This window comes from Pseudomonas sp. LBUM1676, assembly GCF_059695605.1.
The window spans coordinates 6084675-6314714 of sequence record NZ_CP166777.1 but is presented as its reverse complement, the minus strand read 5'-3'; the positions used below and the strand labels follow the sequence as shown (position 1 = coordinate 6314714).

216 protein-coding genes, 6 tRNA genes and 3 rRNA genes (2 of these 225 running past the window's edge) are annotated in these 230040 nt (G+C 59.3%); 144 read left to right on the top strand and 81 right to left on the bottom strand.

Annotation, left to right across the window (positions count from 1 at the left end):
- A protein-coding gene (locus ACA041_RS29255) for an alpha/beta hydrolase family protein (protein ID WP_497438932.1) crosses the window boundary here: on the bottom strand, positions 1–756 show its 5' portion. 240 nt of this gene lie to the left of the window's left edge; 756 of the gene's 996 nt are visible here — the first part of the coding sequence; the start codon lies at positions 754–756; its stop codon lies beyond the left edge, outside the window.
- A 73-nt stretch (positions 757–829) separates the two neighbouring features.
- Between ACA041_RS29255 and ACA041_RS29250 the strand changes: the two genes are divergently transcribed.
- The 10 genes from ACA041_RS29250 (at position 830) to trpE (ending at position 13344) form a co-directional block, all read left to right on the top strand.
- Positions 830–3226 (top strand): PAS domain-containing sensor histidine kinase, encoded by a 2397-nt coding sequence (locus ACA041_RS29250; RefSeq protein WP_497438931.1) that lies wholly within the window; start codon positions 830–832, stop codon positions 3224–3226.
- Positions 3227–3386: 160 nt separating this feature from the next.
- Entirely contained in the window at positions 3387–4016 is a 630-nt protein-coding gene (locus tag ACA041_RS29245) for a response regulator (RefSeq protein WP_003210977.1), read from the top strand.
- Positions 4017–4358: 342 nt separating this feature from the next.
- The gene (locus tag ACA041_RS29240) at positions 4359–5483 is read left to right on the top strand and encodes an ABC transporter ATP-binding protein (RefSeq protein WP_497438930.1); all 1125 of its coding nucleotides are present in this window, start codon (positions 4359–4361) and stop codon (positions 5481–5483) included.
- A gap of 49 nt (positions 5484–5532) precedes the next feature.
- The gene (locus ACA041_RS29235; RefSeq protein WP_497438929.1) at positions 5533–6576 is read left to right on the top strand and encodes an ABC transporter substrate-binding protein; all 1044 of its coding nucleotides are present in this window, start codon (positions 5533–5535) and stop codon (positions 6574–6576) included.
- A gap of 192 nt (positions 6577–6768) precedes the next feature.
- Positions 6769–8016 carry an ABC transporter permease gene (locus tag ACA041_RS29230; RefSeq protein ID WP_497438928.1) on the top strand — a complete coding sequence of 416 codons (1248 nt, stop codon included), beginning with the start codon at positions 6769–6771 and terminating at the stop codon, positions 8014–8016.
- Between the two features lie 12 nt (positions 8017–8028).
- Entirely contained in the window at positions 8029–8853 is an 825-nt protein-coding gene (locus tag ACA041_RS29225) for an ABC transporter permease (RefSeq protein ID WP_497438927.1), read from the top strand.
- Positions 8854–9072: 219 nt separating this feature from the next.
- A complete protein-coding gene (locus tag ACA041_RS29220; protein ID WP_497438926.1) occupies positions 9073–10221 on the top strand; it encodes an iron-containing alcohol dehydrogenase in 1149 nt (382 codons plus the stop codon).
- An 80-nt stretch (positions 10222–10301) separates the two neighbouring features.
- On the top strand, positions 10302–10976 hold the full coding sequence (gene rpe, locus ACA041_RS29215; protein ID WP_497438925.1) for a ribulose-phosphate 3-epimerase: 675 nt from the start codon (positions 10302–10304) through the stop codon (positions 10974–10976).
- The gene (locus ACA041_RS29210; RefSeq protein ID WP_497438924.1) at positions 10973–11791 is read left to right on the top strand and encodes a phosphoglycolate phosphatase; all 819 of its coding nucleotides are present in this window, start codon (positions 10973–10975) and stop codon (positions 11789–11791) included. Before rpe ends, ACA041_RS29210 begins: the two co-directional genes overlap by 4 nt.
- Before the next feature lie 71 nt (positions 11792–11862).
- Positions 11863–13344: an anthranilate synthase component I gene (gene trpE, locus ACA041_RS29205; RefSeq protein ID WP_497438923.1), complete on the top strand. Its 1482-nt coding sequence runs from the start codon at positions 11863–11865 to the stop codon at positions 13342–13344.
- 86 nt (positions 13345–13430) lie between these two features.
- On the opposite strand, the gene estP is transcribed toward trpE, so the two are convergent.
- Complete coding sequence (gene estP / locus ACA041_RS29200) at positions 13431–15338, bottom strand: esterase EstP (protein ID WP_497438922.1); 1908 nt, start codon at positions 15336–15338, stop codon at positions 13431–13433.
- A gap of 404 nt (positions 15339–15742) precedes the next feature.
- Between estP and ACA041_RS29195 the strand changes: the two genes are divergently transcribed.
- The 4 genes from ACA041_RS29195 (at position 15743) to ACA041_RS29180 (ending at position 19027) form a co-directional block, all read left to right on the top strand.
- Positions 15743–16336: an aminodeoxychorismate/anthranilate synthase component II gene (locus ACA041_RS29195; RefSeq protein ID WP_497438921.1), complete on the top strand. Its 594-nt coding sequence runs from the start codon at positions 15743–15745 to the stop codon at positions 16334–16336.
- A gap of 9 nt (positions 16337–16345) precedes the next feature.
- Positions 16346–17395: an anthranilate phosphoribosyltransferase gene (gene trpD / locus ACA041_RS29190; protein ID WP_497438920.1), complete on the top strand. Its 1050-nt coding sequence runs from the start codon at positions 16346–16348 to the stop codon at positions 17393–17395.
- Complete coding sequence (gene trpC / locus ACA041_RS29185; protein WP_497438919.1) at positions 17392–18228, top strand: indole-3-glycerol phosphate synthase TrpC; 837 nt, start codon at positions 17392–17394, stop codon at positions 18226–18228. The genes trpD and trpC overlap by 4 nt, the downstream gene beginning before the upstream one ends.
- A 97-nt stretch (positions 18229–18325) precedes the next feature.
- The gene (locus ACA041_RS29180) at positions 18326–19027 is read left to right on the top strand and encodes a lipoate--protein ligase family protein (RefSeq protein ID WP_497438918.1); all 702 of its coding nucleotides are present in this window, start codon (positions 18326–18328) and stop codon (positions 19025–19027) included.
- A gap of 10 nt (positions 19028–19037) precedes the next feature.
- On the opposite strand, the gene crp is transcribed toward ACA041_RS29180, so the two are convergent.
- A complete protein-coding gene (gene crp / locus ACA041_RS29175; RefSeq protein ID WP_497438917.1) occupies positions 19038–19682 on the bottom strand; it encodes a cAMP-activated global transcriptional regulator CRP in 645 nt (214 codons plus the stop codon).
- Between the two features lie 249 nt (positions 19683–19931).
- Between crp and ACA041_RS29170 the strand changes: the two genes are divergently transcribed.
- Positions 19932–20354 (top strand): OsmC family protein, encoded by a 423-nt coding sequence (locus ACA041_RS29170; protein WP_497438916.1) that lies wholly within the window; start codon positions 19932–19934, stop codon positions 20352–20354.
- Positions 20355–20478: 124 nt separating this feature from the next.
- On the opposite strand, the gene coq7 is transcribed toward ACA041_RS29170, so the two are convergent.
- The 6 genes from coq7 to hemJ all read right to left on the bottom strand — a co-directional run bounded on the left by coq7 (position 20479) and on the right by hemJ (position 25081).
- The gene (coq7, locus tag ACA041_RS29165; RefSeq protein ID WP_497438915.1) at positions 20479–21126 is read right to left on the bottom strand and encodes a 2-polyprenyl-3-methyl-6-methoxy-1,4-benzoquinone monooxygenase; all 648 of its coding nucleotides are present in this window, start codon (positions 21124–21126) and stop codon (positions 20479–20481) included.
- 187 nt (positions 21127–21313) lie between these two features.
- Positions 21314–21652, bottom strand: coding sequence for a histidine triad nucleotide-binding protein (locus ACA041_RS29160; RefSeq protein WP_150800425.1), 339 nt, complete (start codon positions 21650–21652; stop codon positions 21314–21316).
- A gap of 81 nt (positions 21653–21733) precedes the next feature.
- Entirely contained in the window at positions 21734–22522 is a 789-nt protein-coding gene (locus ACA041_RS29155; protein WP_497438914.1) for an SDR family NAD(P)-dependent oxidoreductase, read from the bottom strand.
- Positions 22523–22583: 61 nt separating this feature from the next.
- Positions 22584–23558 carry a DUF805 domain-containing protein gene (locus tag ACA041_RS29150; RefSeq protein ID WP_497438913.1) on the bottom strand — a complete coding sequence of 325 codons (975 nt, stop codon included), beginning with the start codon at positions 23556–23558 and terminating at the stop codon, positions 22584–22586.
- 93 nt (positions 23559–23651) lie between these two features.
- Positions 23652–24620 (bottom strand): NAD(P)H-dependent flavin oxidoreductase, encoded by a 969-nt coding sequence (locus ACA041_RS29145; protein WP_497438912.1) that lies wholly within the window; start codon positions 24618–24620, stop codon positions 23652–23654.
- A 32-nt stretch (positions 24621–24652) separates the two neighbouring features.
- Positions 24653–25081 (bottom strand): protoporphyrinogen oxidase HemJ, encoded by a 429-nt coding sequence (gene hemJ, locus ACA041_RS29140; protein ID WP_497438911.1) that lies wholly within the window; start codon positions 25079–25081, stop codon positions 24653–24655.
- A gap of 136 nt (positions 25082–25217) precedes the next feature.
- Between hemJ and argC the strand changes: the two genes are divergently transcribed.
- Positions 25218–26252, top strand: coding sequence for an N-acetyl-gamma-glutamyl-phosphate reductase (gene argC, locus ACA041_RS29135; protein ID WP_497438910.1), 1035 nt, complete (start codon positions 25218–25220; stop codon positions 26250–26252).
- Positions 26253–26420: 168 nt separating this feature from the next.
- Positions 26421–26771 (top strand): iron-sulfur cluster insertion protein ErpA, encoded by a 351-nt coding sequence (gene erpA / locus ACA041_RS29130; protein ID WP_007947969.1) that lies wholly within the window; start codon positions 26421–26423, stop codon positions 26769–26771.
- Between the two features lie 70 nt (positions 26772–26841).
- On the opposite strand, the gene ACA041_RS29125 is transcribed toward erpA, so the two are convergent.
- Together ACA041_RS29125 and ACA041_RS29120 are read right to left on the bottom strand one after the other, a co-directional pair.
- Entirely contained in the window at positions 26842–27933 is a 1092-nt protein-coding gene (locus tag ACA041_RS29125) for an anhydro-N-acetylmuramic acid kinase (RefSeq protein WP_497438909.1), read from the bottom strand.
- Positions 27934–27936: 3 nt separating this feature from the next.
- Positions 27937–29382 carry a peptidoglycan DD-metalloendopeptidase family protein gene (locus ACA041_RS29120; protein ID WP_497438908.1) on the bottom strand — a complete coding sequence of 482 codons (1446 nt, stop codon included), beginning with the start codon at positions 29380–29382 and terminating at the stop codon, positions 27937–27939.
- A gap of 213 nt (positions 29383–29595) precedes the next feature.
- Between ACA041_RS29120 and tyrS the strand changes: the two genes are divergently transcribed.
- The 55 genes from tyrS (at position 29596) to bfr (ending at position 72172) form a co-directional block, all read left to right on the top strand.
- A complete protein-coding gene (gene tyrS / locus ACA041_RS29115) occupies positions 29596–30795 on the top strand; it encodes a tyrosine--tRNA ligase (RefSeq protein ID WP_497438907.1) in 1200 nt (399 codons plus the stop codon).
- A 550-nt stretch (positions 30796–31345) separates the two neighbouring features.
- Positions 31346–32884: ribosomal RNA gene (locus tag ACA041_RS29110) — 16S ribosomal RNA — on the top strand.
- A gap of 165 nt (positions 32885–33049) precedes the next feature.
- Positions 33050–33126 (top strand) — tRNA-Ile (locus ACA041_RS29105).
- Between the two features lie 34 nt (positions 33127–33160).
- A tRNA-Ala gene (locus tag ACA041_RS29100) sits at positions 33161–33236 on the top strand.
- 249 nt (positions 33237–33485) lie between these two features.
- Positions 33486–36377: ribosomal RNA gene (locus ACA041_RS29095) — 23S ribosomal RNA — on the top strand.
- A 157-nt stretch (positions 36378–36534) separates the two neighbouring features.
- Positions 36535–36650 (top strand): 5S ribosomal RNA (gene rrf / locus ACA041_RS29090).
- Together the 16S, 23S and 5S rRNA genes with 2 tRNA genes alongside form the textbook arrangement of a ribosomal RNA operon.
- Before the next feature lie 137 nt (positions 36651–36787).
- The gene (birA, locus tag ACA041_RS29085; RefSeq protein WP_497438906.1) at positions 36788–37747 is read left to right on the top strand and encodes a bifunctional biotin--[acetyl-CoA-carboxylase] ligase/biotin operon repressor BirA; all 960 of its coding nucleotides are present in this window, start codon (positions 36788–36790) and stop codon (positions 37745–37747) included.
- Positions 37737–38486, top strand: a complete 750-nt coding sequence (locus ACA041_RS29080) for a pantothenate kinase (RefSeq protein ID WP_497438905.1) — start codon at positions 37737–37739, stop codon at positions 38484–38486. Before birA ends, ACA041_RS29080 begins: the two co-directional genes overlap by 11 nt.
- Before the next feature lie 7 nt (positions 38487–38493).
- The gene (locus tag ACA041_RS29075) at positions 38494–38934 is read left to right on the top strand and encodes a hypothetical protein (RefSeq protein ID WP_497438904.1); all 441 of its coding nucleotides are present in this window, start codon (positions 38494–38496) and stop codon (positions 38932–38934) included.
- Between the two features lie 142 nt (positions 38935–39076).
- Positions 39077–39161 (top strand) — tRNA-Tyr (locus tag ACA041_RS29070).
- Between the two features lie 24 nt (positions 39162–39185).
- A tRNA-Gly gene (locus tag ACA041_RS29065) sits at positions 39186–39259 on the top strand.
- A gap of 26 nt (positions 39260–39285) precedes the next feature.
- Positions 39286–39361: transfer RNA gene (locus ACA041_RS29060), tRNA-Thr, on the top strand.
- A gap of 169 nt (positions 39362–39530) precedes the next feature.
- A tRNA-Trp gene (locus ACA041_RS29055) sits at positions 39531–39606 on the top strand.
- A gap of 45 nt (positions 39607–39651) precedes the next feature.
- Positions 39652–40020 (top strand): preprotein translocase subunit SecE, encoded by a 369-nt coding sequence (gene secE / locus ACA041_RS29050; RefSeq protein WP_064680062.1) that lies wholly within the window; start codon positions 39652–39654, stop codon positions 40018–40020.
- A 9-nt stretch (positions 40021–40029) separates the two neighbouring features.
- Complete coding sequence (gene nusG, locus ACA041_RS29045; RefSeq protein WP_007896622.1) at positions 40030–40563, top strand: transcription termination/antitermination protein NusG; 534 nt, start codon at positions 40030–40032, stop codon at positions 40561–40563.
- A 117-nt stretch (positions 40564–40680) separates the two neighbouring features.
- Positions 40681–41112, top strand: a complete 432-nt coding sequence (gene rplK / locus ACA041_RS29040) for a 50S ribosomal protein L11 (RefSeq protein ID WP_003210097.1) — start codon at positions 40681–40683, stop codon at positions 41110–41112.
- Positions 41112–41807: a 50S ribosomal protein L1 gene (gene rplA, locus ACA041_RS29035; RefSeq protein ID WP_111451231.1), complete on the top strand. Its 696-nt coding sequence runs from the start codon at positions 41112–41114 to the stop codon at positions 41805–41807. The genes rplK and rplA overlap by 1 nt, the downstream gene beginning before the upstream one ends.
- Before the next feature lie 198 nt (positions 41808–42005).
- On the top strand, positions 42006–42506 hold the full coding sequence (gene rplJ / locus ACA041_RS29030; protein ID WP_008145489.1) for a 50S ribosomal protein L10: 501 nt from the start codon (positions 42006–42008) through the stop codon (positions 42504–42506).
- An 80-nt stretch (positions 42507–42586) separates the two neighbouring features.
- Positions 42587–42952, top strand: coding sequence for a 50S ribosomal protein L7/L12 (gene rplL / locus ACA041_RS29025; protein ID WP_010467258.1), 366 nt, complete (start codon positions 42587–42589; stop codon positions 42950–42952).
- A gap of 220 nt (positions 42953–43172) precedes the next feature.
- Complete coding sequence (gene rpoB / locus ACA041_RS29020) at positions 43173–47246, top strand: DNA-directed RNA polymerase subunit beta (RefSeq protein WP_064680059.1); 4074 nt, start codon at positions 43173–43175, stop codon at positions 47244–47246.
- A 64-nt stretch (positions 47247–47310) separates the two neighbouring features.
- Entirely contained in the window at positions 47311–51510 is a 4200-nt protein-coding gene (gene rpoC, locus ACA041_RS29015) for a DNA-directed RNA polymerase subunit beta' (protein ID WP_017341073.1), read from the top strand.
- A gap of 215 nt (positions 51511–51725) precedes the next feature.
- A complete protein-coding gene (rpsL, locus tag ACA041_RS29010) occupies positions 51726–52097 on the top strand; it encodes a 30S ribosomal protein S12 (protein WP_002555494.1) in 372 nt (123 codons plus the stop codon).
- Between the two features lie 116 nt (positions 52098–52213).
- On the top strand, positions 52214–52684 hold the full coding sequence (gene rpsG, locus ACA041_RS29005; RefSeq protein WP_002555493.1) for a 30S ribosomal protein S7: 471 nt from the start codon (positions 52214–52216) through the stop codon (positions 52682–52684).
- Between the two features lie 30 nt (positions 52685–52714).
- Positions 52715–54820, top strand: coding sequence for an elongation factor G (fusA, locus tag ACA041_RS29000; protein ID WP_150582440.1), 2106 nt, complete (start codon positions 52715–52717; stop codon positions 54818–54820).
- A gap of 32 nt (positions 54821–54852) precedes the next feature.
- The gene (gene tuf, locus ACA041_RS28995; protein WP_007896660.1) at positions 54853–56046 is read left to right on the top strand and encodes an elongation factor Tu; all 1194 of its coding nucleotides are present in this window, start codon (positions 54853–54855) and stop codon (positions 56044–56046) included.
- A gap of 156 nt (positions 56047–56202) precedes the next feature.
- On the top strand, positions 56203–56514 hold the full coding sequence (rpsJ, locus tag ACA041_RS28990; protein ID WP_003186070.1) for a 30S ribosomal protein S10: 312 nt from the start codon (positions 56203–56205) through the stop codon (positions 56512–56514).
- Positions 56515–56594: 80 nt separating this feature from the next.
- Positions 56595–57230: a 50S ribosomal protein L3 gene (rplC, locus tag ACA041_RS28985; protein WP_003186059.1), complete on the top strand. Its 636-nt coding sequence runs from the start codon at positions 56595–56597 to the stop codon at positions 57228–57230.
- Between the two features lie 12 nt (positions 57231–57242).
- Positions 57243–57845 (top strand): 50S ribosomal protein L4, encoded by a 603-nt coding sequence (rplD, locus tag ACA041_RS28980; RefSeq protein WP_007896707.1) that lies wholly within the window; start codon positions 57243–57245, stop codon positions 57843–57845.
- Positions 57842–58141, top strand: coding sequence for a 50S ribosomal protein L23 (rplW, locus tag ACA041_RS28975; RefSeq protein ID WP_002555488.1), 300 nt, complete (start codon positions 57842–57844; stop codon positions 58139–58141). Before rplD ends, rplW begins: the two co-directional genes overlap by 4 nt.
- A 14-nt stretch (positions 58142–58155) precedes the next feature.
- Positions 58156–58980, top strand: a complete 825-nt coding sequence (gene rplB, locus ACA041_RS28970; RefSeq protein ID WP_003176423.1) for a 50S ribosomal protein L2 — start codon at positions 58156–58158, stop codon at positions 58978–58980.
- Between the two features lie 16 nt (positions 58981–58996).
- Positions 58997–59272 (top strand): 30S ribosomal protein S19, encoded by a 276-nt coding sequence (rpsS, locus tag ACA041_RS28965; protein WP_002555486.1) that lies wholly within the window; start codon positions 58997–58999, stop codon positions 59270–59272.
- Positions 59273–59285: 13 nt separating this feature from the next.
- Complete coding sequence (rplV, locus tag ACA041_RS28960) at positions 59286–59618, top strand: 50S ribosomal protein L22 (protein WP_003103908.1); 333 nt, start codon at positions 59286–59288, stop codon at positions 59616–59618.
- A gap of 13 nt (positions 59619–59631) precedes the next feature.
- Positions 59632–60318 (top strand): 30S ribosomal protein S3, encoded by a 687-nt coding sequence (rpsC, locus tag ACA041_RS28955; RefSeq protein WP_003176422.1) that lies wholly within the window; start codon positions 59632–59634, stop codon positions 60316–60318.
- A gap of 12 nt (positions 60319–60330) precedes the next feature.
- The gene (gene rplP, locus ACA041_RS28950; protein ID WP_007896757.1) at positions 60331–60744 is read left to right on the top strand and encodes a 50S ribosomal protein L16; all 414 of its coding nucleotides are present in this window, start codon (positions 60331–60333) and stop codon (positions 60742–60744) included.
- Entirely contained in the window at positions 60744–60935 is a 192-nt protein-coding gene (gene rpmC / locus ACA041_RS28945; protein ID WP_008030901.1) for a 50S ribosomal protein L29, read from the top strand. Before rplP ends, rpmC begins: the two co-directional genes overlap by 1 nt.
- 2 nt (positions 60936–60937) lie before the next feature.
- Positions 60938–61204 carry a 30S ribosomal protein S17 gene (rpsQ, locus tag ACA041_RS28940; protein ID WP_003176419.1) on the top strand — a complete coding sequence of 89 codons (267 nt, stop codon included), beginning with the start codon at positions 60938–60940 and terminating at the stop codon, positions 61202–61204.
- Positions 61205–61227: 23 nt separating this feature from the next.
- Positions 61228–61596: a 50S ribosomal protein L14 gene (rplN, locus tag ACA041_RS28935; protein WP_002555479.1), complete on the top strand. Its 369-nt coding sequence runs from the start codon at positions 61228–61230 to the stop codon at positions 61594–61596.
- Positions 61597–61607: 11 nt separating this feature from the next.
- Positions 61608–61922 carry a 50S ribosomal protein L24 gene (rplX, locus tag ACA041_RS28930; protein WP_003176416.1) on the top strand — a complete coding sequence of 105 codons (315 nt, stop codon included), beginning with the start codon at positions 61608–61610 and terminating at the stop codon, positions 61920–61922.
- Positions 61923–61944: 22 nt separating this feature from the next.
- Positions 61945–62484 carry a 50S ribosomal protein L5 gene (rplE, locus tag ACA041_RS28925; protein ID WP_003176415.1) on the top strand — a complete coding sequence of 180 codons (540 nt, stop codon included), beginning with the start codon at positions 61945–61947 and terminating at the stop codon, positions 62482–62484.
- 13 nt (positions 62485–62497) lie between these two features.
- Positions 62498–62803, top strand: a complete 306-nt coding sequence (gene rpsN / locus ACA041_RS28920) for a 30S ribosomal protein S14 (protein ID WP_003176414.1) — start codon at positions 62498–62500, stop codon at positions 62801–62803.
- A 210-nt stretch (positions 62804–63013) separates the two neighbouring features.
- Entirely contained in the window at positions 63014–63406 is a 393-nt protein-coding gene (gene rpsH / locus ACA041_RS28915) for a 30S ribosomal protein S8 (protein ID WP_003186040.1), read from the top strand.
- Positions 63407–63418: 12 nt separating this feature from the next.
- Complete coding sequence (rplF, locus tag ACA041_RS28910; protein ID WP_003176412.1) at positions 63419–63952, top strand: 50S ribosomal protein L6; 534 nt, start codon at positions 63419–63421, stop codon at positions 63950–63952.
- Between the two features lie 10 nt (positions 63953–63962).
- Complete coding sequence (gene rplR / locus ACA041_RS28905) at positions 63963–64313, top strand: 50S ribosomal protein L18 (protein WP_003186037.1); 351 nt, start codon at positions 63963–63965, stop codon at positions 64311–64313.
- A 3-nt stretch (positions 64314–64316) separates the two neighbouring features.
- Positions 64317–64817 carry a 30S ribosomal protein S5 gene (gene rpsE, locus ACA041_RS28900; protein WP_007943782.1) on the top strand — a complete coding sequence of 167 codons (501 nt, stop codon included), beginning with the start codon at positions 64317–64319 and terminating at the stop codon, positions 64815–64817.
- A 2-nt stretch (positions 64818–64819) separates the two neighbouring features.
- Positions 64820–64996: a 50S ribosomal protein L30 gene (gene rpmD, locus ACA041_RS28895; protein WP_003186033.1), complete on the top strand. Its 177-nt coding sequence runs from the start codon at positions 64820–64822 to the stop codon at positions 64994–64996.
- 3 nt (positions 64997–64999) lie between these two features.
- Positions 65000–65437, top strand: coding sequence for a 50S ribosomal protein L15 (rplO, locus tag ACA041_RS28890; RefSeq protein WP_064680056.1), 438 nt, complete (start codon positions 65000–65002; stop codon positions 65435–65437).
- A complete protein-coding gene (secY, locus tag ACA041_RS28885) occupies positions 65438–66766 on the top strand; it encodes a preprotein translocase subunit SecY (protein ID WP_064680055.1) in 1329 nt (442 codons plus the stop codon). It abuts the gene before it with no gap.
- A 27-nt stretch (positions 66767–66793) separates the two neighbouring features.
- Positions 66794–66910: a 50S ribosomal protein L36 gene (rpmJ, locus tag ACA041_RS28880; RefSeq protein WP_002555468.1), complete on the top strand. Its 117-nt coding sequence runs from the start codon at positions 66794–66796 to the stop codon at positions 66908–66910.
- Between the two features lie 130 nt (positions 66911–67040).
- The gene (gene rpsM / locus ACA041_RS28875; protein WP_003186020.1) at positions 67041–67397 is read left to right on the top strand and encodes a 30S ribosomal protein S13; all 357 of its coding nucleotides are present in this window, start codon (positions 67041–67043) and stop codon (positions 67395–67397) included.
- Between the two features lie 30 nt (positions 67398–67427).
- Entirely contained in the window at positions 67428–67817 is a 390-nt protein-coding gene (rpsK, locus tag ACA041_RS28870) for a 30S ribosomal protein S11 (protein ID WP_002555466.1), read from the top strand.
- A gap of 18 nt (positions 67818–67835) precedes the next feature.
- Complete coding sequence (gene rpsD / locus ACA041_RS28865; protein WP_003210056.1) at positions 67836–68456, top strand: 30S ribosomal protein S4; 621 nt, start codon at positions 67836–67838, stop codon at positions 68454–68456.
- Between the two features lie 22 nt (positions 68457–68478).
- Positions 68479–69480 carry a DNA-directed RNA polymerase subunit alpha gene (locus ACA041_RS28860; RefSeq protein WP_003186012.1) on the top strand — a complete coding sequence of 334 codons (1002 nt, stop codon included), beginning with the start codon at positions 68479–68481 and terminating at the stop codon, positions 69478–69480.
- Between the two features lie 42 nt (positions 69481–69522).
- A complete protein-coding gene (gene rplQ, locus ACA041_RS28855) occupies positions 69523–69909 on the top strand; it encodes a 50S ribosomal protein L17 (RefSeq protein WP_008145500.1) in 387 nt (128 codons plus the stop codon).
- Positions 69910–70103: 194 nt separating this feature from the next.
- Positions 70104–71558: a catalase gene (locus tag ACA041_RS28850; RefSeq protein WP_497438903.1), complete on the top strand. Its 1455-nt coding sequence runs from the start codon at positions 70104–70106 to the stop codon at positions 71556–71558.
- Positions 71559–71707: 149 nt separating this feature from the next.
- Complete coding sequence (gene bfr, locus ACA041_RS28845; protein ID WP_314526648.1) at positions 71708–72172, top strand: bacterioferritin; 465 nt, start codon at positions 71708–71710, stop codon at positions 72170–72172.
- A 161-nt stretch (positions 72173–72333) separates the two neighbouring features.
- On the opposite strand, the gene uvrA is transcribed toward bfr, so the two are convergent.
- Positions 72334–75168, bottom strand: coding sequence for an excinuclease ABC subunit UvrA (uvrA, locus tag ACA041_RS28840; RefSeq protein ID WP_497438902.1), 2835 nt, complete (start codon positions 75166–75168; stop codon positions 72334–72336).
- Positions 75169–75359: 191 nt separating this feature from the next.
- On the opposite strand from uvrA, the gene ACA041_RS28835 reads away from it, so the two are divergent.
- Positions 75360–76757 (top strand): MFS transporter, encoded by a 1398-nt coding sequence (locus ACA041_RS28835; protein WP_497438901.1) that lies wholly within the window; start codon positions 75360–75362, stop codon positions 76755–76757.
- Between the two features lie 9 nt (positions 76758–76766).
- Complete coding sequence (locus tag ACA041_RS28830; protein WP_016969466.1) at positions 76767–77294, top strand: single-stranded DNA-binding protein; 528 nt, start codon at positions 76767–76769, stop codon at positions 77292–77294.
- Between the two features lie 85 nt (positions 77295–77379).
- Here ACA041_RS28830 and ACA041_RS28825 read toward each other — a convergent pair whose 3' ends face one another.
- From ACA041_RS28825 to ACA041_RS28785, 9 genes are all read right to left on the bottom strand, one after another.
- Positions 77380–79578: an OsmC domain/YcaO domain-containing protein gene (locus ACA041_RS28825; RefSeq protein WP_497438900.1), complete on the bottom strand. Its 2199-nt coding sequence runs from the start codon at positions 79576–79578 to the stop codon at positions 77380–77382.
- A gap of 156 nt (positions 79579–79734) precedes the next feature.
- Positions 79735–80892, bottom strand: a complete 1158-nt coding sequence (locus tag ACA041_RS28820) for a glutathionylspermidine synthase family protein (RefSeq protein ID WP_497438899.1) — start codon at positions 80890–80892, stop codon at positions 79735–79737.
- Positions 80893–80904: 12 nt separating this feature from the next.
- Entirely contained in the window at positions 80905–81633 is a 729-nt protein-coding gene (locus ACA041_RS28815; RefSeq protein ID WP_497438898.1) for a DUF1190 domain-containing protein, read from the bottom strand.
- Between the two features lie 18 nt (positions 81634–81651).
- Complete coding sequence (locus tag ACA041_RS28810) at positions 81652–82080, bottom strand: DUF350 domain-containing protein (protein WP_497438897.1); 429 nt, start codon at positions 82078–82080, stop codon at positions 81652–81654.
- Between the two features lie 14 nt (positions 82081–82094).
- Positions 82095–82769 (bottom strand): DUF2491 family protein, encoded by a 675-nt coding sequence (locus tag ACA041_RS28805; protein WP_497438896.1) that lies wholly within the window; start codon positions 82767–82769, stop codon positions 82095–82097.
- 51 nt (positions 82770–82820) lie between these two features.
- Positions 82821–83384 carry a rhomboid family intramembrane serine protease gene (locus ACA041_RS28800; protein WP_497438895.1) on the bottom strand — a complete coding sequence of 188 codons (564 nt, stop codon included), beginning with the start codon at positions 83382–83384 and terminating at the stop codon, positions 82821–82823.
- Between the two features lie 47 nt (positions 83385–83431).
- Entirely contained in the window at positions 83432–84130 is a 699-nt protein-coding gene (locus ACA041_RS28795) for a PspA/IM30 family protein (RefSeq protein WP_497438894.1), read from the bottom strand.
- Positions 84131–84146: 16 nt separating this feature from the next.
- Entirely contained in the window at positions 84147–84728 is a 582-nt protein-coding gene (locus tag ACA041_RS28790) for a YjfI family protein (RefSeq protein WP_497438893.1), read from the bottom strand.
- Positions 84729–84997: 269 nt separating this feature from the next.
- On the bottom strand, positions 84998–85552 hold the full coding sequence (locus tag ACA041_RS28785) for a cysteine hydrolase family protein (protein WP_497438892.1): 555 nt from the start codon (positions 85550–85552) through the stop codon (positions 84998–85000).
- Between the two features lie 101 nt (positions 85553–85653).
- Between ACA041_RS28785 and ACA041_RS28780 the strand changes: the two genes are divergently transcribed.
- The 3 genes from ACA041_RS28780 to ACA041_RS28770 all read left to right on the top strand — a co-directional run bounded on the left by ACA041_RS28780 (position 85654) and on the right by ACA041_RS28770 (position 88798).
- Positions 85654–86646 carry a GlxA family transcriptional regulator gene (locus ACA041_RS28780; protein WP_497438891.1) on the top strand — a complete coding sequence of 331 codons (993 nt, stop codon included), beginning with the start codon at positions 85654–85656 and terminating at the stop codon, positions 86644–86646.
- 294 nt (positions 86647–86940) lie between these two features.
- Positions 86941–88050, top strand: a complete 1110-nt coding sequence (locus ACA041_RS28775) for a DUF3182 family protein (protein WP_497438890.1) — start codon at positions 86941–86943, stop codon at positions 88048–88050.
- A complete protein-coding gene (locus tag ACA041_RS28770) occupies positions 88040–88798 on the top strand; it encodes an alpha/beta hydrolase family protein (RefSeq protein WP_497438889.1) in 759 nt (252 codons plus the stop codon). Before ACA041_RS28775 ends, ACA041_RS28770 begins: the two co-directional genes overlap by 11 nt.
- A gap of 139 nt (positions 88799–88937) precedes the next feature.
- Here the strand turns inward: ACA041_RS28770 and ACA041_RS28765 are convergent, their stop codons facing one another.
- The 5 genes from ACA041_RS28765 to ACA041_RS28745 all read right to left on the bottom strand — a co-directional run bounded on the left by ACA041_RS28765 (position 88938) and on the right by ACA041_RS28745 (position 94345).
- Entirely contained in the window at positions 88938–89924 is a 987-nt protein-coding gene (locus tag ACA041_RS28765) for a lysylphosphatidylglycerol synthase domain-containing protein (RefSeq protein WP_497438888.1), read from the bottom strand.
- Positions 89924–91207 carry a cardiolipin synthase ClsB gene (gene clsB / locus ACA041_RS28760; RefSeq protein WP_497438887.1) on the bottom strand — a complete coding sequence of 428 codons (1284 nt, stop codon included), beginning with the start codon at positions 91205–91207 and terminating at the stop codon, positions 89924–89926. Before clsB ends, ACA041_RS28765 begins: the two co-directional genes overlap by 1 nt.
- Entirely contained in the window at positions 91204–92001 is a 798-nt protein-coding gene (locus ACA041_RS28755) for an endonuclease/exonuclease/phosphatase family protein (protein WP_497438886.1), read from the bottom strand. Before ACA041_RS28755 ends, clsB begins: the two co-directional genes overlap by 4 nt.
- Positions 91998–92921 (bottom strand): DUF72 domain-containing protein, encoded by a 924-nt coding sequence (locus tag ACA041_RS28750; RefSeq protein WP_497438885.1) that lies wholly within the window; start codon positions 92919–92921, stop codon positions 91998–92000. The genes ACA041_RS28755 and ACA041_RS28750 overlap by 4 nt, the downstream gene beginning before the upstream one ends.
- 212 nt (positions 92922–93133) lie before the next feature.
- A complete protein-coding gene (locus ACA041_RS28745) occupies positions 93134–94345 on the bottom strand; it encodes an MFS transporter (RefSeq protein ID WP_497438884.1) in 1212 nt (403 codons plus the stop codon).
- A gap of 233 nt (positions 94346–94578) precedes the next feature.
- On the opposite strand from ACA041_RS28745, the gene ACA041_RS28740 reads away from it, so the two are divergent.
- On the top strand, positions 94579–96696 hold the full coding sequence (locus tag ACA041_RS28740) for a mechanosensitive ion channel family protein (protein WP_497438883.1): 2118 nt from the start codon (positions 94579–94581) through the stop codon (positions 96694–96696).
- A 135-nt stretch (positions 96697–96831) separates the two neighbouring features.
- On the opposite strand, the gene ACA041_RS28735 is transcribed toward ACA041_RS28740, so the two are convergent.
- Positions 96832–101148: a DEAD/DEAH box helicase gene (locus tag ACA041_RS28735; RefSeq protein ID WP_497438882.1), complete on the bottom strand. Its 4317-nt coding sequence runs from the start codon at positions 101146–101148 to the stop codon at positions 96832–96834.
- A 322-nt stretch (positions 101149–101470) separates the two neighbouring features.
- On the opposite strand from ACA041_RS28735, the gene ACA041_RS28730 reads away from it, so the two are divergent.
- Positions 101471–102355, top strand: a complete 885-nt coding sequence (locus ACA041_RS28730) for a sugar nucleotide-binding protein (RefSeq protein ID WP_497438881.1) — start codon at positions 101471–101473, stop codon at positions 102353–102355.
- A complete protein-coding gene (gene pgnE, locus ACA041_RS28725) occupies positions 102348–103277 on the top strand; it encodes a UDP-N-acetylglucosamine epimerase PgnE (protein WP_497438880.1) in 930 nt (309 codons plus the stop codon). The genes ACA041_RS28730 and pgnE overlap by 8 nt, the downstream gene beginning before the upstream one ends.
- 89 nt (positions 103278–103366) lie before the next feature.
- On the opposite strand, the gene ACA041_RS28720 is transcribed toward pgnE, so the two are convergent.
- From ACA041_RS28720 to ACA041_RS28700, 5 genes are all read right to left on the bottom strand, one after another.
- Entirely contained in the window at positions 103367–104065 is a 699-nt protein-coding gene (locus ACA041_RS28720; RefSeq protein WP_497438879.1) for an OmpW/AlkL family protein, read from the bottom strand.
- Between the two features lie 246 nt (positions 104066–104311).
- Entirely contained in the window at positions 104312–104830 is a 519-nt protein-coding gene (locus ACA041_RS28715; protein WP_497438878.1) for a DUF3299 domain-containing protein, read from the bottom strand.
- Between the two features lie 11 nt (positions 104831–104841).
- Positions 104842–106107, bottom strand: a complete 1266-nt coding sequence (locus ACA041_RS28710) for an ABC transporter permease (RefSeq protein WP_497438877.1) — start codon at positions 106105–106107, stop codon at positions 104842–104844.
- Between the two features lies 1 nt (position 106108).
- A complete protein-coding gene (locus ACA041_RS28705; protein WP_497438876.1) occupies positions 106109–106819 on the bottom strand; it encodes an ABC transporter ATP-binding protein in 711 nt (236 codons plus the stop codon).
- A gap of 147 nt (positions 106820–106966) precedes the next feature.
- Positions 106967–107557, bottom strand: a complete 591-nt coding sequence (locus ACA041_RS28700; RefSeq protein ID WP_497438875.1) for a DUF2796 domain-containing protein — start codon at positions 107555–107557, stop codon at positions 106967–106969.
- 132 nt (positions 107558–107689) lie between these two features.
- Between ACA041_RS28700 and ACA041_RS28695 the strand changes: the two genes are divergently transcribed.
- Positions 107690–108028, top strand: coding sequence for a hypothetical protein (locus ACA041_RS28695; RefSeq protein WP_497438874.1), 339 nt, complete (start codon positions 107690–107692; stop codon positions 108026–108028).
- Positions 108029–108075: 47 nt separating this feature from the next.
- Here ACA041_RS28695 and trxA read toward each other — a convergent pair whose 3' ends face one another.
- The 3 genes from trxA to ACA041_RS28680 all read right to left on the bottom strand — a co-directional run bounded on the left by trxA (position 108076) and on the right by ACA041_RS28680 (position 110241).
- Positions 108076–108948, bottom strand: coding sequence for a thioredoxin (trxA, locus tag ACA041_RS28690; protein WP_497438873.1), 873 nt, complete (start codon positions 108946–108948; stop codon positions 108076–108078).
- A gap of 184 nt (positions 108949–109132) precedes the next feature.
- Positions 109133–109786, bottom strand: a complete 654-nt coding sequence (locus ACA041_RS28685) for a class I SAM-dependent methyltransferase (protein WP_497438872.1) — start codon at positions 109784–109786, stop codon at positions 109133–109135.
- The gene (locus ACA041_RS28680) at positions 109783–110241 is read right to left on the bottom strand and encodes a YbaY family lipoprotein (RefSeq protein ID WP_497438871.1); all 459 of its coding nucleotides are present in this window, start codon (positions 110239–110241) and stop codon (positions 109783–109785) included. Before ACA041_RS28680 ends, ACA041_RS28685 begins: the two co-directional genes overlap by 4 nt.
- Positions 110242–110358: 117 nt before the next feature.
- Here ACA041_RS28680 and nrdR point away from each other — a divergent pair, with 117 nt between their 5' ends.
- From nrdR to ACA041_RS28620, 12 genes are all read left to right on the top strand, one after another.
- On the top strand, positions 110359–110823 hold the full coding sequence (nrdR, locus tag ACA041_RS28675) for a transcriptional regulator NrdR (protein ID WP_461966542.1): 465 nt from the start codon (positions 110359–110361) through the stop codon (positions 110821–110823).
- Positions 110820–111953: a bifunctional diaminohydroxyphosphoribosylaminopyrimidine deaminase/5-amino-6-(5-phosphoribosylamino)uracil reductase RibD gene (gene ribD, locus ACA041_RS28670; RefSeq protein WP_497438870.1), complete on the top strand. Its 1134-nt coding sequence runs from the start codon at positions 110820–110822 to the stop codon at positions 111951–111953. Before nrdR ends, ribD begins: the two co-directional genes overlap by 4 nt.
- A 46-nt stretch (positions 111954–111999) precedes the next feature.
- Complete coding sequence (locus tag ACA041_RS28665) at positions 112000–112665, top strand: riboflavin synthase (protein WP_497438869.1); 666 nt, start codon at positions 112000–112002, stop codon at positions 112663–112665.
- A 30-nt stretch (positions 112666–112695) separates the two neighbouring features.
- Positions 112696–113787, top strand: a complete 1092-nt coding sequence (gene ribBA / locus ACA041_RS28660) for a bifunctional 3,4-dihydroxy-2-butanone-4-phosphate synthase/GTP cyclohydrolase II (RefSeq protein ID WP_497438868.1) — start codon at positions 112696–112698, stop codon at positions 113785–113787.
- A 91-nt stretch (positions 113788–113878) separates the two neighbouring features.
- Complete coding sequence (ribH, locus tag ACA041_RS28655) at positions 113879–114355, top strand: 6,7-dimethyl-8-ribityllumazine synthase (RefSeq protein WP_003228649.1); 477 nt, start codon at positions 113879–113881, stop codon at positions 114353–114355.
- Positions 114352–114852, top strand: a complete 501-nt coding sequence (gene nusB / locus ACA041_RS28650) for a transcription antitermination factor NusB (protein WP_307341202.1) — start codon at positions 114352–114354, stop codon at positions 114850–114852. The genes ribH and nusB overlap by 4 nt, the downstream gene beginning before the upstream one ends.
- Positions 114853–115030: 178 nt before the next feature.
- Complete coding sequence (thiL, locus tag ACA041_RS28645) at positions 115031–115996, top strand: thiamine-phosphate kinase (protein ID WP_497438867.1); 966 nt, start codon at positions 115031–115033, stop codon at positions 115994–115996.
- Entirely contained in the window at positions 115993–116496 is a 504-nt protein-coding gene (locus ACA041_RS28640; protein WP_497438866.1) for a phosphatidylglycerophosphatase A family protein, read from the top strand. Before thiL ends, ACA041_RS28640 begins: the two co-directional genes overlap by 4 nt.
- A gap of 22 nt (positions 116497–116518) precedes the next feature.
- Positions 116519–117256, top strand: a complete 738-nt coding sequence (locus ACA041_RS28635) for a substrate-binding periplasmic protein (RefSeq protein ID WP_497438865.1) — start codon at positions 116519–116521, stop codon at positions 117254–117256.
- Positions 117257–117403: 147 nt separating this feature from the next.
- On the top strand, positions 117404–118021 hold the full coding sequence (gene ribA, locus ACA041_RS28630; RefSeq protein ID WP_497438864.1) for a GTP cyclohydrolase II: 618 nt from the start codon (positions 117404–117406) through the stop codon (positions 118019–118021).
- On the top strand, positions 118018–118437 hold the full coding sequence (locus tag ACA041_RS28625) for an MFS transporter (protein WP_497438863.1): 420 nt from the start codon (positions 118018–118020) through the stop codon (positions 118435–118437). The genes ribA and ACA041_RS28625 overlap by 4 nt, the downstream gene beginning before the upstream one ends.
- Positions 118437–119237: a cobalamin-binding protein gene (locus ACA041_RS28620; protein WP_497438862.1), complete on the top strand. Its 801-nt coding sequence runs from the start codon at positions 118437–118439 to the stop codon at positions 119235–119237. Before ACA041_RS28625 ends, ACA041_RS28620 begins: the two co-directional genes overlap by 1 nt.
- Before the next feature lie 119 nt (positions 119238–119356).
- On the opposite strand, the gene ACA041_RS28615 is transcribed toward ACA041_RS28620, so the two are convergent.
- From ACA041_RS28615 to ACA041_RS28600, 4 genes are all read right to left on the bottom strand, one after another.
- A complete protein-coding gene (locus tag ACA041_RS28615) occupies positions 119357–121240 on the bottom strand; it encodes a TonB-dependent receptor domain-containing protein (RefSeq protein WP_497438861.1) in 1884 nt (627 codons plus the stop codon).
- Positions 121241–121400: 160 nt separating this feature from the next.
- Positions 121401–123299, bottom strand: coding sequence for a 1-deoxy-D-xylulose-5-phosphate synthase (dxs, locus tag ACA041_RS28610; protein WP_497438860.1), 1899 nt, complete (start codon positions 123297–123299; stop codon positions 121401–121403).
- A gap of 91 nt (positions 123300–123390) precedes the next feature.
- On the bottom strand, positions 123391–124278 hold the full coding sequence (gene ispA / locus ACA041_RS28605; RefSeq protein WP_497438859.1) for a (2E,6E)-farnesyl diphosphate synthase: 888 nt from the start codon (positions 124276–124278) through the stop codon (positions 123391–123393).
- Positions 124275–124517, bottom strand: coding sequence for an exodeoxyribonuclease VII small subunit (locus ACA041_RS28600; RefSeq protein WP_064680011.1), 243 nt, complete (start codon positions 124515–124517; stop codon positions 124275–124277). The genes ispA and ACA041_RS28600 overlap by 4 nt, the downstream gene beginning before the upstream one ends.
- 493 nt (positions 124518–125010) lie before the next feature.
- Here ACA041_RS28600 and ACA041_RS28595 point away from each other — a divergent pair, with 493 nt between their 5' ends.
- The 8 genes from ACA041_RS28595 (at position 125011) to ACA041_RS28560 (ending at position 136981) form a co-directional block, all read left to right on the top strand.
- Complete coding sequence (locus ACA041_RS28595) at positions 125011–125802, top strand: YfaP family protein (protein WP_497438858.1); 792 nt, start codon at positions 125011–125013, stop codon at positions 125800–125802.
- A 35-nt stretch (positions 125803–125837) separates the two neighbouring features.
- Positions 125838–127550 (top strand): DUF2138 domain-containing protein, encoded by a 1713-nt coding sequence (locus ACA041_RS28590; RefSeq protein WP_497438857.1) that lies wholly within the window; start codon positions 125838–125840, stop codon positions 127548–127550.
- On the top strand, positions 127535–128185 hold the full coding sequence (locus ACA041_RS28585; protein ID WP_497438856.1) for a DUF1175 domain-containing protein: 651 nt from the start codon (positions 127535–127537) through the stop codon (positions 128183–128185). Before ACA041_RS28590 ends, ACA041_RS28585 begins: the two co-directional genes overlap by 16 nt.
- On the top strand, positions 128182–132747 hold the full coding sequence (locus ACA041_RS28580; protein ID WP_497442193.1) for an alpha-2-macroglobulin family protein: 4566 nt from the start codon (positions 128182–128184) through the stop codon (positions 132745–132747). Before ACA041_RS28585 ends, ACA041_RS28580 begins: the two co-directional genes overlap by 4 nt.
- Before the next feature lies 1 nt (position 132748).
- A complete protein-coding gene (locus ACA041_RS28575) occupies positions 132749–134368 on the top strand; it encodes a DUF2300 domain-containing protein (protein WP_497438855.1) in 1620 nt (539 codons plus the stop codon).
- A gap of 3 nt (positions 134369–134371) precedes the next feature.
- Positions 134372–135187, top strand: coding sequence for a YfaP family protein (locus ACA041_RS28570; protein WP_497438854.1), 816 nt, complete (start codon positions 134372–134374; stop codon positions 135185–135187).
- 190 nt (positions 135188–135377) lie between these two features.
- Entirely contained in the window at positions 135378–135641 is a 264-nt protein-coding gene (locus ACA041_RS28565) for a helix-turn-helix domain-containing protein (protein ID WP_150801135.1), read from the top strand.
- Entirely contained in the window at positions 135641–136981 is a 1341-nt protein-coding gene (locus ACA041_RS28560) for a type II toxin-antitoxin system HipA family toxin (RefSeq protein ID WP_497438853.1), read from the top strand. Before ACA041_RS28565 ends, ACA041_RS28560 begins: the two co-directional genes overlap by 1 nt.
- A 58-nt stretch (positions 136982–137039) precedes the next feature.
- Here the strand turns inward: ACA041_RS28560 and ACA041_RS28555 are convergent, their stop codons facing one another.
- The 10 genes from ACA041_RS28555 to exaC form a co-directional block, all read right to left on the bottom strand.
- A complete protein-coding gene (locus tag ACA041_RS28555) occupies positions 137040–137291 on the bottom strand; it encodes a type II toxin-antitoxin system RelB/DinJ family antitoxin (RefSeq protein ID WP_497438852.1) in 252 nt (83 codons plus the stop codon).
- A 425-nt stretch (positions 137292–137716) separates the two neighbouring features.
- Entirely contained in the window at positions 137717–138463 is a 747-nt protein-coding gene (locus ACA041_RS28550; protein WP_497438851.1) for a S24 family peptidase, read from the bottom strand.
- Positions 138464–138691: 228 nt separating this feature from the next.
- Positions 138692–139219 (bottom strand): inorganic diphosphatase, encoded by a 528-nt coding sequence (gene ppa / locus ACA041_RS28545; protein ID WP_028620880.1) that lies wholly within the window; start codon positions 139217–139219, stop codon positions 138692–138694.
- Positions 139220–139332: 113 nt separating this feature from the next.
- On the bottom strand, positions 139333–140154 hold the full coding sequence (locus ACA041_RS28540) for a M90 family metallopeptidase (RefSeq protein ID WP_497438850.1): 822 nt from the start codon (positions 140152–140154) through the stop codon (positions 139333–139335).
- Positions 140155–140160: 6 nt separating this feature from the next.
- Entirely contained in the window at positions 140161–140817 is a 657-nt protein-coding gene (locus ACA041_RS28535; RefSeq protein WP_497438849.1) for a DedA family protein, read from the bottom strand.
- Between the two features lie 302 nt (positions 140818–141119).
- Complete coding sequence (locus tag ACA041_RS28530; protein WP_497438848.1) at positions 141120–141581, bottom strand: GNAT family N-acetyltransferase; 462 nt, start codon at positions 141579–141581, stop codon at positions 141120–141122.
- Between the two features lie 114 nt (positions 141582–141695).
- Entirely contained in the window at positions 141696–142520 is an 825-nt protein-coding gene (gene eutC, locus ACA041_RS28525) for an ethanolamine ammonia-lyase subunit EutC (protein WP_497438847.1), read from the bottom strand.
- 8 nt (positions 142521–142528) lie between these two features.
- Complete coding sequence (locus ACA041_RS28520; RefSeq protein ID WP_497438846.1) at positions 142529–143923, bottom strand: ethanolamine ammonia-lyase subunit EutB; 1395 nt, start codon at positions 143921–143923, stop codon at positions 142529–142531.
- 49 nt (positions 143924–143972) lie between these two features.
- Entirely contained in the window at positions 143973–145421 is a 1449-nt protein-coding gene (eat, locus tag ACA041_RS28515) for an ethanolamine permease (RefSeq protein WP_497438845.1), read from the bottom strand.
- Between the two features lie 161 nt (positions 145422–145582).
- Positions 145583–147103, bottom strand: a complete 1521-nt coding sequence (exaC, locus tag ACA041_RS28510; RefSeq protein WP_497438844.1) for an acetaldehyde dehydrogenase ExaC — start codon at positions 147101–147103, stop codon at positions 145583–145585.
- A 299-nt stretch (positions 147104–147402) separates the two neighbouring features.
- Here exaC and ACA041_RS28505 point away from each other — a divergent pair, with 299 nt between their 5' ends.
- From ACA041_RS28505 to ACA041_RS28490, 4 genes are all read left to right on the top strand, one after another.
- Complete coding sequence (locus ACA041_RS28505; protein WP_497438843.1) at positions 147403–149316, top strand: sigma-54-dependent Fis family transcriptional regulator; 1914 nt, start codon at positions 147403–147405, stop codon at positions 149314–149316.
- A 188-nt stretch (positions 149317–149504) separates the two neighbouring features.
- Positions 149505–150854: a UDP-N-acetylmuramate:L-alanyl-gamma-D-glutamyl-meso-diaminopimelate ligase gene (mpl, locus tag ACA041_RS28500; RefSeq protein WP_497438842.1), complete on the top strand. Its 1350-nt coding sequence runs from the start codon at positions 149505–149507 to the stop codon at positions 150852–150854.
- The gene (gene ubiX, locus ACA041_RS28495; RefSeq protein WP_128871424.1) at positions 150851–151483 is read left to right on the top strand and encodes a flavin prenyltransferase UbiX; all 633 of its coding nucleotides are present in this window, start codon (positions 150851–150853) and stop codon (positions 151481–151483) included. The genes mpl and ubiX overlap by 4 nt, the downstream gene beginning before the upstream one ends.
- On the top strand, positions 151476–151760 hold the full coding sequence (locus ACA041_RS28490; protein WP_497438841.1) for a YceK/YidQ family lipoprotein: 285 nt from the start codon (positions 151476–151478) through the stop codon (positions 151758–151760). The genes ubiX and ACA041_RS28490 overlap by 8 nt, the downstream gene beginning before the upstream one ends.
- A 145-nt stretch (positions 151761–151905) precedes the next feature.
- On the opposite strand, the gene ACA041_RS28485 is transcribed toward ACA041_RS28490, so the two are convergent.
- From ACA041_RS28485 to ACA041_RS28475, 3 genes are all read right to left on the bottom strand, one after another.
- A complete protein-coding gene (locus ACA041_RS28485; RefSeq protein WP_497438840.1) occupies positions 151906–152547 on the bottom strand; it encodes an oxidoreductase in 642 nt (213 codons plus the stop codon).
- 27 nt (positions 152548–152574) lie between these two features.
- A complete protein-coding gene (locus ACA041_RS28480) occupies positions 152575–154293 on the bottom strand; it encodes a C13 family peptidase (RefSeq protein WP_497438839.1) in 1719 nt (572 codons plus the stop codon).
- 112 nt (positions 154294–154405) lie between these two features.
- Positions 154406–154861, bottom strand: a complete 456-nt coding sequence (locus ACA041_RS28475; protein ID WP_497438838.1) for a MaoC family dehydratase — start codon at positions 154859–154861, stop codon at positions 154406–154408.
- Positions 154862–155042: 181 nt separating this feature from the next.
- Between ACA041_RS28475 and ACA041_RS28470 the strand changes: the two genes are divergently transcribed.
- The 3 genes from ACA041_RS28470 to ACA041_RS28460 are packed head-to-tail and all read left to right on the top strand — an operon-like array spanning position 155043 to position 156719.
- Entirely contained in the window at positions 155043–155405 is a 363-nt protein-coding gene (locus tag ACA041_RS28470; RefSeq protein WP_497438837.1) for a CidA/LrgA family protein, read from the top strand.
- A complete protein-coding gene (locus ACA041_RS28465; protein ID WP_497438836.1) occupies positions 155402–156118 on the top strand; it encodes an LrgB family protein in 717 nt (238 codons plus the stop codon). The genes ACA041_RS28470 and ACA041_RS28465 overlap by 4 nt, the downstream gene beginning before the upstream one ends.
- A 10-nt stretch (positions 156119–156128) precedes the next feature.
- Positions 156129–156719, top strand: a complete 591-nt coding sequence (locus ACA041_RS28460; RefSeq protein WP_497438835.1) for an LON peptidase substrate-binding domain-containing protein — start codon at positions 156129–156131, stop codon at positions 156717–156719.
- Positions 156720–156804: 85 nt separating this feature from the next.
- On the opposite strand, the gene ACA041_RS28455 is transcribed toward ACA041_RS28460, so the two are convergent.
- From ACA041_RS28455 to ACA041_RS28435, 5 genes are all read right to left on the bottom strand, one after another.
- Positions 156805–159567, bottom strand: coding sequence for a calcium-binding protein (locus tag ACA041_RS28455; protein WP_497438834.1), 2763 nt, complete (start codon positions 159565–159567; stop codon positions 156805–156807).
- Between the two features lie 59 nt (positions 159568–159626).
- Positions 159627–160349, bottom strand: coding sequence for a hypothetical protein (locus tag ACA041_RS28450; RefSeq protein WP_497438833.1), 723 nt, complete (start codon positions 160347–160349; stop codon positions 159627–159629).
- A gap of 228 nt (positions 160350–160577) precedes the next feature.
- Positions 160578–162653 (bottom strand): hypothetical protein, encoded by a 2076-nt coding sequence (locus tag ACA041_RS28445; protein WP_497438832.1) that lies wholly within the window; start codon positions 162651–162653, stop codon positions 160578–160580.
- 345 nt (positions 162654–162998) lie between these two features.
- Positions 162999–164315: a bifunctional DedA family/phosphatase PAP2 family protein gene (locus ACA041_RS28440; protein WP_497438831.1), complete on the bottom strand. Its 1317-nt coding sequence runs from the start codon at positions 164313–164315 to the stop codon at positions 162999–163001.
- A 193-nt stretch (positions 164316–164508) separates the two neighbouring features.
- On the bottom strand, positions 164509–165207 hold the full coding sequence (locus ACA041_RS28435; RefSeq protein ID WP_497438830.1) for a DNA-3-methyladenine glycosylase: 699 nt from the start codon (positions 165205–165207) through the stop codon (positions 164509–164511).
- Positions 165208–165395: 188 nt separating this feature from the next.
- Here ACA041_RS28435 and ACA041_RS28430 point away from each other — a divergent pair, with 188 nt between their 5' ends.
- From ACA041_RS28430 to ACA041_RS28370, 13 genes are all read left to right on the top strand, one after another.
- Complete coding sequence (locus tag ACA041_RS28430) at positions 165396–166667, top strand: glutamate-5-semialdehyde dehydrogenase (RefSeq protein WP_497438829.1); 1272 nt, start codon at positions 165396–165398, stop codon at positions 166665–166667.
- 1 nt (position 166668) lies between these two features.
- A complete protein-coding gene (gene nadD, locus ACA041_RS28425; protein WP_128871436.1) occupies positions 166669–167358 on the top strand; it encodes a nicotinate-nucleotide adenylyltransferase in 690 nt (229 codons plus the stop codon).
- A gap of 73 nt (positions 167359–167431) precedes the next feature.
- Positions 167432–167926: a ribosome silencing factor gene (gene rsfS / locus ACA041_RS28420; RefSeq protein ID WP_128871437.1), complete on the top strand. Its 495-nt coding sequence runs from the start codon at positions 167432–167434 to the stop codon at positions 167924–167926.
- 9 nt (positions 167927–167935) lie between these two features.
- The gene (gene rlmH / locus ACA041_RS28415; protein ID WP_007937439.1) at positions 167936–168403 is read left to right on the top strand and encodes a 23S rRNA (pseudouridine(1915)-N(3))-methyltransferase RlmH; all 468 of its coding nucleotides are present in this window, start codon (positions 167936–167938) and stop codon (positions 168401–168403) included.
- Between the two features lie 10 nt (positions 168404–168413).
- Complete coding sequence (mrdA, locus tag ACA041_RS28410) at positions 168414–170309, top strand: penicillin-binding protein 2 (protein ID WP_497438828.1); 1896 nt, start codon at positions 168414–168416, stop codon at positions 170307–170309.
- Between the two features lie 31 nt (positions 170310–170340).
- Positions 170341–171444 carry a rod shape-determining protein RodA gene (gene rodA, locus ACA041_RS28405; protein ID WP_497442192.1) on the top strand — a complete coding sequence of 368 codons (1104 nt, stop codon included), beginning with the start codon at positions 170341–170343 and terminating at the stop codon, positions 171442–171444.
- A 17-nt stretch (positions 171445–171461) separates the two neighbouring features.
- The gene (mltB, locus tag ACA041_RS28400; protein ID WP_497438827.1) at positions 171462–172472 is read left to right on the top strand and encodes a lytic murein transglycosylase B; all 1011 of its coding nucleotides are present in this window, start codon (positions 171462–171464) and stop codon (positions 172470–172472) included.
- On the top strand, positions 172472–173494 hold the full coding sequence (locus tag ACA041_RS28395; RefSeq protein ID WP_497438826.1) for a septal ring lytic transglycosylase RlpA family protein: 1023 nt from the start codon (positions 172472–172474) through the stop codon (positions 173492–173494). Before mltB ends, ACA041_RS28395 begins: the two co-directional genes overlap by 1 nt.
- Positions 173495–173676: 182 nt before the next feature.
- Entirely contained in the window at positions 173677–174834 is a 1158-nt protein-coding gene (locus ACA041_RS28390; RefSeq protein ID WP_497438825.1) for a D-alanyl-D-alanine carboxypeptidase family protein, read from the top strand.
- Positions 174835–174914: 80 nt separating this feature from the next.
- Positions 174915–175190, top strand: coding sequence for a DUF493 domain-containing protein (locus tag ACA041_RS28385; protein WP_162096173.1), 276 nt, complete (start codon positions 174915–174917; stop codon positions 175188–175190).
- Entirely contained in the window at positions 175190–175837 is a 648-nt protein-coding gene (lipB, locus tag ACA041_RS28380; RefSeq protein WP_497438824.1) for a lipoyl(octanoyl) transferase LipB, read from the top strand. The genes ACA041_RS28385 and lipB overlap by 1 nt, the downstream gene beginning before the upstream one ends.
- A gap of 1 nt (position 175838) precedes the next feature.
- Positions 175839–176861 (top strand): lipoyl synthase, encoded by a 1023-nt coding sequence (gene lipA / locus ACA041_RS28375; protein ID WP_007894397.1) that lies wholly within the window; start codon positions 175839–175841, stop codon positions 176859–176861.
- 175 nt (positions 176862–177036) lie between these two features.
- Entirely contained in the window at positions 177037–177987 is a 951-nt protein-coding gene (locus ACA041_RS28370; protein ID WP_497438823.1) for a S66 peptidase family protein, read from the top strand.
- Positions 177988–178107: 120 nt separating this feature from the next.
- Here ACA041_RS28370 and ACA041_RS28365 read toward each other — a convergent pair whose 3' ends face one another.
- The 5 genes from ACA041_RS28365 to leuS all read right to left on the bottom strand — a co-directional run bounded on the left by ACA041_RS28365 (position 178108) and on the right by leuS (position 184268).
- Positions 178108–179430 (bottom strand): lytic murein transglycosylase, encoded by a 1323-nt coding sequence (locus tag ACA041_RS28365; RefSeq protein ID WP_497438822.1) that lies wholly within the window; start codon positions 179428–179430, stop codon positions 178108–178110.
- 62 nt (positions 179431–179492) lie between these two features.
- A complete protein-coding gene (gene arfA, locus ACA041_RS28360) occupies positions 179493–179657 on the bottom strand; it encodes an alternative ribosome rescue factor ArfA (protein ID WP_497438821.1) in 165 nt (54 codons plus the stop codon).
- A gap of 234 nt (positions 179658–179891) precedes the next feature.
- Positions 179892–180929 carry a DNA polymerase III subunit delta gene (gene holA / locus ACA041_RS28355; protein WP_497438820.1) on the bottom strand — a complete coding sequence of 346 codons (1038 nt, stop codon included), beginning with the start codon at positions 180927–180929 and terminating at the stop codon, positions 179892–179894.
- 39 nt (positions 180930–180968) lie between these two features.
- Positions 180969–181574, bottom strand: a complete 606-nt coding sequence (locus ACA041_RS28350; RefSeq protein WP_497438819.1) for an LPS-assembly lipoprotein LptE — start codon at positions 181572–181574, stop codon at positions 180969–180971.
- Positions 181575–181661: 87 nt separating this feature from the next.
- The gene (gene leuS, locus ACA041_RS28345) at positions 181662–184268 is read right to left on the bottom strand and encodes a leucine--tRNA ligase (protein ID WP_497438818.1); all 2607 of its coding nucleotides are present in this window, start codon (positions 184266–184268) and stop codon (positions 181662–181664) included.
- A gap of 279 nt (positions 184269–184547) precedes the next feature.
- On the opposite strand from leuS, the gene ACA041_RS28340 reads away from it, so the two are divergent.
- Positions 184548–184868: a hypothetical protein gene (locus ACA041_RS28340; protein ID WP_497438817.1), complete on the top strand. Its 321-nt coding sequence runs from the start codon at positions 184548–184550 to the stop codon at positions 184866–184868.
- A gap of 106 nt (positions 184869–184974) precedes the next feature.
- Complete coding sequence (locus ACA041_RS28335; protein WP_497438816.1) at positions 184975–185736, top strand: YdcF family protein; 762 nt, start codon at positions 184975–184977, stop codon at positions 185734–185736.
- 109 nt (positions 185737–185845) lie between these two features.
- On the opposite strand, the gene lnt is transcribed toward ACA041_RS28335, so the two are convergent.
- The 5 genes from lnt to miaB form a co-directional block, all read right to left on the bottom strand.
- On the bottom strand, positions 185846–187369 hold the full coding sequence (gene lnt, locus ACA041_RS28330; protein WP_497438815.1) for an apolipoprotein N-acyltransferase: 1524 nt from the start codon (positions 187367–187369) through the stop codon (positions 185846–185848).
- A gap of 15 nt (positions 187370–187384) precedes the next feature.
- A complete protein-coding gene (locus tag ACA041_RS28325; RefSeq protein WP_497438814.1) occupies positions 187385–188224 on the bottom strand; it encodes a CorC family transporter in 840 nt (279 codons plus the stop codon).
- 5 nt (positions 188225–188229) lie between these two features.
- Entirely contained in the window at positions 188230–188724 is a 495-nt protein-coding gene (gene ybeY / locus ACA041_RS28320; RefSeq protein WP_497438813.1) for an rRNA maturation RNase YbeY, read from the bottom strand.
- Positions 188717–189721: a PhoH family protein gene (locus ACA041_RS28315; RefSeq protein ID WP_497438812.1), complete on the bottom strand. Its 1005-nt coding sequence runs from the start codon at positions 189719–189721 to the stop codon at positions 188717–188719. Before ACA041_RS28315 ends, ybeY begins: the two co-directional genes overlap by 8 nt.
- Positions 189722–189926: 205 nt before the next feature.
- Positions 189927–191255: a tRNA (N6-isopentenyl adenosine(37)-C2)-methylthiotransferase MiaB gene (gene miaB / locus ACA041_RS28310; RefSeq protein ID WP_497442191.1), complete on the bottom strand. Its 1329-nt coding sequence runs from the start codon at positions 191253–191255 to the stop codon at positions 189927–189929.
- Positions 191256–191390: 135 nt separating this feature from the next.
- Between miaB and ACA041_RS28305 the strand changes: the two genes are divergently transcribed.
- A complete protein-coding gene (locus ACA041_RS28305; RefSeq protein ID WP_007894425.1) occupies positions 191391–191720 on the top strand; it encodes a DUF1820 family protein in 330 nt (109 codons plus the stop codon).
- Positions 191721–191849: 129 nt separating this feature from the next.
- Here the strand turns inward: ACA041_RS28305 and ACA041_RS28300 are convergent, their stop codons facing one another.
- The 4 genes from ACA041_RS28300 to ACA041_RS28285 all read right to left on the bottom strand — a co-directional run bounded on the left by ACA041_RS28300 (position 191850) and on the right by ACA041_RS28285 (position 195400).
- Positions 191850–192404, bottom strand: a complete 555-nt coding sequence (locus ACA041_RS28300) for a tetratricopeptide repeat protein (RefSeq protein ID WP_497438811.1) — start codon at positions 192402–192404, stop codon at positions 191850–191852.
- A 226-nt stretch (positions 192405–192630) separates the two neighbouring features.
- Positions 192631–193914 (bottom strand): glutamate-1-semialdehyde 2,1-aminomutase, encoded by a 1284-nt coding sequence (gene hemL, locus ACA041_RS28295; protein WP_497438810.1) that lies wholly within the window; start codon positions 193912–193914, stop codon positions 192631–192633.
- Between the two features lie 31 nt (positions 193915–193945).
- Positions 193946–194569 (bottom strand): thiamine phosphate synthase, encoded by a 624-nt coding sequence (gene thiE, locus ACA041_RS28290; protein ID WP_497438809.1) that lies wholly within the window; start codon positions 194567–194569, stop codon positions 193946–193948.
- A gap of 33 nt (positions 194570–194602) precedes the next feature.
- The gene (locus tag ACA041_RS28285) at positions 194603–195400 is read right to left on the bottom strand and encodes a hydroxymethylpyrimidine/phosphomethylpyrimidine kinase (RefSeq protein ID WP_497438808.1); all 798 of its coding nucleotides are present in this window, start codon (positions 195398–195400) and stop codon (positions 194603–194605) included.
- Between the two features lie 323 nt (positions 195401–195723).
- Here ACA041_RS28285 and ACA041_RS28280 point away from each other — a divergent pair, with 323 nt between their 5' ends.
- The 4 genes from ACA041_RS28280 (at position 195724) to ACA041_RS28265 (ending at position 202239) form a co-directional block, all read left to right on the top strand.
- Positions 195724–198087: a 7TM diverse intracellular signaling domain-containing protein gene (locus ACA041_RS28280; RefSeq protein ID WP_497438807.1), complete on the top strand. Its 2364-nt coding sequence runs from the start codon at positions 195724–195726 to the stop codon at positions 198085–198087.
- Between the two features lie 95 nt (positions 198088–198182).
- Positions 198183–199832, top strand: coding sequence for an acyl-CoA dehydrogenase family protein (locus ACA041_RS28275; RefSeq protein WP_497438806.1), 1650 nt, complete (start codon positions 198183–198185; stop codon positions 199830–199832).
- A gap of 191 nt (positions 199833–200023) precedes the next feature.
- The gene (amn, locus tag ACA041_RS28270; protein WP_497438805.1) at positions 200024–201523 is read left to right on the top strand and encodes an AMP nucleosidase; all 1500 of its coding nucleotides are present in this window, start codon (positions 200024–200026) and stop codon (positions 201521–201523) included.
- A 146-nt stretch (positions 201524–201669) separates the two neighbouring features.
- A complete protein-coding gene (locus ACA041_RS28265) occupies positions 201670–202239 on the top strand; it encodes a pseudouridine synthase (RefSeq protein ID WP_497442190.1) in 570 nt (189 codons plus the stop codon).
- On the opposite strand, the gene ACA041_RS28260 is transcribed toward ACA041_RS28265, so the two are convergent.
- Together ACA041_RS28260 and ACA041_RS28255 are read right to left on the bottom strand one after the other, a co-directional pair.
- Positions 202231–202440 carry a DUF2788 domain-containing protein gene (locus ACA041_RS28260; protein ID WP_338921670.1) on the bottom strand — a complete coding sequence of 70 codons (210 nt, stop codon included), beginning with the start codon at positions 202438–202440 and terminating at the stop codon, positions 202231–202233. The two genes, ACA041_RS28265 and ACA041_RS28260, sit on opposite strands and share 9 nt — an antisense overlap.
- A 141-nt stretch (positions 202441–202581) precedes the next feature.
- Complete coding sequence (locus tag ACA041_RS28255) at positions 202582–203061, bottom strand: Lrp/AsnC family transcriptional regulator (protein WP_054052470.1); 480 nt, start codon at positions 203059–203061, stop codon at positions 202582–202584.
- A gap of 437 nt (positions 203062–203498) precedes the next feature.
- On the opposite strand from ACA041_RS28255, the gene ACA041_RS28250 reads away from it, so the two are divergent.
- Positions 203499–204539, top strand: coding sequence for a DUF6515 family protein (locus ACA041_RS28250; protein ID WP_497438804.1), 1041 nt, complete (start codon positions 203499–203501; stop codon positions 204537–204539).
- Here the strand turns inward: ACA041_RS28250 and ACA041_RS28245 are convergent.
- Together ACA041_RS28245 and pmcY are read right to left on the bottom strand one after the other, a co-directional pair.
- Positions 204533–205429, bottom strand: a complete 897-nt coding sequence (locus ACA041_RS28245) for a cation diffusion facilitator family transporter (RefSeq protein WP_497438803.1) — start codon at positions 205427–205429, stop codon at positions 204533–204535. The genes ACA041_RS28250 and ACA041_RS28245 overlap by 7 nt on opposite strands.
- A gap of 41 nt (positions 205430–205470) precedes the next feature.
- The gene (gene pmcY, locus ACA041_RS28240) at positions 205471–205890 is read right to left on the bottom strand and encodes a periplasmic Zn2+ metallochaperone PmcY (protein ID WP_497438802.1); all 420 of its coding nucleotides are present in this window, start codon (positions 205888–205890) and stop codon (positions 205471–205473) included.
- Positions 205891–206251: 361 nt separating this feature from the next.
- Here pmcY and hrpB point away from each other — a divergent pair, with 361 nt between their 5' ends.
- The 4 genes from hrpB to argE all read left to right on the top strand — a co-directional run bounded on the left by hrpB (position 206252) and on the right by argE (position 211556).
- The gene (gene hrpB, locus ACA041_RS28235; protein WP_497438801.1) at positions 206252–208768 is read left to right on the top strand and encodes an ATP-dependent helicase HrpB; all 2517 of its coding nucleotides are present in this window, start codon (positions 206252–206254) and stop codon (positions 208766–208768) included.
- A 477-nt stretch (positions 208769–209245) separates the two neighbouring features.
- The gene (locus ACA041_RS28230; protein ID WP_497438800.1) at positions 209246–209605 is read left to right on the top strand and encodes a DUF6124 family protein; all 360 of its coding nucleotides are present in this window, start codon (positions 209246–209248) and stop codon (positions 209603–209605) included.
- A gap of 117 nt (positions 209606–209722) precedes the next feature.
- Positions 209723–210400, top strand: a complete 678-nt coding sequence (locus ACA041_RS28225) for a DUF1028 domain-containing protein (protein WP_497438799.1) — start codon at positions 209723–209725, stop codon at positions 210398–210400.
- Positions 210393–211556: an acetylornithine deacetylase gene (gene argE / locus ACA041_RS28220; RefSeq protein ID WP_497438798.1), complete on the top strand. Its 1164-nt coding sequence runs from the start codon at positions 210393–210395 to the stop codon at positions 211554–211556. Before ACA041_RS28225 ends, argE begins: the two co-directional genes overlap by 8 nt.
- A gap of 501 nt (positions 211557–212057) precedes the next feature.
- On the opposite strand, the gene ACA041_RS28215 is transcribed toward argE, so the two are convergent.
- Positions 212058–212978: a LysR family transcriptional regulator gene (locus ACA041_RS28215; protein WP_497438797.1), complete on the bottom strand. Its 921-nt coding sequence runs from the start codon at positions 212976–212978 to the stop codon at positions 212058–212060.
- A 229-nt stretch (positions 212979–213207) separates the two neighbouring features.
- Here ACA041_RS28215 and ACA041_RS28210 point away from each other — a divergent pair, with 229 nt between their 5' ends.
- The 6 genes from ACA041_RS28210 (at position 213208) to ACA041_RS28185 (ending at position 220965) form a co-directional block, all read left to right on the top strand.
- Complete coding sequence (locus tag ACA041_RS28210) at positions 213208–214698, top strand: aldehyde dehydrogenase (RefSeq protein WP_497438796.1); 1491 nt, start codon at positions 213208–213210, stop codon at positions 214696–214698.
- Positions 214699–214847: 149 nt separating this feature from the next.
- Positions 214848–215903, top strand: a complete 1056-nt coding sequence (locus tag ACA041_RS28205; RefSeq protein ID WP_497438795.1) for a gamma-aminobutyric acid-binding protein — start codon at positions 214848–214850, stop codon at positions 215901–215903.
- Positions 215904–216004: 101 nt separating this feature from the next.
- Positions 216005–217450 carry an amino acid permease gene (locus ACA041_RS28200; protein ID WP_497438794.1) on the top strand — a complete coding sequence of 482 codons (1446 nt, stop codon included), beginning with the start codon at positions 216005–216007 and terminating at the stop codon, positions 217448–217450.
- Between the two features lie 28 nt (positions 217451–217478).
- Positions 217479–218861 carry an aspartate aminotransferase family protein gene (locus ACA041_RS28195; protein WP_497438793.1) on the top strand — a complete coding sequence of 461 codons (1383 nt, stop codon included), beginning with the start codon at positions 217479–217481 and terminating at the stop codon, positions 218859–218861.
- 337 nt (positions 218862–219198) lie between these two features.
- Complete coding sequence (locus ACA041_RS28190) at positions 219199–220464, top strand: flavin-containing monooxygenase (protein ID WP_497438792.1); 1266 nt, start codon at positions 219199–219201, stop codon at positions 220462–220464.
- A gap of 75 nt (positions 220465–220539) precedes the next feature.
- Positions 220540–220965: a RidA family protein gene (locus tag ACA041_RS28185; RefSeq protein ID WP_128874422.1), complete on the top strand. Its 426-nt coding sequence runs from the start codon at positions 220540–220542 to the stop codon at positions 220963–220965.
- Between the two features lie 127 nt (positions 220966–221092).
- Here the strand turns inward: ACA041_RS28185 and ACA041_RS28180 are convergent, their stop codons facing one another.
- The gene (locus ACA041_RS28180; RefSeq protein WP_497438791.1) at positions 221093–222169 is read right to left on the bottom strand and encodes an endonuclease/exonuclease/phosphatase family protein; all 1077 of its coding nucleotides are present in this window, start codon (positions 222167–222169) and stop codon (positions 221093–221095) included.
- A 65-nt stretch (positions 222170–222234) separates the two neighbouring features.
- Entirely contained in the window at positions 222235–222909 is a 675-nt protein-coding gene (locus ACA041_RS28175) for a YciC family protein (protein WP_497438790.1), read from the bottom strand.
- A gap of 178 nt (positions 222910–223087) precedes the next feature.
- Here ACA041_RS28175 and ACA041_RS28170 point away from each other — a divergent pair, with 178 nt between their 5' ends.
- From ACA041_RS28170 to ACA041_RS28160, 3 genes are all read left to right on the top strand, one after another.
- Positions 223088–223846, top strand: coding sequence for a DUF2076 domain-containing protein (locus tag ACA041_RS28170; protein WP_497438789.1), 759 nt, complete (start codon positions 223088–223090; stop codon positions 223844–223846).
- A 212-nt stretch (positions 223847–224058) separates the two neighbouring features.
- A complete protein-coding gene (locus tag ACA041_RS28165; protein ID WP_064675757.1) occupies positions 224059–224538 on the top strand; it encodes a LabA-like NYN domain-containing protein in 480 nt (159 codons plus the stop codon).
- 22 nt (positions 224539–224560) lie between these two features.
- Entirely contained in the window at positions 224561–225172 is a 612-nt protein-coding gene (locus ACA041_RS28160) for a 3'-5' exonuclease (RefSeq protein WP_064675758.1), read from the top strand.
- A gap of 121 nt (positions 225173–225293) precedes the next feature.
- Here the strand turns inward: ACA041_RS28160 and ACA041_RS28155 are convergent, their stop codons facing one another.
- Complete coding sequence (locus ACA041_RS28155; protein ID WP_497438788.1) at positions 225294–225749, bottom strand: Lrp/AsnC family transcriptional regulator; 456 nt, start codon at positions 225747–225749, stop codon at positions 225294–225296.
- A 163-nt stretch (positions 225750–225912) separates the two neighbouring features.
- Between ACA041_RS28155 and yedA the strand changes: the two genes are divergently transcribed.
- Both yedA and rhlE1 read left to right on the top strand, forming a co-directional pair.
- Positions 225913–226839, top strand: a complete 927-nt coding sequence (yedA, locus tag ACA041_RS28150) for a drug/metabolite exporter YedA (RefSeq protein WP_497438787.1) — start codon at positions 225913–225915, stop codon at positions 226837–226839.
- Positions 226840–226917: 78 nt separating this feature from the next.
- A complete protein-coding gene (rhlE1, locus tag ACA041_RS28145) occupies positions 226918–228252 on the top strand; it encodes an RNA helicase RhlE1 (protein WP_497438786.1) in 1335 nt (444 codons plus the stop codon).
- 125 nt (positions 228253–228377) lie between these two features.
- On the opposite strand, the gene ACA041_RS28140 is transcribed toward rhlE1, so the two are convergent.
- Together ACA041_RS28140 and ACA041_RS28135 are read right to left on the bottom strand one after the other, a co-directional pair.
- Positions 228378–229619, bottom strand: coding sequence for a TIGR03862 family flavoprotein (locus ACA041_RS28140; RefSeq protein ID WP_497438785.1), 1242 nt, complete (start codon positions 229617–229619; stop codon positions 228378–228380).
- Positions 229620–229913: 294 nt separating this feature from the next.
- Positions 229914–230040: the end of a histone deacetylase family protein gene (locus ACA041_RS28135; protein WP_497438784.1), read on the bottom strand. It continues 794 nt past the right edge of the window; only the last 127 of its 921 coding nucleotides appear in the window; its start codon lies beyond the right edge, outside the window; its stop codon occupies positions 229914–229916.

Here is a 230040-nt window from a genome sequence, read left to right as displayed (position 1 = left end):
TTTCGCATTAACCGGCGTCTGGGCGGCGACCATCACCAGTTTCTCGACCTGCGATGGCTGTTTTTCGCTCAGATAGCGCGCGGCCCAGTAAGCCCCCGTGCCATGACCCAATACCACGATGCTGCGCACGCTTTGCTGTTCGGCGTAGGCAATGGCCGCGTCAATGCGAGCAAAGATTCGTTCGGCGTCAGCCTCGGCCTGTTCCTCGGCGGTCTCGACGATCGCCTTGTCCGCGACCTCCGCTTCGCCGCCGACCGCCTGTTCGATGGGCTTGGCGGTGGTGGCATCCTTGCTGCCGGTCTCGGGTGCTTTGAGCGTTGGCGGCATTTCAGCGATACGTGGCGCAATGGCTTCGCTTTGCGGGTCCGGCAAGGTGATACTCAGGCTGCTCCACTCGGCATCCGGCAATTTTCGCCGCAATGGAGCGATTGCTTGCGGCCAGTCAACGGTTTCGCCAGCGCCCGGGATGATAATCACCGCGCCTTTGGGGCTGGCGGTGTTGGCCGGTTTCCACAGGGCCAGAAAGGTATCGGCACCGGCTTGCAACTGTTGCTGTTCCCGGGCCGGGATCTGTCGCTCCAGTGCTGTGGCTTCTTCCTGACTACGCTCTAGCAGCGGTTGGCGCTCGAGGGGTTTTTCTTCTGCGGGTTTCCCCGCGGCACTGGCAGCCGGGTCGGCCGCCTCGACGGAAAAGGCGCAGGGCAGGATCAGCGACAGGCACAATGCTGGCAATGTCAGGCGGTAGACAGGGAGCATCGGATATTCCAGGCCAGAAGTTATTCCGGCAGCCTAATGGGTTGGTCAGTATTTGTCAGTGTGTGAGACTTCAATGATGCGTTTTCGCTGCCTCTGGGTTATCGGCTGTTTGTGGTTTCCGTTGCTGGGCTGGGCGGCGTCCGCGCCTCCAGCCCACGTCCCGCAATTGTCCGCAGCCCAGCAGCAATGGCTGGCGGAGCATGGCGAGTTGCGGGTCGGACTGGTGCTACAAGTGCCCTATGCCCAATACGATCGTCGCTTGCAGCGCCTGTCGGGGGTTAACGTCGAGCTGATGAAATGGCTGGCCAAGTCACTCAAGGTCGAGCTGAGCTGGCGTAACTTCCCCGATCTTGCGCAGCTGGAAGCCGCTGCGCGCGAGGGCGATATCGACATCGCCCCGGGATTGAGTCAAACCCCCGGCGGTTTGCGCCTCTGGCAATTCTCCGACCCGTACATGCGGGTGCCGCAACTGGTGGTCAGTGACCAGAAAAGCACCGGTGCGGTCGAGCTGGAAAAGCTCGACAGCCAGACCCGTGTCGCCGTACGCATGCCCAGTGCCACCGCGGATTACCTGCGCAGCAATTATCCGCATCTGAACCTTCAAGGCGTACCGATCGAGCGCCAGGCATTGCAACTGTTGTCGAGTCAGCAGGCCAGTTACGCCGTGGTCGACGAAGCGCAGTTGGGGCGCCTGTCCGCCGAACCGGAGTTCGCCGGGCTGGTGGTGGTCGGCGACATCGGCCTGCCGCAACTGCTGCGGGTGGCCACGCGCCGGGACTGGCCGGAGCTGGCCGGTATCGTCGAAAGTGCGTTGCGCGCAATCCCGGCCAAAGACCTGGAGCAGTTGCACACTCAATGGGTACAACCCAAGTACCCGCGGCTGACCGAATCCCCGGGTTTCTGGCAAAACCTTTGCCTGTTGTTGGCCGTGTTGATGCTGAGCAGCATGGCCATCGTGTTCTGGCAGCGTCGGCAGCAGCACAGTCTGGAGCAACGGTTATTCGCCGCGCGGGAAGACATTGCCCTGCGTGCCGCCAGCGAGGAAGCCTTGCGCCTCACTCAGTTTTCCATCGATCAGAGCACCGTTGGCATCCTCTGGGTCAACTGGGACAGCCATGTGCGCTACGCCAACCGCGCGGCCGAAAGCATGTTGGGCTACCCGGCAGGCGGGATCATCCACAGACCGTTGATCGACTTTGAGCCGGGCCTGCACATGGACCGCTGGCTGAACCTGTGGAAGCGCGCCCGGGCCAGCGAGGAAGGCCCGCAAAGTTTCGAAACCAACTGTGTGCGCGCCGATGGCAGTATTCTGCCGGCGGATGTTTCGTTGAGCTTCCTGCGTTTTCGTGACGGCGAATACCTGGTGGTTTACCTCAATGATGTCACCGAACGCCGCCGTGCCCTGGCGGCTCTGCAGGAAAGCGAAGCGCGGCTGCAAGGGATCGCCGCCAATGTTCCGGGACTGGTGTTTCGCCTGGAGCGTGCGCCGGTGACCGGACAGATCGACTTTGCTTACATCAGTGAAGGCAGCGAAAGCCTGGTAGGTTACTCGCCAGCCACTCTCGCTCACCGCGACAAAGGCCTGCGCAGCCTGGTGCATCCGGACGACAAGGCCAGCTATCACCAAACCCAGGACCATGCGCTGGATACCGACAGCGACTGGTCGTGGCAAGGGCGTATTCTCACCCGTTCGGGCGAACAGCGCTGGGCCGAGATTAAGGCCATGACCCGCCGACTCGAAGACGGTGCCTATGTCTGGGACGGCATCGTCTGGGACATCAGCGAGAGCAAGCGCATTGAGCTGGAACTGGCCAGCTCCCGGGAGCAACTGCGTGAGTTGTCCGCTCACCTGGAAAGTGTGCGGGAGGAGGAAAAGGCCCGCATCGCCCGGGAAGTTCATGATGAACTGGGTCAGATGTTGACCGTGTTGAAGCTGGAAACATCCATGTGCGAACTGGCCTACGCCCAGCTCGACCCCGGCCTGAACGAACGCTTGAACAGCATGAAGCGCTTGATCGCTCAGCTGTTCCAGCTGGTGCGCGATGTGGCGACAGCGCTGCGCCCACCGATTCTCGACGCCGGGATAGCATCAGCCATCGAATGGCAGGCCCGCCGTTTCGAGGCGCGTACACAAATTCCGTGTCTGGTGCAGGTGCCGGACAATCTGCCAGTGCTCAGTGATGCCAAGGCGATTGGCTTGTTCCGGATCCTTCAGGAAGCGCTAACCAATGTCATGCGCCATGCCCAGGCGCATACTGTTGAATTGACATTGACGCTGGAAGGCGACGAGTTGTGTCTGACGGTCAGTGATGATGGCGTAGGATTTGTTCCCTGCACCGGCAGGTCGACATCCTTTGGTGTGGTCGGCATGCGCGAGCGGGTGTTGATCATGGGTGGGCAGTTGTTGCTTGAGAGTGAGCCGGGTGAGGGTACGACCCTGAGTGTGCGAGTGCCGCTGGATGAGGCCTGATGGTTTTGTGGTGTTTGTGCTGACGTCTTCGCGAGCAAGCCCGCTCCCACATTAGTCCGCGTTCATCCAGCCAATGCCGATCAACTGTGTGAGCGGGCTTGCTCCGGGCGGCGTTCCGACGAATGATCTTGGCTCTGACATAAGAAGAATGGAGAAGTCTGTGATCCGTGTACTGGTAGCCGAAGACCACACCATTGTCCGTGAAGGGATCAAGCAGTTGATTGGCCTGGCCAAGGATCTGCTGGTGGTAGGGGAGGCGAGCAATGGCGAGCAGTTGCTCGAAACCTTGCGTCATGTTCCCTGCGAGGTGGTATTGCTGGATATCTCCATGCCGGGGGTCAATGGCCTGGAAGCGATTCCGCGGATTCGTGCGCTGAACAATCCGCCGGCGATTCTGGTGTTGTCGATGCACGACGAGGCGCAAATGGCCGCCCGTGCGTTGAAGGTCGGCGCCGCTGGTTACGCAACCAAGGACAGCGATCCGGCGCTGCTCCTGACCGCGATCCGCAAGGTCGCGGCGGGTGGGCGCTACATCGACCCGGACCTGGCGGATCGCATGGTGTTCGAGGTCGGCCTGACCGATTCGCGTCCGCTGCACTCGTTGCTGTCCGAGCGCGAATTTTCGGTGTTCGAACGCCTGGCCCAGGGCGCCAACGTCAACGACATCGCCCAGCAACTGGCCTTGAGCAGTAAAACCATCAGCACCCACAAGGCGCGGCTGATGCAGAAGCTCAACATCACCTCGTTGGCGGAACTGGTGAAGTACGCCATGGAGCACAAACTGCTCTAAGGCTCACCGCAGTCCCCTGTGGGAGCGGGCTTGCTCGCGATGGCGGCTTAACATTCAACATCTGCGTCAACTGGTATTGCGCTATCGCGAGCAAGCTCGCTCCCACAGGGATAGCAGTGGCATATCCATTTACGACATCCCGCCAAATCGCTATTGCCCGGTCTTGCGGCTTGCAGCCAGAAACTTGCCGCTGCCCCTATCCATTCCCGCCATCCTTGTAGGGCAATCCCTACCCCCAACCTTCCATACGGCTGAGGCCATTCTCTCCTGCGCCCCGATTTGCGTGGTCACCAGCGTCCACTAGGCTTAGTCCACAGCAGTCATCACAACAAAGGTGTGGGTATGAGCCAGGTCGATTCAAGCGCAGGGGCCAGCGATGTTCTGGTCAGCTTTCGTGGGGTGCAAAAGAGCTACGACGGCGAGAACCTGATCGTCAAAGACCTCAACCTGGACATTCGCAAAGGCGAATTTCTCACCTTGCTCGGGCCGTCCGGCTCCGGCAAGACCACCAGTCTGATGATGCTCGCCGGTTTCGAAACACCGACCGCAGGCGAAATCCTCCTGGCCGGGCGTTCCATCAACAACGTGCCGCCGCACAAGCGCGATATCGGCATGGTGTTCCAGAACTACGCATTGTTCCCGCACATGACGGTCGCCGAGAACCTGGCGTTCCCGCTGACCGTGCGCGGCTTGAACAAGAGCGACGTCAGTGACCGGGTCAAGCGTGTCCTTAGCATGGTTCAGCTCGACACCTTCGCTCAACGGTACCCGGCGCAACTGTCCGGCGGTCAACAGCAGCGGGTGGCCCTGGCCCGGGCGTTGGTGTTCGAGCCGCAACTGGTGCTGATGGACGAACCCCTCGGCGCGCTGGACAAGCAACTGCGCGAACACATGCAGATGGAGATCAAGCATCTGCACCAGCGGCTCGGCGTGACCGTGGTCTACGTGACCCACGACCAGGGCGAAGCCCTGACCATGTCCGATCGGGTGGCGGTGTTCCACCAGGGCGAAATCCAGCAGATCGCCCCGCCGCGCTCCCTCTATGAAGAACCGAAAAACACCTTCGTCGCCAACTTCATCGGTGAGAACAACCGTCTCAATGGCCGCTTGCACAGCCACACCGGCGACCGCTGTGTCGTCGAGCTCGGTCGCGGTGAAAAGGTTGAAGCTTTGGCAGTCAATGTCGGCAAGACCGGCGAGCCCGTCACGCTGTCGATTCGCCCGGAACGCGTGAGCCTCAACGGTTCGAGCGAGTCCTGCGTCAACCGCTTCTCAGGAAGGGTGGCGGAATTCATCTATCTGGGCGACCACGTGCGGGTTCGCCTGGAAGTCTGCGGCAAGACCGACTTCTTTGTGAAACAACCGATTGCCGAGCTCGATCCCGGGCTGGCTGTCGGCGACGTGGTACCGCTTGGCTGGCAGGTCGAACACGTTCGCGCGCTCGACCCGCTTCTAGAGGCGCATTGATCGCCCCCTGCTTCAACAACACCAACCCTGCACGTGGAGAGAACAATAAATGTTGAGATCCCTGAAATTCACCGCCCTGGTCGTCGGCATGATGGGTGCGGCACACGCGATGGCGGCGGGCCCGGACCTGACCGTGGTGTCCTTTGGCGGGGCGAACAAGGCGGCGCAGGTCAAGGCCTTCTATGCACCGTGGGAAGCGGCAGGCAACGGCAAGATCGTGGCAGGCGAGTACAACGGCGAAATGGCCAAGGTCAAAGCCATGGTCGACACCAAGAGCGTGTCGTGGGACCTGGTGGAGGTTGAATCGCCAGAATTGTCCCGTGGTTGCGACGAAGACATGTTCGAACAACTCGACCCCGCACTGTTCGGCAAGTCCGAAGACTACGTCAAGGGCGCTATCCAGCCTTGTGGCGTGGGCTTCTTCGTGTGGTCGACCGTGTTGGCCTACAACGCCGACAAGCTGAAAACCGCACCGACCAGCTGGGTGGATTTCTGGGACACCAAGAAATTCCCGGGCAAGCGCGGCCTGCGTAAAGGCGCGAAATACACGCTGGAATTCGCCCTGATGGCCGACGGCGTTGCGCCGAAAGACGTCTACAAAGTGCTGGCCGGCAAGGATGGTCAGGATCGCGCGTTCAAGAAGCTCGATGAGCTCAAACCAAGCATCCAGTGGTGGGAAGCCGGCGCACAGCCGCCGCAGTACCTCGCTTCCGGTGACGTGGTCATGAGCTCGGCCTACAACGGTCGGATCGCTGCCGTACAGAAAGAAAGCAACCTGAAAGTGGTGTGGAACGGCGGTATCTACGACTTCGACGCATGGGCGATTCCAAAAGGCCTGGACAAGGCGCGTGCTGAAGCAGCCAAGAAATTCATCGCGTTTTCGGTGCAGCCGCAGCAGCAGAAGACTTACTCGGAAAACATCGCCTACGGCCCGGCCAACGTTCAAGCCGTTCCGTTGCTGGCCAAGGATGTGCTGAAAGATATGCCGACCACCCCGGAAAACATCGCCAACCAGGTGCAGATCGACGTCAGCTTCTGGGCTGACAACGGCGAGCAACTGGAACAGCGTTTCAATTCCTGGGCAGCAAAATAAGACCACACCGCGGGCTTGCCCACTCCTGTAGGAGCGAGGCTTGCCCGCGAAAGCGTTGGTACATTCAACATCTATGTTGACTGACACACCGCCTTCGCGGGTAAGCCTCGCTCCTACAGGGGGATTCGCAGCTAACAAGAACAGAGGTGGCGTGACTTCCTCTGTAACGATCAAAGATTTCCGGAGTACGCCATGGCCACCGCCATTCCCCTGAACGCGGGCACCGATCCCACCTTGAAGCAGCGGCTCAAGCACGCCGAGCGGATCAACCGCTGGAAGGCCCAGGCCTTGATAGCGCCGTTGGTGCTGTTTCTGCTGCTGGTGTTCCTGGTGCCCATCGTGGCGCTGCTCTACAAAAGCGTAGGTAACCCGGAAGTGGTCGGCGGCATGCCGCGCACCGTGGCGGCCATCGCCAGCTGGGACGGCCGCGGCCTGCCCGGGGAGCCGGTGTACAAGGCGGCCAGCGAAGACCTCGCCGAAGCCCGCAAGAATCAGACTTTGGGCGATCTGTCCAAGCGCTTGAACATGGAGCTGGCCGGCTATCGCAGCCTGCTGACCAAAACCGCACGCGCCCTGCCGTTCGCCACCGAACCAAGCTCTTATAAAGAAGCACTGGAAGGACTGGACGAACGCTGGGGGGATCCGGCCTATTGGCAAGCCGTGCGTCGCAACACCAGCAGCATCACCCCGTACTACCTGCTGGCGGCGGTCGATCACCGAATCGACGACCTCGGTGAAATCGCCCCGGCTACCCCCGATCAGGCGATCTACCTCGATATTTTTGCCCGGACCTTCTGGATGGGGCTGATCATCACCGTGATTTGCCTGGTGCTGGCTTACCCATTGGCCTATCTGCTGGCGAACCTGCCATCACGTCAAAGCAACCTGCTGATGATTCTGGTGCTGCTGCCGTTCTGGACCTCGATCCTGGTGCGGGTCGCCGCATGGATCGTGCTGCTGCAATCGGGCGGGCTGATCAACAGCGGCCTGATGGCCATGGGCATCATCGATAAGCCGCTGGAGCTAGTGTTCAACCGTACCGGGGTCTACATCTCGATGGTGCACATCCTGTTGCCGTTCATGATCCTGCCGATCTACAGCGTGATGAAAGGCATTTCGCCCACTTACATGCGTGCGGCGATTTCCCTTGGCTGCCACCCGTTCGCCAGTTTCTGGCGGGTGTATTTCCCGCAGACCTATGCCGGTGTCGGCGCCGGTTGCCTGCTGGTGTTCATCCTCGCGATTGGCTACTACATCACCCCGGCCCTGCTGGGCAGCCCGAATGATCAGATGGTCAGCTACTTCGTCGCGTTCTACACCAACACCAGCATCAACTGGGGCATGGCGACCGCACTCGGTGGGCTGCTGCTGTTGGCGACCGTGGTGCTTTATCTGATTTACAGCTGGCTGGTGGGCGCCAGTCGCCTGCGCCTGAGCTAAGGGGAGAACGAAATGCTGAGTCCTTATATGTCGCCCGTCGAGCGGGTGTGGTTCTACAGCTTGCGCATTCTCTGCGGGCTGATTCTGTTGTTCCTGATTCTGCCGGTGCTGGTGATCATTCCGCTGTCGTTCAACTCCGGGAGTTTCCTGGTGTACCCGCTGCAAGGTTTCTCGTTGCAGTGGTATCACGATTTCTTCGCTTCGGCGGAATGGATGCGGGCGCTCAAGAACAGCATCATCGTCGCCCCGGCTGCGACCGTGCTGGCAATGATCTTCGGTACGCTGGCGGCGATTGGCCTGACCCGTGGCGACTTCCCCGGCAAACCGCTGGTGATGGCGCTGGTGATTTCGCCGATGGTGGTGCCGGTGGTGATCATTGGCGTGGCGAGCTATCTGTTCTTTGCCCCGCTCGGGTTGGGTAACAGCTTCTTCTCGCTGATTGTGGTGCATGCGGTATTGGGTGTGCCGTTTGTGATCATTACGGTGTCGGCAACATTGCAGGGGTTTAACCACAACCTGGTGCGCGCTGCTGCGAGCCTGGGTGCTTCGCCACTGACCGCGTTCCGTCGGGTGACCTTGCCGTTGATTGCGCCGGGCGTGATTTCCGGTGCGCTATTCGCCTTTGCGACTTCGTTCGATGAAGTGGTGGTGACGCTGTTCCTCGCCGGCCCCGAGCAAGCAACCTTGCCACGACAGATGTTCAGCGGCATCCGCGAAAACCTCAGCCCGACCATTGCTGCTGCCGCGACGTTGCTGATCGCCTTCTCGGTGATCCTGTTGCTGACCCTCGAGTGGCTACGTGGCCGCAGCGAAAAACTGCGTACAGCGCAGGTTTAAAGCTACACACCGATCCATTGTGGGAGCGAGCCTGCTCGCGAATGCGGAGTATCAGTCGACATAGATGTTGAATGTCGATGCGCTTTCGCGAGCAGGCTCGCTCCCACAGGTATCTCAGTGCTTTCGGACTCTTTAATCATTCACCGCCTGAATACCAGACAACCCACAGTCCCCAGCTACTCTTGTGCCCAGCTCCCCTATCTATAAGAGGCTGCGCACATGGGTCTTTGCTCTTTCAAAATCGCTCACAAACTGATCACCGGCGCCGGTGCCATCGAGCAACTGGCCGCTGAACTGACACGTCTGGACATCGACAATCCGCTGATCGTCACCGACGCCGCACTGGTCAAATCCGGAACGGTGGAGCTGGCGCTGGCGCAGCTGGGGGAGCGCAGTTACGAGATTTTCGACCGCGTGCAACCGGATCCGGAAATCGCCATCGTCGAAGACTGCATGCGGGTTTATCGCGAGGGCGGGCACGACGGGTTGATCGGTCTGGGCGGCGGCAGTGCGATCGACATCGCCAAGAGCGTTGCGGCGTATGCCGGTTACCACGGCGCGCTGGAGGATTTATTCGGCATCGACCAGGTGCCGCGCAAAGGTCCGCCCCTGATCGCCATCCCGACCACCGCCGGCACCGGCTCGGAAGTGACCAATGTGGCGATCCTGTCCGACAAGGTTGCACAGTTGAAAAAAGGCATCGTCAGCGACTACCTGTTGCCGGACGTGGCGCTGGTCAGCCCGCAAATGACCCTGACCTGCCCGCGCAGTGTCACTGCGGCCAGCGGCGTCGATGCGCTGGTGCATGCCATCGAGTCCTACCTGTCGGTCAACGCTTCGCCGATCACCGATTCCCTGGCCATCGGCGCCATCAAGCTGATCGCCAAGGCGCTGCCCAAGGCCTATGCCAATCCGTCCAACCTGCAAGCTCGCGAAGACATGGCCACCGCCAGCCTGATGGCCGGCATGGCATTCGGCAATGCCGGGGTCGGCGCGGTGCATGCACTGGCGTATCCGCTGGGCGGGCGTTTCAACATCGCCCATGGCGTCAGCAATGCATTGTTGCTGCCGTACGTGATGACCTGGAACAAATTGGCCTGCGTCGAGCGAATGCAAGACATTGCCGAGGCCATGGGGATGAAGACCGCTCATCTGAGTGCCAATGAAGCGGCGGACAAAGCCGTGGAGGCAATGACCGATCTGTGCGCGGCAGTGGAAATTCCGCCGGGCCTGCGCAGTTTCGGCGTTCCCGAGGACGCGATCCCGGCCATGGCCCTGGAAGCCGCGGGAATCGAGCGCCTGATGCGCAACAATCCGCGCAAGTTGAGCGCTATTGATATCGAGAAGATCTACCGAGCGGCTTACTGATCATCGCGCTCACGGTGCGCGCGCCAAAGCATGAGGTATACAATGCGCGCCATCGTGATTCTGCTCAAAAAAGGTGCGTCATGCAGCCCTTCGTCATTGCTCCGTCGATTCTCTCCGCCGACTTCGCCCGCCTGGGTGAGGAAGTGGACAACGTCCTGGCCGCCGGCGCCGACTTCGTACACTTCGATGTCATGGACAACCATTATGTGCCGAACCTGACCATCGGCCCGATGGTCTGTGCCGCGCTGCGCAAGTATGGCGTGACCGCACCGATTGACGCGCACCTGATGGTCAGCCCGGTGGACCGCATTGTCGGGGACTTCATCGAGGCCGGTGCGACCTACATCACTTTCCATCCGGAGGCCACGCAGCACGTCGACCGCTCCCTGCAGTTGATCCGCGAAGGCGGTTGCAAGTCGGGCCTGGTGTTCAATCCGGCGACTCCGCTGGACGTGCTCAAATACGTGATGGACAAGGTCGACATGATCCTGCTGATGAGCGTCAACCCGGGCTTCGGCGGGCAGAAATTCATTCCAGGTACCCTCGACAAGCTGCGTGAAGCGCGGGCACTGATCGATGCCTCCGGACGTGACATCCGCCTGGAAATCGATGGCGGCGTGAACGTGAACAACATTCGCGAAATCGCCGCTGCTGGCGCCGACACCTTCGTTGCCGGCTCGGCGATCTTCAATGCACCGAACTACCAGGAGGTCATTGAAAAGATGCGCTCCGAACTGTCGCTGGCCCGTCCATGAGTGGCTTTGAGCAGCTGTTCCCGGGAGCCCTGCCGAGGCTGGTGATGTTCGATCTGGATGGCACACTGGTCGATTCGGTCCCCGACCTTGCGGCAGCTGTGGATAACATGCTGCTCAAACTCGGCCGGGCACCTGCCGGGATCGAGTCCGTGCGCGATTGGGTCGGCAACGGTGTGCACATGCTGGTGCGCCGGGCACTGGCCAACCATATCGACGCCGAAAACGTCGATGAGGTCGAGGCCGAGCAGGCACTGGAGCTGTTCAACGGCTTTTACGAGGATGGACACGACTTGACCGTGGTCTATCCCGGCGTGCGCGACACCCTGAAATGGCTGCACAAGCAGGGGGTCGAGATGGCGCTGATCACCAACAAGCCGGAGCGTTTCGTCGCGCCTCTGCTGGATCAGATGAAGATTGGCCGTTACTTCAAATGGATCATCGGCGGCGATACGCTGCCGAAGAAGAAGCCTGACCCTGCGGCGCTCTTCTTCGTGATGAAAATGGCCAATATCCCGGCTTCGCAATCCTTGTTCGTCGGCGATTCGCGCAGTGATGTGCTGGCGGCGAAAGCGGCGGGGGTCAAGTGTGTTGCGCTCAGTTATGGCTACAACCATGGCCGGCCGATTGCCGAAGAATCCCCGGCGCTGGTGATCGACGATCTGCGCAAATTAATTCCCGGTTGCCTGGACCTGGCCACTGGGATAACGTTGCCCGACGCTGTTCAATCTCCTGCCGGAAATCCCATCGTGGTGGTCACTCGCAAACTCTGGATGAAAGTCATCAAGGCCCTGGCCCGCTGGCGTTGGCGCGCCTGACTTGTTCCTGGCCGGCATTCCGGCGCGTTTGCATACCTGACTGTTAGACCCCCCAGCCACGAGGCTACCCCATGATCCGCGAAGAATTCCTGCGTTTGGCCGCTGCCGGCTACAACCGCATCCCGCTGGCCTGCGAAACCCTGGCCGACTTTGACACCCCGCTGTCGATCTACTTGAAACTGGCCGATGAGCCTAATTCCTACCTGCTCGAATCGGTACAGGGCGGAGAGAAGTGGGGTCGTTATTCGATCATCGGTTTGCCATGCCGCACCGTGCTGCGGGTTCGTGACCATCACATCAGCGTGACCCACGATGGCGTCGAGATTGAAAGTCATGAGGCTGAAGACCCGCTGGCCTTCGTCGAAGAATTCAAGGCCCGTTACAACGTGCCGACCATCCCCGGCCTGCCGCGTTTCAATGGCGGTCTGGTGGGCTACTTCGGCTACGACTGCGTACGTTATGTGGAGAAGCGTCTGGGCAAGTGCCCGAACCCGGATCCGTTGGGCGTGCCAGACATCCTGTTGATGGTCTCTGACGCGGTGGTGGTGTTCGACAACCTCGCTGGCAAGATGCACGCGATTGTCTTGGCCGATCCGTCGCACAAGGATGCTTTCGAACAAGGTCAGGCACGTCTGGAAGCGCTGCTGGAACAACTCCGTCAGCCGATCACGCCGCGCCGTGGCCTGGATTTCAGCAAGCAGCAGTCTGCTGATCCGGTATTCCGTTCCAGTTTCACCCAGGATGATTACGAAAAAGCCGTGGACACCATCAAGGAATACATCCTGGCTGGTGACTGCATGCAGGTCGTGCCATCCCAACGAATGTCCATCGACTTCAAGGCTGCTCCGATCGACCTGTACCGGGCGTTGCGCTGCTTCAACCCGACGCCCTACATGTACTTCTTCAACTTCGGCGACTTCCACGTGGTTGGCAGTTCGCCGGAAGTGCTGGTGCGGGTCGAAGACAACCTGATCACCGTGCGCCCGATCGCCGGCACCCGTCCGCGGGGCGCCAACGAAGAGGCCGATGTTGCGTTGGAAAAAGACCTTCTGTCCGACGACAAGGAAATCGCCGAGCATTTGATGCTGATCGACCTGGGCCGTAACGATACCGGTCGGGTTTCGGAAATCGGCTCGGTGAAACTCACCGAAAAGATGGTGATCGAGCGTTATTCCAATGTGATGCACATCGTGTCCAACGTCACCGGGCAACTGACGGCGGGGCTGACGGCGATGGACGCTCTGCGGGCGATTCTGCCAGCGGGCACCTTGTCCGGCGCACCGAAGATTCGCGCGATGGAAATCATTGACGAACTGGAACCGGTCAAGCGTGGAGTCTACGGCGGCGCGGTCGGCTATTACGCCTGGAACGGCAACATGGACACCGCCATTGCGATCCGCACCGCGGTGATCAAGGACGGCGAGCTGCACGTGCAGGCCGGTGGCGGTATCGTCGCCGATTCGGTGCCGGCACTGGAATGGGAAGAAACCCTGAACAAGCGCCGCGCGATGTTCCGTGCGGTGGCGCTGGCCGAGCAAACTTCGGACGCCTGAGTTCACGCTCCCACAAGAACCTCACCATCATAAAAAACGCGGTGCCTGTGAGGGCTCCGCGTTTTTTGTGCTTGCTGTCTACTGCATCAGAAATCCAGCGCTACCCCAACGTTGAGCCCTTGCTGGGTAAAGTCATCTGACTTGCGGAACGTGTAACCGCCACGCAACGCCAGATCGGCCGTCAACTTGTGGCTGACCCCCAGGCTCACGCGATTCAAATGGCTTTGCGCAGCGTATCCGTCCAGCTTGAAATCAAGGGAAGGCACGTTATTGAGGGCGATGTTGACTTTTTGAGTGTCATCCTCGTACTCACGCTCGTAGGCATATTCGCCGAACACTTGGGTCTGCGCGGTGATTTGGTATTTGCCCTGGAGACCGGCGCCCAGGCGTTTCGAGTCGCGTTTCTGGTCATCAAAGGTCAGCGCTGTAGAACGATTGCCGTTTTCCGAATAGCCGTCGACTTCCACCTTTGCGTAATCGGCGCTGATAAACGGTGACAAGTGCCATGCGCTGCCCGGTTGCGCAATGTCGTAGCCGAGGCGAGTGCTGAAGGCCCACAGATGGCCATCGGTATCACCCTTTTCCGCCCCTTCGCTGGCACCCAGGTCGAATTTGCGTTTGAGGTTGTCGTAATCCAGCTTGCCGCCGGTCAACGCGGCATCGGCCCACCAGCGATTCTGCTGGAACTGGGCGAAAACGGTGGCCAGGTAGCTGTTGAGTTTGTAGTCCGAGTCATTGTTGCCGGCTTCAAGGTTCTGCCGATAGAAGCCTGCCGCCATACCGACCCGCCAGGCTTCATCAAGGCGGTAGCTACCGCCGATGTTCAGGTTGTACCCGCTACCGTCGGCGCTGGCACTGCTGTTTTGACTGTCGACATCCAGATGCTGGCCGCCACCGGCGACAATCGCGCGCCATTGGCCGATCGCCTGCCAGTTTTCCCAGTCCGACTGCCATTGGCTGCGCAGTTCATCCTGGTGCGCACGTAACGTAGCGTGGGCCATTTCCGGCAACAGCGTCAGCTCCCAAGGCGCTGCCAGTAAGGAGTAGGCGTAGTCGGAAATCAGTTTTTGCCCGGTCTCGGTCGGGTGAACGCCATCGTTGTAGATCAGCTTGCTCGGGTCCGGCGTGGCGCTGTTGATGCCGTACGTTGAGTTTTCGACGCAGCCGTTGCCGCTAAAGCAGGTTGCGGTCAGGTTCTGGCCGGTAGCGAGACCGAATCGTGCGGGATCGGCGACGGTTTCCTGCAATAGCAGCGGAATGTTCAGCGGAATGATTTCGGCATCGATACCCGCAAGGCGAGTGACCAGCCGCCGATTGAAAGCGGCACTCAGTTGTGACGTTGCTGCCTGCAGGGGAGTGCCATTGATGGCAGGAGTCAAACCCAGGTCAGGCAGCAGCCAGACTACTATGTAGCGTGCACCGGCGGTTTGCAGAACCTGGACACTGTTGGCCAGTCGATCCGCAGCCGCATTTGCCTGAATGCCGCTTTGTACTTGTCCCTGAAGAAAGTCGTTACCGCCCCCGGAGATGTAATACAGCGCGTTCGGATCGGCGCTGAGGTTGTTGGTCGGCAAATAGCCTGGACGCGTGCGTTCACCCGTGGCGGATGCGGTGGTGATCGAGCCGAGGATCTGGTCGGTGCGATAGCCGCCGACGGCCCAGTTGTTTCCGTCCGGCAGGCCCTGACTCGCACGTGCCGCCGAGGTTGAAGCGGCCGTCTGGTCCGCTGAAAACCCGAGCCGTCCCCCCAGCAGTTGCGTCGAGTTGGCGGAATAGACTTCGCCGCTGCCGTTCTGGTAAACGGGTCCGATCCGGTTAGTGAAGCGCAGGGTCGAGCCGGGAGGGCCACCGGTGTCGGTAAACTGTCCGGCATCGTTGAGGCTATCGCCAAAGACAATGAAATTCGAATAAGGGTTGGGCGCCGCGATCGCCTGGGTGCAGGCCATCGCGAGCAAGCAGCCGGCAAGCGGTACAGCCAACGTCTGTCTGATCATGAGCAATTCCGTTTGTTATTGTTTTAGTGGGCGAAACGACCGTGCCAAAAACTATAGAGTCTGTCGCCATTCGGCGCGAACTTCGATTGTTTCACGGCGCTTCGATCGCCCCATATTGCACGCTCTGCCCAGCTAAGTTACTGTGCCAATACGTATAAATGAGACCTTCCCCGTGTTGATCGTCAGCAAGCTCCTGGATCAAGTCATCAAGGCACACGCCCGTTGGCGTTGGCGCGCCTGAATCCTTCTGCCGGCCCGGCCGGATCTTTACCGCTTCGCCTTCTTTACCCGCAAGACAAACCGCTTTGCTGCGCTATTCCAGCGACTGACAAAGCGCAGGACGCTGCGGGTAAATCCTTCGAAGGCTGTCTTAAAGTCAGTGAATTCAAGAGGTTCTTAACGCCATGTTGCTGATGATCGATAACTACGACTCCTTTACCTACAACGTTGTGCAGTACCTTGGTGAGCTTGGTTCCCAGGTCAAGGTCGTGCGCAACGATGAGCTCACCATCGCCGAGATCGAAGCCCTCAACCCGGAGCGGATCGTCGTCTCTCCCGGTCCATGCACCCCGACCGAAGCCGGTATCTCGATCGAGGCGATCAAGCATTTCGCCGGCAGACTGCCGATTCTGGGCGTCTGCCTGGGCCATCAATCCATCGGCCAGGCGTTCGGCGGTGATGTAATCCGCGCCCGTCAGGTCATGCACGGCAAGACCAGTCCGGTGTTCCACGAGGACAAGGGCGTTTTCGAAGGCTTGAATCGTCCATTGACGGTCACCCGCTATCACTCGCTGATCGTCAAACGTGAAACCCTGCCAGACTGCCTGGAGCTGACGGCCTGGACCCAGCTTGAAGACGGCTCGGTCGACGAGATCATGGGCCTGCGCCATAAGACATTGAACATCGAAGGCGTGCAATTCCACCCTGAGTCCATCCTGACTGAACAGGGCCACGAGCTGCTCGCCAACTTCCTCAAACAAACCGGCGGCACGCGCTAAGGACTTTTCATGAATATCAAGACAGCCCTGAGCCGTATCGTCGACCAGCTCGACCTCAGCACCGACGAGATGCGCGATGTGATGCGCGAAATCATGACCGGGCAGTGCACCGACGCGCAGATCGGCGCGTTCATGATGGCCATGCGCATGAAGAGCGAAAGCATCGACGAGATCGTGGGTGCCGTGTCGGTCATGCGCGAGTTGGCGGACAAGGTCGAACTCAAGACCCTCGACAGCGTCGTCGATGTCGTTGGCACCGGCGGTGACGGTGCGAACATCTTCAACGTATCCACCGCCTCTTCGTTTGTCGTCGCAGCCGCCGGTTGCACCGTTGCCAAGCACGGTAACCGTGCGGTCTCGGGCAAAAGCGGCAGTGCCGATCTGTTGGAGGCAGCGGGGATCTACCTGAACCTGACGCCGGTGCAAGTGGCACGCTGCATCGATAATGTCGGCATCGGTTTCATGTTTGCCCAGACCCATCACAGTGCCATGAAGTACGCCGCTGGCCCGCGTCGGGAGCTGGGCCTGCGTACCTTGTTCAACATGCTCGGTCCGCTTACGAATCCGGCCGGTGTGAAACATCAGGTGGTAGGTGTGTTCAATCAGGCGTTGTGCCGGCCACTGGCCGAAGTTTTGCAGCGTCTGGGCAGCAAACATGTGCTGGTGGTGCATTCCCAGGACGGCCTGGACGAATTCAGCCTGGCGGCACCCACCTATGTGGCCGATCTGAAAAACGACGAAATAACAGAGTACTGGGTGCAGCCGGAAGACCTCGGTATAAAGAGCCAGAGCTTGTTTGGCCTGGTGGTGGAGAGTCCGGCCCAGTCACTTGAACTGATTCGCGATGCTCTGGGCAAGCGCAAGACCGAAAGCGGCCAGAAAGCCGCCGAGATGATCGTGCTCAATGCCGGTGCCGCGCTGTATGCCGCCGACCTGGCCAGCACTTTAAAAGAGGGCGTTGCCCTGGCGCACGATGCGCTGCACACCGGTCTCGCTCGGGAAAAACTTGAGGAGTTGGGTGCGTTTACCGCGGTATTCAAGGTGGAGAATGAGGGATGAGTGTGCCGACGGTTCTGGAAAACATTCTGGCCCGCAAAGTCGAAGAAGTCGCCGAGCGCAGTGCTCGTATGAGCCTCGCCGAGCTGGAAAGTCTGGCCAAGGTGGCCGATGCACCCCGTGGTTTCGCCAAGGCATTGATCGACCAGGCCAAGCTGAAGCAGCCTGCGGTCATTGCTGAAATCAAGAAAGCCTCGCCGAGCAAAGGCGTGATCCGCGAGAATTTCGTTCCCGCCGACATCGCCACGAGCTATGAGAGGGGCGGGGCGACCTGCCTGTCGGTGCTCACCGATATCGATTACTTCCAGGGCGCCGACGCGTATCTTCAGCAGGCACGTGCGGCGTGCAAACTGCCGGTGATCCGCAAGGACTTCATGATCGATCCTTACCAGATCGTTGAAGCCCGTGCCCTGGGTGCTGATTGCGTATTGTTGATTGTCTCGGCGCTGGATGATGTGAAAATGGCCGAGCTGGCGGCCGTGGCAAAAAGCGTCGGCCTCGATGTGCTGGTGGAAGTCCACGATGGCGATGAGCTGGAAAGGGCCTTGAAAACCCTCGACACTCCCCTGGTCGGCGTCAACAACCGCAACCTGCACACCTTCGACGTCAATCTGGAAACGACGCTTGATCTGTTGCCGCGTATCCCGCGTGATCGATTGGTGATTACCGAGAGCGGCATCCTCAATCGGGCCGATGTCGAACTGATGGAAATCAGCGATGTGTATGCGTTCCTGGTTGGTGAGGCGTTCATGCGTGCCGAGAATCCGGGGACCGAGTTGCAGCGTCTGTTTTTCCCTGAACGCGGCATTCCTGTCAGCGGCTCGACCCTCGACTGACCACATCTTGCGGGCAACCCGATCCCCTGTGGGAGCGGGCTTGCCCGCGAAGAGGCCATCAAGTACCCCAGAGACTTCACGTCTTACGGAATCATCCATGCCCCAGCCAATTTCTCTGACCGTTGAAGCCGGCCTCCTGGCCGAACAAGACCTGTTGGCCCATGTGTGCACCGGTGATTCGGACTTTGGCTTGCTGTTCTGGCAACCCAGCGACCGCGCATTGGTCATGCCGCGCCGATTGAGTCGTCTGCCCGGCTTCGAGGCTGCGTGCGAAGCATCTGCCGCCGCCGGCTGGCCAGTACTCTTACGTGAAACCGGCGGTGAACCGGTGCCGCAATCGGCATCGACGATCAACATTGCGCTGGTCTACGCACCACCGCGCAGCGAGGGTGATCAGAACCGGATCGAATCCGCTTACCGGCGACTCTGCGACCCGATTTGCCAACTGCTGGATGAGCTGGGCGGCGTTTCATCCTTGGGCGAAGTCGAAGGCGCTTTCTGTGACGGCCGTTTCAACGTCAATCTCGACGGTCGAAAAATGGTTGGCACCGCTCAGCGCTGGCGCCAGAGCAAGGGTGGTTCGCGTCCGGTGGGATTGGTGCACGGGGCTTTGTTGCTCGATAACGAGCGTGAGTCGATGGTCGCGGCGGTCAACCGTTTCAATGAGGCCTGTGGTCTTGAACAACGGGTGCGCGCCGAGAGCCACATCGCCCTGCATGAGAAATTCGCCGCACCCGGTGCATTGGAGCGGCTCGATTCGCTCTATCGCCAGCTGCTGGCAGAGATGTTCAGGGCTTGAGTGTTCGAGCTTAGCGCGTACCGAAAACCACCATGGTCTTGCCTTTGACGTTCACCAGGTTGCGCTCTTCCAGGTCCTTGAGCACGCGACCGACCATCTCCCGGGAACAACCGACAATGCGCCCGATCTCCTGGCGGGTCACCTTGATCTGCATGCCGTCAGGGTGGGTCATGGCGTCAGGTTGTTTGCACAGTTCGAGCAGACAGCGAGCAACTCGTCCGGTCACGTCAAAAAACGCCAGGTCACCCACCTTGCGGGTGGTGTTGCGCAGACGTTGTGCAATTTGTCCGCTGAGTACGTAAAGAATGTCCGGATCCTGCCGGGACAATTCGCGGAATTTCGCATAGCTGATCTGCGCGACTTCACATTCGATCTTGGCGCGCACCCAGGCGCTACGTGCCTGTTCCAGGCCGGCCTGTTCAAACAGACCCAGCTCACCGAAAAAGTCCCCGGCGTTCAGGTAGGCAATAATCATTTCGCGACCATCGTCGTCCTCGATCAGGATAGTGACCGAGCCTTTGATGATGAAAAACAACGTGTCCGAGCGGTCCCCAGCGCAAATGATAGGGGTTTTGGCCTGATAGTGACGGCGCTGGCAATGCATCAACAGTTTGTCGAGGTTCTTGATCTTGGGCGTGGGCGCAATAGCAACCATGGTTGTATCCCGAAAAGACTGCACGGTGTGTTTGGTTTGTTTGTAAGGGCTGGCGAAGCCTGCAATCTTTGTTGTTCGCAACGAGGCTGGCTATGCGCCAGCTAAATTGGCGCCAGCTTACCAGACACTTCCTGCAATATTCGAGCATTTACCCGGGTTTGGATGGTTATGTCCAGGGAAGGTGAGCACAGCCGATACAGGGCCCTGTGCTAAGCTGGCGACCCTTTTTTAGACAGTGGAGTCTTGGCGATGAAGGCACGCATCCAATGGGCTGGCGAAGCCATGTTCCTCGGCGAATCCGGTAGCGGTCATGTCGTGGTCATGGACGGTCCGCCCGATGCCGGCGGTCGCAACCTGGGTGTCCGGCCAATGGAAATGCTTCTGCTGGGAGTCGGCGGTTGCAGCAATTTCGACGTGGTCAGCATCCTCAAGAAGTCTCGCCAAGCCGTTGAGAGCTGCGAAGCTTTCCTCGAAGCTGAACGCGCGACCGAGGATCCGAAAGTGTTTACCAAGATCCATATGCACTTTGTGGTCAAAGGCCGGGGGCTGAAGGAAGCCCAAGTCAAACGCGCCATCGAGCTGTCGGCAGAGAAATATTGCTCGGCGTCGATCATGCTCGGCGCGGCCGGTGTTGAAATCACCCACGACTACGAGATTATCGAGCTGGTTTGAATCGAGTCGGGTTTTTCGGACACAAAAAAGGCGACTACTTCAAGGCAGTCGCCTTTTTCATGCTGTCGCGAAGCCATTGTGGAAACGAGTGTTCGCGATGAGGCCCTTCTTATTGACCCCGCTATCAGATCCGGTAAGTGCTTTTGGTCATCACCTTGGCCATCAGGCTCATGCCGAACTTCACCGGCGCCGGAAAGCGGAAGCCACCAGCCTCCAGCGCACTTTCGGCATGCTGTTCTTCGTCGAGGCGCATCTGCTCCAGAATTGCCCGGGACTTCTCGTCCTCGGCCGGTAACTGCTGCAGGTGCTCATTCAAGTGCTTGCAGACTTGATGCTCGGTAGCCGCCACAAAACCCAGGCTGACTTTGTCGCTGATCAACCCGGCCACCGCGCCGATCCCGAACGACATGCCGTAGAACAGTGGATTGAGGATGCTGGTGTGGCTGCCCAACTGATGGATACGTTGCTCGCACCAGACCAGGTGGTCGATTTCTTCTTCGGCAGCGTGTTCCATGGCGGCGCGCACTTGCGGCAGTTTGGCGGTGAGGGCTTGACCCTGATACAACGCCTGGGCACAGACTTCGCCGGTATGGTTGATGCGCATCAGGCCGGCAACGTGCCGGGTGTCTTCGTCGCTCATTTTCGCATCCGGCTGCACGATGGCGGGCGACGGACGGTACGGTTGGCCGCTGGAGGGCAACAGGGTACGCATCGCGGCATCGGCTTGCAGCAGAAGACGGTCAATTGGCGAGTAGTGACGTTGGGTAGTCATGCTGACCTCCGGGAAGAATCTCGGCGGCCAGTTTAACCCAATCGGCCGGGGAAGGTTTGCGCTGGGTCATTGCGTCGCAGGCTTGATCTGTAGGAAACGGCTTGCTGGCGATGGCGTACGAAAGATCACCTCAACATCGCAGACCGCCATCGTCAGCAAGCCGGCTCCTACAGAGGACGGTGGTAAATCAGCCCGGCGGCCAATGCATCTGCCGCTGACCCAGCACATGCATATGAATGTGATAGACCGTCTGCCCACCCAGTGGATTGCAGTTCATGACCACACGGAAACCTTCTTCACAGCCCAATTCCAGGGCCAGGCGCTGGGCAGTGAACAGAATATGCCCGGCCAATGCCTTGTCGTCCTCGGTGAGGTCGTTAAGTGTGCGCACCGGCTTTTTCGGGATCACCAGAAAATGCACGGGTGCCTGTGGGGCGATGTCGTGGAAGGCCAGTACCTGGTCGTCCTCGTAAATGATCTTCGCCGGGATTTCCCGATTGATGATCTTGGTGAACAGAGTATCCACAGCTGTTTTCTCCGTTGTTTGGGCTGGCCTGAGTGTAACCACGGGTTATGCCCGAGCCCAGCCTTTTACTTTCAGGTTCGATCAACGCGGGCAATAGGCCTTGTTGACCATGCCGGCGATTGTCCGGGTCAGCCAGCGTGACCCCAGGCGCGGCAGGAAGGCGCGCCAGCGGTTGCGTCGGCCGGGAATGATGATGGCGCGATTTTTCTCCAGGGCGCGCACGGTGTAGAGCGCGACTTCCTCGGGGCTCATCAGCAGTTTGCTGTCGATCAGTTTGTCGGTGTTCAGTTGCGCGGTGCGGAAAAACGCCGTGTGGGTCGGGCCAGGGCAGAGTACCGATACCTTGACCGCACATTTCTTCAGCTCGACGCGCAAACCTTCGGAAAAGTGCAGCACATAGGCTTTGCTGGCGTAATAAGTGCTCATCCACGGACCGGGATGGAATGCAGCCACCGAGGCCACGTTCAGAATCTGCCCGCCACCCTGCAACGCCATGCTGTTGCCGACGGCATGACACAGGCGGGTGAGGGCGAGGATGTTGACCTCGATCAGATCCTGCTCGGTCATCCAGTCCTGGGCCAGGAAAGGACCACAAGTCCCTATGCCGGCGCAGTTGACCAGCAGATCGATCTGGCGGTCACCTTCCTCCAGTTCCAGCAGAAACCCGGACAGCCGCAAGGGTTCGCCCAGGTCGCAGGCCCGGAACAACACTTCCACACCAAAACGTTGAGTCAGTTCAATCGCAATACTTTCCAGCTGATCACGCTGTCGGGCCACCAGAATCAGGCTGCGGCCGCGCCGGGCCAGCGCTTCGGCCATCGCAAGGCCGATGCCGCTGGAAGCGCCGGTGATCAGAGCGTAACGGGTCATGCCATTCTCCATCGCAGCAGCTTCGCGCCGGCGACGCAGTGTCACGGGCGGGAAGCGCTGTTCATTCTTGCGCAGAGTCTACAGGGGGCCGGGCTGCTTCGGCTGCATCCTCGGCTGAATTTGGCGCTGGCTGTGCTTGCACAGCGGTCTGATCTTCGATCTCTTCAACGGTGACCGAGTCACTTTCGTAGCTGCGTTCGGTGACGCTTTCGTATTCACTCTGGATCGCAGTGAGCCCACCGGTCAGCCCGCCGACAAACAGAATCGCAACAGCTACCAGCCATAGTGCGGACAGGACCTTGACCGCGGTGCTGTTCGGCGGTGGTGGGGCGCCGTAGCGATTGGCGGTGTTGTTGCCCGGCATGATCATCATTACGAACGGAAAGAAGCTGCCCACGAACGGCACAAGGGTCAGCAGCCAGAGCCAGCCGGACCAGCCGATGTCGTGCAGGCGCTGGACGCTGAACTGAATGCTGACGAACCCGAGCGCCACGATCAGAATAAAGGCCAGCAGGCCCCCGAGAATCAGCCCGGCGCTGGAATCCGTACTGATAAGGGCGAGGCCGAAAACACCCAGCACGGCGCCGATGCCAAGCGTCACCAGCATCAGGACCATCGTCCAGGCCAGGTAGCGCAAGCGGCCTATACGGCCCTCGAAACTGAACGCCTTGAGCGGGGCGAACTCCGGCAACACATCGCCGACGGCCGCGCGCGGCGGTGCGTAGGGTGATTCCGGATCTCTCGATGGAGGCGGATCGACAGGCGTGTGGTCGTGCACATCGGACAAGTTCAGTTCGACCGGGGGCTCGCTTTCGATCCGGGCATCGATGCCGGTTTTCGTCAGCGCCTGAAGGTAGGTCTGAGCTTCGGCCTGTGACAAGCCGCGTTTGAGTGCTACCGGCCGGCCACTGAACAGCCGCTCGACGGCAGCGACATCGGATTTGAATAACTCGGCGAGATTGAGTTTGGCGGTGGTGACCTCGACACCGGGCAGCAAAGCGCCGTCGAATACGATCTTGTAACGGTTTTCGCTCATTGCGAGGCATCCTTGTCGCGAATTATTTGAATGGAGCGTGTTGCGCGCCAGGAGCGTAAGGGCCAGTCGAGAGCAGCTGAGCCAGACGTTCCGTCAGCGCGGCCACCGTTCACGCAGCTGTACCGACAGTTCCAGAGCCTTGCGGTATTCATCGTCCAGGCGGGCGACCAATTGATCGACGCTCGGCAGGTCATCGATTTCGCCGACGCCCTGACCCGCGGACCACACGGTTTTCCAGGCTTTGGCTTCATCGCTCAACGGCTTGAGCTTGGAGCCGAAGTTGACCTCGCCCTTGCCTTGCAATGCCGCCATGTCGAACCCGGCGGCCTCCAGGCTTTGTCGCATGAAACTCGCCGGTACGCCCGACACCGCTGGAGTATGAACGATGTCGGCGGCTCTGGAAGCCAGCAACATCTGCTTGTAGGCGTCAGGTGCATGGCTTTCGGTAGTGCCGATGAATCGCGTACCGAAGTAGGCCAGATCCGCACCGAGCAATTGCGCGGCAAGAATCTCGTGCCCGTGGTTCAGGCAACCGGCCAGCAGCAGGGTCTTGTCGAAGAACTGGCGGATCTCGGCAATCAGCGAGAACGGGCTCCAGGTTCCGGCGTGTCCGCCGGCACCCGCGGCCACGGCGATCAGGCCATCTACCCCGGCCTCGGCGGCTTTCTCGGCATGGCGACGGGTCGTCACATCGTGGAACACCAGGCCGCCATAGCCGTGGACTGCATCGACCAGTTCCTTTACGGCGCCGAGGCTGGTGATCACGATCGGCACTTTGTGCTCGATGCAGATCTCCAGGTCCGCTTGCAGGCGCGGGTTACTGTTGTGAACGATCAGGTTCACCGCATAAGGCGCCGGGTTTTCCAGTATCGCCAACCCTGCTTCGATTTCCTCCAGCCAGGCCTTGAAGCCGCTGCTCTCGCGCTGATTCAGGGCGGGAAAGCTGCCCACCACGCCATTACGGCAGCAGGCGAGCACCAGTTGCGGATTGGAAATCAGGAACATCGGCGCTGCCACCACGGGCAGGCGCAAACGTTGTTCGAGCAAAGCGGGCAGCGACATTGGAAGTACCCCGGTGAGTGATGCTGATTGAATTAGAACGGCCGAACGATGACCAGAATTACGATAGCCAGCAATATCAGAACCGGTACTTCATTGAACCAGCGATAAAAGACATGGCTGCGGGTGTTTTCGCCACGGGCAAAACGTTTCACCTGGGCTCCGCACATGTGGTGGTAGCCGATCAGGATCACCACCAGGGTCAACTTCGCGTGAATCCAGGCGCCCTGACTGAATATACCGGGGTTCAAGGCGATCAGCGCGATGCCGAAAACCAGGGTGGCGATCATCGCCGGCCCCATGATGCCACGGTACAGCTTGCGCTCCATGATGCTGAAGCGTTCCTTGCTGATGCTGTCTTCGCTTTGCGCATGGTAGACGAACAGGCGCGGCAGGTAGAACAAGCCGGCAAACCAGCAGACCATGCTGACGATGTGCAACGCTTTGAGCCATAGATAGAGCATTTTTTTGGTATTCCCAGGTTCACGGTAGGCGCGATAGTAGAGGCTTGAGGCTCCGCACGTCACCTTGGCGGTTGTCGCAGGACGATACGGGCCCTATTATCGACGGCTTTCCAGTGGGTTCGTTGAGGGCAGGTATATGGTCAAGGTCGGTATCGTCGGCGGCACGGGTTACACCGGGGTCGAACTGCTGCGTCTGTTGGCACAGCATCCGCAAGCTGAAGTGGCAGTGATCACTTCCCGATCCGAGGCCGGTCTGGCCGTGGCTGATATGTACCCGAACCTGCGTGGTCATTACGACGGCCTGGCGTTCAGCGTTCCGGATATCAAGACCCTGGGCGCCTGCGACGTGGTGTTCTTCGCGACGCCTCACGGGGTTGCCCATGCGCTGGCCGGTGACTTGCTGGCGGCGGGGACCAAGGTCATCGACCTGTCGGCGGACTTTCGTCTGCAAGACGCCGATGAGTGGGCCAAGTGGTACGGTCAGCCGCACGGCGCGCCGCAATTGCTGGAGGAGGCCGTCTATGGCTTGCCGGAAGTCAATCGCGAGCAGATCAGGCAAGCTCGCCTGATCGCCGTACCGGGTTGCTATCCGACGGCTACACAATTGGGTTTCCTGCCTTTGCTCGAAGCCGGTCTGGCCGATACCACCCGCTTGATCGCTGACTGCAAATCCGGTGTCAGCGGAGCTGGCCGTGGCGCCTCTGTAGGTTCGCTGTATTCCGAAACCTCGGAAAGCATGAAGGCCTACGCCGTCAAAGGACACCGTCATTTGCCGGAAATCCGCCAGGGTCTGCGTCGAGCCGCGGGCAAGGACGTCGGTCTGACCTTCGTTCCGCACCTGACACCCATGATCCGTGGCATTCACTCGACACTCTATGCCACCGTCGTGGACCGCTCGGTGGATTTGCAGGCGTTGTTTGAAAAGCGTTACGCCAACGAACCGTTCGTCGACGTCATGCCTGCCGGCAGTCATCCGGAAACCCGCAGCGTGCGCGGTGCCAACGTGTGTCGTATCGCCGTGCATCGGCCGCAGGATGGTGACTTGGTGGTGGTGCTGTCGGTGATCGATAATCTGGTCAAAGGCGCGTCGGGTCAGGCGGTGCAGAACCTGAACATCCTGTTCGGGCTGGATGAGCGCCTGGGCTTGTCTCATGCCGGCATGCTGCCATAAGGCGGTATCGCACTCGACAAAAAGGCCCGTCTGACGGGCCTTTTTGCATTCGGGACTGGCGCTTGGTTCGATTGATATACCGTAACAATAGTTGACCGATTTTCTGGGAGAAGCGGATAATGCACATCATCACGCATTATGGCGGCGTAACGCCGGGAGATAGTCAGCATGAGCGTCGAATCCTTCACCCCCACGGCTTTGCAATTCACCCACGGTGCCGCGCACAAGGTGAAGAGCCTGGTCGATGAAGAGGGGAATGATCGCTTGAAGCTGCGCGTATTCGTTACGGGCGGCGGTTGTTCAGGTTTTCAGTACGGCTTCACCTTCGATGAAGAAGTGGCCGATGACGACACCATCGTCGAGCGCGAGGGTGTGAGTCTGGTCGTCGATCCAATGAGCTTCCAGTACCTGGCAGGTGCCGAGGTGGATTATCAGGAAGGTCTGGAAGGTTCGCGTTTCGTCATCAAGAATCCGAACGCCTCCACCACGTGTGGCTGCGGCTCTTCGTTCTCGATCTGATCGCGCGGAGCAGCACCGGACGCCGCATGGTCTCAAGGCCTTGCGGCGTTTTGCTGTCCGGGGTTCGGGTTCAGGCGGGGTAGATGGCGCCCAGTACGCGCAGGCCTCGGGCGCCGGTGACGCTGGGGCGATTGGCCGCAATGCCTTCCAGGCAGCAATGGGCCAGCCAGGCAAAGGCCATGGCTTCAACCCAGTCCGGGTCGACACCGCAAGTCGCGGTGCTGCTGACTTGTGTGTGGGGCAGCAGGCTGGCCAAGCGGTCCATCAACGTGGCGTTGTGTGCACCGCCGCCGCAAACCAGCAATTGCCGGGTATCCGATTGAGCACTCTGCAATGACTCGACGATAGTCAGTGCGGTCAGCTCAAGAAGCGTTGCCTGCACGTCTTCGGCGGCGAAGGTGGGTAGTTGTGACAGGTGCTGTGTCAGCCACGGCAGGTTGAATACTTCGCGACCGGTACTTTTCGGGCCTTTGGTCACAAAAAACGGATCGCTGAGCAACGTCTTCAGCAGAACAGGCTCGACCTTGCCGCTGGCAGCCCATTGGCCGTCACGATCGAAGTTGTGGCCGCGTTGCTGGTGAATCCACGCATCCAGCAGCACATTCCCGGGGCCGCAGTCGAAACCGGCTACAGGTTTGCCAGGTTCGATCAGGCTGAGATTGCTGAAGCCGCCGACGTTCAACACCGCGCGGTTACCTTCCTGCTCTTCGAATAAAGCTTCGTGAAACGCCGGAACCAAGGGTGCGCCTTGCCCGCCAGCCGCGACGTCGCGGCTGCGGAAGTCGCTGACGACGGTGATGCCGGTCAATTCGGTCAGCAGGGCAGGGTTGCCGATCTGCACCGTGAACCCGCGCGACGGTTCGTGGCGAATGGTCTGGCCGTGGCTGCCAATCGCGCGAATGTCTGCGGGCTTCAGGTCTTGTTGATCAAGGAGGGTGTGAATGCCTTGCGCGGCCAGCTTCACCCAGTTCTGCTGGGCGATGGCGGAGCGGGCAATCTCGTCCGGCCCACTGGCGCACAAGCCAAGCAGCTCGGCGCGCAGGGAGTCAGGCATTGGGATGTAGTGCGTAGCGATCAGTCTGATCGCCGAGGTTTGCTCGATCAACGCAATGTCCAGTCCATCGAGGCTGGTCCCGGACATCACGCCTATATAGAGCGTCATGACTTAGCGCTTCGAAGCCAGCATGGTGGCTTTCTCTTGGTCCATGCGCGCCATCAGTGGCTGACTCTGCGCCAGGAAGCGTGCGCGTTCGGCCTTGGAGATCGGATCGGCCATCGCTACCTTCTGGCCCAGCGGGTCGACGTGCACGCCATTGACCTGGAACTCATAGTGCAAGTGCGGCCCGGTCGAAAGCCCGGTTGTACCGATGTAACCAATCACCTGGCCCTGCTTGACGCTGCCGCCAGTCTTGACGCCCTTGGCGAAACCTTGCATGTGGCCGTAAAGCGTGCGGTAAGCATTGCCGTGCTGGATGATCACGGTATTGCCGTAGCCGCCGCGGCGACCGGCCAACAATACTTTGCCGTCGCCGGCAGCCTTGATCGGCGTGCCCCGCGGAGCTGCATAGTCGACACCTTTATGGGCGCGGATCTTGTTCAGGATCGGGTGCTTGCGGCCCATGGAGAATTTCGAGCTGATGCGGGCGAAATCCACTGGCGTGCGGATGAACGCCTTGCGCATGCTGTTGCCATCTGCGGTGTAGTAGCTGGTGTTGCCTTGTTTGTTGGTGTAGCGCACGGCGGTGTAAGTCTTGCCGCGGTTGATGAAGCGCGCGGAAAGGATCGGGCCATTGCCGACTGCTTTGCCATTGACGACTTTCTGCTCGTAGATCACGTCGAACTGGTCACCCGGGCGAATGTCCTGGGCGAAGTCGACGTCATAACCAAACACACTGGCCATGTCCATGGTCAGGCTGTGGGACAGACCGGCGCGAGCGGCAGACTGTGACAGCGAGCTATTGATCACCCCGTGAACGTAGGCAGAGCGCACGGTCGGTTTGGCGGTAATGCGGTTGAAGGCATAACCCTTGTCGTTCCTGGTCAGGCTGATGGTTTCAAGATCGCTGACCTTGCTGTGCAGATTGATCAGTTGGCCTTCCGGGTTGAGTTCGAACTCGAGCTTCTGGCCGCGCTTGAGTTGGCTGAACAGCTTGGCTTGTTTGCCACTGGCCAGCACTTCATGCACCGAAGCGGAGGGGAGGCCGACTTTCTCGAACAGAGTGGAGAGCGTGTCGCCTTTGGCAACGATCACTTCCCTGTGACTGGGAGCCTTCTTTTCTTCAATGACTGGCGCAGGCGCAGGCGCAGGCGCGGGCTCAGCTGCCGGCTCGACCTGAGCAGTTTCGGTAGCCTCTTCGCTGCTGTTTTCGATCTGCGCGAAAGGGGGCGCTTGCGGCTCATTTGTGGCCTGGACCGCCTCAGCGGCGTCTTGATCTTGTGTCAGTTGTTCTGCAGGTGTTTCCAGTTCAAGACTCAGGGTCGTTCTTTTGGCTTCAACATCACTGGAAGGGAATACCAGAAGCGCCAGGCTCAGAAGCGCGGCGATACCACTTGCTGCGAGCAGGTGGGTCTTCGGGTAAAGCGGCGGCGCTTTAGACGATTCTTTGGTCATAGGTAATGTTTGACTTTGAAAAAAGATGAATTGGAAAAGATGAATGACATGATGAAGATGAAATAACTGTATAAAATATAACCAAATCGTCTCTGAAGCAAGTCCGCGGACCTTCTGTCCGTGGATTGGCGTCCGTGCGCCGGGCAAAACTTGTATTTGACGCGCGATCTTGTATGGTTGTTTCCCTTTGAATTCGAGCCTTGCGGGTCTGTTATGAAGTCGGTTGAAGAGCAGCTAGCGCTGATCAAACGTGGTGCGGAAGAACTGTTGGTCGAGTCCGAGCTGATCGAGAAGCTCAAGCGTGGTCAGCCGCTGCGTATCAAGGCGGGCTTCGACCCGACCGCGCCGGATTTGCACCTGGGCCACACCGTGCTTATTAATAAGCTGCGTCAGTTCCAGGACCTGGGTCACCAGGTGATCTTCCTTATAGGTGATTTCACCGGGATGATCGGTGATCCGAGCGGCAAGAGCGCAACGCGTCCTCCGCTTACTCGCGAGCAGGTGCTCGAGAATGCCGAGACCTACAAGACGCAAGTGTTCAAGATCCTTGATCCGGCCAGGACTGAGGTGGCGTTCAACTCCACCTGGATGGATCAGATGGGTCCGGCTGACTTCATTCGCCTGACTTCGCAATACACCGTTGCGCGCATGCTCGAGCGCGACGACTTCGACAAGCGCTATACCACCAATCAGCCGATCGCCATTCATGAGTTCCTCTATCCGCTGGTGCAGGGGTACGACTCTGTTGCGTTGCGCGCGGACGTCGAGCTGGGTGGAACCGACCAGAAATTCAACCTGCTGATGGGGCGTGAGCTGCAGCGTGGTTATGGCCAGGAGCCTCAGTGCATTCTGACCATGCCGTTGCTAGAAGGTTTGGATGGCGTGAAGAAGATGTCCAAGTCATTGGGCAACTACGTCGGTATTCAGGAAGCTCCAGGCGTCATGTACAGCAAACTGGTCTCCATCCCTGATGTGCTGATGTGGCGTTACTTCGAATTGCTCAGCTTCCGCTCCATGGATGAGATCAACGCATTTCGTGCGGATGTCGAGGCGGGTGCCAATCCGCGAGACATCAAGATCAAGCTGGCTGAAGAAATCGTAGCGCGCTTCCATGGCGAGGAGGCTGCCGCCAATGCTCACCGTGCGGCGGGCAACCGTATGAAGGAAGGCGAGCTGCCGGATGATCTGCCAGAGATCGAGCTGACGGCTGCCGAAGATATGCCAATCGCCGCTGTCCTTAATAAGGCGGGCCTGGTGAAGAACTCTGCCGTGGCGCGTGACCTGCTCGGCTCTGGTGGTGTGCGTATAGATGGTGAGGTGGTCGATCGCACCTTTATATACGTACTCGGCGCGACCCATGTCTGTCAGGCTGGAAAGAAGGCATTTGCGCGTATTACGCTCAAATCCGAATAAGGCTGAAATAAAGGTTGACGGCGGATTCAGGAAGTCTATAATTCGCCCCACTTCCGGCGCAGTCGAAACGGAAAACTCCTTGGTAAACAAAGAGTTAGGCAGTTTTCGGCAGCGGGGTGCTTCAGATCATCGAAGCCTGGAAGGAGTTGGTAGGGCAGTGTGTTGTCGCCTTGTTAACGATTCGATCTTCTCGATCGAAGCGGTGTAAAAGAGGTGTTGACAGCAGCGACTAACGCTGTAGAATTCGCCTCCCGCTGACGAGAGATCGGAAGCGCAAGTGGTTGAAGTTGCAAAGGAAACTTTGAAAACTTCTGAAAATAACCGCTTGACAGCAGCAGAGGAAAGCGTAGAATGCGCGCCTCGGTTGAGACGAAAGATCTTAACCAACCGCTCTTTAACAACTGAATCAAGCAATTCGTGTGGGTGCTTGTGGAGTCAGACTGATAGTCAACAAGATTATCAGCATCACAAGTTACTCCGCGAGAAATCAAAGATGTAACCAACGATTGCTGAGCCAAGTTTAGGGTTTCTTAAAAACCCAAAGATGTTTGAACTGAAGAGTTTGATCATGGCTCAGATTGAACGCTGGCGGCAGGCCTAACACATGCAAGTCGAGCGGCAGCACGGGTACTTGTACCTGGTGGCGAGCGGCGGACGGGTGAGTAATGCCTAGGAATCTGCCTGGTAGTGGGGGATAACGCTCGGAAACGGACGCTAATACCGCATACGTCCTACGGGAGAAAGCAGGGGACCTTCGGGCCTTGCGCTATCAGATGAGCCTAGGTCGGATTAGCTAGTTGGTGAGGTAATGGCTCACCAAGGCGACGATCCGTAACTGGTCTGAGAGGATGATCAGTCACACTGGAACTGAGACACGGTCCAGACTCCTACGGGAGGCAGCAGTGGGGAATATTGGACAATGGGCGAAAGCCTGATCCAGCCATGCCGCGTGTGTGAAGAAGGTCTTCGGATTGTAAAGCACTTTAAGTTGGGAGGAAGGGCAGTTACCTAATACGTATCTGTTTTGACGTTACCGACAGAATAAGCACCGGCTAACTCTGTGCCAGCAGCCGCGGTAATACAGAGGGTGCAAGCGTTAATCGGAATTACTGGGCGTAAAGCGCGCGTAGGTGGTTCGTTAAGTTGGATGTGAAATCCCCGGGCTCAACCTGGGAACTGCATTCAAAACTGACGAGCTAGAGTATGGTAGAGGGTGGTGGAATTTCCTGTGTAGCGGTGAAATGCGTAGATATAGGAAGGAACACCAGTGGCGAAGGCGACCACCTGGACTGATACTGACACTGAGGTGCGAAAGCGTGGGGAGCAAACAGGATTAGATACCCTGGTAGTCCACGCCGTAAACGATGTCAACTAGCCGTTGGGAGCCTTGAGCTCTTAGTGGCGCAGCTAACGCATTAAGTTGACCGCCTGGGGAGTACGGCCGCAAGGTTAAAACTCAAATGAATTGACGGGGGCCCGCACAAGCGGTGGAGCATGTGGTTTAATTCGAAGCAACGCGAAGAACCTTACCAGGCCTTGACATCCAATGAACTTTCCAGAGATGGATTGGTGCCTTCGGGAACATTGAGACAGGTGCTGCATGGCTGTCGTCAGCTCGTGTCGTGAGATGTTGGGTTAAGTCCCGTAACGAGCGCAACCCTTGTCCTTAGTTACCAGCACGTAATGGTGGGCACTCTAAGGAGACTGCCGGTGACAAACCGGAGGAAGGTGGGGATGACGTCAAGTCATCATGGCCCTTACGGCCTGGGCTACACACGTGCTACAATGGTCGGTACAGAGGGTTGCCAAGCCGCGAGGTGGAGCTAATCCCAGAAAACCGATCGTAGTCCGGATCGCAGTCTGCAACTCGACTGCGTGAAGTCGGAATCGCTAGTAATCGCGAATCAGAATGTCGCGGTGAATACGTTCCCGGGCCTTGTACACACCGCCCGTCACACCATGGGAGTGGGTTGCACCAGAAGTAGCTAGTCTAACCTTCGGGAGGACGGTTACCACGGTGTGATTCATGACTGGGGTGAAGTCGTAACAAGGTAGCCGTAGGGGAACCTGCGGCTGGATCACCTCCTTAATCGACGACATCAGCTGCTCCATAAGTTCCCACACGAATTGCTTGATTCATTGAAGAAGACGATTTAGAAGCAGCCCGAAATTGGGTTGTAGCTTGGTTGGTTAGAGCACACCCCATGCTTTGTGGTAAAGAGCAGGGTGAGGTCGGCCTGAGTAGCTCGAAATTGGGTCTGTAGCTCAGTTGGTTAGAGCGCACCCCTGATAAGGGTGAGGTCGGCAGTTCGAATCTGCCCAGACCCACCAATTTTGCTTGTGTGGGAAACGCCTGTAGAAATACGGGGCCATAGCTCAGCTGGGAGAGCGCCTGCCTTGCACGCAGGAGGTCAACGGTTCGATCCCGTTTGGCTCCACCACTACTGCTTCTGTTTGTTGAAAGCTTAGAAATGAGCATTCCACCAAGACGGTGATGAATGTTGATTTCTAGTCTTTGATTAGATCGTTCTTTAAAAATTTGGGTATGTGATAGAAAGATAGACTGAACGTTACTTTCACTGGTAACGGATCAGGCTAAGGTAAAATTTGTGAGTTGCTCTTAATTGAGTATTATCGAATTTTCGGCGAATGTCGTCTTCACAGTATAACCAGATTGCTTGGGGTTATATGGTCAAGTGAAGAAGCGCATACGGTGGATGCCTTGGCAGTCAGAGGCGATGAAAGACGTGGTAGCCTGCGAAAAGCTTCGGGGAGTCGGCAAACAGACTTTGATCCGGAGATGTCTGAATGGGGGAACCCACCTAACATAAGTTAGGTATCTTAAGCTGAATACATAGGCTTAAGAAGCGAACCAGGGGAACTGAAACATCTAAGTACCCTGAGGAAAAGAAATCAACCGAGATTCCCTTAGTAGTGGCGAGCGAACGGGGACTAGCCCTTAAGTGGCTTTGAGATTAGCGGAACGTTCTGGAAAGTACGGCCATAGTGGGTGATAGCCCTGTACGCGAAAATCTCTTAGTCATGAAATCGAGTAGGACGGAGCACGAGAAACTTTGTCTGAATATGGGGGGACCATCCTCCAAGGCTAAATACTACTGACTGACCGATAGTGAACTAGTACCGTGAGGGAAAGGCGAAAAGAACCCCGGAGAGGGGAGTGAAATAGATCCTGAAACCGTATGCGTACAAGCAGTGGGAGCCCACTTTGTTGGGTGACTGCGTACCTTTTGTATAATGGGTCAGCGACTTATTTTCAGTGGCGAGCTTAACCGAATAGGGGAGGCGTAGCGAAAGCGAGTCTTAATAGGGCGTCTAGTCGCTGGGAATAGACCCGAAACCGGGCGATCTATCCATGGGCAGGTTGAAGGTTGGGTAACACTAACTGGAGGACCGAACCGACTACCGTTGAAAAGTTAGCGGATGACCTGTGGATCGGAGTGAAAGGCTAATCAAGCTCGGAGATAGCTGGTTCTCCTCGAAAGCTATTTAGGTAGCGCCTCATGTATCACTGTAGGGGGTAGAGCACTGTTTCGGCTAGGGGGTCATCCCGACTTACCAAACCGATGCAAACTCCGAATACCTACAAGTGCCGAGCATGGGAGACACACGGCGGGTGCTAACGTCCGTCGTGAAAAGGGAAACAACCCAGACCGTCAGCTAAGGTCCCAAAGTTATGGTTAAGTGGGAAACGATGTGGGAAGGCTTAGACAGCTAGGAGGTTGGCTTAGAAGCAGCCACCCTTTAAAGAAAGCGTAATAGCTCACTAGTCGAGTCGGCCTGCGCGGAAGATGTAACGGGGCTCAAACCATACACCGAAGCTACGGGTATCACTTAGGTGATGCGGTAGAGGAGCGTTCTGTAAGCCTGTGAAGGTGAGTTGAGAAGCTTGCTGGAGGTATCAGAAGTGCGAATGCTGACATGAGTAACGACAATGGGTGTGAAAAACACCCACGCCGAAAGACCAAGGTTTCCTGCGCAACGTTAATCGACGCAGGGTTAGTCGGTCCCTAAGGCGAGGCTGAAAAGCGTAGTCGATGGAAAACAGGTTAATATTCCTGTACTTCTGGTTATTGCGATGGAGGGACGGAGAAGGCTAGGCCAGCTTGGCGTTGGTTGTCCAAGTTTAAGGTGGTAGGCTGAGATCTTAGGTAAATCCGGGATCTTAAGGCCGAGAGCTGATGACGAGTGTTCTTTTAGAACACGAAGTGGTTGATGCCATGCTTCCAAGAAAAGCTTCTAAGCTTCAGGTAACCAGGAACCGTACCCCAAACCGACACAGGTGGTTGGGTAGAGAATACCAAGGCGCTTGAGAGAACTCGGGTGAAGGAACTAGGCAAAATGGCACCGTAACTTCGGGAGAAGGTGCGCCGGTGAGGGTGAAGGACTTGCTCCGTAAGCTCATGCCGGTCGAAGATACCAGGCCGCTGCGACTGTTTATTAAAAACACAGCACTCTGCAAACACGAAAGTGGACGTATAGGGTGTGACGCCTGCCCGGTGCCGGAAGGTTAATTGATGGGGTTAGCTAACGCGAAGCTCTTGATCGAAGCCCCGGTAAACGGCGGCCGTAACTATAACGGTCCTAAGGTAGCGAAATTCCTTGTCGGGTAAGTTCCGACCTGCACGAATGGCGTAACGATGGCGGCGCTGTCTCCACCCGAGACTCAGTGAAATTGAAATCGCTGTGAAGATGCAGTGTATCCGCGGCTAGACGGAAAGACCCCGTGAACCTTTACTATAGCTTTGCACTGGACTTTGAATTTGCTTGTGTAGGATAGGTGGGAGGCTTTGAAGCGTGGACGCCAGTTCGCGTGGAGCCAACCTTGAAATACCACCCTGGCAACTTTGAGGTTCTAACTCAGGTCCGTTATCCGGATCGAGGACAGTGTATGGTGGGTAGTTTGACTGGGGCGGTCTCCTCCTAAAGAGTAACGGAGGAGTACGAAGGTGCGCTCAGACCGGTCGGAAATCGGTCGTAGAGTATAAAGGCAAAAGCGCGCTTGACTGCGAGACAGACACGTCGAGCAGGTACGAAAGTAGGTCTTAGTGATCCGGTGGTTCTGTATGGAAGGGCCATCGCTCAACGGATAAAAGGTACTCCGGGGATAACAGGCTGATACCGCCCAAGAGTTCATATCGACGGCGGTGTTTGGCACCTCGATGTCGGCTCATCACATCCTGGGGCTGAAGCCGGTCCCAAGGGTATGGCTGTTCGCCATTTAAAGTGGTACGCGAGCTGGGTTTAGAACGTCGTGAGACAGTTCGGTCCCTATCTGCCGTGGACGTTTGAGATTTGAGAGGGGCTGCTCCTAGTACGAGAGGACCGGAGTGGACGAACCTCTGGTGTTCCGGTTGTCACGCCAGTGGCATTGCCGGGTAGCTATGTTCGGAATAGATAACCGCTGAAAGCATCTAAGCGGGAAACTAGCCTCAAGATGAGATCTCACTGGGACCTTGAGTCCCCTGAAGGGCCGTCGAAGACTACGACGTTGATAGGTTGGGTGTGTAAGCGCTGTGAGGCGTTGAGCTAACCAATACTAATTGCCCGTGAGGCTTGACCATATAACACCCAAGCAATTTGACTACTCGAAAGAGCATCAGATTGCGGTGTGTGAAGACGAAATGAACCGAAAGTTCGAATCTCACAAAACACCGAAAGCTATCACATACCCAATTTGCTGAAGCGAGGCCAGCTGGTCGCGACTCAGTACCCGAATTTCTTGACGACCATAGAGCATTGGAACCACCTGATCCCATCCCGAACTCAGCAGTGAAACGATGCATCGCCGATGGTAGTGTGGGGTTTCCCCATGTGAGAGTAGGTCATCGTCAAGATTAAATTCCGAAACCCCTATCTGCGTACGCAGGTAGGGGTTTTGTTTTTGTCTCCAGGAAAATCTGACCTCCAGGGTTTCTATGCAACGGCTCGGGGCATGGCTATCATGCGGGCCTCATTGTGAGGCGAGACTTGCATGCTGACGTTGTTAAAGCTTCTTAAGGATGGTCGGTTCCATTCCGGCCAGGCCCTGGGCGTTGCCTTGGGTATCAGTCGTAGCGCGGTATGGAAGCAGCTTCAGCATCTGGAGGCTGAACTTGGCTTGTCCATTCATAAGGTGCGCGGGCGCGGCTATCAGCTGGCTGCGCCATTGACGCTGCTTGATCCTCTCAGTATCAGAGAGCGGAGCCCCTCCTGCGACTGGCCCGTTCTGGTCTTCGACTCAATTGATTCCACTAACGCTGAAGCCTTGCGCGCCATAGAGCGCGGCCAGGCTGCGCCATTCCTGGTGCTTGCCGAGCGGCAGACTGCCGGACGGGGTCGCCGTGGTCGAAAATGGGTCAGCCCTTTCGCCGAAAACATCTATTACAGTCTGGTGCTGCGCATTGAAGGTGGAATGCGGCAGTTGGAGGGCTTGAGCCTGGTCGTCGGGCTTGCGGTGATGCAGGCCTTGCGAGAGGTTGGTGTTTCGGCGGCCGGGCTGAAGTGGCCCAATGACGTCCTGGTAGGGCAGAAAAAGATTGCAGGGATATTGCTCGAGCTGGTGGGGGATCCGGCTGACGTATGTCACGTGGTCCTGGGTGTCGGGATCAATGTGAACATGCAGATGACCGATGAGGTTGATCAGCAGTGGACGTCCATGCGGCTTGAGTCAGGCAAGGTATTTGATCGCAATCACCTCGTTGCCGCCTTGGAGGAGAGGCTCCAGGCCTATTTGAGTCGTCATCAGGTCGGCGGGTTCTCGGCATTGCAGGCGGAGTGGGAGCAAAATCATCTGTGGCAGGGGCGCGCTGTGTCGCTGATTGCGGGCGTTAACCATATAGATGGCGAAGTACTGGGCATTGATGGCCAGGGTGCTTTGCGCTTGAAGGTGGATGGCTTGGAAAAAGTCTTTAGTGGTGGTGAGCTCAGTCTGAGGTTGCGTGATGATTCTTGAGCTCGACTGTGGAAACAGTTTTATCAAATGGCGTGTGCTCGATGCGAATGCCCGTCGGGTAGTGGGTGAAGGGGTCGTTGATTCGGATCTCGCATTGCTGGAGGGTTTGAAGGCATTTAAAGGTCTTGCCCTCAGGTTTTGCCGGCTGGTCAGCGTCAGGACCACCGAAGAGACCGGCGCACTGATTTCTTTGCTGACAGATGCTTTTGCGGTGTCGGTGACATGTGCGACGCCGGCTCGCGAGATGGCTGGTGTTCGTAATGGCTATGAAGATTTCGAGCGACTGGGTCTCGATCGCTGGCTGGCGATGCTCGGCGGTTTTCACCTGGCCTCCGGTGCGTGCCTTGTGCTCGATTTCGGTACCGCTGTGACTGCCGACTTCATCGCGAGCGACGGAGAGCATCTCGGAGGATTCATCTGTCCGGGGATGCCGTTGATGCGTAACCAGCTGCGTACCCATACCCGTAGAATCCGCTATGGCGATCTTGCCGCCGAGCGCGCGCTGGAAAGCCTGGTCCCTGGTCGCACCACGGTCGAGGCTGTGGAGCGCGGATGCTCGTTGATGCTCAGGGGTTTTGTCCTGACTCAGCTGGAGCTGGCGCGCAGTTATTGGGGGGAAGATTTCACGGTATTTCTCACCGGCGGGGATGCGGATCTGGTCTCCGGGGTCGCGCCTGAGGCACGGGTGGTTCCTGACCTGGTATTTGTAGGCCTGGCTATGGCATGTCCCTTGTCCTGAGGTTTTTATGCGTTGGATGTTCCTGCTGCTGCTTGTACTCAATGTGTTCTATTACATCTGGCACCAACAAGAGGCCCCGCTTCGTGCGAAGGACGTAACGCCATTGAGTCTGTATCGGGGCTCGCAACAAGATATCCGTTTGCTGAGCGAATCGACTGCGGCGGCTCGCGAGAAGGCAAAGCCTGCACAGCCAGACAATAGCTGTCTGTATTTAGGGGGATTTGCTCGTCAAGAGGCTGCTCAGGCGGTTGAGCGGCGGTTGAGTGGCATGGAAATCAAGTTCCAGTCCCTGCCCAGAGGGGGTGCCGATGCTCCTGGTTACTGGGTGCGTGTGGCACCGGAAAGCCGACGCTGGCTGGATGATCTGCAGCTGCAAAACCTTTCCAGAGAATTCAATGAGTTAAAACATAAAATAATGCCTTGCGAGGGGGTTGCACCCGCTGAATAGTTTGCATAGAATGGCGCCCGCTTCGCAGTGAAGACCTTTAACGGTTAACGGTGCGAAGCGAGGTCAACGCAGCTAACCTCAGGTTTTTAATGAGAAAATGCTTGACAGAAGGCTGGCATGATATAGAATGCCGGCTCGCTTAGGAGGGGTTCCCGAGCGGCCAAAGGGATCAGACTGTAAATCTGACGTCTACGACTTCGAAGGTTCGAATCCTTCCCCCTCCACCATTTTTAGCGAGAGCTGCAAGCCTCGCGGGTATAGTTTAGTGGTAGAACCTCAGCCTTCCAAGCTGATGATGCGGGTTCGATTCCCGCTACCCGCTCCAAGTTTGCAGGTTTTGCACGGTGTTACGCTCTTGTAGCTCAGTTGGTAGAGCACACCCTTGGTAAGGGTGAGGTCAGCGGTTCAAATCCGCTCAAGAGCTCCATATAACAAGGCAGATATGAAAATATCTGCCTTTGTTTTAATGGCCTGGTTGTGTTTCGTTGTCCCTGAGGGTGATTTGAGTCTCGGTGCTGATGGGGTGCAAAGGCCATTGAGTAAATTGTTGTAAAGTCTTTTTCGGGCCGGCATAATGGTCGGCCTGATTTTGTTTTAGGTCAGTAGCTCAATTGGCAGAGCGACGGTCTCCAAAACCGTAGGTTGGGGGTTCGATTCCCTCCTGACCTGCCAGATTCACTTGGTGTGTCTGGCTTTCTTTTCACAGGATCTTCATAGATGACTCCTAAAGCTGAAGCTCAAGGCTCTCGCTTCGATCTGCTCAAGTGGCTTGCAGTAGCTGCTTTGGTGGTTGTTGGCGTTGTTGGCAATCAGTATTACTCTGCGTCGCCGATCCTGTACCGTGTGCTTGCTTTGCTCGTCATTGCTGCTGTAGCTGCCTTTGTAGGCCTGCAGACAGCCAAGGGCAAGTCTTTCTTTGTACTGGTAAAGGAAGCTCGCACCGAGATTCGTAAAGTCGTATGGCCAACTCGCCAAGAAACCACGCAGACCACGTTGATTGTTGTGGCTGTTGTCCTGGTTATGGCGTTGCTGTTGTGGGGGCTTGATTCCCTGCTCGGCTGGCTTGTTTCCTTGATTGTCGGCTAAGGGTGTCCCGTGGCTAAGCGTTGGTACGTTGTGCATGCTTACTCCGGTTACGAGAAGCATGTCATGCGCTCGTTGGTAGAGCGCGTAAAGCTGGCTGGCATGGAAGATGGCTTTGGCGAAATTCTGGTTCCCACTGAAGAAGTGGTTGAAATGCGTAATGGCCAGAAACGCAAAAGCGAGCGCAAGTTCTTCCCAGGTTATGTGCTGGTCCAGATGGACATGAACGAGGGTACTTGGCACTTGGTCAAGGACACGCCTCGGGTGATGGGTTTCATCGGCGGTACTGCTGATAAGCCTGCACCGATCACAGATAAAGAGGCAGAAGCGATTCTGCGTCGTGTTGCTGATGGTAGCGACAAGCCGAAGCCGAAGACGTTGTTCGAGCCAGGTGAGTCGGTACGTGTCAACGACGGACCGTTTGCCGATTTTACTGGCACGGTTGAAGAAGTTAACTACGAAAAGAGCCGGATCCAAGTGGCAGTGCTCATTTTCGGACGCTCTACTCCGGTAGAGCTGGAGTTCAGCCAGGTCGAAAAGGTCTAGCTGAGCAAGCATCCCAACCCCGCAGCCTCAGGCTGTGGGGTTTTGTCGTCACTGGGATAAACGCGCAAGTAACCGGGGAGCCTTTCGAGGCGTTCGAACCCGTAATTGGAGTGCCTCATGGCCAAGAAGATTACCGCTTACATCAAGCTGCAAGTGAAGGCCGCTCAGGCTAACCCAAGTCCACCTGTTGGTCCTGCACTGGGTCAGCACGGCGTGAACATCATGGAATTCTGCAAGGCTTTCAACGCCCGTACCCAGGGTATTGAACCAGGTCTGCCGACTCCAGTGATCATCACTGTCTACAGCGACCGTAGCTTCACTTTCGAAACCAAGTCCACCCCTGCTTCGGTTCTGCTGAAGAAGGCTGCTGGTCTGACTAGCGGTTCCGCTCGTCCGAACACCGTTAAGGTTGGCACCGTGACCCGTGCTCAGCTGGAAGAAATCGCGAAAACCAAAAACGCGGATCTGACTGCAGCTGATATGGATGCAGCCGTGCGTACTATCGCCGGTTCTGCTCGTAGCATGGGCCTTAACGTGGAGGGTGTGTAATGGCTAAGTTGACCAAGCGTCAAAAGGCTATCGCCAGCAAAATCGAAGCCGGCAAATCCTACAACTTTGTAGATGCTGCTGCGCTGCTGGCTGAGCTGTCGACTGTCAAGTTCAGCGAGTCGTTCGACGTTGCTGTAAACCTTGGCGTTGACCCGCGTAAATCCGACCAGGTCGTTCGTAGCGCTACTGTGCTGCCACACGGCACTGGCAAGACCGTTCGCGTAGCCGTGTTCACCCAGGGTCCAGCTGCTGAGGCCGCTCTGGCTGCCGGCGCTGACCGTGTAGGTATGGACGACCTGGCTGCCGAAATGAAAGGCGGCGACCTGAACTATGACGTAGTGATCGCATCCCCGGATGCCATGCGCGTTGTAGGCCAGTTGGGTCAGATCCTCGGTCCACGTGGCCTGATGCCTAACCCTAAAGTCGGCACCGTAACCCCAGACGTAGCTACCGCGGTTAAAAACGCCAAGGCTGGTCAGGTTCGTTATCGCACCGACAAAAACGGCATCATCCACACCTCCGTTGGCAAAGTCGGCTTCGATGCCGTCAAGCTGAAGGAAAACGTTGAAGCCCTGATCGCTGATCTGAAGCGTATCAAGCCAGCTTCCTCGAAAGGTATTTACGTCAAGCGCGTGACCCTGAGCACCACCATGGGTCCAGGTCTGGTCATCGACCAAGGCTCGCTCGACGCGTAAGACACAGGTTGGCGCAAGTGATTGCGCCAATTGAAAGATTGGGGTCCCTGCCTGGCGGGGGCTATCCAAGACCGTAGGCGGCGCAAGTCTTAAACCTCAAGCCTACGCAGATGGTGCTCCCGGTTCCTTACCGAATCAGACACCAAAACGACATCTGGCCTCGGTTGGATGAAACGGTAACAAGCAGGAGTTTTTCCCGTGGCAATTAAACTTGAAGACAAGAAGGCCATCGTCGCTGAAGTCAACAAGGCTGCCCAAGTTGCTCTGTCCGCTGTCGTGGCTGATGCCCGTGGCGTAACAGTAGGCGCTATGACCGGACTCCGTAAAGAGGCTCGTGAAGCTGGCGTATACGTACGTGTTGTACGTAACACCCTGCTCAAGCGCGCCGTTGCTGGCACTCAATATGACGTGCTCAACGACGTGTTCACCGGCCCGACCTTGATTGCATTCTCCAAAGACCATCCGGGCGCTGCTGCCCGTATTTTCAAAGAGTTCGCAAAAGGTCAGGACAAGTTCGAGATCAAGGCAGCTGCGTTCGAGGGCAAGTTCCTCGCAGCTAATCAGATCGACGTACTGGCAAGCCTGCCGACCCGTGACGAAGCAATTTCCCAGCTGATGAGCGTGATTCAAGGCGCAACCAGCAAATTGGCTCGTACTCTGGCGGCTCTTCGCGACCAGAAAGAAGCTGCTGCAGCCTAAGGCTGAGCGACTCCTTTCAGCGTTTATTGTTTATTTCGATGGCCGCGTAGGCTGTCACCCCAATACAGGAATTTATAGTCATGTCTCTGACTAACGACCAAATCATCGAAGCAATCGGCGAAAAATCCGTTCTGGAAATCGTTGAGCTGATCAAGGCCATGGAAGAGAAGTTCGGCGTTTCCGCTGCCGCTGCTTCTGCTGGTCCAGCTGCTGTCGCTGCCGTTGTTGAAGAACAAACTGAATTCAACGTCATGCTGCTGGAAGCTGGCGAGAAGAAAGTTAACGTGATCAAGGCAGTACGTGAACTGACCGGTCTGGGCTTGAAAGAAGCCAAGGCTGTAGTTGACGGCGCTCCTGGCATGGTTCTGGAAGCTGTTTCGAAAGACGCAGCTGACAAAGCCAAAGCCACTCTGGAAGAAGCAGGCGCTAAAGTCGAGCTGAAGTAAGCATCGACTTTGCGTCTCCAGCCCGAGCGTTAAGCGAAAGGCTGATGGCTGGTGGCTCTTGCCACCGGCCTTTTTCCGTTATTGGCAGCCGACTGGGTCGGTGCTGGTAACGAGCTGTAACCACCCGATGCGGTGGCGCAAACCATGGGGTTTGCACGATTTTCTGGCTGCTCCCGTCGGGAGGGGCCAAACAAGCAGGTGACCAAGCTGGGGAACGCTGATGGCTTACTCATATACTGAGAAAAAACGTATCCGCAAGGACTTTAGCAAGTTGCCGGACGTCATGGATGTGCCGTATCTCCTGGCAATCCAGCTGGATTCGTATCGTGAATTCTTGCAGGCGGGAGCGACTAAAGATCAGTTCCGCGACGTGGGCCTGCATGCGGCCTTCAAATCCGTTTTCCCGATCATCAGCTACTCCGGCAATGCTGCGCTGGAGTACGTCGGTTATCGCCTGGGCGAACCGGCATTTGATGTCAAAGAATGCGTATTGCGCGGTGTAACTTACGCCGTACCTTTGCGGGTAAAAGTGCGCCTGATCATTTTCGACAAAGAATCGTCGAACAAAGCGATCAAGGACATCAAAGAGCAAGAAGTCTACATGGGTGAAATCCCCCTGATGACTGAAAACGGTACCTTCGTAATCAACGGTACCGAGCGAGTAATCGTTTCCCAGCTGCACCGTTCCCCGGGCGTGTTCTTCGACCACGACCGTGGCAAGACGCACAGCTCCGGCAAGCTGCTGTACTCCGCGCGCATCATTCCTTACCGCGGTTCGTGGCTGGACTTCGAGTTCGACCCGAAAGACTGCGTATTCGTGCGTATCGACCGTCGTCGCAAGCTGCCTGCATCGGTACTGCTGCGCGCGCTCGGCTATACCACTGAAGAAGTGCTCGACGCGTTCTACACCACCAACGTTTTCCACCTGAGCGGCGAAACCCTCAGTCTGGAACTGATTGCTTCGCGTCTGCGTGGTGAAATCGCTGTTCTTGATATTCAGGACGAGAAGGGCAAGGTCATCGTTGAGGCTGGTCGCCGTATTACTGCGCGCCACATCAACCAGATCGAAAAAGCCGGTCTCAAGACCCTGGAAGTGCCTCTGGACTACGTCCTGGGTCGCACTACCGCCAAGGCCATCGTGCATCCGGCAACCGGCGAAATCCTGGCAGAGTGCAACACCGAGCTGAACACCGAGATCCTGGCAAAAATTGCCAAGGCCCAGGTTGTTCGCATCGAAACTCTGTACACCAACGATATCGACTGCGGCCCGTTCGTCTCCGACACCCTGAAGATCGACTCCACCAGCAACCAATTGGAAGCGCTGGTCGAGATCTATCGCATGATGCGTCCAGGCGAGCCGCCAACCAAGGATGCTGCCGAGACCCTGTTCAACAACCTGTTCTTCAGCCCTGAGCGCTATGACCTGTCTGCGGTCGGCCGGATGAAGTTCAACCGTCGTATCGGTCGCACCGAGATCGAAGGTTCGGGCGTGTTGTGCAAGGAAGACATCGTCGCGGTTCTGAAGACTCTGGTCGACATCCGTAACGGTAAAGGCATCGTCGATGACATCGACCACCTGGGTAACCGTCGTGTTCGCTGCGTAGGCGAAATGGCCGAGAACCAGTTCCGCGTTGGCCTGGTACGTGTTGAGCGTGCGGTCAAAGAGCGTCTGTCGATGGCTGAAAGCGAAGGCCTGATGCCGCAAGACCTGATCAACGCCAAGCCAGTGGCTGCGGCGGTGAAAGAGTTCTTCGGTTCCAGCCAGCTGTCCCAGTTCATGGACCAGAACAACCCGCTGTCCGAGATCACCCACAAGCGTCGTGTGTCTGCACTCGGCCCTGGCGGTTTGACTCGTGAGCGCGCCGGCTTCGAAGTTCGTGACGTACACCCGACTCACTACGGTCGTGTATGCCCGATTGAAACGCCGGAAGGTCCGAACATCGGTCTGATCAACTCCTTGGCCGCTTATGCGCGCACCAACCAGTACGGCTTCCTCGAGAGCCCGTACCGTGTGGTGAAAGACGCTCTGGTCACCGACGAGATCGTATTCCTGTCCGCCATCGAAGAAGCTGATCACGTGATCGCTCAGGCTTCGGCCACGATGAACGACAAGAAAGTCCTGATCGACGAACTGGTAGCTGTTCGTCACTTGAACGAGTTCACCGTCAAGGCGCCGGAAGACGTCACCTTGATGGATGTATCGCCCAAGCAGGTAGTTTCGGTTGCAGCGTCGCTGATCCCGTTCCTCGAGCACGATGACGCCAACCGTGCGTTGATGGGTTCGAACATGCAGCGTCAAGCTGTACCCACCCTGCGCGCTGACAAGCCGCTGGTCGGTACCGGCATGGAGCGTAACGTAGCCCGTGACTCCGGCGTTTGCGTCGTGGCTCGTCGTGGCGGCGTTATCGATTCCGTCGACGCCAGCCGTATCGTGGTTCGTGTTGCTGATGACGAAGTTGAAACCGGCGAAGCTGGTGTCGACATCTACAACCTGACCAAATACACCCGCTCCAACCAGAACACCTGCATCAACCAGCGTCCGCTGGTGCGTAAAGGTGATCGGGTTCAGCGTAGCGACATCATGGCCGACGGTCCGTCCACCGACATGGGTGAGCTGGCACTGGGTCAGAACATGCGCATCGCGTTCATGGCATGGAACGGCTTCAACTTCGAAGACTCCATCTGCCTGTCCGAGCGTGTGGTTCAGGAAGATCGCTTCACCACGATCCACATTCAGGAACTGACCTGTGTGGCGCGTGATACCAAGCTTGGGCCAGAGGAAATCACTGCCGACATCCCGAACGTGGGTGAAGCGGCACTGAACAAGCTGGACGAAGCCGGTATCGTTTACGTAGGTGCTGAAGTAGGCGCAGGCGACATCCTGGTGGGTAAGGTCACTCCGAAAGGCGAGACCCAGCTGACTCCGGAAGAAAAACTGCTGCGTGCCATCTTCGGTGAAAAAGCCAGCGACGTTAAAGACACCTCCCTGCGTGTGCCTACCGGCACCAAGGGTACCGTCATCGACGTACAGGTCTTCACCCGCGACGGCGTTGAGCGTGATGCTCGTGCACTGTCGATCGAGAAGACCCAGCTCGACGAGATCCGCAAGGACCTGAACGAAGAGTTCCGTATCGTTGAAGGCGCGACTTTCGAACGTCTGCGTTCCGCTCTGGTCGGCCACAAAGCCGAAGGCGGCGCCGGCCTGAAGAAAGGTCAGGACATCACCGACGAAGTACTCGACGGTCTTGAGCATGGTCAGTGGTTCAAACTGCGCATGGCTGAAGATGCTCTGAACGAGCAGCTCGAGAAGGCCCAGGCCTACATCGTTGATCGCCGCCGTCTGCTGGACGACAAGTTCGAAGACAAGAAGCGCAAACTGCAGCAGGGCGATGACCTGGCTCCAGGCGTGCTGAAAATCGTCAAGGTTTACCTGGCAATCCGTCGCCGCATCCAGCCGGGCGACAAGATGGCCGGTCGTCACGGTAACAAAGGTGTGGTCTCCGTGATCATGCCGGTTGAAGACATGCCGCACGATGCCAATGGCACCCCGGTCGACGTCGTCCTCAACCCGTTGGGCGTACCTTCGCGTATGAACGTTGGTCAGATCCTTGAAACCCACCTGGGCCTCGCGGCCAAAGGCTTGGGCGAGAAGATCAACCGCATGATCGAAGAGCAGCGTAAAGTTGCCGATCTGCGCAAGTTCCTGCACGAGATCTACAACGAGATCGGCGGTCGCAACGAAGATCTGGACAGCTTCTCCGACCAGGAAATCCTGGATCTGGCGAAGAACCTGCGTGGCGGCGTTCCAATGGCCACTCCAGTGTTCGACGGTGCCAAGGAAAGCGAAATCAAGGCCATGCTGAAACTGGCGGACCTGCCAGAAAGTGGCCAGATGCAGCTGACCGACGGCCGTACCGGCAACAAGTTCGAGCGCCCGGTTACTGTTGGCTACATGTACATGCTGAAGCTGAACCACTTGGTAGACGACAAGATGCACGCTCGTTCTACCGGTTCGTACAGCCTGGTTACCCAGCAGCCGCTGGGTGGTAAGGCACAGTTCGGTGGTCAGCGTTTCGGGGAGATGGAGGTCTGGGCACTGGAAGCATACGGTGCTGCTTACACTCTGCAAGAAATGCTCACAGTGAAGTCGGACGATGTGAACGGCCGGACCAAGATGTACAAAAACATCGTGGACGGCGATCACCGTATGGAGCCGGGCATGCCCGAGTCCTTCAACGTGTTGATCAAGGAAATTCGTTCCCTCGGCATCGATATCGATCTGGAAACCGAATAACACGTGACGCGAATCGAGAGCGGGGCAGGATTGCCCGCTCTCTGCTCCGCCAGGAGGAAAGGCCTTGAAAGACCTACTGAATTTGCTGAAAAACCAGGGTCAAGTCGAAGAGTTCGACGCCATCCGTATTGGATTGGCATCGCCTGAGATGATCCGTTCGTGGTCGTTCGGTGAAGTTAAAAAGCCGGAAACCATCAACTACCGTACGTTCAAACCTGAGCGTGACGGCCTGTTCTGCGCCAAGATCTTTGGCCCGGTAAAGGATTACGAGTGCCTGTGCGGTAAGTACAAGCGCTTGAAGCACCGTGGTGTGATCTGCGAGAAGTGCGGTGTTGAAGTCGCGCTGGCCAAGGTTCGTCGTGAGCGCATGGCGCACATCGAACTGGCTTCGCCAGTTGCCCACATCTGGTTCCTGAAATCGCTGCCGTCGCGTATCGGCTTGCTGATGGACATGACCCTGCGTGATATCGAACGCGTTCTCTACTTCGAGAGCTATGTCGTTATCGATCCAGGCATGACCACCCTTGAAAAAGGTCAGCTGCTCAACGACGAGCAGTACTTCGAAGCGCTGGAAGAGTTCGGCGACGATTTCGATGCCCGCATGGGTGCCGAAGCTGTCCGCGAACTGCTGCACGCTATCGACCTGGAACACGAGATTGGCCGTCTGCGTGAAGAAATTCCGCAAACCAACTCCGAAACCAAGATCAAGAAGCTGTCCAAGCGTCTGAAGTTGATGGAAGCCTTCCAGGGTTCCGGCAACCTTCCAGAATGGATGGTGCTGACCGTTCTGCCGGTTCTGCCGCCAGATCTGCGTCCACTGGTCCCGCTGGATGGCGGTCGCTTCGCGACTTCCGACCTCAACGATCTGTATCGTCGAGTGATCAACCGTAACAACCGCTTGAAGCGTCTGCTCGATCTGTCCGCTCCGGACATCATCGTGCGCAACGAAAAGCGTATGTTGCAGGAAGCCGTCGACGCACTGCTCGACAACGGTCGTCGTGGCCGCGCTATCACCGGTTCCAACAAGCGTCCTCTGAAATCCCTGGCTGACATGATCAAGGGTAAGCAAGGTCGTTTCCGTCAGAACTTGCTCGGTAAGCGTGTTGACTACTCCGGTCGTTCGGTAATTACCGTAGGTCCGACCCTGCGTCTGCACCAGTGCGGTCTGCCTAAGAAAATGGCACTTGAGCTGTTCAAACCGTTCATTTTCGGCAAGCTGGAAATGCGTGGTCTCGCGACCACCATCAAAGCGGCCAAGAAAATGGTCGAGCGCGAACTGCCAGAGGTTTGGGACGTTCTCGCTGAAGTGATTCGCGAACACCCGGTTCTCCTCAACCGTGCACCGACCCTTCACCGTCTGGGTATCCAGGCGTTTGAACCGGTACTGATCGAAGGTAAAGCTATCCAGCTGCACCCTCTGGTCTGTGCTGCGTACAACGCCGACTTCGACGGCGACCAAATGGCCGTGCACGTACCGCTGACACTGGAAGCCCAGTTGGAAGCGCGTGCGTTGATGATGTCGACCAACAACATTCTGTCGCCAGCCAACGGTGAGCCAATCATCGTTCCGTCGCAGGACGTTGTATTGGGTCTGTACTACATGACTCGTGAAGCGATCAACGCCAAGGGCGAAGGTCGTGTGTTCGCGGATCTGCAGGAAGTTGACCGTGTGTTCCGTGCCGGCGAAGCCGCACTGCACGCCAAGGTCAAAGTGCGGATCAACGAAACCGTCAACGATCGTGATGGCGGCAGCGTCAAGAACACCCGTATCGTCGACACCACTGTCGGCCGTGCGCTGTTGTTCCAGGTTGTTCCACCAGGCCTGTCGTACGACGTCGTCAACCAGCCGATGAAGAAAAAGGCGATCTCCAAGCTGATCAACCAGTGCTACCGCGTGGTTGGTTTGAAAGAGACCGTGATCTTCGCTGACCAGTTGATGTACACCGGTTTTGCCTATTCGACCATTTCCGGCGTTTCCATCGGCGTTAACGACTTCGTTATCCCGGATGAAAAAGCCCGCATCATCGGTGCTGCTACCGACGAAGTGAAAGAGATCGAAAGTCAGTACGCCTCCGGCCTGGTAACCCAGGGCGAGAAGTACAACAAAGTGATCGACCTTTGGTCCAAGGCGAACGACGAAGTTTCCAAGGCGATGATGGCCAACCTCTCGAAAGAGAAAGTCATCGACCGTCATGGCGTCGAAGTCGACCAGGAATCCTTCAACTCGATGTACATGATGGCCGACTCGGGCGCACGGGGTTCTGCTGCGCAGATCCGTCAGCTCGCCGGTATGCGTGGCCTGATGGCCAAGCCGGACGGTTCCATCATCGAAACGCCGATTACTGCGAACTTCCGTGAAGGTTTGAGCGTACTCCAGTACTTCATCTCGACTCACGGTGCTCGTAAAGGTTTGGCGGATACCGCGTTGAAAACGGCGAACTCCGGTTACCTGACTCGTCGTCTGGTAGACGTGGCGCAGGATCTGGTTGTAACCGAGATCGATTGCGGCACCGAACATGGCCTGGTAATGACTCCGCACATTGAAGGCGGTGACGTTGTTGAGCCATTGGGTGAACGCGTATTGGGTCGAGTCATCGCCCGTGACGTATTCAAGCCAGGTACCGAAGAAGTAATCGTTCCTGCCGGCACGCTGGTAGACGAGAAGTGGGTCGAGTTCATCGAGCTGAACAGCATCGACGAAGTGATCGTGCGTTCGCCGATCAGCTGCGAAACCCGCTACGGCATTTGCGCCAAGTGCTACGGCCGTGACCTGGCTCGTGGTCACCAGGTGAACATCGGTGAAGCGGTCGGCGTTATCGCTGCCCAGTCCATCGGTGAGCCGGGTACCCAGCTGACCATGCGTACGTTCCACATCGGTGGTGCGGCAAGCCGGACCTCCGCAGCCGACAGCGTTCAGGTGAAAAATGGCGGTACTGTCCGTCTGCACAACCTGAAACACGTTGAGCGAGTGGATGGTTGCCTGGTTGCGGTGTCCCGTTCCGGTGAGCTGGCAATCGCTGATGACTTCGGTCGTGAGCGCGAGCGTTACAAGCTGCCGTACGGTGCTGTGATTTCGGTTAAAGAAGGTGACAAGGTCGACGCTGGCGCAATCGTGGCCAAGTGGGATCCGCACACTCACCCAATCGTTACCGAAATGAAAGGTACCGTGACCTACGTGGGCATGGAAGAAGGCATCACGATCAAGCGTCAGACTGACGAATTGACCGGTATGACCAACATTGAAGTACTCGACGCCAAAGACCGTCCAGCTGCCGGTAAAGATATCCGTCCTGCTGTGAAGATGGTTGATGACAACGGCAAGGATCTCTTGCTGCCGGGTACCGACGTAATTGCTCAGTACTTCCTGCCTGCCAACGCCCTGGTCGGTGTAGCGGACGGTGCGAAAATCGCGATCGGTGATGTTATCGCTCGTATTCCGCAAGAGACTTCGAAGACCCGTGACATCACCGGTGGTCTGCCGCGTGTTGCCGACTTGTTCGAAGCTCGTCGTCCGAAGGAAGCGTCGATTCTGGCTGAAGTCAGCGGCACCATCGCGTTCGGTAAAGAGACCAAAGGCAAGCGTCGTCTGGTCATTACCCCGAACGACGGTAGCGATCCGTACGAAGAGCTGATTCCGAAGTGGCGTCACCTGAACGTCTTCGAAGGCGAACAGGTAAACCGCGGCGAAGTTATCTCCGACGGCCCGAGCGATCCACACGACATCCTGCGTCTGCTGGGTGTGAGTGCGCTGGCCAAGTACATCGTGAACGAGATCCAGGACGTTTATCGTCTGCAAGGCGTGAAGATCAACGACAAGCACATCGAGACCATCCTGCGTCAGATGCTGCGTAAAGTTGAAATCGCTGAATCCGGCGATTCCAGTTTCATCAAGGGCGACCAGATGGAATTGACTCACGTTCTGGTAGAGAACGAGCGTCTGGCTGGCGACGAGAAATTCGTTTCCAAGTTCACTCGCGTGCTGTTGGGTATCACCAAGGCGTCGTTGTCCACCGAATCGTTCATCTCGGCGGCTTCCTTCCAGGAAACCACTCGCGTACTGACCGAAGCGGCGGTAACCGGCAAGCGCGATTACCTGCGCGGCCTGAAAGAAAACGTGGTCGTGGGTCGTCTGATCCCGGCCGGTACCGGTCTGGCTTATCACAGCGAGCGCAAGCGCCGCCGTGATGCTGACAAACCGTTGCGCGTAAGCGCCAGTGAAGTGGAAGCTGCACTGACCGAAGCGCTGAACTCGAGCGGTAACTGAGTTCTGCGATAAATGAGCGTAGGCCCTGGCCGTTCCGTTCATCGAATCGAGACAATTTGTCGAGGTTGGATGAGCGGGGAGGTCGGGGCCTTGCCTTGACTGGGGGCAAGATCCTCTTTAGACTCTTGTACCCCTAAATTTGGCGGGAATTCGTTCCTGCCATTTTGCTTTTCTTGCAAGACAATAGCGTCGCAAGACAACAGTGGAGCTAGTAGATGGCAACTATCAACCAGCTGGTACGTCAGCCGCGTAAGCGTATCGTCGAGAAATCCGACGTGCCTGCGCTGCAGAACTGCCCGCAACGTCGTGGCGTATGCACCCGTGTGTATACCACCACGCCGAAAAAACCTAACTCGGCACTGCGTAAAGTATGCCGTGTGCGTCTGACCAACGGTTTCGAGGTTTCCTCGTACATCGGCGGTGAAGGCCACAACCTGCAAGAGCACAGCGTGGTACTGATCCGCGGCGGTCGTGTAAAAGACTTGCCAGGTGTTCGTTACCACACCGTACGCGGTTCTCTGGATACTTCCGGCGTTAAAGGTCGTAACCAGGGTCGTTCGAAGTACGGTACCAAGAAGCCTAAGTAGTAGCGGCTTTTTGTAAACTGATTTTCTATTTTTCTGAGTCGATAAGAGTAAGGTCGGAGGCGTCCCGAAAGGGCACCGATTCCGAGCGAACCTGAAGACCGTTTGAGGGCTTATCCATGCCAAGAAGACGCGTAGCAGCCAAGCGCGAAGTGCTTGACGATCCAAAATACGGCAGCCAGATCCTGGCCAAGTTCATGAACCACGTGATGGAAAGCGGCAAGAAAGCCGTTGCCGAGCGTATCGTTTATGGCGCGCTGGAAAAGGTTAAAGAACGCAAGAACAGCGACCCCCTGGAAATCTTCGAGAAAGCTCTCGACGCCATCGCTCCGCTGGTCGAAGTGAAGTCGCGCCGTGTAGGCGGTGCTACTTACCAGGTTCCGGTTGAAGTTCGTCCGTCCCGTCGTAACGCCCTGGCAATGCGCTGGTTGGTAGACTTCGCCCGCAAGCGCGGCGAGAAGTCTATGGCTCTGCGTTTGGCTGGCGAACTGTTGGACGCCGCTGAAGGTAAAGGTGCTGCAGTTAAGAAGCGTGAAGACGTGCACCGTATGGCTGAAGCCAACAAGGCTTTCTCGCACTACCGCTTCTAATTTTAGCGTCACTAATTTTGCGAGGGCTTTATGGCTCGTACTACACCGATTAACCGCTACCGTAACATTGGTATCGTTGCTCACGTGGATGCTGGTAAAACCACCACCACCGAGCGCGTCCTTTTTTACACTGGCAAAAGTCACAAAATGGGCGAGGTGCATGACGGCGCCGCGACCACAGACTGGATGGTGCAGGAGCAGGAGCGTGGTATTACCATTACTTCTGCTGCCATTACCGCCTTCTGGCAGGGTTCCGAGAAGCAGCACAAGGACCAATACCGCTTCAACGTCATCGACACCCCGGGTCACGTGGACTTCACTATTGAAGTTGAGCGTTCCCTGCGTGTTCTCGACGGTGCGGTCGTTGTGTTCTGCGGCACCTCGGGTGTTGAGCCTCAGTCGGAAACCGTATGGCGTCAAGCCAACAAGTACGGCGTTCCACGTCTTGTTTACGTAAACAAGATGGACCGTGCTGGTGCGAACTTCCTGCGCGTGATCGGCCAGATCAAGCAGCGTCTGGGTCACACTCCGGTGCCAATCCAATTGGCTATCGGTTCCGAAGACAACTTCCAGGGTCAGATCGATCTGATGGCTATGGAAGCTGTTTACTGGAATGACTCTGACAAAGGTATGGTTCCAGTTCGTAAGCCTATCCCTGCTGAACTGCAGGAACTGGCTGACGAGTGGCGCGGCAACATGGTTGAGGCTGCGGCCGAAGCCAGCGAAGAGCTGATGAACAAGTACCTCGAAGGTGAAGAACTCACCAACGCGGAAATCAAGGCCGCTCTGCGTCAGCGTACTATCGCTGGTGAGATCGTTCTGGCTGTTTGCGGTTCTTCCTTCAAGAACAAGGGTGTTCCCCTGGTTCTCGACGCCGTTATCGATTACCTGCCTGCTCCAACTGACATTCCTGCCATCAAGGGTACTGACCCTGATGACGAGGAAAAGCAGATGGAACGTCACGCAGATGACAGCGAGCCGTTCTCGGCTCTGGCTTTCAAGATCGCTACCGACCCATTCGTGGGTACCTTGACCTTCGTTCGAGTTTACTCGGGCGTGTTGGCCTCCGGCGACGGCGTGATCAACTCGGTTAAGGGCAAGAAAGAGCGCGTGGGTCGTATGGTGCAAATGCACGCAAACGCCCGTGAAGAAATCAAGGAAGTACGCGCTGGTGACATCGCGGCCTTGATCGGCATGAAGGACGTCACCACTGGCGAAACCTTGTGCAGCGCTGACAAGCCAATCATCCTGGTTCGCATGGACTTCCCGGAGCCGGTTATTTCGGTTGCCGTAGAGCCTAAGACCAAGGATGACCAGGAAAAAATGGGTATCGCTCTGGGCAAACTTGCTCAGGAAGACCCGTCTTTCCGCGTCAAGACTGATGAAGAGACTGGTCAAACGATCATCTCCGGCATGGGCGAGTTGCACCTGGACATCCTGGTTGACCGGATGCGCCGTGAGTTCAACGTCGAAGCCAACATCGGTAAGCCTCAGGTTTCGTACCGTGAGCGCATCACGAAGAACTGCGAAATTGAAGGCAAGTTCGTTCGTCAATCCGGCGGTCGTGGTCAGTTCGGCCACTGCTGGATCCGTTTTGCTCCTGCTGACGAAGGTCAGGAAGGTCTGCAATTCGTGAACGAAGTAGTGGGTGGTGTTGTTCCTAAGGAATACATCCCGGCTATCCAGAAGGGCATCGAAGAGCAGATGAAGAACGGCGTTGTTGCCGGCTATCCGCTGATCGGCCTGAAGGCTACTGTGTTTGATGGTTCCTACCACGACGTCGACTCCAACGAGATGGCGTTTAAGGTGGCTGCTTCCATGGCGACCAAGCAACTGGCCCAGAAGGGCGGTGGTGAGCTGCTTGAGCCGATCATGGCGGTAGAGGTTGTTACACCTGAAGACTATATGGGTGACGTGATGGGCGACCTTAACCGTCGTCGCGGCATGATCCTGGGTATGGAAGACACGGTCTCCGGCAAAGTAATTCGTGCCGAAGTTCCGCTGGGTGAGATGTTCGGTTACGCAACCGACGTTCGCTCCATGTCCCAAGGTCGCGCAAGCTACTCTATGGAATTCAAAAAATACAATACGGCTCCGTCGCACATCGTCGAAACCGTTACCAAAAAACAAGGCTGATTCAGCCCCCTTTAGGCTAGGAGTTAATTGTCGTGGCTAAAGAAAAATTTGACCGTACCCTCCCGCACGTCAACGTTGGCACCATCGGTCACGTCGACCACGGTAAAACCACGCTGACCGCTGCTCTGACTCGCGTCTGCTCCGAAGTTTTCGGTTCGGCCGTTGTTGCTTTCGACAAGATCGACAGCGCTCCGGAAGAAAAGGCTCGTGGTATCACCATCAACACCGCGCACGTTGAATACAACTCGCTGATCCGTCACTACGCTCACGTTGACTGCCCAGGTCACGCTGACTATGTGAAGAACATGATCACCGGTGCTGCTCAGATGGACGGCGCTATCCTGGTTTGCTCGGCCGCTGATGGTCCGATGCCACAAACCCGTGAGCACATCCTGCTGTCCCGTCAGGTTGGCGTTCCGTACATCGTTGTCTTCCTGAACAAGGCTGACATGGTTGACGACGCTGAGCTGCTGGAGCTGGTTGAGATGGAAGTGCGCGATCTGCTGAGCACTTACGACTTCCCAGGCGACGACACCCCGATCATCATCGGTTCGGCTCTGATGGCTCTGAACGGCCAAGACGACAACGAAATGGGCACCACTGCCGTTCGTAAACTGGTTGAGACTCTGGACAGCTACATCCCAGATCCAGTTCGTGTTATCGACAAGCCGTTCCTGATGCCAATCGAAGACGTATTCTCGATCTCCGGTCGCGGTACTGTTGTAACTGGTCGTATCGAGCGCGGTATCGTCAAGGTTCAGGATCCACTGGAAATCGTTGGTCTGCGTGACACTACCGTCACCACCTGCACCGGTGTTGAAATGTTCCGTAAGCTGCTCGACGAAGGTCGTGCTGGCGAGAACTGCGGCGTTCTGCTGCGTGGTACCAAGCGTGACGACGTTGAGCGTGGCCAGGTTCTGGTCAAGCCAGGTTCGGTTAAGCCGCACACCAAGTTCGAAGCTGAAGTCTACGTTCTGAGCAAAGAAGAAGGCGGTCGTCACACTCCGTTCTTCAAAGGCTACCGTCCACAGTTCTACTTCCGTACTACTGACGTGACTGGTAACTGCGAACTGCCGGAAGGCGTTGAAATGGTAATGCCAGGCGACAACATCAAAATGGTTGTCACCCTGATCAAAACCATCGCAATGGAAGACGGTCTGCGTTTCGCTATCCGTGAAGGCGGTCGTACCGTCGGCGCTGGCGTCGTAGCCAAAATCATCGAGTAAGCTCTTTTTGAGTCAGCTTCGATGAGTTGAAGAGGCCCCCGCTCAGCGGGGGCTTTTTTATTGGGTTGACACCCATATGGGGCGTCTATAGAATTGCGCCTCCTTTTAACGGGCGTATTGCGCTCGGTGGGAATAGCAGCCGGAGTCTGAAATCCAATGCAAAATCAGCAAATCCGTATCAGGTTGAAGGCTTTTGACCATCGCCTGATCGACCAATCCACCCAGGAAATCGTGGAAACCGCGAAACGTACTGGTGCTCAAGTGCGTGGTCCAATTCCACTGCCTACCCGTAAAGAGCGGTTCACCGTTCTGGTCTCCCCGCACGTCAACAAAGACGCGCGTGACCAGTACGAGATCCGTACTCATAAGCGCGTACTGGACATCGTCCAGCCAACGGATAAAACCGTTGATGCTCTTATGAAGCTTGATCTTGCGGCCGGTGTGGAAGTGCAGATCAGCCTCGGCTAAGACTCGGTCTTAGTCGTGTAACGCTCTGAAATGGGCGGCCATAGCGGGTGAAAGCCCCGTACACTCATGAGGTTTACAACATGACTATTGGTGTAGTCGGTCGTAAATGCGGTATGACCCGTATTTTCACCGAAGAAGGTGTCTCCATTCCGGTCACGGTCATTGAGATCGAGCCGAATCGCGTCACCCAGTTCAAAACTGAAGAGACCGATGGCTATCGTGCAGTGCAAGTCACTGTAGGCGAGCGTCGTGCTTCGCGTGTTACAGCTGCTCAGGCTGGCCACTTCGCTAAAGCGAACGTTGCCGCTGGTCGTACCGTAATGGAATTCCGCCTTGAAGAAGGCGAGTACCAGGCCGGCGATCTGATCAACGCTGAAATCTTCGCCGCTGGTCAACTGGTTGATGTAACCGGTCAGTCCAAGGGTAAAGGCTTCCAGGGTACGATCAAGCGTTGGAATTTCCGCGGGCAAGATAATACCCACGGTAACTCCGTGTCCCACCGCGTTCCAGGCTCTATCGGCCAGTGCCAGACTCCTGGTCGTGTATTCAAGGGCAAAAAAATGTCCGGTCATATGGGCGCTGAGCGCGTGACCGTGCAGTCCCTGGAAGTAGTGCGCGTGGACGCTGAACGCAATCTGTTGTTGGTCAAGGGTGCTGTTCCTGGCGCTACTGGCGGCAACTTGGTTGTACGTCCAGCAGCCAAGGCTCGCGGTTAAGGGGAAGCTGACATGCAATTAAATGTAAATGACGCTCAAGCGATCGAAGTTTCCGAACTGACATTTGGCGGCGAATTCAACGAGACGCTGGTTCACCAAGCAGTCGTGGCCTACATGGCCGGCGGCCGTCAAGGTAGCAAGCAGCAAAAGACCCGTTCCGACGTTCGTGGTGGCGGTAAGCGCCCTTGGCGTCAGAAAGGTACTGGCCGTGCTCGTGCCGGTACTATCCGTAGCCCAATCTGGCGTGGCGGCGGTACCACTTTCGCAGCTCGTCCTCAGGATCACACCCAGAAGCTGAACAAGAAGATGTATCGCGCAGCAATGCGTTCCATCCTTGCTGAGCTGGTGCGTACTGATCGTCTGGTAGTGGTTCAGGACTTCGCTGTTGATGCACCGAAGACCAAAGATCTGCTGAACAAACTGACCGGCATGGGCCTGACTGACGTCTTGATCGTGTCTGAAGTCGTTGATCAGAACCTGTACCTGGCTGCTCGCAACCTGCCACACGTTGATGTACGTGACGTGCAAGGTTCCGATCCAGTTAGTCTGATCGCATACGACAAGGTGTTGATCACCGTGTCGGCCGTGAAGAAATTCGAGGAGCTGCTGGGATGAACCAGGAACGCGTATTTAAAGTTCTGCTTGGCCCGCACGTTTCCGAGAAGGCTACGGTTCTGGCTGACAAGAAAGGCCAGTTCGTTTTCAAGGTTGCAACTGACGCAACCAAGCTGGAAATCAAGAAGGCCGTCGAAAGCCTGTTCAGCGTGAAAGTAGAGCGTGTTACTACCCTGAATGTTCTGGGTAAGAGCAAGCGCACTGCTCGCGGTCTGGGCAAGCGTAATGACTGGAAGAAGGCAGTTATCTCCCTTCAGCCAGGCCAAGATCTCGATTTCAGCAGCAGTGCTGAGTAAGGAAGGGGTGCATCATGGCAATCGTTAAATGCAAACCGACTTCCCCTGGCCGCCGTTTTGTGGTCAAGGTGGTCAACCAGGAGCTGCATAAAGGCGCTCCTCACGCACCGCTGCTCGAGAAAAAATCGAAGACTGGTGGTCGTAACAACAATGGTCGCATTACCACTCGTCACATCGGTGGTGGCCATAAGCAGCATTATCGTCTGGTCGATTTCCGTCGCAACGACAAAGATGGCATCTCTGCCACTGTCGAGCGTATCGAATACGATCCAAACCGTACTGCTCACATCGCTCTGCTGCTGTACGCAGATGGCGAGCGTCGCTACATCATCGCGCCTAAAGGCGTGAGTGCTGGCGACCAGCTGATCGCAGGTGCCTTGGCGCCGATCAAGCCGGGCAACGCTCTGCAACTGCGTAACATTCCAGTTGGTAGCACCGTACACGGCATCGAATTGAAGCCAGGTAAAGGCGCACAGATCGCTCGTTCCGCTGGTGCTTCGGCTCAGCTGATCGCTCGTGAAGGTGTCTACGTGACCCTGCGTCTGCGTTCTGGTGAGATGCGTAAAGTGCTGGCTGAATGCCGCGCGACCCTGGGTGAAGTCTCGAACTCCGAGCACAGCCTGCGTTCGCTGGGTAAAGCTGGTGCCAAACGCTGGCGTGGCGTTCGCCCAACCGTTCGTGGTGTTGCCATGAACCCGGTTGACCACCCACATGGTGGTGGTGAAGGTCGTACCTCTGGTGGTCGTCATCCGGTATCGCCATGGGGCTTCCCGACTAAGGGCGCGAAGACTCGTGGTAATAAGCGTACCGACAAAATGATCGTCCGTCGTCGCAAGTAAATAGAGGGATACGACAGTGCCACGTTCTCTGAAAAAAGGTCCTTTTATTGATCTTCACCTACTGAAGAAGATCGAAGTGGCGGCGGAAAAGAACGATCGCAAACCAGTTAAGACCTGGTCGCGTCGTTCGATGATCCTGCCACAAATGGTCGGTCTGACCATTGCAGTGCATAACGGTCGTCAACATGTTCCAGTTCTCGTGAACGAAGACATGGTCGGCCACAAACTGGGCGAGTTTGCCGGTACCCGCACATATCGTGGGCACGTGGCAGACAAGAAAGCCAAGCGTTAAGGGGTAAGGAACGATGGAAGTAGCCGCTAAGTTGTCGGGCGCTCGAATCTCCGCCCAGAAAGCCCGCTTGGTCGCCGACCAGATCCGCGGGAAGAAGGTGGGCGAAGCGCTCAACCTGTTGGCTTTCAGCAGTAAGAAAGCCGCCGAGATCATGAAGAAAGTGCTGGAGTCGGCCGTAGCCAACGCCGAGCATAACGAAGGCGCAGACGTTGATGACCTTAAAGTCAGCACCGTTTTCGTCAACGAAGGGCGTTCGCTGAAGCGAATCATGCCACGAGCCAAAGGCCGTGCTGATCGCATCGTCAAGCGGTCTTGCCATATCACTGTCAAGGTTGCTGACAAGTAACGGAGTCGAAGAGATGGGTCAGAAAGTACATCCCATTGGCATTCGCCTGGGAATCGTCAAGGAGCACACCTCCGTCTGGTACGCAGACGGTCGGACTTATGCGGACTATTTGTTCGCTGATCTGAAAGTGCGTGAGTATCTCCAAGACAAACTAAAAAGCGCGTCCGTAAGCCGTATCGATATCCATCGTCCGGCTCAAACTGCACGTATCACCATCCACACCGCTCGTCCAGGTATCGTTATCGGGAAGAAAGGTGAAGATGTTGAGAAACTGCGTCAGGACCTGACCAAACAAATGGGTGTGCCTGTGCACATCAATATCGAAGAAATCCGTAAGCCGGAGCTCGACGGTATGTTGGTTGCGCAGAGCGTAGCTCAGCAGCTGGAGCGTCGCGTAATGTTCCGTCGCGCTATGAAGCGCGCTGTACAGAACGCCATGCGCATTGGTGCCAAAGGCATCAAAATCCAAGTGAGCGGTCGTCTCGGCGGTGCTGAAATCGCACGTACTGAATGGTATCGCGAAGGTCGTGTGCCACTGCACACCCTGCGTGCCGACATCGACTATGCCAACTACGAAGCTCACACCACTTACGGTGTGATCGGTGTAAAGGTTTGGATCTTCAAGGGCGAAGTAATTGGTGGTCGCCAAGAAGAACTGAAACCACAAGCACCAGCGCCTCGTAAAAAAGCTGCTAAGTAAGGGGTACGCCAAATGTTGCAACCAAAGCGTACGAAGTTCCGCAAGCAGATGACAGGCCACAACCGTGGTCTGGCTCAGCGCGGTAGCAAAGTCAGCTTCGGCGAGTTCGCGCTGAAGTCTGTAGCTCGTGGTCGTCTCACCGCTCGTCAGATCGAGTCAGCGCGTCGTGCACTGACCCGTCACGTTAAACGTGGCGGCAAGATCTGGATCCGTGTATTCCCGGACAAGCCTATTTCCAAAAAGCCACTCGAAGTTCGGATGGGTAAAGGTAAGGGTAGTGTGGAGTACTGGGTTGCCCAGATTCAGCCAGGCAAAGTCCTGTATGAAATCGAGGGCGTTTCTGAAGAGCTGGCGCGTGAGGCTTTTGCCCTGGCTGCTGCAAAGCTGCCGCTCGCCACCGCTTTTGTTAAACGGACGGTGATGTGATGAAAGCGAACGAACTTCGTGAAAAAGACGCGCCGCAGCTTAACGAGCAACTGCTCGGCCTGCTGCGCGACCAGTTCAATCTGCGCATGCAGAAAGCAACTGGCCAGTTGGGGCAGTCTCACCTGCTCCGGCAAGTTAAGCGTGACATCGCTCGCGTGAAGACTGTGCTCAAACAGCAGGCAGGTAAGTAATCATGGCTGAAGCCGAAAAAACCGTCCGTACGCTGACTGGCCGTGTTGTCAGCGACAAAATGGACAAGACCATCACCGTTCTGATCGAGCGTCGCGTAAAGCACCCGATCTACGGTAAATACGTTAAGCGTTCGACTAAGCTGCACGCGCACGACGAAACCAATCAGTGCCACATCGGCGACAAAGTCACTATTCGTGAAACTCGTCCTTTGGCCAAGACCAAGTCTTGGGCGCTGGTTGATGTTCTCGAACGCGCTGTGGAAGTCTAAGGACTAGGGGTCGGAGAAATTATATGATTCAGACTCAATCCATGCTCGATGTGGCCGATAACAGCGGCGCACGCCGCGTTATGTGCATCAAGGTGCTGGGTGGCTCCCATCGTCGTTACGCTGGTATCGGTGACATCATCAAGGTTACCGTGAAGGAAGCAATTCCTCGCGGTAAGGTGAAAAAAGGCCAAGTGATGACTGCTGTTGTAGTCCGCACTCGTCACGGCGTTCGCCGTGCAGATGGCTCCATTATCCGCTTTGATGGCAACGCTGCTGTTCTTCTGAACAACAAGCAAGAGCCGATCGGCACCCGTATCTTTGGGCCAGTGACCCGTGAACTTCGTACTGAGAAGTTCATGAAGATCGTCTCGCTCGCCCCAGAAGTGCTGTAAGGAGATCCGACATGCAAAAGATTCGTCGTGACGACGAGATCATCGTGATCGCCGGCAAAGACAAAGGTAAGCGCGGTAAGGTGCTTAAGGTTCTCGCTAATAACCGTCTGGTTATTGGTGGTCTGAACCTGGTCAAGCGTCATACCAAGCCTAACCCGATGTCGGGCGTGCAGGGCGGTATCGTCGAAAAAGAAGCTCCACTGGACGCTTCTAACGTCGCCATTTTCAACGGCGAAACCAACAAGGCTGATCGCGTTGGTTTCAAAGTAGAAGACGGCAAGAAAATTCGTGTCTTCAAGTCGACCCAAAAAGCGGTTGATGCTTGAACACTGCTAGGTAGATGAGACCATGGCACGACTAAAAGAGATTTACTGGAAGGAAATCGCACCGAAGCTTAAGGAAGAACTTAAGCTTTCGAACGTGATGGAAGTTCCACGCGTTACCAAAATCACCCTGAACATGGGTCTGGGCGAAGCGGTCGGTGACAAAAAAGTCATCGAGCACGCTGTTGCCGATCTGGAAAAGATCACCGGTCAGAAAGTCGTTGTGACTTACGCTCGGAAATCCATCGCTGGCTTTAAAGTCCGTGAAGGTTGGCCGATCGGCGTCAAAGTGACTCTGCGCCGTGAGCGTATGTACGAATTCCTGGATCGTCTGCTGTCGATCTCCCTGCCTCGGGTTCGCGACTTCCGCGGCCTGAATGCCAAGTCCTTCGATGGTCGTGGTAACTACAGCATGGGCGTTAAAGAGCAGATCATCTTCCCGGAAATCGACTACGACAAGATCGATGCTCTCCGCGGTCTGGACATTACCCTGACCACCACTGCCAAGAACGATGATGAAGGTCGCGCCCTGTTGCGTGCTTTCAAATTCCCGTTCCGCAACTGATTGGAGTAGGAAAATGGCCAAGATGAGCATGAAAAACCGCGAGCTGAAGCGTCAGCTCACGGTTGCCAAGTACGCCAAGAAGCGTGCAGCACTGAAAGCTATCATCGTTGATCTGAACGCAAGTCCAGAAGCACGTTGGGAAGCTACAGTCGCTCTGCAGAAGCAGCCACGTGACGCAAGCGCTTCGCGCATGCGTAACCGCTGCCGCCTGACCGGTCGTCCACACGGCGTTTACCGCAAGTTCGGCCTTGGCCGTAACAAACTGCGTGAAGCGGCAATGCGTGGTGACGTACCTGGTCTGGTTAAAGCCAGCTGGTAAGCACTGTCAAAGTCTCGGTGTCCGGGATCGCAAGATCCTGACCACCGGTGACCTTGAACTTGAATCAAGCCCCTTTTGGGGCTTGATTCATTTGTGGGGTGTGTCTAGAATACCCGGCTCGCCTGAGCCCGTGCTTTTTTCGCATGGATGTCCTCGGCGACACGTAGTAGCCGCAAGGCTAATTTTTTGTGTATTAGGAGCGTCTAGCCCATGAGTATGCAGGACCCGTTAGCGGACATGCTAACTCGAATCCGTAATGCCCAGATGGCTGAAAAGTCCGTCGTAAGCATGCCATCTTCTACTTTGAAGGTAGCTGTTGCCAAAGTCCTGAAGGACGAAGGTTACATTGCGGGTTATCAGATCAGCAGCGAAATCAAGCCACTGCTGTCTATCGAGCTGAAATATTTCGAAGGCCGTCCGGTCATCGAAGAAGTGAAGCGCGTTAGCCGTCCAGGCCTGCGTCAGTACAAGTCCGTCGATGATCTGCCGAAAGTTCGTGGCGGTCTCGGTGTGTCTATCGTCTCCACCAACAAAGGTGTGATGACGGATCGTGCTGCGCGCGCTGCCGGTGTCGGCGGCGAAGTTCTTTGCACTGTGTTCTAAGGGGGGATAAGCATGTCACGCGTCGCTAAGAACCCCGTTAAGCTGCCAGCCGGTGTCGAAGTCAAATTCGCAGGCCAACAGCTTTCGGTGAAGGGTGCCAAGGGCACTCTCGAACTGAACATCCATTCGTCCGTTGAGATTGTTGAAGAAGCCGGTGAGCTGCGTTTTGCTGCTCGCAATGGCGATCAACAGACTCGCGCAATGGCTGGTACCACTCGTGCGTTGGTAAACAACATGGTCCAAGGCGTAAGCCAAGGCTTCGAGCGCAAGCTCCAGCTGGTCGGTGTTGGTTACAAAGCGCAAGCAAAAGGCACAGTGCTGAACCTGGCTCTTGGCTTCTCGCACCCAGTGGATTATGAACTGCCGGAAGGCATCACCGCTGAGACTCCTAGCCAGACCGATATCCTGATCAAGGGCATCGATAAGCAGCTGGTAGGTCAAGTGGCCGCCGAGATCCGCGACTTCCGTCCACCAGAGCCGTACAAAGGCAAAGGTGTGCGCTACGCGGACGAAGTCGTCCGTCGTAAAGAAGCCAAGAAGAAGTAGGGCATAGCAAATGACCGACAAAAAAGTTACTCGACTGCGTCGCGCTCGCAAAGCACGCCTGAAAATGCACGAACTCGAAGTCGTGCGTCTCTGCGTGTTCCGCTCGTCGCAGCACATCTACGCCCAGGTCATTTCGGCCGACGGCAACAAAGTCCTGGCAAGTGCCTCGACTTTGGATAAAGAACTGCGTGATGGCGCCACTGGCAACATCGACGCGGCCACTAAGGTTGGCCAGCTGGTCGCTACGCGTGCAAAAGCCGCTGGCGTCTCGCAGGTGGCTTTCGACCGCTCTGGCTTCAAGTACCACGGCCGCGTCAAGGCGCTGGCTGATGCTGCTCGTGAAGCTGGGCTGGAGTTCTAAGTTATGTCAAATAACGACCAAAAGCGCGACGAAGGCTACATCGAGAAGCTGGTTCAAGTTAACCGCGTAGCCAAAACCGTTAAAGGCGGCCGTATCTTCACTTTCACCGCGTTGACCGTGGTTGGTGATGGTAAAGGGCGTGTTGGCTTCGGCCGTGGCAAGTCACGTGAAGTGCCTGCTGCGATCCAGAAGGCAATGGAAGCTGCTCGCCGCAACATGATCCAAGTTGATCTGAACGGCACCACGCTGCAGTACGCAATGAAGTCCGGTCACGGCGCTTCGAAGGTGTACATGCAGCCTGCTTCTGAAGGTACCGGTATCATCGCTGGCGGCGCTATGCGTGCTGTCCTCGAGGTTGCTGGCGTTCAGAACGTTCTGGCCAAGTGCTACGGTTCGACTAACCCGGTAAACGTGGTTCACGCCACTTTCAAAGGTTTGAAGGCCATGCAGTCTCCTGAATCCATTGCCGCCAAGCGTGGCAAAAGCGTCAAGGAGATCTTCTGATCATGGCTACCGTTAAAGTTACGCTGATCAAAAGCATGACCGGCCGCATCCCTAACCACAAACTGTGCGTTAAGGGTCTGGGTCTGCGTCGCATCGGTCACACTGTAGAAGTACTTGATACTCCCGAGAATCGCGGGATGATCAACAAGGCTTACTACATGCTGCGTGTCGAGGGTTAATCGATGAAACTCAATGATCTGAGTCCAGCGCCGGGTTCCCGTCGCGAAAAGCATCGTCCGGGCCGTGGTATCGGTAGTGGTTTGGGCAAGACCGGTGGCCGTGGCCACAAAGGTCAGTCCTCCCGCTCCGGTGGCACCATTGCTCCAGGCTTTGAAGGCGGTCAACAGCCGCTGCATCGTCGCCTGCCGAAGTTCGGTTTCGTTTCCCTGAAAGCCATGGATCGCGCAGAAGTGCGTTTGTCCGAGCTGGCTAAAGTGGAAGGCGACATCGTCTCCGTGCAGTCCCTGAAAGATGCCAACGTGATCAACGTCAACGTACAGCGTGTGAAAATCATGCTGTCCGGCGAAGTTACTCGCGCTGTCACCATCGGAAAGGGAATCGGCGCCACCAAAGGTGCGCGTGCGGCTATCGAAGCAGCTGGCGGCAAGTTCGAGGAATAAATGGCTAAGCAAGGTGCTCTCTCTGCGCTCGGCAAAGGCGGTATGTCTGAACTCTGGGCTCGTCTGCGTTTTCTGTTCCTGGCGATTATCGTCTACCGAATAGGCGCACACATCCCGGTTCCAGGTATCAACCCGGACCGACTCGCGGACCTGTTTCGACAGAATGAGGGGACCATTCTTAGCTTGTTCAACATGTTTTCCGGTGGTGCGCTTGAACGGATGAGCATCTTTGCACTGGGGATCATGCCGTACATTTCGGCATCGATCATCATGCAGCTGATGTCCGCCGTCAGCCCGCAACTGGAGCAGTTGAAGAAGGAAGGTGAAGCTGGGCGTCGCAAGATCGCCCAGTACACCCGCTACGGCACTGTCGTCCTCGCTCTTGTTCAGGCCATTGGCATGTCCATTGGTCTGGCGGGGCAGGGCGTATCGTTCACTGGTGACTTTGGCTTCCATTTCGTCGCGGTATCCACTTTTGTGGCTGGTGCGATGTTCATGATGTGGCTGGGTGAGCAGATTACTGAGCGTGGTGTTGGCAACGGTATCTCGATGTTGATTTTCGCAGGTATCGTCGCCGGTCTTCCGAGAGCGATCGGGCAGTCTTTCGAGTCTGCGCGTCAGGGTGATATCAACATTTTCGCCCTGGTTGCCATCGGTTTGCTGGCAGTAGCGATTATCGGTTTCGTGGTGTTCATTGAGCGTGGTCAGCGTCGTATTGCTGTTCACTACGCCAAGCGTCAGCAAGGCCGCAAGGTTTTCGCTGCGCAGACTAGCCACTTGCCGCTGAAGGTGAACATGGCCGGTGTTATTCCGGCTATTTTCGCGAGCAGCATTTTGCTGTTCCCGGCTTCGTTGGGTACCTGGTTCGGTCAGTCCGAAGGTTTGGGCTGGTTGCAGGACATCTCGCAGTCGATCGCTCCTGGTCAGCCGTTGAATATTCTGCTGTTTAGTGCAGGGATTATTTTCTTCTGCTTCTTCTATACGGCGTTGATGTTCAATCCGAAAGACGTAGCGGAAAACCTGAAGAAGTCCGGTGCCTTTATTCCGGGCATCCGTCCAGGCGAGCAGTCGGCGCGCTACATTGATGGCGTTCTGACCCGTTTGACCCTGTTCGGTGCTCTATATATGACGGCCGTGTGCCTGTTGCCCCAGTTCCTGGTGGTTGCAGCAAACGTTCCGTTCTACCTTGGCGGGACCTCGTTGCTGATCGTGGTCGTGGTTGTGATGGACTTCATGTCCCAAGTACAATCGCACCTCGTTTCGCACCAGTACGAATCCCTGATGAAGAAAGCCAACCTGAAGGGTTACGGCAGCGGCATGTTGCGCTGAGTACCCATAAGGTTCGAGGAGTTGGTGATGAAAGTTCGTGCATCGGTGAAAAAGCTGTGCCGTAACTGCAAGATTATTCGCCGCGAAGGTGTTGTTCGAGTAATTTGCAGCGCGGAACCGCGTCACAAACAGCGCCAAGGCTGAGTGTGATTGTGCTTCAAGCCCGGCAGCTAGTGCGCTGCCGGGTTGATTATTTGTTATTACAGCGATATTATCTCGCGCCCTATTTCTTGGCTTCCGGGGCGTAGGTAGCTGTCAATTGGAGTCCCACTGAATGGCCCGTATTGCAGGCGTTAACATTCCAGATAACAAGCATACTGTTATCTCGCTGACCTACATCTATGGTGTTGGTCGCACTACTGCGCAGAAAATTTGCGCAGTGACTGGGGTCAACCCAGCCGCAAAGATCAAGGATCTGAGCGACGAGCAGATTGAACAGCTGCGTGGCGAAGTGGCGAAGTTCACCACTGAAGGTGACCTGCGTCGCGAAATCAACATGAAAATCAAGCGTTTGATGGACCTCGGTTGCTATCGCGGTCTGCGTCATCGTCGTGGTCTTCCAGTACGCGGTCAGCGTACCAAGACTAACGCGCGTACCCGTAAAGGTCCGCGTAAGCCGATCCGCAAGTAATCGCCCCAGCGAATCGACAGGAAATTAATCATGGCAAAACCTGCTGCTCGTCCTCGTAAAAAAGTTAAAAAGACAGTGGTTGATGGCATCGCCCACATCCATGCTTCTTTTAACAACACAATCGTGACCATCACCGACCGTCAAGGTAACGCGCTTTCTTGGGCTACCTCCGGTGGTTCGGGTTTCCGCGGTTCCCGCAAGTCCACCCCGTTTGCTGCTCAAGTAGCTGCTGAACGTGCTGGTCAAGCTGCGCTGGAATATGGCCTGAAAAACCTCGACGTTAACGTCAAGGGTCCAGGTCCAGGTCGTGAGTCTGCTGTCCGTGCATTGAACGGCTGTGGCTATAAGATCGCCAGCATCACCGACGTGACGCCAATCCCGCACAACGGGTGCCGTCCGCCGAAGAAGCGCCGCGTGTAATCCAGGAGATTGTAAAGAATGGCTCGTTACATTGGTCCAAAATGCAAACTCGCTCGTCGCGAAGGCACCGATCTCTTCCTGAAGAGCGGCGTGCGCGCGATCGAATCGAAGTGCAACATCGAAGCAGCACCTGGTATCCACGGCCAACGCCGCGGTCGCCAGTCCGATTACGGCACCCAACTGCGTGAAAAGCAGAAGGTCCGTCGTATCTACGGCGTTCTCGAGCGTCAATTCAGCGGCTACTACAAAGAAGCTGCTGGCAAGAAAGGTGCAACCGGCGAAAACCTGTTGCAACTGCTCGAATGCCGTCTGGACAACGTTGTATACCGTATGGGTTTTGGCTCTACTCGTGCCGAATCCCGTCAGCTGGTATCGCACAAATCCGTCAGCGTTAACGGTCAGACCGTAAACGTGCCGTCGTACCAGGTTCGTGCTGGTGACGTGGTCGCGATTCGCGAGAAAGCAAAGAACCAACTTCGCATTGTCCAAGCTCTCGATCTGTGTGCCCAACGTGGCCGCGTAGAATGGGTAGAAGTAGACACTGAGAAGAAGTCGGGCGTTTTCAAGAACGTTCCTGCTCGCAGTGATCTGTCCGCCGACATCAACGAAAGCCTGATTGTCGAGCTCTACTCCAAGTAAGGGCTAGAAAATAGGTGCATCCATGCAGATTTCGGTAAATGAGTTCCTGACACCCCGCCATATTGATGTGCAGGTTGTCAGTCCAACCCGCGCCAAGATCACTCTCGAGCCTCTCGAGCGTGGTTTTGGCCACACCCTGGGCAACGCGCTGCGCCGCATCCTGTTGTCCTCAATGCCCGGCTGTGCAGTAGTCGAGGCCGAGATTGACGGTGTGCTCCACGAGTACAGCGCCATCGAAGGTGTACAGGAAGACGTAATTGAAATCCTGTTGAACCTTAAAGGTCTGGCTATCAAGCTGCACGGTCGTGACGAAGTTACGCTGACCTTGTCGAAGAAGGGTTCGGGGGTGGTTACCGCTGCCGATATTCAGCTGGATCATGATGTCGAGATCGTTAACCCCGATCACGTAATCGCTAACCTGGCGTCTAACGGCGCCCTGAACATGAAGCTCACCGTAGCTCGTGGTCGTGGTTATGAACCGGCAGACTCGCGTCAGAGCGATGAAGACGAAAGCCGCAGCATCGGTCGCTTGCAGCTTGACTCTTCGTTCAGCCCGGTTCGCCGTATCGCATACGTGGTGGAAAACGCCCGTGTCGAGCAGCGTACTAACCTGGACAAGCTGGTTATTGATCTGGAAACCAACGGTACCCTGGATCCTGAAGAGGCTATTCGCCGTGCTGCAACCATTCTGCAACAGCAGTTGGCTGCGTTCGTCGACCTCAAAGGTGACAGTGAGCCAGTGGTTGTCGAGCAGGAAGACGAGATCGATCCGATCCTGCTTCGCCCGGTTGACGATCTGGAACTGACTGTACGTTCGGCTAACTGCCTTAAGGCGGAAAACATCTACTACATCGGTGACCTGATTCAGCGTACCGAAGTAGAGCTGTTGAAGACTCCGAACCTTGGCAAGAAATCCTTGACTGAAATCAAGGACGTTCTGGCCTCCCGCGGTCTGTCCCTCGGCATGCGCCTCGACAACTGGCCGCCTGCAAGTCTTAAGAAGGACGACAAGGCGACTGCCTGATCGTCGTAATCACCGAACGTTGTGTTTGGTAAGGAATGAACCATGCGTCATCGTAAAAGTGGTCGTCACCTGAGCCGCACTAGCTCGCACCGCAAGGCCATGTTTCAAAACATGGCAGTGTCGCTGTTCGAGCACGAGCTGATCAAAACTACACTGCCGAAAGCTAAAGAACTGCGTCGCGTTGCTGAGCCGCTGATCACTTTGGCCAAGACAGACAGCCTGGCTAACCGCCGTCTGGCTTTCGACCGTACTCGTTCGAAAGCTATCGTTGGTAAGCTCTTCAACGACCTGGGCAAGCGTTACGCTACCCGTGAGGGTGGCTACCTGCGCATCCTCAAGTGCGGTTTCCGCACTGGCGACAACGCGCCTATGGCGTACGTCGAGTTGGTTGACCGTCCTGCCGGTGGTGAAGCTGTATCCGCTGAGTAAGACGTCAGTCTGAAACGAAAAACCGGGCCTAGTGCCCGGTTTTTTGTGCGCGCTCGAAAAGTATGGGCATGTGACCTATTAGTTATTTTCTATCGAGAGTTACAGGTTAATGAATTTGTAGGTGTAACGTTCGTCGTCGATACTCCCTCTCAGCCGATAGCCGGTAGTTCAAGACTGACAGAGGAAGAGATCTCATGAGCCAAAACAAAATACTGACCACCGCCAGTGGCGCTCCTGTCGCCGACAACCAGTATTCCCGGTCCGCCGGCCCACGCGGCCCGTTGCTGCTCGACGATTTCCACCTGATCGAAAAGCTTGCCCACTTCAACCGCGAAAATATCCCTGAGCGTCGTGTACACGCCAAAGGCTCGGGTGCTTACGGTACATTCACCGTGACGCGTGACATCACCGAGTACACCAGCGCCAAACTGTTTGAGTCCGTCGGCAAACAAACCCCAACCTTCCTGCGGTTCTCCACCGTGGGCGGTGAGCGCGGTTCGGCCGACACCGAGCGCGATCCACGCGGCTTTGCCCTGAAGTTCTACACCGAAGAAGGTAATTGGGACATTGTCGGCAACAACACGCCGGTATTCTTCATCCGTGATCCGCTGAAATTTCCCGACTTTATCCACACCCAAAAGCGCCTGCCGCAAAGCAATCTGAAAAGCGCCCAGATGATGTGGGATTTCTGGTCGCACTCGCCTGAAGCGCTGCACCAGGTCACCATCCTGTTTTCGGATCGTGGCATCCCTGACGGCTACCGTCACATGCACGGCTTTGGTAGCCATACCTACAGCCTGATCAACGCCAGTGGCAAGCGTCACTGGGTGAAATGGCACTACAAAACCAATCAAGGGATCAAGAATCTGGCTCCCGCAGACGCGGCACGTCTGGCCGGTACCGATCCGGATTATGCTCAGCGCGATCTGTTCGAAGCGATCGAGCGCGGTGACTTTCCGAAATGGCGCGTGTGCATCCAGATCATGACTGAAGCACAAGCCGAGGCGCACTACGAGAACCCGTTCGATGTCACCAAGACCTGGTCACAGAAAGAGTTTCCACTGATCGAAGTCGGCGAACTCGAGCTCAACCGCAATCCACTGAACTACTTCGCTGAAGTTGAGCAAGCTGCGTTCGGTCCGAGCAATATGGTTCCGGGGGTGGGTCTGTCGCCGGATCGCATGCTGCAAGGGCGGGTGTTCGCGTATGCGGATGCACACCGCTACCGTATCGGCACCAACCACCAGCAACTGCCGGTGAATGCGCCTCGCAGCCCGGTCAATAGCTACCAGCGCGATGGCTCCATGGCGTTTGGCAGCAATGGCGGCGCAGCGCCGAACTATGAGCCGAACAGCTACGTCGAGTCGCCGAAACAAGCGCCTCGCTATGCCGAGCCTGCTTTGGCCTTGAGCGGCGCTGCTGATCGCTACGATCATCGTGAAGACACCGACTACTACAGCCACGCCGGTGCCCTGTTCCGTTTGATGAGCGACGAGCAGAAAGCCCTGCTGATCAATAACATTGTCGGCGCGATGGCCGGGGTATCCGGTGACGTGATCGACCGCCAGCTGCAGCACTTCTACAGGGCCGACCCGGCGTATGGAGAAGCAATCGCAACGGCGTTGGGCGTACAGCTGAACGAAGTCTAAACGAGAAGCAGAACCGCCCTCATTTGGGCGGTTTTTGCGTTATTTAAGCTGCTTTTCTCAGAATATCTTCGCTTTTATCGCGTCAAGCGAGTGACCTCGCGATCAGGTTGGTTCAAACTACAGACTTTAAAGCAGGGAGATGTAGGGCGATGCAAGGCCACCCAGACGTAATCGATTACCTCAACACGTTGCTCACCGGCGAGCTGGCTGCGCGTGACCAATATTTCGTTCACTCGCGGATGTATGAGGACTGGGGATTCACCAAGCTCTACGAACGAATCAACCACGAGATGGAAGAAGAAGCAGGGCACGCCGATGCCCTGATGCGCCGAATCCTGATGCTGGAAGGCACGCCGCGCATGCGTCCGGACGATCTCGATGTCGGTACCACGGTGCCTGACATGCTTGCCGCCGACCTGCGACTGGAATACAAGGTTCGCGCCGCACTCTGCAAGGGCATCGAGCTCTGCGAGTTGCACAAGGATTACGTCAGCCGCGAGATACTGCGTGTTCAGCTGAACGACACCGAAGAAGATCACACCTACTGGCTGGAGAAGCAGTTGGGGTTGATCAAGTTGATCGGTCTTGAGAACTACCTGCAATCCCACGCCTGATTGATGTGTTTGCAGGAGCGAAGCCTGCTCGCGATGGGCACGCCTTGGTTCTTCTGAATTGACGCGGTGATGCTATCGCGGGCAAACCTCGCTCCTACAGAAATGCACAAAAAAAAGCCCCTGTCACCGATAAGTGACAGGGGCTTTTTCATGCTCCCGATTCAGGCCCTGTCGCGCTCCAGCAGTGGCTTGAGGTAGAAGCCGGTATGGGATTGCTTCATCTCGCTGACTTCTTCCGGCGTACCAACGGCAATGATCTGCCCGCCTTTGGAACCGCCTTCCGGCCCCAGGTCCACCAACCAGTCGGCGGTCTTGATCACGTCCAGGTTGTGCTCGATCACCACCACGGTATTGCCGTGGTCGCGCAGTCGATGCAGTACGTCGAGCAGTTGCTGGATATCGGCGAAGTGCAGGCCGGTGGTCGGCTCATCAAGGATGTACAGCGTCTTGCCGGTGTCACGCTTGGACAGCTCACGGGACAGTTTCACCCGCTGCGCCTCACCACCCGACAGGGTAGTCGCCGATTGCCCCAGCTTGATGTACGACAGACCGACGTCCATCAGCGTCTGCAGCTTGCGCGCCAGGGCAGGCACCGCATCGAAGAACACTCGAGCCTCCTCTATTGTCATCTCGAGGGTTTCGTGGATGCTCTTGCCCTTGTACTTGATCTCCAGCGTCTCGCGGTTGTAGCGCTTGCTCTTGCAGACGTCGCACGGAACGTAGATGTCCGGCAGGAAGTGCATTTCCACCTTGATCAGGCCATCGCCCTGGCAGGCTTCACAGCGACCACCCTTGACGTTGAAGGAGAAACGCCCCGGACCATAACCGCGGGAGCGGGATTCCGGGACACCGGCGAACAATTCACGAATGGGGGTGAACAACCCGGTGTAGGTCGCGGGGTTGGAGCGCGGCGTGCGGCCGATCGGGCTCTGGTCGATGTCCACCACCTTGTCCAGATGCTCCAAGCCTTTGATGCTGTCGTGAGCAGCGGCTTCAAGGGTCGTTGCGCCGTTGAGAGCCGTGGCGCTCAAGGGAAACAGCGTGTTGTTGATCAGTGTCGACTTGCCCGAGCCGGACACGCCGGTCACGCAGGTCAGCAAGCCGATCGGGATGTCCAGATCGACATTGCGCAAGTTGTTGCCGCGAGCCCCCTTGAGGGAAAGCGACAGCTTCTTGTTACGCGGCGTGCGTTTGGCCGGGACTGCGATCTTCACCCGGCCCGACAAGTACTTGCCGGTCAACGAGTCAGGGTGGGCCATGACTTCGGCCGGCGTACCTTCGGCGACGATATGCCCGCCATGGACGCCGGCACCAGGGCCGATATCCACCACGTAATCCGCCAGGCGAATCGCGTCCTCATCGTGCTCGACCACGATCACCGTGTTGCCGATGTCGCGCAGGTGCTTGAGCGTACCGAGCAAGCGATCGTTGTCTCGCTGGTGCAGCCCGATCGAAGGTTCGTCGAGGATGTACAAAACCCCGACAAGACCCGCGCCGATCTGACTGGCCAGGCGAATCCGCTGGGCTTCACCGCCAGACAGCGTGTCCGCGCTGCGATCCAGCGACAGGTAGTCGAGGCCGACGTTGACCAGAAACTGCAGGCGCTCGCGGATTTCCTTGAGGATCTTGTCCGCGATCTCGCCGCGGCGCCCTGTCAGCTTGAGCCCCCCAAAATACTCGCACGCATCGCCAATCGGCAGATTGGTCACCGCAGGCAGCGTCTTCTCACCGACCCAGACGTGCCGCGCTTCGCGACGCAGGCGAGTGCCGCGGCAATCCGGGCAAGGCTGGGTGCTGAGGAACTTGGCCAGCTCTTCGCGCACCGAGGCGGACTCGGTCTCGCGGTAACGACGCTCGAGGTTCGGCACGATGCCTTCGAACGGGTGCGAGCGTTTGACGATGTCGCCGCGGTCGTTCAAGTATTTGAAATCGACATTCTGCGAGCCACTGCCGTGCAGGATGAATTTCTGCTGATCGGCCGGCAGTTCGTTGAACGGCATTTCCAGGCTGAACTTGAAGTGTGAGGCCAGGGACCCCAGCATCTGGAAATAATAGACGTTGCGCCTGTCCCAGCCGCGAATCGCGCCTTCGGCCAGGGTCAGTTCGCCATTGACCAGTCGCTTGATGTCGAAAAATTGCTTGACCCCCAGGCCGTCGCAAGTCGGGCAGGCACCGGCCGGGTTGTTGAAGGAGAACAGCTTGGGTTCCAGCTCGCTGATGGCGTGGCCACAGATCGGGCAGGCGAAGCGCGCGGAAAAGATGATTTCTTCGCCGGGCTCGTCGTCCATCGGTGCAACCAGGGCAATACCGTCCGCCAGTTTCAGTGCGGTCTCGAACGACTCGGCAAGGCGCTGTTGCAGATCGGCGCGGACTTTGAAGCGATCGACCACGACATCGATGGAATGCTTCTTCTGTTTATCCAGCTTCGGCAACTCGTCCAGCTCGCACAGCCTGCCGTTGACCCGGGCCCGCACGAAGCCCTGGGCGCGCAGTTCCTCGAAGACCGACAGGTGTTCGCCTTTTCGCTCGCGAATCACCGGGGCCAGCAGCATCAGCTTGCTGCCTTCCGGTTGGGCCAGCACGAGGTCGACCATCTGGCTGACGGTCTGTGCTTCCAGGGGAATGTCGTGATCCGGACAGCGCGGAATACCCACGCGAGCGTAAAGCAGACGTAGATAATCGTAGATTTCGGTGATGGTGCCGACCGTCGAACGCGGGTTATGCGAGGTCGACTTCTGTTCGATGGAAATGGCCGGCGACAAACCTTCGATGGTGTCGACGTCAGGCTTTTCCATCATTGACAGGAACTGCCGGGCATAGGCCGACAGCGATTCGACGTAGCGGCGCTGGCCTTCGGCGTACAGCGTGTCGAATGCCAGGGACGATTTGCCGGATCCGGACAGGCCGGTGATGACGATCAGTTTGTCCCGTGGCAGGGTCAGGTCGATGTTCTTCAGGTTGTGGGTTCGGGCCCCACGAATCAGGATCTTGTCCAAAGTGGCCTCGCTCGGCGGGCGTCGAAAACGTAGGAGTATACGGCCAAATACTGGATGGATGCACACTATCGAGTGACGAGGTTACAGCCTTGCATGAAGACTATGTCAGCGAAGCGCGTCAAAGCGTCGCGATATACCCCGTCAACCGATGGGACTGGTAGAATCGCCGCCGGTTCACATGAGGTTTTTCCATGCACGATCCCCACAGCGAACGCATGAGTGGCAGCGAGACCCGCGCAGCAAGTGGTCTGGCCCTGGTGTTCGCCTTCCGTATGCTTGGCATGTTCATGGTGTTGCCGGTATTGGCGACCTATGGGATGGATCTGGCAGGAGCGACCCCGGCCCTCATCGGACTGGCGATTGGCGCTTACGGCTTGACCCAGGCAATCTTCCAGATTCCCTTCGGCTTCATTTCCGACCGCATCGGCCGCCGTCCGGTGATTTACCTGGGGCTGATCGTCTTCGCCCTGGGCAGCGTGCTGGCGGCCAATGCCGATTCGATCTGGGGTGTGATCGCCGGACGCATCCTGCAAGGCGCCGGAGCGATTTCCGCAGCGGTCATGGCGCTGTTGTCAGACCTGACCCGGGAACAGCATCGGACCAAGGCCATGGCCATGATCGGCATGACGATCGGCCTGTCGTTCGCGGTCGCCATGGTGGTGGGACCGTTGCTGACCCGCGCCTTCGGTCTGTCCGGGTTGTTCCTGGCCACGGGCGGCATGGCGCTGTTCGGCATCGTGATCGTGATGTTCATGGTGCCGCGTTCCACCGGGCCGTTGCAGCATCGCGAGTCCGGCGTCGCGCGCCAGGCGCTGATGCCGACGCTCAAGCATCCGGACCTGTTGCGCCTGGACCTGGGCATTTTTGTGTTGCACGCGATGTTGATGTCGAGCTTCGTTGCATTGCCGCTGGCCCTGGTCGAAAAAGCCGGACTGCCCAAGGAGCAGCACTGGTGGGTGTACCTGACCGCGCTGCTGATTTCTTTCTTCGCCATGATCCCGTTCATTATCTACGGCGAGAAGAAACGCAAAATGAAACGAGTTTTATTGGGCGCAGTGCTGACCCTGATGCTCACTGAGCTATTCTTCTGGCAGTTCGGCGATAGCTTGCGGGCTCTGGTCATCGGGACGGTGGTGTTCTTCACCGCGTTCAACTTGCTGGAAGCTTCATTGCCATCGCTGATCAGCAAGGTTTCACCGGCGGGCGGCAAGGGCACGGCAATGGGGGTTTATTCCACCAGCCAGTTCCTGGGTTCGGCACTGGGCGGGATCCTCGGCGGCTGGATGTTCCAGCATGGCGGTTTGTCGGTTGTGTTCCTTGGATGCGCCGGGCTGGCTGCCCTCTGGCTGGCCTTTGCTGTTACCATGCGCGAACCTCCCTACGTGACGAGCCTGCGCTTGCCGTTGTCGCCTGAAGCGATCCGCGAAGCGGGTCTGGTCGAGCGCCTGATGGCCGTTGTTGGGGTAACAGATGCAGTGATTGTCGCGGACGAAGCGGCGATTTACATTAAATTGGACACCGAACTATTGGATCGCACCACCCTCGAGCGTCTGGTGAACAACCCGACCGCGACAGCGTGCGAAGCCTAGGAGAACGTTATGGCCCGTGGGGTTAACAAAGTCATACTGGTCGGCACTTGCGGCCAGGATCCCGAAGTTCGCTACCTGCCGAACGGTAACGCCGTGACCAACCTGAGTCTGGCGACCAGCGAACAGTGGACCGACAAGCAAACCGGTCAGAAGGTTGAGAAGACCGAATGGCACCGTGTGTCGATGTTCGGCAAAGTTGCAGAGATCGCCGGCGAGTACCTGCGTAAAGGTTCGCAGGTCTACATCGAAGGCAAGCTGCAGACCCGCGAGTGGGAAAAAGACGGTATCAAGCGTTACACCACTGAAATCGTGGTCGACATGCAAGGCACCATGCAGCTGCTGGGCGGCCGTCCACAGCAGGGCGACCAACAAGGCGGGGGCAATAACTACCAGCAGTCCGCCCCGGCCCCACGCCAACAGGCTCCGCGTCCGCAGCAGTCGGCACCGCAACAGTCGCGTCAGGCTCCAGCTCCACAGCAGGCCGCGCCGCAACCGGCTCCGGATTTCGACAGCTTTGATGACGATATCCCGTTCTGAGATCCACCAGAGACTTAACTGTAAGGTTTAGCCTCGAAACCCCCGATCGGTCCTCTGGACGGGTCGGGGGTTTTCTTTTGCGCTCCTACAAGGCAGTCACGTTAGCCCGCGCCGTGTGCAGTTTTTTGTAGCTGTCGATCAGACGCAGGTGTCTATCGAGCCCCTCCAGTTTCATGCTGGTCGGCGTCAATCCATGGAAGCGTACGCTGCCGTCCACCGATCCGATCGCTGCATCCATCCGCTCGTTGCCAAACATCCGGCGGAAATTGGCCTCGTAGTCTTCCAGTTCCAGGTCTTCATCCAGTTTCATCTCCAGCACCACGTTCACGGCCTGGTAGAACAAGCCGCGCTCGACCGTGTTGTCGTTGTACTGCAGGAACATTTCCACCGCCTCTTTCGCCTCTTCATATCGCTGCAAGGCGAGATAGATCAGCAGCTTCAACTCCAGGATCGTCAGTTGACCCCAGGCGGTATTGTCGTCAAATTCGATGCCGATCAAGGAGGTGATGTCGGTGTAGTCGTCCAGCTCGCTTTCCACCAGGCGCTCAGCCAGCGCTTGCAGTTCGTCTTCGTCCAGGCGGTGCAGGTTCAGGATGTCGGCGCGGAAGAACAGCGCTTTATTGGTGTTATCCCAGATCAGATCGTCCACCGGATAGATTTCCGAATAGTCCGGCACCAGGATACGGCACGCCGTCGCGCCGATATGCTCGTAGACCGCCATGTACACTTGCTTGCCCATGCCTTCGAGAATGCCGAACAAGGTTGCGGCTTCGTCGGTATTCGAGTTTTCACCCTGGCCGGAGAAGTCCCACTCCACGAATTCGTAATCCGACTTGGAGCTGAAAAAGCGCCACGACACCACGCCGCTGGAGTCGATGAAGTGCTCGACGAAGTTATTCGGCTCGGTCACCGCATGGCCTTCGAACGTCGGCTGGGGCAAGTCGTTGAGGCCTTCGAAACTGCGACCCTGGAGCAATTCGGTCAGGCTGCGTTCCAGCGCCACTTCCAGGCTCGGGTGCGCGCCGAACGAGGCGAACACGCCGCCGGTACGGGGGTTCATCAACGTGACGCACATCACCGGGAACTCACCACCCAGGGATGCATCCTTCACCAGCACGGGGAAGCCTTGCTCTTCCAGCGCCTGAATACCGGCCAGTATCCCGGGGTATTTCGCCAGCACGTTGGCCGGCACATCCGGCAATGCAAATTCACCTTCGATGATTTCGCGTTTTACCGCGCGCTCGAAGATCTCCGACAAACACTGCACCTGAGCTTCTGCCAGCGTGTTGCCGGCACTCATGCCGTTGCTCAGGAACAGGTTTTCAACCAGATTGGACGGGAAATACACCACCTCGCCATCCGACTGGCGCACGTACGGCAGCGAGCAGATGCCGCGCTCTTCATTGCCCGAGTTGGTATCGATCAGATGGGAACCGCGCAGCTCGCCGTCGCGGTTGTAAATCTTCAGGCAGTACTCGTCGAGGATTTCGGCCGGCAGTGCATCTTTACGGCCAGGCTTGAACCAGCGTTCGTCCGGGTAGTGGACGAACGCTGCGTTGGCGATGTCTTCGCCCCAGAACTGATCGTTGTAGAAGAAGTTGCAGTTGAGTCGCTCGATGAACTCGCCCAATGCCGACGCCAGCGCGCCTTCCTTGGTCGCACCCTTGCCGTTGGTAAAACACATTGGCGAGTGCGCATCGCGGATATGCAGCGACCACACATTGGGCACGATATTGCGCCACGAGGCGATTTCGATCTTCATGCCCAAGTCCGCCAGAATGGCCGACATATTGGCGATGGTCTGCTCCAGCGGCAGATCCTTGCCCGCAATATAAGTGCTCGCCTCTGAGTTGGACGCCGGCATCAGCAACGCCTGGGCATCGGCGTCGAGGTTGTCCACCTCTTCGATCACAAACTCAGGCCCGGCTTGCACCACTTTTTTCACGGTGCAACGGTCGATGGAACGCAGGATGCCCTGGCGGTCCTTGTCTGAGATGTCCGCCGGCAATTCGACCTGGATCTTGAAAATCTGGTTGTAACGGTTTTCCGGGTCAACAATATTGTTCTGCGACAGGCGGATGTTATCGGTGGGGATATTGCGCGTACTGCAGTACAACTTCACAAAATACGCCGCACACAACGCCGACGAAGCCAGGAAGTAGTCGAACGGACCCGGTGCCGAGCCATCGCCCTTGTAGCGGATAGGTTGGTCGGCCACCACCGTGAAGTCATCGAACTTGGCTTCAAGCCGAAGGTTGTCGAGAAAGTTGACCTTGATTTCCATGGGGGATTACCAGAATAACGGGCTAGACGATTTGGCCGCCATTATCCGGCTTTTCAGCTGTAAGTCTTGTGGTTGTCTGGTTCTGAGCCAGGTTTACACGTGCTTCACCCCAGCGCCCGATGCACGGCACCGGCCTTTTTATGAGCGATAAATTGTTCAATCGAGTATCAAGTGTGGCAAGAAACGGCTCGAATCCTTGGTAATCAAGCTGTTGTCCTCACGCACACCAATCCCCGCCGCCTGATCGCCGATCACCCAGGAGCCGATCAATGTGTAGCTGTCGCCAAACTTCGGCAGCGGCGCGAATTCCTGAAGGATGAACGGCGCGTCGGTGTAAGGCCCGTCCTCTTTCACGGTCAGGCCCTCGGCGGTTTGCAATTCGATGTTGGCGCCTTCGCGCGAGAAGAACGGCTTGCGCACCCAGCCCTTGGGCACCGCTTTGTTCGAGTCGCAATCCAGGTGGGCGGCGAGCAGGTTCGGATGGCCTTTGTTGAACTCCCACAGCAGCGGCAGAATGCCTTTGTTGGAGAGGATGGACTTCCAGGCCGGCTCGAAAAACTGCGTATCGCTTTGGGCAATCGCTGCACCAAAGGGCTCGTGAAAGATGAACTCCCAGGCGTGCAGCTTGAACAGGTGGGGGATCCAGCGATCTTCCAGATCGACGAAGCGTCCGTCACTGGTCAGGCCAATGTCTTCGATGTCGATGTGGCGCGATTCGATGCCGACTTTCTCTGCGATCAGGCGCAGGTAGTCGGTGGTCCCCTTGTCTTCGACCGAGTCTTTCATCGAGGCGAAATAGAAGGGCTGTTTGAGCTGTAGCTGAGCAAAGGCCTGATGCAGTCTGGTGTCGATGCTGTTGAACTGGTCGGCATGTCTGGGCAGCAAACCGCGTTCGATGCACTGCTCCAGCCAGCCCCACTGAAACGCCGCGGCCTCATACAGGCTGGTCGGCGTGTCGTAGTTGAGCTCCAGCAACTTGGCGGGGCCGCTGCCGTTGTAGGAGAAGTCCATGCGCCCGTACAGATGCGGATGACCTTCGAGCCATGACGTACGAATCAGATCGTAGAACGGCGCGGGGATGCTCAGGCGCTCCAGCAACTCCTCACTCTGCACCACGCGGGCCACCAGATCCATGCACATCCCATGAATTTCTGTGGTCGGGTCTTCGAGATCGTCCTCGATCTGCTTGAGCGTGAATTGGTAATACGCGCTCTCGTCCCAATAGGGTTCGTCGTCGATGGTATGGAACAGAAAGCCAAGGCTGTCGGCGGTCTGTTTCCAGTCATGACGTTCTGCACAGTGGATCTTCTTCATGGCCCGGTTTCCTTAACTGCTTGAACCGCCAAAACTCTTGCCCGATCCACCCCAGCCGCTGCGTGCAGTGGCCTTGCTGCCGAAACCGCCACGGGAGGTGGACGAGGCAACGGAAACCGGTTTGCTGGCGGAACGAATGGAGTCGGCGTAATTGCTGCTGCCGTATCGCGCCTGATTGGATTTGGTAAAGGTCGAGCCCTTGGCAATCCGCTGTCCGAGCGTCGACGACGCATAACTGCCGCGATCATCGCGGTAGCGGTACACCGGTTGGGAGTGATAGCTGTTGCGGTTGTTGCTCAGCATGTTGCCGATCAACAAACCGGTCAGCAGGCTGGTGCCGGAGAACCCCGAACCGCCACTGTTCGCTTCCGAGCCTGGCAATTGAGCCTTGGCAGCGTCCACTTGGGATTGCGTCACCTCGCCATCGGCGGTCAGTTCGAAGCCGCCGAGCTTGGGGATGAACTTGCCGGCGGAATCCTGCTGGCACCAGTCGGCGACAAAGTCGGCATCGCAATCGGCCTGGTTGTCGTACACCGGCGCAATACGGCGATGCTCGGCCATGGCGGTCATGTAGGCGTCAGAGCAGACGTCCACCGGAAGCTTTTCATCGGCGCATTGCTGAACGGACTGGAAGTTGTACTTCTTCTGTACGGGGTAGGTTTTTTCAGTCGGCCCGCAGCCTGATATCGCCATGGCGACCGACGCTGCCAGCGACAACTGAACGTACTTGCTTCGTTTCATCGGGAGCTCCGTGCGCAATCAGTTCTGGGAAGGGGTCATGCAGGCGGCGTTCAACATGCCGACGCTGATGGCCACAGCAGCGACATAGATGCCCGCCGCGATCTCGCCTTTTTTGATGCGTTGCGAAGCGCCTTTGAGCACCAGGCTGGTCATCAGGAATGCCAGCAGTTGCACGAACGCGGCGATCACCGCCCAAACGACGAAATCCAGAATACTGATCGAGTAGGCGATCACATTGCTGGTAGGAATCGCGAAACCAATGATGGCGCCGCCCAGGGCGATCGCGGCCGCCACGTTACCTGAACGGATCAGTTCGAACTCTTTGTGCGGGGTGATTCGGGTGTAGATGAACTGGAACAGCGCAAACAGCACCGCAGCACCAAGGATGTACAAAACAAACCCGAGCACCGCGGCTTTGTTCAGGGAGATGGAGAGTGCTTCTAGCATGGACTTCTTCCTTTTTAAATAATGTTCAGGTCGGTGGTGTACAGCGACATCCCCAGCGAAGTGCTCAGGCTGATGGTGCCCTCGGCGTCTTCTTCGACGGAAAACAGCAGGAACTCCCTGCGCTCGGTCAGGCCGGTTTCGCGGGCATACAACATCGAACGGTGCTCGATGCTGTAGGACTCATCCGGATTGCTCAGGTGTTCACTCAACGCCACCAGTTCCGTCTGACCGTTCTCGGTGCCCCATTCGCGGGTATATTCGACCTCGTTGTGGGTGTAGGTCGGCAGCCCGATCAGGCTTTGAGGGCCGGCCAGCCGACGCAGCTCCGCTTCGCTGCTGATGGTGATGTAACTGAGGTAATTGAACAGGATCACCGATTCGACCTGGCCGGCGATGCCGCCGGTGGTGTGCACTTGCAGCCAGTAGTCTTCGTCATTCATGTAATAGCGCGACAGCCAGGTGGACTGCCCGAGATCAACGGTGCCTACACTCCAGATCTGCTGGGAGTCCGGGATGAGCACCGTGGTTTTTTCGTCAAGCAGCAATCTCAGGGTGCTGTCGAACATTACGCCCTTGCCCGTTGCAAGACCCAGCGGACCGGTGACCGGCAGGGTTTCGTTGGCTGGCCATTTCGATTCTGATTTAGCTTTCGGGGCCTCAAACCCCATCAGCTGTTTAAACCATCCCATTGGAGATTTCCTTGAGGCGAGTGGAGGCGAGCCTGGTGCCTTCGAATGCGATTATCGGACGGCATTTAACCTGCTGCGCGATGCAGATAAAAGCACTTTGGCCGCTATGAAGCCGGCGAACGCACCAAACAGATGCCCTTCGAAGGACACGCCCTGACGCGGAAAAAAACCGAAAATCAGACCGCCATACAGCAGCGCCACGATACTGGCGATGATCAGGTTCCCCCAGCTCCGATGGAACCAGGCGCGAGACAGGAGGTAGGCCCACAGCCCGAATACCCAGCCGCTGGCGCCAATGTGCACGCCGGCAAAACCGAACAGCCAGATCAGCGCGCCCCCCAGTAGCACAATGATCGCGCTGACGACGACGAACCGCTTGAGCCCGTCGATCATGACCAGGGTGCCGAGTATCAGAAAGGGAATCAGGTTGGCGCTCAGGTGCGCGAAGGAGGCGTGCAAAAAGGGAGAAGTGATGATGCCGCCGAGGCCGTGCAGCGTTCTCGGCACCAGACCGAAGGCGATGAGGCTGTAGCCGGTCGCCACATTGAACAGCTGCAGCGCAAGCATGAAAATGGCCAGCCCTGCGATTGTCTTGAAACCCTTCAGGGCATCCATCCTTGACCTCGATTCGACAAAAAAGCAACGAACTAAATCCGCGCTGTTTACTGAATCGATTTTTTCTTCAGGCGCTCAAGAATCGCGTTGGCGCTGCCGGTGTCCGGTGTGATGCCTGCTTCGCGCAGTTTGCGCTCCAGGTCGGTGCCGGTCGACGCGTCGGCCAGTTGGTCTTGGGCTTGCAGCTCTGCAGCGCGCTGCTGCTGTTTGGCCTGCAGACGGTTCAACGTTCCGACGGCGGTTTCCAGCTTGCCGTTGGCGCCGCCACTGGCGATCGAAGCGCTGACCTGGGCTTTCTGTACGCTTTCGCGCGCCTTGGCCATGTCCACTTGCTGGCGCAGGCTTTTGATGCGGCTTTCGGCCTTGGTGATGTCTTTACGCATATTGTCTGCGTAACCGCCGAATTCGGCGGCCTGCTTCTGCTCGACCTCCAATTCGCTGGTCAGGGTCGAGATGGCTTCGGCCACTTCAAGAGCCAGGTCTTCACGGTTGGCCTGAATCGCGGCCATGGCTTTGGACTCCAGGTCCTTGATCTTGGCGTTGTGCTCGCTGACGCGGTCGGCCGACAGTTTGTGCTTGGCCATGATGGTGATCAGCTCGCGCTTGGCGTTGGCCAGGGCGCTGTCGGCATCGCGAATTTCCTGGTCGAGGATGCGCAGGGCCTGTTGGTCGGCGATGGCCTCACCGGCTTCGTTGGCACCGCCACGCAGCGCGGTGAACAATTTGCTCCAGATGGACTGAGTCATTGGTTATTCCCGAAAATTAATTGAAGAAACGTTCAAAGGCTTCGCTGGCGCGCTGGACGTTGTCGACGAGGGTTTTGAGCTCGGTCACGACGTTGGTCAGGCTCGAGTCGGAGCTCAGCGCGCCGAACATGTTGTAAACAACCTGCCCGTTGGGCATGGATTCGATACCGATCGAAGACAGCGGAAACATTTCCCGGCTGCGCAGCACGGCATCATTGAAGGCCGGCACGTCTTTGATCGACTCGACATCAACCAGAACGGTATCCACGATGAGCTGATCGCCCACCACTGCGATGTAAATTGGCAAGCCACCGAAGTCGTTCATTTGCAGCTTGATGCTGGACTCGGAACCCTGGACAAGGGAGAGGGTGATGTCGTTCGAGACCACTTCTTCCAGGGCTTGAAGGGCGCTGTAGAGGCGATCGATGTTCCAGTTGTTACCTGCGCTCATGTAATTCTCCGACATGAATGAGCCAGCCCGAATCGGTTGGCGTAGCTGTTTCTCCAACTGCTTGAGCAGGCTTCGGTTTTCGGGAAGCACCCAAGTCTCGTGTTTCACATAACCGGCGGCACCCAGGCCCGCGCGCATCTGCTTCATGTAAAAACTCGACGGTTTTTTCGCGGAGGGTTTCGAGCGCTCTCCCTTTCGGCTCGCGGAATCGCTTACAGACCCGTCAGGCGGATCCGATGGAGAGCTGCTTGTCATGGTGCTGGCCTCGTTGTGAACACTTACGCGCCAAGACACTACAGGCAATGTCTGCAGCCCTCAACAGCTCACGCGTGAGATTTTATGACAAGCATGCGAGCGTATGAAAAAGGCCAGTAACGTGCGAACGCTACTGGCCTTTTGGTTTTGGAGTGAGGCGTTTAGCGCCTGGCCGCCAGGAACTCGTCGGTGGACACTACGCTGGCGTAGGCGAAACCCAGGGCCGACATGAAGGCGGCGTGCACGTGGGCTGCGGGAACCACAACACCGTTGAATTCCAGATCGCGGGAGGCACAGGCGTCGTGGATGACCGTGACTGTGTAGCCCAAGTCGGCCGCGGCGCGGGTGATGCCGTCGACGCACATGTGGCTCATGCTGCCGACCACTACCAATTCCTTGATGCCTTGTTCATCGAGAATGGACTGCAGTTCGGTTTCGCGGAACGAATTGACGAAGTGCTTGAGCACGACCGGCTCGTCGGCGCGGTTGAGGACTTTGGGGTGTAGCTTCGCGCCTTCTGAGCCGGGCGTGAAGAACGGCGCGTCGTCGGAGGTGAATTCGTGGCGGATATGCACCACCGGATCAGCGGCGTCGCGGAAGGCTTTGATCAAGCGTACGGCGTTGTCCGCAGCGGCGTCGGCACCGGCCAGTGGCCACTTGCCTTGGGGGAAGTAGTCGTTCTGAATATCGACTACGATAAGGGCTTGCTTGGCCATGACTGTTTCCTCGAAGTGTGAGTTGGTGTGGAATGAAGTATCGGGTCTGGCAGGCCGTGCGAGGATTGGCCGCGCCGACAATAGCAGGGGGAAAACTGACAATGGACGCGCAAAGGGCAATCGTCGAACTGGCTGTGCTGATCTATCCCGGTGCGCAGATGGCCGCGGTGCATGGGCTGACGGACTTGTTCGCGGTGGCGAACCGGATTGCCGCCGAGCATCAGAGTGCGCAGTTGCCGCAATTGCGGGTCAGCCATTGGCTGGTCGATGGCGAGCAGGTCCCCGAGCGGGTCTATGACAGCCATCCCGCCCTGGACAACGCATTGGTGGCGGTATTGATCCCGCCGTCGATCGCCGGTTTTTCCGAAGGCCAGGCACCACAGGCGTTGATCCGCTGGCTTCGTCAGCAGCACGCCAACGGCGCGATCCTCGGCGGCGTCTGCGTGGGTTCGATTCTGTTGGCCGAGAGCGGCCTGCTCGACGGTCGTAGCGCCACCACCCACTGGACTTCGGCCAAGACGTTTGCCGAGCGTTACCCGGCGATCAGGCTCAAGGCCGATACGCCCATCGTCGACGACGGCGACTTGATCACCACGGCCGGTTTGATGGCCTGGTCCGAACTGGGTTTGCGTCTTGTAGACCGTCTGCTCGGGCCGAGCATCGCCACCAGCACTGCTCGTTTCCTGGTCGTGGAGCACAGCGACAGCGCGAGCGAGTGCGGCAGCAATTTTTCACCGATCCTCAGCCATGGCGATGCGTCGATACTCAAGGTTCAGCACTGGTTGCAAAGTACCGGCGCTACGGATGTGTCGCTGACGGCAATGGCCGAGCGGGCAGGGCTGGAAGAGCGCACGTTCCTGCGCCGATTCCGCGCGGCGACCGGCTTGAAACCCACCGAGTACTGCCAGCATCTGCGGGTCGGTAAGGCGCGGGAAATGCTCGAATTCACCAACGGCACGATCGATCACATCGCGTGGACGGTCGGGTATCAGGACCCCGGAGCGTTTCGGGCGACGTTCAAGAAGATTACCGGGTTGGCGCCGAGTGATTATCGGGCACGGTTTGGGGTGACATCGAGTGCGGCTACCCGCTAAGCGCATCACCCCAAATCCCCTGTGGGAGTGTGCCTGCTCGCGAAAGCGTCCTTTCGGTCACATCAAATTTGACTGTGCTGCCGCTTTCGCGAGCAGGCTCGCTCCCACATTTGATTTGCGCCATTCGTGCAGAATGCAGGAATTGAAGCCCATGTCGTGCAGAATCAAACAGGCCTAGTGCCATCACGCTTCCCACAACTGGCTGATTTAAAAACCGTTTCGTGCCAGTCATCCTTGGCCTGATCTCTGCACCCTTCCAGTTACATTCATCAAGCGCCGATTGAAGGGGGATGCATGACCCCAGCAACCCGCAAGAAAATCGTGGTCGCCCATTCAGTGCGCCCCGACGCTCCCCGGCACGAAGTCGAAACCAATCGCGCGCTGGCCCGTTGGCTGGCGCAAATCCTCGGGCTCAAATTCGGTGGCAGTTACGACCCTCAATTGCACAGCGGCCAAGACCTCTATCTGTTACCCACCCAGACCCTGGTAGGCGCCGCGGCTGCCCGACAATTAGGCGTGAAAGGGCCGGAAGATTTGTGGGGTGGTTACGTCGACCATGACTTCATTTGCACCAAAGCCATCAGCCACGGGCTGCGCAACAAGAATGCCCACGCCCCTGAAGGTTGGTCGCCATTGTTTTCCGGGCGCGTGCGCAGCGTGGTGCTCGATGGCCTCAGTGTGTTTTCGCTGGACGATGCGCGCCCCGCGGCAGAACACCTGCTCTACACCGGTCCGATTCGCCTCAAACCGATCCATGCCTGTGCCGGACGCGGCCAGGAAGTGATCAAGAGCCTCGACCAGTTCGATGCGATCCTTGCCAGACCCGATGCCGAAACCTTGTTCAACGAAGGCGTGGTGCTGGAGCAGGACCTGGACCAGGTCATCACCCACAGCGTTGGCCAGAGCTTCATCGGCGACAGGGTGTTGAGTTATTGCGGTGATCAATACTTGACCAAAGACGGTCAAGGCGAGCAGGTTTATGGGGGCTCCAATCTGCTAGTGGTACAGGGTTATTACGAGGACTTGCTGGAGTTGGCACTGCCTGACGCTGTGCGGCTGGCGATCCAGCAAGCGCAGGTATTCGACAGCGCAGCGGACGAATCCTATCCAGGCTTCTATGCCTCGCGGCGCAACTATGACATCGCCCAAGGACTGGACAGCAACGGCAAACCGCGCAGCGGGGTGCTTGAACAATCCTGGCGCATGGGCGGTGCCAGCAGTGCCGAAGTGGCGGCCTTGCAGAGCTTTGTCAACGATCCGGGGATGCGTGCGATTCGCGTGTCTTCAGTAGAGCAGTACATCGATCAGCCGCTGCCCGCGGACGCCATCGAGGTCTATCGCGGGCCGGCGCAAACCAGTGATTTTCTACTCAAGTACGTAACGGTTAAATCCTATGACGGCTAGAAGTGAAACCATTCAGATCGACATCGACGATGAACAGATGACCGGAACCTTTCTCAGCCCCAAATCCAAAGTCCCGGGCGTGCTGTTCGTGCACGGCTGGGGCGGCAGCCAGGAGCGGGACCTGGAACGAGCCAAAGGCATCGCAGGCCTGGGTTGTGTGTGCCTGACGTTCGACTTGCGCGGGCACACGGGTGGCACCGGGATTCCACTGACGCGTGTAACGCGTGAAGACAACCTGCGCGACCTGCTGGCGGCCTACGACCGATTGCTCGCCCATCCCGCGCTCGATACCTCGGCGATTGCCGTGGTCGGCACCAGTTATGGCGGGTATCTGGCGTCGATCCTGACGTCGTTGCGCCCCGTTCGCTGGTTGGCGCTGCGAGTGCCGGCGCTGTATCGCGACGATCAATGGAACACACCCAAGCGTGACCTGGACAAGCCCGACCTGCGTGACTACCGCAGCACCCTGGTACGCGCCGACAGCAATCGTGCGTTGCATGCCTGTTCGCAATTTACCGGGGATGTGTTGTTAGTCGAGTCCGAAACCGATGACTATGTGCCCCACGCAACCATCATGAGTTACCGGGCTGCGTGTCAGCAGACGCATTCCCTGACCCACCGGATCATCGATGGTTCGGATCACGCCTTGAGCGATCCAGTGTCGCAGCAGGCCTATACCTCGATCCTGGTGGGCTGGATTACCGAGATGGTCGTTGGTGAGCGGTTGAGTATTATTCAATCGAGCTGACCGGGTGGTGTTCTTGCGATCAATCGCGAGCAAGCTCGCTCCCACAGTGATTTGTGTCGATCTCAGGATCTTTGACCAGCGCCGATCAAATGTGGGAGCGAGCTTGCTCGCGATGACTGCATCCGTCTCGCCGCAACTCTCAAGAAGGTTTCTTTGCAATCCGCAGCGACTTGGCCTTGGCCTCCACCACCAAATACATCACCAAGGTAATCAACAACGGCAAGATGAAATAGATCGCCCGATAAGCCAGCAATCCCGCCACCAGGCTCCCCCGCGAAGCCTCATGTTGCAGCAGCGCCACGAACACCGCCTCCAGCACCCCAAGCCCGGCCGGGATGTGCGTAATCACTCCGGCGATGGCGCTGATCAACAGCACCCCAAGCACCAGCGGATAGTCCAGTTTGCTCGGCAACAGGGTGAAAATCACCGCTGCCATCAGCGACCAGTTCAGCGCGCCGAGTGCCAGTTGCAGGACCGCCATGCGCAGGGACGGCAGATTGATTTCCACCCCGCGGATCGACCATTCCCGGCGCCGGGAAAACTGACAGGCCACCAGGTACCCCGCGCTCACTATCAGCAACAACACGCCGACACCTTGCAACGCACCGGTGCTCAGCTTCCAGCCTGGTGGCATTCGCACCAGGCCGCTGGTGAACACCACACCGGCAATGGTCATGTAGCCGAACCAGTTGGTCGCCAGGCTCAGGCCGAGGATTTTCGCGATGTTGCTTTTGCTCACCCCGAGACGCGAATACAGGCGATAACGCATGGCAATGCCGCCGACCCAGGCGCTCAGGTTGAGGTTGAAGGCGTAGCTGATGATCCCCACCGGCAGAATCTGCTTCCAGGTCAGGTCCTGGCGAATATAGGTCCGTCCGATCAGGTCGAAGCAGGCGTAGACCAAGAAGCTCACCAGTGTCAGTCCGGAGGCAATGATCAGCGTGCGTACCTTGAAATCAGCGAGGTTGTTGAACACTTCATCCCATTCGATGCGCTGGGCGAGCATCGTGAACAGGACGATCAGCGCCAGGAAAAACAGCATCGTCAGCGGTTTCTTCCAGCGGCTCCAGCGCGACTTGTGCGGGTGCTCGGCGTGGGTTGCCGGTTGTGTTTCAGAGTGGCTCATCAGGTGTCACTCCGGGCTGTGTGGGAAAATGGTTTGAGGCGCGGCTTGTGCGCTGGCAGCCAGCCGGCCCAGGCCGGGAAGTGCCGCAGGAAGTGAAACACCAGAAAACCGACGGTCATGTGCCAGACCCGTCCGCGAGGGGACTTGTCCGCGGACATGGCCTTGCAATGGTTGTTACTCAGGTCCTCGAGGCGTTCGGACAGTTCGCGGTTGAAGGCGCGATCGCGGATCAATACGTTGGCCTCCAGATTCATGGACAGGCTCAACGGATCGAGGTTGCTCGAACCCACCGTGCTCCAGTCCTCATCCACCAGCGCGACTTTGCCGTGCAGCGGCCGCTCGCAATATTCGTATATCTGCACGCCGGACTTGAGCAGATAGTCATAGGTCATGCGCGCCGCGAGTTTGGCTACCATCATGTCCGGCTGGCCCTGCAAAATCAGCCGCACATCGACGCCACGCCGGGCCGCGTTGCGGATCTCGCGCAGCAGCCGATAACCCGGAAAGAAGTAGGCATTGGCGATGACCACGCGACGCTGGGCACTGCGCAGCACCTGCTGGTAAACCTCTTCGATGTCGGTCGTATGTTCGCCATTGTCGCGGTACACCAGGCGCACCTGACCGTCGTGATCGCTGAAGGCCAGCTCCTGGCGCCGCTGCCGGCGACGTTGCCACCAGTATTTGGCCCGAGCCGGACGGCCGCTTTGCAGCAGGGCGAAGTGGTGGATGTCGGCCACTGCCGGCCCTTGCACCTCCACCGAATAGTCCTGTTTGGCCTCGGGGCCGAAGTCGGCCAGATGGTCGGCGGAAAAGTTGATGCCGCCGATGAACGCAATCGTGCCGTCCACGACCACTATCTTGCGATGCAGGCGGCGAAACCAGTTGGTACGAATGCCGAAGTGCTTGGGCGCGGGGTCGAAAATCTGGATACGCACGCCGGCCTCGCTCAACGCCGCGAGAAAGGCGGTACTCAGCTCACCGCAGCCAAAACCGTCGAGGCTGGCGGTGACCCGCACACCGCGTTTCGCAGCATCGATCAGCACTTGCTGCAGCTCATCGCCGACCTTGTCCTCGAATATGATGAAGGTTTCCAGGAGGATTTCGCTCTTGGCCTGGCGCATAACCTCGAACACCCGGGGAAAATACGCTTCGCCGTTTTCCAGCAGGACCAGTCGATTGTTGCCCTGCCAGCCGTATTCGACATCGATAGCGCCGGGCTCACGGACGGGCGGGGTGGTGGATAAATGTTCCACGCTGGTTTTTTCCATCGACGGGCTGCTCATAGCTCAATCTCCACCGACAGCGGTGCATGATCGGAAAGGTGCGACCAGGGCCGCGCCGCCAGCACTTGCGGGCGGCTGGCCTTGAGGTTGCGCACGTAGATGCGGTCCAGGCGCAACGTCGGCAGGCGTGCCGGAAAGCTGCGTGCCGGTTTGCCGTGATGTTCGGCGAACACTTCCCGCAGACCACAGGGCTTGAGCAGGGCATCGGCGCGCTGGCGCCAGTCGTTGAAGTCACCGGCAATTACCACCGGGGCATCGGCCGGCAGCTCTTCGAGGCGGCTGACCAGTAACTTGAGCTGTTCATTGCGGTGGCTTTCGCGCAGGCCCAGATGAACACAGATGGCGTGCACTTCCTGACCGTCGCCGGGCAGGCGCAGCACGCAATGCAGGATGCCCCGGTTCTCATGACCGCTGATGGACACGTCGAGATTGTCATGGCGAATGATCTGGAATTTCGACAGCAGGGCATTGCCGTGGTCGCCTGCCGGGTACACCGCGTTACGTCCATAGGCGAACTGCGGCCACAGGGTATCGGCGAGGAATTCGTACTGCGGCATCTGCGGCCAGTTGCTGTAACGCTGCGGATGAGACTCATGGGTGCCATGAACTTCCTGCAAAAACACCACGTCGGCGGACACGCTACGCACCGCTTCACGCAATTCGGGCAGGATGAAGCGCCGGTTCAACGCAGTGAAGCCCTTGTGGGTGTTGACCGTCAGTACGGTGAAACGGCGTATGGAGGCAATCGTTTGTGGCTGATCATCCGTGGCGCTGAGTTGCTCGGAAGTATTCATGGCAGCACTCCTTCGCCAGCAGGCTCGCCGGGTGCAGTGGCGAGGTTTTTGTCCAGATGAAAGCGTTGCAGAAGGCTGCGCGCATCGAAGGGCGCGCGGACTTTTATGTCGTTGTCGAAATAGCAGAACACCTCGCGGGATTTGCGCGCCTTGGGCTTTTGCTTCGGCGCGATCAACTGCGGGTCGCTCGGTTGCTTGCCCTGGTGCCAGGCCTCGATGCGGTCGCCCCAGCGTTTCAACGCTTGTGGCGTGTAGCCGCTGGCGTAAAGCTCCTCGGCCCCGTGCAGACGCAGGTAGACGAAGTCGCTGGTGATATCTTCGCGGTACGGCCATTTACCGGCGGTATCGGCGACGACCAGGGCGGTGTTGTAGCGCTTGAGCAGATGAACGAAGGCTGGGTCGATGAAGCTTTCATGGCGAATTTCCACGGCATGGCGCACAGGCTTTTTCCTGTAAGCCTTCATGCTGGCGTGAGCCACGTGCGAATCATGCTGACGGGCGAGGGCGGCGGCCTGTTCGGTATTGTGGGGCAGTTGTTGCAGAAAGGTTTCGAACAGTTCGGCATTGAATTTGAAGTTGGGCGGGAATTGCCAGAGGATCGGACCGAGCTTGTCCTTGAGTTCCAGCACCCCGGAGGCGAAGAAGTTTGCCAGGGGCTTGTGAATCTCTCGCAGACGTTTGACGTGGGTGATGAAGCGCGGGGCCTTGACGCTGAACACGAACTCCGTCGGCGTTTCGGCATACCACTGGGCGTAACGTTCGGGCCGTTGCAGGGCGTAAAACGATCCATTGATTTCGATGCTGTTGACGGCTCGCGACGCGAATTGCAATTCGCGCTTCTGGGGCAGCCCCTTCGGGTAGAAATCCCCCCGCCAGGGCGTGTAGCGCCAACCTGAAATACCAATGTGAATCGCCGCCATATCGCCTCCCGTCTAATGGTCTTCGGACTGCCCTGATCTTTTGATGACTGCGGGGTGAGGGATAAAGTTTCGACGAAAATACAGGCGGTACATCTTCGATAGGTCTCCAAAAATCCTGTGGGAGCGGGCTTGCCCGCGATGGCGGTGTGTCAGTCACATCATCGTTGGATGTGTCGCCGCCTTCGCGAGCAAGCCCGCTCCCACAGGGTTGATCAGTGACCGGCAATGAAGCGGGCGGAGCCTTCAGCCGGCTGCGCATGCACCGGGCCGAGGCGATCGAGACGCCCACTCCACGCAGTCAGCGCCAGCGCTACCAACACCACCAGCCCGCCAATCCACGCGGTATGGATCAAGCCCATGTGAGCGACGATCAAACCGCCGCCCCAGGCGCCACCGGCAATGCCGAGGTTGAAGGCAGCGATGTTCAGACCGGAGGCCACGTCCACGGCCTTGGGGGTGTAATGTTCGGCCTGACGCACCACATAAACCTGCAGGCCCGGTACGTTACCAAACGCAACCGCGCCCCAGACCAGCACGGTGGCCAGGGCCAGCCATGGGTTGCCAGCGGTAAAGGTCAGCATGAACAGTACGGCAGCGAGCAGGGCGAAGACGATTTTCAGGGCGCTGATCGGGCCGCGTCTGTCTGCCAGTTTGCCGCCCCAGATATTGCCGACCGCCACCGAGATGCCATAGACCAGCAGCACCAGGCTGACAGTGCCGGCGCTGAAACCGGAAATGTCCTGAAGAATCGGTGCCAGGAAGGTAAACGCGATGAACGATCCGCCGTATCCCACCGCGGTCATGGCGTATACCAGCAGCAAACGTGGTTGTTTGAGCACCTGCAATTGCTCCAGCAGCGAGGCCGGTTTGCTGTGGGTGATGTTCTTCGGCACGTACAGCAGGCTGCCGATAAAGGCGATTACACCCAGCGCGGACACGGCGAGGAAGGTTTCACGCCAGCCAAAATGCTGACCGATAAACGTCCCCAGCGGCACACCGGTGACCAGCGCCACGGTCAGGCCGGTGAACATGATGGCGATCGCACTGGCCGCTTTTTCCTTTGGCACCAGGCTGGTGGCGATGGTCGAACCGATCGAGAAGAACACCCCGTGGGCCAGGCCGGTGACGATCCGTGCAATGATCAGCGATTCGTAGCTGGGAGCTTGCCACGCCAGCAGGTTGCCCAGGGTGAACAGCACCATCAGCGACAATAACAGCAATTTGCGTGGGACTTTACCCGTGAGAGCGGTCAACACCGGGGCGCCAATCGCGACGCCCACGGCGTAGAGGCTGACCAGCAGCCCGGCGGACGGCAGGCTGACGCCGAGGTCGGTGCCGATGGTCGGTAACAGGCCAACGATGACGAACTCGGTCGTTCCGATGGCGAAAGCGCTGAGGGTCAGCGCGAGCAAGGCAATGGGCATGGCTGCAACTCCGGTGGATTTGTTTGATGGAGCGCAGTGTCGGGGTTTCGGTTGTGCGGAAAAATAGAGGGATGGGCATTTGATATTTGCGTGTAGGTCAAATATCTCGCAGGTAAATGGAACCGTGTGGCGAGGGAGCTTTGCAAATTGGTTGGTGATATTGCGGTACAACCGAACTTGATCGCCATTTGCCAATCAGTTTCTAACAGACCCTTTTCAAGGAGCTCCGCGTTTTGCTGAAGTTCAAGACCGCGATACTACTGGGGGCGTTGCTGTTTCTGGGCAGCAACGAGTTGGAAGCCGTCACGTTGCCGGGCGTTCCCGCCGCCGCTGAGGAAGCCGCGAAGCCGGAACCGCTGGTGCAAGGTGGTCTGCTCGGGGCCATCAGTACCAGCATCGACGACGTTCAGGACAAACTCGACCTCAACGAAGACCTGGTCGACGCCTGGCGCCTGCGGGCCGATCGGGCGGCGGATGAAGTGGACAAACTGGTCAATCGACCCTCGAGTCGTTCAGGCTGGAGTGTGGTGGGCGATTTTCTGATGTTGTCCGGGGTCTGGCTCGGTGTCTTTGCCTTGCTCACCGTACTGGGTGGCATTCTCGCCAAGCGCCTGAACCAGGGGCGCTGGCTGCGTACCCGTCAACGCAGCCAGGATTTGCTCATCTATCTGCTGCCTTACACTTTGCCGGCCGTGATCTGTCTGCCATTGACGCTCTACGTCAGCCACTTCCTGCCAGCCTCGGTGGGGCGCGCGCTAGCGCTGTGTTTCGCCTACGCCACCAGCAGCGGCATTTTCTCTACCTCAATGCTGCTCTGCGTCATTGTCATGTTCAACACCGGACACAAGCGCGCGGCGGTGCAGCTCATACGCGATTACTGCCCCAGACCGCTGTTCCTGATCGGCTTTCTGGCCGCCCTCAGCGACGCGTTGACCAGCCCGCAAATAGCGCGGCAACTGGGGGGCAATATCACCAGCAGCATTGCGGTATTCACCGGTCTGTTCGCCTCGATCATCTTCGGTTTGCTGGTGATCCGCCTGCGCCGCCCGGTGGCGCATCTGATCCGCAATCGACCGCTGGCCCAACGCCTCAAACAGCCTTCGTTGCAGGAGTCGCTGCGGATCTTTTCCGGGCTCTGGTACTTACCCATCCTGCTGATGGTCATGGTCTCGGCGATCAACCTGATCGGCGTTGGCGAGGACAATCAAAAGGCCCTGCGTTGTGCGCTGTTCACCACCATTCTGCTGATTGCCACGGTCTTTCTCAGCACGATCTTCCAGCACATGTTCAAGTCGCGCCAAGCCGAAGCGGTCAAGCGCAGCAGCGCCTACAAGGAACGGTTTCTCAGTCTGCTGCACGCCTTGTCGCGAATCGTCATGGCCGTGGCTTTCATTGAAATCCTTGGGCGGATCTGGGGTGTGTCGCTGTTCGAATTCGCCGAACGCAACTCGGTGGGCCGGGCGATCAGCGATTCATTAAGCCGCATCGGTCTAATTTTCCTGGTCACATGGCTGTTCTGGGTGGTGCTCGATACGGCGATCCAGGAAGCGCTGAAACCGCCGGTCAACAAACGCGCGGCGCAGCCCAGCACCCGCGTCAAAACCATCCTGCCGTTGCTGCGCAACGCGATCAAAATCATCCTGGTGGTGATCTGTGCGATCACCACCATGGCCAACCTCGGCATCAACGTCGCGCCGCTGCTGGCCGGTGCCGGGGTGGTCGGCCTGGCCATCGGTTTCGGTTCGCAGCAATTGGTGCAGGACGTCATCACCGGGCTGTTCATCATCATCGAAGACACCTTGTCGATCGGCGACTGGGTGGTGCTCGACTCCGGCCATGCAGGGACGGTCGAAGGCCTGACCATCCGCACATTGCGCCTGCGTGACGGCAAGGGTTTCGTGCACTCGGTGCCGTTCGGCCAGATCAAGGCGGTGACCAACCAGTCGCGACAATTCGCTTATGCGTTCTTCTCGGTGCAGTTCACCTACGACACTGACGTGGACAAGGCCATCGAACTGATCCGCGAGGCGGGTGATTCGATCCGTGACGATGCGTTCCTCAAGTACAACCTGCAAGGGCCGCTGGATGTGTTTGGCGTTGACAAGATGGACCTTAATGGCGTGGTCCTGACGGCACAGTTCCGCACTGTGTCGGGCGGGCAGTATGCGGTGAGCCGGGCGTTTAATCAGCGCTTGAAAAAGCTTGTGGATAACAGCCCGTGGGTGCATTTCGCGCAGACTTATCCACAGCAGGTGTTGATGCCCAAGCGGCAGGTGGATGAGCCGGAAGACGACGGGGTGATCACGGAGCATTCGTCGGTGTTGCTGCCGGATCAGCCGCGCACCCAATGATTTTTGTTGATGCTAGAGGCCTCTTCGCGAGCAGGCTCGCTCCCACATTTGATCTGTGTTTGAGTCAGGTTTTATGACCAACACACATCCCTTGTGGGAGCGAGCCTGCTCGCGAAGAGGCCAGACCAGACAACATCAGTGCTGGATCAGCTTGACCCGGATATCGGCACTGGCTTGCTGATCCAGCTCCAGCCAGAAAACCTGCTTGCCCGCAATCTCCGCTGCCGCCGGCAACCCATCGCGATACACCAGCCGATTACTCGCCACCGCCGGCACTTTCGCACCGGGTAACAGCGTGCCGGCGAGATTCAGCGGATCGACCCCGCACACCGCCACCAGACTCCCGTCATGCGGCCGTCGGCGCACTTCCCGCAGCAACGGAATCGCTTCAGGCAACGCGAACTGCTCGCCCGCCAGGCCGCTGACGAACCGCCCGCCGCGAATCTCGCCCCGGGCTTCCAGCCGATGGAACGTGCGCAGCAGTTCGCGCCAGCTCGGCAGCCAGTCAGCCTCGCGTTCCAGCAGACGCCAGAACACCACGCCATAGCGACGCAGCAAGGTCATGGCGATGTGTTCAAGGGTGTCGCTCGGCGTGGGCGCCGGACGCTGGTTATCCACTACCGGCACGGCAGCCCCGCGTCGCAACAAGGCCCAGCGCCCGGCATCGTCCATCCCGCCGACAAATGCCCCGCGCCCGCGTCGGCTGCTGCGGTTCTGCCGTTTGCTGGCGGGGGTGATCAGCGCTCGCAAGCCGGCGAAGCTGTCGGCATTCACCAGCCCGGCACCCACCAGTTCCTGCAGGGCGATTTCCAGCTCGGAGCGCAGCAGATGCGCCTCGTGCATCAGCTCATCGAAAAACAATGCGCCATGCTGGCTGAGGGCTTCGTGAACCTTCTGCGTCTTGGGCGACAGTGCGCTGGCCGGCGTTTGCTCGGTGATACTGCTCCACAACCCGACCTGACTGCGCGGCAACAGCACAATCGGCGTGCTGCGCAGCGCCGTGCTCGCGCTTTTGCCCCGTGGCGTCAGGCGAGTCCAGACCAGTTTGCCGCTGCGACACAGATCATCCAGCCAGCTCGCCGAATAGCCTTTGATGCGCGCCGGCAAAAGGTCGCTGTCCCAGGCCGAAGCCGCGGCGGGGTAGCCTTCGAACTGCGCGACCATGGTCGGCAAGACTGCGCTGCCCTGGCCTTGGGTCGCCACGGACAGGTGCTGCCAGTCAAACAGGAAGCGCATGAAATCCTGCAACGCCACCGGCTCGATTTCACGCCGCAGACGCTTGACCGTGTAGCGATGAATGCGCGCCAGCAAATGCCGTTCACACCATTCTTCCTGTTCCGCGCCAGGCGAAAACCGACCGCGCAGCACATAACCTTCGCGCTCCAGTTCAGCCAGTGCCTGGGTGACCCGCGCCGCTGGTAATCCCAGGGGTTCGGCAATCGCTTGCAGCGGTAATGGAGCAAAAGCGCTCAACCGTGCGCGGATCACTTCAAGTGTCGCAGCCTCCGGTTCCCAGGCTTCATCGAAACCGGGCAACGCCTCCAGCGGCGGCAACAAAGTGGTCTGGGGATAAATCGCCTGCACGCAGGTCAGCCGTTCCAGCGCCAGCCACAGCGATCGCCCGGTGTTGATCTGCAAACGGCTGGCCCGGCCGCTGTCGGCCAGGGCGTCGAGCCAATCACGCCAATCAGGGTTGGCCTGCGCCTCGGCGTCGGTGATGCACGCCAGGCTCATCAATGCTTCATGCATTTCATCGATGCCCGTGGGCGCGGGCCAGGCTTCGTCGCGAACGGCTTGAATCGCTTCGGCATCCAGTGCACCGAGGTCGTCGGTGGATTGCGGGTCGGTCCAGCGTCTGTTCAGTACCGCTTGAGTGCGGCGTTCTTCCAGCGGGGCATCATCGAGGAAGGTGTAGGGCCGGGCGCTGAGAATTTCTGCCGCCAGCGGCGAGGGTGCAGGCAGGTCGCGGCTGATCAGGCGGACGTCGCCCTGCTCCATGCGACGCAACAGGGCCAGCCAGCCTACACTGTCCATGGCGTCGTGGAGGCAGTCGTCGAGGGTCTGCTCCACCAGCGGGTGCTCGGGAATCTCCCGTTCGCCGGCGAGGTTTTCCACGCAGGCAATCTGGTCGGGAAACACGCTGGCGATCAGGTCTTCGCTTTTCATCCGCTGGATCTGCGGCGCGACCTTGCGCCCGCCGGTATACCGCGGCAGCGCCAGCGCCACCCCGGCATTCCAGCGCCAACGTACGCCGAACAACGGCGCTTCGAGCACCGCTTGGGTCAGGATGTGCTCGGCGCTGTTGCTGTGCAAATAGCGCCAGACGTCATCCAGATCAAAGCTGTGGCTGCTCGACAGCGACAGCACGATGGCATCCTCGCTGGCGGCCGCCTGCAATTCGAAGTTGAAGGTGCGACAGAAACGCTTGCGCAGGGCCAGGCCCCAGGCGCGGTTGATGCGGCTGCCGAACGGGGTGTGGATGATCAGCTGGGTGCCGCCGGATTCGTCGAAAAACCGCTCCATCATCAGCGTGTCTTGCGAGGGCAGGGCGCCGAGGGTCAGCCGGGCACGGGCGAGGTAATCCACCAGTTGCTCGGCACTGGCCAGATTGAGGCCCAGGGTGTCGGTCAGCCAGTCGAGCGCGGGCTGCAAATCCCCGGGCGTGGCGCCAAGCAGGGCGTCGAGTTGCCCTTGCAGGCGAGCCACGGCGAACGACAGTTCATCGCTACGACCGGGTGCTTCGCCGAGCCAGAACGGAATGGTCGGCGGTTGCCCCTGAGCGTCTTCGACCCGGACCTTGCCGGTTTCAACGCGCAGGATGCGATAAGAGGTGTTGCCTAGCTGGAAGACATCGCCGGCAATGCTTTCCACCGCGAAGTCTTCGTTGACGCTGCCAATGTTCAGCCCTTGGGGCTCCAGCAGCACGCTGTAGTCGGCGTTGTCCGGTATGGTCCCGCCGCTGGTCACGGCGGTCAGCTTGCTGCCCCGGCGACCGCGCAACGTGCGGGTCACGGCGTCGCGGTGCAGGTAGGCGCTGCGGATGCCCTGGCGACCGTTGTAGCCATCGGCGAGCATGTGCAGCAGTGCCTGATAATGCTGTTCGTCGAGTCCGGCATAAGGCGAAGCCCGGCGGAACATCTCCAGCAGCGCCTGTTCCTGCCATTCCTGGCAACTGACCTCGGCGATGATCTGCTGCGCCAGCACGTCCAGCGGTGCCTGGGGAATCTGCAGGGTGTCGAGTTCGCCGCGACGCACGCAGTCGAGCAGGGCGATGCATTCGATCAGGTCATCGCGGGTGGTGGCGAACAACCGCCCCTTGGGCGTGCCGCCCACCTGGTGCCCGGAGCGGCCGACCCGTTGCAGAAACCCGGCAATCGAGCGCGGTGAGGCGATTTGGCAGACCAGGTCGACGTCGCCGATGTCGATCCCCAACTCAAGTGAGGCGGTAGCGATCAGCACTTGCAGGTCGCCGCGCTTGAGCCGTTGCTCGGCGTCGAGGCGAAACTCCTTGGCCAGGCTGCCGTGGTGGGCAGCTACCGCCTCCTTGCCCAGACGCTCGCTCAGGTGTCGACTGAGGCGTTCGGCCAGACGCCGGGTGTTGACGAAAATCAACGTGGTCCGATGCTCGCGGGCGAGGGCGGCGAGGCGGTCATAAACCAGCTCCCAGACGTCGTTGGCCATGACCGCCGATAACGGCACGGGTGGCACTTCAATGGCCAGGTCGCGTGGCCGGGCGTGGCCGATGTCGATGATTTCGCACCCGCGGTCGCGACCGACCAGAAAACGCGAGACCGCTTCGATCGGCTTTTGCGTGGCAGACAGGCCGATGCGCATCAAGGGTTCGCTGCACAGCGCCTGCAAGCGTTCCAGGCTCAGGGCCAGGTGGCTGCCGCGTTTGCTGGCGGCGATGGCGTGGATTTCGTCGACGATGACCGTGCGCGTGGTCTTGAGCATTTGCCGGCCAGAGTCGGAGCCCAGCAGCACATACAGGGATTCCGGAGTGGTCACCAGAATGTGTGGCGCTGTCCTGCGCATCGCCGCGCGGTCTTTTTGCGGGGTATCGCCGGTGCGCACGGCGGTGTTGATCTGCAACGCGGGCAGGCCCATCGCGCGCAATTGCACGGTGATACCGGCCAAGGGGTTTTGCAGGTTGATCTGGATGTCGTTGGACAGGGCTTTTAACGGCGAGACGTAGACCACCAGGGTTTCATCCGGCAGGCCCTCTTCAGTTTCCAGGCCACGGTGGACCAGGTCATCGATGACCGCGAGAAACGCGGTAAGGGTTTTGCCGGAGCCTGTGGGCGCGGCGATCAATGTTGAACGGCGCTGGCGAATCAACGGCCACGCTCGGGCCTGGGCGGCGGTGACCGTCGGGAAGGTGTTACTGAACCAGGCGCTGACGGCGGGGTGGAAGCCTGCCAGGGCGCTGTTTGCGGGGATGGGCAGATTCATGGGGTAATTTATGCGGGTGGGGTGGGGAAGATGCAAGTACCGCTCGGGGTCTGTGTCGGCCCTTACGGCCCCTTCGCGAGCAGGCTCGCTCCCACAATGACCTCGTTGTTCACATAAATCGTGTTCACAGGAGATCCCTGTGGGAGCGAGCCTGCTCGCGAAGGGGCCGCCTGCAGCGCCACAAATCCGGGAGATGTACACTTTACGGATGACGGTTGCGCTCTAAACCCGCAAAATGCAACGATTCCGGCACTATCGACGACATTGCCCACGCGCAATGTCGATAAGCCATTGTTTCAATCAGACTGGGCCTGCTGACTTTATGCGAATGCGCCTTATGTTACTGGGCGGCGGAAATGCCCTTGGGCAGGCGCTGATTCGCCTCGGTGCGGAGGAAGACATCGGCTTCCTCGCCCCCCGCCCACCGCAAGACGGCTGGGATGCCGCGAGCCTGACGCAACTGCTCGACGACACCCGCCCGAACGCGCTGATCAACCTCGCCTACTACTTCGACTGGTTCCAGGCGGAGACGGTCAGCGAGCAGCGCCTTGCCGGGCAGGAGCGTGCGGTCGAGCGACTGGCCGAACTGTGCCAGCATCACAACATCGTTCTGCTGCAACCGTCGAGCTATCGCGTGTTCGATGGCTCCCGGGCGACTGCTTACAGCGAAAAAGACGAACCGGTGCCCCTGGGCCTGCGCGGTCAAGCCCTGTGGCGGATCGAGCAAAGCGTACGCGCCACCTGCCCGCAGCATGTGCTGCTGCGTTTCGGCTGGCTGCTCGATGACAGTCCCGACGGCACCCTCGGGCGTTTCCTCGCGCGGGCAGAAACACCCGAAGAACTGCTCATGGCCGATGACCGCCGGGGCAATCCGACGCCGGTGGATGATGCCGCCCGGGTGATCATTTCGGTGCTCAAACAACTCGATTGTTCAGCGCCACTGTGGGGCACCTATCATTACGCCGGGCATGAGGCGACCACGCCGCTGGCGTTGGGCCAGGCGATCCTCTCCGAAGCCCGCGCGCTGCATCCGCTGGCCATCGAAGCTCCGACCGCCCAGGCTCACGCCGCGCGCCCGGATGCCGCCGAGGAGCCGCAACACGCGGTGCTGGCCTGCAAGAAAATTCTGCACACCTTCGGCATCAAGCCCCGCGCCTGGCGCGCGGCACTCCCGGGCTTACTGGACAGGTTTTATCGCCATGGCTAACGGCCCAGTTTTAATCACCGGCGGCGCCGGTTTCATCGGCTCGCACCTCACCGACGCCTTGCTCGCCAAGGGCCATACAGTGCGGATTCTCGATGACCTGTCCACCGGCAAGCGCAGCAATCTGGCGCTGGAAAATCCCAAGGTCGAACTCATTCTGGGCGATGTCGCCGATGCTGCGCTGGTCGCTCGGGCGATGGTTGGCTGCAGTGCGGTTGCACACCTGGCGGCGGTGGCTTCGGTGCAGGCCTCGGTGGACGATCCGGTGAAAACCCACCAGAGTAATTTCATTGGCTCGCTGAATGTCTGCGAAGCCATGCGCCAGGCCGGGGTCAAGCGGGTGCTGTTTGCGTCCAGCGCGGCGGTCTATGGCAATAATGGCGAGGGCGAGTCGATCGATGAAGACACGCCCAAGGCACCGCTGACACCCTATGCGTCGGACAAGCTGGCAAGCGAACATTACTTCGATTTCTACCGTCGCCAGCATGCTCTGGAGCCGGTGATCTTCCGCTTCTTCAACATCTTCGGCCCGCGTCAGGATCCTTCCTCGCCGTATTCCGGGGTGATCAGCATTTTCAGCGAGCGCGCGCAGAAAGGCCTGCCGATCACGGTGTTCGGTGACGGTGAGCAGACTCGGGATTTTGTCTACGTCGAAGACCTGGTCGACTTGCTGGTGCAAGCCATCGAGAAACCACAGGTCGAGGTCGGCGCGGTAAACGTCGGCTGGAACCAGGCCACCACCCTCAAGCAAATGCTTGAAGCGCTGGAGTCAGTCGTCGGTCAGTTGCCGCCCGTGAGCTACGGCCCGGCGCGCTGCGGTGACATCCGCCATTCCCGGGCGAACAACCGGCGTTTGCTGGAGCGCTTTAGCTATCCGCCGCAGACCCCGTTGAGCGTCGGCCTGGCGCGGTTGTTGGGTCGCTGAGGTTTGCGCGGCCATGAAAAAGGCGCCTTTCGAGGCGCCTTTTTTCTTCTGAATTTCTGTTGGCTGGACTGACGTCTTCGCGAGCAGGCTTAGAACTTGTAACCCAGCCCAACCATGTAGATGAACGGGTCCACATCGACATTGACCTTGGCGCGAGTACCCTGCGCCACCGCGTTGTTTTCCACGGTCGCGGTGGTGTCGATGTCGATGTAGCGCACCTGGGCATTGAGCATGATGTTGTCGGTGATCATGTAGTCGGCGCCGACCTGGAATGCCATGCCCCAGGAATTCTTCGCCTTGAAGTTACTGAAGCCATTGGCGCTGGCTTCGCTGCCGACGTGTTCATCGAAGATCCAGGTGTAGTTGATGCCCGCACCGACATACGGCTGGAACGCGGACTTGGCGTCCAGCGGGTAGTACACGACGCTCAGGGTTGGCGGCAGGTGTTTCAGGCTGCCGAGTTTGCCGTTGGCCGCGCCGAGGGCGGTACCTTTGATCTTCACGTCATGTTCGAACGGCGTGGCTGCGAGCAGCTCGATCCCCCAGTTGCTGGTGAGCATGTAGGCGAAGTTCAGACCCAGCTGCGTGTCGCTGTTCATCGTGGCCTTGCCACCCAGGTCGGCACCCGCCAACGGGCCTTGATCGACCTTGACGCTGGAGCTGTCGGCTTTCGGGTTGACGGTGATTGCACCGGCGCGAACGAGAATGTCGCCAGCGTCGTGGGCGTAGGCGAGCGGGGCTGCGAGCGCGAGGGCGAACAGCGAAGCGCTGAGCAAGGACTTGTGCATGGAGGCTCCAAAGGACGTTGAAAATGTTCGATGTCCAATGGTACGGAGGCGTCTGACACGGTCTTTTGATTCAGCTCAATGAAACGGTGATGGTCCTTACTTTTGTGGAACCTTTGAGGGCCCCATCGCGAGCAAGCTCGCTCCCACAGGGGATTTGCGTTGATGCACAGATCAAATGGGGGAGCAGCCGGTCGACGCTCGATTGCTCGCGATGGCTATCTAACAAGCACCACATAACTGTCTGATTCACTCCGGCAATTCATACGCATAAATCTTGTCCGCCTCCATCTGATACCCCGCATCCGCCAACTCACTGCTCGATGCCTTGACCTGCAACGCACCCTCGATCCAGTACGGCTGATACAGCTCATCCAGCTTCACACCGACCTCGCTTTTGACATGCACAATCTGGTTCGAAGGCGGTGGCGGTACATGGATGCAGGCGCCGAAATACGGCACCAGCAGAAACTCCGTGGTGCGGCCTTCTTCACTCACCTCCAACGGCACGATGTAGCCAGGCAGGCGAATGTTCTGACCGTCGAGGGCTTTCACCACCGGCGCATTCGGCATGTCTTGCCTGGCCGCGGGCGCCGATTCTGCCGCCAGCGCGTCACCTATCTGCGACAGGTCGTGCAACGGTGTCATGTTCGGCACTTCCGGTGCGGCGTCCGGCGGGATCATTTCTGACCAGGTCAGATCTTTCGGCGTGGCCGCCCACAGTGGCAGGGCGACCAGCATCAACAGCGCAAGCACAGCGCGGGGCATCTTCAACATCCTCATAGTCGGATCGACAGGCCATCGGCCAGCGATTGGCGATACGCGCGCCAGGCCGGCACGCTGCCCATCAGCAACGCGGCGATCAGGATGCCACCGAGCAGCGTCCATTCATATTCGCTAGGCCACGCGAGGGGCAGGTACAAACCGTAATTGGCCTGGACATAACCCTGGGCGGCGGCGATGGCAACGTACAGCAGCGCCACGCCGGCCAACACCCCCGACAGCGCCAGCGCAAACGCTTCCAGCACCAGCAGGGTCGCAATGTGCCACGGTCGGGCGCCCACCGAACGCAGAATCGCCATTTCCCGGCGCCGTTCGTTGAGGCTGGTGAGAATTGCCGTGAGCATCCCGATCAAGCCGGTCAGCACCACGAACAGCGAGACCACGAACAAGGCCTTTTCGGCCGTGCTCATCAAACTCCATAGCTCCTGTAATGCCACTCCAGGCAGGATCGCCAGCATCGGTTCACTACGAAACTCGTTGATTTCGCGCTGCAGGGCAAAGGTCGAAATCTTGCTGTTGAGGCCGAGCATGAACGCGGTGATCGCTTGCGGCTTCAAGTCCATGTTGCGGGCCTGATCGGCACTGATCCGCCCGTTGCCGCGCGCCGGCACCCCGTTTTGCCAGTCGACATGGATTGCTTCCATGCCACCCAGACTGATGTGCAATGTGCGGTCCACCGGGGTCCCGGTGCGCTTGAGAATGCCGACCACGGTGAACGGTTTGTCGTCGTGCTTGACCAGGCTGATCACCGCCACGCCGTGGGCCAACACTAGTTTGTCACCCAGCTTGTAGTGCAAAGCGTCGGCGACTTCGGCGCCGAGCACCACGTCGAACGGATCCGTGCCGAAGGCACGACCGTCGGCCAGTTCCAGGTGTTGTTGGCGGCCATACTGGTAATGCTCGAAGTACGCCGCGGTGGTGCCCATCACCCGATATCCGCGGTGTGAGTCACCGAGCGACATCGGGATCGCCCACTTCACTTTCGGGTTGTTGGCGAAGTGTTCGAAACTGTCCCAGCGGATGTTGTTGGTGGCATTGCCGATGCGGAACACCGAGTACAGCAGCAGGTTCACCGAGCCTGAGCGAGCACCGACAATCAGGTCGGTGCCGCTGATGGTACTGGCGAAACTGGCCTTGGCCTCGGTGCGCACCCGTTCCACCGCCAGCAGCAGGCAGACTGACAGGGCGATGGCGAATGCAGTGAGGATCGCGGTAAAGCGGCGGTTAGCCAGGCTGGCCATGGCTAGACGGAACAAATACATCTCAAACCTCGAACGGGGTCGCGGCGCGATTGAGATCGGCCAGCGACAGATTGCGATCGAACAACGGCGCCAGGCTCTGGTCGTGGCTGACGAACAGCAGGCTCGATCCGGCTTCGCGGCATTCGGCGAACAGCAAGCGGATGAAATTCTCCCGGGCGTCGTAATCCAGGGCCGACGTCGGCTCGTCGGCGATCACCAGTTCCGGCTGACCGATCAATGCGCGTGCGGCGGCGACCCGTTGTTGTTGGCCAATGGACAGCGAATCGGCGCGGCGACCGAGGATGTTTTGATCCTTCAACCCCAGATGAGCGAGCAGGGTGGCGGCGGCCTGATCGATGCTGCCGTGGCGCTGGATCGCCCGTTCCGCGCGCAGCCTGGAGAAATGGCAGGGCAGCTCGACGTTCTCGCGCACCGATAGAAACGGCAGCAGATTGAATTGCTGGAAGATGTAGCCGGTGTGATCGACGCGGAAGCGATCACGCGCGCTGGCGCCGAGTTCGGTCAGCTCCTGGCCGAGCAATCGGATACTGCCTCGATCAGGCTTCTGCACCCCACCAAGCAGCCCGAGCAAAGTGGTCTTGCCGCTGCCGCTGGGGCCTTTGAGGAACAGGGTTTCGCCAGGTTCCAGGCGAAACGCCGGGATATCCAGCAGCGGCGGGTGACCGGGCCAGCTGAAGCCCAGGTCGGACAGTTCGATGAGTGCTTGGGTCATGTGAAACCGGTCAGATGATGGGTGAACCCTTGTAGGAGCGAGCTTGCTCGCGATAAACCTGAGAGCGCCGCGGGGTGTCAGGCTTTCAGCGTTATCGTTGACTACCATAGCGAGCAAGCTCGCTCCTACAGGGGATTGGAGATGAATTCAGAATTTCAGGGCGGCCGCCTCGGCCGTCACTTCAACGCCTTGCTGCCCGCTCGGGCTGATCAGTTGTAGCTGAATTTTCCTGGTCGCCGGGAAGGTGTTGAAGATGTTCGCCAGGTCCAGGGTTTTCAGGGCGCTGGGGGCCGAGCAACTGAATTGGTAATGCGCGTGGATTTCACTATGGTCGTGGTGATGCTCATCTTTGCCATCTTCAAGGTGATCATCGTCGGCATCCGGCTTGCCGCCGAACAACGGGCTTTCCAGTTCCTGGGTCGTGACCACGCAGCCAGCGGCTTTGGGCAGGTTGAACAATACCAGCGGTTTCTCAAGCTGCGCACGGACCGCGGCGACCTTGGCCTTGTCGGCATCGGTAGTGGCGGCGTGTTCGAAGCCCACCAGGTTCATCGCCGGGCTTTGCAGTTCCAGCTCCAGGGTCTGGCCATCCAGGGCCGCGTTCAGGCGCCCGACGCCGTGTTCGTGGGCGCCGAGGCTGCCGTGCTCATGGTCATGTTCATGTTCATGTTCATCACCTGCCTGGGCGACGGCCAGCGGCAGCAAGGCAAACGGTAGAGCGAGAAGCAAACGGCGCATGACGAGTCTCCGCAATAAATGACTATTTTGTTATGTAATCTTATAACGTAAGCGCGCAGAGTTTGACCGCCCGCTTGGCGTTGCACAAGTCCCATGGGAGCATGTGAGTCACAAATGTGCAGGAGCAGACTCATGTTGCGTGTACGCGGAAGCATCGGCGACTGGCCGGTGGATTTGACCCTGGAGCTGGATGACGCGGACTGGGCACGGCTGGGAGCGCAGTTGGAGGTGGTCAAGCCTGAAGCCAGCGCAGCGCCGGCCAAACCTGTGAATCAGGATGATGCGCAGTGGCAGATCGCAAAGGATTTGCTGCGCAAAGCCGGGCAGTTGAGCGGGCCGGATTTGCTGGAGCAGCTTGAAGGATTGACCGGCAGCGCGGCGTCGGGCAAGCGGCTGCTGGTGCGTTTGCGGCATTGCCCGGACGTAAAGGTAGAGAGCGGCGGGGATACGCCGCTGTACCGCTGGCTGTAGGCGCCGGCTTGCTGGCGATGAACGATGACGCGGTGTGCCTGTAACACTCAATACAGCGCGGCAAACAACTTGCGACGGTACGTGGTCACCAACGGATGATCGTTGCCCAGCAGCTCGAACACCTGCAGCAAGGTCTTGTGCGGCAAGCCTTCGCTGTAGCTGCGATTGCGGATGAACAGCTTGAGCAACGCATCCAGCGCCGCGTCGTACTGCTGGCGGGCCAGCTGCTGGATCGCCAGTTGATACACCGCTTCATCGTCCTGCGGGTTTTTCGCCAGGCGCGCTTTCAGGTCCGCCGCATCCGGCAGGTCCCTGGCCTGGCCGAGAAACTGGATTTGCGCCTTGGCGCCAGCCAGGGCCGCTTTGTGCTCATCGCTCTTGACCGCGTCGAGCACGGTTTGCGCTTCACCCAGCTCGCCACGTTCGGTCAGGCAGCGAGCGTAGAGAATCAGCGCGCTGGCGTTGCTGTTGTCTTCGCCCAGCAGCACCTTGAGAGTGGCTTCGGCGTCGGCAAAGCGGTTGTCATCGAACAGTGCCTGAGCCTGTTCGAGCGGATCGGCAGCGGCCGGTGGCGGCATCTGCACATGAGGTTCAAGCATCGTGCGGACCGCGGATTCCGGTTGTGCACCGGCAAAACCGTCCACCGGCTGACCGTCCTTGAACAACACGACCGTCGGCAGGCTGCGAATGCCGAAACGCGAGACGATGTCCGGTTCGACGTCACAATTGACCTTGGCCAGCAGCAATTCGCCCTGATAGCTCTCGGCGATGGTTTGCAGCATTGGCATCAGCGCCTTGCACGGCGCACACCATTCGGCCCAGAAATCCACCAGCACCGGTTTGTGGAAAGAGTTCTCGATCACCGATTGCTCGAAGTCGGCAGTCGTGGCGTCGAAGATGTACGGCGTTTCCTGACTCATGAGGGATCTCTTGGAAGCGTGAATGGGGTAACTATACGGCTTGGCGGGGTGTGGCTGGAAGCGGGGTGGTCTTTGGGTATGTGTCGTCTGACAGGGCGCCTTCGCGAGCAGGCTCGCTCCCACAAGTGTTTTGTGAGCGCCGCAGAACCAAATGTGGGAGCGAGCCTGCTCGCGAAGCTTTTAACTATCGCCGCGCGTGGTACAGGCTCACATGCCGAAACTCTTCAGGCTCGGCCAGATCGGGCAAGGTCAGCGCCTCCAGCATTTCGATACGCCGATACAACGGATGACGAAAATCCCTCACCCGCGAATCCGCCACCAGCGCCTCCCGGCCGCGACTCAGAAATTCGTCGAGCAACGGCAGGTTCGCCCGGTCATACAGCACATCGGCCACCAGAATCAGATCAAACCGATCCGCCTCGGCAAAAAAATCCGTCGAGTAGCTGAGCTGTACCCCATTGAGTTCGGCATTCGCCCGACACGCGGCAATCGCCAGCGGGTCCAGGTCGCAGGCCACTACCTCCAGCGCCCCCGCCTTCACGGCGGCAATCCCCGCCACCCCGGAACCGGCGCCGAAATCCAGCACCCGCTTGCCTTTGACCCACTGAGGGAACTCAGCAAGATAACGCGCCACCGCCAGCCCGCTGGCCCAGCAAAAGCTCCAGTACGGCGGCTCGTGGAGAATGCGCCGGGTTTCTTCCGGGCTGAACGCGCGGTCCATGTTGTCGCCGTCGATCAGCCACAGCTTCAGTTCGGTCTCCGGCAAGGCACAGGCCACCAGCTGTGCATCACCGAGCAGTCCGGCCAGCGCCTGTTGCAGGTCGAGCGGTGCAATCATGGTGCTTTGACGAACTGCAGTTGACCCATCGCCTGGGTCGTTGGCTGGCTGATGACTTGCGACGGCAGGTGCAAAATCAGCTGGCCGGACTGGCTGGCGCGGCCACGCAGCTCAACGCGAGCCCCGACCGGAAAGGATTGCGGGTTGAAGCGCAGGCGAAACGGCAACAGCTGATTGGTACCGATCAGGCTGGAACTGGCGAGCAATTGCTGCGGGCGGTCCTGATTGTCGACCACCAGCAGCGCCAGTTCGACTTCAGCACCTGCCGGCACGCCTTGCAAAGTGCCGCTCAATTCACGTTGATGCGCGGGCAGCGGGCCGAGGTCGGCAGACTCTTTGGCTTTCTTCTGCGCCTGTTGTGGTGCAGGACCGGGGGGCGGTGGCTGCGGCGCATCGCTGCTACAGGCCACCAGCAGGCTGAAAAGACTGAGCAAAATAAGGGGTCGAAACGACATGGGCGGCTCCAGCAAGGTGAAATCCATAGATAGCCGTCTGTATACCGCAAACCCTATGGCTTGTCTTGCCACCGGGATGCGCTACCATGGCCCTCCCTTTTTTTGTTGCCTGCCACCATGCACTGTCCCTTCTGCGGTGCCAACGACACCAAGGTCATCGACTCGCGTCTGGTCGCCGAGGGCGAACAGGTGCGCCGCCGGCGCGAATGCCTGGCCTGCGGCGAACGTTTCACGACGTTCGAGACTGCCGAACTGGTGTTGCCGCGCCTGATCAAAACCGACGGCAGCCGCCAGCCGTTCGACGAAGAAAAACTGCGTGCCGGCATGCAGCGTGCGCTGGAGAAGCGCCCGGTGAGTGTCGAGCGCCTCGAATTGTCGCTGGTGCACATCAAACACAAACTGCGCGCCACCGGCGAACGCGAGGTCAAATCCCTCGTGGTCGGTGAACTGGTGATGGCCGAGCTGCAAAAGCTCGACGAAGTCGCCTACATTCGTTTCGCCTCCGTGTATCGACGCTTCCAGGACCTCAACGAGTTCCGCGAAGAGATCGATCGCCTGGCCCGTGAGCCGGTGAAAGAATGACCCTCTCCCCAGAACTTGCCATCCTCGACGCTCATTACATGGCCCGCGCGCTGGAACTGGCGCGCAAAGGTCACTACACGACGCACCCCAACCCGCGGGTAGGTTGCGTGATCGTGCGTGACGGGCAGTTCGTCGGCGAAGGCTGGCACGAGCGCACCGGCGAACCCCACGCCGAGGTCCACGCCCTGCGCGCTGCCGGCGACAAGGCGCGGGGAGCCACCGCTTACGTGACCCTCGAACCGTGCAGTCACCACGGGCGCACGCCGCCCTGCGCCGATGCGCTGGTCAATGCCGGTGTAGCCCGGGTCGTTGCCGCAATGCAGGACCCGAACCCGGAAGTCGCCGGTCGTGGCCTGCAACGCCTGGCCCAGGCCGGCATCGCCACCGAAAGCGGCGTGCTCGAAGGCGAGGCACGCAAGCTCAACGAGGGCTTTCTCAAGCGCATGGAACACGGTTTGCCGTTCGTGCGGGTCAAGTTGGCCATGAGCCTCGACGGTCGCACGGCGATGGCAAGCGGCGAAAGCCAATGGATCACCGGCAAAGCGGCGCGTTCAGCGGTGCAACGCCTGCGTGCCCAGGCCAGCGTGGTACTGACCGGCGCCGACACGGTGCTGGCGGATAACGCTCGCTTGACCGTGCGTGCCGATGAATTAGGCCTGGACGCGGCACAAACGGCCTTGGCGATGAGCCGTCCGCCGCTGCGTGTGCTGGTCGACGGCCGTCTGCGCGTACCGCTGGACGCGCCTTTCTTCAAGGCCGGGCCGGCGCTGGTCGCCACCTGCATGGCAGTCGAAGAACAATACGCCAACGGTCCGGAATGCCTGATCGTGGCCGGCGACGATGGCTTGGTCGACCTGCGCAGACTGCTGGTCGAGCTCGCCAACCGTGGGGTCAACGAAGTGTTGGTCGAGGCGGGCCCGCGTCTTGCGGGGGCTTTTGCCCGGCAAGGCCTGGTCGACGAATTCCAGATTTTCATCGCCGGCAAGTTCCTGGGCTCCTCGGCACGGCCGCTGCTGGACTGGCCGCTGGCGCAAATGAAGGATGCGCCCGAGCTCAAAATCACCGAAATTCGCGCGGTCGGCGATGACTGGCGGGTCACTGCCATTCCTTCGCCAGCGGCGAGCGTATAATTCCCGGCCTGCGCCACGCGACGGCTTTGTTCTCGAGGAGGACTTCATGTTTACCGGCATCATCGAATCCATCGGCAGTATTCGTGCATTGACCCCAAAAGGCGGAGATGTGCGGGTACACGTAGCAACCGGCAAGCTCGATCTGAGCGACGTCAAACTGGGCGACAGCATCGCGGTCAACGGCGTGTGCCTGACCGCGGTTGAATTGCCAGGCAACGGCTTTGCGGCGGACGTCAGCCGCGAAACCCTCGACTGCACCGCGATGAACGACCTCAAAAGCGGCAGCCCGGTGAACCTGGAAAAAGCCCTGACCCCGACCACTCGCCTCGGCGGGCACCTGGTCAGCGGGCACGTCGATGGCGTGGGCGAAGTGGTTGCCCGTACCGAGAATGCTCGCGCTGTGGAGTTCCGCATCCGCGCGCCGAAAGAGCTGGCCAAGTACATCGCCCATAAAGGCTCGATCACCGTCGACGGCACCAGCCTGACCGTGAACGCAGTCGATGGCGCCGAGTTCCTGCTGACGATCATTCCGCACACCCTGAGCGAAACCATCATGGCGTCGTACCAGCCAGGTCGCCGGGTGAACCTGGAAGTCGACTTGCTGGCCCGTTATCTGGAGCGCCTGTTGCTGGGCGACAAGGCCGCCGAGCCAACGTCCGGTGGCAACATTACCGAAAGCTTCCTGGCCCAAAACGGCTACCTCAAATCCTGAAGCTCAAATTCTAAAGAAGGGGGGTGCCTTGTGGCGCTCAATAGCATCGAAGAACTGGTTGAAGACATCCGCCAAGGCAAGATGGTCATCCTCATGGATGACGAAGACCGCGAGAACGAAGGCGACCTGATCATGGCCGCCGAGTGCTGCCAGCCGGAACACATCAACTTCATGGCCAAGCACGCCCGCGGCCTGATCTGCATGCCGATGAGCCGCGAGCGTTGCGAACTGCTGAAGCTGCCTTTGATGGCGCCGCGCAACGGTTCCGGCTTCGGCACCAAGTTCACCGTGTCCATCGAAGCGGCCACCGGTGTGACCACCGGCATTTCTGCCGCCGACCGTGCGCGTACCGTGCAGGCTGCTGCCGCAAAAGACGCCAAGGCTGAAGACATCGTCAGCCCGGGCCATATCTTCCCGCTGATGGCCCAGGCCGGCGGCACCCTGGCCCGTGCCGGGCACACCGAAGCAGCGTGCGACCTGGCGCGCATGGCCGGTTTCGAGCCGAGCGGAGTGATCTGCGAAGTGATGAACGACGACGGCACCATGTCCCGTCGCGCCGAACTGGAAGCTTTTGCAGCCGAACACAACATCAAGATCGGCACCATCGCCGATCTGATTCACTATCGGATGATCCACGAGCGTACCGTTCAGCGGATTGCCGAGCAGCCCCTGGACAGCGAACTGGGCCAATTCAACCTGGTGACCTATCGTGATTCCGTGGAAGGCGACGTGCACATGGCCCTGACCCTGGGCACCGTGTGCGCTGACGAGCCGACCCTGGTCCGGGTGCACAACATGGATCCGCTGCGCGACCTGCTGATGGTCAAGCAGCCCGGCCGCTGGAGCCTGCGCGCCGCCATGGCTGCGGTCGCCGAGGCCGGCAGCGGTGTGGTGCTGTTGCTCGGTCACCCGCTCGATGGCGACGTATTGCTGGCGCACATCCGTGAAACCGCGGAGCACGTCCCGGCGAAAAAACCGACCACCTACAGCATCGTCGGTGCCGGTTCGCAGATCCTTCGGGACCTGGGCGTGCGCAAAATGCGCCTGATGAGTGCGCCGATGAAATTTAATGCGATATCCGGTTTCGATCTGGAAGTTGTAGAATACGTGCCCTCCGAATAATGACCGGCAGTTTGCGGGCCTGTATTCGCGGTTAACAAATCACTGAGGGACGCGTAGAAAACGCGTCCCGGCTCTTTAAGAGATCTAACGAATGACCCTGAAGACCATCGAAGGTACCTTCATCGCCCCTAAAGGCCGCTACGCTCTGGTAGTGGGCCGTTTCAACAGCTTCGTGGTTGAAAGCCTGGTCAGCGGTGCAGTTGATGCCCTGGTTCGCCATGGCGTGAGCGAAAGCGACATCACCATCATCCGTGCGCCTGGCGCCTTCGAAATCCCGCTGGTTGCGCAGAAAGTCGCTCAGAAGGGCGAGTTCGCAGCCATCATCGCCCTGGGCGCGGTCATCCGTGGCGGTACTCCGCACTTCGAATACGTGGCGGGCGAGTGCACCAAGGGTCTGGCCCAGGTGTCCATGGAGTTCGGCGTGCCGGTCGCTTTCGGCGTACTGACCGTTGATTCCATCGAACAAGCCATCGAACGTTCCGGCACCAAGGCCGGTAACAAAGGTGCCGAAGCTGCCCTGTCCGCCCTGGAAATGGTCAGCCTGCTGGCGCAGTTGGAGGCCAAGTGATTAGCGACGATAGCGATCGTTTCAACCCGCGCGATCCAAAGCCTGCGGATGCCGGCAAGCCATCGAAAAGCGTCAAGCGTCGCGAAGCCCGTCAGCTCGCGACCCAGGCGCTGTACCAATGGCACATGGCCAAGCAGTCGCTGAACGAGATCGAAGCGCAGTTTCGGGTCGATAACGATTTCAGCGATGTCGACGGCGCCTACTTCCGTGAAATCCTGCACGGGGTTCCGGCGCAGAAGGACCGGATCGACGCCGCACTGGCACCTTGCCTGGACATCACGATCGACGAGCTGGACCCGGTTGAGCTGGCGGTTCTGCGCCTGTCCACCTGGGAACTGCTCGAACGCGTCGACGTGCCGTACCGCGTTGTGATCAACGAAGGTATCGAGCTGGCGAAAGTCTTCGGTTCCACCGACGGCCACAAGTTCGTCAACGGTGTGCTCGACAAACTGGCCCCGCGTCTGCGTGAAGCTGAAGTGAAGGCGTTCAAGCGCTGATCGGCGCTTGAATTCAGTGTCCTGTCTCGCCGATGCGTTCCTTTTTTGGCGAGTGGCTGTTGTTGTCAGGCAAGGAGCCGCGACGAGTCATAGCGCGCTATGGCGAGGAGTGGCGACGCAGTCTGGCGACAACAGACGCCGCTAAAAAAGGAACAGCATTGGTGAGACAGGATACCTGATGGGTGAGTTTGAGCTGATCCGCAATTTCTTCGCCGCCGCGCCTTGTGCGCAAGGCGGCGAAGGCGTTGCCCTCGGAATCGGCGATGACTGCGCCTTGCTGGCTGTTCCTCCCGGGGAGCAGTTGGCGATTTCCACCGACACCCTCGTGGCCGGTGTGCACTTCGCAGATCCTTGCGACCCGTTTCTGCTCGGCCAGCGCTCGCTGGCCGTGGCCGTCAGCGATCTGGCGGCCATGGGCGCCACCCCCGTTGCCTTTACCCTTGCCCTGACCTTGCCGACGGTGGCCGACGATTGGCTGCGGGCCTATGCCCGTGGTTTGAACCTCATGGCGCAGCGCTGTGGCGTCGCGCTGGTGGGCGGCGACACCACCCGTGGGCCGCTGAGCCTGACCATGACCGTGTTCGGTCGTGTGCCGGGTGGCTTGGCGTTGACCCGTAGCGGAGCTCAGCCGGGCGACCTGTTGTGCGTTGGCGGTGAGTTGGGCAATGCCGCGGGCGCCTTGCCACTGGTGCTCGGTCAGCGCACGGCTGAAGCGGCCATCGCCGATCCGCTGCTGGCGCATTACTGGTCGCCGCAACCGCAGCTTGGGCTGGGCATGGCATTGCGGGGCAAGGCGACCTCGGCGCTGGACATCTCCGACGGCCTGCTCGCTGACTGTGGGCATATCGCCCTTGCGTCGAAGGTCGGCATTCAGGTTGAACGTGAGCGTTTGCCGCTGTCGAAGGCTTTAGTGGCCTTCCTCGGTCAGTCAGGCGCGGAAGCGGCGGCCCTGAGCGGCGGTGACGACTACGTGCTGGCCTTCACCTTGCCATCCGCCGAGTTGCCACCCTTGATGGCCGGCGGTTGGCCGATCCATGTGGTAGGCCGGGTAACCGCGGGGCAGGGCGTGACGCTGCTGGATGCCAACGGGCACGACATCACCCCGCAAACCCGGGGTTATCAACATTTTCGGGAGACACCGTGACAGATCATCCCAATCAAGTCCCGGCGGAATTCGTACCGCCCTCGGTCTGGCGCAATCCATGGCATTTCCTGGCGTTCGGGTTCGGCTCGGGCACTTTGCCAAAAGCACCAGGTACCTGGGGTTCGTTAGTTGCGCTACCCTTTATCCCGTTGTGGCAAATGCTGCCCGACTGGGGTTACTGGCTGATGCTGGGCATCACCATGCTGTTCGGCGTCTGGTTGTGCGGCAAGGTCGCCGACGATTTGCGGGTACACGACCACGAAGGCATCGTCTGGGACGAAATGGTCGGGATGTGGATCACCCTGTGGCTGGTACCGGAAGGTTGGTATTGGTTGCTGGCGGGTTTCCTGGTGTTCCGGTTCTTCGACATCCTCAAGCCGTGGCCGATTCACTGGATCGACCGACATGTGCATGGTGGCTTCGGGATTATGCTCGACGATGTATTGGCAGGGGTGTTTGCGTGGTTGGCGATGCAGGGGTTGGTATGGATTTTCGCCTGAGGGACGGAACAGGGGACTAGGGATGGCTAGACGCTGGTGGCTGGTGATGGTGTTGGCGATGTTGGGTGCGCTTGCCCAGGCGGCGGATGCGCCGGCGACCCCGTCCGTGATTCATCTGGCCAGTGAAGACTGGGAAGACTATACCGCCGCCGACGGTCACGGTCTGGGCTGGGACGTACTGCGCGAAGTGTTCGAGCCGGTCGGTGTCAAACTGGACATCCGCACCGAACCCTACATCCGCTCCATGGGTCTGGCCCAGCGGGGCGAAGTGGATGCCTGTGTCGGTTCCTACCGTGACGAGGCCAGCGATCTGCTCTATCCACGCTGGAACTTCGATACCGATCACATCTATGCCCTGGGACTGTCCAGTAACCCGGCGCCAACCCCGGAAACCCTGGGCAATTATCGACTGGCCTGGGTCCGCGGCTACGATTATCAGGACTACCTGCCCAACGTGCGTCGCTATAACGAGGTCTTGCGGCGTACCGGGATCCTGTCGATGCTGGTGCACAATCGCGCCGACTTTTACATCGACGCGTTGACTGAGGTCGATTACGTCGTCAGGCGGGCCAGGGATCCGTCGCAGTTCAGTCGTACCCACATCGCGGAATTGCCGTTGTACCTGTGCTTCGCCGATACGCCCAGGGCCCGTGCATTGATGGCGCTGTTCGATCAGCGCATGGCCGAGTTAGTGAAAAGCGGCCGGCTGAAACCGATTTTCGAGCGCTGGAAACAACCCTATCCATTTGACGCGAATTAAACACCGATCAAATGTGGGTTGAGGCCAAACCAGTGATCAAACTTTTAGATCGTTATGCGCCATAATTCAGCCTAAGCGTCTGCTGGAACCTGCTGTTACAATGCCGCGTCTGCGAATCTCCAGTACCTATAGATCAGGAGCACACCGGTGCCTGTCGTTTTTGTCGCCGCTTCCAAGCTGCCAACGCCGTTTGCGCAATTCACCATGCACGGCTTTCTCGATGAAGAGAACGGGCGCGAGCACGTCGTGCTGAGCCTGGGTGAGTTCATCGACGGTGCCCCGGTACTCGGCCGGTTGCACTCCGAATGCCTGACGGGTGATGCCTTGTTCAGCCAGCGCTGCGACTGCGGCTCGCAACTCGAGGCCGCCTTGCAGGCCATCGCCCGTGAAGGCCGTGGCGTGTTGCTGTACCTGCGTCAGGAAGGTCGTGGCATCGGCCTGCTGAACAAGATCCGTGCCTATGAGCTACAGGATGGCGGGGCCGACACCGTTGAAGCCAACGAGCGCCTGGGCTTTGCCGCCGATCAGCGCGATTACGCCATGTGCCTGCCAATGCTGCAGCACCTGGGCGTGGAATCCCTGCGTTTGATGACCAATAACCCGCGCAAGGTCAAAGCGTTGACCGACATGGGTATCGTAGTCGCCGAGCGCGTACCGCTGCACACCGGCCACAACCCGCACAACAAACTCTACCTGGCCACCAAGGCCAGCAAGCTCGACCACATGATGGGCAACGAGCATCAGGGCGAGGTAGACCGGGCGTGACCCGCGGTCAGGTGCGGCGGCGACTGTCGGTCAATTGGTGGCAGTATCTGGCGCTGGCCCTGGTGCCTCTGTTCGTGATCAATGGCGTGTTTGGTCAGGGCGAGGCGATCCTGCCGGTGCTGGCAATGCCATTGTTTATCGCCGGTGTGGCCTCGATGTTTGTCAGCCTGAAATTCTTTGGTGGCTACAAGCACGGCCTGATCGCCACTCATAAAGCCCTCGACACACCCGAAGAGCCCGCCGCCTGGATCGCCCTGGCCGCCAAGCGTCGCACGGCGTTTCTGGCTGCCAGCCTGCCGGCGTGGATCGGCGCCCTGGCCGTGTTCGTCGGCCTGGAAGCGGTGCCGCTGATGCTGCTGGCGCTGTCGACCCTGGTGCTGTTCTACCTCTACCGTATTCCGCGTCAACTCGGGTGATGCGATCGGCATGGCTGGCGGTTTTGCTGCTGGCCGTCAGTGGTTCGGTGGTTGCGGTCGAGCGCGTTGTCAGCCTTGCACCCTCTCTGTCCGAAATCGTCGTCGAACTGGGTTCGGCCGACCTTCTGGCAGGCGTGCTGGATGCCGGTGAGCGTCCTGCCGAGCTCAAGGATCTTCCCTCCGTTGGCCGTTATGGCCAGTTGGACATGGAGCGGCTGCTTAGCCTGAAACCCGATTTACTGCTGCTCTGGCCCGGCAGCATCGGCCCGGCCCAGCGTGATCAACTCCAGCGCCTGAACATTCCTGTCTACGTCGCCGAACCGCACAGTCTCGAGCAACTCGCTGCTCAGATCGAGGCGATAGCCACACAGCTCGGCCGGCCGGAGCGTGGTGTTTCCCAGGCTGCCGGTTTGCGTCAACGCCTGGATTCACTGCGTCAGCGATATCGACGGGATGAGCCGTTGCGGGTGTTTTATCAGGTGTGGGATCGACCGCTGTACACCGTCGGTGGCGGGCAGATCATCAGCGATGCGCTGCAAGTGTGCGGGGCGCGCAATGTGTTTGCCGACCTGACATTGCCAGCACCGCAGGTCAGTGTGGAAGCCGTGTTGCAGCGTAATCCCGAAATGATTCTGGCCGGTGATCAGGCGCAGCTTGATGCGTGGAAGGCGTGGCCGCATGTGGCGGCGGTGGCGCAGGGACGGTTGTTGCTGGTGACGGACAAGGGCCTGGAGCGGCCGAGTGGGCAGATGATCGAGGCGACGGCCAAGTTGTGCCAATTGATTGCGCCGGACCGCTGAGACCGAGGTGCGGCCTTCGCGAGGAGGCTCGCTCCCACATTGAACCTCTGTGCGACACAAACCCCGATGGGAGCGAGCCTGCTCGCGAAGAGGCCAGCCCAAACACCGCTGGTTTCTGATCAGAGTTCTGGGGTCCAGGTCACCCCGAACATCCACGCCCGACCTTCCTCCCGATAGCCATACTGACTACCTTCATGGCTATACAGCGCCCGGCTGTAACCCTTGTCCAGCAGGTTATCCACCTTCAGCTCAAGCTTGACCTCGCGATTCAGCTCCCAACTGCTGCGCAACCCCAGCAATGCGTACCCACCCAGCGGCTGCTGATTGTTCTCATCGTCATAGCTGCTGCTCACCGCCTGCCAGCTGGCGCCGAGGCCCAGGCGATCGAACTGTCGATCCAGATCCAGGCTCAAGGTCCGCCGCGCACGACGGGCCAATGTGTGACCACTGTCACGATCCCGCGGGTCGATGATCGCCACACCCAGGTTGCTCTGCCAACCAAACAGCTCCTGCTTCAATGCCGCTTCAAATCCATTGATTCGCGCCGAAGCAACGTTCTGCGGGCGCGAGTTGCTGCCGAAAATAATTGCGTCTTCCAGGTCCGTGCGATACAGCGAAGCTTCCAGGCGACTGGACTCGGTCAACTGGCTGCGCCATTGCAGCTCGTAGCTTTTCGATGTCTCGGGCTTCAGGTCCGGGTTGCTGAAGTCCGGGTAGTACAGGTCGTTGAAGGTCGGCGCACGGAAACCTTCGCTGTAGGTCAGCAGCAGGTCGTTGTCCGGGTTCACTGGCAGATTCAATGTGCCGCTCCAGCTGTTCTGGCCGCCGAACTGCTGGTTCTGGTCCCGGCGCAGACCCAGTTCGGTGGAGAAACTGTCCGCCTGATAACGATGTTGAATGAACGCCGCGCGATTCCAGCGGCTGTCCTCATCGAATGGCGTGTTGCTGTTGATACTGTCTTCGTACCAGTCGCCACCCAGGATAAGGCTGTTGCGCTCATCGAGCGTCAGGTCGTTCTGCCAGTTCACCGAGTCACGGTAGGTATTGAACACGTTGCGTTCGTCACTGAGTTTATCGAGGGTATTCTCGCGGTTTTCGCTATGACCGAACTCGACGCGGGTTTTCCAGATGTCGTTGACCCGGGCATCAACATAGCTGCTGAGGCTGCTGACGGTAAAGTCGCTGTAGGGTTGCTGCTGCACCGACTCAGAAGTGTCCGGGTCGAAGCGGCCGAATGGATTGTCGAACTCGCTTTTGCCGCGGTTATCCAGCAGGTTGGCACCGATTTCGATGTCATCGGTGAGGGCGTGGCTCAGGCTCAAACTGACTGACTTGTTACGGTACTCGTCGTGATCGCCATCGCTCGGATAAGACTCATGGGTGCGATTGATCCCGGCGGTTTCATCGAGGCTGGCGCCGAGGTTGAAGCGGGTCTGCTCATCACCACCGGAAAGGCCGAGGCTGCGCTCCCAGGTCTGATTGCTGCCAAAGCCCACATGCATGCGCGGTTGCAGGCCTTGTTCCGCGCCACGACGGGTAAAGATCTGAACCACCCCGCCAATCGCATCGCTGCCGTAGATCACCGAGCGCGAGCCGCGCAGCACTTCCACGCGCTCGACCTGTTCAATGTTGATGTGTTGCAGGTTGCTGTCGCCGGACGTGGAATTACCGACGCGTTGACCATCTACCAGCACCAGGCTTTGCGCCGACTTGGTCCCGCGAATGTAGATCCCCGGCAGACTGCCTCGGCCCCCGGTTTGCCCGATCTGCACACCCGGTACCCGGCGCAGCAGATCGGTGACGCTGCCCGGTTGCAGGCGGTCGATGTCTTCACGGGTGAACACGGTGTTGGCGGCGCTGCTGTCGTTGCGGGCTTCGACCTGGCGGTTGGCGCTGATCAGCACGTCGGGCAGCTTCAGCGCCTGGTCGCGTTCGAAGGTGTCGGCCAGGAGTTGGCCAGACGGCAGAAGCGTCAGCGTCAGGGCGAGGCGGGAGAGTTTCATCGGTAATCCATTGGCTTTGGAGCGAATACAGTTTTGAAAGGCATGAAAACCAATGTGGGAGCGAGCTTGCTCGCGATGACGGTGTGTCAGTCAACGAATATGTCGACTGTCAGACCGCTATCGCGAGCAAGCTCGCTCCCACAGGGTTTTGTGTGTGTCTTTAGATGTTCAGCAGTTGCAAACGCTGACGAACCGAAGCCTCGATCCCGGCCTCATCCAGCCCACACTCCGCCAGCATCTGCGCAGGCTTGGCATGCTCTACATAGCTGTCCGGCAAGCCCAGATGCAGCACCGACTTGAGGATGTTTTCCCGGGCGAGGAATTCGCTGACCGCACCACCGGCGCCGCCCATGATCGCGTTTTCTTCGATGGTCACCAGCAGTTCGTGACTGCCGGCGATTTCGCGAACCAGTGCTTCATCCAGCGGCTTGACGAAGCGCATGTCGACCACGGTCGCATCCAGCGTCTGGGCGACTTTCAGCGCTTCGGCCAGTTGCACGCCGAACACCAGCAGGGCGACCTTGCTGCCCTGGCGGCGAACCACGCCCTTGCCGATTTCGATCGGCTCGAGATCTTTTTCGATCGTCGCGTTCGGGCCGGAGCCCCGCGGATAACGCACCGCCGCCGGACCTTCGAACAGATGGCCGGTGGTGAGCATCTTGCGCAGTTCGTTTTCGTCGCTCGGGGTCATCACCAGCATGCCGGGGATGCAACGCAGGAACGACAGGTCGAAGCTGCCGGCGTGCGTCGGGCCGTCTTCGCCCACCAGGCCTGCACGGTCGATAGCGAACAATACGTCGAGGTTTTGCACCGCGACGTCATGTACCAGCTGGTCATAGCCCCGTTGCAGGAACGTCGAATAGATCGCCACCACCGGTTTGGCGCCTTCGCACGCCATGCCGGCGGCGAGGGTCACGGCGTGTTGCTCGGCAATCGCCACGTCGAAATAGCGCGACGGGAAACGTTCGCTGAAGGCCACCAGGTCGGAGCCTTCTTTCATTGCCGGGGTAATGCCTACCAAACGCGAGTCGGCAGCCGCCATGTCGCACAGCCATTCGCCGAACACACCGGAGTACTTCGGCCCGCTGGCTTTCTTCGGCGCAGCGGCCGGCGCATCGACCGGTTCCAGCTTGGTGATGGCGTGGTAACCGATCGGGTCGACTTCCGCCGGGGCGAAGCCTTTGCCTTTCTTGGTGACGACGTGCAGGAACTGCGGGCCTTTCAGGTCGCGCATGTTGCGCAGCGTGGCGATCAGGGTCGGCAGGTCATGGCCATCGATCGGGCCGATGTAGTTCCAGCCCAGCTCTTCGAACAGCGTGCCGGGAACCAGCATGCCTTTGGCATATTCCTCGGTGCGACGGGCGATTTCCCAGGCGCCGGGCAGGCGCGACAGGACCTTTTTGCTGCCTTCGCGCATGCTGGCATACGTGCGGCTGGAAAGAATCTTCGCCAGGTAGTTCGATAGCCCGCCGACATTGCGCGAGATCGACATGTCGTTGTCGTTGAGGATCACCAGCATGTTGGCGTTCACTTCCGGCGCGTGGTTCAGCGCCTCGAACGCCATGCCGGCAGTCAATGCACCGTCGCCGATCACCGCAATCGCCTTGCGATCGCTGTTCTGCAGGCGGGCGGCAATGGCCATGCCCAGCGCTGCGCTGATCGAAGTGCTGGAGTGGCCGACGCCAAAGGTGTCGTATTCACTTTCGGAACGACGCGGGAAGGCGGCGACGCCATCCTTCTGGCGCAGGGTGCCCATGCGCTCGCGGCGGCCCGTGAGGATTTTGTGCGGATACGCCTGATGACCCACGTCCCACACCAGCCGGTCGTCCGGGGTGTCGAAAACGTAATGCAACGCGATGGTCAGCTCGATGACGCCCAGGCCGGCACCGAAATGGCCGCCGGTCTGACCGACCGTATAGAGCAATTCCAGGCGCAACTCATCGGCCAGGGTTTCCAGCTCGGCTTCGCCTAACCGGCGCAGGCCGTCCGGCGTGTTGGCACGGTCGAGCAGGGGCGTGGTCGGGCGCTTGCGGGGAATCTCATGAAACGTCGTGGGCATCAGGCGAATCGTTATAGGTATAAAAGATGCGGCAGTTTACCTGATGCATCGCCCCCTGCCCACGCGTTGGTTTTAACTTGGGGATACGCTGTCAGCTGCGCCGGCCGACGATATAACGGGCCAGGTCGCGCAACGGCTCGGCTGCCGCGTCAAACGGTCGCAGGGCATGCAGGGCCTGATCGCGCAGTTCCAGAGCGTAAGCCTTGGCGGCATCGAGGCCGAGCAGGGCCGGATAGGTGGGTTTATCGCGAGCAATGTCGGCGCCCTGGCGTTTGCCGAGGGTGGCGGTATCGCTTTCGACGTCGAGAATGTCGTCCTGCACCTGGAACGCCAGGCCGATGGCCTGTGCATAAGCCTGCAACGACTTCAGTTGGTCTTTTTCGGCACGGCCACTGGCCAGGGCGCCGAGTTTGACGCTGGCCTCGATCAGCGCACCGGTCTTGTGTCGATGCATGTACTCGAGGGCTTGTTGATCGAGCTTCAAACCGACCGAGCCGAGGTCGATGGCTTGGCCGCCGACCATGCCCGCCGGGCCTGCCGCCAACGCCAGGGCGCTGACCATCTGCAGGCGGATCTCGGCGTCCGTAGCGCTCAGGCGCGGGTCGAGCAGGGCGCTGAAGGCCAGGCTCTGCAAACCGTCGCCGGCCAGGATCGCGCAGGCTTCGTCGAATTTCTTGTGCGTCGTCGGCTGGCCACGACGCAAGTCGTCGTCATCCATGGCCGGCAAATCGTCATGCACCAGGGAATAGGCGTGGATCAGCTCCACGGCACACGCCGCGCCATTGGCTTGCTCAACCTTGCCGCCCAGCGCTTCGCAGGCGGCATAGGCCAGCAACGGGCGCACCCGTTTGCCGCCATTCATGACGCTGTAGCGCATGGCTTCGTAAAGACGTGCAAGCTCAGGGCCGGGCGCGACGAACAGGCTTTCCAGTGCTGCGTTGACGCGAGCCTGGCTGGTTGCCGAATACGCTGCAATCATTCTGGCAAATCCGCGTCGAAAGGTTCCTCGGCCAGCTCGCCATCACGCTCGAGCAGCACTTGAACCTTCTGCTCGGCCTGGGCCAGCGCCGCCTGGCAATCGCGGGTCAGGCCGATGCCCTGCTCGAAAGCCGTCAGCGAGTCTTCCAGCGACAATTCACCATTCTCCAGACGCTCGACCAGCGTTTGCAGTTCAGCGAGTGATTGTTCGAAATCCAGTGCAGCTTTTTTGCGGGCCATGGCGGCTATTTCCGGTTGACGTTAAACCGGCGCGACACTAGCAGACATGGGGGGTATGGGCAAATGAGCGGGGAATTTGGAGCTGCCATTGAGGTTCAAACACACCCGGTGGCGAGGGAGCTTGCTCCCGCTGGAGCGCGCCACGCCCCCTAAACCCTAAGCCCATTTCGCATTCGGCGATTTGCGACTGCTGCGCAGTCGAGCAGGAGCAAGTTCCCTCGCCACAAAATGTGTCGTCCCTAACAGTGATGTGAGTTATTCGGCTCATTTTGTGAGCCGAATAAGCTCCCTATTCGGCTCACGCCAAGCTAATTCCATAATTTCCGCCGCAAATAGAGATCTATCTGATTGTTAAAAAACCGCCGGGTGACTAACCTTCGCGTCTTCTACGACCCAATATTCACGGGTCTTTCAGACGAAACGCAGTATCTGGATCTGTAATGCGCCGAGGATCAGGCGCAAGGTTTTCGTCATGCATGGCAGGAGGCGTCACATGCGTTCATTGCTTCTACTGCTGATGGGGCTGCTCTGCGCGATTGCTGCGAGGGCCGAGCCCGCGGCCCAGATGTCGGAACCGGTAGGCGGCTGGCGCTACAACGGCCTGCTGGATCGCAGTGAACAGCCTCAAGTCGCCTATCCCACGCCGCCCATTGATCGCGGCATACAGCGCAACCGCACCATGATCGAAGGCCAGCTCAAGGCCATCGGCACCCAGCGCGGGCCCCATACCCTGGCGGTCAACGGCAACACCCTCAATCTCTACACCGACGACCAGGGACGTTTTGCCCGGCCGTATGCGTTTGGTGCCGGCTCCAACAGCGTCGAAGTGCGCAGTGCCGAAGGCAAGTCGCTCAAACGCGTTCAATTCTTTGAAGCCAACAACCTGCGAACTCCGGCGCGCATTCGCGTGGTGCTGGGTTGGGACGATCCCAAGGCCGAGCTCGACCTGCACATCGTTACCCCGGATGGCCAGCATGCGTTCTGGGCGCGCCCGGCGATGAGCAACGGCGGTGGCCTGGACCCGGATGGGGTCGATGGGCCCGGCCCGGAAATGTTCACCATGACCGCGCCGATGCGTGGCACCTATCTGGTTTATGTGAACTATTGGGGCAACTTCGGCAGTGGCGGCTATAACTTCGATGAGCGCGGTAACCAGAACGAGGTGATCACCTCGCAAATCAACCTGGTACTGAACGAAAACACCGTCGACGAGAAACGCGAGACCTTCATCGTGCCCCTGCGTGCGATCGGTGACCTGCTGCTGGTCAAGACTTTCAACTATTGAACATCCCGTACCACGGATGAATTGGGTGTTGTGAAATGAGCGATAACACTGTGACGCCGGCCGCCGCCGCACCCGCCGCCAAACCTTCCCGGCGCTGGCCGGTGCTGCTGGGCGGGCTGTTCCTGGTGGCGGGCGTAGCGGCCGGGTTGGGCTGGTTAATGCACCAGCCCAAGACACCGCCGGTGCAATTGGCCAGCGACAAGCTGGGCATGAGCCGGCCGGACGGATTGCTCGAAACCCATTCCTTGAGCCAATTGCCCAAGGACTTGCTGGCGGTGCCGTTTCTCAAGGAAACCCTCACCGAAGATTTCGTCTTCTATTACCAAACCCATGGCGATCGCCTCGGCTTGATCGGCAGTCTGCGGCGGATCATCTACGAGCATGACCTGAAACTGCAGGACAGCCTCATCGAGCAGCTGTTCGATCAGCCGGCGGACGTGGCGCTGTGGCGCGGGGCGGATGGCCGGCTCAAGGATTTCCTGTTGGTGATGGATCGCGGTGGCCTGGCCAAGCTGCTGGAGCCGCTGGCCAAAGTGGCGCTGGATGATACGCAGCTGACCAGGCTCGGCGACGTGAAAGTCGGTGCCGATGACGTCGCGCTGTATCAACTCAACTACAACGCCAGCAAGGCCTTGGTGTTCGCCTCCCATGGCGACAAACTGGTGGTGCTGTCCAATCCCTCCAGGCTCTATGATCCAGGCAGCGGCGCGACAGAAGAGCCGGGCAGCGTTTCGACCCAGGCCATCGCCGCGTTGCTCAACGGCGAAAAACTGTTCCCCGAAGCCTTCGGCCTGCAACCTCGTGCGCCGCAGGTGAAGCAACGCCTGTCAGTCAATTCAAGCGTCCTGGCCATGGGTTATCAGCGTTTTATCCCCAACTTCGCCGGCCTGCGCTTCGACATGGACGACAAGGGCTGGCACAGCTTTCTCGCCATGGATGAGCTGGACAACCAGCCGGACTTCGATTTCAAGCCGATCTGGCAAGCCATGCCGATGGGGGCCAGCGCTTGTGTGGCCTTGCCCCTGGCTGCCGAGCAACAGCAACCGCTGCTGGTAAAACTCGGTGCGGAAGAAGCGGTGGCCCGGGCGCTGACCGAACACATGGCGGGTGCCGCCGGCCTGTGCTGGTATGCCGATTCGCGGCTCTATACGCCTTTGTTGGTGGCCAGCCTGAACGACGACGATAGCGCGAAGCTCGACGGCGACCTGGGCAACCTGTTCGGCTCGATGGTCGGCGCTTACGAAGGCAAGGTCCAGGAACACGTGTTCCCGGTGGTCGAGAAGCAGGAAGGTGCAACCCATCAGTGGCAGCGCCAGGTCAGCTCCAACTTCGGCCCCTATAAGGCCAAGGATGCCGAGCAACCGGACGCGATCAGCGGTAAGGCATTCATGCGCGTGAGCCTGGCGCGCCACGGTTCGACGCTGCTGTTTTCCCTCGACGACAAACTGGTCGACAAGGCCCTTGGCACCCTCGACAAGCGCTTCCCGCCGATGGCGGACGTCGTGCCCAAGGACCTGCTGATGCCGGTGTACTTCGGCCCGGATTCCATGGCGCAACTGATGCAACAGGAAACCCTCGACAGCCTGCCGCAAGACATGGAGCCAGTGTTTTACAACGCCGCGCAAACCTACCTGATCCCGAAACTGCGCAAGCTCGGTGGCTACGGAAAATATGCCCTGACCCTGCCCGAAGGCAGCGAACCGGACGGCCACTGGCAGTGGCTGCCGCTGGAATGGAAAGCCCTGTGACCGCGCTCATTCGAGGCCTCGGACTGTTGGCGCTGTTGCTTGGCAGTCGCGTATTGGCGACTGAGGCCGCGGCGCTCGACCCGCAGCAATCCCAGGTATTCCGCGCCTGGTTCGTGCGCATCGCCCAGGAACAACTGACTCAGGGCCCGAGCCCGCGCTGGTATCAGCAGGACTGCGCCGGCCTGGTGCGGTTCGCCGCCAACGAAGCGTTGAAAGTGCATGACGATAAATGGCTGCGCAGCAACGGCCTGTCCAACCGCTACCTGCCACCGGAACTGCAACTGAGCGACGCGCAACGAAACCTCGCCCGGCAATGGCAGCAAGGCGGCGGCAAGGTCGGGCCCTACGTCAACGCCATCAAGCTGATCCAGTTCAACAGCCATTTGGTCGGCCGCGATATAGCGCAGGCCAGGCCCGGCGACCTGATGTTTTTCGATCAGGGCGACGACCAGCACCTGATGATCTGGATGGGCCGCTACATCGCCTATCACACCGGCACTACCACTCCCACTGACAACGGCATGCGCTCCGCAAGCTTGCAACAACTTATGACATGGAAGGACACCCTATGGATACCCGACGCAGCCAACCCCAACTTCATCGGCGTCTATCGACTGAAATTTCTCTCCCAATGATCGGTGCCCGCATGCTGCGTTTTCTGCCTCTGCTGTTGGTATGGATGCTGCCTTTTTCGGCGGTGTATGCCGAAGACACCGTCGAACCAAGCGGCTACACACCAGTGGCCGGTGAAAGCTTTTTCCTGCTGGCCGACAGCAGCTTCGCCAGCGACGAACAGGCGGTGGTGCGCCTCGAAGCGCCGGGCCGTGACTATCGCCGGTTTCGCATGGAGCCTTACGGCGGCGCCGATATTCGCGTGTATCGGATCGACAAACCGCTGGATTTCCTCAAACGCCAGAAGAACCTGCACCGGGTGGTCAGCGATGGTCAGTTCAAGGGCGAAGGCTTGTCGAACACCCTCGCGTACCTGTGGGACAACTGGTACCGCAAATCCCGTCGGGTGATGCAACGGGCGTTTTCCTACGAATCGCGTAAACAAGTGACCGAGCAAGTGCCGGAATTGAAGATGGGTACTGCCATCGCCGCACCCACGCCCTACGACGCGCAGCCGCAATTTGCGCTGATTCCGGGACTACCGGTGATCAGCCAATTCCGTTATCCGCTGTGGCAAGCCAAACCGATCCAGCCGCCCGCAGGTGTGAACCTCGCCGGTTCTTCCAGCGAGTTTGTCAGCGTTGCACCGGGCAATGTGTACATCCCGTTGGGCAACCTGAAGCCGGGCCTGTACCTGGTCGAAGCGCTGATCGGCAAGTACCGCGCGACCACCATGGTCTTTGTCTCCAACACGGTGGCGGTGAGCAAGATTGCCGGCGACGAACTGCTGGTCTGGGCCGCGCGCAAACACCAAGGCAGTTCGGTGCCGAAGGTCAATGTGCTGTGGACCGATGGCCTCGGCGTGATGAGCAGTGGCGCCACCGATGCCGATGGCTTGCTGCGCCTGAAACACGTCAGCCCCGAGCGGTCGTTCGTGATCGGCGAGGACGAAGAAGGCGGCGTGTTCGTCTCCGAAAACTTCTATTACGACAGCGAAATCTATGACACCAAACTCTATGCCTTCACCGACCGGCCGCTGTATCGGCCGGGGGACTGGGTGTCGCTGAAAATCGTCGGCCGCGAGTTCAAGAATGCGCGGGATTCGGTGCAGCCGACCGCCGCTGACGTCAACGTTACCGTGCTCGATGCCACCGGCACGGCGTTGCAATCGCTGGTGCTGAAACTCGATTCCAAGGCAGGGACCCAGGGTCGCTTCCAGTTGCCTGACAACGCTGTGGCGGGCGGTTATGAACTGCGCTTCAACTACAAGGATCAGGCCTACAGCAGCGCCTTCCGTGTCGCTGAATACATCAAGCCGCACTTTGAAATCTCGCTCAACCTCGCCAGGCAGGATTACGGCACCGGTGAACCGGTCAACGGCAGCCTGGTGCTGCTGTACCCGGACGGCAAACCCGTGGCCAATGCCAAATTGAGCCTCAGCCTGCGCGCCCAACAACTGTCGATGGTCGACAACGAGCTGCAATACCTGGGGCAATTCCCGGTGGAGCTGACCAGCACCGAACTGACCACCGATTCCAAGGGCAACGCGACCCTCGATCTGCCGGCCGCCGAGAAGCCGAGCCGCTACATGCTCACCGTGTTTGCCAGCGATGGCGCGGCGTATCGGGTCAAGACCACCAAGGAAATCCTCATCGACCGCGGCGCCGCGAGTTTGCGCTTGAGCGCGCCGCAGCGGTTCAGTGCGGTCGGTGACAAGGTGGCGTTCGACTACCGTAACGAAGGCGGCAACGAGCAGAGTAAAGCGGTCACGCCGGGCAGCTATGGCTGGGTGCGTCTGGAAGACCAGAGTACGGGCGAGGGCAAGCTGGCGGCCACCGATAAAGGCTTTACGCTGGCGTTCGAGCGTCCAGGCACTTACAACCTGACCTTGAAGGACGATCATGGCCGGGTCATCGGCGCCACCGGCCATTCGGTCACCGGCGATGGCGTCAAAGCCGTGCCCGGCACCGTTGAAATCGTCCTCGATAAAGCGCAGTACCAGGCCGGCGATGAAGCGCTGGCCCTGATCACTTTCCCTGAGCCGGTCAGCGATGCATTGCTGTCGCTGGAGCGGGACAAAGTCGAGGCCACGGCGCTGCTGTCCAAGGGCGGCGACTGGCTGCAGATGGAAAAACTCAGCGAGACGCAATACCGCGCGCGCATTCCGGTGAAAGACAACTTCGCGCCCAACCTGACCTTCTCCGTGCTCTACACCAAGAGCGGCCAGTACAGCTTCCAGAATGCCGGGATCAAGGTGATTGCGCCGCAAATCGACGTAGCGATCACCACCGATAAAGAGGCGTATCAGCCTGGCGACACAGTCTCGGTCGACCTCACCACCCAGTTCGCCGGCAAGCCGATTCCAGCGCACCTGACGGTCAGTGTGGTGGACGAAATGGTCTACGCGCTGCAACCGGAAGTCGCGCCGAGCATCGACCAGTTCTTCTATCACCCGCGGCGCAACAACGTGCGCACCAGCGCCAGCCTGTCGTTCATCAGCTACGACGTGGCACTGCCGGGCAGCCCAGGTGCGCCGGGCAAGGCCAACCGCAGCGAGCGCGGGGTGAAAGTGCTGGAACGGCCGCGCCGCGAAGACGTGGATACCGCCGCATGGCAGCCGGAACTGGTGACCGATGCCAATGGCAAAACCCGCTTTACCTTCAAGATGCCGGATTCGTTGACCCGCTGGCGCATCACTGCCCGGGCCATTGCCGACGACGGTCAGGTCGGGCAGAAGAAACAGTTCGTGCGTTCGGAAAAACCACTGTACTTGAAGTGGAGTGGCCCGACCCGATTCCGCAGCGGCGACAAACCGGACTTGGGTGTATTCGCCTTCAGCCAGGCCGAGAAACCGCTGGCGGCTGAACTGGTGATTCATTATGGCGGCACCGAACAGCGGGTCCCGGTAACGTTGAATAACGGCATCAACTACATCGCATTACCGACATTCGCATTGGCCAGCGGCGAGTGGACCGCCGAGTTGGTGCAGGAAGGCAAAACCGCTGACGCCCTGGCCGTTCGCCTGACCGCCACCGGTGAAGGCTGGCAGGTGATCCAGAGCCAAAGCCTGGAGGTCGCTCGTGGTGATACGCCACTGACCTTGCCGGCGGACGCGACGGATATTCGCCTGCGCCTGGATGACAGTGCGCAGGCGCTGTTCCGTTCGGCACTGGATGATCTGCTGAGTTATCCATACGGCGGCGTTGAACAAACCGCCAGCCGTCTACTGCCATTGAGCATTGCCTATCCGACGCTGTCGTCGAACCCTCGGATTCGCGATCGCTTGCGCCTGATCATGCAGAACAGCCGCCTGCGCCTGGTGCAAATGGCCGGGCCGTCGGCCAGTTTCACCTGGTGGGGCATGGACGGAGAGCCGGATGCCTTCCTCACCGCTTACGCCTATTTCGCTGACTGGCACGCCAGCAAGGCGCTGCAACTGAGCCTGCCGCCGGAGCACTGGCAGCGGGTGCTGGAGGTCTATGCGAAACAGGCGAAGCACACGCCGCTGTTGCAGCGGGCGCTGATCCTGTCCTTTGCCAGACAGATGCAACTGCCGGTGAACACCTTGCTCAGCGGATTGATGGATGACCTGGCAAAAGCTGGCGAGGGCAGTTCCTCGAACCTGATGGAAGAGGGTGAAGACAGCATCGTCATGAGCGATCAGGATTCGGCGCTCGGGTTGGCCAGTGCCCGCGTGTTGACCGCGTCCCTGGCTCGCCAGGCGAAGGTCGATTTGCCAGAGGCTTTCACTCGGCAGCTGGCGGACGCGCAGCAGCGCCTGGACGTCAGTTTCCAGCCGTTTGCCGAAGCCTTGAATCTGTCGCTGCAAGCCTTCGATCAGGCTCACGCTCAAGCGCTGCTGCAGCGTTTGCTGCCACAGCAATCGACACTGGAGCGTGCCTTGGCGCTGACCTGGTTGCAACGCAGCATCGAGCAGGCATCGCCCGCCGTCGCACTGACGCCGGGTGAAGGCTGGAAGCAGGAGCAGGGCGCTACGGGTGAAGTTTATTGGACGTGGCAGGGGACTTCGCCAGTCCCTGCAGTGCTGTCACTGGCTGGCGCGCAGGAGCGTCCGTTGCGAGCGGCCTTGAGTTTCCAGACCCGGCAACCGCCGGTTGAACCGATGGCCGTGACCGTCACCCGTCGACTGTCGCGCCTGGTGCCGGGCGATGAAGCCTTCACCTTCAAGCTGGAAGCGGTCGGCGACAAGCCGCTGTCCAGTGACAGCCTGTACCTGGACGAGGTGATCATCACCAGCAAAGCCGCGAAACCATTGCGTTACGGCATGCTCGAAGTGCCGCTGCCACCGGGTGCGGACGTCGAGCGCACGACTTGGGGCATCAAGCTCCTCGGCAAGACGGGTACCGAACCGGCGGCATTGGAGAAGGCCCGTTTCGAACCGGGGCAAATGGCCTACGCCATTCCAGTCGACGCCTTGAGCGGCGAATTGCGCCTGCGCCACCTGGTGCGCTTCTCGCAGAAAGGTCAGTTCAACCTGCCGCCGGTTCGCTTCACCCAGGTCTATGCGCCACAGCATCAGGCCCAGGAACGGAAACCGGCCCTGGGCCAGGTTACGGTGCACTGACATGACCCGGCCCCTGGTCTGGTGGCTGCTGTGCTTGATTCCTGCGCTGGCGACTGCGCAGGATGAGCCTTTGCGCCTGGGCTTCAAGGGTGAACTGCTTGCCTTGAGCCGGACTCAGGTGATCTCCCGTGAGCCGTTGTCTTCCAGATTGGAAACGCCACTGGGCAGCGTGTGGAAGTTGTTCGTTTATGGCTGGCTGGTGGATACCGGCGCGCGGGAACCGGCTTACGAATGTCGCGGACAGTCGAAAGAGGAAGTCTATTGCTGCACGGCGGGTGGCAAGATTGAGCGCGATCAGGCGCTAGTGAAATCCTGCGGGTTGTATTTTGAACCCGAGCGTCTGGGCATTACTGGCGTTGAGTGGCGCCAGTATTGGCAGGCGCGCCAGGCGCCGGAGTGGTTGCTGGACTTGCCGTCGTTGCAGCCTGGCACTCGGGTTGCGGTGACTGAGTTGTTGCAGGCGCTGAGCCTGATGCCGGCGCAGGAGCAGGCGCGTCGGGTATTGCTTGATGTGGTTTTGAACGCCGCCGATGGCAATGTCGTGGGCGAACTTGGCGGCCGGTTGCGGGTGAAAACCTGGAGTTGGCTGGACGATCAGGACCCTGCATCGCGCCAGGGTGGGTTTGCCGGGTGGTTGGCGGATGGAACGCCAATCTGGGCCGGTGGACGAGGAACCAGTCAGAGGTTGTTGCGCAATTACAACGAGGCATTGTCTTCGGTGTTGCCTGTCGAGTGGCCCGCAGACGCGGGGCGTTGCGTCGAAGTCGGGCTGTTTTCCCGCTATCCGATCGGACGCGTTCTCGCGGGGGATCGGGTGGTTGAGTCGGGCCCCATGCAGGGCGACTACCGGGTCGAGTTCGCCAACGGCAACCAACTCGATATCCACAGCGACGGCGAGCTCTTTTTGCTCAAGGACAAACTGGTCGCCCGCCTGGATCGCGAAGAATACGTCGCCCGCGTCCTGCAGCGCGAAGCCCGGGCCGAACCCGCCGAAGCCGCCAAAGCGCTGGCCGTCGCCATCCGCACCTACCTCCTGCAAAACGCCACCCGCACTGGCGACTGCCTGAGCATCGACGACAGCAGCCATCGCCAGCGGGTCGCCCCGCGCCCGGCTACCGCCGAGTCACGCAACATCGCCGCCTGGACCAGCGATCTGGTCCTCGCCGGCAGCACCGTCACCTACCACTCCGACCAGCCCGGCCCAGACAAACTCTCCTGGCAACACGCCGTCGAACAAGCCAGCGCCGGCCAACGCTACGACACCATCCTGCTGCACGCCTATCCGCGCGCCAGTCTCAGCCGCTGGGACAACCCCGTGGCCTCCTGCCAGGCACTTCCCGCCGCCCAGGACTGGCTACAACAACAGCGCCGCGGCTGGCGTCAACGCCTGGAAAGCGAAACCGGCTACAACGAAGTCAGCACCTTCGCCGTCTGCCGCCTGGCCTTCGGCCGCCCCTATGTCGACCGCGAACGCCAGCGCCTGTACGTGCGCGGCGTGCTGTCGCTGCAAGACCGACTCGACCTGACCCACGAATACCTGCACCTGGCCTTCGAAGCACACCCCAACGGCCAGGATGAAACCTACATCGAAGGGCTCGCCCGCCACCTTTTGCTGGAATAGTCCATGAAACTCCGTTATCCACAGGTCTTGCTGTTCCTTTGCGCCTGTTGCGCATTGCCGATGTCGATGGTCGCCAACGCCGCGGTCAAACTCGACACGCCAATGGGTGGCTGGCGTACCGGCGCCCCTGAAGGTGAAGGCGAAAACTTTCGCCAGGTCGTCAACTACCCCGCGTCCTCGGTGAACACCCCGGTCGGGCAGGCCAACACCGCACGCATCACCGGCCAGATCAACGCCACGCCGAAGTCCAAGGAACCCGGCCGGTTGATCGTCAATGGCGTCAGCATGCCGCTGAAGATCGATCCCGCTGGCCAGTTCGATCGACCGTTTTCGTTCCCCAACGGCAGCAACAGCGTCGAAGTACGTAGCCCGGACGGCCAGCAACGCCACCGCACGCAATTCCTCAATACCAGCGGCGGCGCGACGCCAGCCAAATTGCGCGTGCTGCTGGCGTGGGACAGCGATGGCACGGATCTGGACCTGCACCTGATTACCCCGGATGGCGCGCACATCTGGTACGGCGATCGCGTCGTTGCCAATGGAGCGGCACTCGATGTGGACGTGACGACAGGCTACGGCCCGGAAATCTTCGCCATGCCTGCGCCGATCAAGGGGCAGTATCTGGTGTATGTGAATTACTTCGGCGGCGGGTACCGCAGTGATGAAGAGGGGCAGGGGGATGCAGTGCAGCCGCTGACCACGGCGCAGGTGACGGTGATTACGGAGGAGGGGACGCCGGATGAGAAGATGGAGACGTTTCTGGTGCCGATGCGGGCGGTGGGGGAGTTGACGTTGGTTAAGGGGTTTAGTTATCCGTGAGGGAAAAAGTCTTAGCAGAGTTGTTGATTGAGGCTCACAAGCTACAAATTTTGCTTCTCTGGACAAAATTGTAGCTTTCAAGCTACAAAATTGACTGATGATTAAAAACCATAATGGATGTTGCGATTTTTGTGTCACAGAGGCTACAGTAATCGACGAAGTGACGATTTTTGATGCTCAGAGGCTACAAATGACGACTCTGTTTGACGTTGCCGATATGTTGAAGCAGGCCCGAGGCAAAGCCCGCTTGAGTCAGGAAGCATTGGCTAAACGTGCTGGCGTATCCCGTTCGACCGTGGCGCGCATGGAGACGATGGCTAAAGGCGATATGAGCGTCTCGGCGTTCGTGCGCCTGTTGGAAGCGGCCGGGTATGACTTGAAGCTGGTGAAGGCCGGACATGAGCGTACCGTTGAAGACATCCTGGCCGAGCAGCGCTCCGGAGTTTCTGAATAATGATTTTAGATGTTCATGTCAGCGCAAGAACGGTCGCCAAACTCTACCGAGAGCGCGATGAGTACATTTTGAAGTACTTGCCTGGGACGGAAAATGGGGACTTCGTCAGCTTGGCGTTACCTGTTCGGGAGGAGCCTTGGCGGTGGCCCCGCGATCTGTTCCCGTTTTTTCGGCAGAACTTGCCTGAGGGATATTTGCTAGGGGTGATCCGTGAGGAATTTGGCGCATTGCTCGACGGCACCGATCTTTCATTGCTGGCTGTAATCGGTGGCGCCGGAATTGGGCGGGTGACCGTCACGCCTAAAGGCGTCGCACCGGGCGCCGAAATGGAGCCCTTGGAAATTGACCAATTATTGACCGCCGAAAACACCACAGAACATTTTGCTGCACTGGTGCGACGTTACGCACGAGCGGCGATATCGGGAGTAGTACCTAAATTCATAGCGACAGATGTCAAACATCACGATTTGCCCTTGGGCAAACCCACCCTGCGTACTGGTTTTCACATCATCAAAGGCTCGGACGACACGACACCCTATCTGGGCTTCAACGAGTTCTACACCATGCGTGTGCTGGAGCGATTGCAGGTCGTACCGGTAGCCACCTGCAACATGTCGGACGATGGGCGAATATTGGTAGTGGATCGTTTCGACGTCGATGAGCACGGTCAACCGCGTTGCGGGCTGGAAGATGCGTGTGGATTGTTGGGGCTTCCGCCTCATGAGAAATACGCAACCACCACCGAGCGAGTATGGAAGGCCACCCGCCCCTACATAACCGGAGACCGGCTACGTGAGCAGCGTGAGCACTTCGGCTGGCACATTTTGGCGAACTACGTAGTGCGAAACGCCGACTGTCACGCCAAAAACATCGCGCTCTATTACACTTCACGAGCCGACGTCGCCTTCACACCAATCTATGACTTGGTGACCACTCAGGCTTATCCCCGTTTCGCCTCGAATCCCCCAGGTTTATCTGTGGGCGGTCGGCAGACCTGGGCGCCGGGCCGCACGCTCGAGATCTTCTTCAATGGTGTTTTGGGGATTCCCCCGCGTCAGTACGCCATGATGGTCGAGCAATTGTGCGAGTCGGCTATCACGGTGGGAAAAGAAGTGATCGAAGCCGCGAAAAACGAGCCAGCCTGGCGTGATGTGGCCAAACACATGGTGCATGCCTGGAACGAGGGTATGGAAACGTTACGGAGTTCGAGAGCAGCTCCGCAATTTCGAGGGTTGGATACCGCCATTACGGAGGCGGGGTTCTCAGGCCCGCGAGCAGCAGAAAGTAGTCGAGAACAGATTGGCCGTTCCGAGTTGTTGGCTCCGAGAAAACGCAGGTAAACCCCGTATCAAGGCAATACTCGCCGACCCAATGCTGAGGGGTATTAATCGGGCATGATCAAATTCGAGGCTTTAGGTCATCCAGGCTTACCTTGACTCGCTGAGGGGCGGCAAGACGTTCGGTGACCACTGCGATGAGGACTTCATCCTCTTCGCTAAGTAAGGCTGCCTTGAAAGGCAATTTGCCTCGTTCGGCGACGTATTGAAGGGTTTGGCGCAGAACCTCGGATGGCGTCACCCCGAGTTTCTCTAACGCTGCAAATGAACGCTGCTTCAGGTCGTCGTCAATGCGAATGTTAATGGAAGCCATGGTGAGATACCTGTAATGACGTTCGTCGTTACGATAGCTGTTACGCTCCAAGCCCGACAACCCTTCTTTCAGGCATTAAAAAGCCGGCTTGTGGCCGGCTTCTCGGGGACTGGCTTGGTTTATTTTTGGTAAACCGCGCCAGCCTTCAAAACGTACACCCGGATCTTGCGTCCGGCTGTGGGACTCGGCGAGAAAGTGATCCGCCTGGTCGGTGCGATCTGAGCCTTGGGAAAGGGTCGATGCGCAAATGTGGGGCGCAGCATACTGATTTTTTTGGAGAATTCCCAGCTTGGTGTGTGAGATAGGGCTGTCGGGGATGCTTTAGACCATGGAGCAGACCTGGATTTGAGGGTGAATGTTCTGCCGCCTTTGCTGGCAAGCCAGCTCCTACAGGGGGGGTGTGATGGCGAAGAAGAATCGCGGCATTACAAGAACGGTACGGGCGGCCTGCGTTTGTTCAGGGTCGACCACCAGAAGACCCAGCCCAATACCCTGATGTTCTGTTCTTCAATTTGCGCGGCTCTGAAGATCTCATCCGGGTATTCGGCGCTGTTGTGGCTGCGCATGCGTAGCGCATTGCCTGGAATTCGATGCAGGTATTTGATCCGCAACATACCGTCATGCTCGATGGCGTAGATCTCTCCGTCGATAATTTGCGTGAGCCCGCGGTCGATGGCGAGGATCGAGCCGTCTTCAATCCTTTCGGCCATGCTGTTGCCGATCATGCGGGCGCAGATGGCGTCGGCGTGGTTGATTTCCAGGGAGTCGAGATCGCTACGCGGCAGGCGGATGGATTGGCCGGGATCCTTCATGACCTGCGTTTTGTGGGTACCCGGCGGGATGACTGTTTCTTTATAGAAGGGCAGTTCGACATCGGTCGGCTCGATGACCCTGTAGATGCCGCGGAGCGCCTGGGCGTCGAAGGTGTAGCCGGATTCGTCGAGTAGACGCAGTTCTTTGGCGTCTTTCGGGCCTTCGCCGGTTTTCAACCATTCGCTATTGACGGATAGCTTTCTGGCGACTTCTTCCATGCAGTGGGCGGGCACACCGCGGGCGTACCAGTTGTGGACGTTTTGCGGCGCCGTGTCGAGGAATTCGGCGAACCCTGTCGTCGTAATGTTCGCCGCTGCGAGGAGCGCTTTAAACCGTGGACCGCTAGTATTTTTTTTCATGAACGCGAGTCTACTGGCGCCGGGTGGGGCTTTGAATAAACGAACTGTTCAATTTGCGAGGGAAATTTAGACCGGATGTAAGACGCTTTTCGGGACAATTAAACAACAAAACCCATATTCGCAGACCACTATACGGAGCGTTTAAAAATCGTTTTTCAGACGCCCACAAAAAACCCCGGATCAACCGGGGTTTTCCTGCAGCTTGCAGCTAAACGCTGACAGCTGGCTTTAGCCTTTATAGGCAGCAACCGACTTCATGATCTCTGTACGAGCGGCTTCTGCGTCGCCCCAGCCTTCGATCTTCACCCATTTGCCTTTTTCGAGGTCTTTGTAGTTCTCGAAGAAGTGCTTAATCTGTTCCAGCAGCAGAGGTGGCAGATCGGTGTATTCCTTCACGTCGACGTACAGCTGGGACAGCTTGTCGTGTGGGACTGCGATGACTTTGGCATCGCCGCCACCGTCGTCGGTCATGTGCAGGATGCCGACCGGACGGGCGCGGATGACCGAGCCTGGAGCAACCGGGTAAGGGGTCACGACCAGCACGTCGAGGGGGTCACCGTCGTCGGCCAGGGTGTTCGGGATGAAACCGTAGTTGGCCGGGTAGAACATCGGGGTGGCCATGAAACGGTCAACGAACAGGCAATCGCTGTCTTTGTCGATTTCGTATTTGATCGGCGCGTGGTTGGCCGGGATCTCGATCGCGACGTAGATGTCGTTCGGCAGGTCTTTGCCAGCCGGAATCTTGCTGTAGCTCATTGGGCGGTGCCCCCGTTAGTTGACCAAAAACACTTGGCCGGATTGACCAAAAAGTGGCGGCGATTATAGGCATATTCCGCCACCGTTGCTATGGACCAGAGGTCGTGTAGACCTTAGTCGCGTGCCTCATGTGCCTGATAGACCGGGTCTTCGGCCAGAAGTTGCCGCAGCCGGGCCAGCGGGTCCTGGCGGTAGAACAGCTTCAACTGCTCATAGACCCGAGGATACGCCTCATGTAGCAAATCCGGGGCGCTGAAGAAGTATTCACTGGTGACCGCGAAGAATTCGGCGGCGTTTTCCGCCGCGTACGGGTCGATGGCGGTTTCGGCGTCGGGATTGAGCTCCAGTTGCCGATCAAGGTCGTCGTAAGCTTCTTGCATCACCTTGGCCCAGTCGCTGACCCGCATGTCGGTGTGCAGTGGCGGCAGGCCGTTGGCGTCGCCGTTGAGCATGTCGAGTTTGTGCGCAAGTTCGTGGATCACCAGGTTGTAGCCTTCCCAGCCGCCACTGGCCATCACGCCGGGCCAGGCCAGGATGACCGGGCCTTGTTGCCAGGCTTCACCGCTGTGCTCGCCATCCCACTCATGCTCGACGCCGCTGGCGTCACGATGGCGTTGGGGGCTGAGGAAATCGTCGGGGTAGAGGACGATTTCGTGGAAACCCTGATACCAGTTCAGATCGCCCAGATGCAGCAGCGGCAGTTGTGCCTGGGCGGCGAGCAGCAGGCGCTGCTCCTGATGCAGTTCGACGCCGGGCAGGGCAGTCAGGTGCTTGTCTTCGAGAAACAGCACGCAGGCTTCGCGCAGCCACTGGTCCTCGGCGGCGCTGAGGCCATCGAGAAAACTCAGGTGATGGCGCACCCGCTGCCACAGGTCGTCGGCAATCGGATGCCTGGCCAGGATGCGCCGGCGACGCCAGGCGCTAAGCGACCACATGCCGGATCAGCGCGGGTGGGCTTTGGACGCGGCGTTGCCGAAGCGGCTGCGGACGATGCCGATGATCATTGGCACCAGCGACAGCAGGATGATGCCCACGACCAGCAGCGACAGGTTTTGCTTGATGAACGGCACGTTGCCAAAGTAGTAGCCGAGGGTGACCAGGCCGCCGACCCACAGGATGGTACCGAGGACGCTGAATGCAAAAAAACGCGGGTAAGGCATTCTTGCCACTCCGGCGACGAACGGTGCAAAGGTGCGGATGATCGGCAGGAAACGCGCCAGGGTCACGGTCTTGCCACCGTGCTTGTCGTAGAAATCATGGGTTTGTTGCAGGTAATCGCGACGGAAGATCTTCGAGTTCGGGTTACTGAAGAGCTTTTCCCCCGCCGTTCGTCCGATCACGTAGTTGGTGCTGTCGCCCAGGATCGCCGCCAGCATCAGCAGGCCACCCAGCAGTACCGGGTCCATGCCGCCCCCGGCCGCGACGGCGCCGGCGATGAACAATAGGGAATCGCCCGGCAGGAATGGCATCACCACCAGGCCGGTCTCGCAGAAGATCACCAAAAACAGGATGGCGTAGATCCATGGCCCGTAGTTGTTCACCAGCAAGTCGAGGTAAACATCGAGATGCAGGATAAGGTCGAGCGGGTTGAAATCCATGGAGGCACCTGGGGTGACGGCCCGACTCGGCGGGCCTGTGCGGATGACTTCGCGAAAGCCTACAGATGGGAGTAGTTTTTCTTACAAGCCGGAAAGGTCAGCATTATACGGGCTGAGTGGTGAAAAGCGCGTCGAGTTTGTAGCGGGGGATTTCGCACAGGGCGGACAGTGGGATGCGGTATGTTTTTGCAGGAGCAAGCTTGCTTGCGATGCACCTGAGAACGCTGCGGGGTATCAGGTTTGCAGCGTTATCGTTGACGAACATCGCGAGCAAGCTCGCTCCTACAGTTATCCGGAGTGGATCAGAGCCCGTCGCTGATCGGCAACACGTAGTTCTTGAACTCGGTGTCTTCCTTGAATCCGATGGATTCATAGGTTTTCTGCGCCACCTCGTTGTTGCTGCTGGTGGAAACACGCATGCGTACGGCATTGGTTTCCTTGGCCATCTTCTTCGCCGTCCGGATCAGGTTGTCGGCCACCAACTGGCGGCGGGCATCTTCGGCGACGTAGATGTCGTTGAGAATCCACACGCGCTTGAGCGAAAGCGACGAAAAGCTCGGGTACAACTGACAGAAACCCATCAGTCTGTTGGTTTCGTCGTCGGCCAGGGCCAGATAGATCACCGATTCCTTGCGCCGCAGGCGCTTCTCGAGAAACGCCCGGGATGAGTCCGGATACGGCAACGAGCCGTAAAACTCGCGATATTTGACGAATAACGGGGTCAGCAGGTCCAGGTGTTCGAGGGTCGCTTGAATAATCCGCATTGGTAGGTCTCGTCTTCAAGTGGCTGTCGTACGTGGTGACGGCGATGGGAAACCCTTGGCGGCCGTGCCTCGATCCTGCCTGAAACCGGAATGGAAACGCAATGCGGAAACGCTTCAGGCATCCAGCGGGCCCAGTAGGAAATTTCCTTTCATACCTGCTTCAGAGTCCGCATCCAGCGTCTGAACCTGAGCCTCGTCCTTGAGATTCACCCCCGACAACTGCCGCCGGCAGGCTTCGCGCATCAGATAAAGCAACCGATGCGCGGCCATGCCGTAACTCAGGCCCTCGAGTCGCACGTTGGAGATGCAATTGCGATAGGCATCGGTCAGGCCGACCTTGGGGTTATAAGTGAAATATAATCCCAGGCTGTCTGGCGAGCTCAGGCCAGGGCGCTCACCGATCATGATGATGACCATCCTGGCGCCCAGCAGCTCGCCGATCTCGTCGGCCACGGCCACGCGGCCTTGCTCAACCAGAACCACAGGGGAAATAGACCAGCCTTCAACCTCGATCTGTTCTTCCATTCGTGTCAGGAATGGCACGCTGTGGCGATGAACGGCCAGGGCTGACAAGCCGTCGGCGACGACGATGGCCAGGTCGACGCCACCGGGATTGGCCGCTGCGTGATTGCGCAGGATCTGCGCCGACCCCTCGCTCAACTTTCGCCCCAGGTCCGGGCGCTGCAAGTAGCTGTTACGGTCCGTTGCCGCGCTGTGCAGCAACAGGCTTTCACGCCCGCGCGCCGCCAGTTGCGAACTGAGCCCGACATGGTCGAACGGCAAGTGCACCGCATCCCGGGCCTGGGCGTGGGCGTACTGGAAATCCAGCTGCGCACTGGTCGGCATACTGGTGCCGGTGCGGCCCAAGGCGATCCGCGCCGGCGTCAGGCGGCGCAATTCCAGCAGCGGGTTCTGCTGATCAACAGGTGGTTTATCCATTACAACACTCATCCCAGTTGCGCCATGGCCTGACGGAAGGCCGGTGGCAGGCTGTCGCCAAAGTGAATCTTGCCGTCCGCCTGGGTGAAGATGCCCATGGTTGCCAGCCATTTTTCGAACTCTGGCGCCGGTTTCAACCCCAGGGTCTGACGCGCGTAGAGCGCGTCGTGGAACGACGTGGTCTGGTAGTTGAGCATGATGTCGTCGGAACCGGGGATGCCCATGATGAAGTTGATCCCGGCCACGCCGAGCAGGGTCAGCAGGGTGTCCATGTCATCCTGGTCGGCTTCGGCGTGGTTGGTATAGCAGATATCGCAGCCCATCGGCACGCCCAGCAGCTTGCCGCAAAAGTGGTCTTCGAGGCCGGCGCGGATGATTTGCTTGCCGTTGTACAGGTATTCCGGGCCGATGAACCCCACGACGGTGTTCACCAGGAACGGTTTGAAATGTCGCGCCACGGCGTAGGCGCGGGTCTCACAGGTCTGTTGATCGATGCCGTGGTGGGCATTGGCCGACAGGGCGCTGCCCTGGCCGGTCTCGAAATACATCAGGTTCTGGCCCAGGGTGCCGCGATTCAGGCTCAGACCGGCGTCGTAGCCTTCTTGCAATACGTTTAGGTTGATCCCGAAGCTGGCGTTGGCCGCTTCGGTGCCGGCGATGGACTGGAACACCAGGTCCAGCGGAACACCGCGATTGATCGCCTCAATCGAGGTGGTGACGTGGGTCAGCACGCAGGCTTGAGTGGGAATCTCGTAGCGCTGGATGATGGCATCGAGCATTTCCAGCATGGCGCAGATGGAGGTTAGGCTGTCGGTGGCCGGGTTGATGCCGATCATCGCGTCGCCATTGCCGTACAGCAGGCCGTCGAGAATGCTTGCGGCAATGCCGGCCGGCTCGTCGGTGGGGTGGTTCGGCTGCAGGCGGGTCGATAACCGGCCGCGCAGGCCCAGCGTGCCACGGAATCGAGTGACCACACGGATTTTCTGCGCCACCAGTACCAGATCCTGCACGCGCATGATCTTTGACACGGCGGCGACCATTTCCGGGGTCAGGCCGGGGGCGAGGGCGCGCAGGCTCTGTTCGTCGGCGGCATCGCTGAGCAGCCAGTCGCGAAAGCCGCCGACGGTGAGGTGGCTGACGACGGCGAAAGCCTGTTTGTCGTGAGTGTCGATGATCAGGCGGGTGACTTCATCGGACTCGTAGGGAATCAGTACTTCCTGCAGGAAGTGAGTGAGGGGAATATTCGCCAGCGCCATCTGCGCGGCAACCCGCTCGCCATCATTGAGGGCGGCGACGCCAGCCAGGAAGTCCCCGGAGCGCGCAGGGCTGGCCTTGGCCATCACTTCCTTGAGGCTTTCGAAGCGATAGGTCTGTGCGCCGACCGTGTGAGCAAAACTTGCCATAAAGATTCTCCGTGACGGCGCAGACAGGGTCTGCGCCGTAGTGTCCGGCCTAATGCAGGGCTTCTTCAGCTTTCTGGATGGCCGCGAATTCTTCTTCGGGCGTACCGGCTACCAGGTGATGCCGACTGTAGAAGGCAAAGTAAGCAATTAACACTCCATAGATGATCGCGGCGCCGATCACTACGCGCGGATCCACCAGAAAACCTGCTACCACGGCGATGCAAGCCAGCACCAAGGCGACACCCGAGGTGAAAATTCCACCTGGGGTGCGATATGGCCGATCCATTTTGGGGCGCCGAATACGCAGCGTGATGTGCGCCGCCATCATCAAGACGTAGGAAATGGTCGCGCCGAATACCGCCACCAGGATCAGCAAGTCGCCCTGACCGGTCAGCGACAACCCGAACCCGATGATGCCGGGGATAATCAAGGCCAGTACGGGAGCTTTGCTTTTATTGGTTTCTGACAGTTTGCGCGGCAGGTAGCCGGCTCGGGACAGGGCGAAAATCTGTCGTGAGTAGGCGTAGATGATCGAGAAGAAACTGGCAATCAGACCCGCCAGACCCACCAGATTGACGAAGTGGCCCATCCAGGTCGAGCCGCCGTAGGCCTTGCTCAGCGCTTCGACCAATGGGTTGCCCGAGGTCACCAGGGCATTGGCGCCCGCGCCGCCAGGGCCGATCACCAGAATCAGCAGGGCAAAGCTCACCAGCACCAGCATGGCGCCGATCAGCCCGCGGGGCAGGTCGCGTTTCGGGTTTTTGGTTTCTTCCGCCGCCAGTGGCACGCCTTCGACAGCCAGGAAGAACCAGATGGCATAGGGAATGGCTGCCCAGACGCCGACATAGCCGAAAGGCAGGAAGCTGCTGGCGCCCTTGGCCTCGGTCACCGGGATGTCGAGCAGGTTGGCGACGCTGAAGTGCGGGACCATGCTGACCAGAAACACACCCAGTGCCAGGGCGGCGACGGCGGTGATGCCGAACATCAGTTTCAGCGCTTCGCCGACCCCGAAAATGTGAATGGCGATAAAGATGATGTAAAACGCCAGGTAAATCATCCAGCCGCCGATGCCGAACAACGATTGGCAATAAGCGCCGATAAACACCGCGATCGCCGCCGGGGCGATGGCGTATTCGATCAGTATCGCGGTGCCGGTCAGGAACCCTCCCCAGGGGCCGAATGCGCTACGGGCAAAACCGTAGCCGCCGCCAGCGGTAGGGATCATGGAAGACAGTTCCGCCAGGGAAAAGCACATGCACAGGTACATGGTGGCCATCAGCAGCGTGGCGAGAAACATGCCGCCCCAGCCCCCCTGGGCCAGGCCGAAGTTCCACCCCGCGTAATCGCCGGAGATGACGTAGGCCACGCCGAGGCCAACCAGCAGGACCCAGCCTGCCGCGCCTTTTTTGAGTTCCCGTTGCTGGAAATAGTCGGAGCCGACTTTTTCAAAGTCCACAGATGAGCCGGGCGCCGAAGCACCAGGGTATTCGCTGGGCATAGGATTTACCTTTTTTATTGTTTTTAATGCGGACCCCTGTAGGAGCGAGCTTGCTCGCGAAGGACGTGAGGGCGCTGCGTACATCCAGGCAGCCCTCGTCATCGTTGACGTCCATCGCGAGCAAGCTCGCTCCTACATGGTTTTGCGGTGTTTCAGCCCGGTTAGAAGAAACCCAGCGGATTGGTGTCGTAGCTCACCAGCAGGTTTTTGGTCTGCTGATAGTGATCGAGCATCATCTTGTGGGTTTCACGACCGACGCCGGACTTCTTGTAACCACCGAACGCGGCGTGCGCCGGGTACAGGTGATAGCAGTTGGTCCACACACGACCGGCCTTGATGGCGCGGCCCATGCGGTAGGCGCGGTTGATGTCGCGGGTCCAGAGACCGGCGCCCAGGCCGAACTCGGTGTCGTTGGCGATGGCCAAGGCTTCGGCTTCGTCCTTGAAGGTGGTGATGCTCACCACCGGGCCAAAGATTTCTTCCTGGAACACGCGCATTTTGTTGGTGCCCTTGAGCAGGGTCGGCTGGATGTAATACCCGGTCGCCAGGTTGCCCTCGAGTTTTTCCACCTTGCCGCCGGTCAGCAACTCGGCGCCTTCGCCCTTGGCAATTTCCAGGTACGAAAGGATTTTGTCGAATTGCTGCTCGGACGCCTGGGCGCCGACCATGGTGTCGGTGTCCAGCGGGTCGCCACGTTTGATCGACAGTACTTTCTTCATCACGACTTTCATGAAGTCGTCGTAGATCGACTCTTGCACCAATGCGCGGGAAGGGCAGGTGCAGACTTCGCCCTGATTGAAGAACGCCAGCACCAGGCCTTCGGCGGCTTTTTCGATGAAGGTTTCTTCGGCTTGCATGATGTCGGCGAAGAATATGTTCGGCGACTTGCCACCCAGCTCCACGGTGGACGGAATGATGTTTTCGGCGGCGCATTTCATGATGTGCGAGCCGACCGGGGTCGAGCCGGTGAAGGCGATCTTAGCGATGCGTTTGCTGGTGGCCAGTGCTTCGCCGGCTTCTTTGCCGAAGCCTTGCACGACGTTTAGCACGCCCGGCGGCAGCAGGTCGCCGATCAGCTCCATGAGCACGGTAATGCCCAGTGGGGTTTGTTCGGCAGGCTTGAGCACCACGCAGTTGCCGGCCGCCAGGGCCGGGGCGAGTTTCCAGGCAGCCATCAGGATCGGGAAGTTCCACGGGATGATCTGCCCGACCACGCCCAGCGGTTCATGGATGTGATAGGCCACGGTGTTGCCATCGATCTCGGCGGCGCTGCCTTCCTGGGCACGGATGCAACCGGCGAAGTAGCGGAAATGGTCGGCCGCCAGTGGGATGTCGGCGTTGAGGGTTTCACGCACGGCTTTGCCGTTGTCCCAGGATTCGGTGATCGCCAGGACTTCCAGGTTCTGTTCGATGCGGTCGGCGATTTTCAGCAGCACCAGCGAGCGAGCCTGGGCGGACGTGGCGCCCCAGGCATCGGCTGCGGCGTGGGCAGCGTCCAGGGCTTTGTCGATGTCTTCGGCCGTGGAACGCGGGAATTCGGCAATCGGTTGGCCATTTACTGGCGAGGTATTGGTGAAGTACTGACCTTTAACAGGCGCGACGAACTCGCCGCCGATGTAGTTACCGTATTTGCTCTTGAACGAAACGATAGCGCCTTCAGTACCGGGGTGAGCGTAACGCATGATGTTTTCTCCTTGGCTTTTGTACTTATAAGGGAGCGCGCATGAGCGCTTGCTATAAGCTTAGAGCAAAGGTCGGGCCACTGCGCTGCAGGTCAGGTAAATCAAGGCCTTGCGCGATTTTTGTCGGACAGGCGGGCCGGGCATGTGACGCTTTCGGTACAGCCACCGTGACACTTTGTACCGTTTGTGGCACAGCTTGTGACCGGGTGGTCTTGCCAGCATTGCAATGCGCGAAGCGCTGGAGGATGCTGGGCATCACCTCAAGCAGGGCCATCGAGCCCAGGGGAGAACAACAAGAAATGCACGACAACCATTTGAGTCGCCATGCCCAGCAGGTCTTGACCGTCACGCAAGGGAAATCGCACCTGCAGGGGCCCGGCAGCGATCCCTCCATTGCCCGTTCATGGCTGCGCTGTCTTGAGGACTACCACCTCGACCCGGCATTGACCATGGCGCCGACGGTGCTGGAACATGGTCGCCTCCTGGAAAGTCGTGAACGCTTGCAGCAGGTGTTGCACATTGCCGGCAACGAAATGTCCAGCTTGCATCAGCAACTCTCTGGCGCCGGTCACGCGGTGCTGCTCACGGATGCCCGCGGGGTCATTCTCAACTGCGTCACCGCGCCGACCGAGCGCAAGATCTTCGAACGCGCCGGGCTCTGGCTGGGTGCCGACTGGAGCGAAGCCTGTGAAGGCACCAATGGCATCGGCACCTGCCTGGTAGAGCGGCAGTCCCTGACCATCCACCAGGACGAACATTTTCGCGGCCGTCATACGGGCCTGACCTGCTCGGCGAGCCCGGTGTTCGATCCTCATGGCGAGCTGCTGGCGGTGCTTGACGTGTCCTCGGCGCGGCACGAAGTCTCACGGCAGAGTCAGTTCCACACCATGGCCCTGGTCAACCTTTCGGCGAAGATGATCGAGAGCTGCTACTTCCTGCGTTATTTCGACAATCAATGGTTGCTGCGTTTTCATCTGCAGGCTGAATCCGTCGGCTTGTTCAGCGAAGGGCTGCTGGCGTTCGACGGCGAAGGGCGGATCAGCGCCGTCAATCAGAGCGCGCTGAACCTGCTGGGGCATATTCGTGGTGGGTTATTGGGCAAGCCGGTCGAGGCGTTTTTCGACTGCTCGCTGGATGAACTGCTCGGTCGTGCGAGCGTCGATGCCAGCGCCAGTTGGCCGTTGCGCACCCGTGACGGGCGGAGCCTGTTTGCCTTGCTGCGAGGGCAACCCCGCAGCATTCCGGTGCCGGCGGTGCAAAGCCCGAGGGTTGCCGAACGCCCACGGCTGGCCGGTATCTGTCTGGGCGATGCGGCGTTGCAGGAAGATTTCCGCAAGTCCCTGCGAGTCTTCGAGCGTGACGTGCCGTTGCTGATCAACGGCGAAACCGGGTCCGGCAAGGAAGCTTTCGCCAAAGCCGTGCACCACGCCAGTCAACGGGCCGAAAAAGCCTTCGTCGCGCTCAATTGCGCAGCCATTCCCGAAAGCCTGATCGAGAGCGAGCTGTTTGGCTATCGTGGCGGCAGTTTCACCGGGGCACGCAAGGAAGGCATGCGTGGCAAGCTGCAGCAGGCCGATGGCGGTACCTTGTTCCTCGATGAAATCGGCGACATGCCGCTGGCCTTGCAGACCCGGCTGTTAAGGGTGCTGGAAGATCGTCAGGTGGTGCCGATCGGCGGCGAGCCGGAGTCGGTCAACGTACGAATCATCAGCGCCACTCACCGCAATCTGTTGGAGCGGGTGCAGGACGGCAGTTTCCGCGAGGATTTGTATTACCGGCTCAATGGGCTGGAAGTTGCACTGCCGGCCTTGCGCGATCGCAGTGATAAATCCCGGTTGCTCGACTTTTTGCTGGCCGAAGAGGCGGGCGGCGAGACGGTGCTGATTGATGAGCCGGCGCGCCAGGCGTTGCTGGGGTTTGCCTGGCCGGGGAATGTTCGGCAGTTGCGTAATGTGCTGCGTACGTTGGCGGCGTTGTGTGACGAGGGGCGAATCGGCCTGGAGGATTTGCCGGCGATGATTCGTCAGGCTCGGCCGGTGCAGGTGACGGCCGTTGAAGAGCCGTCCGAGTTTCCGCTGGATGATGCCGAGCGGCTGGCGTTGCTCAATGCGTTGGAACAGACACGGTGGCACATGACCCACACAGCCGAACAGCTGGGCGTCAGCCGCAATACGCTTTATCGCAAGCTGCGTAAACACGGCATATCCCGGTAAATGCACTGAACCCCTGTAGGAGCGCGGCTTGCCCGCGAAGGGGACCTCGAAGCGGCCAAAAGCTTCGCGGGCAATTCGGATCGCCGCACCGCTCGCTCCTACAGGACCGGTGGCGTCTGGTTTGGAAACACAAGGTGCGAATTTCCCCTTCCTGGGCTAACCTGCGGCCATGTTTTACGAGGTCGACTATGCACATTCATATTCTTGGTATCTGCGGCACTTTCATGGGTTCGATGGCGGTTCTGGCCAAAGAGCTGGGCCATCACGTGACGGGCTCCGATGCCAACGTCTATCCGCCGATGAGCACTCAGCTGGAGGCTCAGGGCATTGAGTTGACCCAAGGCTACGACCCGGCGCAGCTCGATCCGGCACCGGATCTGGTGGTGGTCGGCAACGCCATGTCCCGCGGCAACCCGGCCGTCGAATACGTGTTGAACAAAGGCCTGCCGTACGTCTCAGGCCCGCAATGGCTGGCGGATCACGTGCTGCAAGGCCGCTGGGTGCTGGCCGTTGCCGGCACTCACGGCAAGACCACTACCAGCAGCATGCTCGCCTGGGTGCTGGAACATGCGGGCATGAGTCCGGGTTTCCTGATCGGTGGCGTGCCGCAGAACTTCTCGGTGTCGGCGCGCCTGGGTGACACTCCGTTCTTTGTCATCGAAGCCGACGAATATGACAGCGCCTTTTTCGACAAACGCTCCAAGTTCGTTCACTACCGCCCGCGCACGGCGATCCTGAACAACCTGGAGTACGATCACGCCGACATCTTCCCCGATCTGCCAGCCATCGAGCGGCAATTCCACCATTTGGTGCGGACAATTCCAAGCGAAGGCCTGGTGATCCATCCGACCACCGAACCGGCGCTGCAACGCGTGATCGAAATGGGCTGCTGGACGCCGGTACAAACCACCGGGGCCGGCGGTCAGTGGCAGGTCAAGTTGCTGAGCGAAGACGGTTCGGCATTCGAAGTGATGTTCGAAGGCGTCGTCCAGGGTGTGGTCGAGTGGGACATGACCGGGCAGCACAACGTGGCGAACGCCCTGGCGACTTTGGCTGCGGCGCGCCATGTCGGCGTCGTGCCGTCGATGGGCATTGCTGCTTTGAGCACCTTCAAAAGCGTGAAGCGGCGGATGGAGAAAGTCGCGGAAGTTCGTGGCATCACCATTTACGACGATTTCGCTCACCATCCGACCGCCATCGCCACCACGCTCGACGGTCTGCGTAAACGTATCGGCGACGCGCCATTGATCGCGATCATCGAGCCGCGCTCCAACTCCATGAAGCTCGGTGCCCATCGTGATGGCTTGCCGGAGAGCGTGGTCGATGCCGATCAGGTGATCTGGTATGCGCCGACCAACCTGGGTTGGGACCTGGGCGCCATCGCCGCCTTGTGCACGGTGCCATCGATCGTCAGCGATTCGCTGGAAGGCATCATCGAACGCGTGAAGAGCCAGGCCCAGCCCGGCACTCACGTGGTGATCATGAGCAACGGCGGCTTCGGCGGCCTGCACGGCAAACTCGCCCAGGCGCTGCAATGAACAACGGTCCGGAACGCATCACGCTGGCGATGACCGGCGCGTCAGGTGCCCAGTACGGTTTGCGCCTGCTCGATTGCCTGATTCGCGAAGACCGCGAAGTGCACTTCCTGATCTCCAAGGCAGCGCAACTGGTGATGGCTACCGAGACCGACGTCACGTTGCCGCCAAAGACTCAAATGATGCAGGCCTTCCTCACCGAATACACCGGCGCTGCCGCCGGGCAGATCCGGGTGTACGGCAAGGAAGACTGGATGTCGCCGGTAGCCTCTGGCTCCGGAGCGCCGGCGGCGATGGTGGTGGTGCCGTGCTCCACCGGGACCTTGTCGGCCATTGCGACGGGGGCTTGCAACAACCTGATCGAGCGTGCCGCCGACGTCACGTTGAAGGAGCGTCGTCAGTTGATTCTGGTGCCGCGCGAGGCGCCGTATTCGAGCATCCATCTGGAGCACATGCTCAAGTTGTCGAATATGGGCGTGACGATTTTGCCGGCGTCGCCGGGTTTCTATCATCAGCCACAAACCATCGATGACCTGATCGATTTCGTGGTGGCGCGGATTCTCAACCTGCTGAACATTCCCCAGGACATGCTGCCGCGCTGGGGCGAACACCATCTGACCAGCGATGAATAAGCTGCTGGCGCTTGTGCTGGCGTTGCAATTGACGGGTTGCGCCACCGCGCGCACGCTCGACGCCGCCAAGCCGGGGGCGCCGGTGGTGTACGCGGGGACTCGACTGGATTTGTATGCCATGAACGGCGGTTGCTGCGCCATGGACCGCTTCGGTGCTGAAGCGCCGAGCTATCCCGGGGTCGACCTTCCGGCCAGTGCCTTGCTCGACACCCTGTTGTTGCCGCTGTCGTTGCTGACGGTGTTGGGCGTGAGCTTTCAGGCGACGGGTGGGTTGTAGCGTGCGGCTTAGCATCGGTGCCGCGCCCTTCGCGAGCAGGCTCGCTCCCACAGTTTGATCTTCATCGATCACAAATTTGGTGTGCGATACAATCCAATGTGGGAGCGAGCCTGCTCGCGAAGGCGTCATTTCAGACGCCACAAGACTACTTACCTAGCTTGCGCAACTCATCCGACTCGACAATCCGCAGCCCATCCTGTTCTTCCAGCGCCAGCCGCCACATCGCACGCGCCAGATGGCAGGCTTCGATGCCGCGGTATTTGCCGGGGATCAAGCGGGACAATGGCCCGGCGAACTGCTCGGCCATCCGTGGTTCGATGCGCTCGCCCAGCAGCAGTGAAGGCCGGCAGATAGTCAATTGCGGCCAATCCTGCGCGCGCAATGCGTATTCCATCTCGCCTTTGACCCGGTTGTAGAAAATCGAGGATCTGCGATCGGCCCCCAAGGCACTGATCACGATCAAGTGCCGTGCACCCATCTCCCGCGCCCGCTTGGCGAAGGCCACCACCATGTCCAGGTCGACGGCACGAAACGCCTGTTCCGAACCGGCTTGCTTGATGGTGGTGCCCAGGCAGCAATAGGCGATGTCGACGCGACCGTTCAATTGCGGCAGAAACACCGCCGGGTCACCGACCGGGTTTTCCAGGTGAGGATGCTCGGCCAGTGGCCGGCGCGAAGGTGCCAATACCCGTGCGATCGTTGGCTCATTGAGCAGACGGTCGAGAAGATGTTCACCGGTCAAACCGGTAGCTCCGGCAAGCAGTACGTGCTGAGGCGTCAAGTACATAGTGTTTCCCCCTTGATACTATTCAGCTTAGTTGCTCTTTGCATCCTTGCTGCCGATAGAGACACTTTGCAGTGCCTTTCGCGCTTGCTGTTTGCGTAGCAACTGCCAATGGGAGAGAACGGTTTTTGGCGCCCAGATCTGCGGCTCGGAGGCTTCGAAGCTGTCCGCCAGTTCACGCTCGGCAACGGTGGCCCTGGCCAGTTTGAAGGCTTGTTCCAGGTCGTCGGTCTGGTTCAGCGCCTGAGCAAACAAGGCATCGCCAAAGTAAGTGAAGTTGGCTTCCTCAGAGCAGCCAAATGACACCCGGTCGGCGCGCGAGGCGGTCATGATCAGGGTTCGCTCATCTTTCAGGGGCGGGATGAAGCCACCGGAGTAGCAGGACGAAACCACGATGATCTTGTCGCGATTTTTCAGCGGGGACAGGACGGCAGCGAGCTCGTCGGCCGGCAGATCGGACAGTTCCATGCGCGGCTGGTCGAGCACCAGTTCGTGTTCGCTGGTGCCATGGCTGGTCAGGTAGATGAAAATCAAATCTTCCGGGCCGCTGCGCTCGGCCAGCGTCAGGGCGGCACGGCGCAGGTTTTCCCGGGTGGCCATCGGCCGGTCGACCAGGTGGTCGCGATGGTTGACCAAACGGATCTGCCCAAAGGCGCCGAAGCGGCTGGTGAGCATGTTGCTGACGTAATCGGACTCGCGCAGGAATACGCTTTGCTTGCCATCACCACCGAGGGTCAGGGTGTACAGCTCGATCGCCGGAGTCGAGGCCGGCACGTTGGCCAGCGCGTCGTCGAGCAGCCGGCCCTGGGCCAGCAAGCCTAGCTCGAGTGTATCGGGCAGTAACTTGCCGTCGGCGTCGCGCACTCGCTGGCCGTTGATCCACGTACCGCTCTGCACCGTGCCATCGGTCAGCACCAGCGTGCCCTGACCATTGTAATTGTCGACGTCGAATTGGCCGATGTAGAAGCTGCCGTCGGGCAGGTTCAAACGGCCTTGGCCGGTAAAACGCCAGTCATTGAACAGGCCGATGTAGTGACTGCCGTCGGCGCCGATCATCTCGCCCTTGCCGTTGAGCGAGCCTTCCTTGAACTGACCGAGCCAGACATCGCCATCGGCGTTCTCGTAGCGGCCCTTGCCATGCAGTTGATTGTTCTTGAAGCCGCCGACGTAGATGTCGCCATCGGCACTGTTGAATGTCCCGTTGCCCTCCAGCTGGCCATCGACGAAATGCCCGGTGAACTGATTGCCGCTGGTGTCGCCGCGCTGACCTTCGCCGTTGGGTTTGCCATGGGCGAACTGGCCTTGGTAGGTGCTGCCGTCTTCGAGTTCCAGCCGCCCGAGCCCGGCGTATTGATCGGCCTTGAATTCACCGCGGTAGGTCATGCCGTTTTCTTTGAGGGTGCCTTCGCCGTCCCGTCGGCCGGCTTTGAAGCCGCCGGTATAACTGCTGCCGCTGGTGCTCAGCATGCCCTTGCCGTCGAACAACCCTTGATTGAAGGACCCGCGATAAACTTCGCCATTACTGCCGTGCCATTCACCCTGGCCATGCCATTGACCCTGGTCGAACTCGCCGGCGTACCAACTGCCGTTCGGGTAGTCGACGCGGCCCTGGCCTTGCAGCAAGCCATTGACCAGATCACCGCGATAGCGCCCACCGTCCGGCAGACGGGCGTCGGGAGGCAATAGAGATTCGCCATCGCCGCAAGCGGTGAGCAACAGGGTCAAGGCAAGGAGTGCGAGTGAGCGCATGGCGTGATCCGGGCAATTAGGCGATCGAGTATGCCGCAGCTCTGTGTCCTTATATAGCCAGGAGAAAGGCGTGGATGCGAAACAGCGTGAGCTGTTTCGCATCCGGGAGGTTTTACACGAAGCAGAGGGACAGAGGTTCGGCGATATACGCCGGTTTTTCCGAGCCTTCGATTTCCAGGGTGGCGGTGGCCTTGAGCAGCCATTGGCCGGGTTTCTTCTCGGTGACTTCGGTCAGATCGACCTTGAGTCGCACTTTCGAGTCGACCTTGACCGGCTGAATGAAGCGGACGCTGTCGAGGCCGTAATTGACCACCATCTTCAAGCCTTCAGGCAGGACGAGGATGTCTTCCATCAGCTTGGGGATCAGCGACAGCGACAGGAAACCGTGTGCAATGGTGCTGCCAAATGGCGTTTGCGCGGCTTTGACCGGGTCGACGTGGATGAACTGATAGTCCCCTGTGGCTTCGGCGAACAGGTTGATGCGCTCCTGATCGATCGTGAGCCATTCGGAACGTCCGAGTTCCTTGCCGACATAATCTTTGAGCTCTGCAGCGGGAACATAGGGCATTGAGACTCTCCTTGGGTTCATCGGTTTTGTAGTTTTGAGGTGGGGGGATTTGACCTCCCGGATTACCACTTTAGATCAACATGGCAAAGTGCTCAGGTCAACTGAACATGCTGTTGGCGAATGCCGGTCTATAGCGTCGACGTGCTTATAATGCCAGGCGCGAATTTGCGGGAGAGGATGAATGTTGTTACGTGGCCTGACCTGGCTGGTGCTGTTCCAATTGCTCGGCACAGCCCTCAACCACTTGTTTTTACCGGTGCTGCCGGGCCCGATTGTTGGCTTGCTGCTGTTGCTGGTATTCCTGATTTGCCGTGGCCAGGTCGGCGAGCCGCTGAACCTGGCCGCCAGCAGTCTATTGCGTTACCTGCCGTTGCTGCTGGTGCCGCCGGCCGTGGGTGTGATGGTCTACGCTGCCGACATTGCTGCGGATTTCTGGGCCATCGTCGGTGCGCTGGTGTTGTCGTTGCTGCTGTCCCTGGCGTTTGCCGGTGTGCTGATGCAGCGCATGATCAAGCGTCATGCCCCCCATGAGGACAGCCAATGATCTTCGACTGGCACGGTGCCGGGGCGGTGGTGATTCATCACCCGTTATTCGGAATAGGCGTGACCCTTGGGGCTTATCAGCTGGTGCTGGCGGCCTTCGAGAAGACCCGCTGGATCTTTCTGCAACCAGTGCTGGTCTCCATGCTGCTGGTGATCGGTGTGCTGGTGGGTGGCGGCCTGACCTACGCCGAATACCGCAAGAGCACGGAAATACTCAGTATCCTGCTCGGCCCCGCCACCGTTGCGCTGGCGGTGCCGCTTTACCTCAACCTGCGACGGATTCGGCAGTTGTTCTGGCCGATATTTACTACGCTGGTGATAGGCGGCGTGGTTGCCACGGGCATGGGCGTGTTGCTGGGTTGGTGGTTTGGCGCCGAACACATGATCCTGATGACCATGGCGCCGAAGTCGGTGACTTCGCCGATTGCCATGCTGGTGGCCGAGCAGATCGGTGGCGTCGCGGCGTTGGCGGCGGTGTTCGTCTTGATTACCGGCGTGATCGGAGCGATCTTCGGCCCGAGTCTTTTGACCCGGATCGGTGTCCACAGTCCTGAGGCTCGCGGCATGGCACTGGGCATGACCGCCCACGCGGTCGGCACGGCGGTGGCGATGCAGGAAAGTGATGAGTGCGGCGCCTTCGCGGCGCTGGCAATGAGTCTGATGGGCGTAGCCACGGCGGTGTTCCTGCCGTTGGCAGTGTCGATGGTGGTGTAAGGAAATGTCTATGAGCTTGCCGCTTTTCCCGCTGAACACGGTGCTGTTTCCTGGTTGCATCCTCGATTTGCAGATTTTCGAGGCGCGCTACCTGGACATGATCGGCCGCTGCATGAAACAGGGTGGTGGCTTCGGCGTGGTGTGCATCCTCGATGGCGAAGAAGTCGGCATCGCTCCGGCGGGCTATGCGCTGGTCGGGTGTGAGGCGCTGATCACCGATTTCAAGCAGCAGGACAATGGCCTGCTGGGCATTCGGGTGCAGGGCGGGCGGCGTTTCCACGTTGTGCGCACCGAAGTGCAGCGCGATCAGTTGATTGTCGCCGAGGTCGAGTGGCTGGAAGACGAGCCCGAGCAGCCGCTCCAGGACGAGGACGCCGACCTGGTCGCGCTGCTCAAGGCCCTGGCGGAGCACCCGATGGTCGAAGCATTGAACATGGGCACCGAAGCGGGCGGGCAACAGTCGCTGGCCAATCAGTTGGCGTATCTGCTGCCATTCGCCGAGTTGGACAAGATCGATCTGCTGCAACTTGACGATCCGCAGCAGCGGCTGGACGCGATCCAGGCGCTGCTGGATGAGTTGCAAGGGGAGTTGTTTGCCTGAGGCGCGGGCTCAAGTAATGAGGCAAGCGCTGGCGTGCCGATAAACGTCACGCCGGTTCTGCAGCGTTAAGTGGGTTTTTCAGGGATTAAGCATTCTGGATCGGTTTTATGAACAGATCCTCGGGTTTGATGCGCAACTTCGGATCCGTATCGATACCCCAGTAATCGTTCGTCGAGTTGTAATACACCCTGCCGGCAATTCGTGGTGTGACGCCAATATTTTCAACGTTCACTTTTACGGCCAGCTCGTTTCGCTTCTGGTGAGCACGAAGGTCAGTCAACAAGGCATCGATGTTTGCGTAGCCCTGTGCGTTGATCACGTAAAGTTGCAGCATCTCAAATAACAGTTCGACTGAATAAATATTTCCGGATGAAGTCGCCACGCTGATGGATTCCACCGGTCCTGCGTGATCCAGACCTGGCAATTGGAGCACTGCGCTACCGACTTGCAGTTTTTCTGACGTCAGCCGTATTTCGTTGCGTGTTACGGCTTCTGTCAATTTTGTACTGTAGATGGTCCAGGTCGATGCATTGGAGGTCAGTGTAACGGCGCCTGGAGTCGACAGGCTAAAAGTCGTGTTGCTGGCAGGATACACATCGTAGGACGAGGCTTGGCCTTGCAGCACATAGATACCGGCATGGGAAGCTGATGGAAAGTTAACCTCCTGAGGGGTGGCTGCGAGCAAGAAGGGTTTTATCCGTTGTGGTCGGATAAAACGGTAGTTGCCGTGCCGACGCTTCAGGCACGCTGCGCCGGAGCGGACTTTGTAACCCGGGGCTGCAGCATCCTCGTGATAGGAGATGTCAGGGGGGGTCAATCGATAGGATTGGCCGTCCTGCATGACTAGCACTATGTCATGCACACTGTGTATACCGGCCGTCTTGATATTTGGAAAACCTTTGACTGCGGTTTTTTGCTGTTGATTTTCGCGTATGAAATCCCCGAAAGTGATTGTTTTTGATGGGAGAAAAATCCAGATACGGAAGTTGCTGTAGTACAAGAATGTATAGCCCGAAACACCTTCGCGAACTTCTACCTCGTAAATGAACCTGATTTCAAATATCTCTTCGTATTCGTAATCAAGGTGAATGGTTCTTGATGTTTTAGGTGTGTTGGCTTCTGCAAAAAAATCGACCCTGCGGCCATCGCGGGAAACAAAGTGGTGCCTGGATTCCTGCTCAGCGATTACAACGGATCCGCTGTTGACGATGTGCGGGGCAGGCGCGCGGTCACCAATCACGGTCACCATGCATTCGACGTCGTGAGAAAGTGAGTCATCCAGATGATCTGGCAACAGAGGAACCAGTCCGTAACCGTCCCGGGTTCTAAACTGCAACTGGCTGTTTTTCACATGACGCTGACCGTCGACATGTTTGTAAACATCCACGATGGTCAACAAGTGTTTGGGGAGTTCGCCATCCTTGCCACGCAGCGAGGTGACGACCAGCGAGGTGCCGACGATCTGCCAACGTTGAATATTCTCCATTGGCCAGCCGAATTCGATGAGGCTCGATTGTTCACCATCTTCGATGATCGTCACTTGGGCAGATGTTTCGGCGATGTAGTAACGATCTTCTCCAGCGCCGCCATCAACCACGCAGTGCGCCCCGCGAATGGCGATTGTATCGTCACCCGGTCCGGCATTGATGTGGTCGTTACCGTTGGCCGAGATCTGATTGGCCTGGTCGCTCCCGGTGACCCGATTTGAGCCGCGTCGCAAGGTCGAGATGTTTTCGATCGATTTGACCTGCGCGACCAGGATGTCTTCTTTCGCCCGGTCGTGGTTGCGCAAGGCAACCTCGCCGGTCTGCAGATTGACGTCGTAACCGACATGACGGGTATCGGTGACGGGACGGGAACCCTCGAATGCCAGTGTGTCGGCACCCTCACCCCCGTCAAGAACACTGGTCCGTGCAGGTTTCATTGGCTGGTTCAGTTCCGCTTCAGTTGTTTCGAAGTAAAACCCATCATTCTTGTCGCCGCCAGTCAGTTCCTTGGCGCCCTCCCGATAGCTGAAGGTATTGGGCTTGTCCTTGACGCCGAGGATCTGGTCATTGCCGTCCCCGAGCCGCCAAAAAACGCCTTTGTTTTCGCCAAGGCTGCCTTTGACGCCGCCCTTGAGATTCGGCGGGAGCCCATTGCGAGCATCGACAATGTCGTCAGTGCCAATGATTACCGGCTCACTGTCAAGTTTGTATGGTTGTTCTCCGGCGTTTTCGTCCCATTGGTACTGCCAGATTTTGATTGTCTGTAACTTGACTTCGAAACAGCCGTTTACGATGTATTCCAGTTGCTCCTTGTACGCTCCTTCAAGCAAGTTTTTTGCCGATAGTTCCAACTGTTTAGTGTGATCGCTTAAGGTCTTGGCAATCTTGAAGCGATCCATCACGTCTTGATCCTGGTCTGCCTTCACGAATGCAAGCCAACCGGCGCGCAACCGTTCGTAGTCGCTCAGTTCAATGTAATCATCAATATCGTCCACGACTCGTGCGGCCCGGTAGATTTCCGCGCCCAATATAAGCACGCCCGCAGCGATTATTCCGACCGGGCCAGCAACACTTCCGAAACCGGCCAGCGTAGCCGCGCCCAGCGCAAGACTGAGCGTAGCTCCCACCACGCTGAACCCCCCGCTGACGTAGTGATCCTGTGCTGCCTTGCCTTTCGTGGTGGCAGCGGCATTGAAGGCACTGATGGCTCCATAAATGTCGAAGGGCAGAGTGATGACGCTGGCAATCAATCCGGCACCCCTACCCAGGTGTTTCCCCACCGATGTGGCGGCGAACCCGTTGAATACTTTTCCGCCGCTTTGGAACATCGCTGCAGCGGTCTTGGTCAGGCCTCGTTCCAATAATCAATGAACCGAATTCGCTTGCGATACCCCCGCCGTTTATTACCGCATCAACCGAGTCACCTGCCTTGATGGCGTCCATGACCCCGCGCATGCCGCTGTAAATGCCAAAAGCCTGCAATCCTACTCCCGAGATGCCCGTGACACGGTTGACCCAGGGCGGCAAAGGAAACGTTGGCTTGGTGAATGTCGATTTTCTGGGCTGAGTCGACAAGCTTTCCGAAACGATCCATCGGGCTGCCGGGCGTAAGCGCCCTGTCGGCAGCCAAAAGGGGCGGGGCGTCCTCTGAACGCAAGCAGGCCAGTTCAAAGAGGAGCGTGGTCACTTTGCCACTGTCTGCCGGGTCGGCGGAAATTTCGCGGGCCATGACCTTGGCCGGATCGAAACTCAGAGAATCAAGAAAATCCTGGTAGGGCTTTTTAAAGTTCGTATTTGCCGCGTTGATGTCCTGGCCTGCGACCTTCGCGCCCAATTTACTGAGTTCTACACGGCTTATGGTGCTTTCGCCAAAACGCAGGGATCCCAGCTGTTTATCCAGGGCATCAAGGGTGCGAGGAGACGATGGGTTGACAGGCACCGCGCCTGGGGGGGGCGTCAAGGGTGGCGCACTGGGGGATGTGTCGATTTGGCCAGCGGCCGGCGGGGTTAACGGTGGCGCGCTGGGAGAAGTATCAATTCGGCCAGCGGCCGGTGCAAGACTGTTGAGCGAGGCACTGATCGCCTTTACGTGAATAGAGCGGCGGGTTGAGCTTTTTATAGCGGGTTCGATAAGCTTTGCCATTGTTTAGTCCTTTAAATAATGAGCGATCTAAGACACCAATTTTCGTATCGGTGTGGGGGTCCGGGATTTTACGAGCATATACAGAACTTCTTGGGTGAGCTTTGTCTTAATGGTTGTGCAGTGTTTTTAAAGATTTCCAGGTTGTTGTCGTTGTATCTCTTTGTATCTTCGGCAGACCAATGTCAGGGTATTAAAGATAAAGAAGGCGGCCCTTTAAAAATCTGATGCTCATGGCCATATTACGTCATACCCAAATTCGTCCTTATTGCCAGACAGCCTGAGTACGGGTTTGCCCGCAGCTTCCACCTCATCGATCAATTGGTCGTATTCATGTTTGTTGGCGCGGCCCGCATGCGTAGAGGCTTCGATACGTTCGGCGCGACTGCCGGCCTGCTTCTCGATGTCGTTTACTTTTGCTCCCTTTGTCAGGGATGAGTTCAACAGCCAGATCCGCTCTGCTTCCAACCCCTTTTTTGTGACCGAAATCAATCCTTCATAATCATCGGAGGGAAACCAGGTGGGTGGTGTGTCACGGGCCGTTGAATTGAACATCAGGTTTTCTTCATGCGGAACCACTTCCATGTTGCGGGTATCCAGCGCATACAGAAACATTTCCGTCTGTCGCTCTCTGGTGCGTTCGTAACTGCGTTCATGATCCCAGGCGACCGGGCTTCCTGCATCCGACCAATCGGAGGAAGCGCTGCTTTGCGAGTCGCTTGCGTCACTGGCGTCACTGGCATCGTTGTCCGTTGGGGTATCGTCAGCGCTCTTTCCGGGGTACTTGTTGGTCTGCGTGTTGAATCGCAAGTACTCGGGGTCGGGAGCGCTGGCGTACATCTGACCTTCCTTGAGGCTGAAAGTGGCGCTCATGGGCTTATGGGTGGTGGCGCCAGGTTCGTGGGCATAGCGAGGAAGCATGGCGTTGTCGTTCGCCAGTTCGAACGGAGTGCGCTCGTCGCCCCTGAACAAGGCGGGCACATCCGTGCGATACAGGCAATTGTTCTTGTTGCGCAGATAACCCATTTTAACCAGGAGCGCCTCGCGCAGCTCGTGGGTCATGCTTGTCTCGGGGTGATACCAGTCATGGCGCGCGCCACGTTTCAGATTCAACTCATTGATCACGTCGTTGCTGAGCTGATCAAGGCGGCGCGGGTTGCTGCTATCCTCTGTCAGGTTTTTGTGCGCTTGCGCCCATTGGGGCAGCGTCAGCTCGGCCTTCATGTGCTGTTGCAAGCGAGACAGTTGGCTCGGCAGCAGGTTGTAGGACTGCAAGAACGCCTTGCGTTCGTTCGAGGTCATGGTCGGGTGCAGCCAGCGGAGTGAATCGCGCTGCAGGTTAACGACCGGGTTGTCCGTTACGTTCGGTTCGACCCATTGCGGGGACTTGCCGGAAACCTGGGCTTGAGCCCGAAAACGCTCGATGTCCTGACCGTGAATCCCGTAGAGCTCCCAGATCTCTTTATCTGTCCAGTGTTTCAGGTGAGTGGGGTGCGAACCGAACCCTCCAACAGGCGGGTCGACCAGAATCCAGTTTGCGAAACGATCACTGAGCGTAAATCGTGTGTCAGATTCATCGGGCCCCGACCTTGGTTTGAGCTCGTAATAACCCTGCGCATCCGGAGAGCGCGACGATACGGTGTAAAGGATATTGTTGGTATAATTCGGCGTGTCGGAATAATGAGGGCGTTTAGCTGCGGCTATTGTATCGGACTGCTCGCTCTCTGGCGTGGCTGGCCGTTTCGGTACCGAGTTTTCAGTCTTTTGCCCATGACTGACTACAGGCTCTTCGCTGACCTGCGCTGTCAGGCGCCAGGTCGGACGTCCGTCGTTTTTATAAACAACAGGACCGTACGCCAACCGCTCCGTCAGTAGCTTCGCGCGATAGACGCCGGGGGCTTTTTCATCAAGGTCGACATGGGTTGTATGCAGAGCGCCTTCATATTCGACGTCGACAAATTTGCGTCCAACGATGTAGCGGAAACCGTCCTCGTTCGGTATTTGCATGCCGCGCAGAAATGTCTCCGATAACCAGTATCTATCAATTGCCCTGTGACTCTTCGAACGTTCGGTAACCGTTCGAGTCGGCACATCGGTTATTTCAATGCCAGGGATGAGGGGAGCATCAACGCTTGGGTGGGCAGCGTGTCTCTGATTGGAAGCCGACGAAGCCTCTACGTCGGAAGGCCAAACTACTCGTGGCACATAGGCCGAAGTATCGGAGTCATGCCTTATCGACGGTTCATTCGTTGATACAGGTTTGTGCGGCGTAGTAATAGGTGGTTTGCGTGGTGTTTTCGGGCTCATGTAAAACTCGCTGTTAAATGGTTTTATGAAATCATGAATTTTTAATGATGTTTCCACTGTGGGGAATGAATCGCCTGTGAGCCACTTGCCGATGAGTGAGCTATGCGCAATATTCACTACGAGGGGGTTGTTTTAATGTAATTGATTTTTTAACTCGTGAAAGCCCGAGTTTGAGGAAGTTATGAGTAAATATGTAACTTCAATTATTAGTTTGGTCGGGCTCTAAAAGCGCAGTCGTGCCGGATAAGTTTGAGTTTTAGCGCAACGCCACTCTCATCGGAGAAGACCTTGGAGAGTGGCGAGGAGGGAGAGCTTATTAGCGAATTGAGAAATGAAGCATTGTGCTTAGTATGCGTAGCGCACCATTGCATGGGGCAGATGGCGCAGGGCGAAGAAACTGAACAATGCCAGCAGTGCTGGCAGAATCAGCCACCAAACCTTGAACGGCATGGCGTTGAGCGGTGTCTGGCGCTGACTCAGCCACAGACTCGCCGCACACATGCATGTAGCCAGCATGGCGCCGGCCAGCACGTCGGTCGGCCAGTGCGCACCCAGATAAACCCGCGACAAGGCGATCGACAGCGCCGGCAGGCAGGCCAGCAGCAGCCAGGTCAGGCGCATCCGCGGCGGCTGCCCGCGACCGGCAAGCACGGCAAGGGTCAGAAACAAGGCAAACGCCCCTGAAGCGTGGCCGCTGGGCATGCTGTAGGTGGTCAAAGGATCAGTCAGCACTTCCGGGCGCACCCGGGCGAAGAAGTTTTTGGTCGCGGTATTGGCCAGGGCGGTGCAGAGCAGTGTGCCACCTGCGAACAGCGCCTGACGCCATTGCCGGCACAGCAACAGCAGGCCGGTGAGCAGAGCGCTGAACAGCAGCATGTTGCGGAACTCACCGATCAGGGTGAAGGTGACCGCCATTTCATCCAGCGTCGCGCCTCGGTGCTCCTGCACCAGGGTCATCACGCCCTGATCCAGGGCGGTCAGGTGCGGATAGCCGATGAACAGGCCGATCAGGATCAGCAGGCTCATGCAACTGATCCAGGTCGTTGCCCGGCGATGGCGGCGCAGACTGCTGGTCGCGCTCAAGCCGACCATCACTGCAATGCTGCCGGCGACAATGCCCGCCTGCAGCCAGAAACCTTCCGGCAACGGGAGGCGGATCGCCGCGCCGGTGGCCCAGCCCGGCAGCAGATAGGCGACGCTCCAGCCGGCGGCAGCCAGCAGGCTGACGGCGGCGAAGCGTGGGAAGGGCATGTCGAACATCCCGGCGACCATTGGCAACATGGGTCGCAACGGGCCGATAAAGCGACCCACCAACAGGCTGGCGATGCCATAACGCTGGAAATAGGCCTCGGCGCTGGCAATCCATTCCGGGTGATGGCGCAGCCCGGGCAGGCGCCGGATGTTCTGATGGAAATGTCGCCCCACGAAATACGAAACAATATCGCCCAACACGCCGGCGACGAATCCCAGCAGCAGGGTTTCGCTCAACGACAGGGCACCACTGCCGGCCAGAACCGCGACGGCAAACAGCAATACCGTGCCGGGGACAATCAGCCCGGCAATTGCCAGGCATTCCACAAAGGCCACTATAAACACCGCCGCAGCCAGCCATTGCGGGTTGACCGTCAACCATCCGGTCACGCTATCGAGCCATGGGCCCATAAGACAACTCCATCGAAATGTTTATCGCCCCCAAAGGACGAACTCAATCTTCAAATCAACACAGGCCCCCTGTGGGAGCGAGCCTGCTCGAGAAAGCGGCCTTTCAGTCGATATTGATATCGCCTGACACTACGCTTTCGCGAGCAGGCTCGCTCCCACAGGGGATGTTTTTTACTACAAGTCCGGATACATCTCAGGAGAGCAGCAAATAATCGCGTCCTTCGACCTGCCCGCGTCGCAGCGGGTTCCGCGTGCAATAGGCAGCGTAGGCAGCATCGACGAAGCGGTACATCAGGTGTTCGTCACGCCCGTGGGGAATGCCCAGGCGCGTGGTTTGGATGATGTGTGCCGGCGCCGGGCCGACGTCTTCCACCAGCAGCACTTCATGGTCGAAGCGCTTGGCGTCCCAGATCGGCACCTTCAGGCCCAGTGCCTTGCAGAGCAATGTCTGTCCCGCGCACAGCTTTTGCGACGGACGAGGGCGGCCCTGGGCATCCGGATTGTTCAACAGCATTTGCGCCAGGCTCGCCGGCCCGCTCAGTTCATCGACCCATGGATAGCCGGACTTGATCAACACCGCATTGCCGGGACCTTGGGCACTGAAGTTCAGGGAATCGCCGCCACGGGCGTAATACATATAGATGTGACCGCCGTCCAGAAACAAAGCCTTACGCTTTTCTGTATAGCCGAGAGAGGCATGGCTGCCTTTTTCTTCGAAATAATAGGCTTCGGTCTCGATGATTCGAGCGCTTAGCCAGAGTTCACCGACCCGGTGCCGGATAACCTTGCCCAGCAGATCCCGGGCCAGGGTTTGTGCGTCTCGATCGAAAAACGCGTCCGCGAGGGCCGTGGGCAGGCGGTCAGCGGACGCGCGAACAGTCAGGTCGGTCATGATAAACGGAGTTAATCAGGGCTGATTGAGTCGTGATGATAACAATTTGCAGCTTAATCACAGCTGAACGTCGGCAAATTGCCCTCGATTTCGACCATCCGCCTGTCACCGCTGTTAGTCCCGGGACGCGACAGCTATAATCTGCCGCTTTACTCTTTACCAAGCCTTAGCAAAGACCACTCCAGACCATGACTGAGTCCGTTCTTGACTACATGACCCGTTTGGGTCGCGCTGCCCGCGAAGCTTCTCGCGTCATCGGCCGTGCCAGCACTGCGCAGAAAAATCGCGCGTTGCAGGCGGCTGCCGATGCGTTGGACGCTGCACGCGCCGAGCTGGCGGCTGCCAACGAGGTGGATCTGGCCGCTGGCCGCGCCAACGGTCTTGAACCGGCCCTGCTGGAGCGACTGGCGCTGACCCCGGAACGCATCGACGGCATGATCGTCGGTTTGCGCCAGGTTGCCGCGCTGCCGGACCCGGTCGGCGCGATCCGCGACATGAGCTATCGCCCATCGGGGATTCAGGTGGGCAAGATGCGCGTGCCGCTGGGCGTGATCGGGATCATCTACGAATCGCGACCGAACGTGACCATCGATGCTGCCAGCCTGTGCCTGAAGTCCGGCAACGCGACCATCCTGCGCGGCGGCTCGGAGGCCATCAATTCCAACCGCGCCATTGCCGCCTGCATCCAGCGCGGCCTGGCCGAGGCCGATCTGCCGGCTGCCGTGGTACAAGTGGTCGAAACCACCGATCGCGCCGCCGTTGGCGCACTGATCACCATGCCTGATTACGTCGACGTCATCGTACCCCGTGGCGGCCGTGGCCTGATCGAACGGGTCAGTCGCGATGCACGCGTGCCGGTGATCAAGCACCTGGACGGCATCTGCCACGTGTTCGTCAGCGCCCACGCCGACCTGCAGAAAGCCCTGCGCATCGCGTTCAACGCCAAGACGTATCGGTATGGCATCTGCGGTGCGATGGAAACGCTGTTGGTGGATCAAACCGTTGCCAAGGATTTCCTGCCGTCGATGGCTGCACAGTTTCGCGAAAAAGGCGTCGAGCTGCGCGGTTGCGAACGCACCCGGGCGATCATCGAGGCGACAGCAGCCACCATCGATGACTGGAGCACCGAATACCTGGCGCCGATCCTCTCGATCCGCGTGGTCGACGGTCTGGACCAGGCCATCGAGCACATCAACCAGTACGGCTCGAATCACACCGACTCGATTGTCAGCGAGAACCTGGCTGACACACGCCGCTTCGTGGCAGAAGTCGATTCATCGTCGGTGATGATCAACACCCCGACGTGCTTCGCCGATGGCTTCGAATACGGATTGGGTGCCGAGATCGGCATTTCTACTGATAAGCTGCACGCCCGTGGCCCGGTGGGTCTCGAAGGTCTGACCTGCGAGAAGTACATCGTGGTCGGTGATGGTCAGTTGCGCGGCCAGGCGTCGACCTGAGTTGGGCGACCTCAAACCGTCGGCCCCGGTCACCACCCGCGAACCTGCGCCTCGACGCATCGGCATGCTGGGCGGGACCTTCGATCCGGTGCACATCGGCCATTTGCGCGGTGCGCTGGAAGTCGCCGAATCGCTGGCGCTCGATGAGCTGCGCCTGACACCCAGTGCCAGGCCGCCTCATCGCGGTACGCCGCAGGTGTCGGCCAAAGACCGCCTGGCGATGGTCGAGTGCGCGGTGGCCGGTGTGGCGCCGTTGGTGGTGGATGCCCGCGAATTGCAGCGGGACAAACCGTCCTACACCATCGATACCCTGGAGCTGATGCGTGCCGAACTGGCCGCGCAGGACCAGGTTTTTCTACTTTTGGGCTGGGACGCATTTTGCGGCCTGCCCACTTGGCACCGCTGGGAAGAGTTGCTCCAGCATTGCCACATCCTGGTGCTGCAACGCCCGGATGCCGACAGCGAACCGCCGGATGCCTTGCGCAACCTGCTGGCAGCGCGCTCGGTGAGCGACCCGCTGGCCCTCAAAGGGCCGAGCGGACAGATTGCATTCGTCTGGCAGACACCGCTTGCGGTATCCGCCACCCAGATCCGTCAACTGCTGGCCAGCGGTAAGTCGGTACGTTTCCTGGTGCCCGACGCGGTCCTGGCCTACATCGATGCGCACGGACTTTACCGTGCGTCGAACTGAATAGGAGTGCCTCAAGGCACGTAGCAACAACGTGTATTGAAGCGCCTGAACATACGAGCAAAACGAGTTTTATATGACTGACAAAGACCAAACCAAAGTAAAGCGCAAAGGCACGTTCAAGAGCGCCCCGCTGCCAGTAGAGGCTCCAACCGGACCGGAACTGCGTGGCGAAGAACTGGTCAAGGTTGCCGTAGCAGCCCTGGAAGACGTGAAGGGCCAGGACATCCAGGTCATCGACGTTCGTGAAAAACAGAGCATCACGGACTTCATGATCATCGCTACCGGTACGTCCAACCGCCAGATCGGCGCGATGCTGGACAAGGTCCGCGAAGCCGTCAAAGCCCAGGGCGTCAAGCCATTGGGTGAAGAAGGCAAGGGCGACAGCGACTGGGTGCTGCTGGACATGGATGATGTCATCGTCCACATGATGACCGCCTCGGCTCGTCAGTTTTACGACCTGGAGCGTCTGTGGTCCGGTGCGGAACAGAGCCGTGCTCTGAACGCGGCTCACCACAGCCCTGAAAACACCCATGAGCACTTCGTCAAGCTCAACAAAGACCAGCAATAAGGGACCGCTGTGCGACTGCGACTGATCGCCGTCGGTTCACGCATGCCCAAGTGGGTGGAAGAAGGCTGGCATGAATATGCCAAGCGTCTTCCGTCCGAGCTGGCGCTGGAACTGGTGGAAATACCGCTCAATACCCGCGGCAAGAATGCCGACGTGGCGCGCTTCATCCGTCAGGAGGGCGAAGCCATGCTGGCCAAGGTCGGGCCGAACGAGCGTGTTGTCACCCTCGAGGTCCACGGCAAGCCCTGGAGCACCGAACAGCTGGCGGTCGAGCTCGATCGCTGGCGGCTGGACTCGCGCACGGTGAATTTCATGGTCGGCGGCCCCGAAGGGCTGGCGCCGGAAGTCTGTGCCCGGGCGGATCAGCGCTGGTCGCTCTCGCCGTTGACGTTGCCGCACCCGCTGGTGCGCATTCTGATCGGCGAACAGCTGTATCGTGCCTGGACAGTCTTGTCCGGCCACCCTTACCACAAGTAGTTGTGCCCTCATGCCCCAGCCGATCCGCCTCAAGGACCACGAAAAAGACGCCCGTCTGGTGCGTGGCCGCGTCGTGTTCGGGGCCATTGCGGTGGTGGTGCTGATCTGTGTGTTGATTGCGCGGCTGTATTTCCTCCAGGTGATTCAATACGAGTACCACTCGACTCTGTCGGAAAACAACCGCGTGCATGTACAGCCGATTCCGCCGACTCGGGGGCTGATCTTCGACCGTAATGGCGTGGTGGTGGCCGATAACCGGCCAAGCTTCAGCCTGAGCATGACCCGCGAGCGCTCCGGCGACTGGCAGCAAGTGCTCGACGTGATCGTCGAAGTGCTGGAGTTGACACCCGAGGACCGGGTGATCTTCGAGAAACGCATGAGGCAGGGGCGCCGTCCGTTCGAGCCGGTGCCGATCCTGTTCGAGCTGACCGAAGAACAGATCGCCCGCATTGCGGTGAACCAGTTCCGTCTGCCCGGTGTGGAAGTGGTTGCGCAGCTGGTTCGTCACTACCCGCAGGGCGCGCACTTTGCGCATTCGGTGGGGTACATGGGGCGGATCAACGAAAAAGAGCTCAAATCCCTCGATCCGGTCAACTACAGCGGCACTCACCACATTGGCAAGACCGGCATCGAGCGTTTCTATGAGCCTGAATTGCACGGTCAGGTGGGGTACGAAGAGGTCGAGACCAACGCTCGGGGCCGCGTACTGCGCGTACTCAAGCGCACCGATCCGATTCCCGGCAAGGATATCGTCCTGAGCCTGGACATCAAATTGCAGGAAGCCGCCGAGGCCGCATTGGGCGGTCGCCGCGGCGCGGTGGTGGCGCTGGACCCGAAAACCGGCGAAGTCCTGGCGATGGTCAGTCAGCCGAGCTTCGACCCGAACCTGTTCGTCACCGGCATCAGTTTCAAGGCCTACGCCGAACTGCGTGATTCCATCGACCGGCCGCTGTTCAACCGGGTCCTGCGCGGCCTGTACCCGCCGGGTTCGACCATCAAGCCGGCGGTAGCGATTGCCGGCCTGGATGCCGGTGTCGTGACCGCGTCGAGTCGGGTGTACGATCCCGGCTATTACCAGTTGCCCAACTACGATCACAAATACCGTAACTGGAACCGTTCCGGCGATGGCTTCGTCGACCTGGACACGGCGATCATGCGTTCCAACGACACCTACTTCTACGACCTGGCCCACAAACTGGGCATCGATCGGTTGTCGGCGTACATGGGCAAGTTCGGCATTGGCCAGAAGGTCTCGCTGGATATGTTCGAAGAGTCGCCGGGGCTGATGCCGACGCGGGAGTGGAAGCGAGCGACCCGACGGCAGGCCTGGTTCCCGGGAGAAACATTGATTCTGGGGATCGGCCAGGGCTACATGCAGTCGACTCCTCTGCAACTGGCCCAGGCCACCGCGCTGGTGGCCAACAAGGGCATCTGGAATCGGCCGCACCTGGCCAAGACCGTCGAAGGCGAAAGGCCCAAGGATGACAATCCGATGCCGGACATCGTCCTGCGCGATCCGTCCGACTGGGCCAAGGTCAACCACGGCATGCAGCAGGTGATGCACGGCGCCCGGGGTACGGCACGCAAAGCGGCGATCGGTGCGCAATACCGCATTGCGGGTAAAAGTGGTACGGCCCAGGTGGTCGCAATCAAGCAGGGCGAGAAATACGACCGCTCCAAGGTCCAGGAACGCCACCGTGACCATGCCCTGTTCGTCGGCTTCGCACCGGCCGACAACCCGAAGATCGTGGTATCGGTGATGGTCGAGAACGGTGAGTCCGGGTCTGGCGTTGCCGCGCCCGTGGTGCGTCAGATCATGGACGCCTGGCTCCTGGGTCAGGACGGTCGGTTGAAAGCCGAATACGCCAGCCCTATCAGTGCGGAGGCTACGGCCCGTGAAGAGTAATTTCGATCGCATCCTCTCCAGCGAGGATGTGATGCGTCGTCGTGCGACGCTGTTGCAACGCATGCACATCGATGGCCCGCTGCTGATCCTATTGCTGACCCTGGCCGCCGGCAGCCTGTTCGTGCTGTATTCGGCCAGTGGCAAGAGTTGGGACCTGTTGGCCAAGCAAGCCACCTCATTCGGCATCGGCCTGGTGTCGATGGTGGTCATTGCCCAGTTCGAACCGCGCTTCATGGCCCGTTGGGTGCCGGTCGGTTATGTGCTCGGCGTGCTCCTGCTGGTGGTGGTGGATATCATGGGCCACAACGCCATGGGCGCTACGCGCTGGATCAACATTCCCGGGGTGATCCGCTTCCAGCCATCGGAATTCATGAAGATCCTGATGCCGGCGACCATCGCCTGGTACCTGTCCAAGCGCACCTTGCCGCCACAGCTCAAGCATGTGGGCGTCAGTCTGTTTCTGATCGGGTTGCCATTCATCCTGATCGTGCGTCAGCCCGACCTCGGCACTTCGTTGCTGATCCTGGCGGGTGGCGCTTTCGTGCTGTTCATGGGTGGCCTGCGCTGGCGCTGGATCGTCAGCGTGCTCGCCGCCGCTGTGCCGGTGTCTGTCGCCATGTGGTACTTCGTCATGCACGATTACCAGAAGCAGCGAGTGCTGACATTCCTCGACCCGGAGAGCGATCCGCTGGGCACCGGCTGGAACATCATCCAGTCCAAGGCCGCCATCGGTTCCGGCGGCGTGTTCGGCAAGGGCTGGCTGCTGGGCACCCAGTCGCACCTGGACTTCCTGCCGGAAAGCCACACCGACTTCATTATTGCGGTCATGGGTGAAGAGTTCGGCCTGGTGGGGATCTGCGCACTGCTGCTGATCTATCTGCTATTGATCGGTCGCGGGTTGGTGATTACCGCCCAGGCCCAGACATTGTTCGGTAAATTGCTCGCGGGCAGCCTGACCATGACGTTTTTTGTTTACGTTTTCGTCAACATCGGTATGGTCAGTGGCCTGTTGCCGGTCGTGGGGGTGCCGTTGCCGTTCATTAGCTACGGAGGAACTTCGCTGGTGACACTGCTGTCAGCGTTTGGGGTTTTGATGTCGATCCATACCCATCGTAAGTGGATCGCACAAGTTTGAATAAGGTGAAGATTTCAATGCAAGTAATGCGTGGCTGGGCGACTCGATACGCGCCATGGGTCGGCCTGGTAAGCATCCTTGGCACAGCGCAGGACGCGTTGGCCGGCGATTACGAAGGCTCACCCCAGGTGGCCGAATTCGTCGGTGAAATGACCCGCGACTACGGTTTTGCCGGTGAACAGCTGATGGGCGTGTTCCGCGAAGCCGAGCGCAAGCAGTCGATCCTGGACGCGATCTCGAAACCTGCGGAGCGGGTCAAGCAGTGGAACGAGTATCGCCCGATGTTCATCACCGACGCGCGCATCGCCCGCGGTGTGGACTTCTGGCGTCAGCACGAGGCGGTACTGGCCCGTGCCGAGCAGGAATACGGCGTGCCGGCGCAGGTTATTGTTTCGATTATTGGCGTTGAAACCTTTTTCGGACGCAATACCGGAAACTTCCGGGTGGTCGATGCGTTGTCGACCCTGGGTTTCGACTATCCTCCCCGTGCCGAATTTTTCCGCAAGGAATTGCGTGAGTTCCTGCTGCTGGCCCGTGAAGAGCAGGTCGATCCGTTGACCCTCAAGGGCTCATACGCCGGGGCGATGGGTTTGCCGCAGTTCATGCCGAGCAGCTTTCGCGCCTATGCAGTGGACTTCGACGGTGATGGGCACATCAATATCTGGAACAACCCGATTGATGCCATCGGCAGCGTCGCCAGTTATTTCAAGCGTCACGGCTGGGTGGCCGGTGAGCCCGTGGTCAGCCGCGCCGATGTGCGTGGCGATCAGGTGGACAGTGGTTTGACCACCGGAATCGAACCGACTAAAACCGTCGGGGAGTTGCGAGCGCTGGGGTGGTCAAGTCATGATGCGCTGCGCGATGATATGCCGGTCACGGCATTCCGCCTGGAAGGTGACAAGGGTCCTGAATACTGGATGGGCCTGACGAATTTTTACGCAATTACGCGTTATAACCGCAGTGTGATGTACGCCATGGCCGTACATCAACTGTCTGAACAGCTGGTCCAAGCACGGGGCGTCAAGTAATGCGGGCATTGCCTATGAATAAACCCCTGAAGCTGATGGCATGCGCCGCGTTGACGGTGCTGGTCGCCAGTTGTTCGACCAGCCGCGCGCCAACGCCAAAGTCTCCGTCCACCACCACCACCGCCGTGCGCGCAACGCCAGGCCTGGACATCAACCGCGCCCACAAAGACGGCGCGCCATGGTGGGACGTCGACGTATCGCGCATTCCTGATGCCACGCCGACCCTGCATAGCGGTCCTTATAAAGCCAATCCGTATACCGTGTTGGGCAAGACTTATTTCCCGCTGCAAGAATCCAGGACCTACGTCGCCTCGGGCACGGCGTCCTGGTACGGCACCAAATTCCACGGCCAGAACACCGCCAATGGCGAGGTCTACGATCTGTACGGCATGAGTGCCGCTCACAAGACCTTGCCGCTGCCCAGTTATGTTCGGGTGACCAACCTGGACAACAACAAGACCGTGGTTCTGCGGGTCAACGACCGCGGACCGTTCTACTCTGACCGGATCATCGATCTGTCCTACGCGGCTGCCAAGAAGCTCGGTTATGCCGAAAGCGGCACGGCGCGGGTCAAGGTCGAAGGCATCGACCCGCAGCAATGGTGGGCCGCCAAAGGGCGTCCGGCACCGTTGATGCTTAACGAGCCGAAAATCGCGCAAAATAACGCCCCGGTAATGACGGCTTCGGCCGGCACCGTTGAACAATGGACGCCACCGCCGCAGCAACACGCAGCGGCCGTCGTACCTGTGCCGATCGATGCAAAAAAAAACGCTTCTGCACCAGCCTCTGGCCAGTATCTGCAGGTGGGCGCGTTCGCCAACCCGGACGCTGCAGAACTCCTGAGATCGAAGCTCAGCGGGATGGTGAGCGCTCCGGTGTTCATCAGCTCGATCGTGCGCAATCAACAGACACTGCATCGGGTTCGCCTGGGGCCGATCGGCTCGCCGGGTGAAATCCAGCAAGTGCAGAACAGCGTGCGCCTGGCCAATCTCGGTTCGCCGAGCCTGGTCACCGCCGAGTAATACGTAGTACTTGATTGACGGTTCGCTTGCGGTCTTGGGGGGTGAACCTGGTTGTTGGCTCGTTTTAGAACAAAAGCCCGGCAAGGGTTCTGAGTGAACAACTGAACACGCGACAGCTCGTTAGAAAGCTGTCTGATTAGTTTTGCCCTTGGGCAGTTTCCATTAGCGATTTCGAGAGACGGATGAACATCACCACCTTTGCCAAACGCCTGTGCCTGCTAGTCCCGCTGCTCCTCTCGCCTGCCGCCTTCGCGGTCGAGATGATGCCTTCGCCACCACAACTGGCTGCCAAATCCTATGTGCTCATGGATGCCAGCAGCGGCAACGTGCTGGTGGAAAACAACGGTGACCAGCGTCTGCCTCCGGCCAGCCTGACCAAGCTGATGACCGCGTACCTCGCGACCCTGGAAATCCGTCGTGGCCAGATCGGTGAAAACGATCCGGTGACCGTCAGCGAAAACGCCTGGCGTACCGGCGGTTCGCGGATGTTCATCAAGGTTGGCTCGCAAGTCACCGTCAGCGACCTGCTGCACGGCATCATCATTCAGTCGGGCAACGACGCCAGTGTTGCGCTCGCCGAGCACATCGCCGGCAGCGAAGACGCGTTCGCCGACATGATGAACAAAACCGGCGCCGATCTGGGCCTGACCAACTCCCACTTCATGAACCCGACCGGCCTGCCGAACCCGGAGCATTACTCGTCGGCTCATGACATGGCCGTGCTGGCTCGCGCGATCATCCACGAAGACCCGGCTCACTACGCGATCTACTCGCAGAAAGAGTTCTTCTGGAACGGCATCAAGCAACCGAACCGCAACCTGCTGCTGTGGCGCGACAAGACCGTCGACGGCCTGAAAACCGGCCACACCGACGAAGCCGGCTATTGCATGGTGTCCTCGGCTGTCCGTGATGGCATGCGCCTGATCGCCGTGGTGTTCGGTACCAACAGCGACGTGGCGCGAGCCTCCGAAACCCAGAAGCTGCTGACTTACGGTTTCCGCTTCTTCGAAACACAGACCTTCTACCAGAAAGGCGCCGAGCTGGCTCAGGCGCCTGTCTGGAAAGGCACTACCAACCAGGTCAAGGCCGGCCTGGCCCAAGACCTGACCATGACCCTGCCGAAGGGCCAGCTGAAAAAGCTCGCCGCCAGCATGACCATGAACCCGCAACTGATTGCGCCAATCGCCAAGGGCGACGTGATCGGTAAAGTCGAAGTGAAGCTGGACGAGAAGGTGGTGCACAGCGCCGACCTGATCGCCCTCGACGCAGTCGACGAGGGTGGTATCTTCCGCCGCATGTGGGATAGCATCCGTCTATTCTTCTACGGCTTGTTCAACTGAAATAGTGTGGACCTGCATGGCCCCGCCCCGATCCGGCGCGGGGCCATGTCCGTTGCCACGGCTTACGAGGCCGTTACGCCATGACAGATACCGAAGTAAAGGCGCCAAAGATCGAATTCCCCTGCTCGGATTACCCGATCAAGGTGATCGGCGATACCGGTGTGGGTTTCAAGGACAAGATCATTGCGATCCTTGAGAAACACGCCACCGTTGATCACAAGACCCTGGCCGAGCGCCAGAGTACCAACGGCAAGTACACGACCATCCAGCTGCACATCATCGCTACCGGCCAGGAACAGCTGTACGACATCAACAGCGAATTGCGGGCTACCGGTTTCGTGCACATGGTGTTGTGATGTCTGGCACGCTGGGCTTTCGTGAGCTTGGCCAGATGGCTTACGAGCCTGTCTGGCATGCCATGCAGCGTTTCACCAACGAACGCGGCAGCGATGCCGCCGACGAGATCTGGCTGGTAGAACACCTGCCGGTGTTCACCCAGGGCCAGGCCGGCAAGGCCGAGCACTTGTTGCTGCCGGGGGATATCCCGGTGGTGCAGGTCGATCGCGGTGGTCAGGTGACTTACCACGGTCCGGGCCAATTGGTGGCCTATCTGTTGCTCGACGTGCGCAAGCTGGGTTTCGGCGTGCGTGATCTGGTCAGTCGCATGGAACAATGCCTGATCGAGTTGTTGGCCAGCTATGGCGTCACTGCCGCGGCCAAGCCTGATGCACCGGGTGTCTACGTAGACGGTGCGAAAATCGCTTCTCTGGGTCTGCGGATCCGCCACGGTTGTTCCTTTCATGGCCTGGCCCTGAACGTGGATATGAACCTGGAACCGTTTCGACGGATTAATCCCTGCGGCTACGCCGGGCTGGCGATGACCCAGCTGAGCGATCACGCAGGATCGATTGAATATGCCGAGGTAAGTGCCCGGCTGCGCGCGCAGCTCGTCAAACACCTCGACTATGCTGAGCAGACGACCCTAACGGGCGGAATCGACTGATATGACTACTGATGCAGTGCAAACCATGATCCCGACGCTGGATGTCACCGAGCGTCCGGCCCCGCGTGCCAAGGTAGAAGCCGGCGTCAAGCTGCGCGGCGCCGAGAAGGTTGCACGTATCCCGGTGAAGATCATCCCGACCACCGAGTTGCCGAAGAAGCCCGACTGGATTCGCGTGCGGATCCCGGTTTCGCCGGAAGTCGACCGCATCAAGGCCCTGCTGCGCAAACACAAGCTGCACAGCGTGTGCGAAGAGGCATCCTGCCCGAACCTGGGCGAGTGCTTCTCCGGCGGCACCGCGACCTTCATGATCATGGGTGACATCTGCACCCGTCGCTGCCCGTTCTGTGACGTTGGCCACGGCCGGCCGAAACCACTGGACGTCAACGAGCCGCAAAGCCTGGCCATTGCCATCGCCGACCTGAAACTCAAGTACGTGGTGATTACCTCGGTTGACCGCGACGACCTGCGTGACGGCGGTGCCCAGCACTTTGCCGACTGCATCCGCGAGATCCGCAAGCTGTCGCCGAACGTCCAGCTCGAAACCCTGGTCCCGGACTACCGTGGCCGTATGGACGTCGCGCTGGAAATCACCGCTGCCGAGCCGCCGGATGTGTTCAACCACAACCTGGAAACCGTGCCGCGCCTGTACAAGGCCGCGCGTCCGGGTTCGGATTACCAGTGGTCGCTAACGTTGCTGCAACGCTTCAAGCAGATGATGCCGCACATTCCGACCAAGTCCGGCTTGATGCTGGGCCTGGGAGAGACCGACGAAGAAGTCATCGAAGTCATGAAGCGCATGCGCGAACACGACATCGACATGCTGACCCTGGGCCAGTACCTGCAACCGTCCCGCAGCCACTTGCCGGTGCAACGCTTCGTGCACCCGGATACCTTCGCCTGGTTTGCCGAGGAAGGTTACAAGATGGGCTTCAAGAACGTCGCGTCCGGCCCGTTGGTACGCTCTTCGTACCACGCCGACGAGCAGGCGAAACTGGTCAAGGCCGAGTTGATGTCGTCCTGATCCAGCGGTAAGAAAAAGAACGGCCCGCAAGGCTTTCCGGTCTTGCGGGCGTTTTTTTGCCATTCCCACAGCCATTACAGTTTTTTCCTGCAACCTGCGGGGCGACTGACCCTCTTCTGTTTGTCCCCGTTCCTGACTACTGTGTGTTGACGCTTTCACGCAGGGAGATTCATGGATGACCGTTAGACCCACCCACACGCTTTGTCCTCACGCGCCTGTTCCGGCCTTGCCTTCGCAAGGGCTGATCGGCGTCATCGCGCCCGCCGGGCCCGCAGCGCTGGACACCGATAAAGCCATCGCCTGGATGCGCGCGCGCGGTTATTCGTTGCGGGTGTATCCCGGCGTGTACGAGAAGGAGGGCTACCTGGCCGGCAGCGACGAGGTGCGGCTCAATGACCTGCACGCCGCCTTTGCCGACAGCGAGGTTGACGCAATCATCTGTCTTCGCGGCGGCTACGGTACACCGCGATTGCTCGACCGCATCGATTTTGAACTGCTGCGCAACAATGCCAAGCCGTTCATTGGTTACAGCGACATCACCGCGCTGCACCTGGCAATCAGTCGTTATGCGGGCTTCGTGACCTTTCATGGTCCGATGCTCAATGCTGATCTGTTGAGTGACAAGCACAAACCTACCGAGTCGTCGTTTTTCAACATGCTCAGAGGGCAGGTGAAGGCGGGCAGTGTGCTGGTACACCCGGTGGCCTGGCCGTTGACCACGATTGAGCCAGGCATCGCTCATGGGCGCTTGCTGGGCGGCAATCTGTCGCTGATCGCCGCGACCATGGGCACGCCTTATGAAATGAACGCCGAAGGCGTCATCCTGTTCATCGAGGACATCAACGAGCCGCTGTATCGCATAGACCGGCTACTGACCCATCTGCGGCTGGCGGGCACTCTGGGCAAGCTGCGCGGGGTGCTGGTGGGGGATGTGGCTGGAGTGGATGGCGCTGCGCTGGAGCGCTTGCTCAAGCAGACCTTTGCGCCGTTGCGGATACCGGTGCTGTCCGGGTGGCGCAGCGGACATTGCGATCCGAACCTGACGTTGCCGATGGGGGCGTTGGTGCGGCTGGATGCGGGGAGCAAGGAGTTGGTATTGGAGCAGGATGTGGTGGTCAAGGCTTAGGCATTCATCGCCTAACAGTCAGTCTTCGCCGGCAAGCCGGTCTCGCTCCCACAGGTGACCGGGTTCTTTCAGGAGAACGCGGTCGAATGTGGGAGCGAGACCGGCTTGCCGGCGAAGCTTTCAGCGGTTACGCAGGCCTTCGAGCAACTTGTGCGTCGGATACCCATCCGCCGGCCAGCCAAACGACTGCTGGGCGCTACGGATCGCTTTACGGGTGTTGGCACCGATGATGCCGTCGGCGGTGCCCGCATCGTAGTTCTGCGCGCTCAGCAGGCTTTGCAGTTCGATCCGCTCGGTACGGCTCAGCGGCATGTCATCTTTCGGCCATGTACCGCTGATCAGGCCAGCACCATTGAATCGTTCGGATAACAGGCTGACGGCCAAAGCGTAGGATGACGAGTTGTTGTACTTCAGGATCGCGCGGAAGTTGTCGAGGACCAGGAACGCCGGGCCGCGATAACCGGCCGGCAGCAGCAGGGCCGCGGACAGGTGTTCGGAACCTGACGCAACCTTGGCGCCATTGGGCAGGGTGACACCCAGTTGCAGCCATTCGGCAACGCTCTTGCGAATCGTGCCATCGGCCAGAACGTAGTTGAAGCTATTGGCCAGTTGTACTTCAAAGCCCCACGGCTGGCCTTTCTGCCAGCCCGAGCTTTGCAGGTAGTGCGCAGTCGAGGCCAGCGCATCGGCAGGGCTGCCCCAGATGTCGCGCCGACCGTCACCGTCGAAGTCCACGGCGTGAGTGTTGTAGGTGGTCGGGATGAACTGGGTCTGACCCATGGCGCCGGCCCAGGAACCGAGCATCGCCTCCGGTTCGATATCACCCTGTTGCAGGATTTGCAGTGCGGCAATCAGTTGCGCGTGGGCGAACCCCGGACGCCGCCCTTCATAGGCCAGGGTCGCCAGGGAGTTGATCACCGACTTGCTGCCCTGGAACTGACCGAAGTTACTCTCCATGCCCCACACCGAAACCAGTGCCTGGCGATCGACGCCGTAGCGTTGCTCGATGCTTTGCAGGATGTCGGCATATTGGCTGACCAGCGCCTGGCCTTTGCGTACCCGCAGCGGCGAAAGGGCGCCGTCGAGGTATTCCCATACCGGGCGGGAAAATTCCGGTTGGCTGCGGTCGGCACGGATCACGCTGCTGTCCAGGCTGACATTGGCAAAGGCGCGGTCGAACAGATCGGCGCGGATGCCGGCGGCCAGAGCGTCCTTGCGGAAACCCGCCTGCCATTCGGCGAAGGTCTGGGTCGGCAGGATGTCGAGATTGTCACCGGTCGGCACCACGGGCGCCATTATCGCAGGGGCTGTCGCGACGGGGAGGGTCTGAAGCGGTTGGGCGTCGGCGGCGGTCGGTTTTTCCGCGCAGGCGACTAGCAAAATGAGGCTGGAGGCAGCGATCAGCTGGCGAAAGTGCCAACGACGGGAAAGACAAAGGGGCATGCACAGGTCCAGGGAGTACGAATCAGGTGCAGACCTTAACATGTTGAGCGATTGCTTGCCTTTCAGGCCGCCGGAAAGTAAGAAGCCTCCCAGTTGTTAGACTGGAAGGCTTCGCGGCGGTAGCTGCCTTTGCCTTTGCCGGCTCGTTCCTGACGGCTGCGGAACAGTGGCTGGGCGATGATGGATTTGGCCTTGTTGGGGCCATGCTTTGATGGCTTTTTGCTCATGATGAGGTCTCGCAAGTGAGTGGTTTTTGCGGGGCAAATCATCGGCTCAAGTTGTGGTTCTGTCTAGTCCCCGCGATGTGTGGGAAATGATGACCTGTGGCGAGGGAGCTTGCTCCCGTTCGGCGGCGCAGCCGTCGTAAACCGGGTAGGCGCGGACTTTCTGAAGAATCGCGGTGAATGGTTCGGGGTCGCTTCGTAACCCTGCGGGAGCAAGCTCCCTCGCCACAAAAAGACCTACTCGGCAGGCAGCATCAATCGCTGCCCGGCCATCAACAACGACAACCGGCTCAAACTCATCCACGGCGAACCCGCGGCCTGGCCCTTGATTTGCGCATCAATTCGCTGCGCTTCCAGCAACAACTGCGCCCAGCGTTGCGCCGAGTAGCGTTGCAGGGCTTTGCTCATCAGCGGTTTGCGTTTGTCCCAGATCGGCGGTCGGGCCTGGCTGAAGGCCTTGTCCAGCGGCACTCCCTGGCTGTACTGCAGTGACAGGTTGGTCAGCACGCGCAACTCCCGGGCCAGGGCCCAGAGAATCACCGGTGGCTCGACCCCTTCACCGCGTAATCCTTCAAGCATGCGCAGGGCATGCGCCGCTTCACCGTTGAGAATGGCATCAGTCAGCCCGAAGACATCGAAGCGCGCACTGTCGGCCACCGCTGCCTGCACGGTTTCAACGGTGATCTGCCCACCTTCGGCCATCAGCTTGAGCTTTTCGATTTCCTGGGCTGCGGCCAGCAGGTTGCCTTCTACCCGTGCGGCGATCAGTTCCACGGCGTCCTGGCTGGCGGAGAGTCCGGCCTGGGACAACCGTTGACGGATCCAGCTTGGCAACTGGTTGGCATCCACCGGCCAGATCTGCACGAACTGGGTGTGCTGGCCTTCAACCAGTGCCTTGCCCCACTTGGTTTTCTGCGCGCTGCCATCCAGCTTGGGCAGGCTGATCAACAAGACCGTGTCTTCGGCTGGACGCGAACAGTACTCGATGAATGCGGCCGCGCCTTTGTCACCCGGTTTGCCGGACGGCAGGCGCAGTTCCAGCAGGCGTTTTTCGGCAAACAACGACATGCTCGCACCGGCTTGCAGCAACGTACCCCAGTCGAAACTGGCATCGGCGGCGAAAACCTGGCGTTCGTCGAAACCTTGTTGGCGAGCGGCGGCGCGAATGGCGTCCGCAGCTTCCTGACACAGCAATGGGTCATCGCCACTGATGATGTAGACCGGCGCGAGGGCGCCCTGCAGGTGCTTGGCGAGTTGGGCGGGGGCAAGTTTCATGGGAGAGGGCGAACGGGGCGCCTGGGCGCCCCGTAAGGCTTACTGCTGCGGCAGTTCGACAGGCGACTGACGCGGAGTTTGCGCTTCAGCCTTCTGCGCCGCTTCCAGTGCCGCGGCTTCAGCTGTGGCGCGGGCCTCGGCGGTCTGTTGCAGCTGCTCCAGCTGCGTCGGGGTCAGCTGCTGCAGGCGCAGCATCATGCGTTGAACCAGTTCACGACGCATCTCTTTACGAGCGGTATCGGCTTCCTGGTCGGAACCCGCGAGGTTGTTGCCGTCGTGAATGAAGACTTTCTGCACTTCGAGCTTGTCGTTCAATAGTGACAGGTTACCCTGGCCATTGATGTCATAGCTGAGCACTGTGCTGATCTGGTATTCGCCCGTGCGACCGGCACCTGCGTAGCTGAGGATGCGCTGGTTTTCCTGTTCACCGGTCAGCACCAGTTTGTAGGGGGCACCGCTGTACACCTTGACGCCGCTGCTTTCCAGCACATGACGCAGTTGGGTCACGGTTGGGCCGTAGGCATCACGGGCGCTCAGGTCAAGTTCCTTGATCGCCAGTTCAGTGGTGCCGGTGCCGCGCAGCTGGAAACCGCAGGCGCTCAGCAGAACGGCGAGGCCCATCACCAGCAAATTGCGTTTGATCATCTTGTTGCTCCCCTTGAAACCATGTGGGCCGATCAAACGGCCCGAAAGGTTTTACTCGACGCCAGGCTCACCTGGCGCCTGATCCAATTAGCTGGCGACAATATTGACCAGTTTCCCGGGCACTACGATCACTTTACGAATAGTCAGGCCATCGACGAAGCGCAGCACGTTCTCGTTGGTACGGGCAGCGGCTTCGACTTCTTCGCGAGTTGCGCTGGCCGACATCTCGATCTGGCCGCGCAGCTTGCCGTTGACCTGGATGACCAGTGTCAGGCTGTCCTGCACCAGCGCGGTCTCGTCCAGCACCGGCCAGCCGGCGTCGATCACAGGATCAGCGTGACCCAGTCGATGCCACAGCTCGTGGCTGATGTGCGGGGTGATCGGAGCCAACAGCAGCGTCACGGTTTCAAGACCTTCCTGCACCAGTGCGCGATCCTGCTGGGTCACTTGCGGGGCTTTTTCCAGCACGTTCATCAGCGTCATCACCTGGGCGATGGCCGTGTTGAATTTATGGTTCTGGCCGACGTCGTGGCTGGCCTGCTTGATGGCCAGGTGGATCGCACGGCGAATGGTTTTCTGCTCTTCGTTCAGGCTGGCGACGTCCAGTTTGCCCGGCAGTCCCTGAGTGACGTGCGCCTGAGCCAGACGCCAGACGCGCTTGAGGAAGCGGTGCGAGCCTTCCACGCCGGAGTCGGACCATTCCGCGCTCATATCAGGTGGCGAGGCGAACATCATGAACAGGCGGCAGGTATCGGCGCCGAACTGGTCAATCATCGACTGTGGGTCGACACCGTTGTTCTTGGACTTGGCCATCTTCTCGGTGCCGCCGATTTCCACCGGCAGGCCGTCTGCGATCAGCTTGGCGCTGATGACCTTGGCCTTGCTGTCGCGTTCGAGTTCGACGTCCGCGGGGTTGAACCAGGTGTAGGCACCGTTGGCTTCGCGACGATAGTAAGTCTCGGCGATCACCATGCCCTGGGTCAGCAGGTTCTTGAACGGCTCATTGGAGCTCACCAGGCCTTCGTCGCGCATCAGTTTGTGGAAGAAGCGCGCGTAGAGCAGGTGAAGAATCGCGTGTTCGATACCGCCGATGTATTGATCCACCGGCAGCCAGTGGTCAGCTGCCGATTTTTCCACCAAGCCACCCTCATAGTGCGGCGAGGCGTAACGGGCGTAGTACCACGACGACTCGACGAAGGTGTCCATGGTGTCGGTTTCACGCTTGGCCGGTGCGCCGCATTTCGGGCAAGCGCACTCGTAGAACTCAGGCATGCGCGCCAATGGCGAACCGGCGCCATCCGGTACGACGTCTTCCGGCAGCACCACCGGCAGTTGGTCTTCAGGAACCGGCACATCACCGCAGGTGTTGCAGTGGATGATCGGGATCGGGCAGCCCCAGTAGCGCTGACGGCTGATGCCCCAGTCGCGCAGGCGGAACTGGGTGCGCGAGGCGCCGAGGTTTTTCTTGATCAGGGCAACTTCCATGGCGTCGAAGGCGCCTGCGAAGTCGAGGCCGTCGAATTCGCCGGAGTTGATCAGCGTGCCGTGCTCGCCGTACGCATCCTGCCAAGGGGCCGGGTTGGTGTCACCGGAACTTGTGCGCACCACGGATTTGATGGGCAAGTTGTACTTGGTGGCGAACTCGAAATCACGTTCATCGTGAGCCGGAACAGCCATTACAGCGCCATCGCCGTAGTGCATCAGCACATAGTTGGCGACCCACACCGGGAGTTTCTCACCGGTCAGCGGGTGCTCGACGAACAGCGAAGTCGGCAGGCCTTTTTTCTCTTGGGTGGCGACGTCGGCTTCAGCGACGCTGCCGCCTTTGCATTCAGCGATGAACGCTTGCAGCTCGGGATTGTTCTGCGCAGCCAGGGTCGCCAGGTGATGCTCGGCGGCCACGGCCACGTAAGTCGCGCCCATCAGGGTGTCCGGACGGGTGGTGAAGACTTTCAGCGCGCCGGCTTCGCCGATGGAGTCGACGTTGTACGGGAACTGCACTTCCATGCCGCGGGATTTGCCGATCCAGTTGCGCTGCATGGTCTTGACCTGTTCAGGCCAGCCAGTCAGTTCGTCGAGGCTTTCCAGCAGTTCATCCGCGTAGGCGGTGATCTTGAAGTAGTACATCGGAATTTCGCGCTTTTCGATCAGCGCGCCGGAACGCCAGCCGCGGCCGTCGATCACTTGCTCGTTGGCCAGAACGGTCTGGTCGACCGGGTCCCAGTTCACGGTGCCGCTCTTTTTGTAGATCACACCTTTTTCGAACAGGCGAGTGAACAGCCATTGTTCCCAGCGGTAGTAATCGGGCTTGCAGGTGGTCACTTCGCGGGACCAGTCCACCGCCAGGCCCAGGCTGCGCAGCTGGGTTTTCATGTAGGCGATGTTTTCGTAGGTCCACTTGGCGGGCGCCACGTTGTTCTTCATCGCGGCGTTTTCCGCCGGCATGCCGAAAGCGTCCCAACCCATGGGTTGCAGGACGTTCTTGCCTTGCATGCGCTGGTAGCGGGAGATCACGTCGCCGATGGTGTAGTTGCGCACGTGCCCCATGTGTAGCTTGCCGCTGGGGTAAGGGAACATCGACAGGCAGTAGAACGTCTCCTTGCCTGGCTGTTCACTGACTTCAAAGGACTTTTGCTCGTCCCAGAACGACTGGGCGGCGGCTTCGATCTCACGGGGCTGATATTGTTCGTGCATGGCTACTTTTTGAACTGAATAGGGGTGGCCTAATCCTCTTCAATACACGCTGGACGGTGATTGCGCCAGATCGGCGCTTCAGTGCCCAGACGAGCTGGAAGTGGAGTTACAGGAAGCGCCGTAGCATACATGACCGCACTCTACCGAGGGAAACCCTGATTGCTGCCGCAGGCCCCGCAAAAACCGCCGCGAGGGCCGTTGGTCGCGGCATCCAGCCGGTTTGTTGATGGAAGCTAAGCTCTAAAAGGGGAGCGAGTCTTATCTTCAATGAGGTGAGGGATGGTTGAGTCACGGCAAAAAGTTACGAAACCGGAGCTGTACGAAAGACTGATCGATCGTCTGGGGATGGCCCTGGACGCGGCAAAAACCGCCGATCGGCTGCGCGATGAGCGCCCCTTGGAGCTGGAACTGCGTGGCTTGAGCCCCGCAGAGTTTGCACTGGTCAAAGCGTATCTCGATCGCAGTGAACGTGAATCACACGGATACTTGTCAGAAGCAGTGAAGCAACTCGACGCACCACGTTCGGCCAAGATCATCTGGCTCAAGGACAAGGCACCTGGCAGGGACACGGTAAAGGTCCGGTCTTTGCAATTCAAGTAAGGGCACTTGAAGCCATAAAATATGGTTTTTTAAAGCATAGTCCTTTCGCATTTGTTGTCGCATTGCGTCAACCCACTTAGGCTTCGGGCATCTCTGGAGATGCTCGATGCCTTTTCGTTACTTCGTTAAACAACTTCTGCTGCCTCCCGGCATTCTATTGCTGCTTTTACTGCTTGCCTGGTGGTTGCGCCGCTCAAGGCCGCGACTGGCCGGGTTGTGTTTTGCCCTCGGCCTGGGCGGCTTCTGGCTGATGAGCCTGCCAGTGGTGGTGGAGTGGAGCGCCAGGGCGCTTGAGCGTGAGCCGCCGCTGGCGCGCAATGAATGGGCAACACTGGGTCGGCATGCGGAGGCGATCGTGGTGCTGGGGTCAGGGCGCGAACGGGGCGATCCGGCCTGGGGCGCCGACCAGCCGACCGGTGTCGGCCTGGAGCGGCAGCGCTATGCGGCGCGGCTGGCCAAGGCGTCAGGCTTGCCGGTCCTTACCAGTGGCGGGCTGCATTACGGCACCCTCCCGACCGAAGCCGGGCTGATGGCGGACTCATTGCTCGATGATTTCGGCGTAACCGTGCGTTGGCAGGAAGGACGCAGCCGCACGACCTGGGAGAACGCGCAGTTCAGCGCCCAGGTGTTGTTGCCCGAAGGCATCAAGCGTGTTGTGCTCGTGACTCACGCCTCGCACATGCCGCGAGCGGTCTGGAGTTTCCAGCAGGCGGGATTCGAGGTGGTGCCGGCACCGATGGGGTTTCTGGGCGTGGACAACGCCCGACCGCTGGGTGGCTGGCTGCCTGAGTTCAAGGCTCTCTGGCAGAGTGGGCAGCTGATGAATGAGGCGGTGGGGCAGATCGGGTATTCGGTGTTTTACCGCTGACCGTGTGGCGAGGGAGCTTGCTCCCGCTGGGTCACGAAGTGGCCCCAAAAAAGGGACTGCTGCGCAGTCCAGCGGGAGCAAGCTCCCTCGCCACAAAAGCTCGCCAGTCTTAAACGGTCTTGGCCATCCGGCTCGCGATCAGCGCCCAGCCGAACAACAACACGCAAACGATGATCAGCGGCCACGACCGCCATTCCAGGTAAGGCGTCAGGTTGTGCATCGGCACCACTTCGCCGTACAAAATACCGCGTTCGAACTGCGCAATCTGCACCGTGATCTGGCCGAACGGGTTGATCAGACCGGTTACCCCGTTGTTGGTGGCGCGGATCATCCAGCGTCCGGCTTCCAGTGCACGCATCTGCGCCATCTGCAAATGTTGCAGCGGACCGATGGAGGTGCCGAACCAGGTGTCATTGCTGATGGTCAGCAGCAATTCGCTCCGGGCGGCGAGGCTGGCGGCGAATTCCGGATAGACCACTTCGTAGCAGATGTACGGCGCGATCTGGTATCCCTTGGCCTGCAGCATCGGCTGATCGGCAGGGCCGCGGGCGAAGTCCGACATTGGCAGATCGAAAAAGGCGATCAGCCCGCGCAATACCTCTTGCAACGGCACATATTCGCCAAACGGTACCAGTTTCTGCTTGAGGTAAGTGCCATCGCCTTCACCCACGACCGTGATGCCGTTGAAAAAGCGTTTCTGTTGATGCACTTCCTGACGGATCGGTACGCCGGTAATCAGTGCGGATTTACGCTCTGCGGCGAAGTCACCCATCATGTCCAGGTAGCCCTGGGCGGACTCCTTGAGCACCGGGACCGCGGTCTCCGGCCAGATCAGCAGGTCGACCGGTCTGGAGCTGAAGCTCATGTCGCGGTACAGCGCCAGCTGCGCGTTGAGCTGTGCCGGGTCCCACTTCATGCTCTGCTCGATGTTGCCCTGGATCGCTGCGACGCTCAGCGGCGCCCCCGCCGGGCTGGTCCAGGCATGTTCCTTGAGCGCCAGACCCGCCACCCATGGGCCGAGCAGCAGCACCACGCCAGCAGCGATAAAGCCTTTACGACCGGTTTTCACCAATGGCAACGCGTTGTAGATCAGCGCGGCCGTCAGGGCCAGGATAAACGAAATCAGCCACATCCCGCCGACGGGGGCGAGACCGGAAAGAGGGCCGTCGAGTTGGCTGTAACCGGAATAAAGCCATGGGAACCCGGTGAGAAACCAGCCGCGAAAGGCTTCCTGCCCGACCCACAGCGCCGCGAACGCCAGGGCATCGGCCAGCGGCGCTTCGTTGCGGCGCAGCCAGCGCGCCCAGATCCAGGCGGGCAGGGCGAAGAACCAGGCAATCGCCGCGGTGAAGATCAGCATCAGGAAGCCGGCCAATAGCACCGAAGCGCCGCCGAAGTGGTGGATGCTGTAGTAAATCCAACTGGTACCGGCGCCAAACAGACCAAAACCGAAGCACCAGCCACGGCCCAGGGCCTGACGAGGGTTCAGCTCACGCAAGCCGGCATAGAACAGGCCGACCGCCAGTAATGCCAGCGGCCATATATCGAACGGCGCCAGGGCCAGGGTGGTGATTGCACCGGCCGCCACGGCCAGCAGGTTACCGGGCCAGCCGGGGCGGGTGATCCAGAGCATTTCTATCCTTAGTTGTTACCGGGCAATAGGCGTCAGGCGCAGCAAATGAATCCGACGGCTGTCGGCGTTCAGGATGCGGAAGCGATAAGGGCCGATTTCAGTGATTTCATTGCGTTTTGGCAGGTGCCCGAATGCACTCATCACCAGACCGCCGACGGTATCGAATTCATCGTCGGAGAAGTCGCCGGTGAAATACTCGTTGAAGTTTTCGATCGGCGTCAGGGCCTTGATCAGGAAGTCACCGCTGGGCAGCGGCTTGATGTAGCTGTCTTCTTCGACGTCGTGCTCGTCTTCGATGTCGCCGACGATCTGTTCCAGCACGTCTTCGATGGTCACCAGGCCCGCCACACCGCCGTATTCGTCGATGACGATGGCCATGTGGTTATGGTTGGCGCGGAACTCGCGCAACAGCACATTCAGGCGCTTGGACTCAGGCACAAAGGTGGCCGGACGCAGCAGATCCCTGATATTGAAGCTGTCGCCGTTCTCCTTGAGGATCAACGGCAGCAAGTCCTTGGCCAGCAACACGCCCATCACGTCATCGTGGCTTTCGCCGATCACCGGGTAGCGGGAGTGGGCCGAGTCGACCACGGCGGGCAGGAACTCGCGGGGTGTCTGGGTCGCCTTGATGCTGATCATCTGCGAGCGCGGGACCATGATGTCCCGTACTTGCAGGTCAGCGACCTGGATGGCGCCTTCGACGATGGCCAGCGCTTCGCTGTCCAGCAACTTGTTCTGGTGTGCATCGCGCAGCAGCTCCAGCAGCTCCTGGCGGTTCTTCGGCTCGTGGGCAAAAGCCTGGGTGAGCTTACCCAGCCATGACTTTTGCCCGTTGCTCGATCGATCTTCGCTCATAGCGATTACTCTGAATCCTTTGTTGTGACGATAGGGGATGCGTCTGTTTCGTCGTCCGCATAGGGGTCCGGGTGACCCAACTCTGCAAGCAACGTTCGTTCCAGTGCTTCCATTTCTTCAGCTTCTTCGTCATCTATATGGTCGTAACCCAGCAGATGCAAGCAACCGTGGATGACCAGATGCGCCCAGTGGGCGTCGAGCGCCTTGCCCTGTTCGGCGGCTTCGCGCTCGACCACGGCCACGCAGATCACCAGATCCCCCAGCAGCGGGATGTCGAGAAACTCGTCAGGCACATCGGCCGGAAACGACAGGACGTTAGTGGCGTAATCCTTTTGCCGCCAGGTATGGTTCAGCTCGCGGGCTTCCTCTTCGTCGACCAGGCGGATGGTCATTTCGGAGTCGGCCGTGCGCTGGCGCAGTGCCAGTTCGCACCATTGGCGAAAGCTGGTCTCGCTTGGGGCGGGCGCTTGGGTCGCGAGTTGCAGATCAAGCTCAAGCATCGCGGCGACTATCCTTTGGCGTTTCGTCGGCCACACGATTCTCGAAGCGCTCGTAGGCCTCTACGATTCGCTGCACCAGGGGATGGCGCACAACGTCCTTGGGCATGAAATGGGTGAAGCTGATACCCGGCACGTCTTTCAACACTTCGATCACATGGTGCAGCCCGGACTTGGTGCCTTTCGGCAGGTCGACCTGGGTGATGTCACCGGTGATGACCGCCGTGGAACCGAAGCCGATCCGGGTCAGGAACATCTTCATCTGTTCGACGGTGGTGTTCTGGCTTTCATCAAGAATGATGAAGCTGTTGTTCAGCGTGCGACCGCGCATGTAAGCCAGCGGTGCGACCTCGATCACCTGACGCTCGATCAGCTTGGCGACGTGTTCGAAGCCGAGCATTTCGTAGAGTGCGTCATAGAGCGGGCGCAGGTACGGGTCGATCTTCTGCGACAAGTCGCCTGGCAGGAAGCCGAGCTTTTCGCCCGCTTCGACGGCTGGACGCACCAGCAGGATGCGGCGAATCTGCTCGCGTTCCAGCGCATCGACCGCGCAGGCAACGGCCAGATAGGTCTTGCCGGTACCGGCCGGGCCGATGCCGAAATTGATGTCGTTACCTAGGATTTCCTTCACGTAGCGCAGCTGATTCAAGCCGCGCGGGCGAATCATGCCTTTTTTGGTGCGCAGGGCGACGGATGGTTCGGCGGGGGAAACGTTGTCCAGCTCTTGGACGGCCGACTCCTGCAGGAACAGGTGAACCATGTCCGGCGACAGCTCGGTACCCTTGGTTTCCCGGTACAGGCGACGCAGAAGGTTTTCCGCTGAGGTGGTGTGCTTGGGCTCGCCGATCAGTTCGAACTGGTTTCCGCGGTTACGGATCTCGATGGTCAGGCGCTGTTCGATCAAGCGCAGATGCTCGTCGAATTGCCCGCACAGATTGGCGAAGCGGCGAGCTTCAAAGGGCTCGAGGATGAAACGATGTGGTTCTATGGGTGCGTTCAAGGTCGTATTTAGCCGCCCTGGGGCAATTAAGATGAAATCAAGGATAACGCCAGTGGCGCGGGTGCGAAAGCTCTTATATATCTCGACCTCAAACACCGTCCCTGTGGGAGCGAGCCTGCTCGCGAAGGCAGCATGACAGGCGACTCATATGTTGAATGTCAGACCGTATTCGCGAGCAGGCTCGCTCCCACAGGGTTACTCAGTGTCACAAGATCAACGACCCCCGCAACGAGTGCGGTTGCGCGGCATCGATGTGCACGTCGGCGAACTGCCCGATCAAAGTTGGAGTGTCGCAGCGGAAGTTGACGATTCGATTATTCTCGGTGCGGCCTTGCAGCTCGCCGGGATCTTTTTTCGAATAATCGGTTACAAGAATCCGCTGTACGGAACCGACCATTTGTCGGCTGATCTCGAAACCTTGCTGGTTCAGGCGATGTTGCAGCGCATTCAGACGTTCTTTTTTCAATTCATCCGGCGTTTCGTCGGCCAGGTCGGCCGCCGGGGTGCCCGGGCGCTGGCTGTAGACGAACGAGTAGGAGAAGTCGAAACCGACGTCTTCAATCAGCTTCATCGTCTGTTCGAAGTCTTTCTCGGTCTCGCCCGGGAAGCCGACGATGAAATCCGAGCTGATGCAGATTCCGGGCACCGCGGCGCGCAGTTTGCGCAGCTTGGATTTGTATTCCAGCGCTGTGTGGTTGCGCTTCATCGCCGAGAGAATACGGTCCGAACCCGATTGCACCGGCAAGTGTAGGTGTTTGACCAGTTCCGGCACGTCGGCGTGGGCCTGGATCAGGCTGTCGGAGAACTCAAGCGGATGCGATGTGGTGTAGCGGATCCGGTCGATGCCATCGACGGCAGCCACCACGCGGATCAGCTCGGCGAGATCCGCCAGGCGTCCATCGTGAGTGGCCCCGCGATAACCGTTGACGTTCTGACCCAGCAGCGTCACTTCGCGTACGCCGTTTTCGGCCAGGTGGATAATCTCGGCAATCACATCGTCGAACGGGCGGCTGACTTCTTCACCACGGGTGTACGGCACCACGCAGAAGGTGCAGTACTTGCTGCAGCCTTCCATGACCGACACGTAGGCGCTCGGGCCATCGATACGCGGCTCTGGCAGGTGATCGAATTTTTCGATTTCCGGGAACGACACGTCGACTTGCGGCAGCTTGGTGGCGCGCGCGGCGTCGATCATTTCCGGCAGGCGGTGCAGGGTCTGCGGGCCGAACACCACATCGACGTACGGCGCGCGGTCGCGGATGGCGGCGCCTTCCTGGCTGGCCACGCAACCGCCGACGGCGATCACCATGTCGGGATTGGCCAGTTTCAGTTCGCGCCAGCGGCCGAGCTGGGAATACACACGGTCCTGGGCGCGTTCGCGGATCGAGCAGGTATTGAGCAGGATCACGTCGGCATCTTCCGCGCGGGCGGTGACTTCCAGGGCCTGATGTTCACCCAGCAGATCGACCATGCGCGAGCTGTCGTACTCGTTCATCTGGCAACCGTGGGTTTCGATATAAAGCTTCTTGGCCATGGACAGAGTCATCACGTGATTCAAAGAACCGCGCATTATAGGGAACATGTCCCAAGGTTCCTACCGCTGTGCGTCCAGTGGCTATGCTATAGTTCGCGCCCTCATTTTTATCCCCCGATGTGTTGCTCGCCCGCCATGACCAAACGTGAAGCTCCAATCTACAAGGTGATTTTCCTCAACCAGGGCCAGGTGTACGAAATGTACGCCAAGCAGATCTATCAAAGTGATCTGTGGGGCTTCCTGGAAGTGGAAGAGTTCGTCTTTGGCGAGCGCACCCAGGTGGTCGTCGATCCGAGCGAAGAGAAGCTCAAGGCTCAGTTCGAAGGCGTCGTGCGCAGCTTTGTGCCGATGCATTCGATCGTGCGCATCGACGAAGTCGAGCGCCTTGGCACACCGAAAATCAGCGAAGCCCGCGGCGCGGTCGGCAATGTCATGCCGTTTCCGATGCCGATGCCTGAGAAGTAGGTCGCAAGACCGAGTCGCCCCCATCGCGAGCAAGCTCGCTCCCACAGGTGATCGCATTCTCATGAAAGAACGCGATCCACTGTGGGAGCGAGCTTGCTCGCGATGAGGCCAGAAAGGGCGATACAGAAATCAGGGAAGAGGCGAGAAAGGCGTGCGCCCATCGGCGCTCTGCAATTCCATCAAATATTTACGAAAGATTTGCCCCAGTACCTGAGTGGCGACTTCCAGTTCTTCCCGAGGCATCTTCTCGGCGACTTCATCCGCCGTATCCAGCGCCTCTTCCGCGCCGTTGACCGCGGCCATTTTCAGCACGATATACGCCTGAACGTTATTGGCCGGCACGCCTTCGCCGTGGAAAAACATGGTGCCCAGTTTGAATTGCGCCTCGGCGTGGCCTTGCAGCGAGGCTTTTTCGAAGTAGCCCAGGGCTTTGTTGAGGTCGCGCGGCGCATTTTTACCGTCGTAGTAGAACTCACCCAACTCGTATTGCGCTTGCGCATCCCCTTCGTCCGACGCTTTCTGGCAGGCCGCGAGTGCCTGTGCCAGATCTTGCGGCTGAGTATTGAGGGTGCAGCGACCCATCGCTGGGATTAACAACGAGTTGCCGCCTGCCTGTGCGAGCGCGAGCAGGGGCTGAAGGAGCAACAGGCAGCCCAAGGCAAGGGCGCGGCCGGTGCGGTTCATGGGAGTCGACTTACCTCTGGAGGGCGCGCGGACCCATCGAGGGGGATCCAATAAGCGCGCATTATGAAATAAGCAGGGCCAACCTTACAAAGTCTTTACTCGTTTTTCTGCTGCGCGGGGAATATATCGCCCAATTTACCGGGGATTTTTCGCAGATGAGCAGGAAAAAGCACGCCAATGCAGGTAAAAGCTGACGCTGGCAATGGCCAACGTCAGCAACCCCGGGTTATTTCAATGCGGCGAAGGCACGCTCGGCAGCGTCCAGTGTCAGTTTCAGCTCGGTTTCGCCATGGGCGATCGAAGTGAAGCCGGCTTCGAACGCACTCGGCGCCAGGTACACGCCACCTTCCAGCATCAAGTGGAAGAAGCGTTTGAACAGATTGGCGTCGCTGGACATCACATCATCGAAGGTCACGATGTCATCGGCCCCGCTGAAATACAGGCCGAACATGCCACCGGCCTGGGTGGTCACGAACGGGATGCCCGCTGCATCGGCGCGCTGTTGCAGGCCATCGAGCAGGCGGCTGGTGTAGTCGGTCAACTCGTCATGGAAGCCAGGACGGCTGATCAGGCGCAGCGTGGTCAGGCCGGCAGCCATCGCCAGCGGATTACCCGACAAGGTGCCCGCCTGGTAGACCGGGCCCAGCGGTGCGATGTGCGACATGATTTCGCGCTTGCCGCCGAAGCAACCGACGGGCATGCCGCCACCGATGATCTTGCCGAAAGTGCTCAGGTCCGGCGTTACGCCGTAGTGGGCCTGGGCGCCACCGAGGGCGACACGGAAACCGGTCATCACTTCGTCGAAAATCAGCACCACGCCGTGTTTGTCGCACAGGGTTCGCAGGCCTTCGAGGAAGCCCGGTGCCGGTGGTACGCAGTTCATGTTGCCGGCCACGGGCTCGACGATGATGCAGGCGACGTCCTGGCCGACTTCGGCGAGCATGGCTTCTACTGCGTCGATGTCGTTGAACGGCAGGGTCAGGGTATGTTTGGCGAAAGCCGCCGGCACACCGGCGGAACTCGGCACGCCTTGAGTCAGCGCACCGGAACCGGCCTTGACCAGCAGGCTGTCGGAGTGACCGTGGTAGCAGCCTTCGAACTTGATGATGCTGTCGCGGCCGGTGAAGCCACGGGCCAGACGGATTGCGCTCATGGTCGCTTCGGTACCGGAGCTGACCATGCGCACCATTTCCATCGACGGCACGATCGAGCAGACCAGGTCGGCCATCTGGGTTTCCATCTCGGTCGGGGCGCCGTAGGACAACCCGTGCTCAAGCTGTTTACGCACCGCGTCCAGGACGTCCGGATGGCTGTGGCCGAGAATCATCGGGCCCCAGGATCCGACGTAATCCACATAACGCTTGTCGTCTTCGTCGGTGACGTAGGCGCCTTCGGCGTGTTTGAAGAACAGCGGTGTGCCGCCAACGCTCTTGAATGCGCGAACAGGCGAGTTCACGCCACCGGGGATGTGTTTCTGGGCATTGGCAAACAGCGTTTCGGAACGAGACATGATCGGGCTCTCAAATCAGATTTTAAGCTACTTAAATAGAAAGCAGTTCGTTGAATGCGCGGGCGCGGCGGGTCACTTCAGCCGTGCTCTGAGCGCCAAACAGGCCATGGACCACCGCCAGCAGATCGACCCCGTGGGCCACCAGCGGGGCGGCGTTTTCCAGGGTGATGCCGCCGATCGCGCAGATCGGCAGGTGCAATGTGCTGCGGGCCTGGTCGAGCAGTTCGAGACTGCAGGTCGGTGCGCCGGGTTTGGTCGTGGAATTGAAGAAGCGGCCGAAGGCGACGTAACTGGCGCCTTCCTTGGCCGCTTGCTCGGCGAGTGCGAGCTGCGCGTGGCAGGTCGAACCGATGACCGCCTGGCGACCGAGCAGCGCGCGGGCCGGGGTCAGCGGCCCATCGGTCTGCCCCAGGTGCACGCCGACGTTCAGGCGCGCGGCCAGCTCGGCGTCGTCATTGATGATCAGCCGGGTCTTGTAGCGTTCGCACAGATCGCGCAGGGCTTGGGCTTCACGCAGGCGGCGCGCGTCGTCGTTGCTCTTGTCGCGATATTGCAGCAGGGAGACACCGCCTTCCAGCGCTGCCTCCACGTACGACAGAAATTTACCGGCCAGTAGCTGGCTGTCGGTAATGGCGTAAAGGCCACGTAGTTTCATCGGACAAGCCTCTGCGCTTTACGCATAAATAAGTTACGAACAGAAATCCAGCGGCAGACGGCGCGGCACGAACTGGCCTTTGCCCAGTTGCTCTGCGTCACGCAGGGTTCGCCATGTGTAGTTAAGCGCGGTCTGTACCGCACTGGCGAGGTTTTCACCCTGCGCCAGACGACCGGCCAACGCACTGGCCAAGGTGCAACCGGAACCGTGATAGCTGCCGGGCAACCGCTGGCAGGTGAAGGTTTCACGGCTGCCATCACGGCTGTACAGGCGATTGTGGATTTCTTCTTCATCGCCATGCCCGCCGGTGATCAGCAGGTGCTTGACGTAGGGCAAGAGTTTTTCAGCGCACTCGTCCGCGGTGCCTTCGGGCAGTTCGGCGAGGATGCGGGCTTCGGGAAGGTTGGGGGTGGCGATGATGGCCAGGGGCAGAAGACGTTCGCGCATGGCATAACCGACTTCGTCCTTGCCCAATCGTCCGCCGCCACCGGCGCGCAACACCGGGTCGCAGACCATCGGCAAATGCGGGTGCGCCTGCAGCAGTTCGACCACGGTGTCGACCATTTCCAGGGAACCGAGCATGCCCAGTTTGACGGCGGCGACTTCGCAATCGTTGAGCACGGCATTGGCCTGGGCCAACACCCACTCGCGGTCGAGGACGCGGAAGTCAGTGACGTTGACCGTGTCTTGCACGGTCAGGGCGGTGACGGCCGGGGCCGCATGACAACCCTGGGCGAGCAGGGCTTCGATATCTGCCTGCAAGCCGGCGCCACCACTTGGGTCGTGGCCGGAGAGACAGAGGACAACGGGGCGAGAGCTGTAGATATTCATGGTGCGCGAGCTTACCACCAAACTTCGTTTTTCGGGTGTCGGGACATCGGGCCCGGTCGATGCATTGCGCTGAGGGGGCGTGCTCCCTCACCGCAGATGTCCGGCATTTTCATCCTCTGACCGAACCAACAGCTCTAGCTCAGAGCATAGCGCTGTAACACCCGTGCTAGAGCCTTTGTAGGAAAAATTTCAATGGTGTTCAATGGCCATCAACGGCTATGCTAGAGTGGATCCAAGTCAATACAGGTAATACCGGTTTTACGTCTACTCAAAAGGAATGAGGGGCTTCCTGAGATAACCGGACAGGCCACGCTGGGGCTTAAATGCGCTATTTGCTGATATTGCTGTTGTGCTTGCCCCTCATGGCGAGCGCCGTCGAGTTCGATGAATTCACCCAAAGCCTGCCGCTGGGCCGAACCCTGCAAGTGTTCGAAGACGCGAGTGGTCAGGCGACCATTGCCGATATCAGTGCGCAAGCCGCCGCGGGACATTTCAAAACCCACGATAAAGACACCCTCAACGCCGGTTATTCTCGTTCGGCGTTCTGGCTGAAAATCGATTTGCACTACCGGCCCACCCAACCGTCGGCGCAACGGACCTGGCTGCTGGAACTGGCCTATCCGCCCCTTGATCACCTTGATCTGTACTTGCCCGATACGGCCGGTGGCTACCAGTTGGCCCGGCAGACCGGCGATGCCTTGCCGTTCGCCACTCGCGAGATTCGCCAGAACAACTACTTGTTCAATCTGAGTTTCACGCCTGATCAGCTGCAAACCGTTTATCTGCGCCTGCAAAGCGAAGGGTCGATCCAGGCGCCGGTGACCTTGTGGTCGAACACCGCTTACCTCGAAGCACAACCGGTGCGCCTTTACGTGCTGGGCGTGATCTACGGTGTGTTGCTGGGGATGCTGGTCTACAACCTGTTCATCTACCTCAGCGTGCGCGACACCAGCTACCTCTATTACATCTTCTACATCGCCTCGTTCGGCTTGTACCAACTGTCGGTGAACGGCGCGGCCGTGGAGTATTTCTGGCCGGACCATCCCTGGTGGGCCAACGCGGCGACGCCTTTCTTCATCGGTTGCGCCGGGCTGTTCGGTAGCCAGTTCGCCCGCAGCTTCCTGCAGACCGCCACCCACAGTCGCTGGCTCGACCGCTTGTTGCTGGCGTTGATTGTCTTCGGCGCGGTGGTGGTCGGGCTCTCGTTGATGGCCAGTTATGCCCTGGCCCTGCGTCTGGCGACGGCACTGGCGCTGATGTTCACCGTGGTGATTTTTGCCGCTGCGATTCTCGCCTGGCTGCGTGGCCTGCGTGTCGCGCGCTATTTCATCATTGCCTGGTCGGCGTTCTTGCTCGGCGGCATCATCAATACGCTGATGGTGCTGGGCTATCTGCCGAATGTGTTCCTGACCATGTATTCCAGCCAGATCGGTTCGGCGATCGAGGTGGCGCTGCTGTCGCTGGCCCTGGCCGACCGCATCAACGCCATGCGCGAGCAGCAGGCGCAGACGTTGGTTGATGCCGGTCATAAGCTCGAAGTGCTGAACCAGCAACTGGCGCACAGCAACAAGCTCAAGGACGAATTCCTGGCGACCCTGACCCACGAACTGCGCACGCCCATGAACGGTGTGATCGGTTCGCTGGAACTGATGCAGACCGTCGAGATGGACGCCGAGCTGGAGCAATACCAGCAAACGGCCTCCGGCTCGGCGCGGGACATGATGCGGATGGTCAATGGCATCCTGACCTTGACCGAATTGCAGGCCGGCAGGCTCAAGGTGATGACGGCCCCCTTCAGTTTGCGCGGCGTGGTCGATGCCTTGCGGTTGCAGTTGGAGGGCAATGCTTCGGGCAAGTCGCTGGATTTCAAAGTCGACGTGGCGCCGGGGCTGCCGGATCGCTTGCACGGCGACAGTGCCAAATTGGCGCAATGCCTGGAATGTCTGTTGGATAACGCGATCAAGTTCACCCGTATCGGCGGGGTGGCGTTGCGGGTGACGGGTAAGGCTGCAGGCCCCGACCGGTTGGCGCTGTCCTTTACGGTGATCGACACCGGTATCGGTTTCACCGATCTGGGAGAGTCGCCTTTGTATCAGCGGTTCTTCCAGCTCGACGGCTCGATGACCCGCGAATACGGTGGCCTGGGCGTCGGCCTGGCAATCTGTCGGCAACTGGTGGAATTGATGGGTGGGAGCCTGAGTCACCGCTCCGAGCCCGGGCGCGGCAGCCGTTTTCAGCTCGACGTCGAATTCGAACTGCCAAGGGTGGAACGGTCATCAGTACCTTCGACAACTCAAGCATTGCCACGCCTGCGACTGCCTCAGGACTGCAGCGTATTGATGATCGATGACAACAGCGTCAATCAATTGGTGATGCGCGGCATGTTGCTCAAGTTGGGGTTCCGGGTGCGCACCGCCGACAACAGTGCCGCTGCGCTCGATCAGTTGCAGCGTGAAGCCTTTGACGCGGTACTGATCGATTGCCAGCTGTCGTCAGTGGATGGCTGGTCCGTGTGTTGCCAGATCCGCACATTGCCCGGCTGCGCCGAACTGCCGGTATTCGTGGTTGCCCTGAGCGCTGATCGTGAACGCTGCCCGACCGGCGCCTTGATCGATTACCTGAGCAAACCGCTGAAATTCGAGGACCTGCAGGCCGCGCTACACCGTCGGGTGCTGTGTGGGGGGTAAGGCGAAAGCGCCGACAGTTAGGCAGATATGACACTTTGATCAGCCGTGGGGCGGTGCTTAACTGAAAATCCCCTGACTGATCAAAGGAGCCCGTCATGAACCTGCATCAGTTCGCCGAAACCCACGAAGTCACCAACCAGCCACCGTCGCTGGACGGCACCAACCTGTACCGCATCGACCTGCCTTTACAGGAGTGGTCGCGGCGTTTTGGTGCTGGTTGGGCGCAGTCGCGGATCGACGCCTACGGGGCACTGGCCGGCGGACCGTTGATGGAAGCGGGGTTCCTGGCCAATCAGAACAAACCGGTTTTCAGCAGTCATGACCGTTACGGTCATCGCATCGACCTGGTGGAATTTCACCCGGCGTATCACCAGCTGATGCGCACGGCGATCGAGCACGGCTTGACCTCTTTGCCCTGGGCGCATCCGCAGGACGGCGCGCATGTCGCGCGCGCCTCCATGACCTACCTGCACAGTCAGGCCGAAGCCGGCAGTGGCTGCCCGCTGACCATGACCTTCGCCAGTGTCCCGGCCATGCGCTTGCAAGCGGACCTGGCCAGGCAGTGGTTGCCGAAAATCCTCGCCACCGAATACGACCCGCGCAATGTCGCCATGGCCCATAAAGCCGGGGTGACCATCGGCATGGCGATGACCGAGAAACAGGGCGGCACAGATGTGCGGGCCAACACCACCAAGGCTTACCCGGTCGGTGCCAGCGGTCCGGGCCAGGCTTACGAGCTGGTGGGCCACAAGTGGTTCTGTTCGGCGCCGATGTGCGATGCCTTCCTGACCCTGGCCCAGACCGACAAGGGTTTGACCTGTTTCCTGCTGCCGCGCCATCGCCCGGACGACTCGCGCAACCAGTTCTACATCCAGCGCCTGAAGAACAAACTCGGCAATAGCTCCAACGCCTCCAGCGAAGTGGAGTTCCGTGGTGCCCTGGCGTGGATGGTCGGCGAGGAAGGGCGGGGAGTTGCGACCATTATCGAAATGGTCGCCATGACCCGCTTCGATTGCATGGTCGGTTCAAGCGCCCTGATGCGCCAGGCGCTGACCCAGGCCAGTCATCACTGCGCCCACCGCATGGTGGGTGGCAAGTTGCTCAGCGAGCAACCCTTGATGCAGAACGTACTGGCCGACCTGGCGCTGGAAAGCGAAGCGGCCCTGGCACTGAGTTTGCGCATGGGCAAGGCGCTGGATCACCTGGATGACAGTCACGAAGCGAAATTCGCCCGGCTGGTCACGGCGGTGGGCAAGTACTGGATCTGCAAGCGCGCGCCCGCAATGATCAACGAAGCCGCCGAATGCATGGGCGGTGCCGGTTATGTCGAAGACAGCATCCTGCCGCGGTTGTACCGCGAGGCGCCGGTCAACTCCACGTGGGAAGGCTCCGGCAACGTGCAATGCCTTGATGTGCTGCGGGCGTTGTCCAAAGAGCCGGGCGTGCTCGATGTATTGTTCAGCGAGTTGGGTGATGGCCACGGCGATAAACGCCTGACCGCGCATATCAGTCAGTTGCAGGCGGCGTTCAAGGACACCGACGACATTCAGTACCGCGCCCGGCAAATCACCGAAGACATTGCGTTGGGGCTTCAGGCCAAGTTGTTGCTGGAGGCTGGGAATGCGGCGGTCAGCGATGCCTTCATTGCCAGTCGCCTGGGTTCGGCGGGTCGAGTGTATGGCGTATTGCCGCGTGGGCTTGAGGTGGAAGCAATAGTCGCCCGCTCGACCCCGCAGGGATTTTGACCACGACTTCGTGAACGACACCGAACCCATGTGGGAGCGAGCCTGCTCGCGAAAGCGGCCTGCCAGTCACATTGATGTCGGATGTACCGCCGCATTCGCGAGCAGGCTCGCTCCCACAGTGGACATCTGTGCATCAACATTGGTGTTTAGCCAACACGCCACTGTTCCCGTGAAGCGATGTTGCAGGCAAGATGAAGCTCTGCAAGTCAGAACACAGGATGCTGATCGTGACCGAAGCTTTTATTGTCGTTCAAACCGCCGAGCAAGCCGTGGATCGGCTTGCGCTCTTGCACAATCGTGCAACCACCGCGCTGAACCAGGCGCTCAAGCGTTACCTCAAGGATCGAGTCGAACCGGACGCCGAACAGCGTGCAATGTTTCGTTATCCCGAACTGCGTCTGACCTACCACTGCCAAGGCGAAGTCCCGCAGACCACTCGCGCGTATGCCAAGGTCCAGTTGCCCGGCACCTACAGCGTCACCGTCACCCACCCGGCCGCCTTTCGCAAATACCTGCTGGAACAACTCGTGCCCCTGATGCACGACTTCACCGTTACCGTGGAAGTCGGCATCAGCCAACAGAATATTCCTTATCCCTATGTCGTCGAGCAGGGCGATGAGCTGGCCGGCTCCGGTGTTACCGCAGCAGTGCTGGCGCGGGTCTTCCCCAGTACCGACTTGTCTGCCGCGACCGACGGCATCGCCGATGGCCTGTACGACTGGGAAAACACCGATCCGTTGCCACTGGCGTTGTTCGATGCTGCACGGGTGGACTTCTCCCTGCGCCGCCTGGTGCATTACACCGGCAGCGACTGGCGTCATGTACAGCCTTGGATCCTGCTGACCAACTACCACCGTTACGTTGACCAATTCATCGTCCACGGCCTGGAACAGTTGCGCAATGACCCGCGTTTCGTGCGCATGGTACTGCCCGGCAACGTGATTATCGAAAAGAGCATGGACCACGGCGAAGCCTCGGCGATTGCCGCGGGCGTGGTCTGGCACCGGTACCAAATGCCTGCGTATCACTTGATCGCGACCGACGGTCATGGCGTGACACTGGTAAACATCGGCGTCGGCCCGTCCAACGCCAAGAACATCACCGACCACTTGGCCGTATTGCGCCCGCATTGCTGGCTGATGATCGGCCACTGCGGTGGCTTGCGTCAGTCCCAGACCATTGGCGACTACGTGCTGGCGCACGCGTACATGCGCCGGGACGGGATTCTCGACCGTGTCGTGCCGCCGAACATTCCGATTCCGGCCCTGGCTGAAGTGCAGATGGCCTTGCAGCAAGCGGCGGCGAACATCACCGGCGAAAAGGGCGACGAGCTGAAGAAGCGCCTGCGCACCGGCACCGTGCTGACCTATGACGACCGTAACTGGGAATTGCGCTGGGCGCAGGAGCGGCCATTGATCAACCTGTCCCGCGCGGTGGCCGTGGACATGGAAAGCGGCACCATTGCCGCCCAGGGTTATCGTTTGCGGGTGCCGTACGGCACGCTGCTCTGTGTGTCGGACAAACCGCTGCACAGTGAAATCAAGCTGCCAGGCTCGGCCAACGCCTTCTATGAACGCGCGGTCAGCCAGCACTTGAAGATCGGCATCGAGGCGGTGGATCTGTTGCGCACCGAACTCAACTCGTTGCACTCGCGCAAACTGCGCAGCTTCGACGAGCCGCCGTTCCGCTGATTGTTCTCATGGTCATTTGGCGGTCAGGGCACTAGCATTAGCAGCCCTGACCGTTAGATGCTCCTTTTCCCATGTCTCGTCCTCAACGTCCCGTTTCCCGCCGCCCTGGCGTGAAGCCTGCGCCATCGTCCTCCGCCCCGCGCCGTATTGCCAAAGCGCCGCCGGCCGAGCCGAAGCTGATTGTGTTCAACAAACCATTCGATGTGCTGACGCAATTCAGCGACGGTGAAGGGCGGGCAACGCTCAAGGATTACATCGAGATTCCGGGCATCTACCCGGCAGGACGGCTGGACCGTGACAGCGAAGGCTTGCTGTTACTGACCAACGATGGCCAGCTGCAGGCGCGGATTGCCGACCCGAAACACAAGCTGGCGAAGACGTATTGGGTGCAAGTGGAAGGCGAGCCGAGCGCCGAGCAGTTGCAGCGCCTGCGCGATGGTGTCGAGTTGAACGATGGCATGACCTTGCCGGCTGAAGCACGGCAGCTTGAAGAGCCACAATTGTGGCCACGCCATCCGCCGGTGCGCTTTCGCAAAAGCGTACCGACCAGTTGGCTGGAGCTGGTGATTCGCGAAGGGCGCAACCGACAGGTACGGCGCATGACTGCGGCGGTCGGCTTGCCGACGTTACGTCTGGTGCGGGTCAGGATCGGCGACTGGACGATCGAAGGGCTCGATCAGGGCCAGTGGAAGGAAGTGCCGGCGCGTTTAGATTGAGCCGGATTCGATCATGCCGATGACCACGCTTTTGATCACGAACGCGGCCACGCCCAGGCCGAGTACGAAGAACAGGATGAACGAACCAAAGCGTCCGGCCTTGGATTTCTTCGCCAGGTCCCAGACGATAAAACCCATGAAAATGATCAGGATGCTGACCAGACCGGTCATCATCCACTCTTCGAATACTGCAGGATCCATCGGACATCTCCAGCGTGGGCGGGGCTAAAAGCGCTGGAGTATACGGCATGGGGGCGTGGTAGAGGATTGACCTGCGGCAGTGTGTCGCAGCTATTCGTCGCCTGTGCCGGCGCCTTCGCCGGCTTGCCGGCGAAGGCGTAATTAGCCGCGCAGATGGGTTAAAGGTAACTCCGTGCTGTTGAGCACCTGATTCAACACAAAACTCGAGCGCACACTGGTCACCCCTTCAATCCGGGTCAGATGCCCCAGCAGCAGTTTCTGATAGTGATCCATGTCCGGCACCACCACCTTGAGCTGGTAGTCCGCATCCATCCCCGTCACCAGACTGCATTCCAGCACTTGCGGCAATGTCCTGATCGCCGCTTCGAAGTTCTCGAAACGCTCCGGCGTATGCCGGTCCATGCCGATCAGCACATAAGCCGTCAGGCTCAGGCCGAGCATTTTGCGGTCCAGCAGGGCCACCTGGCGGGAAATGTAGCCGTCGTCTTCCAGTTGCTTGACCCGGCGCGAGCAGGGAGAGGGTGACAGGCCGATGCGTTCGGCCAGCTCCTGGTTGGAAATGCGCGCGTCGCGCTGCAATTCCGCCAAAATGCTCAGGTCGTATCGGTCGAGTTTGCTCATCAATCAGGCCTTTGTCATATCAATTGCGGCAGATTATCTATCCAGGGTTAAAAATTGCGCAAGTCATGTTTATTTGAGCAATCTTCGCAATCCTCTACCAACGCCTCCGGCCTATTCTTATCACCAGAATCACTGCTCGGACAAACAGTCCACAGCGGCTCGCCCAATCAGGCCAGCTGCGGTCGCCACCCCCACAGGGGATGTGCCGGCCCCCGAGCTACACACTGTCCAGAAGACGGCGTGAGGTGAGCCGACGTCAAAAGCGTCGAGCACGGACGAAGTTCTCCAAAGGGAGGCCGACGGGTCTCCCTTTTCTTTTGCCCGCGATTTATCGCTGACCTCTCAATAAATAAGTTGCGTGACTGATAACCTGCTGCAGAACCGGCCGCTGCTTTCCCAGTCTCATGTACAGGCCCTGACCCGCAGTGAGGAAAAGCATGAAGTCGCGCATCTGGCGTTTGGCCGGTGTTGGTTTGCTGTGTGTAAGTGTCGCTGCGCAATCGTTGGCCGATGAGCCGCAAAACCGTGGTCCTGACGGCGGGCAACGTGGCTCGGATGGCCGACAGGGCAATAATCAGGGCCATGGCGGTAACAATCAGCCACGCCCGCAGAATAGTCAGCAACAGAATCAACCGCGTGGGCAGAACAACGACATCATTCGTGGCGACAACAGTCGTCAGTTCGAACATAACGGCCAGAATCAGCAGAACCGTCAGCCGCGCGACTACAACAGTCCGGTGCGGCCGCCACCACCGCCGCCGCAGCTACCGGCCAATGACCTGCCGATCCAGGGCCGGCCCGACACCGTGCGCCAGACCCAGCAACCGCAGCGCGGTTACTACCAGGATGCGCCGCGGCGCAACGACAACAACCCGCATTGGCAAAGTAATGGCCCGCGTCCCGATGACCGTCACTGGCCGGGCCGCCCGGACGGACATGGCAACGGCTGGGGCCCGGGCCCGCAATACCGTCCGGGTCATGTGATCGATCGCTTCCCGGACCGCGACTACCGCGTGCCTTATGGGGGGCGGGACTATTTCTATTCCGGTGGCTACTGGTATCGCCCGCAGGGACCGCGTTATGTGGTGGTTCAACCGCCACGGGGGATTCGTGTCAGCTACCTGCCCGATTACGCGCAAGAAGTGTGGATTGGCGGTGCGCTGCTTTTCCTGGCGGCCGGGTCCTATTACGCCTATCAGGAAAGCACACAGGATTACGTGGTGGTCGAGCCGCCCGTGCAGGCACAGCCGCAACCGCAGCCAGTCAGTAATGGTTATGACGTAGAGGCGTATCCCGCCAACGGTCAGTCGCCGGAGCAGGTTAACCAGGACGGTTACCAGTGCTACCAACACGCGGTGCAGCAGAGCGGCTTCAATCCACGAACGGCGACCTATCAACCGGACCCGTCGGTGGTGCAAGACTACCGCCAGGCCCAGGGCAATTGTCTGAGCAGTCGCGGTTATCAGGTCAATTACTGAGCCCGGGCAGCCTGCACCACTTCCTGCGGGTCGGCGTGCACCAGCACCTCGGCTCGCGGGTACGCCGCGTGAATCGCATCGGCGGCTTGATCGCTGATGCCGTGGGCGACTGACAGCGTCAACTCGCCCGGCAACTCCAGATGCAACTGCACGAACCACTGGTTACCGGAAACCCGCGTGCGCAGGTCGTGCGCGCCCAGTACCCCCGGCACGCTGCAGGCCAGTTCGAGCATGTGCTGGCTGACATCCGGCGGCAGTTCTTCATCCATTAGCACCGTAAAGCTCTCACGGGCGATTCGGGTCGCGCTCCAGAAAATGTAGGCGGCGATCCCCATGCCGAACCAAGGGTCGACTTGATGCCAGCCAAACCCGGCCAGCACCAATGCCACCAGGATGCTGCCGTTGAGCAACATGTCCGAGCGGTAATGCAGGGAGTCGGCACGCACCGCGTTGGAGCCGGTGGCCTTGACCACCCGATGTTGCAGCATCAGCAGGGCCAGGGTCAGCGCCAGGGAAAACAGGATGACCCCGATGCTGATCCACGCCGCTCCCACCGGCTCCGGATGCTTCAGGCGGTCGACGGCCTGCAAGGCGATCAGCACCGCACTGCCACCAATGAACAGCGCCTGTGCCATGCCCGCCAGCGACTCGGCCTTGCCATGCCCGTAGCGGTGATCCTCATCGGCGGGGCGCAAGGCGTAATGCACGGCCAGCAGGTTGAGCAGGGAGGTGACGCCGTCGAGGGCCGAGTCGGTCAGCCCGGCGAGCATGCTCACCGATCCGCTCAACCACCAGGCGATGGCCTTGGCGACGATCAACATACACGCCACCGCCACCGAGGCACGGGTCGCCAGCCGCAACAGGCGGGCGTGTTCGGAGCTGGAGATCATAAGTACGGCTTGTCCTTCGAGTGGTCCTTCACCGGCACGGATTACGCGGCAGGCTGCAGGCCGAACATGGCCAACTGCTGTGCGCTGCCCTTGTGCTGGATCAGGCGTGGGTCGTCCAGCGGGAAACTGCGTCCCAGTTCGGTTTCGAGAATAGTCTGCAACTTGTGGTTATCGACCTTGCCGTCGGCACCGATGGCGTCCTTGAGTTTTTCCGGTGCGACCTGGGCGGTCTTGCCTGGCTCGAAGTAAATCGCGCCGGTGGCAAAGTCCACGGCAAAGGCGATCAGGCCGGGGATGATGTAGAACAGCAGGCCCACGGCATCGAGTGCGGCGATGGCCGGGTCGATCTTGCCGTCGATCTGACCACGGCGGTCGGGGTAGAAAATCGAACCGCAGGCGGTGACCTGGGTCAGCAACGTCGCGATCAGTACACCGCCAATCAAGCGAAAGGGAGCACGCATAAGAAATCTCCTGGGTAATGTCAAAACGAAAAGGCGCCTGTATGAATTAGGACCCTGATAAACGCCGAGCAGTTCGCCGTTATACTCGCGCCGGCAGGGCGTGCCCACAGTAAATTGCGGCCGCGTCTCACCCCCACTGAAATAGCTGAGGATTGATGTTGTTTTTTCCAGATCGACAACGCGTAACGGCTGATGGATGTTATCGGGGTTCGGCCCTCCGGGCTGAAGCTGTGGACGCGCCATGCTGCGTTGCGGGACTTGGCAAGGAAACGACCCTTACCGGCGTCCCGCGCCTTGCCTGGCACGTCCACAACTTCAACGCGACTCGCAATTTACTGTGGGCACGCCCTGTGGAGCCAGCATGATTTCTTTGCCGATTGATGAAGTTTTACCCGCGCTGCGTGAAGCCTTGGCTACACGCCACGAAGCTGTGCTCGAAGCACCGCCCGGTGCCGGTAAAACCACCCGCGTGCCCTTGGCCTTGCTCAACGAGACCTGGCTGGCCGGGCAGACCATTCTGATGCTCGAACCGCGTCGGCTGGCCGCACGGGCGGCGGCGGAGCGGTTGGCCAGTGAACTGGGTGAGAAAGTCGGCGAAACAGTGGGTTATCGGATTCGTCTCGATAGCAAAGTCGGCCCCAAAACCCGCATTGAAGTGGTCACCGAAGGCATTCTCACCCGCCGCCTGCAAGACGACCCGGCGCTTGAAGGCGTGGGTTTGCTGATCTTCGACGAATTCCACGAGCGCAGCCTCGACGCCGACCTGGCGTTGGCCCTGAGCCTGAATGGCCGGGAACTGTTTCGCGACGATCAGCCGCTGAAAATCCTGTTGATGTCGGCGACGCTGGAAGGCGAGCGCCTGGCGGGGTTGCTGGATAACGCGCCGATCCTGCGCAGCGAAGGCCGCATGTACCCGGTGGCGATGCGCTGGGGCCGGCCGTTCCAGCCCGGTGAATTCATTGAGCCGCGCCTGGTGCAGACCATTCTCGACGCCTTGGACGATGAAACCGGCAGCGTGCTGGTGTTTTTGCCAGGGCAAGCGGAAATCCGTCGCGTGCATCAACAACTGGCCGATGCGTTGAGCGAAAACACCCAGGTGTTGCTGTGCCCCTTGCATGGCGAACTGGATCTGGCTGCGCAGCGCGCCGCGATCGACCCGGCACCGGCGGGCAAACGCAAAGTCGTACTGGCCACCAATATTGCCGAAACCAGCCTGACCATCAACGGCGTGCGCGTGGTGATCGATGCCGGGCTGGCGCGGGTGCCGCGTTTCGATCCCGGCAGCGGCATGGCCCGGCTCGATACCCAGCGAATTTCCAAGGCCAGCGCCACGCAGCGCGCGGGTCGGGCAGGGCGGTTGGAGCCGGGTGTGTGTTATCGCCTGTGGTCGCAGGATCAGCACGAGCAACTGGCGGCCTATGCCAGTGCCGAAATTCTCTCGGCAGACCTTGCCGGGCTGGCGTTGCAGCTTGGCCGCTGGGGCGTGACACCGGGGCAATTGGTGTGGCTCGACGTGCCGCCAGCCGCCGCTTATGCGCAGGCGCAGGACTTGCTTGAACGCCTGGGCGCCCTGGACGGCGAAGCGCTGACCCGGCACGGCCAGGCAATGGCCGAATTGCCAGCGCATCCGCGTATTGCGCATTTGCTGTTGCGGGGTCAGGCACTCGGCCTGGCCGACATGGCGTGCGATGTCGCGGCATTGCTTGGTGAGCGGGATATCTTGCGTGGTGCCGGGGCGGATCTGCACAGCCGGTTGGTGCTGTTATCCGGCGAAGAGCGGGCCGCACGCGGTGCTCAGGGCGGCGTGCAACGGGCCCGGCAACTGGCGCGGCAGTATCGCGGCTATCTGCGGGGTAAAGCATCGGAACCGGTCAGCGATCCCGATCACCCGCGCTGGCTCGGCGCGTTGCTGGCACTGGCCTATCCCGACCGGGTTGCCCAGCAACGGCGTGCCGGTGGCGCGGAATACCGTTTGGCCAATGGCCGTGCCGCGTTGTTCGCCGAGGCCGACAGTTTGATGAAACAACCGTGGCTGGTGATCGCTGATCTCGGCAGTCGTCAGGGCCAGCGTGAGGAACGGATTTACCTGGCAGCGGATTTTGATCCGGCGTTGTTCGACTCAGTACTGGCCGAGCAGGTGCGTTGCGTCGATCAACTGGATTGGGATGAGCGTGAAGGCGTGTTACGGGCCGAGCGACAGCGCAAGGTCGGTGAATTGATCCTCAGCCGCGAACCACTGACCGGTCTCGACGAAAGCGCTCGCAGCCAGGCGCTGGTGAATCTGGTGCGGCGCAAAGGCCTGGAGCTGTTGCCATGGACCCCGGAGTTGCGTCAGTGGCAGGCGCGGGTCGCGTTGTTGCGGCAGCTGGATCTGGGCAGCAAGGGCGAGAGCGAATGGCCGGATGTCAGCGACGCCGCGTTGCTCAAAAGCCTTGAACACTGGTTGATGCCGTATCTGGGCAAAGTCTCGCGGCTCAGTCACTTCACCAATCTCGACCTCTCGAGCATCGTCCACAACCTGCTGCCCTGGCCTCTGCCACAACGGCTCGACGAGTTGGCGCCGCATCACTTGAGCGTGCCGTCGGGCTCGTCGATTCGTCTGGACTACAGCGAGCAGCCGCCGATCCTCGCGGTGCGTTTGCAGGAATTGTTCGGCCTGGCTGAAACCCCGCGCATCGCCGGTGGCCGGCAAGTGGTCAAGCTGCACCTGCTGTCCCCGGCGCGACGCCCGGTGCAAGTGACCCAGGACCTGGCGAACTTCTGGCGCAGCACCTATGCCGAGGTGAAGAAGGATTTGAAGGGGCGCTACCCTAAACACTATTGGCCGGATGACCCGTTGGTGGCCGAGGCAACCGCGCGGATCAAACCGCGCAAGTAAACCCGCGTCCCTGTAGGAGCGAGCTTGCTCGCGAAAGGCTCAAGGACGCCGCTGCGCATCTGGTTTTACGCGTTATCGTTCACTACCTTCGCGAGCAAGCCCGCTCCTACAGGTTTTACCGGCGGAGAGCGCGTGTTTAAAGGCGTTTAAGAATACTTCCTGCAAGCTACAAGACCTTGCGCCGTTGCCTACGGGTACGCCAGAATCCGCCGGCTTGTGCGCTTTGGAGGCCATCGGTAACTTGATTCGTGTCACTGCTCATCAGTGATCGGGTTTAGTCGCTCGAGGGTATATCAACGCGCATATGCGATCAGACAGTCAGGTCATTTCATGCCTGCACTCCATGGTAGCTGTGCGCAGGGCGCCTTCGGGCGCGCCGGTTTGATACTCCCCCGGTCGACTAACCTGCGTACAGCTGCCACCCCCCTGTTTAGTCGCAGATCGGTGACGGCTCCATATATTTGGGAGTTTCAATCTATGATCAAACCTACACCGAATCCCCCGGACACCGATCCGGCATCCCCATACGAATCCGATTCCAAAAAACTCAACGAGGCCGCCGAACGCGCCCTCAACTTCCACTTCCCCTCGACGGCCGACATCAAAGCCACGCCGCGCACACCCAGTAACCTGTTTACCGTGGACCCAGAGGCCACGACCGAAACCCTTGTGGTGTATCTGGTCGAGACGCTGGCCTCGGTGGATGTAATGGTCCATCAGTTGGTCGATCACCTGGACGGCGGATCGCGCAATGCGCTGCTGGGGATTTCCAACAGCGTGATGCTGGCGGAGATCACGGCGAATCGGGTGCTGGATCAGATTGATCCACCCGGGTAAGCCTGCGGGGCTGACCAGTTTTTTCCTTCCCCAAAGCCACAAAAAACCTGCTTTCTCCGATTCCAGTGCATGCACAGAATGCAATTGCGCGTGCATTGGAATTTTAAGGAGTGAGTCATGACGTTCTCGATTATCGGACGCTGCCCTGAAACCGGGCAGCTCGGTATTGCCATCAGTTCTTCAAGCATTGCGGTCGGCGCACGCTGCCCTTGGGCACGGGCGGGTGTTGGTGCTGTCTCCACGCAGAACATTACGCTGCCGGCGTTAGGCCCGCAGATCCTGGACCTGCTGGAGCACCAGCATCTGGAGCCTGACGCGGCACTGGACAAGGCACTCACGTCCAACGGCTGGAGCCAGTACCGTCAGGTCACGGTGATCGATGCGTCAGGCCGGATTGCGCTGTTCAGCGGCAAGGAGTCGTTGGGCGTGCATAACGCAGTGAAAGGCGAGCAATGTGTCGCGGCGGGTAACCTGCTCAGCGATGTGCGGGTCATCGAGGCCATGGTCGAGGCATTCGAAGCCGAGCCGGGTCAGTTGGCGGACCGGTTGCTGGCGGCCATGCACATGGCCATGGCGGCCGGTGGCGAGGCGGGACCGGTTCATTCCGCCGCGCTCAAAGTGGTGGGTGACCACACATGGCCGATCATCGACTTGCGCGTCGACTGGGCCGAGGAAGATCCCATCGGACAACTTGACGGCCTCTGGCAGGCCTATCGTCCACAAATGCAGGACTACCTGACTCGCGCGCTCAATCCGACGACGGCGCCGAGCTACGGGGTGCCTGGCGATGAGTGATGCATCCAGTCGCGAGCTGCTGGAGCGCCTGATTGGTTTTGCCACTGTCAGCCGCGATTCCAATCTTGAGTTGATTCGTTTCATCGAGTCATATCTGGCCGACCACGGGGTTGAGAGTGAGCTCTTCTTCAACGAAGAAGGCACCAAGGCGAATCTGTTTGCGACCATCGGCCCGCTTACCTCTGGTGGCGTGGTGCTCTCCGGTCACACCGATGTGGTGCCGGTTGACGGGCAGGCGTGGACGATCGATCCGTTTCGGCTGACTGAAAAGGATGGGCGCCTGTACGGACGTGGCACCGCAGACATGAAAGGCTTCATTGCCTCGGTCCTCGCGGCGGTCCCGACCTTTGTGCAGCGTCCGCTTCTGACGCCGGTGCACCTGGCCTTTTCCTATGATGAAGAAGTGGGTTGCCTGGGTGTCAGGCCGATGCTGGCCGAGCTGGAGAAGCGACCATTTAAACCCCGACTTTGCCTGATCGGCGAACCGACAGAGCTCAAGCCTGTGCTCGGCCACAAGGGCAAACTGGCGATGCGCTGCGAAGTGCGTGGTGCGGCGTGCCATTCGGCGTATGCGCCTTACGGGGTGAACGCGATCGAATATGCGGCACAGTTGATTGGCCGGCTCGGTGTTATCGGTGAACAGCTCGCGCATCCTGATCACCACGACTCGCGTTTTGATCCGCCGTTTTCGACAGTGCAAACCGGTGTGATCAAAGGTGGCCGGGCGCTGAACATTGTTCCCGCTGAATGTGAGTTCGATTTCGAGGTCAGGGCGTTGCCGGACTTTGATGCACAAGACGTGGCGGATCAGTTGCAGATCTACGCCCATGAAAACCTTTTGCCCAAGATGCGCGCGGTGCAGGCGGACACCGACATTCGCCTGCGTCCGTTGAGCGCATATCCCGGATTGGCGACACCGCCCGAGAGTGAAGCGGCGCGGCTGCTTGCTCTGTTGAGCAACTCTTCAGAGTTTGGAACGGTCGCGTTTGGCACCGAGGGTGGGCTGTTTGATCAGGCTGGCATTCCGACGGTGGTCTGTGGTCCGGGCAGCATGGATCAAGGGCACAAGCCTGACGAGTTCATTGCGCTGGAGCAGTTGAGCGGTTGTGATGCGATGCTGGTTCGCCTGGCCGACTATCTGTGCGCCGACATTTAACTGTAGGAGCGAGCTTGCTCGCGATTGTCGTTAACGATTACGCGTGCTGTCTGAATGGACGCGGCGCCTGCAGGTTTTTCGCGAGCAAGCTCGCTCCTACAGGGGCTTGGCCGACTATCTGTGTGGCGACGCGAACTGTGGGAGCGAGCCTGCTCGCGATGGTCGTTAACGATTACGCGTGCTGTCTGAATGAACGCGGCGCCTGCAGGTTTTTCGCGAGCAAGCTCGCTCCTACAGGGGCTTGGCCGACTATCTGTGTGGCGACGCGAACTGTGGGAGCGAGCCTGCTCGCGATGGTCGTTAACGATTACGCGTGCTGTCTGAATGAACGCGGCGGCTGCAGGTTTTTCGCGAGCAGGCTCGCTCCTACAGGGGCTTGGCCGACTATCTGTGTGGCGACGCGAACTGTGGGAGCGAGCCTGCTCGCGATGGTCGTTAACGATTACGCGTGCTGTCTGAATGAACGCGGCGGCTGCAGGTTTTTCGCGAGCAGGCTCGCTCCTACAGGGGGCTTGCAACGTTTTGGCTCAGTTGTTCGCGGCAAAAATCCACGAACAACTGCGCAGGCTTGGTCAGTTGACTGCGTTTCAGATGGGCGGACGCCAGGCCGGACAGTGTGACCGGCTCTTTTATGTTCACGCAGATCACCTTCTTTCCATCGTAAGTGCACTCGGAATGCGGGCGGGTGACCAGTATGGAAAACCCGAACCCCTGACCAACCATGCCGCGCACCATCTCGATCGAGGGCGAGCTGAACACGATGTTGGGCGTCAGTTCCAGTTCGTGGAACAGGCTGACAAAGTAGGTCCGGCTTGGTTGCACATCGAGAAGAATCATCGGCTCGCTGCACAGGTCCCGTAGCGATACTTCCTTCTGGTCGGCAAAGCGGTGCCCTTCAGGCAACAGGACGTAAGGCTTCTGAGGTGGCATGAGCGGCGTGGTTTGTATGGTGCCGTCCAACCCGTGATCGTAGAGGAACGCCACATCGAAAGTGCCAGCGGTCAAGCCCTGCACCAGCTCTTGTTGCTCGCCATCGCGAATGCGTATGTCCACGCCCGGGTAAAGCTTGCGAAAGCCGGCGATCAGTTGAGGCAAGTACAGCGGAGCGACGGTCTCGAAGCAGCCGATATCGATTTGTCCGGACACCGTGTCGTTATCGGCCAGTGCGTTCTGTTCAAACTCCCTGGCCATGCGCAGCAGCTCTTGCGCCTTGTGATAGAAGCGCGTGCCGGTGGGCGTCAGGGATACGCCTTGGGCGTGGTGGCGGATGAACAGCTGGACGTTGAACGACTCTTCCAGACTCTTGATCGCCGTCGAAACCGAAGGTTGCGCGATATACAGCTGCCGCGAGGCCTCAGCGACGCTGCCGGCTTCTACCGTTGTGACGAAATACTTGAGTTGCCGCAATGTATAGGAAGCCACACGCACCTCGTTCTGCTCTGTTTTGCGGTGAAAGCCCGGATGGGTATCGCACAGATTGTTGACTGAACCTTACCCTATGCGGGTTCTGGACTGGGTCAGCGCTTACCTAGTTTTTTCTTATACCCCGAGCACATTTTTAATAATTTTCCTCTTCGTACGGTTGACGCACTATCTCCACAACCTCTGATAACAACCCCGACCACCCTGGCGGTCGTAAAGGGAGCGTAGCGTGTTCGACCTCGACTATTGGCAGCAACGAGCTGCCCGGCAAACCTTCTCTGACAAAGCCTTGATCGATGGCCGGCAAGTCTCTGCGTCTTCGGGCGCAACATTCGATTCGATCAACCCGGCGACGAATCAGTTGCTTGCCCGTGTCGCCGCGTGTGGCGAAGTGGAAGTGGAACTTGCCGTGCGCAGTGCGCGCCGTGCTTTCAACGAAGGCCCTTGGGCGCGGATGGCACCGGTTGAGCGCAAGCAGGTGATGCTACGTCTGTCTGAGCTGGTGCTGGCCCATCGCGAAGAGCTTGCCTTGCTCGACTCGCTGAACATGGGCAAACCGGTGATGGATGCCTACAACATCGACGTCCCCGGCGCCGCCCATGTGTTCGCCTGGTACGGCGAGTCGCTGGACAAGCTTTATGATCAGGTCGCGCCGACGGCGTCCTCGGCGCTGGCGACCATTACCCGTGAAGCGCTGGGCGTCGTGGCGGCCGTGGTGCCGTGGAACTTCCCGCTCGACATGGCGGCCTGGAAACTGGCACCGGCCCTGGCGGCCGGCAATAGCGTGGTGCTCAAGCCCGCCGAGCAATCACCATTTTCAGCACTGCGTCTGGCCGAGTTGGCGCTGGAAGCCGGTTTGCCGCCTGGCGTGCTGAACGTACTGCCCGGACTGGGCGAGTCCGCCGGCAAGGCGCTGGGCCTGCATCCTGATGTCGATTGCCTGGTGTTCACCGGCTCCACTCAGGTGGGCAAATATTTCATGCAATATGCAGCTCAATCGAACCTCAAGCAGGTCTGGCTTGAGTGCGGCGGCAAGAGCCCGAGCCTGGTGTTCGACGATTGCCGTGATCTCGATCTGGCGGCGGAGAAAGCGGCGTTCGGCATCTTCTTCAATCAGGGCGAGGTGTGCTCGGCCAACTCGCGACTGTATGTCCAGCATTCGATCAAGGATGAGTTTATCGAGCGTCTTCTGGAAAAAGCCAAAGCCTGGCTGCCCGGCGATCCACTGAATCCTGCGAGCGCCGCTGGCGCCATTGTCGATTCGGCACAGGCATCGCGTGTGATGAACTTTATCGAGCGCGCCCACGAAGACGGGGCCCGACTGCTCACCGGCGGCCGTCGCTTGAGCTTCAACGGTTCCGACAACTTTATCGAGCCGACCATTTTTGCCGACGTCGCCCATGAGTCGCACCTGTCGCGCGAAGAGGTGTTCGGGCCGGTGCTGGCGATTTCCACGTTCGACACCGAAGAGCAAGCGGTGCGGCTGGCCAACGACAGCATCTATGGGCTGGCGGCGTCTGTGTGGAGCGACGATCTGAATCGCGCGCACCGGGTTGCACGGGCGCTGAAGGTTGGCACCGTTTCGGTGAACACCGTGGATGCCCTCGATGTGAGCGTGCCATTCGGTGGCGGCAAGCAATCGGGTTTTGGCCGGGACTTGTCATTGCACTCGTTCGATAAATACACCCAATTGAAAACAACCTGGTTTCAGTTGCGTTGAGCGTCTCCTGAACAATTAACCGCACGCTGATTGTGTGCGGCTTAAAGAATAAAAAGATGTCATCGCGCGGAGAGTCATCCGTGTACTTGCGGCTGCGTGGCCGTGACTGCCTCAGTAACTAACCACAATTAAAAAGTGAGGGAGCTTTCATGTTCAGATATTCGTCTTCGAGCGTTACAGCAGCGGCTGGTTTAACTGCGCTTCTGGTATTGACGGTGCCCGTTGTTGCGCACTCCGAAAGTCTTACGGTCATTTCCTTCGGTGGTGCCACCAAGGCAGCGCAAGAGGGGGCTTACTTCAAACCCTTTGAAGAAAGTGGCGCTGGAAAAGTGGTGGTCGGCGAGTACAGCGGAGAACTTTCCAAAGTCAAAGCCATGGTCGATGTTGGCCAGGTCAGTTGGGACGTTGTCGAAGTCGAAAGCCCGGAACTGCTGCGAGGCTGTGAAGAAGGGCTGTTCGAGCGGCTGGACCCGGCACTGATCGGCGAATCCAAAAACTATTTGCCAGGCGCCGTCAGCGAGTGTGGCGTGGCCAGTTATGTCTGGTCGATGGTGCTCGCCTACAACTCGAACAAGGTGAGCGCGGCGCCGACCTCCTGGGCGGACATGTGGAACCTGCAGCAATTCCCTGGCAAGCGCGGCCTGCGCAAGGGCGCCAAGTACACGCTGGAAGTGGCGCTGCTTGCCGACGGGGTCAAACAGGATGACCTGTACAAAGTGCTGGGCACCAAGGAAGGCGTGGATCGAGCATTTCACAAGCTCGACCAGATCAAGCCGTCGATCCAGTGGTGGGAAGCCGGAGCGCAACCACCGCAATGGCTCGCGGCAGGCGACGTCGTGATGTCGGCGGCCTACAACGGCCGGATTGCCGTCGCGCAAAAGGAAGGCTCGAAACTGGCCATTTCATGGAGCGGCCACCTCTACGATCCCGATCACTGGGCCATCGTTCGCGGCAGTCCGAACAAGGCGCTGGCCGAGCGTTTTATCGTGTTTGCCAGCCAGGCGAGTGGGCAGAAGTCCTTCTCCACGCTGATTCCCTACGGACCGATCCGCAAGGATGTACTGGCGCAGCTACCGGCCGACACGCTCGCCCAATTGCCCACGGCTCAGGCCAATCTGGCTGAAGGTCAGTTGGTCGATGCCACGTTCTGGGTCGATCACGGCGAAGAACTCGAGGAACGTTTCAACGCTTGGGCGGCCCGCTAAACCGCTGCTGTCGCTAATCGCAACTCAAGGATGAGTCGCGATGTTTATCCCTGCCTTCCACGTGAAGGCAATCAACAACAAGAAAACACGGGGAGTTTGTCATGAGTTCAAGTACAACTTCGTCCATCCAGGGACAGTCCGGCGGATTGCGCCGGGTCCTGGGACTGGGCTCGTTGCTGGCCGTTGCGGTGGGCGTCGTGGTCTCGCAGGGAGTCATGGTGCTGATGCTGCAAGGCGCGGGCATCGCTGGTTTCGGTTTTATCATTCCGTTGGCCATCGCGTATGTGCTGGCAATCACCTACGCCTGGTCGTTTTCCGAACTGGCCTTGATGATCCCGAAGGCGGGCAGCCTCAGCAGTTACACGGAAGTGGCGATCGGGCATTTCCCGGCCATTCTGGCGACTTTCTCGGGATACATGGTGGTGGCGATGTTTGCGCTCTCCGCCGAACTGCTGTTGCTGGATCTGGTGATCAGCAAGGTCTACCCGGATGTCATTCCGCACATGCTGGTGGCCTACGGGGTGCTGGGGCTTTTCACCGTGCTGAATCTGTTCGGTATTGATGTGTTCGCCAAGCTGCAGAACGTGCTGGCGCTGGTGATGGTGGTGATCCTCGTCGCCATGGGCCTGGCTTCGCTGAGTAACGGTCAGGCCAGTCTGCAGTTGCCGCTCGATCAGGGTTGGAACCCGTTGGAATTCGGCGCAATCACCCTGGCGGCCATGGCGGTGTGGGGATTTGTCGGGGCTGAGTTCGTTTGTCCGCTGGTGGAAGAAACCCGCAATCCCGAGCGCAATATTCCGCGTTCGATGACCATCGGTTTGACAGTGATCTTCGGCGTGATCGCGCTGTATTGCTTCGGCGCATTGCTGTGCATTCCGCGTGAGCAACTGGCCAGTGATGCGCTGCCTCATTACCTGCTGGCCACCACGGTTTTCGGTGAGGCAGGCAAGTTGTTCCTCGTCGTCGCCGCCATTACCGCCACTTGCAGCACCGTGAATTCGTCCTTGGCGGCGTTGCCGCGCATGCTCTACGGCATGGCGCAAAATGGCCAGGCCTTCCCGCAATTCAAGAAACTCACCGCTCGTGGCCGTACGCCTTGGGTGGCGGTGCTTTTTGTTGCTGCGATCACCGGCCTGCCGATCCTCATTCTGGGGCACGACGCGGCAGCCATCAGCCTGCTGCTGTTGGCCGCCGCACTGGCCTGGCTGCTGGCCTACATCATCGTGCACATCGATGTGATCGCCTTGCGCCGCCGCTATCCCCATCTGGCCCGTCCATTCCGCTCACCGTTCTATCCTTGGCCACAAGTCATTGGCATCGCCGGCATGCTGTTTGCGATCTACCACGTGTCGCCAACTCCGGAGATGACCGCCAGTATTTTTGGCTGTGCCGGCGTGGTGCTGGGCGTGATTTCGGTAATTGCCGTGGTATGGGTCAAGTTCGTGATGCGCAAGCCGCTGTTTACGCCGGAGCCGCTCATTCAAAACGAATCTCAAGGCAACGACGTGCCGAAAATGACTCCGATCGCTACGGTGTCCGGGAACTGAACCTTTTTTCACTTCAGGAGAATAAGAAATGACAACAGACTACAAACCTCAGCGCGAAACCAAGGACTACCAAGCGGCCGATGCCGCCCACCACATTCACGCATTCCTCGATCAGAAGGCGTTGAACGAAGAGGGGCCGCGCGTCATTGTCGGTGGCGACCGCCTGCATCTGTGGGATAACGACGGCAATCGTTACCTCGATGGCATGTCCGGTTTGTGGTGCACCAACCTCGGCTACGGACGCAAGGATCTCGCCGCGGCAGCGACCCGTCAGCTTGAGCAATTGCCGTACTACAACATGTTCTTCCACACCACTCACCCGGCGGTTGTAGAGCTATCCGAGCTACTGTTCAGCCTGCTGCCCAAGCACTACAGCCACGCGATCTACACCAACTCCGGCTCTGAAGCCAACGAGGTACTGATCCGTACTGTTCGCCGTTACTGGCAGGTTCTCGGCAAGCCGCAGAAGAAAGTCATGATCGGTCGCTGGAACGGATACCACGGCTCTACCTTGGCCGCCAGCGCGATGGGTGGCATGAAGTTCATGCACGAAATGGGTGGTGTGATTCCGGATGTCGCGCACATCGATGAACCGTACTGGTTTGGCCATGAAGGTGATCTGACGCCCGCCGAGTTTGGCTTGCGTGCGGCTCAGCAACTGGAGACCAAGATTCTCGAGCTGGGCGCGGAGAACGTCGCTGCATTCATCGCCGAGCCGTTCCAGGGCGCTGGCGGCATGATCTTCCCGCCAGAGAGCTACTGGCCGCAAATCCAGCGAATCTGCCGCAAGTACGACGTGCTGCTGTGTGCGGACGAGGTGATCGGTGGCTTCGGGCGTACCGGTGAATGGTTTGCGCACCAACACTTTGATTTCGAGCCGGACACCCTGTCGATTGCCAAGGGCCTGACCTCGGGTTATATCCCAATGGGCGGCCTGATTCTCAGCCGGCGCATGGCCGAGGTACTGGTGGAGCAGGGCGGCGTGTTTGCCCACGGCCTGACCTATTCCGGTCACCCGGTAGCGGCTGCGGTCGCTATAGCCAACCTCACGGCGCTGCGTGATGAGGGTGTGGTCACCCAAGTGAAAAATGACACCGGCCCGTACCTGCAGCAGTGTCTGCGCGAGGTGTTTGGCAATCACCCTCTGGTGGGTGAGATTCAGGGTGTCGGCCTGGTGGCGGCGTTGCAGTTTGCCCAGGACAAGGCGACCCGCAAGCGCTTCGCAAATGAAGGCGACATCACCTGGCGCTGCCGCACGATCGGATTTGAAGAAGGCGTGATTATTCGCTCGACGCTGGGCCGCATGATCATGGCGCCGGCACTGATCGCCACGCGCGCTGAAATCGATGAACTGGTTGGTAAGACCAGGATTGCCGTTGATAGAACGGCACAGGAAATTGGCGTGCTTTAAGTAACTACCCTATTCACGCCTTAAATTTGTAGGAGCGAGCTTGCTCGCGAAAAACCGGAGGACGCCGCTGGGTGTCTGGTTTTACGCGTTATCGTTCACGACCATCGCGAGCGAGCTCGCTCCTACAGTTGTTGCATTTATTCAATGAGTACCGAAGTTGGTTGTTAGTTAGTTTTTTCATGGGCAACAACTACAAAAATCATATTTTCGCTATTGGCATTCGCTAAGCACAATAAAACTACCCCGCCAGCAAAGTTGTCTACGCGGAATTAATTGTTGAAACAGCTGATCTGTCGCGACTTGCCGCGCCATAGTCGCCTCTTTGAAGGACACAAGCATGAATGATAAAAAGATAGAAATAGATACGCTTGTCGTTGGGGCCGGCCAGGCTGGCGTCGCCATGAGCGAACACCTGAGCAAACTCGGTGTACCGCACCTGGTGCTGGAGCGTAACCGCATCGCTGAAGCGTGGCGCACCGGGCGTTGGGATTCGCTGGTGGCGAACGGCCCGGTTTGGCATGACCGCTTCCCCGGACTGGCCTTCGAAGACCTGGAGCCCGATGCCTTCGCCTCTAAAGATCGCGTAGCGGCTTACTTCGAAGCCTACGCCGAGAAGTTCGAAGCGCCGATTCGTACCGGTGTAGAAGTCAAGAAAGTGGTACGCAACAGCGATCGTCCAGGCTTCACCATCGAAACCTCCGATGGCGTGATTCAGGCCAATCGCGTGGTGGCGGCGACCGGTCCTTTCCAGCGTCCGGTCATCCCGCCGATTGCGCCGAAAGACAGCACGATCACGCAGATTCACTCGGCCCAGTATTTCAACCCGCAGCAGCTGCCCGAGGGCGGTGTGCTGGTGGTCGGTGCGGGCTCTTCCGGTGTGCAGATCGCCGATGAATTGCAGCGTGCCGGTAAACAAGTCTACCTGTCGGTCGGCCAGCATGACCGTCCGCCTCGCGCCTATCGCAACCGTGACTTCTGCTGGTGGCTGGGGGTGCTTGGGCTTTGGGATGCCGAAGTGATGGAGCCGGGTCGTGAGCATGTCACCATCGCAGTGAGCGGTGCGCGTGGCGGGCAGACCGTCGATTTCCGTGGGCTCGCCAAACAAGGCGTGACGCTGGTGGGGCTGACCCAATCATTCAACGACGGCGTGGTGACTTTTCAGCAGGATCTGGCGCGCAACATCGCTGCGGGCGACGCGAATTACCTGTCGCTGCTGGACGCGGCGGATGCCTACATCGCACGCAACGGACTCGACCTCCCGGAAGAACCCGAAGCCAGGTTCATGCTTCCCGATCCAGAGTGCGTCAGCAACCCGATTCTCGAACTGAATCTGGCCGAGGCGAGTATCACCTCCATCATTTGGGCCACCGGCTACGCCGTCGATTACAGCTGGCTGCAGGTCGACACCTTTGACGAGAAGGGCAAGCCTCGTCATCAGCGTGGGGTCTCGAACGAGCCAGGTGTCTACTTTGTGGGGCTGCCGTGGCTGTCGCGTCGCGGATCGAGCTTTATCTGGGGCGTTTGGCATGACGCCAAACATGTCGCTGGCCACATTGCCACCCAGCGCCAGTACCTCGAATACCGCGACCCGTCGCAGCGTTAAGAATCGATCGAGGGAATGGTCCTTTGGCCATTCCCGATCCACACCTTATCACTCAAGTTTCAGGGGACTCAGTTGATGCCTACTCACACACGCATTCGCATGTTCAATACCAAGGACACCTATCCCAACCAGTCGCTGGACAATGATCTTTGCCAGGCTGTACGGGCCGGCAACACGGTTTATGTGCGCGGCCAGATCGGCACCGATTTCGATGGCAACCTGGTGGGGCTTGGCGACCCGGGTGCACAAGCCGAACAGGCGATGAAAAACGTCAAACAGCTGCTGGAAGAGGCGGGGAGCGACCTTTCCCATATCGTCAAAACCACCACTTACATCATCGACCCGCGTTACCGCGAGCCGGTGTATCAAGTCGTGGGCAAGTGGCTGAAAGGGGTTTTTCCGATCTCGACGGGGCTGGTCATTTCCGGGCTGGGTCAACCGCAGTGGCTGATGGAAATCGACGTGATCGCCGTCATCCCGGACGACTGGCAAGCGAAGTAACCCCGATCCTTGCAGGAGCGAGCCTGCTCGCGAAAAACGTCCAGGCAACGCGTTCATTCAGACAGGGCACGTATTCGTTGACGACCATCGTCGGAACGCCGCCCGGAGCAGGCTCGCTCCTACAAAGTCAAGGCGCGGCGGGGAGGAGAAACCGCGCAATCACCGGCAAATGATCGGAAATGCGCAACGTATCATCCTGCCTCACCATCGCCTCGACCCTTTTGATCCGCGGGCTGTAGAACAGGTAATCGACCGTCCGGTCCGGGCCGTTCAAGCCCGGATCGTTGGGGTAGTGGGTCAGCCAGTGCGCCCGATCGACACCGCTGGCTTCGTTGTTGGTGGGGATCATCGGGTACTTGTCCCACAGCACATGCAGCGCGCTGTCGGCGGAGTAGGGCGTGCGTTGCGTGTCGGGCAGGCGTCGATATTGCCCCAGCGGCAACAGATCGAAGTCGCCGCCGATCAGCCACGGCGTACCGCGGCTTTCGAGCTTGTCGAGGACTTTGGCCACGGCGCTTACCTGGGCTTTCAGTGTCTCGTCGGGTGGGAGCACGCGGTCCAGATGGGTATTGAGCACCGCGACCTGAGCCCCATCGCTCAACGGCAGGTACGTGACCAGCAAGGCGTTTTTCGGTTTGAACTGGCGGCTGATCAGGTTGGCCGGCACCACGGGTAATTGCAGGCGTTCGGCGTGTCCGATCCGGTAGCGGCTGAGGGTTGCCAACTGCCGGCCGACGCTGCCGAAAATATGCGGTTCAGGCACGAAGTCGGCTTTCCAGTCGAAAGCGTGAGCGCTGCACGGGTAAAGGTCCGCCAAGCGCTCCTGGAGCAGTTTGAGCTGGTTCTGGTAGTCGGTGGCCTTGGCGCCGTCATCGAGTTCCTGCAACAGCACAATATCCGGTTGTTCGTCACGGATCACCCGCGCCACTTCATCCAGGCTGAAGGCCATGTCTTCGGCGGTGGGGGTTTCGTCGGCGCCGGCGGCCAGGTCATTCCAGAACACATAGCGCTTGCCCGCCAGAAACTGCACGTTCCAGGTCATCACTTTCAACGCCTGGCCCGGGACCAGGGTGGGTGCCTGGGCGCTGCAACTGACCGGCAGCGCTTCCCTGGCTTCAGGGCGCCAGGTCAGGCTGTGGATCAGTATGCCAATCAGACCGATGATCAGCAGGCCCAGCAGGGTGTAGCGCAGTAGACGGGTCATGGCTCGGCTTATGGCGTTACAAGAGTTGCCCCGAGCATAACCGAGAGCTGAGCCGAAGCCCACGGTTAGAGCGGTCGGTCAATTTTCTCTGGTACATCGGCGATCAACATGAACAGACGGAACAGCACCACGCTGGTGAACAATTGCAAAAAGCTGTGGGCGCTGTCGATCAACAAGGAAATCACCGGGTTCTGCGGTTCCGGGTAAACCTCCAGGGTCATGCCCTTGAGCAGCCACAAAGGCGCCATCACGCACAATATGCACACCAGGATGCGCAGGAAATTGCCACGGGTCAGGCGCAGGCTTTCCTTCATCGCCGCCAGCGGGGCCATGCCGCGCAAGACCAGCAGGTATTCGCCGAACGCCAGGGTCACCATCAGCCAGATGCCTGGCAGAAAATACAGCGACAGGCCGATCAGGATCAGCAGGGTGTTGAGGGCGGTCAGCAAGGCGAAGCGCGGCCACAGGCTCGCAGACATCGCCAGCAGGTCCCGATTGCGTGGCGACTCGCCACGGCTGCGGGCATCGAGAAACAGAATCAGCGCGGCGGTGTACAGCGGATAGACCAGCAGCCCTACCATGACGCTGATACCGGGAAAGCTGTCCGGTTCGGTGGAGTGGTCGACCACTTGCTGCAACAGCGATTCGAAGATCACCAGCGGCAGGCACAGCCGCACGATCTGGCCCAGATTGCGCTTGAAGAAATACAGGGAGTCACGCAGTACATCTAACGGATTCATCAGTCGATATCGCAGGTTGAAAGCAGTGGCCCACTTTAACCGATCAAGCGCTTTGGGGCGCAAACGTAAACGTTCGGTAAAGGTCATTGAAACATCCTGCATCAGCCTCCATTACCCAGGGGCACCTTTTCCGTAGTGGATAAGGGCGACGATATTCCCGGCAATCTACGAGGTCGCCATGAACAGCGAAGAACAAACCCTGATCGATGGACTGTTTTCCCGGCTGCAACAGGCCGAAACGGACTCAGCCCCGCGCGACGCCCAGGCGGAGACGCGGATCAAGGAACACCTGACTCGCCAGCCAGCGGCAGGCTACTACATGACCCAGGCGATTCTGGTGCAAGAGGCCGCGCTCAAGAGCCTTGATGAGCAAAACAAACAACTGACCCGGCAAGTCCAGCAGTTGCAGGCCGAACTGCAATCGGCCAAAACCCACACGTCGGCGCCGGCATCCAGCGGCGGTGGTTTCCTGTCGAGCATCTTCGGCGGCGGCTCCCGTGAGACGCAGCCCGCACCGACTCAAAGTGCGCCGGCATCGAGCGGTGGTGGCTGGCGTGAACCAGCGCGGCCGTCGTTCAATTCGCAGCCTCCACAGCAAAACTTCGGTGCAGCGCCGCCTCAGCAAAACTACGCCGGGCAACAACCTGCCGGCAGCGGTTTTCTTGGCGGGGCCCTGAAAACGGCCGCCGGGGTCGCGGGTGGCGTGATGTTGGCGCAGGGCATCAGCAGCCTGTTCCAGCACAATCAGCAGCCGGAGGTGGTTGAAGTCATCAAGGAAGAGCCGGCCCAGGTCAACGATCAGGGTGACAGCGGCAACGGTTTAGGCGACGAGCCGCGGGTGGCCGACAACGCCAGTGATCAGGGCGGGTTCACCGACGCTGATTACAGCGACGACAGTTCGTCGTTCTTCGGCGGCGACGACGATTCTTTCGTCTGATTCCCTGTGATGAGGGAGCATGCTCGCGCTGGACTGCGTAGCAGGCCCCTTGGATTCTAAAGCAGGGGGCGCTTCGCACCCCAGCGCGAGCAAGCTCCCTCGCCACATGGCCGATTGTTCGCGGAACAATCCCTCAGGCTGGCATACTGGGCAACTTTTCGGGCTTGACGCCCGATCCTGTCCGCGCGCCAGCGCTCCTATGAGGATGCACGGTGAAAAAAATCGCAGTGTTCGCCGATGTCCAGAACCTCTATTACACCGTGCGTCAGGCCTATGGTTGCCACTTCAACTATGCCGCGCTGTGGGCTGACATCAGCAAGCAGGGCGAGATCGTCGAGGCCTATGCCTACGCGATCGATCGCGGCGACAGCAAACAGCAGCAGTTCCAGCAGATCCTGCGCAACCTCGGTTTCACCGTGAAGCTCAAGCCCTACATCCAGCGCAGCGACGGCTCGGCCAAGGGAGACTGGGACGTGGGCATCACCCTGGACATCATGGACGCCGCCGATCATGTCGACGAAGTGGTGCTGGCCTCCGGTGACGGCGATTTCGACATGCTGCTGGAACGCATCATCGCCAAGCACGGGGTGCAAGCGGTGGCCTACGGCGTACCGGGGCTGACGGCCAACTCGCTGATCCGCGCCGCCAGCCGCTATGTGCCGATCGAAGGCGCGCTGCTGCTCAAGAATTGATTTTTACGGAGTTGAAACAGGTTTGGAACGCATAGCAGTCATCGACTTTGAAACCACCGGCATCTCCCCGAGCAGCAGTTGCCGGGCCACGGAAATCGCCGTGGTGATTCTTGAACAGGGGCGCATCGTCGAGCGTTACCAGAGTCTGATGAACGCCGGCGTGCGCGTGCCGGCCTTCATCGAACAACTCACCGGTATCAGCAATGCCATGCTGCGCACCGCGCCATCGGCCGAGCAGGTGATGAACGAGGTCAACGAGTTCGTCGGCATCACGCCATTGCTGGCGCACAACGCCGCGTTCGACCAGAAGTTCTGGGACTTTGAACTGGGGCGGATCAAACGCACGCGCCTGCAGAACTTCGCCTGCTCGCTGCTACTCGCCCGCCGCCTGATGCCCGCCGCACCGAACCACAAACTCGGTACGCTCACCACCTTCGCCAAACTGCCCCACACCGGCCAGGCTCACCGAGCCATGGCCGATGCCGAGATGGCCGCCAACCTGACGGCGCACCTGGCCCAGGAACTGCGGCACAAGCACGGGTTGCGCGAGTTGTCCCATGAGCTGCTGGTCAGCTTGCAGAAAGTGCCGGCGGCAAAAATCAACGAGCATCTCAAGCGCCATCGCGGGTTCTAAGAACACCGCAAATCCCCTGTAGGAGCCGGCTTGCTGGCGATTGCGGTTCATCATCCACTATTGATGTTGACTGATACGCCGCTATCGCCAGCAAGCCGGCTCCTACAGGGGCCGTGCCCTATCAAACCTTTCCATTCCCTTCCAACTGCCCCAACGGCACCCGCTTCTCTATCGCACTCGACAACACAATCGACGTCTTGCTGAACCCGAACTTGGCGATCCGGTTGATCAACTCTTCCAGCTCCGGCATCGAGCCCACCGCTGCCTGCATGATCACGCACGGATCACCCGTCACCCGGTGACATTCGGTCAGTTGCGGGATTTTGATCAGTTCGTCGTAGGCTTTCTGATTGCCGTGCTGGTTCAGGCGCAGTTCGATGACGCACTGGATCGGCAGACCGAGCTTGGACATGTCGACTTTCGCCTGGTAACCGGTGATCACCCCGCTGGTTTCGAGTTTGGCCACGCGCTCGGCGACGGCCGGGGCGGACAGGTTGACCTTGCGCGCGAGGTCGGCGTAGGACGCGCGCCCGTTTTCCAGCAGGGCGCTGAGGAGCATGCGGTCGTATTTGTCCATCGGCGTATTCCTGAAAAAAGACTGACTTTCGAAAGCACGGTTTATAGCGATGATCTCCGTGTTTTGAAAAGTGTACCGGCGCTACAAACACGTTTTGTAACTTATTTTCTGCCGCTGGCCTTTCTAGAATAGCTGTTCATTTATCTTGCCTGCGAGCTGCCCAATGCCTGGCTTACGTCGTTTTCCCTTACCGTTGATCGCTGCCTTCTTCGCGTTATACGTGATCTGGGGCTCGACTTACCTGGTGATTCGCATCGGTGTGGAGTACTGGCCGCCATTGCTGCTCGCCGGTATTCGCTTCGTCATCGCCGGGAGCTTGATGTACGCGTTCCTGCGGTGGCGCGGGGCGCCGGCACCGACCTGGGCGCAGTGGAAAGCCGCGGGGATTATCGGGATTTTGCTGCTCGCCTGTGGCAACGGCGGGGTCAGTGTCGCGGAACACACCGGCGTGGCCTCCGGTGTGGCGGCACTGGCAGTGGCGACGGTGCCGCTGTTTACCTTGCTCTTCGGCTATTTCTGGGGCGCCCGTAATACTCGTCTTGAATGGGCCGGGATTGTGCTCGGGCTGATCGGGATTGCCATGCTCAACCTCGGCTCGAACCTGCAATCGAGCCCGCTGGGCGCCGGATTGCTGATCTTCGCGGCAGCGGCCTGGGCCTTCGGTTCGGTATGGAGCAAACACTTGCCGTTGCCAGAAGGCGCGATGGCCAGTGCCGTGGAAATGCTGGTCGGTGGCGCGGCCCTGCTGATCGGCAGTGCGCTGAGCGGTGAGCATCTGCAAGCCATGCCGCCGATCGAAGGGTGGGCGGCCCTGGCGTACCTGACTTTCTTCGGCTCGATCATCGCCTTCAACGCTTATATGTACCTGTTGAAAAACGTGCGTCCGGCGGCGGCCACCAGTTATGCCTACGTCAACCCGGCGGTGGCGGTGTTGCTGGGGATCGTGTTTGTCGGCGAAACCATCGGTATCGAAGAAGCGCTGGCCATGCTGGTTATCATCAGTGCCGTGGTGTTGATCGGTTTGCCGCAGTGGCGCCGGGCGCCGCAACGACCTGCCGCGGTGGTGCAGGCAGAATCGAGCGTGAATTAGGGTAAACTGCGCGCCATTGCATCTTGTTTTGCACACTTGTTTTGAAAAACCCGCGCTGAATTTTCCTACGGTAATCCCATGACTTTCGCCACCCTTGGCCTGATCGAACCCTTGCTGCGCTCTCTCGAGACGCTCGGCTACCAGACCCCGACGCCGGTTCAGGCGCAAGCCATTCCAGCGGTGCTGGCCGGTCGCGACCTGATGGCCGCCGCCCAGACCGGTACCGGCAAGACCGCCGGTTTCGCGCTGCCGCTGCTGCAGTTGCTGGCCATGGAAGGGCCGAAAGTCACCGCCAACTCGGTGCGTGCGCTGATCCTGGTGCCGACTCGCGAACTGGCTGAACAGGTTCACGAAGCCGTGCGTCAGTACGCCGAGAACCTGCCGCTGAGCACCTATGCGGTGTACGGCGGGGTCAGCATCAATCCGCAAATGATGAAGCTGCGCAAAGGCGTCGACCTGCTGGTGGCGACTCCCGGCCGCTTGCTCGACCTGTTCCGCCAGAACGCGCTCAAGTTCAATCAGCTGCAAACCCTGGTGCTGGATGAAGCCGATCGCATGCTCGACCTGGGCTTTTCCGAAGAGCTGGGGAACATTTACCGGGTGCTGCCGAAGAAACGTCAGACGCTGTTGTTCTCCGCGACCTTCTCCGATGCGATCCGCCTGTTGGCCGGGCAAATGCTCAACGATCCGCTGAGCATTGAAGTCAGCCCGCGCAACGTCGCCGCCAATACCGTCAAGCAGTGGGTGGTGACGGTGGACAAGAAGCGCAAGCCGGAACTGTTCGTGCACTTGATGCGCAAGGGCAAGTGGAAGCAGGTGCTGGTGTTCGCCAAGACCCGTAACGGCGTCGACGCATTGGTGGAAAAACTCCAGGGTCTGGGCATCAATGCCGACGGCATCCATGGCGACAAACCGCAGGCGACGCGTCAACGGGCACTTGACCGTTTCAAGCTCAGCGAAGTGCAGATCCTGGTGGCCACCGACGTCGCGGCCCGTGGTCTGGATATCGAAGATTTGCCGTTGGTGGTCAACTTCGACCTGCCAATCGTGGCCGAAGACTATATCCACCGCATCGGTCGTACCGGCCGTGCGGGTGCGAGTGGGCAGGCTATTTCGCTGGTCTGCGCCGATGAAGTGAATCTGCTGTCGGCCATCGAAACACTGACCCGTCAGACGTTGCCTCGGCAGATGGAGCATGACTTCGAGCCCGAGCACCGGGTCCCGGATACCGATGCCAGCGGTCAAGTGGTCAAGAAGCCGAAGAAACCGAAAAAGCCAAAGACCTCGAGCGGCGGCAAGCGCAACCTGGGTAAATGGGTCGAGAGCGGTGATGCGTCGGCGCCGGAACCTTCGGTCAAGCCTGTGCGCAAGGTGCCGGTGTTTAACACTGGGCCGCGCAAGCGTAAGCCTTGATTATCTGCGGCGTCTGCTAAGCCCTCATCGCGAGCAAGCTCGCTCCCACAGGTGACCGAATTCTCTCTGGAAGAACTTGGTCACCTGTGGGAGCGAGCTTGCTCGCGATGGGCGCGCCTCGGTCTTCAGCCCGTGCGCTTCAACCACTCCAGCATCCCCAACCCCGCCGCCCGCCCACTGGCGAAACACGCAGTCAGCAGATAGCCCCCCGTTGGCGCTTCCCAATCGAGCATCTCCCCCGCGCAGAACACGCCAGGTAACTGCTTGAGCATCAAACGCTCATCCATCGATTCGAACATCACCCCGCCAGCACTGCTGATGGCTTCGTCCAATGGGCGGGTTTTGACCAACGTCAGCGGCAAGGTTTTGATCGCCTTGGCCAGCAATGCCGGATCGGCAAAACATTCGGCCGCTGCCAGTTCTCGCAGCAACGCCGCTTTCACGCCATCAATGCCGAGCTGGCTGTGCAGATGCTTGGCCATGGAGCGCGAGCCCCGTGGCTTGCTCAGCGCCGCCTGGACTTTATCCACAGGCTTGCCCGGCAACAGGTCGAGGTGAATCGTCGCCGAACCCTTCAGGTTGATGGCTTCGCGGATCGGTGCAGACAGGGCGTAGATCAGGCTGCCTTCAATACCCGTCGCTGTCATCACGCATTCCCCGAGCCTGGGGATGTCGTCATTAAGCCCGATAGCGATATTTTTCAACGGGGCACCGGCGAATTTACTGACCATCAATTCACTCCAGGCCTGCACTTCGAAGCCGCAATTGCTCGGTTGCAGGGGTGCCAAGCCCACGCCGCGTTGTTCCAGCGCCAGCATCCAGGCGCCGTCCGAACCCAGGCGCGACCAACTGCCGCCGCCCAGGGCCAGCAAGGTGGCGTCGGGGTGAATGGTTTTTTCTCCGTCGGGGCAGGATACTTTCAGGCTGCCATCGCCGTTCCAGCCGAGCCAGCGATGGCGGGTGTGGATAACTACGCCTGCATCGCGCAGGCGTTTGAGCCAGGCGCGTAATAGCGGAGCCGCTTTCATGTCAGTCGGAAACACCCGGCCGGAGCTGCCGACAAAGGTTTCGATGCCTAGGTCATGAATCCATTGGCACAGCGCATCGGCGCCAAAGGACCGCAACAGCGGTGCAATGTGCGGTGCGCGCTCGGCATAGCGTGAGAGAAATGCCGGATAGGCTTCGGAATGGGTGATGTTCATGCCGCCCACACCGGCCAGCAGGAATTTTCGCCCCACCGAAGGCATGCCGTCGTACAGATCGACCTTGATCCCGGCCTGGCTCAGCACTTCAGCCGCCATCAAGCCGGCAGGGCCGCCGCCGATGATGGCGACGTGAGGGGGGAGGGGGGTGGAAGGCTGGGTCATGGAATGCGCTGCGGTTCGGCGGAATGAAGCCGGGCATTCTATCAGCACAGATCCCTGTGGGAGCGAGCTTGCTCGCGATGAGGCCGGCACATTCAGCATCTTTGTTGACTGAGAGTCCGCTATCGTCGGATCGCCGCCCGGAGCAAGCTCGCTCCCACAGGATCGTCGGTGTGCTCAAGTGCTGATCAAAAAACAACCACCGCTCTGAAGCCTATACCCCGCATGGTCTGCAGCCCCTTTCACTCAGGTTATCCACAGGCGGTTCCACAGCCATTGTGGGTAAACACCCACAGCTCAATGACAACCTGATGACTGCCACACCCGTTGCGCGCTGTGATGAAGGATTCCATGCCGCCGCGCCAAAGCCTTGCGGTCCTTGCTGTAGCCGCCACCAATCACCCCGACAACCGGGATGTCTCGG

Coding starts and splice junctions, on each gene's coding strand:
- lipA (WP_007894397.1), top strand. CDS start 175,839: ATGACTACTGATGCAGTGCAAACCATGATCCCGACGCTGGATGTCACC.
- rplL (WP_010467258.1), top strand. CDS start 42,587: ATGTCTCTGACTAACGACCAAATCATCGAAGCAATCGGCGAAAAATCC.
- ACA041_RS28705 (WP_497438876.1), bottom strand. CDS start 106,819: ATGACCCAAGCACTCATCGAACTGTCCGACCTGGGCTTCAGCTGGCCC.
- secE (WP_064680062.1), top strand. CDS start 39,652: ATGACTCCTAAAGCTGAAGCTCAAGGCTCTCGCTTCGATCTGCTCAAG.
- argC (WP_497438910.1), top strand. CDS start 25,218: ATGGTCAAGGTCGGTATCGTCGGCGGCACGGGTTACACCGGGGTCGAA.
- ACA041_RS29180 (WP_497438918.1), top strand. CDS start 18,326: ATGCCCCAGCCAATTTCTCTGACCGTTGAAGCCGGCCTCCTGGCCGAA.
- thiL (WP_497438867.1), top strand. CDS start 115,031: ATGGGTGAGTTTGAGCTGATCCGCAATTTCTTCGCCGCCGCGCCTTGT.
- rsfS (WP_128871437.1), top strand. CDS start 167,432: ATGACTGACAAAGACCAAACCAAAGTAAAGCGCAAAGGCACGTTCAAG.
- ACA041_RS28225 (WP_497438799.1), top strand. CDS start 209,723: ATGACGTTCTCGATTATCGGACGCTGCCCTGAAACCGGGCAGCTCGGT.
- ACA041_RS28560 (WP_497438853.1), top strand. CDS start 135,641: ATGATTTTAGATGTTCATGTCAGCGCAAGAACGGTCGCCAAACTCTAC.
- rpsM (WP_003186020.1), top strand. CDS start 67,041: ATGGCCCGTATTGCAGGCGTTAACATTCCAGATAACAAGCATACTGTT.
- crp (WP_497438917.1), bottom strand. CDS start 19,682: ATGGTTGCTATTGCGCCCACGCCCAAGATCAAGAACCTCGACAAACTG.
- rplF (WP_003176412.1), top strand. CDS start 63,419: ATGTCACGCGTCGCTAAGAACCCCGTTAAGCTGCCAGCCGGTGTCGAA.
- ACA041_RS29170 (WP_497438916.1), top strand. CDS start 19,932: ATGAAGGCACGCATCCAATGGGCTGGCGAAGCCATGTTCCTCGGCGAA.
- ACA041_RS28720 (WP_497438879.1), bottom strand. CDS start 104,065: ATGCACAAGTCCTTGCTCAGCGCTTCGCTGTTCGCCCTCGCGCTCGCA.
- ACA041_RS28820 (WP_497438899.1), bottom strand. CDS start 80,892: ATGAAGAAGATCCACTGTGCAGAACGTCATGACTGGAAACAGACCGCC.
- ACA041_RS28750 (WP_497438885.1), bottom strand. CDS start 92,921: ATGGCGGCGATTCACATTGGTATTTCAGGTTGGCGCTACACGCCCTGG.
- tyrS (WP_497438907.1), top strand. CDS start 29,596: ATGAAGTCGGTTGAAGAGCAGCTAGCGCTGATCAAACGTGGTGCGGAA.
- rhlE1 (WP_497438786.1), top strand. CDS start 226,918: ATGACTTTCGCCACCCTTGGCCTGATCGAACCCTTGCTGCGCTCTCTC.
- rplQ (WP_008145500.1), top strand. CDS start 69,523: ATGCGTCATCGTAAAAGTGGTCGTCACCTGAGCCGCACTAGCTCGCAC.
- ACA041_RS28540 (WP_497438850.1), bottom strand. CDS start 140,154: ATGTGGTCGCTTAGCGCCTGGCGTCGCCGGCGCATCCTGGCCAGGCAT.
- ACA041_RS28575 (WP_497438855.1), top strand. CDS start 132,749: ATGACCCGGCCCCTGGTCTGGTGGCTGCTGTGCTTGATTCCTGCGCTG.
- ACA041_RS28180 (WP_497438791.1), bottom strand. CDS start 222,169: ATGACCCGTCTACTGCGCTACACCCTGCTGGGCCTGCTGATCATCGGT.
- ACA041_RS29235 (WP_497438929.1), top strand. CDS start 5,533: ATGTTGAGATCCCTGAAATTCACCGCCCTGGTCGTCGGCATGATGGGT.
- ACA041_RS28815 (WP_497438898.1), bottom strand. CDS start 81,633: ATGAAACGAAGCAAGTACGTTCAGTTGTCGCTGGCAGCGTCGGTCGCC.
- ubiX (WP_128871424.1), top strand. CDS start 150,851: ATGAACAACGGTCCGGAACGCATCACGCTGGCGATGACCGGCGCGTCA.
- rpmD (WP_003186033.1), top strand. CDS start 64,820: ATGGCTACCGTTAAAGTTACGCTGATCAAAAGCATGACCGGCCGCATC.
- ACA041_RS28770 (WP_497438889.1), top strand. CDS start 88,040: ATGACGGCTAGAAGTGAAACCATTCAGATCGACATCGACGATGAACAG.
- ACA041_RS29225 (WP_497438927.1), top strand. CDS start 8,029: ATGCTGAGTCCTTATATGTCGCCCGTCGAGCGGGTGTGGTTCTACAGC.
- ACA041_RS28565 (WP_150801135.1), top strand. CDS start 135,378: ATGACGACTCTGTTTGACGTTGCCGATATGTTGAAGCAGGCCCGAGGC.
- ppa (WP_028620880.1), bottom strand. CDS start 139,219: ATGAGCTACAGCAAGATTCCGGCTGGCAAAGACCTGCCGAACGACATC.
- ACA041_RS28430 (WP_497438829.1), top strand. CDS start 165,396: ATGACTGAGTCCGTTCTTGACTACATGACCCGTTTGGGTCGCGCTGCC.
- ACA041_RS28370 (WP_497438823.1), top strand. CDS start 177,037: ATGACCGTTAGACCCACCCACACGCTTTGTCCTCACGCGCCTGTTCCG.
- eat (WP_497438845.1), bottom strand. CDS start 145,421: ATGCCCAGCGAATACCCTGGTGCTTCGGCGCCCGGCTCATCTGTGGAC.
- ACA041_RS29080 (WP_497438905.1), top strand. CDS start 37,737: ATGATTCTTGAGCTCGACTGTGGAAACAGTTTTATCAAATGGCGTGTG.
- rplV (WP_003103908.1), top strand. CDS start 59,286: ATGGAAGTAGCCGCTAAGTTGTCGGGCGCTCGAATCTCCGCCCAGAAA.
- eutC (WP_497438847.1), bottom strand. CDS start 142,520: ATGGATAAACCACCTGTTGATCAGCAGAACCCGCTGCTGGAATTGCGC.
- ACA041_RS28810 (WP_497438897.1), bottom strand. CDS start 82,080: ATGCTAGAAGCACTCTCCATCTCCCTGAACAAAGCCGCGGTGCTCGGG.
- ACA041_RS28460 (WP_497438835.1), top strand. CDS start 156,129: ATGAGCTTGCCGCTTTTCCCGCTGAACACGGTGCTGTTTCCTGGTTGC.
- ACA041_RS28785 (WP_497438892.1), bottom strand. CDS start 85,552: ATGGCCAAGCAAGCCCTTATCGTAGTCGATATTCAGAACGACTACTTC.
- rpsG (WP_002555493.1), top strand. CDS start 52,214: ATGCCAAGAAGACGCGTAGCAGCCAAGCGCGAAGTGCTTGACGATCCA.
- rpsN (WP_003176414.1), top strand. CDS start 62,498: ATGGCCAAGATGAGCATGAAAAACCGCGAGCTGAAGCGTCAGCTCACG.
- ACA041_RS28390 (WP_497438825.1), top strand. CDS start 173,677: ATGAACATCACCACCTTTGCCAAACGCCTGTGCCTGCTAGTCCCGCTG.
- erpA (WP_007947969.1), top strand. CDS start 26,421: ATGAGCGTCGAATCCTTCACCCCCACGGCTTTGCAATTCACCCACGGT.
- pgnE (WP_497438880.1), top strand. CDS start 102,348: ATGGCTAACGGCCCAGTTTTAATCACCGGCGGCGCCGGTTTCATCGGC.
- ACA041_RS28550 (WP_497438851.1), bottom strand. CDS start 138,463: ATGAAAAAAAATACTAGCGGTCCACGGTTTAAAGCGCTCCTCGCAGCG.
- ACA041_RS28195 (WP_497438793.1), top strand. CDS start 217,479: ATGACAACAGACTACAAACCTCAGCGCGAAACCAAGGACTACCAAGCG.
- ACA041_RS28465 (WP_497438836.1), top strand. CDS start 155,402: ATGATCTTCGACTGGCACGGTGCCGGGGCGGTGGTGATTCATCACCCG.
- ACA041_RS28275 (WP_497438806.1), top strand. CDS start 198,183: ATGAACCTGCATCAGTTCGCCGAAACCCACGAAGTCACCAACCAGCCA.
- rpmJ (WP_002555468.1), top strand. CDS start 66,794: ATGAAAGTTCGTGCATCGGTGAAAAAGCTGTGCCGTAACTGCAAGATT.
- ACA041_RS28595 (WP_497438858.1), top strand. CDS start 125,011: ATGCGTTCATTGCTTCTACTGCTGATGGGGCTGCTCTGCGCGATTGCT.
- ACA041_RS29155 (WP_497438914.1), bottom strand. CDS start 22,522: ATGACCCGTTACGCTCTGATCACCGGCGCTTCCAGCGGCATCGGCCTT.
- ACA041_RS28205 (WP_497438795.1), top strand. CDS start 214,848: ATGTTCAGATATTCGTCTTCGAGCGTTACAGCAGCGGCTGGTTTAACT.
- bfr (WP_314526648.1), top strand. CDS start 71,708: ATGCAAGGCCACCCAGACGTAATCGATTACCTCAACACGTTGCTCACC.
- ACA041_RS28860 (WP_003186012.1), top strand. CDS start 68,479: ATGCAGATTTCGGTAAATGAGTTCCTGACACCCCGCCATATTGATGTG.
- rpe (WP_497438925.1), top strand. CDS start 10,302: ATGCAGCCCTTCGTCATTGCTCCGTCGATTCTCTCCGCCGACTTCGCC.
- ACA041_RS28200 (WP_497438794.1), top strand. CDS start 216,005: ATGAGTTCAAGTACAACTTCGTCCATCCAGGGACAGTCCGGCGGATTG.
- ACA041_RS28835 (WP_497438901.1), top strand. CDS start 75,360: ATGCACGATCCCCACAGCGAACGCATGAGTGGCAGCGAGACCCGCGCA.
- ACA041_RS29250 (WP_497438931.1), top strand. CDS start 830: ATGATGCGTTTTCGCTGCCTCTGGGTTATCGGCTGTTTGTGGTTTCCG.
- nrdR (WP_461966542.1), top strand. CDS start 110,359: ATGCACTGTCCCTTCTGCGGTGCCAACGACACCAAGGTCATCGACTCG.
- ACA041_RS29145 (WP_497438912.1), bottom strand. CDS start 24,620: ATGTCGCTGCCCGCTTTGCTCGAACAACGTTTGCGCCTGCCCGTGGTG.
- ACA041_RS28440 (WP_497438831.1), bottom strand. CDS start 164,315: ATGGGCCCATGGCTCGATAGCGTGACCGGATGGTTGACGGTCAACCCG.
- ACA041_RS28335 (WP_497438816.1), top strand. CDS start 184,975: ATGCCTTTTCGTTACTTCGTTAAACAACTTCTGCTGCCTCCCGGCATT.
- hemL (WP_497438810.1), bottom strand. CDS start 193,914: ATGTCTCGTTCCGAAACGCTGTTTGCCAATGCCCAGAAACACATCCCC.
- ACA041_RS28185 (WP_128874422.1), top strand. CDS start 220,540: ATGCCTACTCACACACGCATTCGCATGTTCAATACCAAGGACACCTAT.
- rpsD (WP_003210056.1), top strand. CDS start 67,836: ATGGCTCGTTACATTGGTCCAAAATGCAAACTCGCTCGTCGCGAAGGC.
- rplD (WP_007896707.1), top strand. CDS start 57,243: ATGCAATTAAATGTAAATGACGCTCAAGCGATCGAAGTTTCCGAACTG.
- ACA041_RS29210 (WP_497438924.1), top strand. CDS start 10,973: ATGAGTGGCTTTGAGCAGCTGTTCCCGGGAGCCCTGCCGAGGCTGGTG.
- pmcY (WP_497438802.1), bottom strand. CDS start 205,890: ATGCGTGCTCCCTTTCGCTTGATTGGCGGTGTACTGATCGCGACGTTG.
- ybeY (WP_497438813.1), bottom strand. CDS start 188,724: ATGCTTGAGCTTGATCTGCAACTCGCGACCCAAGCGCCCGCCCCAAGC.
- ACA041_RS29195 (WP_497438921.1), top strand. CDS start 15,743: ATGTTGCTGATGATCGATAACTACGACTCCTTTACCTACAACGTTGTG.
- argE (WP_497438798.1), top strand. CDS start 210,393: ATGAGTGATGCATCCAGTCGCGAGCTGCTGGAGCGCCTGATTGGTTTT.
- clsB (WP_497438887.1), bottom strand. CDS start 91,207: ATGAGCAGCCCGTCGATGGAAAAAACCAGCGTGGAACATTTATCCACC.
- ACA041_RS28280 (WP_497438807.1), top strand. CDS start 195,724: ATGCGCTATTTGCTGATATTGCTGTTGTGCTTGCCCCTCATGGCGAGC.
- rpsC (WP_003176422.1), top strand. CDS start 59,632: ATGGGTCAGAAAGTACATCCCATTGGCATTCGCCTGGGAATCGTCAAG.
- rplN (WP_002555479.1), top strand. CDS start 61,228: ATGATTCAGACTCAATCCATGCTCGATGTGGCCGATAACAGCGGCGCA.
- ACA041_RS28530 (WP_497438848.1), bottom strand. CDS start 141,581: ATGCGGATTATTCAAGCGACCCTCGAACACCTGGACCTGCTGACCCCG.
- ACA041_RS28730 (WP_497438881.1), top strand. CDS start 101,471: ATGCGAATGCGCCTTATGTTACTGGGCGGCGGAAATGCCCTTGGGCAG.
- ACA041_RS28790 (WP_497438893.1), bottom strand. CDS start 84,728: ATGAAGCAGATGCGCGCGGGCCTGGGTGCCGCCGGTTATGTGAAACAC.
- ACA041_RS28825 (WP_497438900.1), bottom strand. CDS start 79,578: ATGGAAATCAAGGTCAACTTTCTCGACAACCTTCGGCTTGAAGCCAAG.
- ACA041_RS28300 (WP_497438811.1), bottom strand. CDS start 192,404: ATGAACCGCACCGGCCGCGCCCTTGCCTTGGGCTGCCTGTTGCTCCTT.
- ACA041_RS28490 (WP_497438841.1), top strand. CDS start 151,476: ATGAATAAGCTGCTGGCGCTTGTGCTGGCGTTGCAATTGACGGGTTGC.
- hemJ (WP_497438911.1), bottom strand. CDS start 25,081: ATGCTCTATCTATGGCTCAAAGCGTTGCACATCGTCAGCATGGTCTGC.
- ribD (WP_497438870.1), top strand. CDS start 110,820: ATGACCCTCTCCCCAGAACTTGCCATCCTCGACGCTCATTACATGGCC.
- ACA041_RS28700 (WP_497438875.1), bottom strand. CDS start 107,557: ATGCGCCGTTTGCTTCTCGCTCTACCGTTTGCCTTGCTGCCGCTGGCC.
- ACA041_RS28805 (WP_497438896.1), bottom strand. CDS start 82,769: ATGGGATGGTTTAAACAGCTGATGGGGTTTGAGGCCCCGAAAGCTAAA.
- lnt (WP_497438815.1), bottom strand. CDS start 187,369: ATGCTCTGGATCACCCGCCCCGGCTGGCCCGGTAACCTGCTGGCCGTG.
- lipB (WP_497438824.1), top strand. CDS start 175,190: ATGTCTGGCACGCTGGGCTTTCGTGAGCTTGGCCAGATGGCTTACGAG.
- ACA041_RS28775 (WP_497438890.1), top strand. CDS start 86,941: ATGACCCCAGCAACCCGCAAGAAAATCGTGGTCGCCCATTCAGTGCGC.
- trpC (WP_497438919.1), top strand. CDS start 17,392: ATGAGTGTGCCGACGGTTCTGGAAAACATTCTGGCCCGCAAAGTCGAA.
- ACA041_RS28435 (WP_497438830.1), bottom strand. CDS start 165,207: ATGACCGACCTGACTGTTCGCGCGTCCGCTGACCGCCTGCCCACGGCC.
- miaB (WP_497442191.1), bottom strand. CDS start 191,255: ATGGCCAAGAAGCTTTATATCGAAACCCACGGTTGCCAGATGAACGAG.
- ispA (WP_497438859.1), bottom strand. CDS start 124,278: ATGATTGCAGCGTATTCGGCAACCAGCCAGGCTCGCGTCAACGCAGCA.
- dxs (WP_497438860.1), bottom strand. CDS start 123,299: ATGCCCACGACGTTTCATGAGATTCCCCGCAAGCGCCCGACCACGCCC.
- ACA041_RS29075 (WP_497438904.1), top strand. CDS start 38,494: ATGCGTTGGATGTTCCTGCTGCTGCTTGTACTCAATGTGTTCTATTAC.
- ACA041_RS28715 (WP_497438878.1), bottom strand. CDS start 104,830: ATGCCCCGCGCTGTGCTTGCGCTGTTGATGCTGGTCGCCCTGCCACTG.
- ACA041_RS28190 (WP_497438792.1), top strand. CDS start 219,199: ATGAATGATAAAAAGATAGAAATAGATACGCTTGTCGTTGGGGCCGGC.
- thiE (WP_497438809.1), bottom strand. CDS start 194,569: ATGAAACTACGTGGCCTTTACGCCATTACCGACAGCCAGCTACTGGCC.
- ACA041_RS28480 (WP_497438839.1), bottom strand. CDS start 154,293: ATGCGCTCACTCGCACTCCTTGCCTTGACCCTGTTGCTCACCGCTTGC.
- yedA (WP_497438787.1), top strand. CDS start 225,913: ATGCCTGGCTTACGTCGTTTTCCCTTACCGTTGATCGCTGCCTTCTTC.
- ACA041_RS28395 (WP_497438826.1), top strand. CDS start 172,472: ATGCGGGCATTGCCTATGAATAAACCCCTGAAGCTGATGGCATGCGCC.
- ACA041_RS28800 (WP_497438895.1), bottom strand. CDS start 83,384: ATGGATGCCCTGAAGGGTTTCAAGACAATCGCAGGGCTGGCCATTTTC.
- ACA041_RS28155 (WP_497438788.1), bottom strand. CDS start 225,749: ATGGACAAATACGACCGCATGCTCCTCAGCGCCCTGCTGGAAAACGGG.
- ACA041_RS28695 (WP_497438874.1), top strand. CDS start 107,690: ATGTTGCGTGTACGCGGAAGCATCGGCGACTGGCCGGTGGATTTGACC.
- ACA041_RS28445 (WP_497438832.1), bottom strand. CDS start 162,653: ATGAGCCCGAAAACACCACGCAAACCACCTATTACTACGCCGCACAAA.
- ribH (WP_003228649.1), top strand. CDS start 113,879: ATGACCCTGAAGACCATCGAAGGTACCTTCATCGCCCCTAAAGGCCGC.
- secY (WP_064680055.1), top strand. CDS start 65,438: ATGGCTAAGCAAGGTGCTCTCTCTGCGCTCGGCAAAGGCGGTATGTCT.
- rpsK (WP_002555466.1), top strand. CDS start 67,428: ATGGCAAAACCTGCTGCTCGTCCTCGTAAAAAAGTTAAAAAGACAGTG.
- ACA041_RS28385 (WP_162096173.1), top strand. CDS start 174,915: ATGACAGATACCGAAGTAAAGGCGCCAAAGATCGAATTCCCCTGCTCG.
- ACA041_RS29230 (WP_497438928.1), top strand. CDS start 6,769: ATGGCCACCGCCATTCCCCTGAACGCGGGCACCGATCCCACCTTGAAG.
- rplB (WP_003176423.1), top strand. CDS start 58,156: ATGGCAATCGTTAAATGCAAACCGACTTCCCCTGGCCGCCGTTTTGTG.
- ACA041_RS28170 (WP_497438789.1), top strand. CDS start 223,088: ATGAACAGCGAAGAACAAACCCTGATCGATGGACTGTTTTCCCGGCTG.
- estP (WP_497438922.1), bottom strand. CDS start 15,338: ATGATCAGACAGACGTTGGCTGTACCGCTTGCCGGCTGCTTGCTCGCG.
- ACA041_RS28305 (WP_007894425.1), top strand. CDS start 191,391: ATGACCAAACGTGAAGCTCCAATCTACAAGGTGATTTTCCTCAACCAG.
- ACA041_RS28450 (WP_497438833.1), bottom strand. CDS start 160,349: ATGGCAAAGCTTATCGAACCCGCTATAAAAAGCTCAACCCGCCGCTCT.
- ACA041_RS28615 (WP_497438861.1), bottom strand. CDS start 121,240: ATGAAACTCTCCCGCCTCGCCCTGACGCTGACGCTTCTGCCGTCTGGC.
- ACA041_RS28635 (WP_497438865.1), top strand. CDS start 116,519: ATGGCTAGACGCTGGTGGCTGGTGATGGTGTTGGCGATGTTGGGTGCG.
- rplX (WP_003176416.1), top strand. CDS start 61,608: ATGCAAAAGATTCGTCGTGACGACGAGATCATCGTGATCGCCGGCAAA.
- ACA041_RS28535 (WP_497438849.1), bottom strand. CDS start 140,817: ATGGATTTCAACCCGCTCGACCTTATCCTGCATCTCGATGTTTACCTC.
- ACA041_RS28665 (WP_497438869.1), top strand. CDS start 112,000: ATGTTTACCGGCATCATCGAATCCATCGGCAGTATTCGTGCATTGACC.
- holA (WP_497438820.1), bottom strand. CDS start 180,929: ATGAAACTTGCCCCCGCCCAACTCGCCAAGCACCTGCAGGGCGCCCTC.
- trpD (WP_497438920.1), top strand. CDS start 16,346: ATGAATATCAAGACAGCCCTGAGCCGTATCGTCGACCAGCTCGACCTC.
- coq7 (WP_497438915.1), bottom strand. CDS start 21,126: ATGACTACCCAACGTCACTACTCGCCAATTGACCGTCTTCTGCTGCAA.
- ACA041_RS28570 (WP_497438854.1), top strand. CDS start 134,372: ATGAAACTCCGTTATCCACAGGTCTTGCTGTTCCTTTGCGCCTGTTGC.
- ACA041_RS28470 (WP_497438837.1), top strand. CDS start 155,043: ATGTTGTTACGTGGCCTGACCTGGCTGGTGCTGTTCCAATTGCTCGGC.
- rplC (WP_003186059.1), top strand. CDS start 56,595: ATGACTATTGGTGTAGTCGGTCGTAAATGCGGTATGACCCGTATTTTC.
- exaC (WP_497438844.1), bottom strand. CDS start 147,103: ATGCGTTACGCTCACCCCGGTACTGAAGGCGCTATCGTTTCGTTCAAG.
- ACA041_RS28850 (WP_497438903.1), top strand. CDS start 70,104: ATGAGCCAAAACAAAATACTGACCACCGCCAGTGGCGCTCCTGTCGCC.
- ACA041_RS28340 (WP_497438817.1), top strand. CDS start 184,548: ATGGTTGAGTCACGGCAAAAAGTTACGAAACCGGAGCTGTACGAAAGA.
- ACA041_RS29240 (WP_497438930.1), top strand. CDS start 4,359: ATGAGCCAGGTCGATTCAAGCGCAGGGGCCAGCGATGTTCTGGTCAGC.
- hrpB (WP_497438801.1), top strand. CDS start 206,252: ATGATTTCTTTGCCGATTGATGAAGTTTTACCCGCGCTGCGTGAAGCC.
- ACA041_RS28685 (WP_497438872.1), bottom strand. CDS start 109,786: ATGATTGCACCGCTCGACCTGCAACAGGCGCTGGCCGGACTGCTCGGT.
- rpoB (WP_064680059.1), top strand. CDS start 43,173: ATGGCTTACTCATATACTGAGAAAAAACGTATCCGCAAGGACTTTAGC.
- trxA (WP_497438873.1), bottom strand. CDS start 108,948: ATGAGTCAGGAAACGCCGTACATCTTCGACGCCACGACTGCCGACTTC.
- ACA041_RS28230 (WP_497438800.1), top strand. CDS start 209,246: ATGATCAAACCTACACCGAATCCCCCGGACACCGATCCGGCATCCCCA.
- ACA041_RS28795 (WP_497438894.1), bottom strand. CDS start 84,130: ATGACTCAGTCCATCTGGAGCAAATTGTTCACCGCGCTGCGTGGCGGT.
- ACA041_RS28620 (WP_497438862.1), top strand. CDS start 118,437: ATGCGATCGGCATGGCTGGCGGTTTTGCTGCTGGCCGTCAGTGGTTCG.
- mltB (WP_497438827.1), top strand. CDS start 171,462: ATGCAAGTAATGCGTGGCTGGGCGACTCGATACGCGCCATGGGTCGGC.
- ACA041_RS28365 (WP_497438822.1), bottom strand. CDS start 179,430: ATGCCCCTTTGTCTTTCCCGTCGTTGGCACTTTCGCCAGCTGATCGCT.
- rplW (WP_002555488.1), top strand. CDS start 57,842: ATGAACCAGGAACGCGTATTTAAAGTTCTGCTTGGCCCGCACGTTTCC.
- rpsJ (WP_003186070.1), top strand. CDS start 56,203: ATGCAAAATCAGCAAATCCGTATCAGGTTGAAGGCTTTTGACCATCGC.
- rplE (WP_003176415.1), top strand. CDS start 61,945: ATGGCACGACTAAAAGAGATTTACTGGAAGGAAATCGCACCGAAGCTT.
- ACA041_RS28710 (WP_497438877.1), bottom strand. CDS start 106,107: ATGTATTTGTTCCGTCTAGCCATGGCCAGCCTGGCTAACCGCCGCTTT.
- rodA (WP_497442192.1), top strand. CDS start 170,341: ATGCGTCGTCGTGCGACGCTGTTGCAACGCATGCACATCGATGGCCCG.
- ACA041_RS28680 (WP_497438871.1), bottom strand. CDS start 110,241: ATGTCGTTTCGACCCCTTATTTTGCTCAGTCTTTTCAGCCTGCTGGTG.
- ACA041_RS28745 (WP_497438884.1), bottom strand. CDS start 94,345: ATGCCCATTGCCTTGCTCGCGCTGACCCTCAGCGCTTTCGCCATCGGA.
- ACA041_RS28250 (WP_497438804.1), top strand. CDS start 203,499: ATGAAGTCGCGCATCTGGCGTTTGGCCGGTGTTGGTTTGCTGTGTGTA.
- arfA (WP_497438821.1), bottom strand. CDS start 179,657: ATGAGCAAAAAGCCATCAAAGCATGGCCCCAACAAGGCCAAATCCATC.
- trpE (WP_497438923.1), top strand. CDS start 11,863: ATGATCCGCGAAGAATTCCTGCGTTTGGCCGCTGCCGGCTACAACCGC.
- rpmC (WP_008030901.1), top strand. CDS start 60,744: ATGAAAGCGAACGAACTTCGTGAAAAAGACGCGCCGCAGCTTAACGAG.
- mrdA (WP_497438828.1), top strand. CDS start 168,414: ATGCCCCAGCCGATCCGCCTCAAGGACCACGAAAAAGACGCCCGTCTG.
- ACA041_RS28580 (WP_497442193.1), top strand. CDS start 128,182: ATGATCGGTGCCCGCATGCTGCGTTTTCTGCCTCTGCTGTTGGTATGG.
- ACA041_RS29125 (WP_497438909.1), bottom strand. CDS start 27,933: ATGACGCTCTATATAGGCGTGATGTCCGGGACCAGCCTCGATGGACTG.
- ACA041_RS28555 (WP_497438852.1), bottom strand. CDS start 137,291: ATGGCTTCCATTAACATTCGCATTGACGACGACCTGAAGCAGCGTTCA.
- ACA041_RS28735 (WP_497438882.1), bottom strand. CDS start 101,148: ATGAATCTGCCCATCCCCGCAAACAGCGCCCTGGCAGGCTTCCACCCC.
- ACA041_RS28585 (WP_497438856.1), top strand. CDS start 127,535: ATGGAAAGCCCTGTGACCGCGCTCATTCGAGGCCTCGGACTGTTGGCG.
- leuS (WP_497438818.1), bottom strand. CDS start 184,268: ATGCACGAACAATATCAGCCCCGTGAGATCGAAGCCGCCGCCCAGTCG.
- ACA041_RS28245 (WP_497438803.1), bottom strand. CDS start 205,429: ATGATCTCCAGCTCCGAACACGCCCGCCTGTTGCGGCTGGCGACCCGT.
- rpsQ (WP_003176419.1), top strand. CDS start 60,938: ATGGCTGAAGCCGAAAAAACCGTCCGTACGCTGACTGGCCGTGTTGTC.
- ACA041_RS28485 (WP_497438840.1), bottom strand. CDS start 152,547: ATGTACTTGACGCCTCAGCACGTACTGCTTGCCGGAGCTACCGGTTTG.
- rplO (WP_064680056.1), top strand. CDS start 65,000: ATGAAACTCAATGATCTGAGTCCAGCGCCGGGTTCCCGTCGCGAAAAG.
- ACA041_RS29120 (WP_497438908.1), bottom strand. CDS start 29,382: ATGACCAAAGAATCGTCTAAAGCGCCGCCGCTTTACCCGAAGACCCAC.
- fusA (WP_150582440.1), top strand. CDS start 52,715: ATGGCTCGTACTACACCGATTAACCGCTACCGTAACATTGGTATCGTT.
- rplA (WP_111451231.1), top strand. CDS start 41,112: ATGGCTAAGTTGACCAAGCGTCAAAAGGCTATCGCCAGCAAAATCGAA.
- ACA041_RS28780 (WP_497438891.1), top strand. CDS start 85,654: ATGGACGCGCAAAGGGCAATCGTCGAACTGGCTGTGCTGATCTATCCC.
- ACA041_RS28285 (WP_497438808.1), bottom strand. CDS start 195,400: ATGAATATCTACAGCTCTCGCCCCGTTGTCCTCTGTCTCTCCGGCCAC.
- ACA041_RS28175 (WP_497438790.1), bottom strand. CDS start 222,909: ATGAATCCGTTAGATGTACTGCGTGACTCCCTGTATTTCTTCAAGCGC.
- ACA041_RS28600 (WP_064680011.1), bottom strand. CDS start 124,517: ATGGCCCGCAAAAAAGCTGCACTGGATTTCGAACAATCACTCGCTGAA.
- rplK (WP_003210097.1), top strand. CDS start 40,681: ATGGCCAAGAAGATTACCGCTTACATCAAGCTGCAAGTGAAGGCCGCT.
- birA (WP_497438906.1), top strand. CDS start 36,788: ATGCTGACGTTGTTAAAGCTTCTTAAGGATGGTCGGTTCCATTCCGGC.
- amn (WP_497438805.1), top strand. CDS start 200,024: ATGAAGCTCTGCAAGTCAGAACACAGGATGCTGATCGTGACCGAAGCT.
- ACA041_RS28765 (WP_497438888.1), bottom strand. CDS start 89,924: ATGAGCCACTCTGAAACACAACCGGCAACCCACGCCGAGCACCCGCAC.
- ACA041_RS28505 (WP_497438843.1), top strand. CDS start 147,403: ATGCACGACAACCATTTGAGTCGCCATGCCCAGCAGGTCTTGACCGTC.
- rpsE (WP_007943782.1), top strand. CDS start 64,317: ATGTCAAATAACGACCAAAAGCGCGACGAAGGCTACATCGAGAAGCTG.
- ACA041_RS28140 (WP_497438785.1), bottom strand. CDS start 229,619: ATGACCCAGCCTTCCACCCCCCTCCCCCCTCACGTCGCCATCATCGGC.
- ACA041_RS29150 (WP_497438913.1), bottom strand. CDS start 23,558: ATGAGCGAAAACCGTTACAAGATCGTATTCGACGGCGCTTTGCTGCCC.
- ACA041_RS28475 (WP_497438838.1), bottom strand. CDS start 154,861: ATGCCCTATGTTCCCGCTGCAGAGCTCAAAGATTATGTCGGCAAGGAA.
- ACA041_RS28260 (WP_338921670.1), bottom strand. CDS start 202,440: ATGGATCCTGCAGTATTCGAAGAGTGGATGATGACCGGTCTGGTCAGC.
- rplR (WP_003186037.1), top strand. CDS start 63,963: ATGACCGACAAAAAAGTTACTCGACTGCGTCGCGCTCGCAAAGCACGC.
- ACA041_RS28830 (WP_016969466.1), top strand. CDS start 76,767: ATGGCCCGTGGGGTTAACAAAGTCATACTGGTCGGCACTTGCGGCCAG.
- rplP (WP_007896757.1), top strand. CDS start 60,331: ATGTTGCAACCAAAGCGTACGAAGTTCCGCAAGCAGATGACAGGCCAC.
- ACA041_RS28520 (WP_497438846.1), bottom strand. CDS start 143,923: ATGGCAAGTTTTGCTCACACGGTCGGCGCACAGACCTATCGCTTCGAA.
- ACA041_RS29220 (WP_497438926.1), top strand. CDS start 9,073: ATGGGTCTTTGCTCTTTCAAAATCGCTCACAAACTGATCACCGGCGCC.
- mpl (WP_497438842.1), top strand. CDS start 149,505: ATGCACATTCATATTCTTGGTATCTGCGGCACTTTCATGGGTTCGATG.
- ACA041_RS28350 (WP_497438819.1), bottom strand. CDS start 181,574: ATGATCAAACGCAATTTGCTGGTGATGGGCCTCGCCGTTCTGCTGAGC.
- rpsL (WP_002555494.1), top strand. CDS start 51,726: ATGGCAACTATCAACCAGCTGGTACGTCAGCCGCGTAAGCGTATCGTC.
- rpsH (WP_003186040.1), top strand. CDS start 63,014: ATGAGTATGCAGGACCCGTTAGCGGACATGCTAACTCGAATCCGTAAT.
- ACA041_RS28255 (WP_054052470.1), bottom strand. CDS start 203,061: ATGAGCAAACTCGACCGATACGACCTGAGCATTTTGGCGGAATTGCAG.
- ACA041_RS28590 (WP_497438857.1), top strand. CDS start 125,838: ATGAGCGATAACACTGTGACGCCGGCCGCCGCCGCACCCGCCGCCAAA.
- ACA041_RS28325 (WP_497438814.1), bottom strand. CDS start 188,224: ATGAGCGAAGATCGATCGAGCAACGGGCAAAAGTCATGGCTGGGTAAG.
- ACA041_RS28755 (WP_497438886.1), bottom strand. CDS start 92,001: ATGAATACTTCCGAGCAACTCAGCGCCACGGATGATCAGCCACAAACG.